Source organism: Citrobacter sp. JGM124, assembly GCF_018257795.1.
GTDB lineage: Bacteria > Pseudomonadota > Gammaproteobacteria > Enterobacterales > Enterobacteriaceae > JGM124.
The window spans coordinates 1-230,686 of record NZ_JAERJD010000003.1 but is presented as its reverse complement, the minus strand read 5'-3'; the positions used below and the strand labels follow the sequence as shown (position 1 = coordinate 230,686).

192 protein-coding genes, 2 tRNA genes, 6 pseudogenes and 1 riboswitch (1 of these 201 cut by a window edge) are annotated in these 230,686 nt (G+C 47.7%); of the genes and pseudogenes, 88 read left to right on the top strand and 112 right to left on the bottom strand.

Annotated features, from left to right (window positions below; genetic code table 11):
* A protein-coding gene (locus JK154_RS05775) for a LysR family transcriptional regulator (protein WP_211991558.1) crosses the window boundary here: on the bottom strand, positions 1–381 show its 5' portion. It extends 510 nt beyond the left edge of the window; 381 of the gene's 891 nt are visible here — the first part of the coding sequence; its start codon is at positions 379–381; its stop codon lies beyond the left edge, outside the window.
* Between the two features lie 101 nt (positions 382–482).
* Between JK154_RS05775 and JK154_RS05770 the strand changes: the two genes are divergently transcribed.
* Both JK154_RS05770 and JK154_RS05765 read left to right on the top strand, forming a co-directional pair.
* Positions 483–1,373, top strand: a complete 891-nt coding sequence (locus JK154_RS05770) for a hypothetical protein (protein ID WP_211991557.1) — start codon at positions 483–485, stop codon at positions 1,371–1,373.
* A gap of 765 nt (positions 1,374–2,138) precedes the next feature.
* Positions 2,139–2,519, top strand: coding sequence for a hypothetical protein (locus JK154_RS05765; protein WP_211991556.1), 381 nt, complete (start codon positions 2,139–2,141; stop codon positions 2,517–2,519).
* A 446-nt stretch (positions 2,520–2,965) separates the two neighbouring features.
* On the opposite strand, the gene JK154_RS05760 is transcribed toward JK154_RS05765, so the two are convergent.
* Together JK154_RS05760 and JK154_RS05755 are read right to left on the bottom strand one after the other, a co-directional pair.
* Complete coding sequence (locus JK154_RS05760; protein ID WP_211991555.1) at positions 2,966–4,579, bottom strand: restriction endonuclease; 1,614 nt, start codon at positions 4,577–4,579, stop codon at positions 2,966–2,968.
* A 619-nt stretch (positions 4,580–5,198) separates the two neighbouring features.
* Positions 5,199–5,286 (bottom strand) — tRNA-Ser (locus JK154_RS05755).
* 383 nt (positions 5,287–5,669) lie between these two features.
* Here JK154_RS05755 and yccA point away from each other — a divergent pair.
* Together yccA and tusE are read left to right on the top strand one after the other, a co-directional pair.
* Complete coding sequence (gene yccA, locus JK154_RS05750; protein WP_211991554.1) at positions 5,670–6,329, top strand: FtsH protease modulator YccA; 660 nt, start codon at positions 5,670–5,672, stop codon at positions 6,327–6,329.
* Between the two features lie 122 nt (positions 6,330–6,451).
* Complete coding sequence (gene tusE / locus JK154_RS05745) at positions 6,452–6,781, top strand: sulfurtransferase TusE (RefSeq protein WP_211991687.1); 330 nt, start codon at positions 6,452–6,454, stop codon at positions 6,779–6,781.
* Here the strand turns inward: tusE and yccX are convergent.
* Positions 6,778–7,083 carry an acylphosphatase gene (gene yccX / locus JK154_RS05740; protein ID WP_211991553.1) on the bottom strand — a complete coding sequence of 102 codons (306 nt, stop codon included), beginning with the start codon at positions 7,081–7,083 and terminating at the stop codon, positions 6,778–6,780. The genes tusE and yccX overlap by 4 nt on opposite strands.
* A 145-nt stretch (positions 7,084–7,228) precedes the next feature.
* On the opposite strand from yccX, the gene rlmI reads away from it, so the two are divergent.
* On the top strand, positions 7,229–8,440 hold the full coding sequence (rlmI, locus tag JK154_RS05735; protein ID WP_211991552.1) for a 23S rRNA (cytosine(1962)-C(5))-methyltransferase RlmI: 1,212 nt from the start codon (positions 7,229–7,231) through the stop codon (positions 8,438–8,440).
* A gap of 59 nt (positions 8,441–8,499) precedes the next feature.
* Complete coding sequence (hspQ, locus tag JK154_RS05730; protein ID WP_211991551.1) at positions 8,500–8,817, top strand: heat shock protein HspQ; 318 nt, start codon at positions 8,500–8,502, stop codon at positions 8,815–8,817.
* A gap of 71 nt (positions 8,818–8,888) precedes the next feature.
* On the opposite strand, the gene JK154_RS05725 is transcribed toward hspQ, so the two are convergent.
* Positions 8,889–9,302, bottom strand: a complete 414-nt coding sequence (locus JK154_RS05725; RefSeq protein ID WP_211991550.1) for a CoA-binding protein — start codon at positions 9,300–9,302, stop codon at positions 8,889–8,891.
* A gap of 244 nt (positions 9,303–9,546) precedes the next feature.
* Between JK154_RS05725 and mgsA the strand changes: the two genes are divergently transcribed.
* The gene (mgsA, locus tag JK154_RS05720) at positions 9,547–10,002 is read left to right on the top strand and encodes a methylglyoxal synthase (RefSeq protein ID WP_211991549.1); all 456 of its coding nucleotides are present in this window, start codon (positions 9,547–9,549) and stop codon (positions 10,000–10,002) included.
* A gap of 3 nt (positions 10,003–10,005) precedes the next feature.
* Here mgsA and helD read toward each other — a convergent pair whose 3' ends face one another.
* Positions 10,006–12,057: a DNA helicase IV gene (gene helD, locus JK154_RS05715; protein WP_211991548.1), complete on the bottom strand. Its 2,052-nt coding sequence runs from the start codon at positions 12,055–12,057 to the stop codon at positions 10,006–10,008.
* 140 nt (positions 12,058–12,197) lie between these two features.
* Here helD and JK154_RS05710 point away from each other — a divergent pair, with 140 nt between their 5' ends.
* Both JK154_RS05710 and yccS read left to right on the top strand, forming a co-directional pair.
* On the top strand, positions 12,198–12,644 hold the full coding sequence (locus tag JK154_RS05710; RefSeq protein WP_211991547.1) for a YccF domain-containing protein: 447 nt from the start codon (positions 12,198–12,200) through the stop codon (positions 12,642–12,644).
* A 15-nt stretch (positions 12,645–12,659) separates the two neighbouring features.
* On the top strand, positions 12,660–14,795 hold the full coding sequence (gene yccS / locus JK154_RS05705) for a YccS family putative transporter (RefSeq protein WP_211991686.1): 2,136 nt from the start codon (positions 12,660–12,662) through the stop codon (positions 14,793–14,795).
* Here yccS and JK154_RS05700 read toward each other — a convergent pair.
* Positions 14,792–15,406, bottom strand: coding sequence for a TfoX/Sxy family DNA transformation protein (locus tag JK154_RS05700; RefSeq protein WP_211991546.1), 615 nt, complete (start codon positions 15,404–15,406; stop codon positions 14,792–14,794). The genes yccS and JK154_RS05700 overlap by 4 nt on opposite strands.
* Before the next feature lie 311 nt (positions 15,407–15,717).
* On the opposite strand from JK154_RS05700, the pseudogene sulA reads away from it, so the two are divergent.
* Positions 15,718–16,149 (top strand): annotated as a pseudogene (sulA, locus tag JK154_RS05695) (SOS-induced cell division inhibitor SulA); the annotation flags it as partial.
* 362 nt (positions 16,150–16,511) lie between these two features.
* Positions 16,512–17,588 carry a porin OmpA gene (gene ompA, locus JK154_RS05690; protein ID WP_211991544.1) on the top strand — a complete coding sequence of 359 codons (1,077 nt, stop codon included), beginning with the start codon at positions 16,512–16,514 and terminating at the stop codon, positions 17,586–17,588.
* A gap of 86 nt (positions 17,589–17,674) precedes the next feature.
* On the opposite strand, the gene matP is transcribed toward ompA, so the two are convergent.
* On the bottom strand, positions 17,675–18,124 hold the full coding sequence (matP, locus tag JK154_RS05685) for a macrodomain Ter protein MatP (RefSeq protein WP_211991543.1): 450 nt from the start codon (positions 18,122–18,124) through the stop codon (positions 17,675–17,677).
* Between the two features lie 178 nt (positions 18,125–18,302).
* Between matP and JK154_RS05680 the strand changes: the two genes are divergently transcribed.
* Positions 18,303–20,051, top strand: coding sequence for a Lon protease family protein (locus tag JK154_RS05680; protein WP_211991542.1), 1,749 nt, complete (start codon positions 18,303–18,305; stop codon positions 20,049–20,051).
* A gap of 68 nt (positions 20,052–20,119) precedes the next feature.
* A complete protein-coding gene (fabA, locus tag JK154_RS05675; RefSeq protein ID WP_211991541.1) occupies positions 20,120–20,638 on the top strand; it encodes a bifunctional 3-hydroxydecanoyl-ACP dehydratase/trans-2-decenoyl-ACP isomerase in 519 nt (172 codons plus the stop codon).
* A 170-nt stretch (positions 20,639–20,808) separates the two neighbouring features.
* On the opposite strand, the gene rmf is transcribed toward fabA, so the two are convergent.
* The 6 genes from rmf to rlmKL form a co-directional block, all read right to left on the bottom strand.
* The gene (gene rmf / locus JK154_RS05670; protein WP_211991540.1) at positions 20,809–20,976 is read right to left on the bottom strand and encodes a ribosome modulation factor; all 168 of its coding nucleotides are present in this window, start codon (positions 20,974–20,976) and stop codon (positions 20,809–20,811) included.
* Between the two features lie 258 nt (positions 20,977–21,234).
* A complete protein-coding gene (pqiC, locus tag JK154_RS05665; RefSeq protein ID WP_211991539.1) occupies positions 21,235–21,804 on the bottom strand; it encodes a membrane integrity-associated transporter subunit PqiC in 570 nt (189 codons plus the stop codon).
* On the bottom strand, positions 21,804–23,441 hold the full coding sequence (gene pqiB, locus JK154_RS05660; protein ID WP_211991538.1) for an intermembrane transport protein PqiB: 1,638 nt from the start codon (positions 23,439–23,441) through the stop codon (positions 21,804–21,806). Before pqiB ends, pqiC begins: the two co-directional genes overlap by 1 nt.
* Complete coding sequence (gene pqiA / locus JK154_RS05655) at positions 23,431–24,699, bottom strand: membrane integrity-associated transporter subunit PqiA (RefSeq protein WP_211991537.1); 1,269 nt, start codon at positions 24,697–24,699, stop codon at positions 23,431–23,433. The genes pqiB and pqiA overlap by 11 nt, the downstream gene beginning before the upstream one ends.
* Before the next feature lie 16 nt (positions 24,700–24,715).
* Positions 24,716–26,623, bottom strand: a complete 1,908-nt coding sequence (locus JK154_RS05650; RefSeq protein ID WP_211991536.1) for an ABC transporter ATP-binding protein — start codon at positions 26,621–26,623, stop codon at positions 24,716–24,718.
* Position 26,624: 1 nt separating this feature from the next.
* On the bottom strand, positions 26,625–28,751 hold the full coding sequence (gene rlmKL, locus JK154_RS05645; RefSeq protein ID WP_211991535.1) for a bifunctional 23S rRNA (guanine(2069)-N(7))-methyltransferase RlmK/23S rRNA (guanine(2445)-N(2))-methyltransferase RlmL: 2,127 nt from the start codon (positions 28,749–28,751) through the stop codon (positions 26,625–26,627).
* A gap of 207 nt (positions 28,752–28,958) precedes the next feature.
* Between rlmKL and JK154_RS05640 the strand changes: the two genes are divergently transcribed.
* Complete coding sequence (locus JK154_RS05640; RefSeq protein WP_211991534.1) at positions 28,959–30,071, top strand: YcbX family protein; 1,113 nt, start codon at positions 28,959–28,961, stop codon at positions 30,069–30,071.
* Here JK154_RS05640 and JK154_RS05635 read toward each other — a convergent pair.
* Positions 30,068–30,610 carry a cell division protein ZapC gene (locus JK154_RS05635; protein ID WP_211991533.1) on the bottom strand — a complete coding sequence of 181 codons (543 nt, stop codon included), beginning with the start codon at positions 30,608–30,610 and terminating at the stop codon, positions 30,068–30,070. The two genes, JK154_RS05640 and JK154_RS05635, sit on opposite strands and share 4 nt — an antisense overlap.
* Before the next feature lie 154 nt (positions 30,611–30,764).
* Complete coding sequence (gene pyrD / locus JK154_RS05630) at positions 30,765–31,775, bottom strand: quinone-dependent dihydroorotate dehydrogenase (RefSeq protein ID WP_211991532.1); 1,011 nt, start codon at positions 31,773–31,775, stop codon at positions 30,765–30,767.
* Between the two features lie 390 nt (positions 31,776–32,165).
* Here pyrD and ssuE point away from each other — a divergent pair, with 390 nt between their 5' ends.
* The gene (ssuE, locus tag JK154_RS05625; RefSeq protein ID WP_211991531.1) at positions 32,166–32,747 is read left to right on the top strand and encodes an NADPH-dependent FMN reductase; all 582 of its coding nucleotides are present in this window, start codon (positions 32,166–32,168) and stop codon (positions 32,745–32,747) included.
* A 48-nt stretch (positions 32,748–32,795) separates the two neighbouring features.
* Here the strand turns inward: ssuE and pepN are convergent, their stop codons facing one another.
* Positions 32,796–35,408, bottom strand: coding sequence for an aminopeptidase N (gene pepN, locus JK154_RS05620; RefSeq protein ID WP_211991530.1), 2,613 nt, complete (start codon positions 35,406–35,408; stop codon positions 32,796–32,798).
* A 367-nt stretch (positions 35,409–35,775) separates the two neighbouring features.
* On the opposite strand from pepN, the gene pncB reads away from it, so the two are divergent.
* From pncB to JK154_RS05600, 4 genes are all read left to right on the top strand, one after another.
* Positions 35,776–36,978, top strand: a complete 1,203-nt coding sequence (gene pncB / locus JK154_RS05615; RefSeq protein ID WP_211991529.1) for a nicotinate phosphoribosyltransferase — start codon at positions 35,776–35,778, stop codon at positions 36,976–36,978.
* 158 nt (positions 36,979–37,136) lie between these two features.
* Positions 37,137–38,537: an asparagine--tRNA ligase gene (asnS, locus tag JK154_RS05610; RefSeq protein WP_211991528.1), complete on the top strand. Its 1,401-nt coding sequence runs from the start codon at positions 37,137–37,139 to the stop codon at positions 38,535–38,537.
* 692 nt (positions 38,538–39,229) lie between these two features.
* Complete coding sequence (locus tag JK154_RS05605; protein WP_283093658.1) at positions 39,230–40,387, top strand: porin; 1,158 nt, start codon at positions 39,230–39,232, stop codon at positions 40,385–40,387.
* A 183-nt stretch (positions 40,388–40,570) separates the two neighbouring features.
* Positions 40,571–41,761, top strand: coding sequence for an amino acid aminotransferase (locus JK154_RS05600; protein ID WP_211991527.1), 1,191 nt, complete (start codon positions 40,571–40,573; stop codon positions 41,759–41,761).
* A 120-nt stretch (positions 41,762–41,881) separates the two neighbouring features.
* Here JK154_RS05600 and JK154_RS05595 read toward each other — a convergent pair whose 3' ends face one another.
* The 7 genes and pseudogenes from JK154_RS05595 to cmoM all read right to left on the bottom strand — a co-directional run bounded on the left by JK154_RS05595 (position 41,882) and on the right by cmoM (position 52,400).
* Entirely contained in the window at positions 41,882–42,529 is a 648-nt protein-coding gene (locus JK154_RS05595; RefSeq protein ID WP_211991526.1) for an MBL fold metallo-hydrolase, read from the bottom strand.
* Between the two features lie 38 nt (positions 42,530–42,567).
* On the bottom strand, positions 42,568–43,116 hold the full coding sequence (locus tag JK154_RS05590) for a YcbK family protein (protein ID WP_211991525.1): 549 nt from the start codon (positions 43,114–43,116) through the stop codon (positions 42,568–42,570).
* 130 nt (positions 43,117–43,246) lie between these two features.
* Positions 43,247–44,773: pseudogene (ldtD, locus tag JK154_RS05585) on the bottom strand (L,D-transpeptidase); the annotation flags it as partial.
* Positions 44,774–45,146: 373 nt separating this feature from the next.
* The gene (mukB, locus tag JK154_RS05580; protein WP_211991523.1) at positions 45,147–49,604 is read right to left on the bottom strand and encodes a chromosome partition protein MukB; all 4,458 of its coding nucleotides are present in this window, start codon (positions 49,602–49,604) and stop codon (positions 45,147–45,149) included.
* Positions 49,601–50,317, bottom strand: a complete 717-nt coding sequence (mukE, locus tag JK154_RS05575) for a chromosome partition protein MukE (protein WP_211991522.1) — start codon at positions 50,315–50,317, stop codon at positions 49,601–49,603. The genes mukB and mukE overlap by 4 nt, the downstream gene beginning before the upstream one ends.
* Entirely contained in the window at positions 50,298–51,620 is a 1,323-nt protein-coding gene (mukF, locus tag JK154_RS05570; protein WP_211991521.1) for a chromosome partition protein MukF, read from the bottom strand. Before mukF ends, mukE begins: the two co-directional genes overlap by 20 nt.
* Positions 51,621–51,623: 3 nt before the next feature.
* Positions 51,624–52,400: a tRNA uridine 5-oxyacetic acid(34) methyltransferase CmoM gene (gene cmoM, locus JK154_RS05565; RefSeq protein WP_211991520.1), complete on the bottom strand. Its 777-nt coding sequence runs from the start codon at positions 52,398–52,400 to the stop codon at positions 51,624–51,626.
* Between the two features lie 134 nt (positions 52,401–52,534).
* On the opposite strand from cmoM, the gene elyC reads away from it, so the two are divergent.
* The 3 genes from elyC to iolG all read left to right on the top strand — a co-directional run bounded on the left by elyC (position 52,535) and on the right by iolG (position 55,567).
* A complete protein-coding gene (gene elyC / locus JK154_RS05560; RefSeq protein ID WP_211991519.1) occupies positions 52,535–53,311 on the top strand; it encodes an envelope biogenesis factor ElyC in 777 nt (258 codons plus the stop codon).
* 156 nt (positions 53,312–53,467) lie between these two features.
* Positions 53,468–54,304, top strand: a complete 837-nt coding sequence (locus JK154_RS05555; protein ID WP_211991518.1) for a MurR/RpiR family transcriptional regulator — start codon at positions 53,468–53,470, stop codon at positions 54,302–54,304.
* Positions 54,305–54,574: 270 nt separating this feature from the next.
* Positions 54,575–55,567, top strand: a complete 993-nt coding sequence (iolG, locus tag JK154_RS05550) for an inositol 2-dehydrogenase (protein ID WP_211991517.1) — start codon at positions 54,575–54,577, stop codon at positions 55,565–55,567.
* A gap of 56 nt (positions 55,568–55,623) precedes the next feature.
* On the opposite strand, the gene JK154_RS05545 is transcribed toward iolG, so the two are convergent.
* From JK154_RS05545 to JK154_RS05525, 5 genes are all read right to left on the bottom strand, one after another.
* On the bottom strand, positions 55,624–56,418 hold the full coding sequence (locus JK154_RS05545; protein WP_211991516.1) for a TIM barrel protein: 795 nt from the start codon (positions 56,416–56,418) through the stop codon (positions 55,624–55,626).
* Positions 56,419–56,472: 54 nt separating this feature from the next.
* Positions 56,473–57,369 (bottom strand): myo-inosose-2 dehydratase, encoded by an 897-nt coding sequence (gene iolE, locus JK154_RS05540; protein ID WP_211991515.1) that lies wholly within the window; start codon positions 57,367–57,369, stop codon positions 56,473–56,475.
* A gap of 10 nt (positions 57,370–57,379) precedes the next feature.
* Positions 57,380–57,868, bottom strand: a complete 489-nt coding sequence (locus JK154_RS05535; RefSeq protein ID WP_211991514.1) for a heme-degrading domain-containing protein — start codon at positions 57,866–57,868, stop codon at positions 57,380–57,382.
* A gap of 420 nt (positions 57,869–58,288) precedes the next feature.
* Complete coding sequence (iolB, locus tag JK154_RS05530; protein ID WP_211991513.1) at positions 58,289–59,110, bottom strand: 5-deoxy-glucuronate isomerase; 822 nt, start codon at positions 59,108–59,110, stop codon at positions 58,289–58,291.
* 18 nt (positions 59,111–59,128) lie between these two features.
* On the bottom strand, positions 59,129–60,634 hold the full coding sequence (locus JK154_RS05525; protein ID WP_211991512.1) for a CoA-acylating methylmalonate-semialdehyde dehydrogenase: 1,506 nt from the start codon (positions 60,632–60,634) through the stop codon (positions 59,129–59,131).
* Between the two features lie 425 nt (positions 60,635–61,059).
* Between JK154_RS05525 and JK154_RS05520 the strand changes: the two genes are divergently transcribed.
* The 3 genes from JK154_RS05520 to JK154_RS05510 all read left to right on the top strand — a co-directional run bounded on the left by JK154_RS05520 (position 61,060) and on the right by JK154_RS05510 (position 64,641).
* Positions 61,060–62,493 (top strand): sugar porter family MFS transporter, encoded by a 1,434-nt coding sequence (locus tag JK154_RS05520; protein ID WP_211991511.1) that lies wholly within the window; start codon positions 61,060–61,062, stop codon positions 62,491–62,493.
* A gap of 53 nt (positions 62,494–62,546) precedes the next feature.
* Positions 62,547–63,503, top strand: a complete 957-nt coding sequence (locus tag JK154_RS05515; protein WP_211991510.1) for an aldo/keto reductase — start codon at positions 62,547–62,549, stop codon at positions 63,501–63,503.
* Between the two features lie 127 nt (positions 63,504–63,630).
* On the top strand, positions 63,631–64,641 hold the full coding sequence (locus JK154_RS05510) for an oxidoreductase (protein WP_211991509.1): 1,011 nt from the start codon (positions 63,631–63,633) through the stop codon (positions 64,639–64,641).
* An 81-nt stretch (positions 64,642–64,722) separates the two neighbouring features.
* On the opposite strand, the gene JK154_RS05505 is transcribed toward JK154_RS05510, so the two are convergent.
* Both JK154_RS05505 and iolC read right to left on the bottom strand, forming a co-directional pair.
* Positions 64,723–65,904 carry an arabinose transporter gene (locus JK154_RS05505; RefSeq protein WP_211991508.1) on the bottom strand — a complete coding sequence of 394 codons (1,182 nt, stop codon included), beginning with the start codon at positions 65,902–65,904 and terminating at the stop codon, positions 64,723–64,725.
* A gap of 87 nt (positions 65,905–65,991) precedes the next feature.
* Positions 65,992–67,917, bottom strand: a complete 1,926-nt coding sequence (iolC, locus tag JK154_RS05500) for a 5-dehydro-2-deoxygluconokinase (RefSeq protein ID WP_211991684.1) — start codon at positions 67,915–67,917, stop codon at positions 65,992–65,994.
* Between the two features lie 391 nt (positions 67,918–68,308).
* Between iolC and iolD the strand changes: the two genes are divergently transcribed.
* Together iolD and JK154_RS05490 are read left to right on the top strand one after the other, a co-directional pair.
* The gene (iolD, locus tag JK154_RS05495; protein WP_211991507.1) at positions 68,309–70,249 is read left to right on the top strand and encodes a 3D-(3,5/4)-trihydroxycyclohexane-1,2-dione acylhydrolase (decyclizing); all 1,941 of its coding nucleotides are present in this window, start codon (positions 68,309–68,311) and stop codon (positions 70,247–70,249) included.
* A gap of 115 nt (positions 70,250–70,364) precedes the next feature.
* Entirely contained in the window at positions 70,365–70,862 is a 498-nt protein-coding gene (locus tag JK154_RS05490) for a PTS glucose transporter subunit IIA (protein WP_211991506.1), read from the top strand.
* 122 nt (positions 70,863–70,984) lie between these two features.
* Here the strand turns inward: JK154_RS05490 and JK154_RS05485 are convergent, their stop codons facing one another.
* The 7 genes from JK154_RS05485 to JK154_RS05455 all read right to left on the bottom strand — a co-directional run bounded on the left by JK154_RS05485 (position 70,985) and on the right by JK154_RS05455 (position 77,559).
* Complete coding sequence (locus JK154_RS05485) at positions 70,985–72,061, bottom strand: fimbrial protein (protein ID WP_211991505.1); 1,077 nt, start codon at positions 72,059–72,061, stop codon at positions 70,985–70,987.
* A gap of 16 nt (positions 72,062–72,077) precedes the next feature.
* Positions 72,078–72,704 (bottom strand): fimbria/pilus periplasmic chaperone, encoded by a 627-nt coding sequence (locus JK154_RS05480; RefSeq protein WP_283093662.1) that lies wholly within the window; start codon positions 72,702–72,704, stop codon positions 72,078–72,080.
* 4 nt (positions 72,705–72,708) lie between these two features.
* Positions 72,709–73,230: a fimbrial protein gene (locus tag JK154_RS05475; RefSeq protein WP_211991503.1), complete on the bottom strand. Its 522-nt coding sequence runs from the start codon at positions 73,228–73,230 to the stop codon at positions 72,709–72,711.
* The gene (locus JK154_RS05470) at positions 73,223–73,750 is read right to left on the bottom strand and encodes a fimbrial protein (protein WP_211991502.1); all 528 of its coding nucleotides are present in this window, start codon (positions 73,748–73,750) and stop codon (positions 73,223–73,225) included. Before JK154_RS05470 ends, JK154_RS05475 begins: the two co-directional genes overlap by 8 nt.
* Positions 73,751–73,763: 13 nt before the next feature.
* On the bottom strand, positions 73,764–76,244 hold the full coding sequence (locus JK154_RS05465) for a fimbria/pilus outer membrane usher protein (RefSeq protein WP_211991501.1): 2,481 nt from the start codon (positions 76,242–76,244) through the stop codon (positions 73,764–73,766).
* Between the two features lie 16 nt (positions 76,245–76,260).
* Positions 76,261–76,947: a molecular chaperone gene (locus JK154_RS05460; RefSeq protein WP_211991500.1), complete on the bottom strand. Its 687-nt coding sequence runs from the start codon at positions 76,945–76,947 to the stop codon at positions 76,261–76,263.
* A gap of 63 nt (positions 76,948–77,010) precedes the next feature.
* Entirely contained in the window at positions 77,011–77,559 is a 549-nt protein-coding gene (locus JK154_RS05455; protein WP_211991499.1) for a fimbrial protein, read from the bottom strand.
* Between the two features lie 1,477 nt (positions 77,560–79,036).
* Here JK154_RS05455 and JK154_RS05450 point away from each other — a divergent pair.
* Positions 79,037–79,792 carry a glycosyltransferase family 25 protein gene (locus JK154_RS05450; protein ID WP_211991498.1) on the top strand — a complete coding sequence of 252 codons (756 nt, stop codon included), beginning with the start codon at positions 79,037–79,039 and terminating at the stop codon, positions 79,790–79,792.
* A 198-nt stretch (positions 79,793–79,990) separates the two neighbouring features.
* On the opposite strand, the gene kdsB is transcribed toward JK154_RS05450, so the two are convergent.
* The 11 genes from kdsB to serC all read right to left on the bottom strand — a co-directional run bounded on the left by kdsB (position 79,991) and on the right by serC (position 93,069).
* Positions 79,991–80,743 carry a 3-deoxy-manno-octulosonate cytidylyltransferase gene (gene kdsB / locus JK154_RS05445; RefSeq protein ID WP_211991497.1) on the bottom strand — a complete coding sequence of 251 codons (753 nt, stop codon included), beginning with the start codon at positions 80,741–80,743 and terminating at the stop codon, positions 79,991–79,993.
* On the bottom strand, positions 80,740–80,922 hold the full coding sequence (locus tag JK154_RS05440) for a Trm112 family protein (RefSeq protein ID WP_211991496.1): 183 nt from the start codon (positions 80,920–80,922) through the stop codon (positions 80,740–80,742). Before JK154_RS05440 ends, kdsB begins: the two co-directional genes overlap by 4 nt.
* 105 nt (positions 80,923–81,027) lie before the next feature.
* Complete coding sequence (locus tag JK154_RS05435; protein WP_211991495.1) at positions 81,028–82,275, bottom strand: winged helix-turn-helix domain-containing protein; 1,248 nt, start codon at positions 82,273–82,275, stop codon at positions 81,028–81,030.
* Positions 82,276–82,291: 16 nt separating this feature from the next.
* Positions 82,292–83,281, bottom strand: a complete 990-nt coding sequence (gene lpxK / locus JK154_RS05430; protein ID WP_211991494.1) for a tetraacyldisaccharide 4'-kinase — start codon at positions 83,279–83,281, stop codon at positions 82,292–82,294.
* Entirely contained in the window at positions 83,278–85,026 is a 1,749-nt protein-coding gene (gene msbA, locus JK154_RS05425; RefSeq protein WP_211991493.1) for a lipid A ABC transporter ATP-binding protein/permease MsbA, read from the bottom strand. The genes lpxK and msbA overlap by 4 nt, the downstream gene beginning before the upstream one ends.
* Before the next feature lie 37 nt (positions 85,027–85,063).
* On the bottom strand, positions 85,064–87,328 hold the full coding sequence (locus JK154_RS05420) for a DNA internalization-related competence protein ComEC/Rec2 (RefSeq protein WP_211991492.1): 2,265 nt from the start codon (positions 87,326–87,328) through the stop codon (positions 85,064–85,066).
* Between the two features lie 212 nt (positions 87,329–87,540).
* Positions 87,541–87,828, bottom strand: coding sequence for an integration host factor subunit beta (ihfB, locus tag JK154_RS05415; RefSeq protein WP_211991491.1), 288 nt, complete (start codon positions 87,826–87,828; stop codon positions 87,541–87,543).
* 98 nt (positions 87,829–87,926) lie between these two features.
* A complete protein-coding gene (gene rpsA / locus JK154_RS05410) occupies positions 87,927–89,600 on the bottom strand; it encodes a 30S ribosomal protein S1 (protein ID WP_211991490.1) in 1,674 nt (557 codons plus the stop codon).
* A gap of 117 nt (positions 89,601–89,717) precedes the next feature.
* Entirely contained in the window at positions 89,718–90,401 is a 684-nt protein-coding gene (cmk, locus tag JK154_RS05405) for a (d)CMP kinase (protein WP_211991683.1), read from the bottom strand.
* Positions 90,402–90,630: 229 nt separating this feature from the next.
* Positions 90,631–91,914, bottom strand: a complete 1,284-nt coding sequence (aroA, locus tag JK154_RS05400) for a 3-phosphoshikimate 1-carboxyvinyltransferase (protein ID WP_211991682.1) — start codon at positions 91,912–91,914, stop codon at positions 90,631–90,633.
* Between the two features lie 69 nt (positions 91,915–91,983).
* Positions 91,984–93,069, bottom strand: coding sequence for a 3-phosphoserine/phosphohydroxythreonine transaminase (serC, locus tag JK154_RS05395; RefSeq protein WP_211991489.1), 1,086 nt, complete (start codon positions 93,067–93,069; stop codon positions 91,984–91,986).
* A 331-nt stretch (positions 93,070–93,400) separates the two neighbouring features.
* Here serC and ycaO point away from each other — a divergent pair, with 331 nt between their 5' ends.
* From ycaO to pflA, 4 genes are all read left to right on the top strand, one after another.
* Complete coding sequence (gene ycaO / locus JK154_RS05390; protein ID WP_211991488.1) at positions 93,401–95,164, top strand: 30S ribosomal protein S12 methylthiotransferase accessory factor YcaO; 1,764 nt, start codon at positions 93,401–93,403, stop codon at positions 95,162–95,164.
* A gap of 388 nt (positions 95,165–95,552) precedes the next feature.
* A complete protein-coding gene (focA, locus tag JK154_RS05385) occupies positions 95,553–96,410 on the top strand; it encodes a formate transporter FocA (RefSeq protein ID WP_211991487.1) in 858 nt (285 codons plus the stop codon).
* A 53-nt stretch (positions 96,411–96,463) separates the two neighbouring features.
* Positions 96,464–98,746 carry a formate C-acetyltransferase gene (pflB, locus tag JK154_RS05380; protein ID WP_211991486.1) on the top strand — a complete coding sequence of 761 codons (2,283 nt, stop codon included), beginning with the start codon at positions 96,464–96,466 and terminating at the stop codon, positions 98,744–98,746.
* 218 nt (positions 98,747–98,964) lie between these two features.
* On the top strand, positions 98,965–99,705 hold the full coding sequence (gene pflA, locus JK154_RS05375; protein WP_211991485.1) for a pyruvate formate lyase 1-activating protein: 741 nt from the start codon (positions 98,965–98,967) through the stop codon (positions 99,703–99,705).
* 63 nt (positions 99,706–99,768) lie between these two features.
* On the opposite strand, the gene JK154_RS05370 is transcribed toward pflA, so the two are convergent.
* The 6 genes from JK154_RS05370 to lrp all read right to left on the bottom strand — a co-directional run bounded on the left by JK154_RS05370 (position 99,769) and on the right by lrp (position 109,167).
* Positions 99,769–100,923 carry an MFS transporter gene (locus JK154_RS05370; protein WP_211991484.1) on the bottom strand — a complete coding sequence of 385 codons (1,155 nt, stop codon included), beginning with the start codon at positions 100,921–100,923 and terminating at the stop codon, positions 99,769–99,771.
* Between the two features lie 311 nt (positions 100,924–101,234).
* Positions 101,235–102,527, bottom strand: coding sequence for a serine--tRNA ligase (gene serS, locus JK154_RS05365; RefSeq protein ID WP_211991483.1), 1,293 nt, complete (start codon positions 102,525–102,527; stop codon positions 101,235–101,237).
* A 92-nt stretch (positions 102,528–102,619) separates the two neighbouring features.
* On the bottom strand, positions 102,620–103,963 hold the full coding sequence (locus JK154_RS05360) for a replication-associated recombination protein A (RefSeq protein ID WP_211991482.1): 1,344 nt from the start codon (positions 103,961–103,963) through the stop codon (positions 102,620–102,622).
* Between the two features lie 8 nt (positions 103,964–103,971).
* Positions 103,972–104,583: an outer membrane lipoprotein chaperone LolA gene (gene lolA / locus JK154_RS05355; protein ID WP_211991481.1), complete on the bottom strand. Its 612-nt coding sequence runs from the start codon at positions 104,581–104,583 to the stop codon at positions 103,972–103,974.
* 157 nt (positions 104,584–104,740) lie between these two features.
* Entirely contained in the window at positions 104,741–108,550 is a 3,810-nt protein-coding gene (locus JK154_RS05350; protein ID WP_211991480.1) for a DNA translocase FtsK 4TM domain-containing protein, read from the bottom strand.
* A gap of 122 nt (positions 108,551–108,672) precedes the next feature.
* Positions 108,673–109,167: a leucine-responsive transcriptional regulator Lrp gene (lrp, locus tag JK154_RS05345; protein WP_000228469.1), complete on the bottom strand. Its 495-nt coding sequence runs from the start codon at positions 109,165–109,167 to the stop codon at positions 108,673–108,675.
* Positions 109,168–109,661: 494 nt separating this feature from the next.
* Here lrp and trxB point away from each other — a divergent pair, with 494 nt between their 5' ends.
* From trxB to infA, 5 genes are all read left to right on the top strand, one after another.
* Positions 109,662–110,630 carry a thioredoxin-disulfide reductase gene (trxB, locus tag JK154_RS05340; protein WP_211991479.1) on the top strand — a complete coding sequence of 323 codons (969 nt, stop codon included), beginning with the start codon at positions 109,662–109,664 and terminating at the stop codon, positions 110,628–110,630.
* A gap of 116 nt (positions 110,631–110,746) precedes the next feature.
* Positions 110,747–112,513, top strand: coding sequence for a cysteine/glutathione ABC transporter permease/ATP-binding protein CydD (gene cydD, locus JK154_RS05335; protein ID WP_211991478.1), 1,767 nt, complete (start codon positions 110,747–110,749; stop codon positions 112,511–112,513).
* On the top strand, positions 112,513–114,231 hold the full coding sequence (cydC, locus tag JK154_RS05330) for a cysteine/glutathione ABC transporter ATP-binding protein/permease CydC (RefSeq protein ID WP_211991477.1): 1,719 nt from the start codon (positions 112,513–112,515) through the stop codon (positions 114,229–114,231). Before cydD ends, cydC begins: the two co-directional genes overlap by 1 nt.
* Before the next feature lie 51 nt (positions 114,232–114,282).
* On the top strand, positions 114,283–114,975 hold the full coding sequence (gene aat / locus JK154_RS05325; protein WP_211991476.1) for a leucyl/phenylalanyl-tRNA--protein transferase: 693 nt from the start codon (positions 114,283–114,285) through the stop codon (positions 114,973–114,975).
* A 282-nt stretch (positions 114,976–115,257) separates the two neighbouring features.
* Positions 115,258–115,476: a translation initiation factor IF-1 gene (infA, locus tag JK154_RS05320; RefSeq protein WP_002211347.1), complete on the top strand. Its 219-nt coding sequence runs from the start codon at positions 115,258–115,260 to the stop codon at positions 115,474–115,476.
* Positions 115,477–115,636: 160 nt separating this feature from the next.
* On the opposite strand, the gene JK154_RS05315 is transcribed toward infA, so the two are convergent.
* The 9 genes from JK154_RS05315 to araC all read right to left on the bottom strand — a co-directional run bounded on the left by JK154_RS05315 (position 115,637) and on the right by araC (position 125,793).
* Positions 115,637–115,795, bottom strand: coding sequence for a hypothetical protein (locus JK154_RS05315; protein WP_211991475.1), 159 nt, complete (start codon positions 115,793–115,795; stop codon positions 115,637–115,639).
* Positions 115,795–116,811, bottom strand: coding sequence for a galactofuranose ABC transporter, permease protein YjfF (gene yjfF / locus JK154_RS05310; protein WP_211991474.1), 1,017 nt, complete (start codon positions 116,809–116,811; stop codon positions 115,795–115,797). The genes JK154_RS05315 and yjfF overlap by 1 nt, the downstream gene beginning before the upstream one ends.
* Positions 116,798–117,817: a galactofuranose ABC transporter, ATP-binding protein YtfT gene (ytfT, locus tag JK154_RS05305; protein WP_211991473.1), complete on the bottom strand. Its 1,020-nt coding sequence runs from the start codon at positions 117,815–117,817 to the stop codon at positions 116,798–116,800. The genes yjfF and ytfT overlap by 14 nt, the downstream gene beginning before the upstream one ends.
* Positions 117,818–117,827: 10 nt before the next feature.
* Positions 117,828–119,330: a sugar ABC transporter ATP-binding protein gene (locus JK154_RS05300; protein ID WP_211991472.1), complete on the bottom strand. Its 1,503-nt coding sequence runs from the start codon at positions 119,328–119,330 to the stop codon at positions 117,828–117,830.
* 49 nt (positions 119,331–119,379) lie between these two features.
* Entirely contained in the window at positions 119,380–120,336 is a 957-nt protein-coding gene (gene ytfQ / locus JK154_RS05295; protein ID WP_211991471.1) for a galactofuranose ABC transporter, galactofuranose-binding protein YtfQ, read from the bottom strand.
* 511 nt (positions 120,337–120,847) lie between these two features.
* Positions 120,848–121,828 (bottom strand): L-arabinose ABC transporter permease AraH, encoded by a 981-nt coding sequence (gene araH, locus JK154_RS05290; RefSeq protein WP_211991470.1) that lies wholly within the window; start codon positions 121,826–121,828, stop codon positions 120,848–120,850.
* 14 nt (positions 121,829–121,842) lie between these two features.
* Entirely contained in the window at positions 121,843–123,366 is a 1,524-nt protein-coding gene (araG, locus tag JK154_RS05285) for an L-arabinose ABC transporter ATP-binding protein AraG (protein WP_211991469.1), read from the bottom strand.
* Positions 123,367–123,433: 67 nt separating this feature from the next.
* Positions 123,434–124,423, bottom strand: a complete 990-nt coding sequence (locus tag JK154_RS05280; RefSeq protein ID WP_211991468.1) for an arabinose ABC transporter substrate-binding protein — start codon at positions 124,421–124,423, stop codon at positions 123,434–123,436.
* Between the two features lie 509 nt (positions 124,424–124,932).
* The gene (gene araC / locus JK154_RS05275) at positions 124,933–125,793 is read right to left on the bottom strand and encodes an arabinose operon transcriptional regulator AraC (RefSeq protein ID WP_211991467.1); all 861 of its coding nucleotides are present in this window, start codon (positions 125,791–125,793) and stop codon (positions 124,933–124,935) included.
* A 336-nt stretch (positions 125,794–126,129) separates the two neighbouring features.
* Between araC and JK154_RS05270 the strand changes: the two genes are divergently transcribed.
* The 3 genes from JK154_RS05270 (at position 126,130) to araD (ending at position 130,215) form a co-directional block, all read left to right on the top strand.
* On the top strand, positions 126,130–127,839 hold the full coding sequence (locus JK154_RS05270) for a ribulokinase (RefSeq protein WP_211991466.1): 1,710 nt from the start codon (positions 126,130–126,132) through the stop codon (positions 127,837–127,839).
* Between the two features lie 10 nt (positions 127,840–127,849).
* Entirely contained in the window at positions 127,850–129,352 is a 1,503-nt protein-coding gene (gene araA, locus JK154_RS05265) for an L-arabinose isomerase (RefSeq protein WP_211991465.1), read from the top strand.
* Positions 129,353–129,519: 167 nt separating this feature from the next.
* Positions 129,520–130,215: an L-ribulose-5-phosphate 4-epimerase gene (gene araD, locus JK154_RS05260; protein ID WP_211991464.1), complete on the top strand. Its 696-nt coding sequence runs from the start codon at positions 129,520–129,522 to the stop codon at positions 130,213–130,215.
* 110 nt (positions 130,216–130,325) lie between these two features.
* Here the strand turns inward: araD and clpA are convergent, their stop codons facing one another.
* Together clpA and clpS are read right to left on the bottom strand one after the other, a co-directional pair.
* Positions 130,326–132,599, bottom strand: coding sequence for an ATP-dependent Clp protease ATP-binding subunit ClpA (gene clpA, locus JK154_RS05255; RefSeq protein WP_211991463.1), 2,274 nt, complete (start codon positions 132,597–132,599; stop codon positions 130,326–130,328).
* Between the two features lie 26 nt (positions 132,600–132,625).
* Positions 132,626–132,946, bottom strand: a complete 321-nt coding sequence (gene clpS / locus JK154_RS05250) for an ATP-dependent Clp protease adapter ClpS (RefSeq protein WP_211991462.1) — start codon at positions 132,944–132,946, stop codon at positions 132,626–132,628.
* A gap of 308 nt (positions 132,947–133,254) precedes the next feature.
* Between clpS and cspD the strand changes: the two genes are divergently transcribed.
* Complete coding sequence (cspD, locus tag JK154_RS05245) at positions 133,255–133,476, top strand: cold shock-like protein CspD (protein WP_211991461.1); 222 nt, start codon at positions 133,255–133,257, stop codon at positions 133,474–133,476.
* Between the two features lie 78 nt (positions 133,477–133,554).
* Here the strand turns inward: cspD and macB are convergent, their stop codons facing one another.
* Both macB and macA read right to left on the bottom strand, forming a co-directional pair.
* Positions 133,555–135,501: a macrolide ABC transporter ATP-binding protein/permease MacB gene (gene macB, locus JK154_RS05240; protein WP_211991460.1), complete on the bottom strand. Its 1,947-nt coding sequence runs from the start codon at positions 135,499–135,501 to the stop codon at positions 133,555–133,557.
* Positions 135,498–136,613, bottom strand: coding sequence for a macrolide transporter subunit MacA (macA, locus tag JK154_RS05235; protein ID WP_211991459.1), 1,116 nt, complete (start codon positions 136,611–136,613; stop codon positions 135,498–135,500). Before macA ends, macB begins: the two co-directional genes overlap by 4 nt.
* A 154-nt stretch (positions 136,614–136,767) precedes the next feature.
* Between macA and JK154_RS05230 the strand changes: the two genes are divergently transcribed.
* Entirely contained in the window at positions 136,768–137,727 is a 960-nt protein-coding gene (locus JK154_RS05230; protein ID WP_211991458.1) for a VirK/YbjX family protein, read from the top strand.
* Here JK154_RS05230 and JK154_RS05225 read toward each other — a convergent pair.
* Entirely contained in the window at positions 137,724–139,379 is a 1,656-nt protein-coding gene (locus tag JK154_RS05225) for an ATP-dependent endonuclease (RefSeq protein WP_211991457.1), read from the bottom strand. The genes JK154_RS05230 and JK154_RS05225 overlap by 4 nt on opposite strands.
* Before the next feature lie 351 nt (positions 139,380–139,730).
* On the opposite strand from JK154_RS05225, the gene poxB reads away from it, so the two are divergent.
* The 4 genes and pseudogenes from poxB (at position 139,731) to JK154_RS05205 (ending at position 145,017) form a co-directional block, all read left to right on the top strand.
* A complete protein-coding gene (poxB, locus tag JK154_RS05220; protein WP_211991456.1) occupies positions 139,731–141,452 on the top strand; it encodes a ubiquinone-dependent pyruvate dehydrogenase in 1,722 nt (573 codons plus the stop codon).
* A gap of 64 nt (positions 141,453–141,516) precedes the next feature.
* On the top strand, positions 141,517–142,527 hold the full coding sequence (gene ltaE / locus JK154_RS05215; RefSeq protein ID WP_211991455.1) for a low-specificity L-threonine aldolase: 1,011 nt from the start codon (positions 141,517–141,519) through the stop codon (positions 142,525–142,527).
* 6 nt (positions 142,528–142,533) lie between these two features.
* Positions 142,534–143,918 (top strand): annotated as a pseudogene (locus tag JK154_RS05210) (DUF2867 domain-containing protein).
* Between the two features lie 88 nt (positions 143,919–144,006).
* On the top strand, positions 144,007–145,017 hold the full coding sequence (locus tag JK154_RS05205; protein ID WP_211991454.1) for an NAD(P)-dependent oxidoreductase: 1,011 nt from the start codon (positions 144,007–144,009) through the stop codon (positions 145,015–145,017).
* 3 nt (positions 145,018–145,020) lie between these two features.
* Here the strand turns inward: JK154_RS05205 and JK154_RS05200 are convergent, their stop codons facing one another.
* Positions 145,021–145,851: an N-acetylmuramoyl-L-alanine amidase gene (locus JK154_RS05200; protein WP_211991453.1), complete on the bottom strand. Its 831-nt coding sequence runs from the start codon at positions 145,849–145,851 to the stop codon at positions 145,021–145,023.
* Between the two features lie 388 nt (positions 145,852–146,239).
* Here JK154_RS05200 and artP point away from each other — a divergent pair, with 388 nt between their 5' ends.
* The 5 genes from artP to artJ (JK154_RS05175) all read left to right on the top strand — a co-directional run bounded on the left by artP (position 146,240) and on the right by artJ (JK154_RS05175) (position 150,009).
* On the top strand, positions 146,240–146,968 hold the full coding sequence (artP, locus tag JK154_RS05195; RefSeq protein WP_211991452.1) for an arginine ABC transporter ATP-binding protein ArtP: 729 nt from the start codon (positions 146,240–146,242) through the stop codon (positions 146,966–146,968).
* Between the two features lie 20 nt (positions 146,969–146,988).
* The gene (gene artJ / locus JK154_RS05190; RefSeq protein ID WP_211991451.1) at positions 146,989–147,720 is read left to right on the top strand and encodes an arginine ABC transporter substrate-binding protein; all 732 of its coding nucleotides are present in this window, start codon (positions 146,989–146,991) and stop codon (positions 147,718–147,720) included.
* An 8-nt stretch (positions 147,721–147,728) separates the two neighbouring features.
* Complete coding sequence (gene artQ, locus JK154_RS05185) at positions 147,729–148,445, top strand: arginine ABC transporter permease ArtQ (RefSeq protein WP_211991450.1); 717 nt, start codon at positions 147,729–147,731, stop codon at positions 148,443–148,445.
* Positions 148,445–149,113 (top strand): arginine ABC transporter permease ArtM, encoded by a 669-nt coding sequence (gene artM / locus JK154_RS05180; protein WP_211991449.1) that lies wholly within the window; start codon positions 148,445–148,447, stop codon positions 149,111–149,113. Before artQ ends, artM begins: the two co-directional genes overlap by 1 nt.
* A 164-nt stretch (positions 149,114–149,277) precedes the next feature.
* Positions 149,278–150,009, top strand: coding sequence for an ABC transporter substrate-binding protein ArtJ (gene artJ, locus JK154_RS05175; RefSeq protein ID WP_211991448.1), 732 nt, complete (start codon positions 149,278–149,280; stop codon positions 150,007–150,009).
* 53 nt (positions 150,010–150,062) lie between these two features.
* Here artJ (JK154_RS05175) and rlmC read toward each other — a convergent pair whose 3' ends face one another.
* From rlmC to nfsA, 5 genes are all read right to left on the bottom strand, one after another.
* Positions 150,063–151,202 carry a 23S rRNA (uracil(747)-C(5))-methyltransferase RlmC gene (gene rlmC, locus JK154_RS05170; RefSeq protein ID WP_211991447.1) on the bottom strand — a complete coding sequence of 380 codons (1,140 nt, stop codon included), beginning with the start codon at positions 151,200–151,202 and terminating at the stop codon, positions 150,063–150,065.
* Between the two features lie 48 nt (positions 151,203–151,250).
* Complete coding sequence (locus JK154_RS05165) at positions 151,251–151,718, bottom strand: YbjO family protein (protein WP_211991681.1); 468 nt, start codon at positions 151,716–151,718, stop codon at positions 151,251–151,253.
* A gap of 233 nt (positions 151,719–151,951) precedes the next feature.
* Positions 151,952–152,425 (bottom strand): YbjN domain-containing protein, encoded by a 474-nt coding sequence (locus JK154_RS05160; protein WP_211991446.1) that lies wholly within the window; start codon positions 152,423–152,425, stop codon positions 151,952–151,954.
* 91 nt (positions 152,426–152,516) lie between these two features.
* Positions 152,517–153,419, bottom strand: coding sequence for a 30S ribosomal protein S6--L-glutamate ligase (gene rimK, locus JK154_RS05155; protein WP_211991445.1), 903 nt, complete (start codon positions 153,417–153,419; stop codon positions 152,517–152,519).
* 175 nt (positions 153,420–153,594) lie between these two features.
* Positions 153,595–154,317 (bottom strand): oxygen-insensitive NADPH nitroreductase, encoded by a 723-nt coding sequence (gene nfsA, locus JK154_RS05150; RefSeq protein ID WP_211991444.1) that lies wholly within the window; start codon positions 154,315–154,317, stop codon positions 153,595–153,597.
* Positions 154,318–154,585: 268 nt separating this feature from the next.
* Here nfsA and JK154_RS05145 point away from each other — a divergent pair, with 268 nt between their 5' ends.
* The 3 genes from JK154_RS05145 to JK154_RS05135 all read left to right on the top strand — a co-directional run bounded on the left by JK154_RS05145 (position 154,586) and on the right by JK154_RS05135 (position 157,277).
* On the top strand, positions 154,586–154,858 hold the full coding sequence (locus JK154_RS05145; protein ID WP_211991443.1) for a GrxA family glutaredoxin: 273 nt from the start codon (positions 154,586–154,588) through the stop codon (positions 154,856–154,858).
* A gap of 273 nt (positions 154,859–155,131) precedes the next feature.
* Complete coding sequence (locus JK154_RS05140) at positions 155,132–156,811, top strand: aspartate:alanine antiporter (protein WP_211991442.1); 1,680 nt, start codon at positions 155,132–155,134, stop codon at positions 156,809–156,811.
* Positions 156,812–157,112: 301 nt separating this feature from the next.
* Positions 157,113–157,277: a hypothetical protein gene (locus JK154_RS05135; RefSeq protein WP_211991441.1), complete on the top strand. Its 165-nt coding sequence runs from the start codon at positions 157,113–157,115 to the stop codon at positions 157,275–157,277.
* 315 nt (positions 157,278–157,592) lie between these two features.
* On the opposite strand, the gene JK154_RS05125 is transcribed toward JK154_RS05135, so the two are convergent.
* Complete coding sequence (locus JK154_RS05125) at positions 157,593–157,898, bottom strand: hypothetical protein (RefSeq protein WP_211991440.1); 306 nt, start codon at positions 157,896–157,898, stop codon at positions 157,593–157,595.
* A gap of 51 nt (positions 157,899–157,949) precedes the next feature.
* Positions 157,950–158,102 (bottom strand): hypothetical protein, encoded by a 153-nt coding sequence (locus tag JK154_RS05120; protein ID WP_211991439.1) that lies wholly within the window; start codon positions 158,100–158,102, stop codon positions 157,950–157,952.
* A gap of 131 nt (positions 158,103–158,233) precedes the next feature.
* Here JK154_RS05120 and JK154_RS05115 point away from each other — a divergent pair, with 131 nt between their 5' ends.
* From JK154_RS05115 to JK154_RS05090, 5 genes are all read left to right on the top strand, one after another.
* Complete coding sequence (locus tag JK154_RS05115; RefSeq protein WP_211991438.1) at positions 158,234–158,626, top strand: lysozyme inhibitor LprI family protein; 393 nt, start codon at positions 158,234–158,236, stop codon at positions 158,624–158,626.
* A gap of 1,066 nt (positions 158,627–159,692) precedes the next feature.
* Positions 159,693–160,040, top strand: a complete 348-nt coding sequence (locus JK154_RS05110; protein WP_211991437.1) for a hypothetical protein — start codon at positions 159,693–159,695, stop codon at positions 160,038–160,040.
* Between the two features lie 14 nt (positions 160,041–160,054).
* The gene (locus JK154_RS05105; protein WP_283093657.1) at positions 160,055–160,378 is read left to right on the top strand and encodes a hypothetical protein; all 324 of its coding nucleotides are present in this window, start codon (positions 160,055–160,057) and stop codon (positions 160,376–160,378) included.
* Between the two features lie 505 nt (positions 160,379–160,883).
* Positions 160,884–163,208 (top strand): hypothetical protein, encoded by a 2,325-nt coding sequence (locus JK154_RS05100; RefSeq protein ID WP_249215786.1) that lies wholly within the window; start codon positions 160,884–160,886, stop codon positions 163,206–163,208.
* Positions 163,198–163,554 (top strand): hypothetical protein, encoded by a 357-nt coding sequence (locus JK154_RS05090; protein ID WP_211991436.1) that lies wholly within the window; start codon positions 163,198–163,200, stop codon positions 163,552–163,554. Before JK154_RS05100 ends, JK154_RS05090 begins: the two co-directional genes overlap by 11 nt.
* Positions 163,555–163,784: 230 nt before the next feature.
* Here JK154_RS05090 and JK154_RS05085 read toward each other — a convergent pair.
* The 4 genes and pseudogenes from JK154_RS05085 to JK154_RS05070 all read right to left on the bottom strand — a co-directional run.
* Positions 163,785–164,020, bottom strand: a pseudogene (locus tag JK154_RS05085) (replication initiation protein); the annotation flags it as partial.
* Positions 164,002–164,715: pseudogene (locus tag JK154_RS05080) on the bottom strand (transposase); the annotation flags it as partial. The pseudogenes JK154_RS05085 and JK154_RS05080, both read right to left, overlap by 19 nt.
* 161 nt (positions 164,716–164,876) lie before the next feature.
* Positions 164,877–166,607 carry a penicillin-binding transpeptidase domain-containing protein gene (locus JK154_RS05075; RefSeq protein ID WP_211991435.1) on the bottom strand — a complete coding sequence of 577 codons (1,731 nt, stop codon included), beginning with the start codon at positions 166,605–166,607 and terminating at the stop codon, positions 164,877–164,879.
* A gap of 579 nt (positions 166,608–167,186) precedes the next feature.
* Positions 167,187–167,747: a TetR family transcriptional regulator gene (locus JK154_RS05070; RefSeq protein WP_211991434.1), complete on the bottom strand. Its 561-nt coding sequence runs from the start codon at positions 167,745–167,747 to the stop codon at positions 167,187–167,189.
* 107 nt (positions 167,748–167,854) lie between these two features.
* Here JK154_RS05070 and JK154_RS05065 point away from each other — a divergent pair, with 107 nt between their 5' ends.
* From JK154_RS05065 to JK154_RS05055, 3 genes are read left to right on the top strand one after another with little or no spacing between them, the layout of a single operon-like run.
* Complete coding sequence (locus tag JK154_RS05065; protein ID WP_211991433.1) at positions 167,855–169,066, top strand: MFS transporter; 1,212 nt, start codon at positions 167,855–167,857, stop codon at positions 169,064–169,066.
* The gene (locus tag JK154_RS05060; RefSeq protein ID WP_211991432.1) at positions 169,063–169,890 is read left to right on the top strand and encodes a Cof-type HAD-IIB family hydrolase; all 828 of its coding nucleotides are present in this window, start codon (positions 169,063–169,065) and stop codon (positions 169,888–169,890) included. The genes JK154_RS05065 and JK154_RS05060 overlap by 4 nt, the downstream gene beginning before the upstream one ends.
* Before the next feature lie 8 nt (positions 169,891–169,898).
* Positions 169,899–170,354 carry an acetyltransferase gene (locus tag JK154_RS05055; RefSeq protein ID WP_211991431.1) on the top strand — a complete coding sequence of 152 codons (456 nt, stop codon included), beginning with the start codon at positions 169,899–169,901 and terminating at the stop codon, positions 170,352–170,354.
* A gap of 72 nt (positions 170,355–170,426) precedes the next feature.
* Here the strand turns inward: JK154_RS05055 and mntR are convergent, their stop codons facing one another.
* Complete coding sequence (gene mntR / locus JK154_RS05050) at positions 170,427–170,894, bottom strand: manganese-binding transcriptional regulator MntR (protein ID WP_211991430.1); 468 nt, start codon at positions 170,892–170,894, stop codon at positions 170,427–170,429.
* 201 nt (positions 170,895–171,095) lie between these two features.
* On the opposite strand from mntR, the gene mntS reads away from it, so the two are divergent.
* On the top strand, positions 171,096–171,227 hold the full coding sequence (gene mntS, locus JK154_RS05045) for a manganase accumulation protein MntS (RefSeq protein ID WP_211991429.1): 132 nt from the start codon (positions 171,096–171,098) through the stop codon (positions 171,225–171,227).
* Between the two features lie 292 nt (positions 171,228–171,519).
* Here mntS and ompX read toward each other — a convergent pair whose 3' ends face one another.
* Positions 171,520–172,029, bottom strand: a complete 510-nt coding sequence (gene ompX / locus JK154_RS05040; RefSeq protein ID WP_211991428.1) for an outer membrane protein OmpX — start codon at positions 172,027–172,029, stop codon at positions 171,520–171,522.
* Positions 172,030–172,390: 361 nt separating this feature from the next.
* Here ompX and rhtA point away from each other — a divergent pair, with 361 nt between their 5' ends.
* From rhtA to glnQ, 4 genes are all read left to right on the top strand, one after another.
* The gene (gene rhtA, locus JK154_RS05035; protein WP_211991427.1) at positions 172,391–173,278 is read left to right on the top strand and encodes a threonine/homoserine exporter RhtA; all 888 of its coding nucleotides are present in this window, start codon (positions 172,391–172,393) and stop codon (positions 173,276–173,278) included.
* 766 nt (positions 173,279–174,044) lie between these two features.
* Positions 174,045–174,791 (top strand): glutamine ABC transporter substrate-binding protein GlnH, encoded by a 747-nt coding sequence (glnH, locus tag JK154_RS05030; protein ID WP_211991426.1) that lies wholly within the window; start codon positions 174,045–174,047, stop codon positions 174,789–174,791.
* Between the two features lie 79 nt (positions 174,792–174,870).
* On the top strand, positions 174,871–175,530 hold the full coding sequence (gene glnP / locus JK154_RS05025) for a glutamine ABC transporter permease GlnP (protein WP_211991425.1): 660 nt from the start codon (positions 174,871–174,873) through the stop codon (positions 175,528–175,530).
* Entirely contained in the window at positions 175,527–176,249 is a 723-nt protein-coding gene (gene glnQ / locus JK154_RS05020; protein WP_211991424.1) for a glutamine ABC transporter ATP-binding protein GlnQ, read from the top strand. Before glnP ends, glnQ begins: the two co-directional genes overlap by 4 nt.
* Before the next feature lie 112 nt (positions 176,250–176,361).
* On the opposite strand, the gene rlmF is transcribed toward glnQ, so the two are convergent.
* Positions 176,362–177,321, bottom strand: a complete 960-nt coding sequence (gene rlmF, locus JK154_RS05015; RefSeq protein WP_211991423.1) for a 23S rRNA (adenine(1618)-N(6))-methyltransferase RlmF — start codon at positions 177,319–177,321, stop codon at positions 176,362–176,364.
* A gap of 308 nt (positions 177,322–177,629) precedes the next feature.
* Positions 177,630–177,800 (bottom strand): annotated as a pseudogene (locus JK154_RS05010) (winged helix-turn-helix transcriptional regulator); the annotation flags it as partial.
* 1,221 nt (positions 177,801–179,021) lie between these two features.
* On the opposite strand from JK154_RS05010, the gene JK154_RS05005 reads away from it, so the two are divergent.
* The gene (locus tag JK154_RS05005; RefSeq protein ID WP_211991422.1) at positions 179,022–179,285 is read left to right on the top strand and encodes a YdgH/BhsA/McbA-like domain containing protein; all 264 of its coding nucleotides are present in this window, start codon (positions 179,022–179,024) and stop codon (positions 179,283–179,285) included.
* A 132-nt stretch (positions 179,286–179,417) separates the two neighbouring features.
* Here the strand turns inward: JK154_RS05005 and ybiB are convergent, their stop codons facing one another.
* Together ybiB and dinG are read right to left on the bottom strand one after the other, a co-directional pair.
* Complete coding sequence (gene ybiB / locus JK154_RS05000; RefSeq protein WP_211991421.1) at positions 179,418–180,386, bottom strand: DNA-binding protein YbiB; 969 nt, start codon at positions 180,384–180,386, stop codon at positions 179,418–179,420.
* Between the two features lie 13 nt (positions 180,387–180,399).
* Entirely contained in the window at positions 180,400–182,568 is a 2,169-nt protein-coding gene (dinG, locus tag JK154_RS04995) for an ATP-dependent DNA helicase DinG (RefSeq protein ID WP_211991420.1), read from the bottom strand.
* Between the two features lie 183 nt (positions 182,569–182,751).
* On the opposite strand from dinG, the gene JK154_RS04990 reads away from it, so the two are divergent.
* Both JK154_RS04990 and JK154_RS17710 read left to right on the top strand, forming a co-directional pair.
* The gene (locus JK154_RS04990) at positions 182,752–183,873 is read left to right on the top strand and encodes a cupin domain-containing protein (RefSeq protein WP_211991419.1); all 1,122 of its coding nucleotides are present in this window, start codon (positions 182,752–182,754) and stop codon (positions 183,871–183,873) included.
* A 199-nt stretch (positions 183,874–184,072) separates the two neighbouring features.
* Entirely contained in the window at positions 184,073–184,180 is a 108-nt protein-coding gene (locus JK154_RS17710) for a hypothetical protein (protein ID WP_249215784.1), read from the top strand.
* 227 nt (positions 184,181–184,407) lie between these two features.
* Here JK154_RS17710 and bglX read toward each other — a convergent pair whose 3' ends face one another.
* Positions 184,408–186,705 carry a beta-glucosidase BglX gene (gene bglX, locus JK154_RS04985; RefSeq protein ID WP_211991418.1) on the bottom strand — a complete coding sequence of 766 codons (2,298 nt, stop codon included), beginning with the start codon at positions 186,703–186,705 and terminating at the stop codon, positions 184,408–184,410.
* A 178-nt stretch (positions 186,706–186,883) separates the two neighbouring features.
* Between bglX and dld the strand changes: the two genes are divergently transcribed.
* Positions 186,884–188,647, top strand: a complete 1,764-nt coding sequence (dld, locus tag JK154_RS04980; protein WP_211991417.1) for a D-lactate dehydrogenase — start codon at positions 186,884–186,886, stop codon at positions 188,645–188,647.
* Between the two features lie 181 nt (positions 188,648–188,828).
* Here dld and pbpG read toward each other — a convergent pair whose 3' ends face one another.
* The gene (gene pbpG, locus JK154_RS04975; RefSeq protein ID WP_211991416.1) at positions 188,829–189,746 is read right to left on the bottom strand and encodes a D-alanyl-D-alanine endopeptidase; all 918 of its coding nucleotides are present in this window, start codon (positions 189,744–189,746) and stop codon (positions 188,829–188,831) included.
* Between the two features lie 301 nt (positions 189,747–190,047).
* Between pbpG and JK154_RS04970 the strand changes: the two genes are divergently transcribed.
* Both JK154_RS04970 and JK154_RS04965 read left to right on the top strand, forming a co-directional pair.
* Positions 190,048–190,614, top strand: coding sequence for a DedA family protein (locus JK154_RS04970; protein ID WP_211991415.1), 567 nt, complete (start codon positions 190,048–190,050; stop codon positions 190,612–190,614).
* A gap of 108 nt (positions 190,615–190,722) precedes the next feature.
* A complete protein-coding gene (locus tag JK154_RS04965) occupies positions 190,723–191,670 on the top strand; it encodes a LysR family transcriptional regulator (RefSeq protein ID WP_211991414.1) in 948 nt (315 codons plus the stop codon).
* Here JK154_RS04965 and dusC read toward each other — a convergent pair.
* Positions 191,654–192,586 (bottom strand): tRNA dihydrouridine(16) synthase DusC, encoded by a 933-nt coding sequence (gene dusC / locus JK154_RS04960; RefSeq protein WP_211991413.1) that lies wholly within the window; start codon positions 192,584–192,586, stop codon positions 191,654–191,656. The two genes, JK154_RS04965 and dusC, sit on opposite strands and share 17 nt — an antisense overlap.
* A gap of 169 nt (positions 192,587–192,755) precedes the next feature.
* The gene (gene rhlE, locus JK154_RS04955; RefSeq protein WP_211991412.1) at positions 192,756–194,120 is read right to left on the bottom strand and encodes an ATP-dependent RNA helicase RhlE; all 1,365 of its coding nucleotides are present in this window, start codon (positions 194,118–194,120) and stop codon (positions 192,756–192,758) included.
* Positions 194,121–194,552: 432 nt separating this feature from the next.
* Between rhlE and hlyD the strand changes: the two genes are divergently transcribed.
* The 4 genes from hlyD to JK154_RS04935 are packed head-to-tail and all read left to right on the top strand — an operon-like array spanning position 194,553 to position 199,536.
* Entirely contained in the window at positions 194,553–195,560 is a 1,008-nt protein-coding gene (hlyD, locus tag JK154_RS04950) for a secretion protein HlyD (RefSeq protein WP_211991411.1), read from the top strand.
* A complete protein-coding gene (locus JK154_RS04945; protein WP_211991410.1) occupies positions 195,547–197,295 on the top strand; it encodes an ATP-binding cassette domain-containing protein in 1,749 nt (582 codons plus the stop codon). The genes hlyD and JK154_RS04945 overlap by 14 nt, the downstream gene beginning before the upstream one ends.
* Entirely contained in the window at positions 197,282–198,421 is a 1,140-nt protein-coding gene (locus tag JK154_RS04940; RefSeq protein ID WP_211991409.1) for an ABC transporter permease, read from the top strand. The genes JK154_RS04945 and JK154_RS04940 overlap by 14 nt, the downstream gene beginning before the upstream one ends.
* Positions 198,422–198,429: 8 nt before the next feature.
* On the top strand, positions 198,430–199,536 hold the full coding sequence (locus tag JK154_RS04935; protein WP_211991408.1) for an ABC transporter permease: 1,107 nt from the start codon (positions 198,430–198,432) through the stop codon (positions 199,534–199,536).
* Here JK154_RS04935 and JK154_RS04930 read toward each other — a convergent pair.
* From JK154_RS04930 to moaA, 7 genes are all read right to left on the bottom strand, one after another.
* The gene (locus JK154_RS04930; RefSeq protein WP_211991407.1) at positions 199,498–199,905 is read right to left on the bottom strand and encodes a YbhQ family protein; all 408 of its coding nucleotides are present in this window, start codon (positions 199,903–199,905) and stop codon (positions 199,498–199,500) included. The genes JK154_RS04935 and JK154_RS04930 overlap by 39 nt on opposite strands.
* 327 nt (positions 199,906–200,232) lie before the next feature.
* Positions 200,233–200,943 (bottom strand): Bax inhibitor-1/YccA family protein, encoded by a 711-nt coding sequence (locus JK154_RS04925; protein WP_211991406.1) that lies wholly within the window; start codon positions 200,941–200,943, stop codon positions 200,233–200,235.
* A gap of 164 nt (positions 200,944–201,107) precedes the next feature.
* Complete coding sequence (gene moaE, locus JK154_RS04920) at positions 201,108–201,560, bottom strand: molybdopterin synthase catalytic subunit MoaE (protein ID WP_211991405.1); 453 nt, start codon at positions 201,558–201,560, stop codon at positions 201,108–201,110.
* Positions 201,561–201,806, bottom strand: a complete 246-nt coding sequence (moaD, locus tag JK154_RS04915) for a molybdopterin synthase sulfur carrier subunit (RefSeq protein WP_211991404.1) — start codon at positions 201,804–201,806, stop codon at positions 201,561–201,563.
* Positions 201,799–202,284, bottom strand: coding sequence for a cyclic pyranopterin monophosphate synthase MoaC (gene moaC, locus JK154_RS04910; protein ID WP_211991403.1), 486 nt, complete (start codon positions 202,282–202,284; stop codon positions 201,799–201,801). The genes moaD and moaC overlap by 8 nt, the downstream gene beginning before the upstream one ends.
* 3 nt (positions 202,285–202,287) lie before the next feature.
* Complete coding sequence (moaB, locus tag JK154_RS04905; protein ID WP_211991402.1) at positions 202,288–202,800, bottom strand: molybdenum cofactor biosynthesis protein B; 513 nt, start codon at positions 202,798–202,800, stop codon at positions 202,288–202,290.
* 24 nt (positions 202,801–202,824) lie between these two features.
* Positions 202,825–203,811, bottom strand: coding sequence for a GTP 3',8-cyclase MoaA (gene moaA / locus JK154_RS04900; RefSeq protein ID WP_211991401.1), 987 nt, complete (start codon positions 203,809–203,811; stop codon positions 202,825–202,827).
* A riboswitch (molybdenum cofactor riboswitch) is annotated at positions 203,802–203,938 on the bottom strand. Its footprint overlaps the gene before it by 10 nt.
* Before the next feature lie 202 nt (positions 203,939–204,140).
* Here moaA and yvcK point away from each other — a divergent pair.
* Positions 204,141–205,046, top strand: a complete 906-nt coding sequence (yvcK, locus tag JK154_RS04895; protein WP_211991400.1) for a uridine diphosphate-N-acetylglucosamine-binding protein YvcK — start codon at positions 204,141–204,143, stop codon at positions 205,044–205,046.
* Between the two features lie 3 nt (positions 205,047–205,049).
* Here the strand turns inward: yvcK and uvrB are convergent, their stop codons facing one another.
* Positions 205,050–207,065, bottom strand: coding sequence for an excinuclease ABC subunit UvrB (uvrB, locus tag JK154_RS04890; RefSeq protein WP_211991399.1), 2,016 nt, complete (start codon positions 207,063–207,065; stop codon positions 205,050–205,052).
* Positions 207,066–208,043: 978 nt separating this feature from the next.
* Here uvrB and JK154_RS04885 point away from each other — a divergent pair.
* Both JK154_RS04885 and JK154_RS04880 read left to right on the top strand, forming a co-directional pair.
* A complete protein-coding gene (locus JK154_RS04885; RefSeq protein WP_211991398.1) occupies positions 208,044–208,598 on the top strand; it encodes a hypothetical protein in 555 nt (184 codons plus the stop codon).
* Positions 208,599–208,637: 39 nt separating this feature from the next.
* Positions 208,638–208,988 (top strand): hypothetical protein, encoded by a 351-nt coding sequence (locus JK154_RS04880; protein ID WP_211991397.1) that lies wholly within the window; start codon positions 208,638–208,640, stop codon positions 208,986–208,988.
* A 51-nt stretch (positions 208,989–209,039) separates the two neighbouring features.
* Here the strand turns inward: JK154_RS04880 and bioD are convergent, their stop codons facing one another.
* From bioD to bioB, 4 genes are read right to left on the bottom strand one after another with little or no spacing between them, the layout of a single operon-like run.
* Entirely contained in the window at positions 209,040–209,723 is a 684-nt protein-coding gene (bioD, locus tag JK154_RS04875; RefSeq protein ID WP_211991396.1) for a dethiobiotin synthase, read from the bottom strand.
* Positions 209,716–210,474: a malonyl-ACP O-methyltransferase BioC gene (bioC, locus tag JK154_RS04870; RefSeq protein WP_211991395.1), complete on the bottom strand. Its 759-nt coding sequence runs from the start codon at positions 210,472–210,474 to the stop codon at positions 209,716–209,718. The genes bioD and bioC overlap by 8 nt, the downstream gene beginning before the upstream one ends.
* Entirely contained in the window at positions 210,458–211,609 is a 1,152-nt protein-coding gene (gene bioF, locus JK154_RS04865) for an 8-amino-7-oxononanoate synthase (RefSeq protein WP_211991394.1), read from the bottom strand. Before bioF ends, bioC begins: the two co-directional genes overlap by 17 nt.
* Positions 211,609–212,646 (bottom strand): biotin synthase BioB, encoded by a 1,038-nt coding sequence (gene bioB, locus JK154_RS04860; protein ID WP_211991393.1) that lies wholly within the window; start codon positions 212,644–212,646, stop codon positions 211,609–211,611. Before bioB ends, bioF begins: the two co-directional genes overlap by 1 nt.
* A gap of 86 nt (positions 212,647–212,732) precedes the next feature.
* Here bioB and bioA point away from each other — a divergent pair, with 86 nt between their 5' ends.
* On the top strand, positions 212,733–214,022 hold the full coding sequence (bioA, locus tag JK154_RS04855; RefSeq protein WP_211991392.1) for an adenosylmethionine--8-amino-7-oxononanoate transaminase: 1,290 nt from the start codon (positions 212,733–212,735) through the stop codon (positions 214,020–214,022).
* A 407-nt stretch (positions 214,023–214,429) separates the two neighbouring features.
* Positions 214,430–215,704, top strand: a complete 1,275-nt coding sequence (locus JK154_RS04850; protein ID WP_211991391.1) for a putative acyl-CoA thioester hydrolase — start codon at positions 214,430–214,432, stop codon at positions 215,702–215,704.
* Between the two features lie 59 nt (positions 215,705–215,763).
* On the opposite strand, the gene pgl is transcribed toward JK154_RS04850, so the two are convergent.
* A complete protein-coding gene (pgl, locus tag JK154_RS04845; RefSeq protein WP_211991390.1) occupies positions 215,764–216,762 on the bottom strand; it encodes a 6-phosphogluconolactonase in 999 nt (332 codons plus the stop codon).
* Between the two features lie 135 nt (positions 216,763–216,897).
* Here pgl and JK154_RS04840 point away from each other — a divergent pair, with 135 nt between their 5' ends.
* Positions 216,898–217,728, top strand: a complete 831-nt coding sequence (locus JK154_RS04840; RefSeq protein WP_211991389.1) for a pyridoxal phosphatase — start codon at positions 216,898–216,900, stop codon at positions 217,726–217,728.
* Here the strand turns inward: JK154_RS04840 and modC are convergent, their stop codons facing one another.
* The 4 genes from modC to JK154_RS04820 all read right to left on the bottom strand — a co-directional run bounded on the left by modC (position 217,729) and on the right by JK154_RS04820 (position 220,672).
* A complete protein-coding gene (gene modC, locus JK154_RS04835; RefSeq protein WP_211991388.1) occupies positions 217,729–218,787 on the bottom strand; it encodes a molybdenum ABC transporter ATP-binding protein ModC in 1,059 nt (352 codons plus the stop codon). It lies immediately after the preceding gene.
* A 3-nt stretch (positions 218,788–218,790) separates the two neighbouring features.
* Positions 218,791–219,480: a molybdate ABC transporter permease subunit gene (modB, locus tag JK154_RS04830; RefSeq protein ID WP_211991387.1), complete on the bottom strand. Its 690-nt coding sequence runs from the start codon at positions 219,478–219,480 to the stop codon at positions 218,791–218,793.
* Positions 219,480–220,253 (bottom strand): molybdate ABC transporter substrate-binding protein, encoded by a 774-nt coding sequence (gene modA / locus JK154_RS04825; protein ID WP_211991386.1) that lies wholly within the window; start codon positions 220,251–220,253, stop codon positions 219,480–219,482. The genes modB and modA overlap by 1 nt, the downstream gene beginning before the upstream one ends.
* 284 nt (positions 220,254–220,537) lie before the next feature.
* The gene (locus JK154_RS04820; RefSeq protein WP_211991385.1) at positions 220,538–220,672 is read right to left on the bottom strand and encodes an AcrZ family multidrug efflux pump-associated protein; all 135 of its coding nucleotides are present in this window, start codon (positions 220,670–220,672) and stop codon (positions 220,538–220,540) included.
* Positions 220,673–220,797: 125 nt separating this feature from the next.
* Here JK154_RS04820 and modE point away from each other — a divergent pair, with 125 nt between their 5' ends.
* The 5 genes from modE to nudI all read left to right on the top strand — a co-directional run bounded on the left by modE (position 220,798) and on the right by nudI (position 227,007).
* Entirely contained in the window at positions 220,798–221,589 is a 792-nt protein-coding gene (modE, locus tag JK154_RS04815) for a molybdenum-dependent transcriptional regulator (RefSeq protein ID WP_211991384.1), read from the top strand.
* Between the two features lie 76 nt (positions 221,590–221,665).
* Positions 221,666–223,138, top strand: coding sequence for a molybdate ABC transporter ATP-binding protein ModF (modF, locus tag JK154_RS04810; protein ID WP_211991383.1), 1,473 nt, complete (start codon positions 221,666–221,668; stop codon positions 223,136–223,138).
* A gap of 282 nt (positions 223,139–223,420) precedes the next feature.
* Positions 223,421–224,437 carry a UDP-glucose 4-epimerase GalE gene (gene galE / locus JK154_RS04805; RefSeq protein WP_211991382.1) on the top strand — a complete coding sequence of 339 codons (1,017 nt, stop codon included), beginning with the start codon at positions 223,421–223,423 and terminating at the stop codon, positions 224,435–224,437.
* 634 nt (positions 224,438–225,071) lie between these two features.
* The gene (gene gpmA, locus JK154_RS04800) at positions 225,072–225,824 is read left to right on the top strand and encodes a 2,3-diphosphoglycerate-dependent phosphoglycerate mutase (RefSeq protein ID WP_211991381.1); all 753 of its coding nucleotides are present in this window, start codon (positions 225,072–225,074) and stop codon (positions 225,822–225,824) included.
* 757 nt (positions 225,825–226,581) lie between these two features.
* Positions 226,582–227,007: a nucleoside triphosphatase NudI gene (gene nudI / locus JK154_RS04795; protein WP_211991380.1), complete on the top strand. Its 426-nt coding sequence runs from the start codon at positions 226,582–226,584 to the stop codon at positions 227,005–227,007.
* A gap of 51 nt (positions 227,008–227,058) precedes the next feature.
* On the opposite strand, the gene aroG is transcribed toward nudI, so the two are convergent.
* From aroG to JK154_RS04775, 4 genes are all read right to left on the bottom strand, one after another.
* Positions 227,059–228,111 carry a 3-deoxy-7-phosphoheptulonate synthase AroG gene (aroG, locus tag JK154_RS04790; RefSeq protein WP_211991379.1) on the bottom strand — a complete coding sequence of 351 codons (1,053 nt, stop codon included), beginning with the start codon at positions 228,109–228,111 and terminating at the stop codon, positions 227,059–227,061.
* Positions 228,112–228,357: 246 nt separating this feature from the next.
* Positions 228,358–229,074: a nicotinamide riboside transporter PnuC gene (pnuC, locus tag JK154_RS04785; protein WP_211991378.1), complete on the bottom strand. Its 717-nt coding sequence runs from the start codon at positions 229,072–229,074 to the stop codon at positions 228,358–228,360.
* A gap of 22 nt (positions 229,075–229,096) precedes the next feature.
* Positions 229,097–230,158 carry a quinolinate synthase NadA gene (gene nadA / locus JK154_RS04780; RefSeq protein ID WP_211991377.1) on the bottom strand — a complete coding sequence of 354 codons (1,062 nt, stop codon included), beginning with the start codon at positions 230,156–230,158 and terminating at the stop codon, positions 229,097–229,099.
* A gap of 451 nt (positions 230,159–230,609) precedes the next feature.
* A tRNA-Lys gene (locus JK154_RS04775) sits at positions 230,610–230,685 on the bottom strand.
* Position 230,686 lies beyond the last annotated feature (1 nt).

Genomic DNA, 230,686 nt, shown 5'->3' with positions numbered 1-230,686 from the left:
ATCAAAATCGAATGTGATCCCCGGGTATTGTTGAGCAAATTCGGCAATAACCGGAGCCAGGTAAGTGATAGCAAAGTCTACTGGCAATGATACACGTAACACGCCACTGGGCTGGGCCAGCATATGACCTAACTGTTCATGCGCCAGTCGTGCTTCGTCAACAATACGTTTACACCGCTCAAAATAGACCTGCCCGGCCTCGGTGAGTTCGATCTTACGGGTTGTGCGATGAAGTAACCTCAGTCCAATCGACTTTTCCAGTTCACTTATCCGTCGTGACAGTGTTGAATTCGGAATGCCAAGCACATCCGAGGCACGTCGAAATCCCCTGGCTTTAACAACCTCAACGAATAAGGCCATGTCTCTGAGATAGTCTTCCACTATGAGTGCTCCATTTTTGGATCAATGTTATCCAAAATACCATCTTTATCCTGATGTGGAAGCGAACGATGATAGTCGCATGATAATTTGGGGAATGTGACATGGAACGAGACAAAAGTATGACGCTGCAGTACCACCACGATGCAGGCATAAAGGTAAAAGGTTTGCAGATTGCCATTATTGGTGGCACGGGAGGCATCGGGCGCGCACTGAGTCAGCATCTCGCTTCATTGGGTGCTTCTGTGACTGTTGTTGGTCAGACATTTCGTGATGCGGGGGCGTCAGGCATTAACTTCATCCCGGCGGATCTCAGCCTGATGCATGAAGCACAGCGTGTTGCCACTGTGCTACCTGCTGAACATCTGGACATGGTTATTTTTACCACAGGTATATTTGCAGCACCACAACGACAGGAGACAGCTGAAGGTATCGAACGCGATCTGGCGGTCAGTTTTCTGAATCGATTAGTCATATTAAATGCCATAACATCCCGCCTCGGCATTCAGCGTCCAGTCGGACGAGGAAAACCTCGTGTGTTCCTTATGGGCTATCCCGGCACAGGTCAAACAGGCAATGCGGACGACTTGAACGCGGAAACGTCATACAACGCATTACCGGTTCACATGAATACGGTGGCAGGTAACGAAATACTGGTTATTCATGCTGCCAGCCAGTATCCCCGAGTGGCTTTTTTCGGTTTAAATCCGGGTCTTATAAAGACGAATATCCGCGATAATTTTTTTGGCAAGGACACAGTGAAAGCCCGAGTAATGGAAACACTCATTGGCTGGTTTACACCAACCGCTGACAGTTATGCCAGGCGTATCACACCACTTTTAATATCGGACGACATAGAGCAATACAGTGGTGGTCTTTTCAATCGCAAAGGGCAAGCCATTCTGCCATCCCCGGGATTAACCAAGCCTTACATGAGCAAATTTTTGTCAGCGTCGGAAGCATTGATCTCCCGGACTGGCATGATGACAAGATGACGTTAGTTTGCGCCCCCTCCCCAGATAACGCATGAGGAGGATGCTAACAAGGCAACTATTTATGATCGCCAGTTACCTCCTGCATGCAGCCTGATAATGGTGCCAATGATCCACCACCAGGAACGTATTGCTGGCACGCCAGGCTCCCCAACCGGCATGATCGTTCACGTGAATCGGTTCTCCCGGATGTCGGAGCGGCTTTGTCAGCATACTGAAAACAAAATACTCCGATAAATGCCCCAGCAGAATGGGGCTATTAACAGTACGCGATGGGTACAAATGCCTGGACACATAGATATATTGCCCCGGGACAATATTGCTCATCTCGTTTCTGGGGGAATGGCAAGTTTTTGTGGTATGTGATCACCCAGAGGCGAAGCAAATTTATATCGAGGAAAAAACAAAAAACCCCAAACAGCATTGCTATTTGGGGTTTTTATTTGGCGGAAGCGAAGTCCGCCACCCTCAAGTCCATGGCAATCTAATACAACCCATAACCATATTGATTTGTAGACATTTTTTTGAATTAGGTTTAATTCATTCCGACCCAAACCTGTAGTATCTCAGTATAAATGGCACAACGCTTTTGTTGTGCCAACAGATAATGAAATGAGGCTCCACATGGCAATCCTGACCGACACCAAAGCACAGCATATCAAACCCGGCGACAAAGCCCTGCCTCACGGTGGTGTGGATTGGGCTTACACTTAATCCAACAAGGGCAACCAAAGGCCGGGTTATTGGGTCTTTCGTTACGTTAGCCCTGTGACGCTAAAGCGACGCCAGCACAGCATCAGGATCTATCCAGAAATCAGCATCGCAGAGGTAGAAAAAATAGTCTCAGCAATACGTGAGCAGTTGGCAAAGAACATCGCCCCTCTTGAAGAGAAGAGTATCCAACAACAGCATGAGAAACGGAAAGCATCCATCCCGACATTTCAGTCAGCCGCAGGAACACTTCACCCTACTCTGCTTCCGGGATGGAAAAACGTTAAGCATGGAAAACAGTGGATAACCACATTACAAACTCACGCTTTTCCCATTCTGGGAGTCAAAACATTAGATACCATCAAGACTGCTGATATTGCTGAAACTCTCTCTCCTATTTGGCTCTATCATCCGGCAACGGCGAAAAGAGTAATATAGTGGCTAGCTTGATCCGAGTAATACAGTAAATTAGCTGGCTTCCCAAGCCATCGACAGGGCTTTACATGTCAGAGCTGATCGAGAATAAACTGGGCAGCTTCGAGGCGAAACGCCGGGCTAAAATTACGTCTGTTACGCCGGTCATAATATCACCTGTTTTTGATTGTGAGTCGATGATGTCACCTCTATTCAGATGGCAAAATTCAGTGTCCACAGCAAAACACAATCGAGTTTCAGTGCATTTCTGGACATAAAAGTATCGGCATATTGATACGGTATAGCCACTTTGAAGCAAATTTTACAGTAGGCTTCATGGGGTAAAAAACACCACGCAGGGTGATATTTTTTGCTGTAAATCAATCGCTTGAATTATTTTACTAAAAATATCGTGCTGAATTTCTATCCTGAATATTCGCTACAAACGTTAACCGAATCTGGATCATTAATTAAAAATTGGTGTTGATACGTGCAGATACTCCAGCATGCTCTTTTAAGAGGTAAAGAAGCCCGCCTCCATCAATGAGTTCGATTGGTTTGTCTTCGCAGAAACGATATGCGTCTTTACCGTATTGACTTGTACACACCAGAATTCCTTTGTTAGCACCTTCATTCATCATTGTTCCATAAAGATCTCTAACAAAACTGACACCGACAGTGTCTTTATATCTTTTAGCCTGAATAACCACTTTGCCACCGAGGATCGGGCGAGTGTCGAATGCCACCGCATCAACGCCGCCGTCTTTTGTACCTCTGGTGAGTTTGGTGTCCAGCCCCATCTGAGTGAAAAGATTTGATACTAACACCTCAAATTCTGATGGTGAAAGTTCCATAAGGTTTGGGCGTGTTTCAAGAGCAGATAAAGCATCACCTTGTTCAATGAAGCGTTTATCAACCATGTTAAATTCTATAATCGGTTTTACTGCCTGGAGCTCATCTGGTCGCCCTGAAACTTGTGCACCTAAACTTCTAAGGCATGCTCTCTTTTCGACCCTTTCCAGGTTTATTTGCATGAAATCGTCCTTGTGAGCACGGACAGATACTAATGTGACGTTGATATCATGCCCGCTTGTAGGATCGATAGTTTCGATTACACCGTTAAACAGAACTGACGTTAAAGCAGATGCCTTGTCAGCCTCGAAAAGCTCATGCATTGTACGGAGCGTGATCGCGGCGATTATGTTCTGATAGAGTTCTTTGATATCGCCAATTTTTCGAGCCTTGGTATCAATGGCATCTCTTGTCTTGACATATTTGTATTCCAACTCGCGTGGTACTACTGCCATTTCAGGTAAGTTGTATTCAACCACCAATTCTTTACTGTCAGGTAAATAGGCCAACCTAAATGTTTGGGGAAAACCGTTTTCAGGATATTCAGACCGTGTCAACACCATTTCGCAATAAGCCAACACACTGTCAGGCTCACAGTTGAGATAGTCTTGCTCAAACTGGTCAATTTCGGCATGCTGACTTTTTATTTCTTCAAGATAAGCAGTTCTTCGGGCCTGATAATCAGCAACTAGAGCATCAAGCTCAACTTTCTGACTTGAAAGTTTAACTGAATGCTCTTCTTTACTTTTACTGAAAGATTCTTCTGCACTCTGCAATTCTCGATAATATTTGTTTTTTACCCACGGGAAAATAGTCGTCCATGCGGCCGGAACATTCACGACTTTCATCTCTGGCTCAGGGTCTGGTAAGAGATGTTTCGGTGTTTTGAAATCTTCGAATTTTGGAAGTTTTTTCAATGCCGAAAAATCAATCGAATCGTCAAATTCGAGGGTATGCTCCAGAAGTGTAGAAAGCGCTGTGATATTCTCGTTAAGTTCAGCGTTTAGATCGAAAACTTCATCTTGGCGCTCTTCCAAATACATGATTTTTGTTAATTTATCAGCCTCTTTTTGCTCGCGAAGTCTCTGAGCATTATCACGTTTTATTTCGCGTTCTATACGGCGAACTTCGGCAAAATGGTGACGTTCTGATCTCTTACGCTCACGCTCTGCTGCTGCAATGGCTCTGCCTGTAGCACGTATAAAACCTTCAAATCCTGATCTCCGTCCCATTCCAGTCCCCACAGCCTCCAACCGAAAATTCAGTCTGTAACAAGTGAAGTTGCCTTAAGCAACCATCCATTTAATCAAGCTGCACTTAATTTACTCTATTACCATAAAACCAACCTATAACATTTGAGAAAAGCAATCCGTTCATATATCAAATATGCAGGTTTGTTGCATCCTGACAGGTCTAATAATGAGATAGGTTAAAGATTAACCTCATGATGATAAGTCGAAGTGCGCAAGCAACAGCATAGAATATATAGCGCTTATGGCCTGTCCAACTTTGCATTAAATATAATGTCTGTTACGAAAAAGGAGCATACCCAGGCCATAAAGAGAACCTATACCTACCGTTCTTTAAGATAGAATGGCCTGTTTTTACGGGACGCTTACCCCTAAAAATACTGAGGTCCGCATGATCCCGCATAATAACTTCAGTTGATCGAAAGGATGGACATACATAATCATCGCCAGAGACTATTCGAAGATGCATCAACATGGGCTAGCTTGCATCGTTCATCAGATGCAAGCTAGCCTGGAACACTCCAGACTAAAGATAAATGGCACGACAGGAACTGTATAAAACAAAAAACCCCAAACAGCATTGCTATTTGGGGTTTTTATTTGGCGGAAGCGCAGAGATTCGAACTCTGGGATGGTTTCCCATCGCCGGTTTTCAAGACCGGTGCCTTCAACCGCTCGGCCACACTTCCAACGAGGCGCACTATAAACATAGCCATTCGTCATGTAAAGCACCAATTGGTTCAATCGTCTTAAATTTAGCCGCTTTTGTCTTATTTGGTTGAAAGTGCAACAAGATGGTGAGATTACCAGCATGTTGCGCTTCACTGTCAGGGGTATTTCCCCTGCCGAGGCTCGATTTTATGTATTACGCACAACCACCGAACAACCCGGCACCTTTTGTCAGACTCATATGGTGTAATAAAAAGATATTTTTCAAAAAAATACCTCACATTACCGTCGGCAGCATGCCTGCCAAGATAAGAGGTAAAGATGGGTAAAAAAACTTTTTTACAAAATAGCAGGGCATTATGCTCGTTGATTATAAAAAACCTGCAAAAGAGAGAGTTTAACAATGGATCGCATTATTACCTCCTCCCGTGACCGCGCGTCATTGTTGAGTACCCATAAAGTCCTCCGTAATACTTATTTTCTACTGAGTTTAACCCTCGCATTTTCTGCGCTGGTGGCTACCGCCAGTACCGTATTACAGCTGCCCTCACCGGGTCTGATTCTGACCCTGGTAGGAATGTATGGCCTGATGTTTTTGACCTACCGTCTGGCAGATAAACCATCAGGGCTGATAGCCACCTTCGCTTTTACCGGTTTTCTCGGCTATATCCTCGGCCCCATTCTGAATAGCTATCTGTCTGCCGGTATGGGAGATGTGATTGGTATGGCTCTGGGCGGTACAGCTCTGGTCTTCATCTGCTGTTCAGCCTATGTGCTGACCACCCGTAAGGATATGTCTTTCCTTGGCGGTATGCTCATGGCGGGTATCGTTGTCGTCCTGGTCGGCATGGTGGCCAATATCTTCCTGCAGCTGCCGGCATTACACTTAGCCATCAGCGCGGTATTTATCCTGATCTCTTCGGGGGCTATCTTGTTTGAAACCAGCAATATTATTCGTGGTGGTGAAACAAACTATGTACGAGCCACCGTCAGCCTGTATGTCTCTATTTACAATATCTTCATCAGCCTGTTAAGCATCCTTGGGTTTGCCAGCAAAGACTGATCCCCGGCAATACAAACGACTGCATCCCAAAAGTGGCCTCCGGCAACTGAGTAAGGTGCAGTTTTTTATGGCCCATGAAATTTGTTATACTGCCGGGGTTATTACCCAAATGCCGAGTCATCATGCTGATTTTTAACGGGCAAGAAATTGCCACGGATAGTGCAGGCTATCTGAAAGAGAGCCAACAGTGGAGCGAAGCTTTAGCAGAGGCCATCGCCGCCGGGGAAGCGATATCCCTGACACCGGAACACTGGGAAGTGGTGCATTTTGTTCGCAATTTTTACCTGGAATTTAATACCTCCCCGGCGATTCGTATGCTGGTCAAAGCCATGGCGAATACGCTGGGTGAAGAGAAAGGCAATAGCCGTTACCTCTATCGCCTGTTCCCTAAAGGTCCAGCCAAACAAGCCACTAAAATCGCGGGCTTACCAAAGCCAGTAAAATGTATCTAATAATGGACTGAAAATTGCGTCCAGGTTTGCTCGGGCTGACAGGCTGTGGAAAACACATTGTCAACCCGGGCACTGCCAGGGCCCCCGGCATTGATCCAGAGCAGTAATTTTTCAAGCTGTTCAGGAGTACCACAGGCTAAAATTTCTACGCTGCCATCATCAAGATTCCGCACATAACCGGTCAAGCCTAAGCGTTTCGCCTCACCCCAGGTGCTGTAACGAAACCCCACAGACTGAACTTTGCCATATATCCGATGCTTCACACATTGTTGCTGATATTCTGTCACTAACCTGCCCCCCATTTACCAGCCAGTGGTTGATATTACCCGGCGCGGATTGATACGTGCTTTGACTAATCTGTGCTAACCTACGCGCCATTTTATTTTAATAACATCAGGCTGATTTGTTATCCAGCCCGCATCCTTGTTTTGTCAGAGGTTTCTCCACATGTCTGAATCTACCCTTAACCATTATCCCCGTTTGGTGCTAGCCAAAGGGCGCGAAAAATCACTCTTGCGTCACCACCCTTGGGTCTTCTCGGGGGCAGTGGCTCGCGTTGAAGGTGAAGTCAATGCCGGCGAAACCCTGGATGTTGTCGATGCCAACGGAAAGTGGCTGGCTCGGGCTGCTTATTCCCCCTCATCACAGATTCGGGCCCGTGTCTGGACCTTTGACCGCCATGAAACCATTAATACTGATTTCTTTGTCCGCCGTTTAGAACAAGCTCAAAAATGGCGGGACTGGCTCGCCGTTCGTGACGGTTTAAACAGTTACCGTTTAATTGCCGGCGAGTCAGATGGCCTGCCGGGTATCACCATTGATCGCTTCTCTCATTTTTTGGTATTACAACTGCTCTCTGCTGGTGCAGATTATCAGCGCCCTGCTTTAGTTGCAGCCCTACAAAAACTCTACCCAGACTGTTCCATTTACGAACGTTCTGACGTGGCGGTGCGCAAAAAAGAGGGTCTGGCTCTGACCCAGGGTTCGATCAGCGGTGATATCCCCCCAGCCCTGTTACCGATAGAAGAGCATGGAATGAAACTGCTGGTAGATATCCAGCAAGGCCATAAAACAGGTTATTACCTTGATCAACGTGACAGCCGTTTTGCTACTCGGAGCTATGTTGCCAACAAACGAGTCCTGAACTGCTTCTCTTATACGGGTGGTTTCGCCATCTCAGCGTTGATGGGGAATTGCCGCCAGGTCGTTAGTGTTGATACTTCACAAGAAGCTCTGGATATTGCAAAGAAAAATGTTGAACTGAACCAGTTAGACCTCAGTAAAGCTGAGTTTTTACGCGATGATGTTTTTAAATTACTACGCAAGTATCGTGATAATGGTGAAATGTTTGATGTCATCATCATGGATCCCCCGAAGTTTGTTGAAAATAAAAACCAGTTGTCTGGTGCCTGTCGTGGGTATAAAGATATTAATATGCTGGCATGCCAGCTTCTTAACCCAGGGGGCATTCTCATGACTTTCTCTTGCTCGGGGCTGATGACGACGGAATTATTCCAAAAGATAATCGCAGATGCCGCCCTTGATGCGGGGCGTGAATTACAGTTTGTCGAGCAGTTTCGTCAAGCTGCCGATCACCCGGTTATCGCAAGCTACCCGGAAGGCTTATATCTGAAAGGCTTTGCTTGCCGGGTTATCTGACTTGAAAAATGGAAAGGATGCCATACATCTTTGACAATATGATGTTCATGGAGGTGAAAATGATTGTCAGCAAATTTGGTATTGGCCAGCAAGTTCGACATGTTTTACTGGGCTATTTGGGCGTAGTGGTTGATATTGACCCTGAATATGGACTAAGTGAAACCCATGAAGACTATCTGGCAATGAATCGCTCTATGCGCAGTGCCCCCTGGTATCATGTCGTGATGGAAAATGATGATGGCAAAGCAGTACATACTTATCTGGCGGAAGCACAGTTGAGTGGTGAAAGCGAACAGGAACACCCGGAGCAATCCTCCCTGGATGATCTGGCTGCATCAATCCGTAAACGGCTGCAAATCCCTTGCCTGCGTAACTAACTGTTATAAAAATCAGCTCAGGTCAGCGGGCCTGAGCTTTTTGGCCGGAACCATTCCATGGGTGAGGCAAGCTATTTCCCCAAACCCAGGCGTGGTATCTCTATGGCCGGGCACTTATCCATCACCACATTGAGCCCTGCCTCTTTCGCAACACGCGCTGCCTGCTCATTAATGACGCCTATTTGTAACCACAGTGTTTTAGCCCCAACAGTAATCGCCTCATGCGCAACGCCAAGTGCCGCCTCAGCATTACGGAATACATCAACCATATCGATGCGTTGTGGAATATCGGCAAGCGTGGCATATACCCGCTGACCTAATAATTCTTGCCCGGCAAGCTTGGGGGAAACCGGGATCACTTCATATCCTTGTTGCAACAGATAAGCCATCACCCGATACGAGGGGCGGTCAGATTTTTCGCTGGCACCAACCAGGGCAATGGTATGGGTAGTACGCAGAATTTCTTCAATATTCACGATGGTCATCCTGTTTTATTGAAAGGGTTATTGGTGTCATTGGGCTACCTGTAATACCTGATATTGTACCGCTGACACAGGTATTTTTGTTTCCAGTCTGTGAAACAAGTGTGGCACCTTTTCAGTACTGGAACAGGGATGAAATAAAAACAACACTATCATAGACATCAAGCCGCTTTTTTAATCTCTTTCTCTTGCAGCATCCTGCTCTTCTAGTAAGCTGGTGGCGTTCAATTTCATCCAGGAAAATACTATGCATCAGACCATTCGTACCCTGCCAGAAAAAAAACATATCGCCCTGGTCGCCCATGATCATTGTAAAAGTGCATTACTCGCGTGGGTTGAGCAACATAAATCTACCCTTGAAAATCATACCCTGTATGCCACAGGCACAACGGGGAATATGATTCAGCGCGCATCAGGGCTTGAGGTCAACGCCATGATGAGCGGCCCAATGGGAGGGGATCAGCAGGTAGGTGCCCTGATAGCCGAAGGGAAAATTGATGTTCTGATCTTTTTTTGGGACCCACTGAATGCGGTGCCCCATGATCCTGACGTTAAGGCATTATTGCGTCTGGCCACGGTGTGGAATATCCCGGTGGCGACCAACCTCTCAACGGCAGACTTCATCATTCACTCACCCGGGTTTAATGCTCAGGTCGAAATCCAAATCCCTGACTATCAGCGTTACCTGACTGACAGGCTATAAACATCAGGGGCGATTAAGTATCGGTACTCCGAGCTGTTTTAATGCCTCAACAAATGTGGATGGCTGTTGTTTGCTGAACAGCAGCCAAACACGATGGCGTGCCCGGGTTAAGGCAACGTAGAGTAAACGTCGTTCCTCCGCATCCTCGAACGCTTCTTGCTGCGGCAATAAAACCTGTTCAAAGACAGACTCTCTGGCCTGGGCCGGAAAACCTTCTGGCCCTGACTGTAAACCAAGCACAATCACAAAATCCGCTTCCTGCCCTTTGCTGGCATGAATGGTCATAAAATCAATGTTCAGTTTTGGCCAGCGCGTACCTGCATTACTGAGACAAACAGGACGTAAATAATGATAACGTGCCAAAATAAGTATCCGTTGCTCAGGCAGTGCGTAACCACTCAGTTTATCCAGTAGTCCTTCCAGTTTGTCATCAACCAGTAGGCATACGGATTGCTTATCGCCCTTAACGTGGCTATGCAGTCCCTTTCTCTGTTGCAACGGGTTCTGTTGGACCCATTGGTTTGCTATCTCGCCAATACGGCTATTAAAACGGTAGGTAGTATCCAGCATACAGATTTCACCGGAGCTAAAATGCTCACTAAATTCGCTGGTCAGCGTCGTTTGTGCCCCGGTAAATCGGTAGATAGCCTGCCAGTCATCCCCGACAGCATAGAGTGACGTGTGGCTATTTTGCTTACGTAAAGCTGCCAGCAATGCCGCTCGTTGTGGCGAGATATCCTGGAACTCATCCACCAGAATATGTCGCCATGGGCTCACAAACCGTCCCTTATCCAGAATATTAATGGCCTGATGAATTAACCCGGAGAAATCAATTTCACCGGCGCTGCGCAGGGTACTTTTCCAGCATTTAAGCAAGGGAGCCATTAGCTTAATACCGCGAGTAAAGCGGGGTTTAAGTTCGTCAGGTGCGGTGGCTATCATCTCTGCTTGTGCCCCGCCCTGCATGCGTATCAGCATCAGCCAGTGGTCCAGCCGCCCGCCCAGGCGGGCGATTAACTTTTCATCTTCCCAGAATGTCGTCTCCGGAATGCTCCACCCCAGTTCTTCTTCCAGCCACTGACGCCACCCCTTTGCCATGGCTTTTTTCTCACGACACTGCTGTTGCCAGCAAGCTATCAATAATTGCTGGCGCCCCCGGGTATCACTCTCCAGCCCACTCACTTTGGGTACTTTTTTACTCCCCTGAGTAATAATAAACAGTGCCAGGGCGTGGAAGGTTTTGACATCCAGTTGAGTATCCAGCCGCTCGACTAACCGTTGCTCCATCTCCCTGGCTGCCTGGCGACCAAAAGCCAGTAACAATATTTGATCTTCGGCAACAGCGGAATACTTTAATAACCAGCCAGCCCTTGCGACCAGTACTGAGGTTTTACCGCTACCGGCACCAGCCAGAACCAGCAACGTCTCTTCATTGTTAACCACAGCCCGGGCTTGGGCATTATTCAGTGGGCTACTCTCAATATGCTGAAAAAAATCGCCATGCTGTTCGAGCATCTGGCGAGTATAACGATCATTACATTGCTGCCGAAAAAGGCTGCCTTGTTCCAGGACTTGCTGGCAGTCATGCCAGGCTTCACGGCACACAGCAAACGTGTCCAGACGTACTGTAGGCAGGGGTAAAGCACTGCAAGCTTCTCTAACCCCCTGCTGTAACGCCATCAGTTCCCGACACTTAAGCCAGTGCCCTTGCTGAGTAGCCCCCTGGATCTGACTTTGTTGTTCAGCAAGGACTTGGGCTGCAACATGGCTCATTTCTTCGCTCCATCCTTGCCATGCTCGGGACAAATAAGCAAAAAATCGCTTTGTCTCTTGCCACTCAGTCCCATGCAGCCGGACGACTTTGTGGTCCGGAAGAACGAACTCCAGCTCCCCCCACACTAAACCTCGTTTACAGTTTATTTCAATTAACTGATTGAAAGGAATAAGATATTCATGATTATCTCCTTTAACCTCAACCCCTGCAGGTAACAATTTCACCCGATTGTAAGGATGCTGTGCTAAATGTTTTCCAAGGGAAGTCGCTCTAAGTTCCATGATCTTGCCTTATCCTGAACAATGGGGGGACTATCGCAGTTTAACTGCCGATGAGATAACGCTCCAGGGTAAAAACGCGCTACTATTCTACTATTATTGTAGTTTTTTATTCTGTGTCGTTATAACAACAGAGAGTGATTATGCGTACTGTTCTTAATGTATTAAATTTTGTATTGGGTGGTTTTGCAACAACGCTTGCCTGGTTATTCGCAACCCTGGTCAGTATGGTACTGATTATTACCCTGCCACTCACAAGATCCTGCTGGGAAATTACCAAGCTTTCATTTATACCATACGGTAATGAAGCGATTCATGTTGATGAGCTCTACCCTCAGGATCAAAGTGCACTCGCCAATACCGGGGGGACACTGCTCAATATTCTGTGGTTCGTCTTGTTCGGCTGGTGGCTTTGCATCATGCACATTTGTATCGGCATAACCCAGTGTATTTCTATTATTGGTATCCCCGTTGGACTGGCAAATTTTAAAATTGCGGCCATTGCTCTGTGGCCGGTAGGTCGCCGCGTTGTTCCCGTCGAAGTGGCTCAGGCAGCACGCATGGCTAACGCACAGCGTCGATTTCGATAAGGTATATTTGTGTTAATTACCCCACCGTTATTACGGCGTTATACCTGGAACAGCGCCTGGCTTTATAACATAAGAATATTTATCGCCCTGACGGGGACTGTAGTACTCCCTTGGTGGCTGGATGATGTTCGCCTCACCATCCCCTTGACCCTGGGCGTAGTGGCAGCAGCATTGACAGACCTGGATGATCGCCTGACCGGCCGTTTGCGTAATTTAGTGATTACGCTGGTCTGCTTTTTCATTGCTTCGGCATCGGTTGAATTGCTTTTCCCTTACCCCTGGCTCTTTGCCTTGGGATTACTGCTCTCTACCTGCGGGTTTATCTTGCTGGGTAGCTTAGGCCAGCGCTACGCGACAATCGCCTTTGGTGCCCTGCTGATTGCCATCTATACCATGCTGGGTATTTCACTTTACACACACTGGTACCAGCAGCCTGTTTTACTCCTGGCAGGTGCGGTGTGGTATAACCTGCTGACCCTTGCGGGGCATTTGATTTTCCCCATTCGACCTCTGCAGGACAATTTGGCACGCTGTTATAACGATCTGGCTAACTATCTCGATCTCAAGGCTGCACTCTTTGACCCGGATATAGAACAAGAAAGCCAAACCCCGGTGATGGAGTTAGAGCTTGCCAGTAGCCAGTTGATGAACGCCCTGGAGTTCACCAAAGTTTCAATTCAAACACGTTTGCGTGGTGACAGGGGCCTCAAAGGCACACGTCGCGCACTGCATTACTATTTGGTTGCCCAGGATATTCATGAGCGTGCCAGCTCTTCCCATGTTCAGTATCAAAAGTTACGGGACAAATTCCGCTACAGCGATATCATGTTTCGTTTTCAGCGCTTGCTGACCATGCAATCCCAGGCTTGCCAGCAACTGTCACGCGCCATTCTGCTGCGTATACCCTATCAGCATGACGTCCGTTTCGAGCGCGTCTTCAATCATCTTGATGCAGCAATGGACAAGATCAGCCATACACCAGGCGCCGCCCCGGAATTAAAAGCCTTAGGTTTTTTACTGACGAATCTACGGGCGATTAATGCCCAGCTGGCAACCATTGAGTCTGAACAGTCCTTAGAAAAAACAAGTAATGAAAGGGAGACGAGCCTTGCTGACGATAAACCCACCGGGTTTGGTGATACCTGGAAAAGATTGTCTCTCAATTTAACCCCTGAATCAGCCCTGTTCCGTCATGCGGTACGTATGTCAGTAGTGCTCTGTATCGGCTATGCGTTCATCCAAATCACAGGCTTACAGCATGGCTACTGGATCCTGCTCACGAGCCTGTTTGTTTGCCAGCCAAACTACAACGCAACTCGCCATCGCCTGGCATTACGTATTATTGGCACCTTGGTTGGGGTTGCTGTGGGATTGCCGGTACTCTACTTCGTCCCGTCACTGGAAGGGCAACTGGGGCTACTTGTCATTACCGGGGTTTTATTCTTCGCCTTCCGTAACGTGCAATATGCCCATGCAACAATGTTCATTACGTTGCTGGTATTGCTCTGCTTTAATTTATTAGGTGAGGGATTTGAAGTCGCTCTGCCAAGGATATTTGATACCATACTGGGTTGTGCTGTCGCCTGGGCCGCGGTCAGTTTCATTTGGCCTGACTGGCGTTTTCGCCGCTTGCCCTTGGTACTGGAGCGAACGTTTAACGCTGATTGTCGCTATCTGGATGCCATTCTTGAACAATATCATCAAGGGCGTGATAACCGTCTTGAATACCGGATCGCCAGGCAGGATGCTTACAATAAAGGTGCGGAGCTGGCATCCGTGGTGTCAAACATGTCAAGCGAACCCCATATGAGCCCTGAACTTCGCGAAGGTGCCTTTCGCCTGTTATGCCTGAACCACTCACTCAATAGCTATATATCCGCACTGGGGGCTCATCGTGAACAGCTCAGTAATGAGGCTATTTTGCGTTTGCTGGATGATGCAGTCTGTTACGTTGATGATGCACTGCACCATCCACCAGTGAGTGATGGCCGCCTGCAGGCGACACTCAAGGATATTACCCACAGAGTGGCACACCTTGAGGCGCGCCCAGAGACTAAAGAGCCACTTGTGCTGCAGCAAATAGGGTTGTTAGTCTCCCTATTACCAGAAATATCCAGTCTACGGCAGCAAGTGTCTCTGTTGTCAGATTAACGGGAGTGGCGTTGCTCATAGCAACGCCACCACTCCATTAATTCCTGGCGAACTTCAGACGGTAAAACCGCCTCATGCACCCCACGGATAGCCCCGGCAAGCGCCAAAAGCACTTTCACACCGACCACCTTCTTAAGGTTCTTCAATTTGAGCCAGGAACGCTTCGCACCAAAGGACTTGAGTGTCTCTGAGTCAGTGATGCCAGCCTCACGCAGCATCATCTCGATATTAAGAGTAATATTAGGCAAATCTTTCAATCGATTAAGAGACTTACGCCGCGCTTTCTCCCGCTGTGCACTCCTCAAAGCACTTGATGACAACTGAATTAACTGGCCCGTATTTTGCCAAAGTTCATTATCGACTCGGTAGTAGTTGAGCTGGACAGGCAGTCCTCGTTTAAAATACTGTAATGTTGGTGCCGCTTTTTTTGTAAAATAATCAGTACATTGCTCACACGCACGCAAGTAAAGCTCGCCATCGGAAACCATCGCAAATATGACGCCATCAACAAAAAGGCTATAGCCACCAAACAGGGGGCGATAGCCAATATCTCCCAGTGTTGAAAGGTATTCCTGAGACTCACGAATTCGAGTATACGTCTGCTCTTTCATTAATTTCCCTTATATATCAATGAGTAAAACATCCTGATTCTACCTTTCACACTAATATCAAAAAATAACCCATCTTCCTAACAAAAAATAAATAACGTTGTGAATCCCAGCAATGACATTCTCATGCTGAATGAATTTACATAAAAGAATTGAGAGACAACCCGAAATTTTGGTTGATCTTTATCCGCACCAGCATTACTGTATATGCATACAGTAATGGCGCAGCGTGAGACCCGACTATGCATTCACATGACTTTCCGGCTTTTTTTGCCCCTTCTGCGACAGCAGTCCCTTTTGCTGAAAAGCAGCCGGCCTTCAACAATATGCCTGGCCTAATCAGTGAAATCGTCTATCGTGAAGACGAACTCTGGGTAGCACATTGCATTTTGTTACCGCTATTGCAGCAGCTAGGGCATCAATCACGCTGGCAGCTTTGGCTGACTCCTCAGCAAAAACTGAGTCGCCAATGGTTGCAGTCTGCTGGCTTACCACTAAATAAAGTCATGCAAAGCCGTCAGTCAACAGCGCACTGTACTATCAGTGCGATGGAAAAAGCATTGCTGACAGGAAACTATAGTGTGGTTATTAGCTGGCTGGATGAGGATCTTACTGAGGAACAACATCGTCGCCTGACCCGGGCAGCAGAGTCAGGTAACGCACTGGGATTCATCATGAGGCCACAACATATCTCTGCCACAAGACCACAAAGTGGATTAAAAATTCATTCTAGTTTGTATCATTAAGTAAATTTAGGAGAAGTCCTGGAACTTTTTTTTATTTTAGGTTTTATGAAGCATAATATTTTACAAGCAACTGAAAAATAAAAAAATAAAACTAACAACCTTGTTAAGAGGTCGCACAATAAATCACCAAACCTATAAAAAAATGTGTGAATTTACGCTTTTTTTTTATCATGCACCCAGAGTTCATGCTTGTAAGTTTTCTACTACGTTGTAGACTTTACCTCGCCAGGGAGCTCTTTCATAATGCCGATACATCGGCTGACGTTACAATTTGAGCTTATCCCAGGTCGAAAGATTTTAACCGCAAGTTTTAAGGCAACTTAAGGCTTGCGGCCATTTTGGATGATAATGAGGCGCATGAAATGAAAAAGACAGCTATCGCAATTGCTGTGGCACTGGCTGGCTTCGCTACCGTAGCGCAGGCCGCTCCAAAGGACAACACCTGGTATGCAGGTGGTAAACTGGGCTGGTCACAATACCACTCTACCGCTACTGCATTTGGCGGCGAAGGTAGCCTGGACAACGACGGTTCCACCAGAAAAGACGCCCTGGGCGTTGGTGCATACGGTGGTTATCAGGTTAACCCATATGTTGGTTTTGAAATGGGTTACGACTGGTTAGGCCGTATGGCTTATAAAGGTAGCGAAAACAATGGCGCATTCAAAGCTCAAGGCGTTCAGCTGACCGCTAAACTGAGCTATCCTGTACTGAACGACCTGGACGTTTATACCCGTCTGGGCGGTATGGTATGGCGTGCAGACTCTACCTTCAGCAACGGTGACGAGCGTATTAAAAACAACGACACTGGTGTTTCTCCAGTATTTGCTGGTGGTGTTGAGTGGGCTGTTACCCCTGATATCGCAACACGTCTGGAATACCAGTGGGTCAACCACATTGGTGACAAAGACACTGTAAACGCTCGCCCGGATAACGGCATGCTGAGTGTTGGTGTTTCTTACCGCTTTGGTCAGCAGGAAGATGCTCCAGTTATCGCTCCAGCACCGGCTCCAGCTCCAGCTCCAGAAGTACAGACCAAACACTTCACTCTGAAGTCTGACGTTCTGTTTACTTTCAACAAAGCTACCCTGAAACCAGAAGGTCAGCAGGCTCTGGATCAGCTGTACAGCCAGCTGAGCAGCCTGGATCCAACTGACGGTTCTGTTGTTGTTCTTGGCTTCACTGACCGGATCGGTTCAGAGCAGTACAACCTGAAACTGTCTGAGCAACGTGCACAAAGCGTTGTTGACTTCCTGATTGCTAAAGGTATCCCAGCTAACAAGATCTCTGCTCGTGGTATGGGTAAAGCAGATCCAGTAACGGGTAATACCTGTGCAAACGTAGCACCAAAAGCTAAACTCATTGAGTGCCTGGCACCAGATCGTCGCGTAGAGATCCAGGTTAAAGGTATCAAAGACGTTGTTGTTCAGCCTGCTGAATAAACCTGCTTCTTTTGAAAAAACCCGCTAATGCGGGTTTTTTTTATGGGTATCACCCTGAAATAAAATAGCGCCCTGTTGGCGCTATTTTATTTATTGAGCATGGCCTGAAGATCGTGTTTCAACGTTGAGATTTTGGTTTCCACCTTTTCTTTATGCTCCGCATCTTCAATGAGCTGTACAATGGTCTCCGACAATGTCTTATTACGTCGTTGAGCCAATCCCGCCAGTCGCTGCCAGACCAGATACTCCAGATCAATGGATTTTTTGCGCGTATGCTGATGCTCTGCGTTAAAATGCCGTTTACGCCGGGCACGGATAGTCTGCTTCATACGATTTTCCAGTGCCGGATTCATATGGAGTTCAATCCAGTCCTGCACGAAAACCGGGATATTTTCCAGAGCCAGTAGTTTTTCTACAGCTTCATGTGCTGCGCTGGTTTCAAGATGTCGTGTGATTAACTCACCCTCACGATGCTTCTTCACCAAATACTTCCACTTCCAGCCGCTCTCGAGATTTTCCAACTGTTGATATTTCATTGTTGTCTCAGTGTGACCGTTTCACTGTCCACCAGAATAGCAGTTTTTTTTACATTCCCTGAACTGAAAATCAACGATGTGATAAGGAAGGCGGATGTTGCTGCTTTATCCGTGTGCTATTTTGGGGATTCTTGTATAATCACGCCTTTGAAATCTTATTGATGAATATATAGCGACTTTGACGACTCACCGACTCGACTGGCATGCTCTTGTTCTTGATACCAATAGTTATCAGGAAGTTTTTGCACAGCCTTATGACAACGACTTTGCACCATTCTCGAGTGTTCAAGCCAGGTTAAGCTATGGCATTGAACAGTTTCATCTTTCTGACTCTTCAGCCATTATGCTGATTAAAGCCGCCGAAGAAGCTGAGTATCTCAGCCTCATCGCTGCAGCCATCGAGGAGACACGCACCCAAGAAGATGCCCTGGCCGGTGGTCATTATAGTATAGAGGGAAATCAGGTCACGTTACGCGAAGCCACAAGCCCGGAAGATAACTTTGCGTCACAAGGTGGGGTGATCAGTGCCAACTGGATAGAGAGCGAACAGCTTTTTGGTTGTGTGCGCCAGTTTGCGGGAGAGATTAGCCTTGAACCCGGGCTGATACATCAGGCTAACGGAGGGGTATTAATACTGTCATTACGCAGTATTCTTGCGCAACCACTGCTTTGGTTACGTCTTAAACAAATGGTGGTTCAAGGCCGTTTCGACTGGATGTCCCCCGATGAAACACGTCCTTTACCTATTAAGATTCCCTCTCTGCCACTGAATATCAAACTGGTTCTGGTGGGCGAACGTATTTCACTGGCTGATTTCCAGGAAATGGAACCCGAGCTGGCCGACATGGCAATCTACAGTGAATATGAAGACAATCTGCAGATCTCCGACCATGAAGATGTCACACTGTGGTGCCAATGGGTGGCCGGTATTGCACATGACCGATCCCTGCCCTTCCCTTCCCGGGATGGCTGGATACCTTTGCTACGTGAAGCCACTCGTTTTACTGGCGATCAGGAAATTCTCCCGCTCTGTCCTTCCTGGCTCACTCGTCAATTGCGTGAAGTTGCCCCCTTCTGCGAGCAGCCACAATTCACAGCAGCCGAGCTGGAACAAATGCTTGAGCAGCGAGCCTGGCGTGAAGGGTTCCTGGCTGAACGTATGCAGGATGAAATCCTGCAGGAGCAAATACGCATTGAAACCGAAGGTGAAATGGTTGGGCAAATCAATGCGCTGTCTGTCGTTGAGTTTCCTGGCCATCCCCGTGCATTTGGTGAGCCTTCCCGTATTAGCTGCGTGGTACATGTAGGCGACGGTGAGTTTACCGATGTAGAACGGAAGGCCGAACTGGGAGGCAATATCCATGCCAAAGGCATGATGATTATGCAAGCCTTCTTGATGTCGGAATTACAACTGGAACAACAGATCCCCTTTTCAGCATCAATCACCTTTGAGCAGTCTTACGGTGAAGTGGATGGGGATAGCGCTTCCATGGCTGAACTTTGCGCTTTAATTAGTGCACTGTCTAATGTGCCGATTTATCAGCATATTGCGATCACAGGATCAGTTGATCAATTTGGTCGTGTTCAGCCTGTGGGGGGACTGAATGAAAAAATTGAAGGCTTTTTCCATATTTGTCAGCAACGCAATTTTACCGGGTTACAGGGAGTCATTATCCCAGCGGCTAATGTGCGTCATCTGAGTCTTCACAAAGAAGTACTTGAGGCCGTTGAGCAAGAGAAATTCTCGATTTGGGCCATTGATGATGTTGCTGATGCATTACCTCTATTGACGACGCTTCCCTGGGATGGTGAAGGCCGAAATACGCTAATGCATGCGGTACAAGAGCGAATTGCTCAAATAATCACTCCAGATGTTCAGCCTCGTCCATGGGCATTACGTTGGTTAAACTGGTTTAACCACAACTGATCGGACTTGTTGAGCGTACACGTGTTAGCTAATCTGCGTACTTCATTAAAATAAGGCATATTTTACACATGGTAGATAAACGCGAATCTTATACAAAAGAAGACCTTCTGGCCTCCGGGCGCGGTGAATTATTCGGTGCTGAAGGCCCACAACTGCCTGCACCAAGCATGTTAATGATGGACCGCGTGGTGAAAATGACCGAAGGCGGTGGTAACTTTGATAAAGGTTACGTTGAAGCTGAACTGGATATCAATCCTGACTTGTGGTTCTTCGGTTGCCACTTTATTGGCGATCCAGTAATGCCTGGTTGTCTGGGGCTCGACGCCATGTGGCAGCTGGTTGGTTTCTATCTCGGCTGGCTGGGCGGCGAAGGCAAAGGTCGTGCATTAGGGGTGGGTGAAGTTAAATTCACCGGCCAGGTACTGCCCACTGCGAAAAAAGTGACTTATCGTATTCACTTTAAACGCGTTGTTAATCGTCGTCTGATCATGGGACTGGCTGATGGTGAAGTTCTGGTTGATGGCCGCGTTATTTATACCGCTAACGACCTGAAAGTGGGTCTCTTTAAAGATACCTCAGCATTCTAAATCACGGATTCCATCCACAGGGTATTTACTGAATACCCTCGACTATTTCAAGAAGGCATTCACTGAATGCCTTCTTTTTATATTGTAGCCGACGCTTATCCCTGAGTATCATGGCCAGGCTCATACCTTGCAGACACAATGCCAGGGCTACGGCCGCCAGTAAAGCATGATTAAGCTGTGGCAGCCCTGATTTCCATGGCCTCCCGCCAGCCTCCTAACCAATAAGAACGCTGATTGAGAGTTTGATAGGGACATATCTCTTTAGAACGTCCGGTGATACCGGCCTGATAACCACGTTGATGAGCCCGCTCCAGACGATCTCTTTTTTGTCTCTTCATGCTTCGTTTCCCTCATTACATTGATATTTATTGGTGGAAAAGAAAACAACAATTGCTCGATTAGCAATCAGTTTTAATGAATAGCGTGAAATTACCACCCAGTCAATGGATAAAATTCATACAAATGTAATATTCATCCTATTCTGAAATGGTCTGCCATAACCTGTTTTACTAATGCCCGGGAATCAAAGAGACAAAAAAAGTGGCACAAGATCTGTGCCACTGGAAGGGATACCATTTTATGCTGTCAGCAGGAAGCTACTGGCGGCGTAGCAATTCTGCCGCGATACTCTGCGCTTCTTGCTGCCAGGCTTCGGCCAAAGTTTTCACCATTGCATCATAACCATCAGCTTGCTGATTAAGTTCAATACGGAAAGGACGAGTGATGATTTCCCCCTTTTGCCTCAGTAACCATTCACCACTCACTATCACCTTGCCATCATAACGCCCATGGAATCCGGTGATATTCATGCTTAAAGCACTTTGCTCTTGCCCCAAAGGCTGAGAAGCCACAATCCAGCCTGGCAGAGCACGGGCCAGATTCGTTGTCAGCGTATTGCGTAATTGCTGATCCAACGGACTCGCCCAGAGATTATTACTGGCAATCACGTACTGAACATCCGATGTCTGATAAACCATACCGTTAGCACTAAGAAAATCCGCTAACGTTATCTGATCAATCCACAACAAATGATGGTCGCCCTGGCTCACAGCCTGGCTTGCAGGCTGCACTGTGGCAGGTAACTGGTAATAAGCCTTGCCATCATTGTTACTGCTGCCACAGGCAGTCAGCACCAGTGTGGCAATGATAATTAGCCATTTTTTCATTATTTGGCCCTTTTCGGCTGTGGATCGGGTTTATCTTTGGCCTCAAACACGAGTGCATTACTCTTGTTATTCAGCGTCCGTAATACGGGTTGCAGCTCACGTAACACCTGATCAAGACGCTGCATATCCGTCACCATCTTGTTATAGGCAGCGGAACCCGGCTGGAAGCCCTGCATACTGCGATTCAACTCTTTCAGTGTTTTCTGCATATCAGCCGGTAGCTGTTGCATAGACTGGCTGGAGGTCAGTGTATTAAGGTTCTCCAGTGTCTGCTGCAAACGCTTCATGGTCTGCTGGCTTTCACTGAGTGTCTTAGTTGCCTGCTGAATCATTGGGGTCAGAGGCAGGTTATTCACTTTATCCAGAGTATCCAGCAATTTCTGCTGAATTTGCGCCAGTCCCACACTGATAGTTGGGATCACAGCATAGTTACTGATCATGGCCGGTTCTTTTTCCAGTTTCTGATTAGGATAAAACTCTAAATCGATAAACAGAGCCCCTGTGAGTAAGTTACCGGTCTTCATCGAGCCACGTAGCCCATTCTTGATAAGACCTTCGATATTATTGGGAATGTTTGTATCCGGCCCGATAATGTTCTTCAGTCGCTCAGGTTCAATACGAATCAGTACTGGAGTACGGAAGTTATCGTCCAGTTGCTGATGCATCTGGTCGGTAAAGAAAGGAACTTGTGCAACCGTACCCAAGCGAATACCACGGAACTCAACCGGTGCGCCAGGCGATAATCCGCGAATGGAGTCTTTAAACAGCATCAGGAACTCAATGCTCTCTTTATATAAAGAATCCTGAATACTCTTTTCATCATCAAATAGTTGATAATCAGCACCCGGTAAGGCTGGCTCCCCTCTATCCAGACCTTCAGGTACATCAAAGCTGACCCCACCAGTAAAGAGTGTCGCCAGAGAGCCCATCTGTATACTCAATCCCTGGGAAGAGAAATCAACGGCAATCCCGCTATCTTTCCAGAAACGAACATTACTGGTGATCAGCCGATCATTTGGTGCCCCAATGAATAACTGATAAGTGATCATGCGCTTATTCGTATCAAAGTGGCTCGTTTCCACCGTGCCCACTCGATAGCCACGGAACAGCACCGGATCCCCGGCACTGAGTTGCCCTGCTTTGTTACTGTCCAGAGTGATACGGATCCCCTTCGCATCAGGGGGGGCTAAAGGCGGGGCATCCAGCAATTCATACTGTTCTTGATGCGTGCCCTGGGAACCCGGCTGCAGCTCAATATATGCCCCTGACAGCAATGTCCCCAGCCCGGATACACCATCACGTCCAATTTGCGGTTTGACCACCCAAAAAACTGAATCCTGCCGTAACAGCTTATCCATACCCGCATTCAGGCGAGCAGTAATTTTAACATGATGCAAATCATCACTGAGCACCGCTGACTCGACCATTCCCACGTCAACACTGCGGCTTTTTATTGTCGTCTTTCCTCCCTGAATGCCTTCTGCATTGGTGGTGATAAGAACGACTTGTGGCCCTTGGTGGCTAAAATGATAAAACAGGATCCAGGCCCCTATCAGGGCGGTGACAATGGGAAAAATCCAAACGGGTGACCAGCTTTTGATCTTCTGGATCTTTGCCTCACCTTTTTTATTCTCCATTTGTGGAGGACTCCTCTTTCATATCGTCGTCTCTGCTATCCCAGGACAAGCGTGGATCAAAATTAGCGGCTGACAGCATGGTTAAAATGACCACCAGAGCAAACATCAACGCCCCAATATCAGGGTGAATATTCATAATTCCCCCCATTCTTACAAGTGCAGACAAGACGGAAATGACAAAAACATCGATCATCGACCAGCGACCAACAAACTCAACCACTTCATAAATCGCGTGCATACGTTTTCGGTCTTTCTTTTGTGGCTGTTTTGCATCCCAGCATAGCCAACCGATGGCTATCATCTTCAAAGTAGGAACCATGATACTGGCAATAAAAATCACCATTGCGACAGGATAAGATCCCTCATTCCAGAGCAAAATAACCCCCGCAAGGATCGTTGAGGCAAATTTGCTCCCCAGAAAATCCGTCACCATGATAGGTAATATATTGGCGGGAAAATAAAGAATAATGGAGGTCACTAAGAGTGCCAGTGTCCATTGTAAACTATTTTTACGGCGCGCATGCCCGCGCCCCTGGCAACGAGGACACTCCCACATATCTGCAGGCAGAATCGCGGAGCAACAGTGGCAAGAACGCAAGCCCTGTTTTAACCCACTCTTACCGACAACAAGTGGCTGGCTCAGTACTGGTAGCGGTTGAATATCGTCCCACAGCCAACGTCGGTCTACATACTGAAACGTTAACAGCTGCAGCACGCAAAACAGACACCAGGGAATAAAGCTACTACCAATCCCAATACTCCCGTAGGCCATCAGCTTAACGAAACTCACTAACACGCCAGCAAGAAAAATTTCTGCCATCCCCCAGCTTTTCAGCTGGAACAGAACCCGAGCCATGGACTTTTTAAGCACTAAAGGCAGCCTGACACGGTTTACCAGCAGTAAAATAATGACCAACATGAGTATCGGCACTATCTGGACGAAAATCAGGAAAAAGGACCCCAGGCTTGAGTAGTCTTCGTCAAAAAGTACATTCGGTATTTGCAGTAACGTAATCTGGCTTTTAATCCCTGCCACGCTCATATGAACGAAGGGAAACAAGTTAGCCAGTAGCAACATAAATAGTGCGCTCAACGCATAAATCGTGGGACGTTTGCGTGGGGCGGACCACTGGCTAACCAGTATCGTATCACAACGTGGACAGCTGGCTTTTTGTCCATCATCCAATGCAGGCAGGGCCACCAGCAGATCACATTGGGGGCAGAGAATATGCGAGTGCTGATGGTGTCCTGTGCACATTGTTGTTCTCCTGGTCTTATTCGCCGTCTCTGAGTGACTCGAGGTATTCCCAACGCTCGAAAGCCTGTTCTAAGGCTTCTTCTGCCACCTTGAGGTCAGCAAGAACTTTCTGGGTGACATCATGAGGCTGATTAAAGAAATCCACATCACTCACTTTTGTCTGCAGTTCTTCCAGTTCAGCCTCGAGCTGTTCAAGTTTTTTCGGTAACTGTTCCAATTCACGCTGCAAATTATAGCTTAGCTTGCCCGACGCCCGCTTAACAGTTTCTGGCTTACTTTCGACATTTCCCTGGGTTTTAGTGGGGGCAGTAGTGCGCAAAGGCTGTACAGAACCCTGCTGACCTTTTGCATCAAAATAGCCCCCTACATAGCGACCAATCTTACCCTCACCTTCAAAAATCCAGCATTCTGTTACTGTGTTATCCACAAATTGACGATCATGGCTTACCAACATAACGGTTCCCTGATAGCCTTCAATCAGCTCTTCCAGCAGCTCCAACGTTTCTACATCAAGATCATTGGTTGGTTCATCAAGTATCAGTAAATTACTTGGTTTCAGGAATAACCGCGCCAGTAACAGGCGATTACGTTCACCACCAGAGAGTGCTCGTACCGGTGTCATTGCCCGTTTCGGGTGAAACAAAAAGTCCTGAAGATAGCCCAGTACATGACGCGGCCGGCCATTGACCATCACCTCTTGCTTGCCTTCTGCCAGGTTATCCATCACCGTGCGATCTGGATCCAGCTCTGCCCTGTGCTGATCAAAATAAGCCACTTCAAGCTTGGTACCACAATGAATACGCCCGCTGTCAGCCTCAAGCTGGCCGAGCATTAACTTCAGCAGGGTCGTTTTACCACAGCCATTTGGCCCTACCAGAGCGATTTTATCACCGCGCAATACCTGGGCACTGAAATCGGTCACCAGCTTCTTACCTGCAACCTGGTAATTTACATGCTCCATTTCAAAGACAATTTTACCGGAACGGCTTGCCTCTTCGACCTGCATCTTGGCACTGCCCATAACTTCACGGCGCTCGCTGCGTTCATTACGCATCGCCTTCAGAGCACGAACCCGGCCTTCATTACGCGTACGACGCGCTTTAATTCCCTGACGGATCCACACTTCTTCCTGGGCAAGCTTGCGATCAAACTCTGCATTTTGTAACTCTTCAACACGTAATGCTTCTTCTTTAGCCAGCAAATAGGTGTCGTAATTTCCAGGATAAGAAACCAGTTTCCCGCGATCGAGGTCAACAATACGGGTGGCCATATTACGAATGAAGGAACGGTCATGGGAGATGAAAATAATACTCCCCTGGAACGTTTTCAAAAAACCTTCCAGCCAGTCAATGGTTTCAATATCTAAGTGGTTAGTCGGTTCATCCAGTAACAGGACGCGGGGCGAACTCACCAGAGCACGACCCAGTGCCGCTTTACGTAACCAGCCCCCTGACAAAGAGGAAAGTTCGGTGTCTGCACTCAGGCCAAGCTGTTCGATAACTTCATTAATCCGGCTGTCCAGCTGCCACAGCCCCTGATGGTCAAGGATTTCCTGAATACGCGCCATTTCATTGAGATTCTTCTCACTCGGATCACCCATCACTTTATGGGAGATATCATGATAAGCCTTCAAGTATTCAGCTTGCTCTTCTACACCTTCAGCCACAAAGTCATAGACTGTGCCAGCCACATTACGTGGCGGATCTTGTTGTAAACGAGCAACGATCAGATCTTGTTCGTAAATCATACGCCCATCATCAAGGGGGAGTTCACGATTCAGGATCTTCATCAACGTTGACTTACCAGCACCGTTACGGCCCACCAGGCAGACACGTTCATTTTCTTCGATATGTAATTCGGTATTATCCAATAATGGTGCATCGCTGAAAGACAACCAGGCACCGTGCATACTGATTAAAGACATACTATGACTTCCGGGATTCGTGAGTGATTAACCAGCAATTATGGATCTGGCGATTACGTGCAAAGTCCTGCGACTGAGTTTTTTGGGTAATTTCCTGGGCTGCAAGCCCCAGTTCAGCAAGACCCGTGAGATTCATTTTAAAACCGCGTTTGTTATTAGAAAACATAATGGTGCCCCCTGGACGCAGCAACCGCTTAAGATTGCTCATTAAATCCAGATGGTCACGCTGAACGTCAAAGCTCTCTTCCATACGCTTTGAGTTCGAAAACGTGGGAGGATCGATGAAAATAAGATCAAACTGTTCAGTGCTTTCTTGTAGCCAGCCTAAACAATCAGCCTGGATCAGGCGATGAGCGCGCCCGGTTAAACCATTAAGGCGCAGATTACGTTCAGCCCACTCAAGATAAGTACGTGACATATCCACCGTGGTGGTGGTCCGCGCCCCTCCCAGACCAGCATGTACAGTGGCACTCCCCGTATAGGCAAACAGATTGAGAAAATCTTTTCCCTGACTCATTTGCCCCAGCATACGGCGAGCAATTCGGTGATCGAGAAACAGGCCAGTATCCAGATAGTCGGTCAGATTAACCCATAAGCGTGCGTCATATTCGCTGACTTCCATGAAGTCGCCTTTCTCACCCATCTTCTGATACTGATTTTTACCCTTTTGACGCTCACGGGTCTTCAGCACCAGTTTATTGCCCTGCAAGTCGAGCACGCTTTGCGTGGCGGCAATAACATCAAACAGGCGCTGACGCGCTTTTTGCGGTTCAACACTTTTAGGTGGAGCATATTCTTGCACCACAACCCAGTCACCATAACGATCCACCGCCACATTGTATTCTGGCAGGTCAGCATCATAGAGGCGATAACATGTGATCCCTTCCTGACGTGCCCATTTATCCAGTTTTTTGGCATTTTTACGTAGGCGGTTAGCGTAATCCTCGGCGACCTGGCTGGTGGTTACCCTGTGGCCTTCTGCATGAACAGCAAGGTTGTAGTTTTTTTGCACGCAGTCCAGAGGACCATTCTTCGCTTTAAATTGGCGTTCTGCACGCAATTGCAGGCAACTTAATAGCTCTGGAGACGCGCTGAACAAGGACAGATGCCAGCCACCAAACTGTTCTTTAAAGCGACGCCCTAATAAGTTATGCAAAGCAATCAATGCGGGTTCACTTTCCAGACGCTCACCGTAGGGAGGGTTACTGATCAGCGTCCCTGTCGGCCCTTCAGGCAACGGATTGGTCAGTCTGGTGACATCCTTTACCTCAAATTGGATCAAGTCTGCCAGACCAGCACGACGGGCATTCGCACGGGCACGCTCAATCACCCGGCTATCGTTATCAGAGCCATAGAAACGAGCGCCGTACTGCCGCGCACCTTCACGGGCTCGGCGCTGGGCGTCTGTCACCACTGCTTTCCACACTTCGGGATCATGCCCGGCCCAGCTCAGGAATCCCCAGCGCTGACGATGCAGACCAGGCGCACGATCAGTGGCTATCATCGCCCCTTCAATAAGCAATGTGCCAGAACCGCACATAGGATCGAGTAACGGCGTCCCAGGCTGCCAGCCTGAGCGCATGACAATCGCCGCTGCAAGGGTCTCTTTAATAGGAGCTGCACCGGTTTCATCCCGGTAACCGCGCTGATGCAAACCTTCGCCACTTAAGTCCAGAGCAATACTGGCGGTCTCTTTGTTCAGCCAGACATTAATGCGCAGATCCGGCTGTTCGCGATCAACATCAGGACGAGGTAAGTTTTTACGGGTAAAGGAGTCGACAATCGCATCCTTAACCTTGAGTGCACCATACTGACTGTTACGGATCGTGTCGTTAAGGCCACTAAAATGTACCGCAAAGGTAGCATTTGGCCCAAACAAGGCAGGCCAGTCAATAGCCTGAACCCCAAGATAGAGATCAAGGTCGCTATAGACCTTACATTCCGTCAGTGGTAGCAGAATGCGTGATGCGAGCCGGCTCCACATCAGGCTTTGGTATAGAAGAGGTGAATCCCCTTGGTAATGTACGCCGCCCTGCACAATTTTGCAGTTCAGCGCGCCTAAGCTTTCAAGTTCAGTTTTTAATAGCTCTTCGAGACCACGCGCCGTGCTGGCAAACAGAGAATTCATATCGTCACTTATCAATAAAGAAGAAAATTGTGCCGCATTATAGCTAATCCGACACACATGTCATAAAGTTGCCCCGGTTAATTTTTCGATACCCCAAATAATTCGTACAGTTTGTCAGCACAGAGCTGAAGATTATCGAGCAAATAACGCTCCTGTCATTTAAATAACTGGGCGAAAGCAATGCAAAGTGCGGTGGACAGAGGACTCATGATTAATTTATCCCAGCTTCATATTTACCCGGTAAAATCGATGCGTGGCCTTGGGCTTTCTCATACCCAAATATCAGCAAGTGGGGCTGCTTTCGACCGTATTTTTATGATAACAGAACCCGATGGTACTTTTATCACCGCCAGGCAGTATCCGCAAATGGTGCTCTTTACCCCAGCATTATTGCGTGACGGACTTTATCTTACTGCCCCCGATGGTAGTACCGGGACAATCCGTTTCGCCGATTTTATCTTAGCCCCGGCACCGACAGAAGTATGGGGCAATCACTTTACTGCCCTGATAGCACCTGCTGAGATAAATGACTGGCTTAGTGGTTTTTTCTCACGTCCGGTGCAATTGCGCTGGGTTGGTGAAGACTTAACGCGCCGGGTGAAACAACACCAGGACGTCCCCCTCTCCTTTGCCGATGGTTTTCCTTATCTGCTCACCAATGAAGCATCATTACGTGACTTGCAGCAACGCTGCCCGGCCAGTGTCAAAATGCAGCAGTTTCGCCCCAATCTGGTGGTGACAGGAGCCGTGCCCTGGGCCGAAGATGGCTGGCAGGTTATTCGCATCGGGGGGGTGACGTTTGATGTTGCCAAACCTTGTAGCCGGTGTGTTTTTACGACGATTAGCCCAGAACGTGGCCGTCGCCACCCTGGTGGCGAGCCTTTAGCTACATTACAGCGCTTCCGTACTGCGGTAGGCACAAACGACGTTGATTTTGGCCAGAACTTACTCGCTCGACAGAGCGGTATTATCCGCGTCGGAGATGAGGTGGAAATACTGGCCACCAAGCCCCCCCAGCCTTATGGTGGCGGTGTCGTGGTGGAAAGCCTTCCGGAGCAGACCAGCCTTAACCGTCAGGTGACGATTGACTGGGACGGACAACAGATCAATGGAAATAACCAGCAGGTATTGCTTGAACAGCTGGAACACCATGGCATCAAAGTTCCCTATTCATGCCGGGCGGGTATTTGCGGTAGCTGTCGTATTCGCTTGCTGGGTGGAAAAGTACATGCGCTAAAGAAAGGGGCTATCGCCGATGACGGTACCTTTTTATGCTGTAGCTGTGTGCCAGAAGGGGATATCAGTATCGCCCCGCGCTAAACAGCATATTCCAGGCCAAAATTTTGTGCGGCGGGCTGGGGTTTCAGCCTGTCGTTCATGATTTTAATTACATCGCCAAGTTGCATCGTTCGCCCCGCCAGGGTGAGTTCAGTCTGGGCAAGCAGGCACAACGTCGCATTATCACCTGTTTCAATCACCAGTAAATTCACCTGTTGCCAGTTTTCATTTAACCAGGCGTTGGCAATGGCTCCGACTTCCGGCAACCAGGCCTCTGAATGACTCACAAAATGCCAGCTTTTGGGCATCTGTGGTTTCAGAAAGCGAATCGCCACCAGTGCATTGAGCACGAGTTCAGCACGCTGTTCATCACTGAGTGACAGATAACGGCTGGCCTCTTCAAAAGAAAAATACAATGCGGCATCATCAACACAAAACCCTGAATTTTCAAAGGCATCTGGTGTTAACATTTTGCGAGAAAAACGCGAACGGAACAGCATGCCATTAGCCAAATCGAGCATCATTCGATCATGCTCTTCATCAAAATACCATAGCCAATTATCGTCAGGTTTAATTCGCATTGTGTTTTCCTTTCTACTTATTTAGTCCATTCCTGGTGCTGTTTGCATATTCATCCTTAATAAAAAACCAGGGTGTTTAAATAATCAACAGACGATGAATATAAATCAACCAGGACTAAAAATAAAGTCCTGGTATCAAGGAAGATGTAATAATTTAAAGATGCGTGACTATTTCTTTAATCAATGGCGGACCTTTATAAATAAATCCAGAGTATATTTGTACCAAAGAAGCCCCGGCAGCCATTTTTTCCCGTGCTGAAATGACAGAATCAATACCCCCCACACCAATCACAGGTAGCCGGCCTTTTAATTCCTGAGATAAACGACGAATAATTTCAGTGCTCTTGAGCTGTACTGGACGCCCACTGAGTCCCCCTGTTTCATCACAATATTTCATGCCCTGAACCAAACTTCTATCCAGTGTGGTATTGGTGGCAATAACACCATCAATATTATGGCGAACCAAACTATCGGCTACCTGAATCAATTCTTCTTCAGAAAGATCCGGCGCAATTTTTACGGCTACCGGAACATATTTATGATGATATTCCTGGAGCTGCTGCTGTTTCTTTTTAATACTACTGAGCAATGAATCAAGTGCCTCACCATATTGTAGTGAGCGTAACCCTGGGGTATTTGGTGATGATATATTGATGGCAATATATCCCGCATAGGGATAAATTTTATCCATACAGGCCAGGTAGTCATCTTCACCCTGCTCTACCGGCGTATCTTTGTTCTTTCCGATATTAATCCCAATGATGCCATCAAAATGGGACTTCTTGACATTTTCCACGAGATTATCAACGCCATGGTTATTAAACCCCATTCGGTTGATCAAACCTTCAGCCTCAGGTAGCCGGAAAATTCTGGGTTTATCATTTCCTGGCTGTGGCCGCGGTGTTACCGTGCCGATTTCAATAAAACCGAAACCAAGTGCGCCGAGGGCATCAATGCACTCACCATTTTTATCCATCCCTGCAGCCAGACCCAGTGGGTTTTTAAAGGTCAATCCCATGCAGTTCACTGGTTTGGCAGGTACATTTTGACGAATGAGCTTTTCAAGAGGCGTACCACTGATACGACGAAGTTGTTGAAAAGTGAGGTTGTGCGCACGTTCAGCATCGAGCTGAAATAACGCCTGGCGAACGAAGGGGTAAAACATGACTTCTCCTGGATTCCCGGTATGCAGACCGGGGCGGTATTATTCCCTATCTCCTGATGGAATGGAATTGACAAAACGCAAAAAAGCGTGAATCAGTACCATAAACTCAGCTCTTGTCTCAGATAACAGGCTATTCAGCCTCGCATTATCCACCAGGCCCGCTATTGCCCCACAGGAATAAGTCTATTTTCTGATTTTCACTACCAAAAAAGTCATTTAGACAAATGACACCTCTCTGCCAGTATCTATCAGGGCAGGATACGGGAGTGACAGAAAAGGCTATCGGGTAAATCACTCACCGTGACAGGCCTCAGGAATGAGAAAACACCTGTGGCTGTCCCATAAAAAGGGGCGGCTTTTGAGCGGATTACTGGGTTATGAGGAGAAGTTATGCGAGTCATCACACTGGCCGGAAGCCCTGGCTTCCCGTCTCGTTCCAGTGCATTACTGGAATACGCTCGTAAGCAACTGAGCAAGTCAGACATTGAAGTTTATCACTGGCATCTGCAAAATTTTGCCCCAGAAGACCTGTTAAGTGCACGTCTTGATAGTCCCGCTTTGCTCGCCCTGGCAGAACAACTCTCCTGTGCGGCGGGCATTATTATTGCCACCCCCGTCTATAAAACGTCTTTCTCTGGAGGACTGAAAGCGTTGCTGGGGTTACTCCCGGAATATGCCCTGGATGAAAAAGTTGTGCTGCCCCTGGGCAGTGGCAGGGCGATAGCACACCGTTCAGCCCTGGCCTACACCCTGAAGCCTGTATTAAACGCATTGAAAGCAAAAGAGATCTTACAGGGTGTGTTTGCTGATGATAGTCAGGTTACTGAGTATCAGCACAAACCACTTTTTACAGCGGATCTTAAACAACGGCTGGATGGCTCATTAAGCCTGTTTTTACAGGCAATACAGCACCAAAACAAGGGCTCCGTGCCCCTATATTCCTCACCGGTTCCCCACATTACTGTCATATAGTTACCTGGCAAAAATCCCCCCACGTCCTGTCACGTGAGGGGATTTCTTTTAGGCTAAAGCTTTGGCAATTTTTTCGTACAGATCACCAGATAAATTATCCAGCCCTTTAAGTTGCTCCAGGGCGACACGCATCATCTGCTGACGCTCTGCATCGTAACGTTTGAAACGAATTAACGGCTCAATCAGGCGTGAGGCTACCTGAGGGTTACGGCTATTAAGCTCAGTGAGCATCTCCACCATAAACTGATAACCACTGCCATCTTTCGCATGGAAGGCCGCAGGGTTATTCATCGCAAAAGCCCCTATCAGTGCACGGGTGCGGTTAGGATTGCTCAGGCTAAATGAACGGTGGTTTAACAGCTTGCGAATACGGCTCAGTGTATCACTCGCCGGGCTGGTCGCTTGCAGCATGAACCATTTATCCATGACCAGGCCATCCTGGTGCCATTTATCATCATACTGAGCCAGCAAGTCGTCCCGGCAAGGCAGATCAGCTGCCACGGCGGCAGAAAGGGCGGCAATAGAATCGGTCATATTATCCGCTTCCTGATACTGACGACGGACCAGTGTTTCCGCCAGTGCCTTCTCACCAAAAGCCAAATAACGCAGGCAGGTATTACGCAACGCACGACGCCCAATGTCCTCATGACTAACCTGGTAGTGATCCAGTTTATGAGCGTTATAGACCGCCAGTAATTCATCCGCCAGTTCAGTGGCCAGCGTATGGGTTAATGCACCGTGGACTTTCGCGATAGCCTGCGGGTTGATTACCGGGAACAGTTCTGCCATTTCATTTTGTGATGGCATCGTCAGGATTTCACTCGCCAGCGCAGGGGAAATCTGTTCATCCAGCAAAATGGCCCGGAAAGCATCAACCACATGCAACGGGAGTGAAAGAGGTTGCCCTTGTTCACAACGGTTCACGTTAATTTTGATATACAGCGTCAGTAAGCTTTGTGCCGCATCCCAGCGAGAGAAATCATTACGGGCATGGCGCATTAAAAACACCAGCTGTTGATCACTCCATTTATATTCCAGCTTGACCGGCGCTGAAAATTCACGCAGCAATGAAGGCACAGGCTGGAAATAGACATTATCAAAAACAAAAGTCTGTTCTGCCTGGGTGACATTCAGTACTGAAGGCACGGGATGCCCGTCTTTTTGTAGAGGGATAACCTTACCCTCGTTGTCATAAAGTTCTATATCAAACGGAATATGCAGGGGCAGTTTTTCTTGTTGCTCTGCCGTTGGCGGAGTCATTTGACTGATAGTCAGGCTATACTGCTCAGTTTGCGGGTCATAGTCATCACGCACGGTGACAACCGGGGTACCTGCCTGGCTATACCAGCGACGAAACTGTGACAAATCAATGTTAGAGGCATCTTCCATTGCCTGCACAAAATCATCACATGTGGCAGCACTGCCATCATGGCGCTCAAAGTACAGTTGCATCCCCTTCTGGAAGTTCTCTTCTCCCAGCAGCGTATGCAACATACGAATCACTTCCGCCCCTTTTTCATAAACGGTCAGGGTATAAAAGTTATTCATTTCAATAACTTTATCCGGGCGAATGGGGTGTGCCATCGGGCTGGCATCTTCAGCAAACTGCATCGCTCGCATGGTGCGTACATTCTGGATACGATTCACCGCCCGTGAGCCAAGATCAGAACTGAATTCCTGATCGCGAAATACCGTCAACCCCTCTTTCAGACTGAGCTGGAACCAGTCCCTGCACGTTACACGGTTACCCGTCCAGTTATGGAAGTATTCATGACCAATCACACGTTCAATATCAAGATAATCTTTATCCGTGGCAGTTTCAGCACGAGCCAGCACATATTTGGAGTTAAAGACGTTCAGGCCTTTATTCTCCATCGCGCCCATGTTGAAGAAATCCACGGCAACAATCATATAAATATCGAGGTCATATTCCAGCCCAAAGCGGCTTTCGTCCCAGGCCATTGATGCTTTAAGCGAGGTCATTGCCCAGTCGGCGCGATCCAGATTTCCACGATCAACAAACAGCTCCAGAGCCACATCCCGACCTGAACGAGTTTTAAAACTGTCACGCAGAACATCAAAATCCCCCGCGACTAAGGCAAATAAATAGCAAGGCTTAGGGAATGGATCTTGCCACTGCACCCAATGACGTCCCCCTTCCAGTTCACCCTCAGCGATACGGTTACCATTGGAAAGTAAATAAGGATATTTTTGTCTATCGGCAATAATTTTAGTGGTAAAACGCGCCAGTACATCCGGACGGTCCAGATACCAGGTAATATGACGGAAACCTTCCGCTTCACACTGTGTGCACAAGGCTTCGCCGGACTGGTAGAGACCTTCCAGTGCCGTATTTGCTGCAGGACTGATTTCATTAACAATGGTCAGATTAAAAATTTCAGGCAATGATTCAATGAGTAATGCCCCTTGCTCCTGACGATAGTGAGGCCATGCCTGCCCATCAACCGCGATAGAGACTAAAGTTAAGTCTTCCCCATCAAGACGTAGCGGTGTGCTGGCATCACCCTGACGCACGACACGGCTGATCGCTGTTACCTGAGTACGGTTGGCATCAAGGACAAAGGTTAAATCAATATCTGTAATGGTATAATCTGGTGCACGGTAATCGTGACGATATTTGGCTTGAAGTTGTTGTGTCATAAAAAACCTTCTTAGTCAGCCGCTAATTAACGGCACTGTGTTCCTGTTGCAGCAATGTTACCACGCAGAATCTTTATCCAGCCAATGAAGAATACTCGGCTCGTTCATACCCAATAATGCCATTGCTGCCAGCAATAATTTTTTGCTCGCGTCTTTATTATTATGCTGCATAAATACAGTCCATAATGCGGCTATAACAGCTGAAAACAGGGGAGAAATATAGCATGCGGCACGAATTGCCATCGACCCTATATGCCAGCTGTGTTGTTATCATGCTTCTCTATACTAATAATCAAGGTATACTCCTGCCTTATTGTATGCCTGTATTCGATGGAAACGCTCCTGTGAGAGGATGCTGAAACGCGCCATGACTCGACACGCTTCCCAAATTTTACAATCGCTGCTGGATACGGATGCTTATAAACTCCATATGCAGCAAGCTGTTTTCCACCTTTATGACGAGGTTATCGTCACGGCGGAGTTCCGTTGCCGTGGTGATGATCTGTTAGGCCTTTACGCCGATGCAGTTCGTGAACAAATTGAGGCCATGCAACATCTGGTACTCAGTCCTGAAGAGCTGGAATGGTTGCAAAGCTTGCCTTTCTTTAAAGCAGACTACCTTGACTGGTTACGCCAGTTCCGTTTTGACCCTTCACAGGTTCAGGTCACCAATCATCAGGGGCATTTAGATATCAGGCTCACAGGCCCATGGCGTGAGGTTATCCTGTGGGAAGTACCACTCCTGGCTGTAATAAGTGAAGTGGCTCATCGTCATCGCTCACCAGGGGTGAATGTGCAAATGGCACTCGACCATCTGGAAAATAAGCTCAGTGACTTTAACCGGCTAGCTCAGAATGTCGATATGAGTGCGTTTCGTTTGATGGACTTCGGTACTCGCCGTCGCTTCTCACGCGACGTACAACAGGCCATTGTCACTCGGCTGCGGGATGAACCCTGGTTTGTCGGCACCAGTAATTACGCCCTGGCTCGTACGCTTCAGCTGACCCCGATGGGGACTCAGGCACATGAATGGTTCCAGGCCCACCAGCAAATTAGCCCGACGCTTGCTAATAGCCAGCGTGCCGCACTACAAGCCTGGCTGAATGAGTACCCAGACAGATTAGGTATTGCCTTAACCGACTGTATTACGATGGATGCGTTCTTACGGGATTTTGACCATAATTTCGCGACCCGCTACCAGGGGTTACGCCACGATTCAGGCTCTCCTTTTGACTGGGGCGAAAAAGCCATTGCCCATTACCGTTCGCTGGGTATTGACCCTATGAGCAAGGTACTGGTTTTCTCCGACAACCTGGACTTAGCCAAGACCCTTGATCTCTACCGTCACTTTTCGGAACGGGTTCAGCTCAGTTTCGGTATTGGCACCCGCCTGACCTGTGATATTCCGCATGTGAAACCGCTGAATATTGTGATCAAACTGGTTGAGTGTAACGGTAAACCGGTTGCTAAATTATCCGACAGCCCGGGTAAAACCATTTGTCATGATAAAGCGTTTGTGCGTGCTCTGCGCGCAGCCTTTGACCTGCCTAAAGTGAAGAAAGCCAGCTAAATCGACTTGACCCTGGGGACGCACATCCCCATCGTCAGGTAAACTATGATTTCTTCGCATTCAAAAGCGAATTCTTCTTGTCTGTTGACTCGCGGCAAGTAATATAGATAGCCCCTTTAGGGCTAATTTTTTATTGACTATTAAATAGAGAGAAAACTATGAGCGTTGTGCCTGTAGCCGACGTACTCCAGGGCCGTGCCACCGTTGACAGCGAAGTCACCGTGCGCGGATGGGTACGTACTCGGAGAGATTCAAAAGCTGGTATCTCCTTCCTTGCCATTTATGATGGCTCCTGCTTTGATCCTGTACAGGCTGTTATTAATAATTCTCTGCCCAATTATAATGATGAGATCTTGCGCCTGACGACCGGCTGTTCCGTCGTAGTAACGGGCACGGTTGTTGCTTCCCCTGGTCAAGGACAGAGCTTTGAAATACAAGCAACTCAGGTAGAAGTCATCGGCTGGGTTGATGACCCGGACACTTACCCGATGGCCGCTAAACGCCACAGTATTGAGTATTTGCGTGAAGTGGCCCACCTGCGCCCACGAACCAACATGATTGGGGCTGTAGCTCGTGTTCGCCATACGCTGGCCCAGGCCTTGCATCGTTTCTTTCATGAGCAAGGTTATTTCTGGGTATCTACCCCACTGATCACCGCTTCAGATACAGAGGGTGCCGGTGAAATGTTTCGGGTCTCGACTCTTGACCTGGAAAACCTGCCCCGCACCGCAGAAGGGAAAGTCGATTTTGATAAAGACTTTTTCGGAAAAGAGGCCTTCCTGACCGTATCAGGTCAGCTGAATGGCGAAACCTATGCTTGTGCATTGTCCAAGGTGTATACCTTTGGTCCCACTTTCCGTGCCGAAAATTCCAATACCAGCCGTCACCTGGCTGAATTCTGGATGCTGGAGCCAGAGGTGGCCTTTGCCAGTTTAGATGATGCAGCCGCCCTGGCTGAAGCCATGCTGAAGTACGTCTTTAAAGCCGTGCTGGAAGAGCGTATGGATGACATGAAGTTCTTTGCTGAACGCGTGGATAAAGAAGCCATTGAGCGTCTGCAAAACTTTGTTCAGGCAGATTTTGCACAGGTGGATTATACCGATGCTGTTGAGATCCTACTGAACTGCGGCCAGCGCTTTGAAAATCCAGTTTACTGGGGTGTTGACCTCTCCTCAGAGCATGAACGTTACCTGGCAGAACAGCATTTCAAAGCTCCTGTGGTGGTGAAAAACTATCCGAAAGATATTAAAGCATTTTATATGCGTCTTAATGATGACGGGAAGACTGTTGCGGCCATGGATGTACTGGCCCCGGGTATTGGTGAAATCATTGGTGGTTCCCAGCGTGAAGAACGTCTGGATGTATTAGACGCCCGTCTGGCTGAAATGGGACTAAATAAAGAAGATTACTGGTGGTACCGTGATCTGCGCCGCTATGGCACCGTTCCTCATTCCGGTTTTGGTCTGGGCTTCGAGCGCCTGATTGCCTATGTCACTGGCGTGCAAAACGTCCGCGACGTGATCCCTTTCCCGCGAACTCCACGTAACGCAAACTTCTAATTTCCTGCCTCTGGTAGCATATAAAGAGGGAATTGATTTTCCCTCTTTTTCTTCCTGATACAGCCCCTTTCCTGTATGACTCCCTGTTTTTCTGCCCGATGTTCTTTCTGGCATCTTTTGGTAACCACATTACCACCGCGACATCAGCTGTCTTGCGATAAAGGGCATTTTGTTAATGAACATTAATTTAATGTCAGTTTCAACCGTTTTGATATGTGTTCAAGTTACAGGTTGTTTCTTACAAAATTACATAATTGACAAAAATCAGGTGTTTTATGACCTTTTTTTTTACTGAGGAATAACGCACTTTTTGTCACGTTTCCCCACCAGCCATTGTCAATCCTGGTCTCCCTGTAAATAAAGGATGATCAACGCCTAATCCGCGATAATTGCTTTATACAAATTAAACATAAGCAATTCATATATATACAATAAGAAAAAATTGCCTCACCTACTAATCAGTCGAAGTTTGAATTAGTTCACAAAGTTCCATCAAATACACATTAAGTTACACATATTTTCCATTTGTAACTTAGTTTGGACATTTGTAGCACTTTCAGGCTGGCGAAACCCGGTCATGGATGGAAAGATGCCTTCAGACACAGAAAGACACCAAACTCTCATCAACAGTTTTGTAAGAAATTGTTGGCGGCAGTGGCAGGTGTTCATAATACTAATGAGGGTAATAAATAATGATGAAGCGCAATATTCTGGCAGTGATGATCCCTGCTATTCTGGTAGCGGGCTCTGTAAATGCTGCAGAAATCTATAACAAAGATGGCAACAAATTAGACCTGTACGGTAAAGTTGTTGGTGAGCGTGGCATCAATCACCAGAACAAAGACAAAGCAAAAGGCACCAAAAAAGGCAGCACTGACTCTTCTTATGCGCAGATCGGTTTTAAAGGCGAAACTCAGATCAACTCTGACTTAGTCGGTTTCGGTCGTTGGGAATACCGTGCTAAAGCAAGCAAAGCTGAAGGCGACCAGGACAACGTGACTCGTCTGGCATTTGCTGGTATTAAAGTTGCTGAAGCTGGCTCACTGAGCTACGGTCGTAACTACGGCATCATTTATGATGTTGAGTCCCTGACTGATATGTCCCCGTCTTATTCTGGCGAAACTTGGGGTGGCAACCCTGATAACTTTATGACCCACCGTGCGACAGGTGTTCTGACCTACCGCAATACCAACTTCTTTGACCTGGTTGAAGGCCTGAACTTTGGTATCCAGTACCAGGGCAAAAATGACCGTACCGATGCAGCGACTGCAAACGGTGACGGCTTCGGTTACTCCCTGAGCTATGACTTCCTGGAAGGTTTCTCTGTAATTGGTGCGTACAGCAACTCTAAACGTACCGACAAACAACGTAACGATCACAATGACTCTGCGCGCGCAGAAGCATGGGCTATCGGTGCTAAATACGATGCCAACAACATCTACCTGGCCACTGTTTACTCTGAAACACGTAACACCAGTGTACTCAGCAACTCAGGTACAACAAGTGCATCAGGAGAAACCACCGGTGTTGGCTTCTTCAACGCGGCCAAGAAAACTCAGAACTTTGAAGCTATCGCTCAGTACCAGTTCGACTTCGGTCTGCGTCCATCCCTGGCCTATGTCCAGTCTAAAGGTAAGCGTCTGTCCAACGATGAAAATGGCGACGATACCTTCTCTGCAGACCTGGCTAAATATATTCAGATCGGTTCTTACTACTACTTCAACAAAAACTTCAACGTTTATGCTGACTACCGTGTAAACCTGCTGAATACTGACACTGCAGAAAAAACTGGCGGCGGTTGGGTTGGTTCAGACAACCAGGCAACCCTGGGTGTAACTTACCAGTTCTAATCTTCGACACGCTGTTGTCTGAAGTTTAAAAAACAGGGCGCAAGTCCTGTTTTTTTATGCCTGAAAAGTGCAGTAAACCCGGTGTTGTACCCGCCTGACTCTTTTTTTTGCAAACGGTTGGCATTTCGTAAAACAGCGGGTAACCTGATATTAATTTCTCCCTGCCTCTCTATGGAATCCGTTATGTTTGAGAATATTGTTGCTGCGCCCGCCGACCCCATTCTGGGTCTGGCTGATCTGTTTCGTGCCGATGACCGTGCCAATAAAATTAACCTCGGTATTGGTGTCTATAAAGATGAAACCGGCAAGACCCCGGTTCTGACCAGTGTGAAAAAAGCGGAACTCTATTTACTGGAAAACGAAGTCACTAAAACCTACCTCAGTATTGACGGCATTCCCGCTTTCGCCCACTGTACCCAGGAGCTGCTGTTCGGAAAAGGCAGCCCGATTATCGAAACCAAACGTGCCCACACTGCCCAGACACCTGGTGGTACTGGCGCACTACGTGTCGCAGCAGATTTTATCGCGAACAATACTTCAGTCAAACGTGTCTGGGTCAGTAATCCAAGCTGGCCAAACCATAAGAATGTATTCCAGTCTGCGGGGCTGGAAGTGTGCGAATACAACTACTATGACGCTGAAAACCACAGTCTTGATTTTGCCGGGCTGATTGACAGCCTGCAAGCCGCACAGGCAGGTGATGTGGTGCTTTTCCACGGTTGCTGCCATAACCCAACCGGTATCGATCCGACCTTTGAACAGTGGGAAATCCTGTCTGCCATGTCGCTGGAAAAAGGCTGGCTTCCCCTGTTTGACTTCGCCTACCAGGGTTTTGCCCGTGGTCTGGAAGAAGATGCTGAAGGCCTGCGCCTGTTCGCCGCCACGCATAACGAATTGATAATCGCCAGTTCGTACTCCAAAAACTTTGGTTTATACAATGAGCGTGTGGGTGCTTTCACTCTGGTTGCCACTGATGCTGAAACGGTGGATCGTGCCTTTAGCCAAGTGAAGTCGACCATTCGCGCTAACTACTCTAATCCACCTGCCCACGGTGCAGCCGTGGTGGCGACTATCCTGAGCAATGAAGCATTACGCACGCTGTGGGAACAGGAACTCACCGAGATGCGTCAGCGTATCCATCGCATGCGCCAACTGTTCGTCAATACGCTGCAGGAAAAAGGCGCAACCCGTGACTTCAGTTTTATTATCAATCAGAACGGCATGTTCTCTTTTAGTGGTTTAACGAAAGAACAGGTACTCCGCCTGCGGGAAGAGTTCGCGATTTATGCCGTTGCCTCAGGTCGTATCAATGTGGCCGGACTGACGCCTGATAATATGTCACCTCTGTGTGAAGCTATTGTGGCAGTGCTGTAATGTAGCCCGTGTCATTCTGCTTTCGCTGGTAAAAAAAACCGCGGGTCACTTGTTAAGTTGACCCGCGGTTTTTTATTGAAAGAAAAAATATAAAAGCGCCATCATGGCATTGTTATAACGCTACCAGACGGGTAGTTCGTCTTGTAAAAAAGGGTTATGTCGTCGTTCGTCACCTAACGTAGACAACGGCCCATGACCCGGTATAAAGGTGATATCGTCCCCTAACGGTAGCAGTTTGCGTTTGATTGAATCAATCAAGGCTGCATGGTCTCCCCGCGGGAAATCACTGCGGCCAACGCCGCCTTTGAAGATAACGTCCCCTGAAATCAGTAAACGGGATAGCGGATCAAAAAAGACCACATGCCCGGGGGTGTGGCCAGGGCAGTGCAACACGTTAAGCGTTGTTTCGCCCACGGTCACCTGATCCCCCTCTTCCAGCCATTGATCCGGCGTCAGGGGGAGACACTCCTCAAGACCAAACATTTGGCTCTGCTGGGGGAGTCCCTGCAGCCAGAACTCATCTTCTTTTTGTGGGCCAATAATGGGCACACTTAGCCAGTCTGAAAGCTCTGCCGCTGCCCCGACATGATCAAGGTGCCCGTGTGTCAGTAAGATTTTTTTGACCTGCACACCCGTCTGCTCAATATTCTGTTTAATACGCGGAGCATCGCCCCCCGGGTCCACCAGCGCGGCCTCCATAGTCACCGGGCACCAGATTAAAGAGCAGTTTTGAGCAAAGGCGGTGACAGGAATAATATGGTATTTCATGCGACTCCATTACCGGTGAAACATACCGGCCTACTGTTTTACCAAGTCCTGACTGGCCCGGTATCAATATGCACAAAGTTACTACGAGGGTAATACCCTACACCACCGGCACGCATTGACAATGCCGCCTTGCGGACGTTATTAAGTGCGACACCATCAATATGGAAATCCATCGCCTGGCCCTTGGTATGGTAACTCTTTTTTGCCACTCCACGATGGTGGGCGCGCATTCCATTATTGGTATCAACAGAGCGGTATCCAGAAATGAGCTGCACCGGTTTACTGGTATCAAGCAGTACCTGCAAGCGATACAGCTGGTCAAACAGAGCCGGATCGATGGCGGTGACTTTATTCGCCCGGTAATCACGGAAAAAATGGTTCAGCCGGGTCAGCTCATCTTTGATATAACCTTTACCATCAAAGAATTCAGTTTTTAGTGACTCACCCGTATTGAGATTACTCAGTGTCAGAATACGCGGACGTGGGGTAGAAAGCGTAGCAAATGCGGGAAATGGTAACAGTGATGCACCGAGAGCCGCGCCTCCTAAAGCCAGCAGCCTGCGGCGATAAGCGTTAAATCTATCCATTATTCCGGGCCTAAAAATAGAGTGATTGTTTATTTAATGTGCGCTTTTGCGCTAACTTGCCAAACCTTAACCCGCCATGGTTCAAGCGTCAAGGCAGTCAGGTCTGGCATTTCTGTTTTAGCCACATCCTTTACAAAAGCAGTAAACGGGCTTTACTCACATTTTGCGCTCCGGCGCGGGCTGCACTGTCATAATTGTAAATGTCAGTACGAAATGCGATATGCCCATCTCCTTCGCTAAATGCCGTCAGGTAATACAGCATCACAGGTACATTCTGACGTATAGAAATGTATCTGGTATCCCCCTGCGCAACGGCACTTGAAATACGTGAGGTATTCCAGCCCACATCCTGCAAAAGCATATCCGCCAGCTCAGAAGCTTTATTGACACGGACACAACCAGAACTTAATGCCCGGGACTCCCGGCGGAATAAGTTATGATTCGGCGTGTCATGCAGATAGATAGACTCGGAGTTAGGCATGTTAAATTTGTAACGTCCCAGTGCGTTGTTCTGCCCTGGCTTTTGCTGAAAACGAAAGGGCAAATTTTTCTCGGTGATCATCGACCAGTCAACCATCCAGGGGTCCACACTTTCTGCGTCATTACTCCAGCCCCGAAAAATGCGGTATCCAAGACGATCCAAATACCCCGGGTCCTGGCGTACTTTGGGCAAAATATCTTTACGTGCCAGTGACTGGGGGACATTCCACGGGGGATTCACCACCACATTATTCAGCGCACTGCTCATCAGGGGGGTCTTTCTGTCGGGACGCCCGACAATCACCCTTGACTGTAACGCTTCATGGCCATTGAGATAATAGACCAGCGAATAGTCAGGGATATTGACCATGATCCCGGTATCAACCTTTTCCGGCAGTAATCGCAGGCGCTGCATATTTAATGCCACAATTCCTGCCCGTTGCTGAGGTGTCGCATTGAGCCAGTAACGTGTTTGAGCCCCAATAACACCATCAGGCTCCAGCCCTTGCTGGCGTTGAAACTGCTTAACACTTTCCACAAGGTCTAAACCATAGACTTGTGTCTCAGGCACGGTATCGCTACTGGCTGGCATATTGAGGCTGCGGCTCAGGATCTGACGCAAGGCCGGGACATCACGGCTATTTTCACCAGGACGGAGCGTGACATTATCCTGTAGTTGTGGCCAGGCTGCCGTCGGTTGCATCAAAGCATGAAGGGACTGGCGCAATGAATTATATTGGGAACCGTTTGGCTCTAACGAAGCGATAAAAGCCAGGGCATCTCCCTGGTTAATAGCCGCCTGCCACTGGTTGACTATATTTTGTGGGGGGACTTTCGGCTGATAAACATGGCCCCCATACAACCAGCGAGCGCCTTCAGCAGGAATGCTGGAAATATAATCCAGATACCCAAGCATCGCATCCGACAACATAATATCCCGTCCTAAGCCCTGAACGGTAGGTTGTGTGAGTTGTTCTACCCAGTGTGCAAATTGTGGCTGGATACCCGCAATCGCGACCTCAGCGAGTTGCCGGGAAAAGGCATGTACAGCACTGTTTTCCTGCCACATGGGCTGCATATCTCGTTTGGCATAAAGCTCAGATAAGCTATTGAGATACACTGGCGTATAATCAACAGGCAAGCTCGCCAGGATTTTCGCCCGGCTCTGTTCAACGGACAGCGGTGCTACGTGCTCAACCTCGGTCACCGCAGGGTGATTATTTTCTGCCGTAGTCAGATCATCAGCATGGGCCCGGGTAACGAACCCAAGTCCGACGATAAAACTACAGCCAATCACTATCAATTGCAGACTCTTCATTTTTGCCAACAACATCCAGTACCCCTTTGATGATATTTGCCCGACATTTTGCGCAATATATATCTTCAGTATATAAACAGTTAACGCCGTTTGCCCGTTTAAAACACATCCTGACGAGAACATATTCTTATCATGCTGTCACTTGGTGGCCTGCGAATGTGCTAAACCGTCATTTTTTTTTGAAAAAAAAACGGGTTTCCCCGTTTTTTAGTTTACCTGTCAGTGTTGATGATCAGGAGGCATCCTGTGACTCAGATTCAGGCAATGCCTCAGCTGCCACTGGGGGGGCAAACCCCCGCAGACCAACCACATGGACATGTTCCGTATTCTGGAACACTTTACGCACCAGCTTATAGGTGGTGCCTTTTTCCGGGCTAATATTTTCCGGTGCCGCAATGATTAACTGCATTTGTAGCCGTTCACACAACTCAAACAAGGTTGCAATGGACTTCGCATCCAGACGGGCCGCTTCATCAAGGAATAACAGTCGGCAAGGGGAGATATCTTTCCCACGTAAGCGGCTGGATTCCTCTTCCCAGCTTTGTACCACCATCACCAGGATGGACATCCCCGTACCAATCGCTTCCCCGGTAGACAGTGCACCACTCTCTGCACGTAACCAGCCATCAGACCCACGGTTAACCTCAACTTCCATTTCCAGATAGTTGCGGTAATCCAGTAACTCTTCACCAATGGTTTGTGGTGTACGCTGCCCCATATCAACCTGTGGATTAAGACGTTGATAGAGTTTCGCCAAGGCTTCAGAGAAAGTCAGACGGTTACTGTTAAACAGATCCTGATGTTGCTCATGCTGTTCAGATAACACCGTCAGCAGTGTGGAGTGAGCTTCACGTACATTCACATTCAAACGTACACTGTTCACCTGACCAAAGGAGACACTTTGCAGCCCCTGGTTAAGCATACGTATCCTGTTCTGCTCCCGCTGTATAGTTTTGCGAATAATATTGGCCACACTGCGAGAACTGATAGCCAGTTTCTGTTCACGGGAAGTCAGCTCCTCGGTCAGACGGCTGAGTTCAATCTCCATCTGCTCAATCGCTTCAACCGGGTCATCAGTGCGAATAATATCCTGACGAATACGTTCACGCAGATGCTGGTAGACGGCGACAAAGAACTGAATTTTCCTTTCAGGTCGTTTAGGATCTTCTGACAGGCGTAACACGTCACGCAGATGTTCATTATCGGCAACAGCCAGGCGCAGTGCTCCCAGCGCTTTATCCGACATTGATCGCAATTCATCCGCAGACTGGTAAGCCAGCTCACGGCGATGTAAGCGACGCTCGACGCCATTATCTTTCACCATCCGCATGACCGCACACCAGCCTGCTTTCGCAGTGACGACCTGTTCACGGATTTCCAGATAACTGCGTTCCAGCTGCTTCAGCCGGCGCGTGAGGTTACTCATCTCCGCTTCACAAAGCGCGGTCTGTTTTTCCAGTTGATTGCGGCGTGAGCGGTTACTGTTCAGACTGGCATGCAACTCATCACGGCGGATGCGTGCCCGCTCTTCAGCCCCGTTATCGGCACGAACACCAATATCCTGTAGCTCTTTATAGAGCTCTTTCAGTAACTCATTTTTGGTGTCAAAAGCACTTTTCAGCGACGCCAGTAACTGATGATACTGCCCCAGTTGCTGAGAATGCTGACGCAGGGTATCCCGGGCACGGGCACGGTCGCTTTCCGCCTGAGTCAGACGCTGACGCAATTTCTCATTCAGGTCACTGTTTCCATCCAGCATGGCAGCCGAATCGCTATAACTAAAGTGAGCACGGCGTTGTACGACTTCGGTTAATGAGAAGGCTCGCTGACGGGCATCCCGCTGCATCTGCTGGGCATGGGCATAATCGTCTTTCAGCTGTTCAAACTGCTCCGGATCACTTTGCAACACACTGGCAATAGCTTCCAGTTTCGTCAAAGAATGACCCTGTTGCTGAATAAAGCGTGCGGCCTCTTGGGCCTCTTCAAAATGCGCCTGGATCTCTTCACAGCGATCAATCAGTGTTTCATCACTTAATACGCCAAGGCGTGGTAACAGGCGGTTGAGCTGGCTGACCCCTTCTTTGGCCTGTTCATACTGCTGACGTTGGTGCTGTGTGGCATTATCATGCTGGCTGATAGCCCGCTCAAGCTCCCCACGACGGCTGTTAAGCTGGCGCAGTTCCACTTCAGGATCATCATCAAAAGCAACACCCAAATGCTGGCCAATGAAACGACTGAATGCCTGGTGGAGGCGCTGGTTTTTCTGCACATCGAAGGAAAGTGTCGCAAAACGTTCTGCTAATGATTCCCGTTCAGCATGCAACGCTTCAATGCGGTTTTCCCGGGCTGCACGGCCAAAGAGTGGCAGCTCCGGTAAACGCGAATAACGCCACTGCCTGTCAGCGGTCTTAACCAGTACCGCGCCACTCAGTTCCTCGACGCTGAAGACACTGTCATCAAAGGCTGACGGGTCCCCTTCAATCAAATAGAGGTCTTCCGGGCACTCTTCCAGGCTCTCAAGATGCTCCCGTACCAGTTTGAGATCGGGTACGACAATAGCGTGCCGGGACGGGCCATAAAGAGCAGAGAAATAAGGCGCATCATCAAGACTGATATCATCATAGATTTCTGACAACAGTACACCACCGAAACGTTCAGCCAGGGCGTTAAGGCGTGGATCACCTGCCCCTCCAGGCTGACTTAACAGTGTTATCTCTTCATCAACCAGACGCTTTTTATTCCCCACCTCGTCACGTTCTACCGTGGACTCACGCTCAAGTTCCAGCAACTGCTGCATATACTCAGTCACTTGCTGGCTGGTTTCAAACTGCTCATGACTTTGTTCACAAAGCTGATTCAGGCTGGTTTGAGCAGCAATCCAAACCGGTGCACGTAAACTTAAGGTTTTAACGCGTCCCTGGAGCTGTTCCAGTTCCTGGCGTAATGCCGCGCGCTGCTCACTGGCCTCAGAAACTTGCTGTTGAAGGGTGGCAATGCTCGCCTCCAGCTCATCATGCAATGCTTCAAGGTCTTGAGGGTCAATAATTTTGCCCTGGCGCTTACAAAATTCCGTCAGTAAACGTTCAGCTTCTTGCTGATCACGACGGCGCTGCTCGAGCTCATTAAGGCGCATACGTAAGGGCTGCACCTGGTCCGACAAATGGCGCTGGTTATGACTGTCACGGATCAATTCACGTGCCGTGTCCCAGGCATCGGCACGGTTTACCGGCCCATTAATTGCGGTCAGCAATTGATAAGCTTGTTCAAACTGACTATGTGCCGCCTCAGCAACACGAATTTTCTGTTCCAGTGACAGCAAGGTATCAGTGGCTTCACTCTCTTTCGCCTGGAAAGTTTCCAGCCACTCTTCAGCACTGTCGAGGGTCAAATCTGGCAGATGGCATGAAGCACGCGCGCGTTCCAGTGCTTCGAGAGCTTGCTGATACTGAATCGCCCGCGTCTGCTGCACATCCAGAGCTTGCTGATAATCTGCGAGCTGGCTTTTCAGCTCATCCACTTCCTGGTCGGTTGCTTCTGCCCGAGCTTCATTTTCTTCTTGTTGCTCAATCGCTTCGGCAACAATTTCACTTTGCTCTTCAAGACGGTGCTGCAGCTCTTCGAGATCCGTTTCATAGCGCTCGATTTTCTCTTGCTGACGAATAGCCGTTTGCACCAAATTCAGGTTATCGCTGGCAGCCTGGTATGCTGCTTCCAGGTCCTCTTCCGCACCACTGTGCTCGGCCAGTTCCCGGGCCATATCCACATGCTTATATTGCTCAGTGGCCAGTTGCTGGCGGCTGGTAAAGAGTTCCCGACGCCACTCCAGGGCTTTGTCCAGATGTACCCGGCGTTCATTCGCATGACGCATGTAGTCTGCCGCCACATAATGAGTGGCTTCTGTTATCAAATGCTTAAACAGGTCACGGTCAGACTGGGTGACACGAATCGCCTCCAGTGTTAAACGGTTTTCCCGTAATGCAGCCTCCATATCCTGGAAGGCTTTACGCACCCCACCATTTTCTGGCAACAGATAATCACGCAGGGAACGGGTAATCGCACTGGATATACCACCGTACAGTGACGCTTCAATCAGGCGATAATATTTACTGCGATCAGACGCGGTGCGCAGACGACGGGCAACAATCCCCAGATCAAACATCAGGGCATGATATTCAGTGATGGAGCTAAACTGCTTAAACTGAACGCCTTCAATCGCCTCAACGTTATCTTTTAATTCATTCAGGCTCAGTACCCTTGCCTGACGCTCATTCAAGGTTTCGGTAAGCAGTTGGGTCGGCTGGTATGAGGTTGGCAGTCCCTGAATCGCAAAGGGTTTGATATCCACTTTACGGTCACGGCCTGCGACTTGTTGCAGTCTAACCCCGACCATTACTCGCTGGTGACGAGAGTTCATCACATCCAGCACTGCATAACAGACCCCGGCTTTCAGCTTGCCGTGCAAGCCCTTATCCCTTGAGCCTGAAGTGGCACCAGCCTCGGTGGTATTACGGAAATGCAGCAGGGTCAAATCAGGAATAAGCGCGGTGACAAAAGCCGCCATGGTGGTTGACTTACCGGCCCCATTTCCCCCCGATAACGTGGTAACCAGTTCATCGAGATCAAAAGTTCGGGCAAAAAAGCCATTCCAGTTAACCAGTGTGAGTGAGCGAAACTTGCCGCGTTCAATCATTCCTGTTCATCCTCCGCGTTACTTAAATCGGCTGCCGCCTCTTCTGTTTCGTCGTCCAGTTGCAGGCGACTTTCTATCGCCATGGCTTCCCCATCCCTAATCATACGCAATTGTGCTTCCCGGGCATCGTCACCACTGCGTACATCAGCCCCAAAACGAAATACCGATTCAGTGATACGAAATTTACTGCTGTCATGTCCCATAAACCAGACCATGCCCAGACGACGCAGACGAGCCAGTGAAGCCCTTACTTTTTCCTGAAGTTTTTGACGATCCAGGTCAGAGCCGGTAGAGCGATTATTCACAAGCTTAAGTAGCTTACTTTCATCCGCCAGCGTTAGCAGTTCGTCATAGAGTTCTTGCTGAGTAAAAATGCCCTCATTAGCCAGTCGTTCTGGACTGAGATAGAGATAGCAGAGAATTTTACCCACCATCATGTCAAGTTCTGACAGAGTAGAACGAGGGATCAGCGTGGTTGATCGTGGACGCAAATAGAAGAACCCTTCAGGGGCACGGAGCAGCTCCACATTATAACGCGCATAGAAACTCTCCAGATATATCTGGAAGTCCATTAAAAAGGCATGATTATCCAGCTCATCCTGGCTGATATGGCGTCCGGCACGCAACTGGCTATCGAGTGCAGGAAAGAGAGGATTCGCCAGCGCCTGTGCCAGTTTAGCTGGCATCACGTGTTCAATATTTGTTGATGACATGCGCTTGTACCTTGGCTCCATAATCATTAATTGTTTGCCAGTAAGCTGGCAAGCCGGTGAAGTCAGCTTCTGCAACCCCTAAACGTACCGCCTGGTCAACCACAATACGGGCGACATCAAAATGACGAGCGCGTGGATATTGCACCAGGAACTCTTTCATTACCAAGCCTAAATCCAGTGGAATCTGCTGGGTTTTGTAAGTCTGGAGTGCAGCTTCAATCAGCGCCGCTAACTGTTCACGTATTTCATTAAACTCTTCAAACTCCAGGTTATCTGGAAGCTCTCCCATCACTTCGTCATTGCGTAGCGTCATTTCCTCATCACGCATATCCAATAAACGATCTGCACTGGCGTAAGTCAGTGTCCAGGGGGCATCGAGATAAGTTTGCACTGACTTTCGCAGTCGCTGGGCAAAAACACGATTTTTATCCATATCAATGGCAGTACGTATAAATTTATGCACATGGCGGTCATAGCCGATCCATAAATCGATAGACTGCTGGCCCCAGCGAGTAATGCGATCCAGCTTCGCCTGGAGATCAAACACCAGGCGGTCAATAAACTGTAAATCCTCATGACCTACCGTCGAATCTTGAATGCGCAGCAAGCTGGTTTGCATTTTATCTCCGGCGGCTTCCAGGGTGTCCTGTAACTCCCGCAGGGTGCCAGAAGTTTCTGACAGCAACAGTTCACAACTGGAAATAGCAGCCCGCCAGTCTTTATTCAACAGCTGGGCGATTTCATCTTTAACTTGCTGCTGCTGCTCATCCATAATGCGTTGTGTTAAATCGATACTGTCGAATATTTCCGCTACGGAGTATTTCAGGGGGGCATAAACTTGGCGATGCCAGTGAATTTCGTCGCCCTGCTCTTCTGCCGCATCAGCGGCAAGCTTTAATTCGCTGGCCACAATTGAAAGCTGCATCGACAAACGCAGGGTGGAAAACTCACGCTGGCGAATATAATAATCAGAGATCCCCATACCCAATGGCGTCAGGCGATAAATCGCATTACCTTCTGAGACCTCACTGACAAAACGGTTAATCAGGCGCTGGCGCACCAAGTCATTGATGGCATTATTAGCTCGTGCGGTAATAGTCTCACTGGTTTGTTCAAAACCTTCACTGACAAAACGAAACGCATCAACCAGTTCACCTTCACTTAGCTCGCCATCCAGACGCTCACCATTCAGGGTGGCAATCGCCAGTAAGAAAGTAAGACGTTCAGTGGGCAGCGAGATGGAGAAATCATTTTTCCTGGCCCAAGTCACGAGTTCCGGTACGGTCTGGGAAAAACCATTCATAATTTATCCTTGGCTCTGCGGCTTAACCGCGGTGACATGAATATAACGGCCAAGGCTAATATAAGGCTCTTGCCGGCAATAACGCGTCTCAAGCGTTAGCAAATCGTCAAATTTTTCTTTTTGATGGTGTTTATTACGCAAGTAATCATGAAACACCCGTACTCCGGTTTTACCGGTGATCTCCCAGCCAATTTGCTCCAGCCAGTGATAAACCTGTTCTGGCTGCAGCGGATTGTTGGGTGAAAGCGTGCGCTTTTTCTTCTTTGGCATTCCCTGCTCAACATATTCAAGATTGCCAACCACCATATTATGCATCAACAGGCCATTGGCATTGTAAAACATTAGCGATAAGGTACCGCCAGGACGCAGACAGTGCCAGAGTGACTCCAGCACTCCGCGCGGGTCAGCGACCCATTCCAGTACCGCGTGGAATAATAGCAGATCTACCGGATGCGCCAAATGCTGAACCATTTCCTGGGCAGGGGCATGAATAAAGTGCATCTTGTCACTCAGTCCTTGTTCTGCGGCCAGGGCTTTTGCCCGATTTAACATCTCGCCAGAGAGATCACATAACGTCACCTGATGACCACGCTCGGCAAAGCGAAGTGCCGTTTGACCTTCTCCGCCCCCCGCATCCAGTACGCGCAAACAGGCTGGCTGACTGGCAAGATACAAATCTAAATCCTGCCAAAGGATAGCCTGTCGTAACTGGCCTTTTGTCGTGCCATAGATGTTGCGCGAAAATTTTTCGGCGATATCGTCAAAATTACGATCGGCCATTCAATGAAACTCCGTGGCGAAAAGAGGCGTCAGACAAAACACTTATTTTGGCACAGCCCGGCAGATAATGAACCCATTTGGTGTAATATCGCCAGCGATTACCTGTCACATGGTTAAAAAAGGAGCCAGAGTTCATGTTTTTTACACTCAAGAAAGTCGTTGGTGGCCTACTGTTACCCCTCCCTCTTCTGTTATTACTGATGGGGCTCGCTATCACACTACTCTGGTTCACTCGCTGGCAGAAAACAGCTAAAAGCCTGTTGACGGCAAGCTGGCTGATATTATTACTTTTAAGCCTGCAGCCAGTGGCAGATGGTTTGCTAAAACCCATAGAAGAAACCTATCCAACCCGGCAGCAAAATGACGGGGTTGATTATATAGTGGTGCTGGGTGGGGGGTATACCTGGAACCCGGAATGGGCACCAAGTTCAAATCTGTTCGCCAATAATTTACCTCGTGTGACGGAAGCCGTCCGGCTCTGGCAAACTCGCCCTACGGCAAAACTCGTCTTCACCGGAGCTGCAGCCATAGGAAACCCTGTCACCACGGCAGATGCGGGTGCCAGGGTAGCAGAAAGTCTGGGGGTTCCTAAAGACAATATTATTACTCTGGACAAGGCCCGGGATACAGAAGATGAAGCCAAGGCTGTTGCTGAATTGATCGGGAAACAGCCTTTTATTCTGTTAACCTCTGCCTCACACTTGCCGCGCGCCATGGTCTTTTTCAATCGAGCAGGTATGCACCCACTCCCTGCCCCGGCGAATCAGCTCGCGATTGATTCACCGCTGAATCCATGGGAAAAGGCATTTCCGTCGCCGACTTGGTTAATGCACAGCGACCGGGCTGTTTATGAAACATTGGGTAGCCTGTGGCAAAAAGTGAATACGCCAAAAGAGACCACGAAGAACTAGCCCATAGCCATCCTGGACGGGTGGTGAGCATGCCACCCCCCAGCAATTCACCAGTAATATATTGGAAATTAGATCCCCATCATACCAGGATAATGGAATTTTTTTTTTATTTTGATAATCTAAAGCGAGATAAATTTCAATCATCAGGATTTCTTTATGGCTTCACATCCCACTCAATTATCTATTCTGCAAGACGAAATTCGTAAACGTTATGATGAACTGAGTAAACGTCTGAAGCAGGTTGCCAGATACATTCTGGATAATAGCAACAGCATTGCTTTTGACACCGTGGCTTCCATTGCCGAACGGGCAGATGTCCCCCCTTCTACTCTTATTCGTTTTGCCAGCGCTTTTGGTTTCAGTGGGTTTAATGAAATGAAACAAATCTTCCGCCAGCATTTGATGGAAGAAACCGTAAGCTACACCGAACGAGCCAGGTTATTTCGCCAGAACGCAAATAGTGATCCCACGGCTGCGCCTGAAAAGCCCCAGGAAGTACTGAACATGTTTACGATGGTTAACGTCCAGGCACTTCAACAACTTCCAGGACTGGTAAAACCTGAACAGCTTGATGAAGCTATTCGCTTACTGGCCAATGCCGAGAATATTTACGTCATTGGTTTGCGCCGCTCTTTTAGTGTTGCCAGCTATCTTACCTATGCTCTGCGCCACCTTGAACGCCGCGCATTCCTGATTGATGGATTGGGGGGAATGTTTTCAGAACAACTCAGTATGGTGAGTCCCAAGGATGTGGTGATTGCTATCAGTTATTCGCCTTATGCATCGGAAGCCGTTGAGCTGGTGGAGCTTGGAGCCAGGAAAGGAGCCAAACAAATCGCTATTACCGATAGTCAGGTCAGCCCGCTGTCTGCATTCAGTGATGTCTGTTTTGTGATGCATGAAGCTCAGATTGATGGTTTTCGATCTCAGGTTGTCTCCATGTGCCTCGTGCAGGCTTTGGCGGTTTCCCTGGCGCTGAATAACGCTAAATAATATCGGCACAGCCCCTCTTCATCAGTACCTGTTTCTATTTGCCGGGAACCACCGCGCCCACATCCCTCTCCCTGGAAATTTGCCAACGCAATGACCAGGGCGTCCCCGGTAAACCGGCCATGTCAGGGTGCACGCGCATCTGCCTTTTTCCTTCTTTGTATTCCACGCCTGAACGCGAGATAAAACGCCGAAAAAAGATTTGTATTTTTCGTTTTTAATGTATATTGAAATTAATATTCCATTTATTAAATATCCTTACCAGGAGTCTGTATGTTAAATATCGCTTTACTCGGCGCAGGACGAATCGGACAGATCCATGCTGCAAATATTGCTGCTCATCCGGGCTCACACCTGTATGCCGTTGTTGACCCGTGGAATAATGCAGTACAGGCGTTAGCAACGCAGTACGATGCGCAAGTGATGACCTTAGAGCACGTACTTAATGATCCCAATATCGATGCGGTAGTCATCGCCTCTGCAACGGATCAACATGCTGATCAGATAGAGCTCGCTGCCCGTCATGGTAAAGCCATTTTTTGTGAAAAACCGATACATCTCAATCTGAAACGTGTGGCGGCTTGCCTGGAAACTGTCGAAGCACACAAAACACCACTTTTTATCGCCTTTAACCGCCGTTTTGACCCGGATTTTCACCAGCTAAAAGCACAGTATCAGGCAGGCCAGATCGGCAAAGCTGAGTCGCTGCTCATCGTTTCCCGGGATCCAGCCGCCCCGCCTGCCGATTACATCAAGGTTTCAGGTGGGCTTTTTCGCGATATGACGATCCATGACTTCGATATGGTCAGATTTATTATGGATGAAGAGCCAAACTCTGTGTATGCCTATGCCAGTAACATTGTTGATCCCGCTATCGGTCGCGCTGGGGATGTGGATACAGCGACCATAGTATTGGGCTTTACGTCCGGGACACAGGCCACCATCATTAATAGCCGACGCTCAGGCTACGGCTATGATCAACGTATTGAACTTCATGGTGAGAAAGGGTTACTGAGAACGAATAACGTGCTGCAAAACCGCGTGGTTTGTTTAACAAAACCTGGAACCATTCAGGCAAACCCACAAGACTTTTTCCTGGAACGTTATGCTGATTCTTACAAAGCAGAGTGGCATCATTTTGTCACTGCACTGCAACAAAATACGCCATTAAATTGTACAGGTATCGATGGTTTACGGGCACTCTGGATTGCGGATAAAGCGTATGAGTCACTGGCAACGGGTTGTGCTGTCTCATTAGTCATGTAGTTGTCTTGGGTTGTTCGCTGTCAGTAGTCATCTTTACTGACAGCGATACTGAATGATTACAATGAGAAAGCCTGTCTGAAACGTGACATTGCTTCTTCAGAATCACCAGAGGCCCAGGCTTCCATTCCTACAACACCACGGTATCCCGTCGCTTGCAGGGCTCGGGCAACCGCAGGGTAGAAAATTTCCCCCGTGCCAGGTTCCTTACGTCCAGGAACATCAGCAACCTGAATTTCACCGATCCACGGTGCGGCCCGCTGTACCAGTTCGATCAGATTTCCCTCACCTATTTGGGCATGGTACAGATCAAGGTTCATCTTTAACCAAGGACTATTCACTGCCGCAACCAGAGTGAGGGTGTCCTCAGCCCGGGCAAAAGGACACCCGGGATGATCAACGGCGGTGTTCAAATTCTCTAATACAAATATCTGCTGGTGCTTTTCACCTAACTCGGCAATACGGCACAAGGTTTGATACGCTTTGATCCACATTGCCCCCGTCACGTTTTCAACAGGTGCCACAGGAATCCCCCCTTCCCCCAATCCCGTACCATGAAGGTTAAGGCTAGGGCAACGCAGTTTCTTCGCGACAGGAATACTTTGCTCGGCTGTAGATAACAGACGTTCAATCTGTGGATCATCAAGTAAATTGCCTTCAATATACCCAGTCATGGACGTAAATGTTGCCCCTGTGGCAACCAGGCTATCAATATCTTTTTGTGTCCAGTCCCAGATTTCAACGGCAAAACCTGCTGCATGAATACGTTCTACTCGCTCAATAAAAGGTAATTCCTGGAAAACCATTTCAGCACAAATAGCCAGCTGGAAGGGAGAGACTTGTCGTTCAGACATAATAATTCCTTTACATTTTTACGTGATAAAATCACAGTGATGCGAGGTTCTGGCTTATATTCCCGCGGTTTCGCGTAAATATTTCCTGGCTTTCAGTGCATACTCCAAAGGATTCGCTTTTGCCGGATCTTGTTCGGCTTCGACCACCATCCAGCCTTGGTATGCCATCTTATCGAGGTAATCGAAGATCGGTTTAAACTCGATAACACCGTCACCCGGCACGGTGAACATTCCCCTTCTTACACCATCAAGAAACGAGAGTTTCTCTGTATCCACACAGGCTAATACTGTGTCACGGCAATCTTTGAGGTGAACGTGAAAGATTCGGGGCAGGTACTTTTCCAAAATAGCCAGAATGGCCGCCTGATTGCGTTCTGAGCAATAAATATGGCCGGTATCAAATAGCAGACCGACTTCCGGGTGAACAGACTCCATGAAACGATCTATCTCCGATGGCGTCTGAATTGCCGTTCCCATATGGTGATGCAGGCAAACTCGCATGCCTTTTTTACCGGCGCGTTCGGCGAGTAAGTTATACCCTTCAACGGTTCGCTGCCATTGAGTATCGTTGAAGTGCACTTTGTCCGTAGAAATGGGGTTTGGCAGGCCTTGAATGCTACCGCTTTGCTCAGAACAGCCAATAACTTTCGCCCCCATCTCATGAAGAAAATCGAGTGCAATATCAAATTCCTGCAGAGTCTTTTCTTTCTGTCCATCAGCAAAGTAGGTGCTGAACCAGGCATTACAAATCTGCAGTCCACGCATTGCCAGTGCGGGTTTTAACCGGGCAGGATCACGTGGATACTGGCTACCCACCTCACTACCCTGAAACCCTGCTAATGCCATTTCACTAATACACTGCTGGAAAGTATTCTCTTTGCCAAGCTCAGGCATGTCGTCATTTGTCCAGCCAATAGGGGCGATAGCCAGTTTTACTTTGTCTGCATTCATGAGAGATTCCTTAAGGAGCAAGATGAGTATCAAGAGTGGACGTCAGGCTCTCGCGAATAGCCCAAAGGGCAAGCGCATGATCATCCGCCGACGGTAAACCACTGACAGTCACGGCACCAATCAGCGCGCCTCCGGTCAGGAAAAGAGGAAAACTCCCCCCATGGTCACAGTATTCTGGCTGTTCAATCCATGGCATTTTATCCATGCGTAAGCCTTCAGCTTCGTATTTAAACCCCATATACAGGGAAGAATGGGCCATGCGCAGGACTGTATTACGTTTACGCTTCATCCAGGCAAGATTATCGGGGGCGGAGTCTGGTAGTGCGGCAAAAAATACCGGCTGACCGAAAGCGTAAACTTCTACCGCGACGGGGAGCTGCTGCGAAACAGCACGCTGATACAAGGTTTGCCCGATTTGTAATGCTCTGGCAAAAGAAAAATGGGTAAAGTGGCTCTCTGCTTCTTGTTGTAGTAAGAGATCCAGCGAAGGTAGGGTCATATGTCATCTCCAATGTGTTTATCGTGATATGACAAAATTATCATTTAAAAAAAATTTTTCAATTGCATTTAAATTGAAATTTAATAACCAATCTCTTTATATCTATATGTTTAATATGAAAATTATATCGAAATGAATTGCATCTTTTCTTTTTACATCGCGGATTTGTGAGTCCTGTCACTTAAAATAACCGTGGATAATCGTTGTTAATTCCATTTATTTCGTTCACTTCACATCAGTGAAATTTTCTTTATTACTGATAAAAAAAAGTGATATTTTCATTTCATTTAAAGGGCAAAAAAAATTTTTCTTCGCCGCCAGAAGCTGTAGCCAACAGAATGAATCAATTAAAATAAGTTAAAAAAAAAGCAGCCCGAGGGCTGCTAACGATACGAAAAAATTAACTGCGTAGTAGACAGCTTATTCCTGTTGGCGAGGGTATTGATCGCTATTAATCCATGCGTGATCTTTCTCCCAGGTGAACAGCCACTTTCGCTCAGGACCCGCCATAACATTTAAATAGTAATTATCATAACCGGCAATGGTGGCAACAGGGTGATAGCCCCGCGGAACTTTAACCACATTCCTGTCATACACCGCCATACATTCATCCAGGCTCCTGTCATCGGTATAAACACGCTGGAGCGCAAATCCCTGAGGAGGATCGAAACGATGGTAGTATGTCTCCTCCAGATAAGTTTCCACGCCTTTCACTGGTGTGTCGTGTTTATGACTTGGGTAAGAGCTGGTGCTACCTTCAGCGGTATAAACTTCCACAACTAACAAACTGTCAGCGGGCTGATCATCGGGTAAAATATTATGAACTAATCGCTGATTACGCCCCTTTCCTCGAAACTCTATCCCAACATCTGATGGCGAAATAACCCTGACAGGCAACGAACCAAAACCTGGTGCACTACAAACAGCAAGCTCAAGTGCACTTTCAGCTATCACCTCTGCTGAGGTGTGATGAGGTAAGTAAACAGACCAAGGGGCTATACGCTCAAATGGGCTCATTCGCTGACCAAGGTGTTCAAAATTCTCATCCGGGGTTTTAACATTTGCCAGTCCAGAAACCAGTACCAGGCAACGTTCTTTGCCGTCAGATGGAAGAGAGATACGTTCTCCCTTCTCCAGTCGATAGACATCAAATCCTACATATTCCCATTGCGCATTTTCCGCAGTGATATGCTGGATCTTTCCATGACCAAGTTTCGCAGGACGACTGAGTAAATTAGTCATAACATCTCTCCTGTCAAGTTAACCCAGGGTTGGCATACTGAATTCTGAAACGGTTTGCTGCCCTGCTGGCCAGCGCGTGGTGACAGTTTTCATGCGAGTATAGAAACGAACACCATCCGGACCATGAACATTAAGTGCACCAAAGATAGAGCGTTTCCAGCCGCCAAATGAGTGGAATGCTACAGGTACGGGCACCGGGATATTGACGCCTACCATGCCAGCTTCCACACGCTGAACAAATTCTCGCGCATAATGTCCATTGGTGGTGAAAATAGCACTCCCGTTACCAAATTCATGCCCATTGACCGTTGCCAGAGCGCTTTCAAAATCAGTCGATCTCACAATGCCTAATACCGGGCCGAAAATTTCTTCACGGTAAATAACCATGTCAGTCGTGACATGATCAAACAATGTGCCTCCCACATAGAATCCTTCAGGATGCCCGGCGACTGAATAGTTCCGACCATCAATCAGTAAAGTGGCCCCCTCTTCTTCACCACGATCTATGTAGCCACATACTTTTTGTTGATGTGCCCGGGAAATAACCGGTCCCATTTCATTCTCTTCTTTGCCTTTAACAGACCCTGGACCAATACGTAATGCTTTAACGAGTGGTGTCAGTCTGGCAATCAGTTTATCCGCTGTATCATCACCCACAGCAACAACGATAGGCAATGCCATGCAACGCTCACCGGCGGAACCATAAGCGCCCCCCATGATTGCATTAACCGTAGCATCCAGATCCGCATCAGGCATAACAATGGCATGGTTCTTTGCCGCGCCAAAAGCCTGCACACGTTTACCATGAGCGCTTGCGGTCGCATAAATATGTTCTGCGACAGCCGAAGACCCGACAAAACTGACTGCCTGAATACGCGGGTCCGTTGTCAGCAAACTTGCAGCCTCATTTCCGCAATGAACAACATTGAACACACCGTCTGGCAAACCAGCCTCTTTGAGTAATTCAGCCAGGCGCAGCGCGGCAGAAGGCACCGGAGCTGGCGGTTTTAAAACAAAAGTATTCCCGCAAGCTAAAGCAACAGGGAACATCCACATAGGAACCATTGCCGGAAAATTAAACGGTGTAATACCGGCGACCACCCCTAACGGTTGCATTACAGAGAAGCAGTCAACCCCTGTTCCTACATTAGCGGAATATTCTCCTTTAATAAGGTGCGGGATTCCACAAGCAAACTCCACCACTTCCAGCCCACGTGTCAGTTCGCCCTGGGCATCGGAAAAAACTTTACCGTGCTCACTCACAATCAGTTCTGCCAGCTCATCCCGGTGCTTTTCAAGCAATGCTTTAAAAGCAAACAAAATTCTGGAACGACGAAGTGGCGGGGTTTGAGACCAGGCTGGAAATGCAGAGTGTGCGGCCGCGATGGCCTGCAGCATCTCTTCCTGAGTACTCTGTGTTACCTGACGGATGACATGTCCGGTCGCCGGGTTTGTAACAGGTAAGGTGTTTTTGCTGCTGCTATAGCAGCGTTGACCGTTGATAAAATTTGCAACAATTTCCATTTTCCCAACCTTAGCATAAACGTATTCGCCTGGCGGTATGCCTCTGACGTCTGATTAGTTCCGATGACTGAATCCTACTCTTTTTGAACTAAACATTTCAAATAATATTTATTGGAAATATTCTTTTTGTGACGAAAGGCATGAAAATTGAGTCTGAACACGTCCTCTCATTTATCAATCATTACCATCATCAAAATACAAATCATTGTTTTAAAACACATTAAATGAACTAAGAATTAAATCAATGAAAATGAAATGGGGAAACAGAAAACGGAATATTCATTTTTTATGATCACCATTGCATTTTTAAAAAACAAATATGGTATAAAAAATTCATTACGAATATTTTTGAATAAATTGATTTGTTCGGAGCAACCCGCTCTGACGTAATGCTTAACTACACTGTGTAAACAGAGGGAAAAATCATGTCTTATGAACAAAAGTTTAATGCGTGGTATGTCTACATGCTTTGTTGTTCGGCTGCACTGGGCGGTATTATGTTTGGGTATTCAACAGGCGTCATTGCTGGAGCAGTAGGCTCCATACAAAGTGCCTTTGGTCTCACCCCCTCTGAAGTGGGCTGGGCAGCCTCCAGTATCATTGTTGGGGCAGTTATTGGGGCTTTAACAGCGGGGGCAATTGGCGATAAGCTGGGGCGTAAACGTGCGTTACTGGTATCAGCCATTATTTTCATTGTCACCTCATGGCTTTCAGCAACCACGCCTTCCTTTACCGTGTTTAACCTGGCTCGTATTGCTTGTGGTTTTGCTGTGGGCCTGGCGGGTACCGTTGCCCCTATGTATATGTCAGAGATCTCACCGGCTAAAATTCGCGGTAAAGCATCTGGCATTTATAATCTTTCCACGGTAACCGGGCAGTTGATTGTTTTTATCGTTAACTTCTTCGTTGCTAAGGGGATGACCGAAGCATGGATGAATGATGAGGGCTGGCGAATGATGATCGGCCTGCAAATCGTTCCATCCATTATTATGCTGCTCTTGACGTTATTCCTGCCAGAGTCACCCTACTGGTGTATTAAAAACCAGCGCTCTACAGATGCCGTTAAAGTCCTAAAACGTATTTATCCGGAATTCAACGAAGCGGAAGCAAGTATCCTGTTTAACCGTCCAGTTCCCAGGACTGATGAAAGCAGTGCGCTTAAATCATCCCCGGTAAAATCTTCCCCTGTCATGAAATACATTCTCGTGGTCGGCATATTGATAGCAGTGTTGCAGCAATTCACTGGTATTAACGTCATGAACTACTATGCGCCACTGGTTTTACAGAACGAATCAACAACGCAAGATACTATTCTATTCCAGACCATCTTTATTGCTCTGTTTAATGGTATTGGCGGTTTGATAGGTATGAATCTCTTTGACCGTTATGGTCGCCTGCCGGTCATGAAGATAGGCACCATAGGTTCCATTCTTGGTTTACTGATTGCGTCATGGGGCATGTATACCCATGATTCCGGATATATCACTATCTTTGGCATACTCTTTTTCATGCTGCTCTTCGCTATGGGATGGGGCGCTGGTGCCTGGGTCCTGATTTCTGAAATATTCCCAGAGAAGATCCGCGGTATAGGTATGAGCCTGGCAGTCAGCCTTATGTGGGTTGCCAACTTCCTTATTACCTTATTATTTCCTATCGTCAATGATAACACCTGGCTACAGGCAAACTTTAACGGTGCGTTTTCAATGTGGATCTTTGTTGTCTTCAACATAATTTGCTACATATTCTTATCAAAATATGTACCTGAAACGAAAGGGGTCGCCTTGGCTGATATTGAACGAGTTGCTGCTGAAAAAATGCATAAAAAAAGTGGTGATCTCGTAAATTACGCTGAAAAATAACAGTTATGGCACCTGCCGGAGATATTGCTTCATCAACAAATAAAGAGGTTATTATGTTATTACGTCGTTTAGGACAAACAGGGCTATCTATCCCTCCTTTAGTATTTGGCGGTAATATTTTCGGCTGGACAGTCGATGAACAACAGAGCAGGAATTTATTAGATGCCCTGCTTGAAAGAGGCTTCAATACGATTGATACCGCTGATGTCTACTCATCCTGGGTTGATGGCAATATTGGTGGGGAGTCTGAAACCATCCTGGGGCGCTGGTTTGCGGCACATCCAGGGATTCGCGATAAAGTCGTGTTGTTTACTAAAGTCGGTTCTGACATGGGTAGCCCTGAGAAAAAGGGGCTATCTGAACGCTGGATTATTAAAGCAGTAGAAGATTCCTTACGTCGGTTACAAACCGATTATATTGATCTCTACTTCTCACACTGGCCAGATGACACAGTCCCTTATGAAGAGACCCTGGGTGCTTATCAGAAGCTACTGTCTGCCGGGAAGATTCGCGCCATCGGTGCCTCTAATCTGAATGAAACTCAGCTAGCTCAATCCCTGGAAAGCGCGAAGGCTGCCAATCTACCCCACTATCAGGTTCTACAGCCCGAATATAATTTGTACGATCGCCAGGGTTTTCCCGCCCCGCTACGCGAGCTATGTTTGCAACAAGATATTGGTGTTGTGACCTATTTTAGCCTGGCATCAGGGTTCTTGAGTGGAAAATACCGTAGCGAAAATGATTTATCGAAAAGTGCTCGTGGTGCAGGTTTGAAGCATTATTTAACCCCCAGAGGACAAAAAATTCTCACCGCACTGGATAGCGTCGCCGCAGCACACCAGGCACAACCCGCTGAAATTGCGCTGGCATGGCTTCAATGCCAGCCTGATGTCACCGCGCCCATTGCCAGCGGAACCACATTGCAGCATATCGAAAGCTTCGTGCGCGCCAGTGCACTCACTCTCAGTGCCGATGATCTCACCATGTTAAACACAGCAAGTCAGCCCTAATTCATAACCTTTATGATTCCATCCACCCGTTCTGGTGGATGGAATAATCCCTGACATACCGTCCCTCTGTTTACAGGGCTGGGGGACATTTACGTCAAAAATACCCATTGATATTTTGGAGATAATCATGACCCAGAAAATAGTAAATGTAGGTTTAATTGGCTTTGGTTTTTCCGGTAAATATATTCACTCGCAGCTGATCATGGCCAATAACACGCTAAATTTAAAAGTGGTTTGTGATCAACAAGCATCCGTTGAAGGGGATCATCCGTTCATACTGACCCGCGATCCTGACGCGATTTTTAACGACCCAGAGATTGAACTGGTTGTCATTTCGACCCCCAATCTTACCCACTTCCCCTTAGCTCAAGCTGCATTGCTGGCAAATAAGCATGTTGTTGTGGATAAACCTTTCACGGTCACCCTTCATGAAGCAGAAACCTTAGCCGCCCTCGCCCGACAACAGGGTAAAATTATTTGCGCTTTTCAGAACCGTCGTTGGGATAGTGATTTTCTCACTGTCCGTAAATTACTGGAAGAAAAGACTCTGGGCCAAGTCACCTATTTTGAGTCTAATTATACGTTTTATCAGCCCACTGTTCGTGATGGCTGGAGAGAGAAAAATCAAGCAGGTGCTGGTGTCTGGTTCGATTTAGGTGCCCATTTGATTGATCAGATGCTGCAACTCTTTGGCGAACCACAAAAAGGCTGCGTCAATTTTGCAATGCAGCGCGAAAATGCACACAGCCCGGATTTCTTTCATGCCATCTTTATCTACCCGACTCTCCGTGTAGTACTACAAGGAAATTTACTTAGCGCAGCTTCCCCTGCCCGTTTCCATATTAATGGCACAACAGGAAGCTTTGTAAAATATGGGCAAGATCCCCAAGAGGATGCATTAATTGCTCACCAGGACCCTAATGGTGAAAACTGGGGTAAAGATAACAATGAAGGAATTATTACATCCGTCAGTAACGATCAACCAGAAATGCACGCTTACCCTAGTGAGCGGGGTAACTATCCTGAGTTTTATCGTCAGCTTGCCAATGCCATACGTGGCCAAGGTGAAGCCCCAGTGAAAATTGCAGAAGTACTCAGTAGCATGCGTATTATCGAGCAGACACCTCGCCTGGACTAATATTTTTCCTTCAATGAAGCAGCTTCGCACAGGCAGGGGCTGCCTTCATTCCAGTCTCCATCAGCCCCCTTCCCTGTCTGCTTATGTTCGCTGATGGCTTGAAGATGGATTGATCAACAGCGTGAGCAACAAAATACCTAATAATGCCGTACCAGAAGCGAAAAGGAACAGACTACGATACCCCCCATAAATAGCCAGTAATCCTGCAAGGGGGCCTGCCAGGCCGTAAGCCAAATCTTGAAACGCTGAATACCCACCTAAAGCGGTGCCTCGCACATTTTCGGGAACAAGACGGACGAGATAGACACCCAATGCGGGAAAGATCAATGAACAACCACAACCGGTTAGTGCCGCCCCCAAAAGCGCAAACATGGGATGGGGAGAAATAGCTATCAGTAATAGCCCAACCGCTTCAATAAACAATGAAACACGTGCCACACGCAGGCAATCACTGCGATCAGGTAAATGTCCAAACAGTAAACGAACCAGGATAAAAGCACAGCCAAAAGCCGTAAGTGAGAACCCCGCCAACGACCACTCCTGTTCCCGGAAGAACAACAGAGTAAACGTGCTGAGTACAGCAAAACCAATACCTTGTAGTAATAGCCCAACACCGGGACGCCAGATAAAAGCGATAATACCTGACAGCGGTAAACGTTGCCCCAGTGCTCGAGGGATTGCTGGCAGTCCCGCATCAAGCAGCCAGGCAAGTAATGGAAGTAGCAGAGTTAATCCCCCCGCAGCCCCTATTCCTGCCGTTTCATAAACCAAGAGACCCAGAGGCGCTCCTGCGGCTAATGCGCCATAGGTCGCCATTCCGTTCCAGGAAATCACTGTCCCCACTCGATTAGCGCCAGCCAGATAAGTCGCCCAGGTCAGATTACCCGTCAATAGAAAACTTTCGCCTATCCCGAGTATCACTCGACTGCTGAGTATCAGCATAAAAAGGCTATGGGTATCCAGGGTCATTTTGTCATAACAAATCAGTAGCCCAATACCCGAGGCACTGCATAAAGCGAATCCAATGAATGTTGCGCCGCGAGCCCCCTTTTTATCAGCCCAGCGACCCGCATAAGGACGGCTAATGAGAGTCGTTAGAAACTGCAATCCGACGGCCAGCCCAACGTACATATCATTGAGTTGCAATTGTTGATGCACAAAAACAGGAATGACACCCAGAGAAAAACCAATGGTTAAATAAGCACAGAACATCGCACCACTCATCCGTAGTATGATTCTGTTCTGCTTATGCAGTATGCTCATTTTATGATCCCAGGACGAGATGACCAGTGAAAAGAAAAAACCGTGTGAGAGGCTCCCACACGGTCAGTAACAGTTAACAATTAAATCCTAAATATTGAGCGCAGGCCGATACTGGCGCCAGTATGAAATCAATGTCAGATAACGTTGTTTTACTGCATCAATTAGCTCTTGATCATTAATTGCCCCCATCAGCCACTGACGGGATGGCTCGCCAAAAATGGTTCTTCCCACGGCAAACCCCTTAACCCAGGGCATATCTGCAGCATCAGAAAATCCTTTTTTAAGGACCTCTTCCGGGGCATCAAGACCTAAAATAAGCACGCCCCGGCATAGCGGATCATACTGTTCAATTTTTTCGCTGACAGTTTTCCAGCCCGCAGGGCTCATCGCAGGCAGCTTCCACCAATCTGGCTGAACACCTAATTGATAGAAACGATCCATGATTTGTGCATAGTAACGCTCATCTTGATCCGGGTTATCTGCTGGTAGTATCACTTCCAGTAAAAGCTCGTGCCCAGACTTACAGCATGAACGATAAACCTCGCTGATAAGTTTTTCCTGCTGAATTCGGAGCGTTTCAGGATCTGCAGGGTGATAAAAAACCAGGCACTTCACAACATGCTCTAATGGCCAGTCAATAAGTTGTGAACCAATGTTCCCATGTTCCAGCTCCAGTGGACGGGAACCAGGTTGCTCTATAGGACGCCCAATCCACCATCCTTGCCCAGTGATGGTATTGAGGGCTGCCTGGCCATAAGTGGTATCAGCCAAAATACCACTTTTGCCTTTCAGGCCAGCTTCTGTGGCCGCGGCCTGAGCACCTTCCAGTAATAGTGTTTTCAGGACAGGAATACGGGACTCTTCAGCGCCAACAGAATGAGCTATATCAGCCAGCTGCTTACGATGATCAAAGGCAAAAACGCACAATTCAGGCCATTGTTGCTGGCGTGTTGTCACGCGGTGTAAGTGGTTCAGGCGAGCATCCTGATCCGGCCGTGGAACGTCTTGTTCACGCAGGAGATAATCGTCCAGCTCCTGTTTAGTCGGCATCGCTGGAGCACAACCGTGACGGGAAACGACTAGCGCCCCGCAAGCATTAGCATAGCGACAAGCCTGATCCCAGCCTTCATCATTCAGATAGCCTCGTAGCAGGCCTGACATAAAGGCATCACCGGCCCCGAGAACGTTGAGAACATCGACGCGAACCCCAGAATGAAGTTTAACCTCACTCCAGCTATCAGGGATTTCCCCGGTAAAGACAGAACATCCAAGCGCACCGCGTTTACATACGAGTGTCGCAGGGGTCAGTTCCCGTACACGACGTAACGCTTGTAATGTATCAGTACTGCCTCCTGAGATGTGGAACTCCTCTTCGGTGCCGACAATCAAGTCAAAATGGTGTAAGACTTGTTGCATCTGTGTGGTGACAGTTTCAGAAGTGATAAAACGCGTTTCGCCATCACCTTTTGAGGTCAGCCCCCACAGTACTGGTCGATAATCAATATCCAGTGCCCGGCGTAAGCCATGTTTTTTGGCATAGTTGAGTGCTGTCAATACCGCTTCGCGCGTATCAGGGTGTGAAAGATGAGTCCCTGTAATAGCAAGAGCACGAGCAGAAGCGATGTACTCCTCATTAATATCATCAGGGACTAATGCCATATCAGCACAATTATCACGGTAGAAAATCAGTGGAAAAGTTTCACTATCTTTAATACCCAGTAGAACCAAGGCCGTTAAACGCTCTTTATCGGTAATCAGGTATTGTGTATCAGAGCCAACACGCTGCAGTGTTTCCCGCAGAAAGCGCCCCATATGTTCATCCCCGACCCTTGCCAGCATTCCAGATCGTAGTCCCTGGATAGCTGTTCCATAGGCCACGTTACCGGAAGATCCCCCCAAATACTTGGCAAATGTTCCCATATCCTCAAGCCGAGCGCCAATTTGCTGGCCATAGAGATCCACAGCAATACGGCCAAGACAAATCACGTCCAACTTTCGTTGCGAGTTTTTCATCATCAGTGTCCTCATCAAAAAACAGTCTTGTTATTCGTTATGTTAGGGTTTAATAATTTCATTTTCAACGAAAATAGAATAAATCTTAGTATTTGAATGTGACTTGAATCATAGTATTGAAAGAGTACAACCTGATGAAAGCTCATAGTAAATCAACTTAACAATCTGTTTTATATTGATAATATTTATATTTTTTGATTCAAAAAAAAAGTGAAATTTATTTTCTTATTATGAAACTAATTATTCATTTTTTTGATCTCCTTCCCAATAGTGAAATTATTTTTTGATTTTAGTGTGATGTGAAATATTGTTCCCTTATAGTCGTTCACATCGCATCAACCCCTGAGACTGGGAACAGTAGACAGGCAATAACTATTCATAGGTGAATGAAATGAACAACATTCGATTGACAACCGCGCAGGCGCTTGTTCGTTTTTTAGATAACCAATACATCGAAGTAGATGGCAAAGAGATCAAATTCGTAAAAGGTATTTTTGCGATTTTTGGTCACGGTAATGTACTGGGTCTGGGCCAGGCGTTAGAAGAAGATAGTGGTACCATGAGCGTGCATCAGGGGCGTAATGAGCAGGGAATGGCACATATAGCAACAGGCTTTGCCAGACAGTGTTTGCGTCAGCAAATTTTTGCTTGTACTTCTTCAGTTGGTCCAGGTGCCGCTAATATGATCACTGCGGCAGCAACAGCAACAGCAAACCGTATCCCTTTACTTCTCCTTCCTGGAGATGTGTATGCTTCTCGTCAACCCGATCCCGTGTTACAGCAAATAGAACAAGAAACAGATCTCAGTATCAGTACCAATGACGCATTCCGGGCCGTCAGCAAGTATTGGGATAGAGTGAGTCGGCCTGAGCAGCTGATGAGTGCGTGTATCAATGCCATGCGAGTACTTACAGACCCGGCACTTACTGGGGCAGTAACCCTTTGTTTGCCACAAGATGTGCAGGCAGAAGCCTGGGACTATCCCCTTTATTTCTTTGAGAAGCGAGTCCATCGTTTTGAACGTTATTCAGCCACAGACGCCATGATCAGTGACGCACTAGTCCGTATACAACGGGCCAGACGTCCTCTGTTAATTTGTGGTGGAGGGGTAAAATATTCCCAGGCGGGGGATGTTTTACAAGCGTTTGCCCATCGCTATGGTATCCCTGTTGCTGAAACCCAGGCCGGGAAAGGGACAATCAGTTCAGCATCAGCGATTAACGTTGGCGGAGTCGGTGAAACCGGCAGTTTAGCGGCAAATATGCTGGCACAACAGGCAGACCTTATCATCGGTATCGGTACTCGCTATACCGATTTTACGACATCATCTAAGGGACTGTTCAAAAATGAAGATGTTGGTTTCTTGAATATTAATATCAGTCGTTTTGATGCGGGCAAGCTCGACGGGCTCATGGTCATCGCTGATGCCCGCCAGGCACTGATACAGCTGGATAATGCTCTAGCAGAAACACAATATCACGCTGAATGGGGGGATGATATTGCCGAAGCCCGCCACCAATACCATACAGAAGTAAAGAGAGTCTACAGCATCGAATATCAAGATGAAAACTTCACACCAGAAGTGGAAGACGGCCTCGACAGAGAAAAGGTTTACAAGGAATTCAATGAATTAACAGGATCCCTGCTTACACAAAGTAAAGTCCTTGGTGTACTCAATGAGACACTACCGGAGGATGCAATCATCGTTGCGGCAGCCGGTAGTCTGCCTGGGGATTTGCAGCGTGTCTGGCAGACCCGTGGGACCAATGACTATCATGTTGAATATGGTTACTCCTGTATGGGCTATGAAGTGAATGCAGCATTAGGAGCCAAAATTGCTGAACCTTCCCGGGAAGTTTATGCCTTCTTAGGCGATGGCTCATTCATGATGCTGCATTCTGAACTCGTCACATCACTGCAAATGAATAAAAAAATCAATGTGATACTTATTGATAATATGACTAATGGCTGTATCAATAACCTGCAAATGGGCCACGGAATGGGCAGCTTCTTCACAGAGTTTCGTTATCACGCAAACGAAAATGCCGTTCAGGAAGGGGGACTTATTCCCGTCAACTTCGCGAAAATTGCTGAAGGTTATGGCTGTAAAAGCTATCAAGTCACCTGTTATGAAGAACTTATAGCAGCTCTGGCTGATGCCAGAAAACAAACAATATCCACTCTGATCGATATTAAAGTGCTACCAAAAACGATGGTACATGGCTATTTCAACTGGTGGCGAGTGGGTATCGCAGAAGTTGCCAGGAGTAACATCATTGAAGCCAATGCCCGACAAATGGCTGAAAAAGTAAAATCAGCACGGCAGTATTAAACCTAAATCAGACAGGCTGCCCCATGGCGGCCTGCAACCTTCTGTTTCTTTTAAGTGTGAAGAACTCCGGGCGTATCGCCGAGAAATTTTTTAAATAAAATGAAAGGAATACATTATGAAGCGATTAAAGACACAAACTGCTGATTTTCACCTGGCTACGCTATATGCCCCAGTGACTGGTGAGACATTAGCATTAGAGCAGGTTCGTGATGTTATTTTTTCCGAGAAACTGGTTGGCGTTGGCATAGCCATCATTCCTGACGTTCAGGATATTATTAACATTCTGGCGCCCGCCGATGGGATAATCTCTTCTATTCTGCCGGGAAACCACGCATTTTTTATGCAGACTGATGATGGTATCGAAGTCCTGGTCCACGTTGGTTTAAATAGCGTGTCTCTGCAAGGCAAGGGGTTCTCTCGAATGGTGAATGAAAACCAGTCTGTTAAAAAAGGGCAAATTATTCTCCAGGTTCAAAGTCATGTTCTCGCAGAAAATAATATATCACTCGTTACCCCTGTGATTATCACCTCCCCAGAACTGTATGAAGTGAAAGTAAATACAGGCGGGGTTCAGGCTGGAATAACAGCGCTCATTCACGCCCACCGAATTTGATCGATAGCCGAGTATCCTCGCTCTGCGTTCGCTCAGAAAATGGATATTCGGTTATCTCGGTCATTTGCTATTTTTCATTTGTACATTCAGTGATACCAAAATAAATCTGCCTGCATACCATCTCATTGATATGAATACGTCAGCCCAATGACAGCCTTGGCAGTGCCGGGTTTGATTGCTTCATCGGTTTTACGAACATAACTAAAACCAAATGTCGTGCTGATTGGGTTATTTCGTGAGGAATAAGCAGAACCCGAGTTCTGAATGAAATACTTCTGCTGCCCTGGAACACCTGTCGCTGACCCATCAGGACCAAATACAAGGCGTTTCCCTTGTGGCCCTGTTAAAGCGAATCCAACCCCGGTAGCTGTCGAATCGGCAGTTAGCGTCGCGGTATCCGATGTGTTTGTGGGATCGGATAAATCAACAAACGAGATGAAGACGTTAATATTGGGATCACATTGCAAAGAAAATACAGATTGCTTAGTTCCAATAAGAGTGGATGAATCTGCATTTTCAATTTTGCTCTGTGCTATTTTATCCATATCAATAACTACAGCATTACTTGCCGGCGTACAACCAGTTACTGCCCCATTAATAATAATAGGATTAAAGATAAAATTATAAACTTCCTGAGTTGTATCGTTGCCATCCTTACACAAGTAGCGGTACATGAGTTGCTGCGGAATAATTGTCGTTCCTGTGAATCTATTTTCATCTTTATACAGATAGAGTCCTGACATTACCCTGTGCCCATTTGTAATACGCCTTGCATTTTCAGTGTAGCCACTCCAGACCGTTTTACTATCGGTATATAAAGGCAAAAAATACTTCGGTGGCCCATCATCAATGTTACCCCCCATGGGTGTTAAAGCAAAACCAGTAACACCAGACTCGAATAACGGAATGGGAACATGTGCGGAAGTCGCCTGGTAGGTACGCCCACTCCAGGTGGCAACTGGCTCATAGACAACTTTCTGAAGGTTATAATTCAGATCACTACTACTGCATATTTTATTGGTTGAGGAACCAGTATTCATAATGACCGACCCAAACGTTAACCTGTCTGCTGGCCCCGAAATTTCAAGAGTAACATCGTGGTTATTAACATAATAAGAAAACTCTGGGTAAGCATATACCTGATGGGCATGGAATAACATTATCACCATGGCTACTAATTTCTTTTTGATACCTTTCATATTAAACAATTCCAAATCAAGCCGTTAATTTAATTGAATCAATAACATCATTATATTCATCATAAAAACTCACCCATGCATCACATTTAGTATTTATATTCTCAATCATCACTTGTTTTTTTTCATGAGGTGATAAATTTATTATTTTGGCACGTGTGTCATATCTATCTCTGGATACTGATACTGTAAAAGAAAAATTAGAGTCGTTATCAATGATGCATCTATCATTCTGATTCCTTAGCTTTATTTTTTTAAAGGAACTGCTTTGCAACTCAGCATGGCGGTAAATTATCTTAAAATGATGCCTTACTGCTAAGGATACTGTATTATATTCATTATTGACGGATGATCTTGGAATGCTTGTTAACGTCAAGTTGAATGTTTTATCGCTATGGTATTCTTTTTTTTCTTTAAGAATTACAGTAATAATACTGCTATTATTTTTAGGAAGTAAGAAAAGAGGTGGAGATATAATGAAATCCTCATCATCCAACACACTTTTAACCAAGTAGTCACTTTCATTATCATTAGTGACTTTTATATTAAGATGTTTCATATCACTATTCATGATAAACCGAGTACCGATAACAGTGATACCACATATACCGTGGATGGAATATAAAAAAACATATAGCAGTAACATTATTCTAGTCATATGCGATTTCAAAGTCAGCAATCGCTGTGACTTTCCCGGCAGCAGCAGTTTGATTTACCCTGACATAATAAATGAAAAAATTAAATATATTAGTTGTCAGAACCGGATTAATAAGCAGAGTTTCCTCATTATTAGTGATATCAACATTTACATTATTTGTATTATATAAGCCTAATGCGACCCCCTGTGCGGCAGCATCAGTCCCATTAACATTTTTGAGTAAATTACTCATTGATGAGTCACTTTCTCCTGAGAATTTTAAATGTGCTGATGATAGATTAACAGGACAATCTATCAAATTAATTGAAAAAGATGTCTTACCAAAAGGAACACCTATATCACTTTGCCTCAAATCCCCACCCTGCAATTCAATCTTTTGGTTCAATGAATCATTCGAAATAGTACAAGTTCGTTCAAGTACGCTGGCATTTATATTAATAGTAACTCTTTCACTAAAACTTAATTCAGAAAAAAACAGTAGTATTATAAAGAAAATTGGTTCCATCTTACTCATAATAAATATCCAGATAAACAACGGCAGATGCATCACCGGAACTGACATTATTACTTACTGCTTTGTATCTAAAGTAAAAATCAAGACTATAGGTTGCACCGGTAATAATTTCATTTAATGCTTTTTTCGTATTTAGGGCTACTTTTTTCTTATCCCTGTCTAATATCTCAATAGCCAACCCAGTGGCCAATGGAGTATTTTCACTCACTGACTTCCCTGTTATTTTTAATAGTGTGGAATCAGCAGCATCTGCGTCGCCAGAAAACTCATATGCCACATTGTTAACTTTTCCCGTACAGTTTTCCAGGAATATAGAAACAGGCTGTTCTGCACTTGTAGCTCCAGCCTGACTAAAATCACCTGGATTAAGATCAGGAAAATTGATATTTTTAATTAAATCCTGACTAGAGATATTACAGCTTTGAGTCAGAATACCCCCGTTCAAATTAACAGTAACATCCGCAGCCGAGACTGAAAAACATAACAAGTAAAACAAAAGAAACGTAACATAGTTATTCATATAGTATCCTTTGTTATTTACAATCTAAATTAGCATTGTTAATACTTTTCATATTGTTTTTATCATCATAATTAACAGAAAAGCGACAAATCGTATCTTTATTAATTCTTACTGTATAAGATGATCCTGAAAGCACACCGGTTAAGTATACCGTACTGTCATCATTAATAATGGATGTAGTATCCTCTGTATTATTAGTAACCACCGCACCAAATTTTACAGGCTTATTTTTATACTTAAGCGCCACTAAAAAATTATACCCTTTCCGCACATCAAATATAACTTTACTTATCGCTCCACGCGTTGGTGAAACTTTAAAAACTTTTCCATCAATATCATATCCTGCACCGAATGTTTCAGGTGATAGAGAAACATCATTATAATGGTAAGCCGTGGCATAAGGAATCAGAGCATAACCACTATTGTTAATTTCTATATTCTCTCCCGCTCTGTCAATTTTTGCTCCTGGCGCACCTTTAGCTTCGACTAATATAGCTGTATCATTGGCTTGCCTGGAAAATAAAATGCCCCCTTGATGCACCAGTACAGAGCCTGTCAGCCCATAATCAAGTTCAGTAGAGTTATTTGAAAATGCGGTTCCCGCACTCACTGTAGCTGCATTCGCTTTATAGTTAAGATTCAAGTTAGATCTGTTTTGATTATTATTGCTGACAGTTTGATAAATGTTATAGCCCAGTTTGTTATCCAATGCATTACCGTACATGCTGGTTGTATTATTATATGTTGAATTATTATAACTAGTGCTATTTGTCAGATACATTCTGTTTTTATCCATACCATTAGAGAGTGGCATAGATATAGAAAAATAAAACATATCATCCGTCATTTGTCGGTATTTATTTTTATTATAGCTAACCGACAGCATGACATTATTCAACTGAGTAAATGTTTTATTCCAGCCTAGCTGAATATTTTGGGATTTTGAATCACTTCCCCAATATGTGTTCACATTACCCCATAAATATAGCTGCCCATAATTTGACATATTTTGTGATATATTAACTTGATAACTGTTTTTTCTATGCTCATTTCTTAATATAGTGCTGACATCATTACTGTCATTCTTTGAATTATTTCTATAACTTGCTTCGGAAAACGTATAATAATTTGATGTAGAATAGCGATAGCCTGTTAATTGAATATTAGTTCCAGTATTACTGAAAGATTTTGCAAATAAAATACGATAAGAATTACCAACATAACTCTTATTATCTATCTTGGCCTTGGACTCTATCATGTCAAATGATAAAGCACCAACATTGCCAATGTCTTTGCCCAACCCCATGCCCAGAGCTAAATAATCATTCGCAAGCTGATACCCTGAATACAATGTTGTATCATAGGGTAATCCATAACCAAGTGAACCTTGTGCAAAATGACTTTTATCTGCTCCAGATATATCTAACTGCCCCAAAGAAACAGAATAATTATAACTCCCCTGGCGTAATAAATTTGGTAATGAAGAATATGGAACTGTATATTTTGTCACCACACCTTCGTCTGATGTTAATTCAACTTCATAGTCACCACTGGTTCCTACTGAGTTCAAGTTGTCAATGCTATAAGGGCCTGGATTAATATATTCTTGGTATAAAATATTACCGTTCTGCCTGATCGTTATTCTTGATCTGGAGTCTACAATGCCTTTTATTGTTGGACTGTAACCTTTTTCACTTTCTGGCAACATCTCATTCGATGTAGCAAGTGAAATACCAATATAGGGGTTAGAGTCAAACAATATTGAGCCTAAAACATTCTGGCCAACCGTGAGTGTTGATTTTATGGTATTAATATCTCTGGTCACAAAAATACTGTTAGAGTTAAACTCTTGGGTTGATACATTACCCATATTACTCTGGTTATAATAAGAGCTTGAATTAAAACGCCATGGGCCAATATTCAACCTGTTATTTAAACTGATGAAAGTAGATGTATAATGGTCCATATCTTTATTTTTTGAATAAGAACCATTGATATTATAGTTAGTCATCAGTGCTGTTATACCGTCATCCCAGTCAGACTCATTGGCAAGAGTTGAACGCACTGATTTGAGGTAAATTTGTGGTATTAATAAAGTAAGCGCCAGCTTAGATAAATCAATACTATAGCTGAAGTCATTAATTGCATCATTGATATCAATACATTGATCATGTTGTGATAGTGCATCCAGTTTATTTAATGCTTCCTTATTGAAAGGAATCTGATCAATGATCTCTTTTGTAAAACAAGCGGTGATTTTCTTCTCTTTGTTTTCTTTAAATCTGACATTAATGTTTTTAATGAAAGCATCACCAACATTCAGACTTAAAAAATAAACCCCAGGAGTGACATTATTTCCTGCAGAAAGATAGGATAAGTCACCTATAGAATCAACATCAGCCCCTAAGAATAGGGGGTTAAAATAATCTTTTGCGTAAGAGTGAGTCACATGCAAACATAAGATTAATAGAAAATGATTCTTCCTGATTAACATTTATTAACTTCCGGTATTAATTAAAGTTACACTTTTTATCTTTTGCCTGAACACCATAATCATTAATGAAATTAAAAATTAAATTTCTACTTTTGTCATCTGTGTTCAATAACACACTGCTTCCAGGTGCAATAGTTTCTGCTTTTGATATTTCCTTACCCTTCACTCTTAAGGATGACATATTCATGTAAAATGGTGTTGGATTATAAACTTTCAACTTACTACTTTCATAACTACACGTTAAATTTTTATAGGAGTCAAAAGAGTCCTCGTTAAGATTAACAGGCCTTGTAAATAATTTTATTCTTGTTGTTGTAGAGATCAAAAGTGCATTATCCATTTTTTGTTCTTCTTCTGTCAAAGATGGAATAACTTTAGTATTAAGGAAATATATTTTCTCTCTATTTTTTGGTAATTTATTTTTATCGCCAGTATAAACTATGTTAAGTAAACTATCCGAATCAGCATTAATAATAAAGAGTGGTGGCGTAACAATAAAATCTGTTACTTTATTATTATTTTCATCAGTAACCCATGACTGAACAAGATAATTACTAGTTTTGTCGCTATTATATATTTTTAATGTAACCTGATTTTTATCAATTGGATAAATCAAGCGTGTTGCACCTACCGATACCCCTCCTGCATATGCAGCATGGCTACATAAAGAAACAAAGATAATTAAAGCTATTTTTTTTAACATAGGACCTCAATAGAAGTAATTGGCCATCTACTACCAATTACTTCCAGGATTAGAATGAAATAATTAATTATATGTCAGGGTGAAGTTTGCAGCGGACTGAACTTTACCAGCAGTCACTGCAGCACCCGTTGATTTATAATCCACAGACAGAGGAATAGTTGTTGTATCAACCAAGTTAACACTGGAGCTTAATGTACCAATATTTAACTCACTGCCATCTGGGTTGAACAGTTGTAAGCCAACATTTGACGCAGAACCCGCACCTGCGGTATTCGCAAGAACACCAGGTTTACCCGTAACAGTTTGTCCGCTGAATGTGATTTGCACAGTCTTAATGGCATCTGTTGAACAATCCAGCAGGCTAATCGTGAATGGCTTCTTGGCATTGGCCAATTGGTCTGCCGCTTTAAAAATTGATGCTTTAACAGTGTCAAGAGTAACAATTTTGTCAGTGTCAGAACCGGATACAGCACAAGCTCCTGATGAAACTTCACCATTAAATGTGACCTTACCACCATTGACCGTTGTTGATGTGGTTTCAGCCATTGCTGCGCCACTGAAGATAGCTGCAACGATAACAGACAGCAGTGTAATTTTTTTATTAATATTCATTTTTATGTCCTTTTTATTAATGATAGAAAATAACGACGGTAGTTCCAGCACATGTGATAATTAAAGAGAAAACATCAAAAAATTACCACATGTCATGATGAAACTAACGATCAAATATTCATGGTGAAGCTCACCTCGCTCTATAATAAAATAATCACGAGCCGGAAAATTACCCACAAGAGACAACCTTCACTAAAATATGAATCATTCAGAATAGATACATAAATCAATAAATCGCACATTAATAACTTTTAAAAACCCGAAAAAATTCTGATAATGGTGTTGAGAAAAATCAATCCCAAGCAGGCGCTGTCATTCAGAATAACTGAATAGACTATTTAAATTAATGATCCCAACATCAAGGTTTCCCTGTTCTTTATTCACTTAAATCATGATTGGTTTAGATTATGTATCCTGTTAACTTTTTTTCTATTATTAGTGTTCATTTATCTAATACATCTTATTGCTGTTGATTATTACCGATTATGTTCCCTTCCCTACACTTCACTTTATCCGACACGCCTTCACTTCAGTGGTCACTACTTTATCCCCATAAAAAAATTATGGTTAATTGTATTGAAATGTACTAAAAATAAAGTTTTTAACTCTAAAATACAAATAACTACAAGCAAACAGCAGAATAAAAAACCTTAGTTTTCGATATTTGCATTTTTTCAAACTGTATCGTTTAAGGAAATTACCAGAAAGAGCAGGCTCCGGTCGTTGATGGATGTATCAGTATCATCCACCGAGTTCGGGATAACTCCTGATCTTTCCAGCTTTTCGGCTACCGGTGGTTACTTTTAGATGACAGAATCAGCCCCTGCACCTGAAACGAGATAATCATGATCCGCCTTTTAATAAAGTAAGCGTAAAAGTAACGGCAGTGGCAGCATCAGGATACTCATCTGGGAGGCGCAGAGTGGCAGAGTTGGTCATCTGGAGACATGTGTGGTATGTATTGCTGCTTATAACAATCTATTCAAACCTTCTTACTGGGATAATATGATGTTTGGCTATCGAAAAGACTCAGGGGCCGAATGGCTGATTTGGGCAGGCTCAGTGAAACTCCATGTTTGAAAACGCTGGATGCATCCTTCCAGGATGATATTTTCTTGTAGAAAATGATCTTGCGATTCCTCTTATGCCAGAAATGCTGTATTCATTAGTTAAAATCGCACACCTATAAACCACTTAATAAGTATGTGTATTGACGAATTCATCTTTGTCGTTAATTGATTTGATTTACATACGCATTGACAAAACTGAAATTCGTAATATTTTATTCTATTGGTGAGCGGCATTAAGTACAAAAATTTGATTAGACACAATGATAGAAAACGACTTGCTATAAATTCAGCAAGACGTGTATTAAAAATCTTGTTACCATAAAAAACCAGTTATTGAGAATCAATTTGTCAGTGACGCGTATTAAAACTTTATATGTTACCGGTTGTCATTAGGGTGAAACATTTTAATGAAAGTTTTTATTATCAATCTACCCGAGTCGATTGAGAGAAAGGAACACATGCTTGCACAGTGTAAAGCATTATCTCTGGACGCGGAGGTTTTTAATGCTATTGCAGGTCGAAAGTTAACGCCTGAAGAAGTTTCTATGCATACCCGGGATTTATCTGAAATAACGACACCCGGTGAGCTTGGTTGTGCATTAAGTCATATTTCTATTTATAGAAAAATAGTTGAGAATAACATACCTCATGCTCTTATTGTTGAGGATGATATTACTATGAATGAAAGTCTGCCGCTTATATTGCATAAGATCACTGAGTTAATCGGTAAAAAAGAAATTATTCTATTAAATCAAGCCAAGCAATACCTCAGTAAAGTTGTACGTACTCTACCCGGTCACCGTGTTCACCCCGCCGCTGAAGCTGACCTGACATGTAGCTATATTATTACCCGGGATGCCGCTGCCAGCATGTTGAAGCTACTTTATCCTGTATGGTTATTGGCAGATCGCTGGCAGTTAATACGTGATTTTAATGTGGCTGATATTAACTGTTTAGTACCCCCTGCTTGTACACTTAGCGAACATGCACAAACAACCACTATCGCAGGTCGATATAGTTCTGAGGCGGAGATCCAACAGTCTGAATTGATGTGGCAAAAAATAAAAAAGGCACGGCCACTGAGTGTAAAAATTCGCAGCGTACTATGGCGTTTGTACTCTAGAAAATATTACAAAGTGATAAAACATGGTGTTCAGTCATGACTAAAACCGCCCGGGGATACTTTAAATAGCTGACATTGTATTATTGTCGCGCACTTTTTGGTTCCCATAATAATATTTTTACCCGTGTGTGGAGCAAGATAATCGCATCTGTGGATGCGATTATCTCGTGATCATTCGGACGTGGGCGCATTCACCCTCCGGGGAATTATCTGCGTGTCTACCGTCCTGTCGTCCGAACTATTGCTGACGCATTCCCAAACGTACTCGTTCTAAATCTTCCGGCGTGTCAACACCAACGCCCGGAATAGCTTTGGCAACAGCAACATGAATTTTTTCACCGTGCCAAAGCACGCGCAGCTGTTCCAGCATCTCTATCTGTTCTAATGGGCTAACGGACCAATCAACATAACGGCGAATAAAACCCGCACGATAACCGTAGATCCCTATGTGACGTAAAAAATGTGCACCAATTTCCTCATGGCTATGAGTGAAACGTTCACGATCCCATGGAATAGTTGCCCGAGAGAAGTAAAGTGCATAGCCCTTCGCATCCATCACCACTTTAACCGCATTAGGATTGAAAGCTTCTTCTGCAGAAGTAACGGGGACCGCCAGGGTCGCCATACCCGCTTCGCTGGCAGCAACGTTGTCAGCAACCTGTCGGATAATAACCGGCGGGATCATCGGCTCATCCCCCTGAACGTTGACAATGATGGTCTCATCGCTAAAGCCGCACTTTTCGATAACTTCTGCCAGACGTTCTGTGCCGGACTGATGATCCGGGCTCGTCAGGCAGACTTCTCCTCCTGCCGCTTCAACAGCACGCGCAACATCAACATGATCAGTAGCGACAATAATTCTGTCTGCGCCTGACTCTCGTGCACGTTCCAGTACATGAACAATCATCGGTTTGCCGTTGATATCTTTCAAAGGCTTGCCCGGTAAACGTGTAGATGCAAAACGCGCTGGGATAATGGCAACAAAACTCATGGATGAATCTCGTCAGAAGTGAGCGTCCGGGCTTCGTTCTCAAGCAATACAGGAATACCGTCACGAACAGGAAAAGCAAGCCCATCAGGCTTACAAATGAGTTCTTGTTTGTCATGACTAAAATAAAGTTTCCCGTTGCACACAGGACAGGCAATAATTTCAAGTAAACGACTTTCCATAATGACTCCAGAGGGTATTTTCACAACACCCATAGATATAATAAGTTACAGTCTAATGACTTCAATTCGCCTTCCGGCATCCTGTATGGGTAGCAGCAGATCAGGTTAAGTATGACGGGTATCAAGATGCAGAGCAATTGCCCAGCCAGCCCCCCAGACCCTGCGAAAACTTTCCGGTACACTGCTTAAACGGATTTGTGAAGCAGACTGCCATTGTGCAAACTCTGTCAACGCCAGTTTTAATCCGTTCAGTAACCCATTCGTCAGCTTTAAACCGACTTCAGGATAAAGATTAATAACCTCCAATACACCCTGTTTGCGATGCATCCTGGCATCAACCCTGCCAACCAGTTGCCCTTTATGCAGCAGGGGTAAAACAAAATAACCATATCGACGCTTTTCCGCCGGCGTATAACACTCCAGTCGGTATGAGAAGTTAAACAGCTGTTCAGCTCTGCGTCTGTCCCAGACTACAGGATCAAACGGCGATAGCAGGGTACTGTGTGTTGCTCTCAGTTGATCCAGCAATGCTTTTTCCAGCATAGTGTAGCTACTATGATGAACCAGCATCGTTCCCAGAGACTCGACATCTACCTGACGCAATTTTCCCGCATCTATCTGCGTTGTTAGCCAGGCGTTTAAATGAATATTTTTTAATCGATAATAGTCTGCCAGCCACTCAGCACGAAAAATACCCAGGCTACGGGCACTGTTATCCAGCATGTGTTGTTCTGCCTGCTCCTGGCTAAGGCCGTGCCGGGCATCATCCCATTCTGGTATCACCCGCTGAGTAATATCATACACTCGCTGGAAATTACGCCGCTCTACCACCATGATTTTACCCGCCGTAAACAGGCCTTCGAGGTGTTTTTTTTCAGGCTTCCATGCCCACCAGCCATTGCCACCGTGACGTCGGGATCCAAGTTCAGCTGACCGTACTGGGCCATGTTGCTCAATATGCTTCAGTAGCAGGTCTATTTCTGTAGCATGTTGCCTCATCCACTCTGGCTGGTATTTCCAGCCCATATTTTCAGGGTTCAGCATGCGATGACGTATCAGTTTAAAATCTTGTCTTGGTAAAAAACAGGCTTCATGGGCCCAGTACTCAATCAGTTCCCCCCGGGCCAATGCCTGATCGAGATATTTCTGTTGGTAACAACCCAGGCGACTGAAAAGCACCAAATAAGGGCTACGAGCAACAATATTAATCGTGTCAATTTGCAATACCGACATGCGCGAGATGGCATCGAGAATAGCCCCAGGCCCTTTTCCTGTACTGGGCCTGTGCAACAGGCCTTGGGCAGCTAAATGCAGATTACGCCCAGCCTGAAGCGAAAGAACAGGAATCGTCATACAGGATCGCTTATGCTCACCGCTCTTCGGCCAGCTTAACCAGATGATTAATCAATGCGAGCCCCTCGGCAGAACTGAGGTGGGCATCAACGGGTAAATACCACCAGTCTGATGTGGGTTGTGCATAGAGACGATATTTTACCGCATCTTTTTCCGTCATGAGTAAAGTCTGGCCCGGCTGCACCAGGGCGGTTATTTCTGCCTCGCTGAGCGCCTGGTGATCGGCCAGAGGAATACTGCCAGCCAGAGTGACACCCGCCTCAGCAAGGGTATTGAAAAAGCGTGGAGGGTGGCCGATACCAGCCATAGCAACAACGCGGGAAAATTGCTTCAGAGGCTTACGTCTGCCGCTGTACAGATGAATAGCCTCGCCTGGGGACAACTGCATTGCAATCTCCCCTTCCTCAGCCACTCCCCCATTCACGATGATGGCATCCACACTTTTGAGTCGCGATGCCCGTTCACGCATGGGGCCTGCGGGTAACCACCAGCCATTACCGAAACGTCGGATACCGTCAATCACCACAATTTCTTTATCCCGGGCAAGGGCATAATGCTGTAGTCCGTCATCAGTAATGATGATTTGGGGAGGTTCTGAGGCCAACAGAGCTTTAACCGCATCACTACGCCTGGGGGCCACCGCAACCCGGGCACTGGTTCGCTGGTAAATCAGTACGGGTTCATCCCCTGCCTCGGCAGGTGACGTGTCCGTTGTCAGCACGACAGGATAAGAATCAGCCTTTCCACCATAGCCACGAGAAACAACCCCGACCTTAATCCCTCTTTGTTGTAATTGTTCCACCAGCCAGATAACGACTGGCGTCTTACCATTACCTCCAGCGGTAAGATTACCCACTACGACCACGGGAATCGGTGCGCGCCAGGCTTTGCGCAGGCCAAGACGGTAAGACAGGCGGATAGCAGTAGTGATCAGGCCATATAGCCAGGAAAAAGGAAGCAGCAGCAAATACAGCAGCGACTTCCCTGACCAGATACGCTCAATCATTCGCCAAACTGCATTTTATGAAGCTGGGCGTAGATTCCCGGCTGACTCAGCAAGACTTCATGTGAACCCCGTTCAACGATACAGCCATCTTCCACTACCACAATCTCATCTGCTTTTTCAATTGTGGACAGGCGGTGAGCAATCACTAGTGAGGTACGATCTTTCTGCAACTCGTCCAAAGCTGCCTGAATAGCACGCTCAGACTCGGTATCCAGTGCTGAAGTCGCTTCGTCCAGAACCAGGATCGGGCTGTCGCGTAATAGCGCGCGCGCAATAGCAATACGCTGCCGTTGTCCACCAGACAGCATGACACCATTCTCGCCTACCATGGTATCAAGACCTTTTTCCATCTTATTGATGAAATCCATGGCATGGGCCATGCGTGCGGCTCTTTCAATATCTTCCCGGGTGTACTGTTCAGTACGCGCATAGGCAATATTGTTAGCGATAGTATCATTGAACAGATAAACATGCTGAGACACCAGAGCAACCTGGTTACGCAATGAATTCAGGGTATATTCCCGAATATCATGCCCATCAATCAGGATTTCCCCTTCCTGAGCATCATAGAAGCGGGTTATCAGGCTAGCGATAGTGGATTTACCCGAGCCCGAGCGTCCCACCAGTGCCACCGTTTTGCCAGCTGGAATAGTCAGGTTGACATCACGCAATGCGGGCACGTCTCTGCCTGCATAGGTAAAGGTAACATGACGAAATTCAACATCTCCTGTTGAGCGTTCGATTACACGTGTCCCATTGTCCTGTTCCTTCTCTGAATCGAGTATAGAGAATAAGGTTTGGCAGGCAGCCATCCCACGCTGGAACTGCGCATTCACGTTCGTCAGCGATTTCAATGGGCGCATTAAGGCAATCATTGAAGAAAAGACCACCGTGATGGTCCCGGCTGTCAACGTATCCATCACACTAGGAAAGCTCGCAGCATACAGAACAAATGCCAGCGCCAGGGAGGCGATAAACTGAATCACTGGATCTGAAATAGAAGACGCAGAAACCAGTTTCATGCCTTGCTGGCGCATACGGTTACTGACGGTATTGAAACGTTCAGTTTCCACTTCCTGACCACCAAAAATCAGCACCTCTTTATGCCCTTTAAGCATCTGTTCGGCACTGGTGGTGACATGCCCCATGGTGTTCTGCATATTTTTGCTGATATTACGAAAGCGTTTTGAAACATACCCAATCGCTAAAGAGACAATGGGAGCCAGCACAATTAAGATTAGTGACAACTGCCAGCTGTACCAGAACATCAAAATAAACAACCCAATAATTGATGCACCTTCACGTACGACCGTCACTAATGCGCCGGAAGAAGATGAGGCTACCTGCTCAGAGTCATAGGTAATACGGGACAACAACGTGCCCGTTGATTGCTGGTCAAAGAAAGAGACCGGCATGCCCATCATGTGGCTGAACAGGCGACGACGCATATGCATCACCACTTTACCAGACACCCAAGAAATGCAGTATGACGAAACATAACTCGTAATACCGCGCAGAACCATTAACCCAATCACCACTAACGGCATCCACTTCAGAACGGATGACTCCGTTTTACCAAAGCCGTCATCCAGCAGGGGTTTTAGCAGTGAAAGCATGAAAGTATCACTAGCCGCGTTAAGCACTAACGCCACAGCTGCCACAATCAGACCCGTTTTGAATGGAATAATCATCGGCCAAAGCCGACGGAAGGTCTGCCACGTGGAAAGATCTTTATCGTTAAGCATTAAATCGAACCAGCCTTATATGAAATAGCCGTACATTCTACTCATTATCAGTGATGACGCCAAACCACTGATGATACCAACGGGGAACTATTTGCTCCCTGAAGCCATTAATTTCCCATTTTTTATGGTCGATTGCGAGTGTAAGCTGACCTGAGTGGGGTGTATCGTACCATTGATAACCTCTTTCTTTATAACGAGTCACCACCGCAGAAGAGGGTAAATGCCATTGATTATAGCGTGAGGTTGAGGCAAATGCCGCCCGCCCGGCAACCGCTTTTAGAAATGTTTCTGTCGATGATGTTCGGCTACCGTGGTGAGGCACCTGGATATAGTCCGCCTGCAGGGACATATTCTCCTTTCTCAATAGCGCAAACTCTGCACTTGCCTCCAAGTCCCCTGTTAAAAGTAAACGGTGGTAACCATCGGAAACCCGGATAACACAAGAGTTATTATTTCCCCGGAGTCGTTCTTCCGGTGGTGGCCAAAGAACATCAAATTCCAGCCCTTGCCATTCCCACCGGGTACCGCGATAGCAAGGTAAATGGTTATCCCAACCCAGAGAACTACGCACACTGACGCCAGGCAACCAGCGTTGCAAGCTTTTCAGCCCACCTACATGGTCAAGGTGTTCATGGCTCAATACAATGGCATCAAGTGTCAGGTTATGCCATTTTAACCACGGGATAATGGTTTGCTGGCCCGCATCACCGCCAGCCCATATGCCCCCGGTATCGTAAAGCAGAACCCGGTGGTCACGAATAATAGCGACGGCTAACCCATGACCAATGTCCAGCATCGTCATCTGCCATACTTGGGGTGGGGTGACGCCACGCTGGTGACTGAGAGCAACCCCAGTAACGGCCACCAGTAAGGCTGCTTTATAATGCTGCCATGCTCCTGTACGCCACCATATAACACCCGTCCACCCGATAATGCTCGCCCACATCCCCCTTTTCTCTACGTTCAGCCAGCCTTCGGGTAAACATGCCAGTAGGTAGAACAGGAAGATTAATACGCGATCAACCACCCACCAGAGCCATGCCCCTGACTGACCGATATCATTTATCAATAGCGCGACAAGTAGCAGCGGTACAACAATAAAAGAGATAAGAGGAATAGCAAAAAAGTTCGCGACCAGAGCACTGAGACTGATGCCGTGGAAAATATTAATTTGCAGGGGTAACAGTAACAACATGATACCGAGTTGCAGGTGGAGTAACTGAACTGGATAACGTAAGAACCATGGGTACCTTCTGAACTGACTGTTCAACGGCATCCATTGATACCAAAACAGCAGTGAGGCCACAGCCAGAGCAGAAAGACAGAAACTGTCGGAAAGTAATACTAATGGATTATGTAATAAGATACCTGCAATGCAGAGTAGCCAGACATCCCATGAAACCCATTTCCGCCCACTGAGGCGTAGTACAGACCAAATAGTTAATGCAAACATGGCCCGTAACGCGGGGGGATTGCAGCCTGATAACCAGGTATAACCCAAGGCCAGTACCAGGGAACATAACAGCGGAAATCGATAGCCGATACGATGTGACGGTATCATCAACTGACAGGCTCTGCCAGCCAACCAGCCAAGCCCCGCCGCCAGGGAGATATGCATCCCTGATATCGCCATTAAATGGGCTGTACCCGTCTGATTAAGGAGCTGTTTCTGCTCTGCAGACAGCCCAAGACGTTCACCAAAGGCCAGAGCGATAATAATACCCTGCATCGGTAAGTCAGCGGTTCGGTTCAGCACCGCCGACATCCAGCTGGATTGTAAACTACAGCCATCAGAGAGTACCCGGGCACTCAACACGTGCCCGCTAAACAGTAAATTCTGCGCCAGGTAAAAACGCTGACTATCGAATCCCCCCTCATTTAGCTGTCCGTGTAATGGCCGTAATTTAATTTTTAGTCTCAAACGTTGTCCGGCACATACTGGGGATGGCAACTTGGTGCTGTGAATTCTTACACCTGGCTGAGGAAATAACAGCCTGCCAGAAAGGCGCACTATTTTCACCTCATGATATTGCTCCCCGTCACTGCGCACGACGATGACATCCGCACTGACTGGCGTTTGAGGAATATGTTGAAAAAAGCTCAGGATTTGAGTCGCAAACAGGCATCCCCAGCAAAAGGAGAGTAGTAATAGCCCCCCTTTTTGATAGCCTTGCCATTGGCGCGAGAGCAGCACCAGGGCCAGGAGAAGCAACCCTACTAGCCAGGGCAGTGACGGGATGCCCGGCAACCAAAGCAGTGGCAGAAGTCCGGCGATAAATATCAGGCAGGCTGAGCGAAGCATGGATGCACTCTTATTGCTTTTACTGCCTGAAGCGTGCGCTGTTCGCAAACCGATGTCTGGTGAAAAAACAGTATTCTACGACAGGCTACCGGGGAAATTTATCGATTATGCAGCCCAGTCATCCTTTGTGAGCGCTCTCTCTCAGTTCATAGATGACGGGCAAAAAAAAACGACACCCTGAGGTATCGTTTTTCGTCATTAATGCCGAAACATTAATTACCATAGATATTGGCACGGTCACGTAGCTCTTTACCAGGCTTAAAGTGGGGAACGTATTTACCTTCCAGAGAAACTTTATCACCTGTTTTTGGGTTACGACCGGTGCGAGGTGCACGATAGTGTAAGGAAAAACTGCCGAAACCTCGGATTTCAATACGTTCGCCTTGGGCGAGCGTAGAGGCCATATGTTCCAGCATCTCTTTAACTGCATCTTCCACGGATTTCGCTGGAATATGCGAGTGCTGGCTTGCAAGTCTTTCAATTAATTCTGACTTGGTCATGATTCCTCCAGTTTTTATTAAAATAAACTTACAGCTATCAACCGAACCAGGGCGACCGAAGTCGCCCTGTTATCTACCTTACATAAGTATAGGGTAGATTATTCGCCTTTAGCTGCTTTAAATGCTTCAGCCATAGCGTTAGAGAAATTGCCTTCTTCTGGTTTGTTGTTAACAGAAGCAATTGCATCTTTCTCGTCAGCTTCGTCTTTAGCACGTACAGACAGGCTAACAATGCGGTTTTTGCGATCAACACCGGTGAATTTAGCTTCTACATCGTCGCCAACATTCAGAACCAGAGTTGCATCTTCAACGCGGTCACGTGACGCTTCGGAAGCACGCAGGTAGCCTTCAACGCCATCAGCCAGTTCGACTGTAGCACCTTTAGCATCAACTGCGGTCACTTTACCGTTAACGATAGTGCCTTTTTTGTTCAGTGCAACATAGTTGTTGAACGGATCTTCAGCCAGTTGCTTAACGCCCAGGGAGATACGCTCACGTTCTGCGTCAACTTGCAGAACAACAGCGGCGATTTCATCACCTTTTTTGTATTCACGTACTGCTTCTTCGCCTGCAACGTTCCAGGAGATGTCAGACAGGTGAACCAGGCCGTCGATACCACCGTCCAGGCCGATGAAGATACCAAAGTCAGTGATAGACTTGATTTTACCTTCAACACGATCGCCTTTGTTGTGGGTCTCTGCAAACTGCTGCCATGGGTTAGATTTACACTGCTTCAGACCCAGGGAGATACGACGACGTTCTTCGTCGATATCCAGAACCATAACTTCTACAACATCACCCACGTTAACCACTTTAGATGGGTGGATGTTTTTGTTGGTCCAGTCCATTTCAGACACGTGTACCAGGCCTTCTACGCCTTCTTCGATTTCTACGAAGCAGCCGTAATCAGTCAGGTTAGTCACGCGACCAGTCAGGCGAGTACCTTCTGGGTAACGTTTAGCGATAGCAACCCATGGATCTTCGCCCAGCTGTTTCAGGCCGAGGGAAACACGAGTACGCTCACGGTCAAATTTCAGAACTTTAACAGTGATTTCATCGCCAACATTTACGATTTCGCTTGGATGCTTAACGCGTTTCCATGCCATATCGGTGATGTGCAGCAGGCCATCAACGCCACCCAGGTCAACGAATGCACCGTAGTCAGTGAGGTTCTTAACGATACCTTTAACTTCCATGCCTTCTTGCAGGTTTTCCAGCAGCTGATCACGTTCTGCGCTGTTTTCAGACTCGATAACTGCACGACGGGAAACAACAACGTTGTTACGCTTCTGGTCAAGCTTGATGACTTTAAATTCAAGCTCTTTACCTTCCAGGTGCAGAGTGTCACGGACTGGACGAACGTCTACCAGTGAACCTGGCAGGAACGCACGAATGCCGTTCAGCTCAACAGTGAAGCCGCCCTTGACTTTGCCGTTGATAACACCGGTAACAGTTTCAGCATCTTCGTAAGCTTTTTCCAGCGTGATCCAAGCTTCATGACGTTTAGCTTTCTCGCGGGACAGCAGGGTTTCACCGAAGCCGTCTTCTACTGCATCCAGAGCAACGTCAACTTCGTCACCGACCTGAATTTCCAGTTCGCCTTGGGCGTTTTTGAACTGCTCAGCCGGAATGGCGGACTCAGATTTCAGACCGGCATCAACCAGTACGATATCTTTATCGATAGCAACAACAACACCACGAACAATGGAACCCGGGCGGGTTTCGATTTCTTTCAGGGACTCTTCAAAGAGTTGAGCAAAAGATTCAGTCATATTGATAATCTTCAGGATTCTTCAATTTAACGTCCATCTAGCATCATGCCGGATGGGGTTGTTTCACATGCCTGCTCACAATCCATTGCAGCAGGTATTCGGAACTTGATCGTTATTTCAAACGAGCGCCAATTTATTTTTGGCGTATTGTAGTGATTTTTCAATCACTTGCTCGATACTCATACTGGTTGAATCCAGTACTAAAGCATCTGCAGCTGCCACTAATGGTGCGACAGGGCGGTTACGATCTCTGTCGTCCCGATCCTTTATCTCGACCAAAAGGCGCTCAAAGTTAACACTAATACCTTGCTCCTGCAACTGTCGCATGCGTCTGTCAGCACGTTCTTCTGCAGAAGCATCAAGAAAAATCTTTACCTGAGCGTCCGGGAACACGACAGTTCCCATATCACGCCCATCAGCAATTAAACCCGGTAACTCGCGGAACGCCCGCTGACGACGGAGCAATGCTTCCCGTACGCGAGGGAATGCGGCAATCCTGGAGGCGACTTCAGCCACTTCCTGAGTCCGAATTTCAGCACTTACATCCTCCCCCTCAAGAATCGTTGCGACCCGCATTTCTGTTGAAACAAATCGAACATCCAGATGCGCCGCGATCGGCACCAACGTCTCTTCAGATGTGATATCCACATGATGATGTAACGCCGCTAACGCCAGTACACGATAAATCGCGCCTGAGTCGAGCAAATGCCATTGCAACGCTTTAGCTAAAGCTTTACAAAGGGTGCCCTTGCCCGCACCACTTGGGCCATCAACCGTTATTACTGGGACAGTCGCTGTCATCATTTTCCCCTTTCGCCAGACTCACGGAATATCAATTCCGGGCATTATAGCCTCCCAATGCCCGGAATCGTTATTTTTCATCAGAAATATCCTGCCTCAGCGAGCCAAATGCCGAAGAATCACCCAATATTTCTTTTCTGTGCATTGAATCAACAGGCAAAAGAAAAGGAAACACGCTGTTTCCTTTTTCGTACTGATGAGCAGGTCAGAGACAGCGCAGAGAATTCACTCAAGAAAGCGTGCTGATGCCCGCCAGTTGTTCAAAATAATCCGGGAAGGTCTTGGCGGTACATTTTGGGTCAAGAATAGTGACAGGCGTATCAGAAAGCGCCACCAGTGAAAAACACATGGCCATACGATGGTCATTATAAGTACCAATTTCAGCAAATTTAAGACGAGCTGGTGGCGTAACCCTGATGTAGTCTTCTCCTTCTTCTACCTCAGCGCCTACTTTACGCAGTTCTGTTGCCATGGCACTCAGGCGGTCTGTTTCTTTAACACGCCAGTTATAGATATTACGTAAGGTTGTAGTGCCCCTGGCAAACAGTGCAGTGGTCGCAATGGTCATGGCGGCATCAGGAATATGATTCATATCCATATCAATGGCGTTTAACTCACCACGCTCACAAGCAATAAAGTCATCGCCCCAGGTGATTTTCGCCCCCATTTTTTCCAGTACATCGGCAAAACGGATATCGCCCTGGACGCTGTGACGACCGATGCCGGTTACCGTCACTTTGCCACCTTTAATTGCAGCTGCGGCAAGGAAATAGGAAGCAGAAGAGGCATCCCCCTCCACCAGATAATGTCCTGGTGACTGGTACTGTTGCCCTCCTTTTACCAGGAAGCTCTGGTAATTACGGTTTTCAATCGTTACACCAAAGGTTGCCATCAAATTCAGTGTGATATCGATATAAGGTCTGGAGACTAAATCACCTTTAATCGTAATTTCAGTCTCTTCTTTAGCCAGAGGGGCGGCCATGAGCAGCGCCGTAAGGAACTGGCTAGAAACACTGCCATCAACCGTCACTTTACCGCCGACATACCCACCATGCAGGTGAATCGGTGGGTAATCCACTTGTTCCAGATAATCGACTTGTGCCCCACCCTGACGCAAGGCATCAACCAGATGTCCAATAGGACGCTCTTTCATCCGGGGTTCACCGGTCAGTACGATATCATTGTTGCCCAGGCACAATGCTGCGGCCAATGGACGCATAGCGGTACCGGCATTACCTAAAAAGAGTTCATGTGGCCCTGCAACCTGCAGGGGTCCACCGACACCAGTGACTTCACAACGTCGACGATCGGCGGAGAGCGTATAAGTCACTCCCAGGGTACTTAACGCATTGAGCATGTGTCGAACATCATCACTGTCCAGCAAATTGGTCAGCACCGTGGTGCCACTTGCCAACGCTGCCAGCAATAATGCGCGATTAGAAACGCTCTTTGAACCAGGAAGATTAATGGTTCCGTCAACCAGACTGATGGGTTGTAATGTCAGGGATTCCAGCATGGAAAAAATACTCTCAATACAGACAAAATAAAAACCCCACAGGTCCGACTATGGGGTCAGGTATGATTAACCTCTGCGACGCTCGAAGTCTATCATAAAGTCGGTCAATGCTTTGACACCTTCCAGAGGCATAGCATTATAAATAGAGGCTCGCATTCCCCCGACGACGCGGTGGCCTTTCAGGGCATGTAATCCTGCATCAAAAGACTCCTCGAGGAACTGTTTGTCCAGCGTATTATCAGCAAGCTGGAACGGGATATTCATGCGTGAACGGTTGCTGGTAGCCACATCGTTACGATAGAAATCACTGTTATCAATCACGCTATACAACAAGTCAGCTTTAGTCTGATTAATTTGATCCATGGCTGCCACTCCGCCCTGGGCTTTCAGCCACTTAAATACCAGGCCCGCCAGGTACCAGGCAAACGTTGGCGGCGTGTTGAACATGGAATCATTCTGATCCAGTACGGAATAGTCAAGAATGGATGGGCATGCCTGATGTGCTTTACCCAACAGATCTTCACGCACAATCACCAGGGTCAAACCTGCCGGACCGATATTTTTCTGCGCCCCGGCATAAATCACACCGAAACGACTAATATCCAGTGGGCGGGATAAAATAGTGGACGAAAAGTCCGCGGCCACAATGGTGTCACCAAAATCAGGTGTCTCATCGATAGCAATCCCATCAATGGTTTCATTGGGGCAGTAGTGCAGATACGCGCTGTTTTCAGAAACTTGCCATTCACGCATTGGCTTGATTGCTCGCTTCCCTTCTACTGTAATTTTTACGTCATGGGAAACAGGCTGGCAGTACTTCTTCGCTTCTTTGATGGCACTGGCTGCCCAGTAGCCGCCATCAAAATAGTCAGCAGTGGTTTTATCCCCCAGCAGATTCAGTGGCACACCTGCAAATTGCCCACGCCCCCCCCCATGGCAGAATAACACTTTATAGTTGGAGGGGATTTGCAACAGAGTTCGCAGATCTTTTTCCGACTCCTGCGCAACCTGAATAAACTCTTTACTGCGATGACTTATCTCCATCACCGAGGTGCCCAAACCCTGCCAGTCACATAAATCTTGCTGTGCACGACGCAGAACTTCAGCCGGTAACATCGCCGGTCCAGAACTAAAATTGTATATCTGTGTCATTTCCCCTCACCACGCCTCAACCAATAAGTTTGATAACCTTATCGGTTTTATCACTCACCGATAGCATGATGCAACGGTTAATCCGCACCAAGGAGAGAACAGGCATGAAACCCAACCATACAATATGCCATCAGTGGGGAAAAGTGCCGAGTTTATATCGGCAAAACAGTAAGTAAGCCAGGGCTAACCCTATAAGCCACCAGGATAAAACCCCATTGTTGTCATGTTAAAATTGTGCTTCTGGCTGGGTTTATCCTCGTCAGGGGAAGATAGCGTCCTGTCGGCAAAACACGTATTATCGGACTCTTTCGTACCTCCAATAGTGAAAGCCATGACCCAAACCTTTATTCCCGGCAAAGATGCCGCACTGGAAGACTCGATTGCTCGCTTCCAAAAACAACTCACTGACCTCGGTTTTAACATCGAAGAGGCCTCATGGCTGAATCCTGTTCCTAATGTCTGGTCAGTCCATATTCGCGACAAAGATTGTCCTTTGTGTTTTACCAACGGTAAAGGTGCCACCAAAAAAGCCGCGCTGGCTTCAGCATTGGGTGAGTACTTTGAACGTCTCTCTACTAACTATTTCTTTGCCGATTTCTGGTTAGGTGATGCCATCGCTAATGGCGAGTTTGTGCATTATCCCAATGAAAAATGGTTCCCTATTCCAGAAGATGATCAATTACCTGCGGGTATTCTTGATGAAACCCTGCGCGCATTTTACGATCCTGAGCAGGAATTAACCGCCGGTATGCTGGTTGACTTGCAATCTGGCAACGAAGATCGCGGAATCTGCGCTCTTCCCTTTACTCGTCAGTCAGACCAGAATACCGTTTACATCCCGATGAATATTGTCGGCAACCTCTATGTTTCTAACGGCATGTCTGCGGGAAATACTGCCAACGAGGCCCGTGTTCAGGCGCTGTCTGAAGTCTTTGAACGTCATATTAAGAACCGTATCATTGCCGAAAGTATCAGCCTGCCAGAAATCCCGGCTGACGTACTGGCTCGCTACCCAGGCGTACTGGACGCGATCAGTACCCTGGAAGCTGAAGGCTTCCCTATCTTCAGCTACGATGCCTCACTGGGTGGGAAATACCCGGTTATCTGTGTGGTGCTGTTCAACCCAGCTAACGGGACTTGTTTTGCCTCATTTGGCGCTCATCCAGATTTTGGTGTTGCCCTTGAACGTACCGTTACTGAACTGTTGCAAGGCCGTGGCCTTAAAGACCTGGATGTGTTTACTGCCCCCACCTTTGATGATGAAGAAGTGGCTGAACATACCAACCTTGAAACACACTTCATTGACTCAAGCGGTTTGATCTCCTGGGATATGTTTAAACAGGATGCGGATTATCCCTTCGTGGACTGGAGTTTCTCCGGAACCACTGAACAAGAATTTGCCACACTGATGGCCATTTTCAGTAAAGAAGGCAAAGCGGTTTATATCGCGGATTATCAGCACCTTGATGTCTATGCCTGTCGTATCATTGTCCCGGGCATGTCAGATATCTACCCTGCTGAAGATTTGTTACTGGCCAATAATAATATGGGCAGTCATTTGCGCGATACCTTACTGTCCCTGCCCGGCAGTGAAGCGGAGCCCCAGGAGTATCTCGATCTGATTACACTACTGGATGAAGAAGGTCACGATGACTTCACCCGGGTACGTGAACTCCTCGGTTTAGCAACCGGTAAGGATAACGGCTGGTACACCCTGCGTATTGGCGAGTTAAAAGCCATGCTGGCACTGGCAGGTGGTGATTTAGAACAGGCGCTCATTTGGACGGAGTGGACCATTGAATTCAATGCTTCCATTTTCACACCAGAACGCGCCAACTACTATCGTTGCCTGCAAACGTTGCTCCTGCTAGCCCTGGAAGAAGAACGTGAACCACTGCAGTATCATCACGCCTTTTCCCGGATGTACGGTGCCGGAGCTCTTGAAGCGGCCAGCGCAGCAATCAGCGGCGAAGAACCATTTTACGGCTTACAACCAGTGGATAGTACACTGCTGGCGTTCCCTGCTCATCAGGCATTGTTAAACGCTTATGAGAAATTACAACGCGCTAAAGCGCGTTACTGGAAAAAAAATTGAACTGATATTTAAGGCGTATTATTAACGCCACAATATCATTATTATTTAAAGGGGCATTCAATAATGCCCCTTTATTATTTCCGGCACTGTGTTTTATTTGGTACTTTTCATTGATTTTCTGTGAAATATTATTTTTTTAGGCTATACATAAACGTAACATTAAATAGCCTTTCTGGCAGGGAAGAAGAGTAGCCAGCAACATCCATCAATTTATTTTGTAAAATTTAAAAACTTTTTTGCTATAATTTTCAGTTAGTTAAATGAAAATTAAGTAAAACCTCGCGAGTAAAGTGGCTATTAGCTGGGGGCGACATGATCTACGTCAATTTTTGCTGCATAGCGCTTTGTTAACATTACATGGCCGAATAAAAATTAAGAGAGAGTTAGTGTGAAAGCTGACAACCCTTTTGACCTGATACTTCCTCCCGAGGTGGCGAAAGTCGCCGAAAATACGGGAGTATATAAAGCCACAAAACATCCATTAACGACGTTTTATCTCGCCATTACTGCCGGTGTTTTTATTTCTATCGCCTTTGTTTTTTATGTCACAGCCACAACGGGCGGATCTGCGTTACCTTTTGGGATCGCAAAACTGGTTGGGGGGATGTGCTTTTCTCTCGGACTGATTCTCTGTGTTGTCTGTGGTGCTGACCTTTTCACCTCTACCGTACTTATCGTGGTTGCCAAAGCCAGTGGACGCATCTCCTGGATGCAACTCCTGAAGAACTGGCTCAACGTATATATCGGTAACCTGGTCGGTGCGTTAATGTTTGTGGTGCTGATATTTTTCGCCGGGATGTATATGACGGCGGACGGTCAATGGGGTTTAAATTTATTAAATACCGCTGACCACAAAATGCACCATACTTTCATCGAGTCAGTCTGCCTCGGTATTCTGGCTAACCTGATGGTCTGTCTTGCGGTATGGATGAGTTATTCCGGTCGCAGTTTAATGGATAAGATGTTTGCCATGATCCTCCCCGTCACCATGTTCGTGGCGAGCGGTTTTGAGCACAGTATTGCAAACATGTTCCTGATTCCAATGGCCATTGTTGTACGCGATTTTGCCAGTCCGGAATTCTGGACTGCGGTGGGGTCTTCTGCTGAAAGTTTTCCCCATCTGAATGTAATGAGCTTTATCACTGATAATCTGATCCCTGTCACCATCGGCAACATCATCGGCGGTGGTTTATTGGTCGGGTTAACGTACTGGGTAATATATCTGCGTGACGGTGCTAAACATTAATTTTTGCACCACAGGCAGGATGAAGAACTCCACACTTAGAAGGTAGGTGCTACATGTCCGAGCTTAATGAAAAATTAGCCACTGCATGGGAAGGCTTTGCAAAAGGCGACTGGCAGAATGAAGTTAACGTCCGTGACTTCATCCAGAAAAACTACACACCGTATGACGGTGATGAGTCTTTCCTTGCAGGTGCTACAGACGCGACAACCGAGCTGTGGGACTCTGTAATGGAAGGGGTGAAGCTGGAAAACCGCACTCATGCCCCTGTTGATTTTGATACCGACCTCGCTTCCACCATCACCGCCCATGATGCGGGTTACATCAATAAAGACCTTGAAGCCATCGTCGGTCTGCAAACAGATGCCCCACTGAAACGTGCCATCATTCCATTTGGTGGTATCAAAATGGTTGAAGGTTCTTGCAAAGTTTATGGTCGTGAACTCGACCCTATGCTGAAGAAAATCTTCACTGAATATCGTAAAACACATAACCAGGGTGTCTTTGACGTCTATACTCCGGACATCCTGCGTTGCCGTAAATCTGGGGTAATCACTGGCTTGCCAGATGCTTACGGTCGTGGTCGTATCATCGGTGACTACCGTCGTGTTGCCCTGTACGGCATCGACTTCCTGATGAAAGACAAATTTGCTCAGTTCACTTCATTGCAGAGCAAACTGGAAAACGGCGAAGAGCTGGAAGATACCATCCGTTTGCGTGAAGAAATTTCTGAACAGCATCGCGCACTGGGCCAAATTAAAGAGATGGCGGCTAAATATGGCTATGATATCTCCGGCCCGGCAACAACAGCGAAAGAAGCCGTTCAGTGGACTTATTTCGGCTATCTGGCAGCAGTAAAATCTCAGAATGGTGCTGCGATGTCCTTCGGACGCGTATCAACCTTCCTCGATGCTTACATTGAGCGTGATCTGAAAGCAGGCAAAATCACTGAGCTTGAAGCTCAGGAAATGATTGACCACCTGGTCATGAAACTGCGTATGGTACGTTTCCTGCGTACTCCAGAATATGATGAACTGTTCTCTGGTGACCCAATTTGGGCGACTGAGTCTATTGGTGGTATGGGGGTTGACGGTCGTACCCTGGTCACTAAAAACAGCTTCCGCTTCCTGAATACCCTGTACACCATGGGGCCATCTCCGGAGCCAAACCTGACTATTCTGTGGTCTGAACATCTGCCACTGGGCTTCAAAAAATACGCCGCTAAAGTTTCTATCGACACCTCTTCTCTGCAGTATGAGAATGATGACTTGATGCGTCCTGACTTCCACAACGATGACTACGCTATCGCTTGTTGCGTCAGCCCGATGATTGTTGGTAAACAAATGCAGTTCTTTGGTGCCCGTGCTAACCTTGCGAAAACCATGCTGTATGCTATCAACGGTGGTATCGACGAAAAACTGAAAATGCAGGTTGGTCCAAAAGAAGCGCCTATCATGGATAGCGTTCTGGACTATGACACTGTACTGGCGCGTCTTGACCACTTTATGGACTGGCTGGCAAAACAGTATGTCACTGCACTGAATATCATCCACTATATGCATGATAAATACAGTTACGAAGCATCACTGATGGCTCTTCATGATCGTGACGTGATTCGTACTATGGCTTGTGGTATCGCGGGTCTGTCAGTGGCTGCTGACTCCCTGTCTGCGATTAAATATGCAACAGTAAAACCAATTCGTGATGAAGATGGCCTGGCTGTTGATTTTGAAATCGAAGGTGAGTATCCACAGTTTGGTAATAACGACCCACGTGTTGATGACATCGCGGTTGACCTGGTTGAACGTTTCATGAAAAAAATTCAGAAACTGACAACTTATCGTAACTCGATTCCAACCCAGTCTGTACTGACTATTACCTCTAACGTGGTTTACGGTAAGAAAACCGGTAATACCCCGGATGGTCGTCGTGCAGGAACTCCGTTTGGTCCTGGTGCCAACCCAATGCATGGCCGTGACCAGAAAGGTGCTGTTGCCTCTCTGACCTCAGTGGCTAAACTACCATTTGCCTACGCTAAAGATGGTATCTCTTATACCTTCTCTATCGTGCCAAACGCACTGGGTAAAGACGACGACGTTCGTAAGACTAACCTGGCAGGCCTGATGGATGGTTACTTCCACCATGAAGCCTCTATTGAAGGTGGTCAGCACCTGAACGTGAACGTGATGAACCGTGAAATGCTGCTCGATGCGATGGATCACCCAGAGAAATATCCACAGCTGACCATTCGTGTATCAGGTTATGCTGTACGCTTCAATTCTCTGACCAAAGAACAACAGCAAGACGTTATCACCCGTACTTTTACTAAGAGCATCTAACTTCCTTGCTTGAGTAAAAAGACCTACAATGAGGGTTCTGTAGCACTGGAACCCTCAGTAACTGAAGAGGGAAAAACCATGTTTTTCCCTCTTTGTATTTGCGTCACTCAACAGGCCAACTTAACTAGCCTGCTTTGTTGATTATCTGTCTGACAGGTCATCAGCAAAATAGACTTATAACAGACTCAATAATGGGTCATAGCTGGAGATACGCCGCAATGTCAGTGACTGGACGAATCCACTCTTTTGAATCCTGTGGCACCGTAGACGGCCCGGGCATCCGCTTTATTACCTTCTTCCAGGGCTGCCTGATGCGCTGCCTTTACTGCCACAACCGTGATACCTGGGATACACATACTGGTAAAGAAATCACGGTAGAAGAGCTTATGAAAGACGTAGTCAGCTATCGCCATTTTATGAATGCCTCCGGTGGGGGAGTCACGGCGTCAGGCGGTGAAGCCATTCTCCAGGCTGAATTTGTTCGTGACTGGTTCCGCGCCTGCCATAAAGAAGGGATCCATACTTGCCTGGATACGAATGGTTTTGTCCGTCGCTACGATCCGGTCATTGATGAATTACTGGATGTCACCGACTTGGTCATGCTTGACCTGAAACAGATCAATGATGAAATTCACCAAAACCTGGTCGGTGTTTCTAACCAGCGTACACTGGATTTTGCTCGTTACCTGGCCAAAAAAAATATCAAGGTCTGGATCCGTTATGTTGTGGTACCGGGCTGGTCTGATGATGATGACTCCGCCCATCGTCTGGGCGAATTTACCCGGGATATGGGTAATGTCGAAAAAATTGAATTACTGCCCTACCATGAACTGGGCAAACATAAGTGGCTTGCCATGGGTGAAGAGTACAAACTGGATGGGGTACACCCACCGAAGAAAGAGACAATGGAGCGCGTCAAAGGGATTCTGGAGCAGTACGGTCATAAAGTGATGTACTGACCCCGTTATCTTGCCCAAAGTGGTGAGAACAACAAAAGGCGCCTTCATGGCGCCTTTTATTTTTCAGGCATGGGCCACCGGGGTTGAATGCTGCCCGGTTTCCCGTAATAGCAACATTAAATACACCAGGGACACCGCAGCAATAACAATAAACAGTAAACTGTCGGAATAACTTTCCATCAATGCCGCGGTGAGCAACGGCCCCAGTAAACTGCCAATGGTATAACTCAATAATAGGGCCTGGTTCATGGCAACCACTTGATGATGTGTCACCTTCTCACAAGCCCAGGCCATAGCCACTGGGTAAAGCGTAAACCCAGCAGCGCCCAGGATACACAGTGCGGGAGCCATAGCGGCGTGACTGAACATGCCGATACTTCCCACAATAATGGCAAACACTTGCCCCCGCAGAATAAACAGGCGCCCATATTTGTCCGCCAGGCGGCCAATCGGCCATTGCCCAACAACACCGGCGCTTATCATCACCGCCATCCAGAAACCGATCTCAGAATCACGTAACCCCTGGTGGTTAAGGTACAGGGGCATTAAGGCATACAGCGAGCCAAGAACGATGCCTGAGATAATACAGCCATGCACGCCAAGACGCGCATCCCGCAACCGCAGCATCATGGAGACAGAAGCATTGTCCTGTTGAGCATGGGTTTGATTGTTGTTAACAATTTTAGTAAACAACAAGGGAAGAATGGCGGCCAGTACGATCCCCGTAGCCCAGGGAAGGACGCTCACTAGCGCAGTGGGGAGCTGACTGACGGCAAACTGCCCCAGTACGGTACCAATATAGGTCACCATCATATAGGCAGCCAGTAAACGACCTCGATTATGGTTGGTTCCACTACACATCAGCGCACTTTCAACCACGACCCAAATCATGGCACACCCCACACCACCAATAAACCGGCACAGTGTCCAGCTCCAGGCATCCACCACCAATCCCAGGCTACCACAGCCAAGGGCAAAAAGTATCGTTGCCAGATAATAGCTGCGGTTAAAACCAAAGCGCTTAATGATGCCGCCGGTCACCATGGCACCGACCAGGTTACCCGTAAAATAGGAAGAACTCACAATCCCAACCTGCCAAGTAGGGAGGTTTTCATGCGCTAACCACAGCGGTACCAGTGTATTAAGAACTGCAGTAACCAGGGTCAATAGCAGAAGCCCACAAAGCAAAAGCAATATGGGCCGGGTATAGGTAGCCATGGGGAAAAAACCATCAGGAAGTAAGCAATTGAGCGCATCATGCCACCGAAAAAATGATTGTCAATCCAGTGAAAACAGGGGCCAGGCGCGATTTACGGGTAACGATTTAAAAAATTAATCTTAGGCTTGATATACATCAAAGGAGAAAAAGCTATCTCTCTGTTTTTAATATGATCGAGTAAAAATAAATCGTCATTGAATGATGAAATATTTCATGGATCTTTATGCAATGTTTTCTTGTCACTGGTAATAGATTAAAAAAAAGGAGGAAACAGAATTTCCCCCTTGCAAGATGCCAATCTTATGAAAGATTAACCGATGTAATCCAGCCCTTTCATATACGGGCGCAGAACCTCTGGGATTTCAATACGGCCATCAGCTTGCTGATAGTTTTCCAGTACCGCTACCAGGGTACGACCCACTGCCAGCCCGGAACCGTTCAGGGTGTGTACCAAACGGGTTTTCTTGTCGGTCTTACTGCGGCAACGTGCCTGCATACGGCGCGCCTGGAAATCCCACATGTTGGAACAAGAGGAAATTTCCCGGTAGGTATTTTGCGCCGGTAACCAGACTTCCAGGTCGTAAGTTTTACGGGAGCCAAAACCGATATCACCGCTACACAGCAGAACTTTACGGTATGGCAGACCCAGCAGTTGCAATACTTTCTCTGCGTGCCCGGTTAACTCTTCCAGAGCATCCATAGAGTCTTCAGGACGCACTATCTGCACCATTTCAACTTTATCAAACTGGTGCATACGAATCAGGCCCCGGGTGTCACGACCGTATGAACCCGCTTCTGAGCGGAAACATGGGGTATGAGCCGTCATCTTCAGTGGCAGAGATTCTTCTTCCAGGATCTCATCACGAACCAGGTTGGTCAATGGAACTTCAGCTGTAGGGATCAGAGCGTAATTGCTGGTATCAGCTTCTTCATCCAGTGGACGGGTATGGAACAGGTCACCACCAAATTTAGGCAATTGCCCGGTACCATACAAGGTATCCTGGTTAACCAGGTACGGGACGTAGTACTCACTGTACCCATGCTGTTCAGTATGCAGATCAAGCATAAACTGACTCAGAGCACGGTGCAGACGCGCCATTTGCCCTTTCATTACCACAAACCGTGCCCCGGTCAGTTTGACTGCGGAAGCAAAATCCAGTCCATCAGATAATTCACCCAGGCTCACATGATCGCGAATATCAAAATCAAACGTCCGGGGTTCACCCCAGCGGCTGACTTCAAGGTTTTCGCTATCATCTTTCCCTGATGGGACACAGTCATCCGGAATGTTTGGCAGGGTTAGTGCAATATCACGGATTTCCGCCAGCAGAGCATCGAGGTCAGCTTTCGCCGCATCTAACTCTTCGCCCAACTGGTTAACCTGGACACGCAGTGGCTCAATGTCTTCACCACGTGCTTTCGCCTGACCAATGGATTTCGACTGCGAGTTACGTTCAGCCTGCAGGTTTTCGGTTTTCACCTGCAATACTTTGCGACGCTCTTCGAGCGCGCGTAACTTTTCTACATCCAGCTTAAAGCCCCGGCGTGCCAGTTTTTCAGCGACTGCGTCTGGCTCTGTACGCAGCAGATTGGGATCGAGCATGCTTATCCTGTGCTTATCGAATTGAATTAGGGGAATGCGGCCACAGCCTGCGACCGCTTGATAATCTTGGTAACCTTACCGCAACGCCTGCATTAGCGATAGCGTTTTGTGGGGCTTTTCTGATCCAGCTCAGTTAACCAGGTTAGCTTTTCGCCAATCTTACCTTCAAGACCCCGATTACTTGGCTGATAATAGCGCGTTTGTGCCATCTCTTCAGGGAAATACTCTTCACCTGCCGCATAGGCATTAGTCTCATCATGGGCATAACGATAGCCCTGCCCATAGCCCATCTCTTTCATCAGCCTGGTGGGGGCATTACGTAAATGAACCGGCACGTCATAATCCGGGCGTTCACGGGCATCAGCCATTGCCGCTTTAAATGCCTTATAGACCGCATTACTTTTTGGCGCACACGCCAGGTAGACAATCGCCTGGGCAATCGCTCTTTCCCCTTCTGCCGGCCCAACTCGGGTAAAACAGTCCCAGGCGGCAATCGCCACTTGCATCCCCCGAGGATCAGCATTACCTACATCTTCTGATGCAATAGCCAACAAACGGCGAGCGACATAAAGCGGGTCACCACCAGCGCTAATAATGCGTGCATACCAGTAAAGCGCGGCATCCGGGGCTGACCCGCGTACCGACTTATGAAGTGCGGAGATCAAGTCGTAAAAACGATCCCCTTTATTATCAAAACGAGCGCTACGTTCCCCAGCCACTTCAGTGAGTAAACTGGCTGGCAACCTGCGTACCCCTTTAGCGTCAATTTCCGCCATATCCGCCATCATTTCCAGGGTGTTCAGAGCACGCCTGGCATCCCCGTTAACTAACTGGGCTATGGCCAGGCGAGTATCATCGGGCAGGATAATTTTCTGATCCCCATAACCACGCTGTTTGTCGCTCATCGCCTGGTCAAGCACCTGCTCTATCTCTTTTTCGTTCAGTGACTTTAATAGATAGACCCGGGCCCGTGACAGTAAAGCAGAGTTGAGTTCAAAGGAGGGGTTTTCAGTTGTGGCACCAATAAAAGTCACAGTGCCATCTTCAATATGTGGCAAAAAGGCGTCTTGCTGACTTTTATTGAAACGATGAACTTCATCAACAAATAAAATCGTGCGTCGACCTGCTTGACGATTAAGTCGGGCACGCTCTATGGCTTCACGGATTTCTTTGACCCCGGAGGTCACTGCCGAGAGACGTTCAACATCTGCATTAGCATAGTGAGCGATCACTTCCGCCAGGGTGGTTTTACCGGTACCAGGGGGCCCCCAGAGAATCATCGAGTGCAGTTGACCGGCTTCAATAGCCCGGGGCAGCGGTTTACCCGCCCCCAAGAGGTGTTGCTGACCAATATACTGAGCGAGATTTTCTGGCCGCATACGGGCAGCCAATGGCTGGAAGCTATTGTCAGAAAAATCGAGCGACAGGTTACTCACGCTATCCCCTACTTACGCTGATCGTCTATCGTCACCCCAGCTGGCGGAGTGAAGGTGAATTTGCTGGCATCAACAGATGTTACCGGCTGGGCTTTTAAGCTATAACTACTACGCTGATCATCCTGCTCCACCGCACTGAAGCTATGGATGGTGCCGTCACGACCAACATTGATAGTGAACTGCTTCAGGTTTCCGGCACCATCTTTCGGCGTCAGAACGAAATCGTCCCCATTTTGTTTGATATTATACTGACCCCAGTCTGATGCCTGGTTTCGCGCAATCAGCATAAAGGGCGTATTGCTGGTGACATCTTTCAGCCAGTTGGCGCTCACCTGCTCCACAAAGGGATTATAGAACCACAGTGTTTTACCATCAGAGACGAGGATGCTTTCGTCCGGCTGCATCATATGCCAGTTAAACAGGTTAGGACGTTTTACCCATAAATCACCCTGGCCTTCCTGTACCGTAGCACCACTACCATCAGTGACTTTTTGGGTAAAATCGGCATGGAAGGTGCTGACTTTATCCAGGCGCCCCTGTAAGTCCCCGGCGGCATCGGCCAGGGCTGCACTGCTGCCCATAAAACCCAACAGTACACAGGCAATGACTACTTTTTTCATGATATATCCTCTGGATCTTGTGGCCATCCGGTGATGGTTTCTCTGTTGATGACTGTAGAGGGTTTCTTCACTGTGGCAACAGAAGAAGAAACCGAATCTTCAGTATTTACGCTTCTTTGCATCATCACGTGGTCGTCACCCCTGAGGGGGGACTCAGCTATTCATAGGGTGGTGGTGCCAGCACTTCACGGTTTCCATTATGTCCTTGTGGGCTGACAATCCCCTGCGCTTCCATTTGCTCGACAATACGCGCGGCCCGATTATAACCAATCCGGAACTGGCGCTGCACACCTGAAATAGAGGCTTTACGCTTTTCAACAACAAAGGCAACTGCTTGATCGAACAGAGGATCTAACTCTTCATCCCCGTCCAGCCCACCACCACCTTCTGCCCCATCTGATGAGGTAATTCCAGTGATGTATTGCGGACGTCCCCGGGCTTTCCAGTCCTGAACCACGGCATGGACTTCCTGGTCCCGGACAAAAGCACCATGAACACGAACCGGAGTGGTTGAGTTAGGGGCTGAGTAAAGCATGTCCCCCATCCCTAACAGGGATTCAGCCCCCCCCTGATCGAGGATAGTACGGGAGTCTATTTTGCTGGAAACAGTAAAAGCGATACGGGTCGGAATATTGGCTTTAATCAGGCCGGTAATCACATCAACCGAAGGACGCTGAGTGGCCAGTACCAAGTGAATACCTGCAGCACGGGCTTTTTGTGCCAGTCGTGCAATCAGTTCTTCCACTTTTTTACCCACTGTCATCATCAGATCCGCAAACTCATCCACCAGAACCACAATATAGGGAAGTTTCTCCAGCATCGGATGACTCACTTCCATACTGTCGCCCGGTTTCCAGAATGGATCAGGGATCGGACGTCCCATTTTTTCGGCTTCCAGTACCCTATCGTTATAGCCCGCCAGGTTCCTGACCCCGAGGGCAGACATGAGTTTATAACGCCGCTCCATCTCATTAACACTCCAGCGCAGCGCATTGGCGGCATCTTTCATGTCGGTGACCACTTCAGTCAGCAGGTGGGGAATCCCTTCATAGACAGAGAGTTCAAGCATTTTCGGGTCGATCATAATAAAGCGCACCTCTTCTGGGGTCGCTTTATAGAGCATACTGAGGATCATTGCGTTAACCCCCACCGACTTACCGGAACCGGTCGTCCCCGCCACCAGCAAGTGAGGCATCTTGGCCAGATCAGCGACGACAGGTTCCCCGCCAATATCTTTACCTAGCACGACGGTTAATGGAGAGCTGCTGTCACGAAAAGCAGGGCAGTCCAGCACTTCACGCAAGTAGACGGTTTGCCGTTTCTTATTGGGTAATTCCAGACCAACGTAAGGCTTGCCAGGAATCACTTCAACCACACGTACCGCAACGGTTGAGAGTGACCGCGCCAGATCACGGGAAAGATTTGAAATACGGGCAGCTTTAACCCCGGGGGCTAAATCCAGTTCAAAACGGGTGATCACCGGCCCTGGTGAGTAGTCAACCACGGTGGCTTTAATACGATAGTCCGCCAGTCGGGCCTCAACCAAGTGTGCCAGCTGCCGCATCGCAAATTCATCAACCGGTTCGATGGTCGCGGGAGGCGATGCCAGCAAGTCTAATGACGGTAGTGGCGTGGTCGGTTTTTGTAATGGCCGGCTGTCACCATTCCGCATCAGGAAGGGGTGAATTAAACTCTCTTCCGCTACGGGTCTTGTGGGCACCGCTGCCTCTTCTGGCAGAGATACCGTTAAGGGAGGCGCTGGCCTGTGAGATGACGACTGAGCAGGGACTACGTGATCAGGGGCGCCAGGGGGTGCAGCAGCCCCCGTTACGGATTCCGCTATGGGGGTAAATAACGGTTCCATAGGGCCATCGCTCACCAGTTCCTTCATCGGTGAATGGAATTCAAAATCATCCAGTGAAAATGGTGCCGTACTGGCGGAGTCAGCCTGGTGCGTCTGATGATAACGTTGCTGCTGTTGGGCCGCGAACTGGCGAGATAACTCCGCCTCAGCAGCAGCATCTTCAGCCGTCATATCCTCTTCAGCTTCAGCAGAATATTCACCATAACGCGCTTGTTGCTGGGCAGCAAACTGGCGTGATAATTCCGCTTCAGCAGCAACATCCTCATCCAGCTCAGGCCTGTCACTATAGCCTTGCTGTTGCTGGGCAGCAAACGTGTGTCCCAGCCCATGTTGATGTAACTCGTTCCCTTCATCCACGGGATTCTGTTGCTGAGTAAGATGCTCAACACGAGCCCGGGCTTCAGCCATACGCTGTGATGGCAACTTAATACCGTAAGAGGCCAGCTCACGACGGGTCGGTACCCGCACACGATTCGGGCGGGGCAGCTGTGGGCCTATGCCCTCTTTAACCTGAGGGCGTGGCGTATCACTGGCAATACTGAATACCGGGCTCACTGTGCTGCTGGCTGCCGCCACGGGGTTGGCGACTGACGCGGCAGAAGTCACAGACACTGCCGCATTAGACAGGGTACTCCCTGCCGTTGAGGAAACCGCACCCGTGGCAGCCACACGTCCAGTGCTTTCCGCGCGTTCAGATGCTGGCGATGAATATTGATAAGGCTGAGGCTCTTCTGTTGGCTGGTACCAGGCAGCCAGTTGCTCGCGCTCACGGGCTCGTTGTTGTTCCACCTCTTCAAAATGATAAAGCGGAGGGCGAACGTACTTAGCCTCTTCTGAGGGTTCTGGCGGGCTCATGGCAGGCTCTTCCCTGACATCTGTTACAGAATAATCTGGCTCAGGTGAAACGGCCACCGGTGAGTCATACACCGGTACTGACGACACAGCCGCCGGGGGCCTGTGGTCGACAGGGACGGGCTCTGACACAGTCCGCTGAGGAGAGGACACTGCTGCAGGACGAGGTTCCGGTTCAGGTGTATTAAACGTTGCCGCCAGGGGGGCTACAGGTGCAAAGTGCCCCCCTTCTGAAAGTTCAGGCTCATGAACAGGTGAGGCTGCGACAGTATCAGGCGCTGACTGACCATTAAAAAGAGGATCATTTTCATCGTGCACTGACTGGCCACTAAACAGCGGATCATCAGGCAGCGCTTCATCAGTGACTGAATGACCGGAAAACAGGACATCATCCGCATCGCCATGCGCGACTGGCGCCCTGACCTCTTCGTCATCTTCATCATCCATTCGCTTGCCAGAAAACAGGGCTTTATCAACGTTAGTCCCTTGCTGGGGTGAAAATTTTTGCGAAAGTTTCTGTCTGCGCGATAACGCCCCTCGCAGCATGCGTGTGCCACGAGCAGGTTTTTTAGCAGGTTCCGGGTCGGTTTCAGGCTCGTCGAGATAGTCGTCGTCCTGCCAGGTGTTATCCCTGCGTGTATGGTGGCTGGCAAAAGTGAGAATGCTGAGAGTAAAGCTACCTATTTTTTCAGCAATGCTGACCCAGGACCAGCCGGTAAAAAGTGTCAGACCTGCCGCCCAGACACAGAGTAAAATAAGGGTGCCACCACTGCTGTTCAGCTGGGGCTGCAGGGCCGTGCTCAGTAGGCTGCCGATGACCCCGCCAGAAGCAAAGTACCAGATATCATCCGCATTGATAGCTGCCAGCCCACAAGAGGTGAGAATCATGGCCAGCACGCCAATCAGACGAAGTGAAACAGCAAAATAGTCGATGAAATACTCTGCGTCACGCTGTTTCCAGGTGAACCAGCATCCCCCGATAAGAATCACCGGGATAGCATAGGCGATAACACCAAAGATGAAGAACAGCGTATCCGCTAGCCAAGCCCCGGGAATGCCCCCCAGATTGTGAATGGGTTCATGCCACGCAGTTTGCGACCAGCTAGGGTCTGAAGGATTAAAACTCAGTAGTGACACCATCAAATAGATGGCAAACAAGGCCACGAGCACCAGCAACGCTTCAAGTAACCGGCGTCCGCTGCTCAGCTTCTTCAATGTAACTTCTTTATCTTCGGTATATTCCTGGCTCAAGAAAGGCTCTCCAGGGTCTAAAACTCAATGGGAACAACAGAACCGGGCGTTACCGGAACTGTTGCTGTATGTATTCCCAGGAGTGTAACCAAAATATGCTAACTTTGCACCTGGCCCGTGTGTTACCGGGTTTTAATGACCAGGCGGTTACTCTGTTTGACTTCTTCCATAACCACGTAAGTACGGGTGTCATTGACCCCCGGTAAACGTAGCAGGGTTTCACCCAACAGCTTACGGTACGCAGACATATCAGGCACTCGGGTTTTCAGAAGATAGTCGAAATCCCCGGAAACTAAATGACATTCTTGAATCTCTTCAAGTTTCTGTACTGCCGCATTGAATTGTTCAAACACATCTGGTGCGCCACGGTTCAGTGTAATTTCAACGAATACCAGAAGTGATGCGTCCAGATAGTGAGGGTTCAGCAACGCTGTATAGCCCTGAATAAAACCCTGACGCTCAAGACGACGCACGCGCTCAAGGCACGGCGTAGGTGAAAGACCCACTCGTTTTGAAAGTTCAACGTTAGAAATACGTCCGTCTTTTTGCAATTCATTAAGAATATTGCGATCAATACGGTCGAGATCTTTGCCAGGGCGCTTTTTGCTGTCTACCATTATTATTGTCTCTCTCTAATTCCTTCCTTCACCTGCCATAACCCTGATGAGGCTGCTACTCAGGGTGTACGTAAGAAGACCGATGCCTGATGGCTGTATTGCTATCACGCATGGCGCCTGTCCACGCCATGCGTAAATATCAATGACTCGGATAAAAATGCACAGGATGAATGAAAAGCGGGAAGTGCTTCTCACACCTTAACTATTTTCTTCATCGAATGTTTTCGCAAATGCTCAGGGGATTGTCAAAGCAAAACATCTATTTTTAGTGAAACGTACCAAGTAATCTATTTTGCTAATGATTTTTTTGTTTTTCTTGCCGTAATCACGCTGCTGATACAATGATTTTTTATGCAATAATGTCGAAGTATTCATATTTCTTATAGCCAACAGCAATGACATTAATTGCTGCCAACCTGGTTCAGTGCTTTTTTTACCGTCACGAATTCCCTACAATCAACGATAAATATCGGCAAACGTTCAATGAGGTTGTCATGGGCACCGCTAAACACAGTAAACTTCTTATTCTTGGATCCGGCCCCGCGGGCTATACCGCCGCGGTATATGCTGCACGGGCTAATTTAAATCCGGTATTGATTACCGGCCTGGAAAAAGGCGGTCAGTTAACTACCACCACTGAGGTTGAGAACTGGCCTGGTGATCCTGATGATCTGACCGGTCCAGGGTTGATGGAGCGTATGCACGCACATGCAACGAAATTTGATACCGAAATTATTTTCGATTCTATCTCCAGGGTTGATTTACAAAACCGCCCATTCCGTTTGACAGGTGATAACGGTGAATACACCTGTGATGCTTTGATTATCGCGACGGGCGCTTCAGCACGCTATCTTGGGTTACCTTCCGAAGACGCCTTTAAAGGTCGTGGTGTTTCTGCCTGCGCAACCTGCGATGGGTTCTTCTACCGTAATCAGAAGGTGGCCGTGATCGGTGGTGGGAATACTGCAGTAGAGGAAGCCTTGTATTTATCTAATATCGCTTCCGAAGTGCATTTGATCCATCGTCGTGACAGCTTCCGTGCAGAAAAAATCCTAATCAACCGTCTGATGGATAAAGTAGAGAATGGCAATATCATCCTGCATACCCACCGGGTACTGGATGAAGTGCTGGGTGACCCGATGGGGGTCAATTCTCTGCGACTGCGTAGTGTTGAAGAAGGGGGCGCAGAAGAAATCCTTGACGTGGCAGGCCTGTTCGTTGCCATTGGCCATAGTCCGAATACGGCTATTTTCAACGGTCAGCTGGAACTAGAAAATGGCTACATCAAAGTGCAATCAGGCACTCAGGGCAATGCAACACAAACCAGTATCCCTGGGGTGTTTGCCGCCGGTGATGTGATGGATCATATTTATCGTCAGGCCATTACTTCCGCCGGCACCGGCTGTATGGCCGCCCTGGATGCGGAACGTTATCTCGACGCCTTAGCCATACAAAGTAAATAATTTTAATAATTTACAATAAAGGCGGCCTTCTGGGTCGCCTTTATTCATCCTGCCATGTAAGATTATGCGCTAAAATTGTCCGGGAATTCCTCCTTTTAACTGCAATCTGGCACGCGATGAATAAAACCCGTCAACAAGAAATTAGCCGCTGGCTAAAACAACAAAGTATTATCTCCCGCCGTTGGCTCGCTCTGTCACGTCTGCTTGGCTTGATAAGTGGCCTGCTGATTATTGCTCAGGCATGGGTCATCGCCCACCTGTTGCAATATATGATTATGGAAAACATTCCCCGTGAAGCATTGCTGCTGCCTTTTGTTTTGCTTGTTAGCATCTTTGTGCTGCGCGCCTGGGTGGTGTTTATCCGTGAAAAAGTCGGGTACTACGCGGGGTTATCTATCCGCCGCACGATTCGTAAAAAAGTCCTCGATCGCCTTCATCAGGCGGGTCCTGCATGGATAAAAGGTAAGCCAGTTGGCAGCTGGGCAACACTGATCCTTGAGCAGATTGAGGATATGCATGATTACTATGCCCGCTACTTGCCTCAGATGGCATTAGCCACCATGATCCCGTTATTAGTGGTTATCACTATCTTCCCTATTAACTGGGTTGCTGCCTTAATCTTATTAGGCACTGCGCCGTTGATTCCACTCTTCATGGCGATGGTCGGTATGGGGGCTGCTGATGCAAACCGCCGAAACTTCCAGGCTCTCGCGCGTCTGAGTGGCCACTTCCTCGATCGTTTACGTGGCATGGAAACGTTGCGTTTGTTTGACCGGGGCGTAGCAGAAACCGACAGCATTCGTGAAGCCAGCCGTGATTTTCGCCTGCGGACAATGGAAGTGCTGCGTATGGCTTTTCTTTCCTCGGCAGTACTGGAATTTTTTGCATCGCTCTCTATCGCCCTGGTGGCGGTGTACTTTGGTTTTTCTTACCTGGGTGAGCTGAACTTTGGCCACTATGGCACAGGGGTGACGCTATTTGCTGGTTTTCTGGCATTGATACTGGCACCGGAGTTTTTCCAGCCACTTCGGGATATGGGCACGTTCTATCATGCTAAAGCCCAGGCCGTGGGTGCAGCAGACTCACTGATGACGTTTATGGATGCACCTCTTCAGCACCCTGAACAGGGTCAGCAAAACTTATCCCAGACTACCGCTATCAGTATTGAAGCGGAAGATCTTGAAATTCTCTCACCAGAGGGACACCTGCTCGCCGGACCACTGACCTTCTCCGTGGCAGCAGGAAAACGTGTGGTACTGGTTGGACAAAGCGGGGCAGGAAAAAGCTCTCTGCTTAATCTGCTGTCAGGGTTTTTACCTTATCGGGGAAAATTACTGATTAACGGTATTGAGCTGGCACAGATCGCCCCGGACAGCTGGCGCAAACAGCTGAGTTGGGTAGGTCAAAACCCACAACTCCCGGCAGCAACACTGCGTGAAAACGTATTACTGGGTGATCCAGACGCGGACAATGACAGACTACAAGTGGCCCTTGAACGCGCCTCCGTCACGGAATTTTTACCCCTACTGCCCAATGGCATTGATACGGTTCTTGGCGATGATGCCGCCCGTTTGTCCGTCGGTCAGGCACAACGCGTCGCCGTCGCCAGGGCATTAATTAATTCTTGTGGTCTGCTGCTGCTTGATGAACCAGCAGCCAGCCTTGATGCCCACAGTGAACAGCGGGTAATGGCCGCCCTGAGCGATGCGTCATATCAGCAAACCACAATCATGGTGACGCATCAGTTAGATTATATCAGTGACTGGGATGAAATTTGGCTGATGCGCGACGGGCAACTTATTCAGCAAGGGAATTATCGGCAGTTAGCCGCCGAAGATGGTCCCTTTTCCGCCCTACTGGCACATCGCTTGGAGGAGATCTGATGCGCGCCCTGTTGCCTTACCTTGCTTTGTATCGCCGCCATAAATGGCTACTGTCAATGGGGGTGTTCTTAGCCATCGTCACACTGCTGGCCAGTATTGGTTTATTAACGCTGTCAGGCTGGTTTTTATCCGCTTCTGCCGTCATTGGAGTTTCCGGCATCTATTTTAACTATATGCTCCCGGCTGCCGGTGTTCGGGCTGGGGCTATTATTCGCACTTTGGGGCGTTACTGTGAACGTCTGGTTAGCCATGATGCCACCTTCAGGGTGCTGGAACACTTACGTGTCACCACCTTCAGTAAGTTGATCCCCCTTTCCCCTGCTGGACTGGCGCGTTTTCGTCAGGGAGAACTGCTCAACCGCATGGTGGCGGATGTTGATACTCTTGATCATCTCTATCTACGTGTGATCTCACCCGTCGTGGGTGCTTTTGTCGTGATAGTGGTTGTTACCCTGGGTCTGAGCCTTCTGGATCTCCATCTTGCGCTAACATTAGGCGGGATTTTATTGGCCACCCTGATTTTACTTCCTCCCTTATTTTACCGGGCAGGTCGGCCCAGTGGTGAACGACTTTCCTCCGAACGTGGACAGTATCGCCAGTTGCTCACCGCCTGGCTTCAGGGACATGCGGAACTGACTATTTTCGGTGCGACTGGCAGAGCACGAGCTGAACTGGAAGTCGCGGAACAGCGCTGGCAAGAAGCCCAATATCATCAGGCTTCTCTCAGCGCACTCTCTCAGGCCTTAATGTTGTTTATTAGTGGACTAACGGTGACCACCGTGCTCTGGATGGCATCAGCAGGCGTCGGTGCTAATACGACACCAGGCGCACTGATTGCGCTGTTTGTCTTCTGTTCACTGGCCGCTTTTGAAGCCCTTGCCCCAGTCACCGGAGCCTTTCAGCACCTTGGCCAGGTGATTGCATCAGCCCTGCGTGTTAGCCAAATTACCGGCCAGAAGCCTGAGGTGGTATTCCCGGATGGGGACATCATTGAACAGCCTCAAGCCGGGCTGGAGATCCGCCAGCTTACTTTTACTTATCCAGGCCAGTCCCAGGCGGTCCTGCACGATATTAATTTGTCTATTTCCCCAGGGCAGCATGTTGCCATCCTGGGCAGTACAGGTTGTGGGAAATCCACACTGTTGCAGTTACTCACTCGCGCATGGGATATGCAGCAAGGTGAAATTGATCTCAATACCCTGCCCATCAGTACCTTTGATGAGAGTACTTTGCGTGCTGCCACCAGCATGGTTCCTCAGCGAGTTCATCTGTTCAGTGCCACCTTGCGTGACAACTTGATACTGGCAGCACCGGACGCTCACGATGACACCCTCAGGGCGATCCTGGAACGTGTTGGTCTGGAGAAGCTCCTGCTGGGCGAAGGCCTGGATGGATGGCTGGGTGAAGGAGGACGTCAATTATCCGGGGGCGAACTACGCCGACTGGCGATTGCCCGGGCACTTTTGCATCATGCTCCCCTGATGCTGCTTGACGAGCCGACAGAAGGCCTGGATGCGGAAACCGAGCATCATATGCTGGAATTACTTGCTGAGGTGACTAAAGATAAAACGGTTCTGATGGTTACTCACCGTTTACGCGGGTTACAACGTTTTGACAGCATAGTGGTGATGGACAATGGCCGTATTGTTGAGCAGGGACATCATGATGAATTAATGGCCCTGGGTGGCCGTTATTATCAGTTTCATCAGCGTGTCTGACACCCTTGGGTAGTGGCTTAATCTCATTCCAGTTCACGGAGTTATAACGTTATGCAGCTGACGCAGCTTTATCCTGATTCAACTGCCTTCCCTTCTCCAGAAAAAGCCTTGCGCGACCCCAACGGGCTATTGGCTCTTGGGGGCGATCTCAGCCCGGCACGTTTAGTAATGGCATATCAGCGTGGTATTTTTCCCTGGTATTCCCCGGGTGACCCCATTTTATGGTGGTCACCCGACCCCAGAGCGATACTGGACCCACAACAGTTCCACCTGAGCAGAAGCATGAAGCGTTTTCATAAAAATACGCCCTACCATGTGACGATGAATCACGCATTTGAACAGGTGATTGCTGGTTGTAGCCATGACCGTGATGATGGCACCTGGATAACCGCGGATATCATTGCCGCTTATGTCCGTTTGCACCATCTGGGGCATGCTCATTCCATTGAAGTCTGGCAAGACAGTGAATTAGTGGGGGGATTGTATGGTGTCGCACAAGGGGCTCTGTTTTGTGCTGAGTCCATGTTTAGCCGCCAGACAAACGCATCAAAAACGGCTTTACTTGTTTTTTGTGAGCACTTTATTCATTATGGCGGCAAGTTAATTGACTGCCAGGTGTTAAACCCTCATACCGCGTCATTAGGTGCCAGAGAAATTTCACGTCGCCACTACCTGAGCCAGCTGGATTTATTGCGGTCAGAGCCCATTAATTCCCAATGCTGGCATAAACAAAATCTGACGTGATAATGTTTCGGCACATTTTATTTGAGGGTGTTATAATCAGCGACGCCAAGTGAATTTTGCCTGGTGTCCCCGCTGCCTTTAGGATGAGTAATTAAAGGGAATACCCTCGATATTTATTACCTCAACATTCTGATAAGCCACTTGATGTGGCACTCATTGGTTTGCGGGTGGCAGGCAAAATATACTTTGCTGGTGAATTCACCAACAATTCTTTACATGATAAGAGAACTTCGGCATTATCTTGCCGGTTCAAACTATGGTAGCGATACCTCAGAGGATTAGATGGCCAAAGAAGACAATATTGAAATGCAGGGTACCGTTCTTGATACGTTACCTAACACCATGTTCCGCGTAGAGCTGGAAAACGGGCACGTGGTCACCGCTCACATCTCCGGCAAAATGCGTAAGAACTACATTCGTATTCTAACAGGCGATAAAGTTACCGTTGAGCTGACCCCCTACGACTTGAGCAAAGGCCGCATTGTCTTCCGTAGCCGTTGATCGTATTTCCTGTCGCTACGCTTAACGTGCTGCGATAAGAGCCCAGATTCGAAATAATTCGATTGCGTATATGCCCAGAGTAATTTGAGTTAAGGGAAGACGGCAATGGAGTGTATCCCTGGAGCTTACTTGCGTAAGTGGCCAGGGACTACCAGAGCAATCAGTCAACCTGCGGTTCAAGCATAAGGGTATAGACAGATGATATGGCCTGGCGAATATCACTCAAGTAGTCAGAGTATGGCGGGTATATTAATACTGCCAGTGAGGCTCCCAGGAGTGCCGCAATAGATAATATTGCGGCACTTTTTTTAGTACGCACTATTTACTGTTTTTACCTGCCGGAACAGGCATCGGAGTGACGCGAGTGACTACCGCATTCTGCCTGTTTTCCCAAAGCAGAGTTAACCCTCTTTGTAATGCGATAAAAATAAATAATAAAATACCAATTGCGATTTTGGTCCACCAGGAACTGAGTGTCCCGTCAAAATTAATGTAGGTCTGAATCAGCCCTTGAATTGCCACACCAAATAACGTTCCCAGTACCGTGCCGACACCCCCACTCAGCAACGTGCCACCAATAACAACAGAAGCTATGGCATCCAGCTCAACACCAATGCCCGATAAGGCGTAACCCGCCTGGGTATAAATAGAGAACACAATTCCGGCCAGTGTTGCCAACCCCGTTGACAGCATATATATCCGAATCGTTACACTGCGTGTTGATATCCCCATCAAATTAGCCGACGTCGCACTGCCGCCCAGGGCATAAACCTGATTGCCAAAACGGGTACGATGGGCCAGGAAGATACCTATAACAACGATCCCCAGCATCAATAACCCCAGAATACTCAAACGACCACCACCTGGAATTTTCCATGCCAGTGTCGAAAGTGTGTCATAGATCGGGTTATCAATAGGTATCGACTCTTCAGACATTAAGTAGCTGATCCCCCGGAGGAAAAACATGCCTGCCAGAGTCACAATAAATGCCGGAATTTTAAGCGCATCGATCAATAACCCCATAAATGCGCCAAACATACAGCCCATAACCAAAACAACCGGGAAAGCAATTAATGGAGACATGCCCCATAAGACAATGGCTTTTGCCAGAAATACGCCAGTAAATGCAATCACTGACCCGACAGACAGGTCAATACCCCCTGAAATAATCACAAAGGTCATGCCAACAGCAATAATGCCCAGAAAGGCATTATCTGTAAGAATGTTGCAAATAACGCGTGTCGATGCAAAAGCAGGAAACTGTATCAAGCAATAGATGTAGCCCAGAATAAAAACGCTAATGGTAATAATCAGCGGTAGATTACGTTTTATCATGACTGCACATCCTTTTAATGAAGGAGATAAATCGTGGAGACTGAGCGATAAGCACACACAGCACGACGACAGCCTTAACAACCTGATTCAATTCTGGCTGAAACCCTGACAGCAGGATCCCCGTGTTCATCCCCTGAATAATAAGCGCCCCCACCACTGAAAGTGCTAAGTTAAACCGCCCGCCCATTAATGATGCCCCGCCAATAACGACAGCCAGGATGGCATCCAGTTCTAGCCACAGCCCCGCATTGTTTGCATCTGCCCCACGAATATCAGCCATCACAATAACCCCGGCAATCCCTGCACAGACTCCACTCAATACGTAAGTAAGGCACACCACTGATTGTGTACTTACCCCGGCATTCTTTGCCGCCCGAATATTAATGCCGGTCGCCTCAATGAACATGCCTAATGCGGTTTTACGAATGAACAGCCAGAATATAATCAGGGTAACCAGTGTGATAATTATCGGTGTAGGAAAAAATAAAAATTGTCCACTGCCTATCCAGGCCAGGGAGGGAGAGGTAAAAGTGACAATTTGCCCGGAGGTGATCAACTGTGCAATACCGCGCCCCGCCACCATAAGAATCAAGGTGGCGACAAAGGGCTGAATTTTAAGCACAGAAACCAGTATGCCGTTCCATAACCCGGCCAGGGCACCGACCCCTAAAGCCGCCAATAAAACCACGGGCAAGCTGTATCCCGCTACCGTCATTGATGCCGCTGTCGCACCCGAAATGGCCATAATGGCCCCCACGGAAAGATCGATCCCCCCGGTGGCAATAACGAGCGTCATGCCTATCGCCAGTAGCGCAACCGGGGCGGCGCGGTTCAGAATATCAATCGGGCTGCCGAAGAGCCGACCATCTTGTAAAGTAATATGAAAAAAATGGGTTGAAACCAGACTGTCAGCGATGAGTACCAGCAACAATGCAATGATCTGCGGTGTTCCCTTGGGTAAAGTGAATATCCGGTTATGCAACGCAGAGTGGAAGAAAGTCTTCACATTATTCTCCTCATGCGGCTATGGCATTCATAATGGCGGTAACAGAAAGCGATGCTAAGGGGATCTCGGCAATCTGTTTAAGATCACGCATGACGATAACCCGATCCGCATATCCGACGAGCTCTTCAAGCTCGGATGAAATAACCAACAAGGCCAGCCCGTCAGCACAGAGTGACTCGATCAAACGAATAATTTCAGCATGGGCACCCACATCAATACCTCTGGTGGGTTCATCAAGGATCAAAAACTGTGGCTTGGTCAGTAGCCATCGAGAGAGCAGAACCTTTTGCTGGTTTCCCCCGGATAAAAGTTCTATGGGTTGTTCTGGGGTGGGCGTCCGGATACCTAGCTGTCGAATAAAGCGCTCCGCAATGGCCTGTTGTTCTTTGCGCGCAATAGGTTTTAACCAGCCTCGTTGTGCCTGCAATGCCAGGATAATATTTTCTCTGACAGATGCGGCCCCGATAATACCATCGGTTTTACGGTCTTCAGGGCAAAAACCAATACCCACGTGGGATGCACTGGCAGGGGACCCTATACTAACGAGTTTACCCTTTATCCTGGCGCTACCACTGTCAGCAGGCTTAATACCAAAAATCACCTCTGCAGTTTCTGTGCGCCCTGAGCCTAATAGCCCCGCCAGCCCAACTATTTCCCCGGGTTTAACTTGCAGATCAAATGGATAAACAGTGCCCCTCTTGCCAAAATCTTTAAATTCCGCGACAGGTTTATCGCTCAATAAGGTTCGCCCTGCCCGCTGTAATGCTTTTGTATCAAGCTCACGTCCAAGCATCATTTTGACCAGTTCTATCTGAGGTAAATGTGCCGTTTCATGGCATCCGACAAACATCCCGTTACGCAGTACCGTTATACGGTCACTGACTTCATAAACTTGATCCAGAAAGTGCGTCACAAAAATCAGGCTCACGCCCTGATCCCTCAGTTGACGCATCAGAGTGAATAACATCTCCACTTCTTTGCTGTCCAGGCTGGCGGTAGGTTCGTCAAGAATGAGGACTTTAGCAGAAAGATCAATCGCACGGCAGATAGCAACAATCTGTTGCATCGCAACCGAAAAACGGTTCAGGGGCTCACGAACATCCAGTGAAAAACCGTAATCCTCCATTAATTTCGTTGCCTGTGCTTCCATCTGTTTTCGACAAATGAAACCAAAACGTCGAGGTTCACGCCCAATAAAAAGGTTGTCCGCAATGGACATATTCGGCAACAGATTCACTTCCTGATAAACCGTTCCGATGCCGAGTTTTTGGGCATGGGCCGTGTCACGTGGCGCAATGGTGTGCCCGTCAAGCCAGATTGTCCCGTGACTGGCATGGTACACACCCGTCAGCGTTTTAATCAGTGTTGATTTTCCAGCACCATTTTCCCCGAGCAAGGCCATAATTTCGCCCTTTCGCAGGCTGAAATTGACATTACTCAGCGCATTGACACCGGGAAATAGTTTACTGAGCCCCTCAGTGCGCAGAATCTCGCCATGCTTATCCACCGTCATGTTATTTCCTCTCTACAGAAAGCCCCCTCCTCAGGAGAGGGCTACGTATTTAATACCCCATATTCTTCTTTTTCTTTAATTCTTCTGTAGCGGTATCAGGTAAATGGAGATTTGATTCTGTAATGATGAGTTTTTCAGGTGTGACGTTTTTATCTTTAAATTCCACAAGGGCATCAAAAGCAGGACCAGCCATATTAGGTGTTAATTCAACACTGACATTTGCTTCTTTGTCTAACATTGCTTTATAAATATCAGGAACACCGTCAATTGAACCGGTAAGAATATCTACTCCAGGTTTTAAACCTGCTTCCTTGATAGCCTGAATAGCCCCTATAGCCATATCGTCATTATGTGCGTAGACCATGCAGATATTCTTGCCATTATTTTCAGCTTTAATAAAGCTTTCCATGACCTCTTTCCCTTTACTGCGAGTAAAGTCACCGGACTGAGAGCGAATGATTTTAATATTAGGTGCGTTGGCAATAGCATTCGCGAAGCCTTTTTTACGATCAATCGCGACACTTGCCCCTACAGTTCCTTGTAGTTCAACCACATTACAGGGCTTACCATCCATTGTTTTTATCAGCCATTCACCGATCAGCTTGCCTTCCAGCTCATTATCAGCCCGGACGGTGGTCATATAAAGCGACGGATCTTTCACATCAATTGAACGATCGAGCAGAAATACAGGAATTTCAGCATCTTTTGCCTCTTTTAACACCGGATCCCAGCCCGTTGCCACAATAGGTGCAATGAAAATGGCATCAACGCCCTGGGCGATAAAAGAGCGTACCGCTTTGATCTGATTCTCTTGTTTCTGTTGCGCATCTGCAATTTTTAACGTAATTCCCCGTTTCTGAGCCTCGCTTTTCGCAACACTGGTCTCGGCGGCTCGCCATCCGGATTCAGATCCTACTTGAGAGAACCCTACAGTAAATGGCGCGGCGATAACCATAGATGACATTGCTCCGGATACTGCAGTAACTAACATCAGGCGTTTCCACATAATAAATCCTCATTAAAGATGATTAATATTGGCTCATGCGTATTTGACGAATAAAATGTAAACAATAAAACAAACTAACTGATTGCGTTGTGTCACAAATCAGAAAAGTTAATAACAATTAAATAAGAAACTATTAACTTGTCGGCTAACAAAATCAAAAAATGACTATTTATATGGATTATCATGTCATCATGTATCATTGTTCATATACACTGATATTTCATTCAAACCCTTTCTGCTAATTAAAAACATTATCAAAGGTATATTATGGCTGTCAGTTACTGATCAAATGATAATTAAACATCAAACGCATGAATATTTAATAACATTATTCTTCGCCAGAGAAATTCATTCATCATATGATAAAGGCCTCTATTTTTACCCTATCCTCCCAGCTAATCACGTCATACGCCGTAAGAAAAAACCGGGGCGGGTACAGAGTGCATGAACCTATTGGGTGAAGCCTGAGCAATAATGACCTGGAACTAAAGTCACTTTGCTGAAATACGCGCTAAATGGCCTGTTTTGCTTTCTGCTTGTACCTGTCAAAAATAACCGCAGCAAGGAGGATCAAGCCACGTACAACATACTGGGAAAAAGGTGAAATATTGAGCAAGTTCATTGCATTTTCAACCGTGCCAAGAATAAGTACCCCGGCAACAACATAGGATATTTTGCCAATCCCACCTTTTAGTGACACGCCCCCCAGCACACAGGCAGAAATCACAATCAGCTCATAACCAATAGAGGTCATTGGCTGCCCACTGGTCATGCGCGAGGCAAGAATGATCCCTGCAGCTGCCGCAACCAGCCCGGACAGAACAAAAATGATAATTTTGGTGCGTACCACCGGGACACCCGCCAGTCTGGCGGCTTCTTCATTACCACCAATGGCTAAGGTATTACGACCAAAGGTCGTTTTATTCAGCAAGAAACCGAAGACTATCAGGCAGGCAACCGTCAACCAAATGGGAGCAGGTAGCCCTAGCCAGTTAGCATAGCCCAGGGCAAAAAAACGTTCGTCTTCAATCCCTACAGCTTTGCCATCAGAGATGATATAAGCCAATCCACGCACGATTTGCATCGTCGCCAGTGTGGTAATTAACGCATTAATTTTTAAACGTGCAATCACAAAACCATTCACAAGCCCACTCAACATGCCCAGCAATAGTCCTGCGGATATACCAATCCACAAGCTTTCTGTCATATTGATAACCACCGCAGTGGTCACACCTGCACAAGCGATAACGGAGGCAACAGAGAGGTCAAAATCTCCTGATGCCAGGCAAAATAACATGCCACATGCCACCATTCCCGACATAGAAACAGCCAGACCGAGCCCTTTGATATTCACAAAGGAGGCAAAATTAGGCACAAAAATTGCGCAAACAATAAACAATACGGCAAAGACGACCAGCATACCGTAGTTATCCCAGATACGGCTGAAGCTGAAGACGGATTTACGGCTAACCGAGGTCGATAATGTAGACATTTTCTGCTCCTTAATCATACTACTGGCTCACTTTTTTTCGGCATCGCAAGGCTCAGAGCCTGCTGCTCGGTACCCTGGGAATGTAACAATTCACCGGCTATTTCCCCTTCACGCATGACAATAATACGGTCTGCAAGGCCGAGGACTTCAGGCAGATCGCTTGAGGCAAATAACACCGCAATACCCTGCTTCGCCAGTTCGTAAATAACGTTATAAATCTCGTGTTTAGCCCCAACATCAATCCCCCGGGTAGGCTCATCCAGTAAAATGACTTTCATCTCCTCCGACAACCAGCGGCCTAAAATCGCTTTTTGCTGATTTCCCCCGGATAAATTCATGATCAACTGTTCCGCTGAGGGAGTTTTAATATTCAGTGCCCGTATATGTTTATCTGCATTATCCGTTTCCCATTGGTTATTAATGCAGAACCCCGCGAGGATAGACTTTCTCCTGGCGCTGATATTGATATTGTCGCGTACTGAATGGACGGGAATAATGCCGTCCGCTTTGCGATCTTCCGGGCATAGCATCATTCCTGCATGGATGGAATCTGCCGGTTTGGTAATATTGACGATGCGGCCATCAATATAAACTTTCCCTCCTGTAATACGTGTGCCGCCAAATAGCCCTTTCATTAATTCGCTTCTTCCGGCGCCCACTAAACCAAACAAGCCGACTATTTCACCACTTCTGACACTGAGTGAGATGGGAGTACGTACCCCTGGCGCTTTTACATTTTCGAGTCTCAGACGTTCAGCACCCTGTTCCCGTGGTTGCCAGCCATAGATATCCCCTATATCACGCCCCACCATTGCCTGTACCAGCCGGTCATGATCGACCTGTTCCATATTGTCGAATGTTTTTACATAGCGCCCGTCTTTGAACACCGTAATAGCATCACTGAGGGCAAAAATTTCCTCCATACGGTGTGAGACATAAATAATGACGCGCCCTTCGCTACGCAGCTCACGAATCACACGGAAAAGATTGTCAATTTCCCGCCGCGACAGTGAACTGGTGGGCTCATCGAATGCGATGACCTTCGCATTACGCGCCAGAGCTTTCGCAATTTCCACCATCTGCCACTGGCCAATGGACAGGTACTTGAGGGGCGTTTCTGGATCAATGTCTAGCCCTAAATGTTCAAGCTGTAAACGAGCCTCATCATTCAGCACAGAGTGATTAACTACCCCGCCCTTGTGCGGAATCTGCCCAAGGTAGATATTTTCAGCCACCGTCATTTCAGGGATCAAATGCAATTCCTGATAAATAATCGCCACACCAGCGTTAAGTGCTGCGGGCGTATCAGCAAATGTTACCTCTTCCCCACGCAGAATGAGGGAGCCCTGTGTGGGCGAGTAGTTGCCACTAAGAATTTTTAGCAGGGTAGATTTCCCAGCACCGTTTTCACCCATCAGGGCATGGATTTGCCCGGCATAGCAGTCAAAACTAATATCCTGCAATGCTTTTACGCCCGGGAAAGTTTTGCCAATACCGCGAAATGAAAGATACGGTGTGTGGGGGGATTGCTGTTGCATAATGCCTCCAAATTTAAGCCATCGGCGGGGATTCACCCCCCCGCCGGCCCAACCGTTAATCTGAACCCTACTTACCACCCAGCCCTTTCTTCGCCAGCTCTTCTTTAAAGTTGTCCCGGGTTATCAATACCACGTCTGTCACTTCGGTGAATTTCGGCGGTTCGACTCCTTTTGTTACCCAGTCATAGAGCATTTCACTGCTTTTATAACCATGTACATCCGGGCTTGGCAGCAGAGAACCGTAGAAACCGGTAGCCTGACCTTTAGAAAGCTCACTTACCGCATCCACACCATTAATGCCAATCCCGACAACATCAGGTGCCTTAAATCCCTGGCCTTCTGTCGCGCGAACACCGCCCAGCACCGTGTTATCATTCATGCCCACAATCAGCCAGTGTTTCACCTCAGGGTGCTGCACCAGCATCGAGTTGGCGGCATCGAACGCTCCGGGGATATCATTTGATTTGGTAGGGACTTTATAGATCTGTTTTTCCGGGAATCCTGCAGTTTTCAATGCATCCATCGCACCTGATGTACGACGCCTGGCAGTATCCAGCTCATCTGCGGTGATCGCCATGACGGCGGTGTCTTTCACATCCCAGCCACGTTTTTGCATCTCTTTATACAATTCCAGCCCCTGACGCTCACCTATTTTCGTGGCTGCCATCATCACTAATGGCACCGTGTCCATCGGTTTGCCTTTGGCTGTAACAAATTGATCGTCTACGGCGATGACTTTCATGCCATAACTATTGGCTTTAGCAAAAATGGCGGAACCGAGTTTGGGGTCAGGTGTACAAATTACAAAACCTTTTGCACCACTTGCTGCCAGGCTATCGATCGCATTGAGTGTTTTTTCTCCATCAGGCACCGCTATTTTAATCACTTCAAATCCAAGATCTTTCCCTGCTTTATCGGCAAATTTCCATTCAGTCTGGAACCAAGGTTCCTCCGGTTGTTTGACCAAAAAACCGAGCTTCATCGTTTCTGCAATAGCGGATTGTGACATAACAGCGGTCAGGCCAATAACCGCCAGCGCTTTAGTAAATTTGTGCATGGCATGCTCCAGCTTATTTTTAGATGTCTTAAAGTAAGTTCGATTCAAAACAATACGTTAGCACTTATGACAATAAGTACATGTGCTGGAGATAGTTTTAACGGAAAATTATTCGTCCATATTTGAGCAAAGTCACATGGATGAAATACAGTAATTCAGTGCATGAATTCAGCGATTATTGCCATAAAAAAAATATTAATAATTGATAAATAAGTTACGTCCTGATTGAATAGTCCATATGACCAGCAGTTTCAACACGTCGCGGGCTATAAATTCAACTCAGAAAATAAAAATATCAAAAAAAGATGAGTTATATCCTGAAAAAAATAACATGATCTCTGATTGATAACCCCTTTATTCCTTATTTTATATATGGGTATAAACGTGGGGCTATTTTTTAACATTGAAATTTGATGCAATAATTTTTGCAACCCACAGGCCTGTTCAGAGAGAATGCCTGGTGAGTAAGGGCTGCCAGTGTCACTGTAGCCCGAACACAGCTCGCATCACTACGCACCACAGGAAGATTCATTCCCCGCACGGAATTCACTGGGACTGGCCCCAGTAGACTTTTTAAACACCCGGGAAAAATAGAGCTGATCTTCAAAACCCACATTCCTTCCAACACTGGCAATGGGCATACGTGTAGTGCTAAGTAGCAATTTTGCCTGACTGATACGCTGATCTTCACGCCAGCTAAGAATACTGACCCCCAGCTGCTGGCGAAAAAGATGAGAAAGACGCGATGCAGAAAGGCAGACATGCTGGGCCACACGGCCGATGTCAAAATCACTGTCTGCCAGGTGCTCACTAATATAATGGCAGGCATCCCGCACACGGCTATCCATCGGAGGATGCAGGGTGGCATTTAACATCTCCATACGACGTAACAATAACTGTTCAAGCAGGTTAATCGCCAGTAACTCGGCATAGCGTCCTTTCGCCTGGCCTGCATCAATAATCTGCTGAAAAAAATGGAAAAAATCATCTATTCGCTGTTCTTCAGGGCGATAAAATCCTGTCTGGGCAAAGATAAGATCCCAGTTTAACCACTCCTGCCAATAGGCCCGGGGACGAAAATAGACCCATTGGTGATACCACTCTTTACTTTGTGGCACTCGCCCATAGTGATGAATCTCTCCAGGCGGGAACAACAAGATATCTCCTGGCTTACAGATAAAACTCTGATCCTGGTTATTAATAATACCTTCCCCACGAATGGTGAGATTAAGAATATATCCTTTCATTCCGAGGGGACGATCAATAAAAAAATCCAGTGGTCCGTCCGCTTCTATTGGTGTTAATCCGGCAACGAGATGGGCATTAAATGAGTAGCCCGGTAATAAAGGGTCGTTCTGTATCTCAGCCATATTAGGGTTCGCTCTTGAAGAGAAATAGAAACAATTTGTCCATATCCACTTTGTGCACTGCTGCGGGATACAATAAAAAATCAGAAACACCTTTATTTCACCATAATACCGTGATTCATCTATTACGGTGCTTCATCACGAATATAACGACACTGTGAAAGGATAATTAGTTTTACTATATTATCGGCGAATAAATCCATATCGAATATTTGCACAACATCACAGTTTCTTTATTAACAGCAATTTCATCCATAAGTTCAGCGGATCACGCCTGACTCTTTTTAGCTACAAAACTTACTGTCATGACATGTCTGTTTACTGTGCTGGAGTATAAACATGTCAATTGCGCTGGGTCTCGATTTTGGCAGTGATTCTGTAAGGGCATTAGCCGTTGATTGCCAAAATGGTACTGAACTGGCTGCCAGTGTGGAGTGGTATCCCCGCTGGAAAGAAGGACGCTACTGTGATGCTGTTAATAACCAATTTCGCCATCATCCCCTGGACTATATTGAGTCCATGGAACGCGCTCTGGTTTCAGTACTGTTATCCCTTTCTAACGAACAGCGAGCCACCATTTGCGGCATTGGTGTGGACAGTACAGGGTCAACACCCGCGCCGGTAGATAAAAACGGTAATGTGCTGGCCCTTAATCCAGAATTCATTGATAACCCGAATGCGATGTTTGTCTTATGGAAAGACCATACTTCGGTCGAGGAAGCAGAGGAGATAACCCGCCTGTGCCACCAGCCAGATAAGACGGATTACTCTCGTTATATTGGGGGGATCTATTCCAGTGAGTGGTTCTGGGCAAAAATTTTACATATTACTCGCACAGATGCCCGTGTTGCAGAAGCCACCGCGTCATGGATTGAACTCTGTGACTGGATCCCCGCCCTGCTTTCCGGCACAACCCGGCCCCAAGATATTCGCCGTGGGCGCTGTAGTGCCGGGCATAAAAGCTTATGGCATGAAAGCTGGGGTGGATTACCCCCAGCCTCTTTCTTTGATGATCTTGACCCCTTAATTAACCAACATCTCAGCTACCCACTCTTCACTGACACCTGGACTGCGGATATTCCTGTGGGTCACCTGAGTTCAGAATGGGCAACACGTTTAGGGCTGCCTGAGAATGTGATTATTTCTGGTGGTGCCTTTGATTGCCATATGGGTGCCGTAGGGGCCGGTGCACAGCCAAATACTCTGGTGAAGGTTATCGGCACATCAACCTGTGACATTCTGATTGCGGATCCGCTCACCGTCGGTGATCGGGCAATCAAAGGGATTTGTGGACAAGTGGATGGCAGTGTTATCCCCGAGTTCATCGGACTGGAGGCGGGTCAGTCAGCCTTTGGTGATATTTATGCCTGGTTTAGCCATATACTTTGCTGGCCACTGGATCAACTACGACTTCAGCATCCAGAACTCACTGAACAGATCAACCTCAGTAAAAAAAACTTACTGCCTGCCTTGACTGAAGCCTGGGCAAAAAATCCTTCGCTGGATAATTTACCTGTAGTGCTCGACTGGTTTAACGGGCGCCGCACCCCCAATGCTAATCAGCGTCTGAAAGGCGTGATTACCGATTTAACCCTCGCAACCGATGCGCCAGCACTCTTCGGGGGACTCATTGCCGCGACAGCCTTTGGGGCGAGAGCCATTATGGAGTGTTTCACTGAGCAGGATATCCCCGTCACCAATGTCATCACGCTTGGGGGTATTGCACGAAAATCCCCCACCATTATGCAAATCTGCTGTGACGTTCTGAATCGCCCGGTACAGATAGCCGCCTCTGATCAGTGTTGTGCCCTGGGTGCGGCGATATTTGCGGCGGTTGCTGCTGGCAAGTATGCCGATATTTCCGCGGCGCAGAAAGTAATGGCCTGCCAAATCGAGCAAACCCTGCAGCCGGATCCCCTGCGCGCCCAACATTTTGAATGGCTCTATCGCCGTTACCAGCAATGGGCCGTCAGTGCCGAGCAACACTATCTCCCTTCACTTCCTGCATTTTCTGCCAACGCAGACGATCAGGCCGTGTCTGCCCTTTAAGGATAAAACCATGAATATTTTTAATCAGTATGAAGTGTGGTTCGTGATTGGTAGCCAGCATCTGTATGGCCCGGAAACACTGCATCAGGTTAATGTGCATGCCCAGCAAGTGGTAAACGCTCTGAATACCGAAGCGAATTTACCCTGCAAGTTGGTATTGAAGCCACTGGGTACACGTCCTGATGAAATCACCGCCATCTGCCGGGATGCCAGCCACGATGAAAAATGTGCTGGGTTTATTGTCTGGTTGCATACCTTTTCTCCCGCGAAAATGTGGATCAATGGTCTGACGATCCTGACAAAGCCGTTATTACAGTTTCATACCCAGTTCAATGCCCAAATTCCCTGGAACAGCATTGATATGGATTTTATGAACCTGAATCAGACCGCCCATGGCGGGCGAGAGTTTGGCTTTATTGGTGCCAGAATGCGCCAGCAACACAGCGTGGTAACCGGTCACTGGCAGGATCACCATGCTCACCAACGTATAGGGGCATGGATGCGTCAGGCTATTTCCGTGCAGGACACACGTCACCTGAAAGTGGCGCGGTTCGGGGATAACATGCGAGAAGTCGCCGTCACCGACGGGGACAAAGTGGCCGCCCAGATTAAATTCGGTTTTTCTGTTAATACTTGGGCCGTGGGCGACTTGGTTCAGGTGGTGAACGCTGTCAGCGAGGGGGAAATTAATGCACTGGTTGATGAATATGAATCCTGTTATCGCCTGACTCCCGCCGCCCGGATTAACGGGGATAAACGCCAGAATGTGCTGGATGCTGCCCGCATAGAATTGGGGATGGAGCGTTTCCTGCGGGAGGGAGGCTTCCATGCGTTTACCACGACCTTTGAAGATCTGCATGGATTAAAACAACTCCCCGGCCTCGCAGTACAACGTCTTATGCAAAAAGGATATGGATTTGCCGGGGAAGGTGACTGGAAAACAGCAGCATTGCTGCGCATCATGAAAGTGATGTCAACCGGCCTGCCTGGTGGCACCTCTTTTATGGAGGACTATACCTATAACTTTGAGACCGGCAACGATATTGTGCTGGGCTCCCATATGCTGGAAGTCTGCCCCTCTATTGCCACCGATGAGAAACCACTACTGGATGTACAGTTCCTGGGGATCGGCGGTAAAGCCGATCCTGCCCGCCTGATTTTTGCAACTAAAACAGGGCCCGCAGTGAACGCCAGTCTTATTGATCTGGGGGATCGCTTCCGTCTGCTGGTGAACTGTATCGATGCGGTAGAAATGCCGCACGCGCTACCGAGACTGCCTGTGGCAAATGCCCTGTGGAAAGCACAGCCTGACCTACCCACAGCTTCTGAAGCCTGGATCCTGGCCGGTGGAGCACACCACACGGTTTTCAGCCAGTCACTGAACCTCGATGACATGCGGCTCTTTGCTGAGTTACACGATATTGAGATTGCCGTCATTGACAATGAGACACACCTGCCTCAGTTCAAAGATGCCCTGCGCTGGAATGAAATCTATTACGGCTTTAAGCGTTAGCCAAATATCCTCTGTTAAACAGGGGATACAGTGCGATGGCAACCTGAGATCAGCACGGAATAACGAGAGTTACCACAAAGAGAGGAAGACTCCCGTTATTTCTCTCTTTGTTCATACACTGAAGCTCCTCCCTGAGAGAGGCTTCGTTTTACCTTGCGGAGAAAATCATGCTTGAACACCTAAAACAGCAGGTTCTTGAAGCCAACCAGGCGCTGCCTGGACACCATCTTGTCACTCTGACATGGGGGAATGTGAGTGCTGTTGACCGCGAGCATGGGGTGCTTATCATCAAACCCTCTGGGGTCGACTATAAGACGATGAAGGCTGAAGATCTGGTAGTGGTCTGCCTTGAAACAGGAAAGGTCGTCGAGGGTACCAATAAACCCTCCTCAGACACACCCACCCATCGCTTGTTGTACCTTCGTTTTCCACATATCGGGGGGATCGTTCATACCCATTCTCGCCATGCCACTATTTGGGCCCAGGCCGGGCAATCCATACCTGCGACCGGGACAACCCAGGCGGACTATTTTTATGGGGCGATCCCTTGTACCCGTAAAATGACAGACGATGAAATTAACGGGGAATATGAGTGGCAAACCGGCGAACTTATTGCCAGCCTGTTTCAGGATAATGGACTGGATGCGATGCAAATACCCGGTGTTTTAGTCCATTCACATGGGCCTTTCGCCTGGGGAGTCAGTGCCGAAGATGCCGTGCATAATGCCATTGTCATGGAGGAAGTTGCGTACATGGGGATCTTCTGCCGCCAGCTAAACCCTGAGCTTCCTTCAATGCAGCAGACACTACTCGATAAACACTACCTCCGTAAACACGGGGCAAAAGCCTATTACGGGCAATAGTATCCTGGACGGGATAACATCCCCCCCTTAAAACCAATAAAAAAGCCGCAACGGAGGAATATCCGCTGCGGCTTATCAGTACAGGTATTCGCCTGCACCATTATTGCCTATTAATGGGCAATTTCAGGCTTGTGCTTCTGAGCACTCACAAAATGATAGGTTAATTGCTGCTGTTTCTTATCCAGTTTCACCGTCACCTGCCCGCCTTCAACCAGACTGCCAAATAGCAGCTCATTAGCCAGGGGTTTTTTCAGGTAGTCCTGAACCACACGTGTCATAGGTCGAGCACCCATGGCACGGTCATACCCCTTTTCTGCCAGCCAGTTACGCGCTTCCTGACTCACTTCCAGGGAGACGCCTTTCTGATCCAGCTGAACCTGAAGCTCAACAATAAACTTATCAACAACCTGTTGAATCACTTCACTGGAAAGGTGATTAAACCAAATGATGTTGTCCAGTCGGTTACGAAACTCTGGTGTGAAGACCTTTTTGATCTCTTCCATGGCATCAGTACTGTTGTCCTGATGAATAAGACCAATTGATTTACGCTCTGTTTCTCGTACCCCGGCATTGGTGGTCATCACCAGGATCACATTACGGAAATCAGCCTTACGACCATTGTTGTCCGTCAGGGTCCCATTATCCATAACCTGCAATAGCAGGTTAAAGACATCCGGGTGGGCTTTTTCTATTTCATCAAGTAAAAGCACTGAATGGGGATGTTTGATCACCGCATCAGTTAACAACCCGCCCTGGTCAAAACCGACATAGCCAGGAGGCGCACCAAGCAAACGGCTTACAGTATGACGTTCCATATACTCTGACATATCAAAACGCAGTAACTCGATACCCAGAGATTTGGCAAGCTGTACCGTAACCTCTGTCTTACCTACCCCGGTAGGCCCTGCAAACAGGAATGACCCCACTGGTTTATTCTCATGCCCCAGTCCTGCACGGCTCATCTTAATCGCTTCAGTCAAAGCCTCTATCGCTTTGTCTTGACCGAATACCAGCATTTTAAGACGATCACCTAATACTTTCAGCGTATCGCGATCACTGGCAGAAACACTCTTCTCAGGAATACGGGCAATCCGGGCCACCACGGTTTCAATGTCTGAGACATTTACGGTTTTCTTGCGCTTACTCACTGGCACCAGACGGCTACGGGCCCCGGCTTCATCAATAACATCTATTGCCTTGTCAGGCAGATGACGGTCATTGATATATTTAACGGCCAGCTCCACCGCCGCACGAATGGCTTTCGCACTGTAACGCACATCATGGTGAGCCTCATATTTTGGCTTCAGACCATTGATAATTTGAACCGTTTCTTCAACCGTAGGCTCTGTCACATCTATCTTCTGAAAACGACGGGCCAGTGCCCTGTCTTTTTCAAAGATATTGCTGAATTCCTGATAGGTTGTAGAGCCAATGACACGGATTTTACCACTGGAAAGCAGGGGTTTTATCAGGTTAGCGGCATCAACCTGGCCACCGGAAGCGGCGCCGGCCCCGATGATCGTGTGAATTTCATCAATGAACAGAATACTGTTTTTATCCTGTTCCAGCTGTTTAAGCAGCGCTTTAAAACGCTTCTCAAAGTCACCACGATATTTCGTGCCCGCTAACAGAGAACCGATATCCAGTGAATAGAGTGTGCAGTCCGCAATGATGTCAGGCACACTTCCCTGAACAATTCTCCATGCCAGGCCTTCAGCAATCGCTGTTTTACCAACACCAGATTCCCCCACCAGTAGTGGGTTGTTTTTGCGGCGGCGGCACAACACTTGAATCGTGCGTTCAAGTTCTTTATCGCGCCCAATCAGCGGATCGATCCCCCCGACACGAGCCAGTTGGTTGAGGTTGGTGGTGAAATTCTCGATACGTTCTTCGCCACCAGCAGGCTCCTCACTGACGGGATTTTCATGCCCGGAAGCCTGATCCGATTCATTTTTACGGGTGCCGTGTGAAAGAAAATTCACCACATCAAGACGGCTGACTTCATACTTACGCAATAAGTAGGCCGCTTGTGATTCCTGTTCACTAAAAATAGCGACCAGGACGTTGGCTCCTGACACTTCATTGTGTCCGGAAGACTGAACATGGAATACTGCGCGTTGCAAAACGCGCTGGAAACTAAGCGTGGGCTGTGTTTCACGATCATCCTGGCTTTCAGGTAACACAGGCGTCGTTTGTTCGATAAACGTCTCCAGCTCTTGTCGCAAGGCGAGAAGATCTACCGAACAGGCTTCAAGGGCTTCACGTGCCGATGGGTTACTCAGCAATGCCAGTAACAGGTGCTCGACAGTCATAAACTCATGCCGACGCTCACGCGCTCTGGCGAAAGCCATATTTAAACTGAGTTCCAGTTCCTGGTTGAGCATAGACACCTCCCCAAATATTGCCTGTTTCAGGCCTTTTCAAGCGTACATAACAAAGGGAACTCATTGTCCTTCGCATACTGATTCACCAATGCGACTTTGGTTTCTGCTACTTCTGCGGTAAAAATGCCGCAGACAGCTCTCCCTTGATAGTGAACCGTGAGCATCAATTGCGTCGCACGCTCTACATCATAAGAAAAGAACTTTTGCAACACGTCAACCACAAAATCCATTGGCGTGTAATCATCGTTCAATAAAATGACTTTATACATAGACGGCGGCCGCAATTCTTCACCTAATTTATCTTTTGCTACCAAGTCTACTTTTAACCAGTCTTTCGTCTTACCCATTCCAGATCTTCATCATTTGTTGAAGCCCGATAGCAATACCAGGCAAAGTTTAATATGGAGTTTACTACGCTTTAAACAAGACATCGCCGGGTAAATATTTTGTTTTCCCTCTCCCATCCCCCTCCTTTGTCTCATTTAACCAATAGCGTTAACTGATTCAAACTTTGGGACATTTAACCGATAACGACACTTGACGCAGTATACTATTTGTTCACATAGTAGCACATTGAGTAAGTCATTTTTTGAACAACTTATTCGTGAGTTAATTCATTCCTCTCTCTATTACGTCTTATGAAGGATGCAGAAGTATGGGAACGGGTACCGTTAAATGGTTCAATAATTCTAAAGGGTTTGGGTTTATCAGCCCGGAAGATGGCGGTGAGGATATCTTCGCTCACTATTCTACCATTCAGATGAATGGATACAGAACGCTAAAAGCAGGACAGGCTGTTAAATTTGACGTCCACCAGGGGCCGAAAGGAAATCATGCAAGCCTGGTCATCCCTATAACGACAGAAGCTATTGCCTGACACTTTTCTTCGCCCCGCTGCCGGGTACGACAGGACGGCACAGAGGAAGACATGCCCCCTGTGTCATCCATTAGTCAGTTACTCCCTTGCCAGGGCATCAATGGGATTCAGGCGGGCAGCATTACGCGCAGGAAGCCAGCCAAACAAGACACCGATGGCCGTTGAGCAACCAAATGCCGTCAGTAACGCCAGCAATGAAAAACCAATCTGCCAGCCTGGTAAAAAATATTGTAACGTTACGGCGACCAGCAAAGAGAACACAATGCCCAGTGTCCCCCCGACTAAACAAACCAGCACAGCCTCAATTAAAAACTGCTGCAGTACATCACTGGCCCGGGCTCCCACTGCCATGCGGATACCGATCTCTTTGGTTCGTTCAGTGACCGAAACGAGCATAATGTTCATCACACCAATGCCCCCAACCAACAGGGAAATAACCGCCACCAGCGTTAAGAACATTTGTAATGTGCGTGTGGTCTTCTCTGCCGTTTTCAACAAGCCATCCATGTTGTACGTGAAGAAATCTTGCTGCCCGTGGCGTAAATTAAGAAGTCGGCTAAGTTGCTGCTCCGCTTCATGGCTGTCATACCCATCTTTCACCCGTACGGTGATGGAGTTAAGCCAGTTCTGCCCCATTACCCGATTTGCCATCGTGTCATAAGGCAGCCAGACGCGTAAAACTTTGCTGCTGCCAAACATGGACTGCTTCTCACTGGCAACACCAATCACGGTGGCGGGAACGTTGCCAACCAGAATAACTTCACCGACCACTTGCGTTTTATTTGGAAATAACTGGCGCTTACTGTTCTCATCCAGCACCACGACCTGAGCCCGTTCAGTATTTTGATCGTGGCTGAACCCCGAGCCCTGGTTAATTATCATGCCATAAACATTAAAGTAGTCACCACTCACCCCGCTGACACTGGCAGCCACATCAACATTGCCATAGCGTAATCGGAGATTACTGGAAATTGATGCAGTTGCAGAGCTCACCCAGGGCTGTTTAATAATCGCCGCCAAATCCCCCTCTTTTAGTGCCTGTCGATATTTGGGATCATCGTCCCCAAAATCTTTACCGGGATAGACGTCTATCGTATTGGTACCTATCGCCCGAATGTCAGCCAGTACTAACTCTTTTGCCGCGTCACCGATCACAACGATTGATACAACAGAAGCGATACCAATAATGATACCCAGCATGGTGAGCAGGGTACGCATTTTATTTGCGGCTAACGCCAGCCAGGCCATACTTAATGCTTCCAGAAAACGACTGACGACTTGCTGAAATGATGAGTTTTCCGCCAGCACAGGTTTTGCACTAAAAGAGGTCTCCGGCGATATCTGGGGGGGCGGATTACGAAGAATTTCCCCGTCGCGTATTTCAATAACGCGCTGGGCCTGGGCAGCAACGGCAGGATCATGGGTAACAATGATAACCGTATGCCCCTGCTGGCATAGCTGCTTAAGCGTCGCCATCACTTCTTCGCCTGAATGGCTGTCCAGAGCGCCGGTTGGTTCATCAGCCAGAATAACCTGGCCGCCATTCATCAGCGCCCGGGCAATGCTGACGCGCTGCTGCTGGCCCCCTGACAGCTGTGAAGGACGATACTCGACTCTTTCCCCTAACCCCAGCCGAGTGAGTAACTCTTTCGCCCGCTGTTTGCGCTGACTCCGTGTTGTCCCAATATAAACCGCCGGCACTTCGACATTTTGCGAAGCATTAAGGTGTGACAACAAATGGTAACGCTGAAAGATAAAACCAAAATGTTCCCGTCGCAGGGTCGCCAGCTCATCCTCGTCTAAGGTTGCCGTATCAATCCCGGCAACCTTGTAGCTACCACTGCTGGGCTTATCAAGACAGCCAAGAATATTCATTAAAGTCGACTTGCCCGAACCCGAAGCCCCGACAATGGCCACCATTTCACCCGCTTCGATATTAAGAGTGATGCCTTTTAATACCTCAATTTGCCCTTCACCAGAAGGATAACTACGACGGATGTCCTTCAGCTCGAGTAAGGCACTCATTGCTCGCCCCCATCACTGAGTCGGCCTGTCACGACTTCTTCCCCCTCTTCAAGGCCCTTAATAATCTGCACCTGGGTATCGTTACGGGTGCCTATAGTGACCTCCCGGACTTTCGTTTCACCATTACGTAATACAGTCACGTTATAACGATTTTCGCCGACAGGCTCCCCTAATGCAGCGACGGGAATAGTAATAATATCTTTGATTTCAGCGAGCTGAATATGCACCTGGGCGGTCATATCGAGACGTAATAAACCATTCGGGTTCGGCACTTCAAAACGCGCATTGTAGAAAATGGCTTCATTCACTTTCTCTGGGGTGGGTAAAATATCCTTAATCACCCCCTCATAGCGTGTTGTCTGGTCTCCCAGCACGGTAAACCACGCTTTCAAGCCCGGTTTGATGCGTATTACATCGGCTTCAGAGACCTGTGCTTTCACCAGCATCGTACCTAAGTCAGCAAGGGTGAGAATATTCGGGGCTTGCTGGGCCGCTATCACTGTTTGCCCCTGCAAGGTCGTTATCTGGGTCACTTCCCCGCCCATTGGCGCAACAATGCGCGTAAATTCGAGGTTGGTTTGTGCGCTACTCAATGTCGCCTGATTACGCTTAATCTGGGCATCAATGGTCGCAATCTGGGCTTGTTTAACCGCCAAATCTGTTGTTGCAATATCCAAATCCTGGCGAGAAATGAGCTGAGTTTTAGCCAGTGCCTGCTGACGCATAAGTGTCTGTTTCGCCAGCTGGCTTTCTGCCACGGCTTGCTGACGTTGAGCCCGTAATTCCATTAAGGTGGCATCCACCTCTTTAATTTGGTTTTCAGCCTGTTCGGGGTCAATAACGCCCAAAAGCTGATCTTTTTTTACTTTGTCACCAATACTGACCGACAGTGTTTGTAACTGCCCACTCGCCTGAGCCCCCACATCAACTTTCCGTAATGCGTCCAGCTTGCCTGTGGCCAGAACGTTCTGCTGCAACACGCCTTTATGCACGATCAGCGTTTGATACTGAGGAGTAGGTTTATTCAGTACTGACCAGAGCCAGAAGATCCCTATGCCAACTAACAAAAGTAACAGCCAGTAGATTTTTTTAAAATTTTTCTTATTTTTCATAATGTTCCTTTTAACACCTTGGGCATTAAACGTGCTAATTAAAAGACAAACAAAAAACAATCCTCTGCCAGAGGTTCCCCCTGACGATTGAACCCCAGTTTAAAAACCCTGTGATTTAATGCCGCCTACTTCGCTGCTCCTTGGGTATTCTATTATGTCAGATATCGATGTTTCATCCGCCGCCAGGCCTAAAAATAGTTGGGCACTTTTTACTTCATTAGCCCAAGGAAAATGGCGACCTGGCCATTCATGGGAAAACCCTGCTTATCGTTGCAAATTTATCTTACGTTCGTTAGCGATGCCATTCAGTACTGCAAAATTAATGAAAAACCTCGTCCGTCAGCCGCACCTGTTATCCATGCTCAGGGCACAACCCGGTTTACCTTGCCGCCTGCACCGCCCCTACCTTGCACTTAATATTGCACGATCAAAAACTCTGGAAACAATCGCTTATCACTACAAAAACATCTCAGAGATTCTGCCGGCAGCAATGCTGCAGGACTATTTTACCGAACAGGGCTATTGCCTGGCGGAACTCAAAGGGAAAAATGATGCCTGCTTTTTTATCTCATGTTCCGCCTTTGACTCACAGGGTAAGGAGGGTGAAGTGATCTTAAAATGTCTCGATGAACAACAAGTTATTCTGGCGAAACTTATTTTTACGCTTTGCCCAGAAAACGGGAAAAAAACTTTCTTGATTGGTGGGTTACAAGGCGCACAGCACGGGATACCCCATGAACGCATTCAGAAGGCCACCAAAGCCTGTCACGGTTTATTCCCTAAACGCTTAGTGTTAGAAGCTCTCTGTTTACTGGCTAAACAATGGGGCGTCGAGCAGATCCTTGCGGTGGGCAATGGTACTCATATTTTTCGTTCCTGGCGTTACGAAAAGAAGAAAAAACAGCGGATGTACGCAGACTACGATAATTTCTGGCTATCGATGAACGCAGCCCAACGCGAGGACGGGCTGTTTATGTTGCAGGCTGATATAACACGCAAGTCACTGGAGGAAATCGCCAGTAAAAAGCGGGCTGAGTACCGTCGACGCTATGTGCTTCTGAATGCGCTCGCCCATAGCATCCACATGCATTTTACTGCCTCACACTGCCCTTAGTCAGCCCGTCCTCTGGCAAGCCACAGTACGCGTGAAAACATTTTTTTCAATAATGACGGGATGGCATTTTCACCACGTCGTCCCGCTTCCAGAGCGACTTCAATGGCAAGATCGGGCTTTGAGGTACGGCGAATCGCTTTAACAATTATCCGGCGCATATTCATAGGGACATTGGCAGGCAACTGAGCGACCCGGTGAAAAACATCAGCAAATCCCTGGCGATACATAAAATGCTCCATATCCAGTGCCGGTAAAGCCGTCAAATGGTCACGCAGATGCTGACTATCATCACCTAAGACCGCTTTTACGGTGGCGGCATACTTCTTGCCAGCTTCATCCCCGTCAACCAGTACATGCCATTCAATACCCATACGGCGGGCAAATTTAATCAGGGGTTTTAAACCTGACTGGGCAAATTCAATCACTTTTACGCCTTCCGTCTCAAAGTGATGGCCACATTGCCGTGCCAGCTCATTCATAACCCACACTTCGGTCTCCCCCTCCACCAACAGCCAGCAACGGGCGAACAGTGAAGAAGCACGGTTAAAACGAATATGAAAAGCAATACGCCGACTATCTTCGGCGTTCATTCCTTCCGCTCCCAGACGCCAGGCCGAAACTTTTGATGACTCTCTGACCAGGCGGCAGACTTGCTCCACAGGGGTCAGGGACAATAATTCCCCTGAATTGGTGGTGGTGATTTTTTGCAGGGGCAGAACATTCAATAAATTCCAGGCAACGGACAGCATAATCGGATGCAGACGAGTCTCAGGATCTTCAATCAGTAACAACGGTTGCGCATCTTTTCCCAATACCACGCTTCCCTTCGCCTGGAGTAACGTGGCAAACATTCCCAACAGGATCATTTTATAAGCGCGCGAATTCGGCTTATCTATCATTCGGTTAATCGCATCCAGATAACGCCAGCCACTTTTCTCGTCATAGGCATGGTGACGTAGCAAACGCTGCCGGGCAGGCGCATTCTGCTCAGAGAAATAGTGTTCCAGCAGCTGAACCATAGCAGAAAGCCCTTTACGCACCTGTAAATCACTGAGATTTTGAGGGTTTGAGACCAGCTCCCGAGTTAAAAAATCCAGCTGGCGTGCCGTAATTTCCGTGTCTGGCATCGGTGGTACGGAGCTACTTTTCAGACGCCGTAAATAGCGGGCATCCCGTAACCGCAATACAGGCGTCAGGCTGATTAATTCTTTGGCGAGTGCATCGATGTCATCCAGTTTTAAAGGGTGCCCATGTTCATCAAGGAAAGATCGTAGGGTAAGGACTGTACCCTCTGCCCCTAACTCACCCTCAAGGCGGTAGAAAATACGCTGATATCTATCGTTATCAGCCACCCATACAGGGGCCAGGCCACGACATCGACGATGACGGCTGTTCCCTTCCTGTTGTTCACGAAAGGTTAAAATAATATGCAGGTGGTTTTCTCGCCCCTGTTGCTCACCAGGGGGGAAGTAGAAATCACTTGGAGTGAACTCATATAACGTATTATCGGCCGCAAGCAGCAATGTGAGTGCATCCAGTAAACTCGACTTACCCCAGGCATTCTCGCCGATCAGGACATTATTTTGCTCAAGCATTAATGACAATCGGTTAATACCGCGAAAACCGACAATTTCTACCCGTTCAAGAAACATATCTACTCCCGCTTAAAAAACTGTCTTCAGTATAACGGTAAGCCAGCACGCCTAGTGACTTTTACTGTTAATCCCATCGATAAACTTTTCGATAACCCGCGACTCCATAACATTTCATTTCATAAACAGGGTTGGATAGCCTGGTGATTAGCGCCAGGATAAGGTTCCTGCTGGTGTTAGTCATTCGGCACTTTCTGGTCGCTTACCTGTCGAATATACCAGTAATCAATCCTGTCACTTTGCGCTGTCACGGAAGATGTCATCCAGAGCCAAGTGAAAGTGCATCACTGGAATACTTTTCAGAAACTGGACTAAACTTCTTAAGATTTAAACCCATGGAGAAGGAACACTATGAAACAGAATGTCGCAACCTACCTGGCAAAAACATTGGAAAGTGCGGGTGTTAAACGCATTTGGGGGGTCACCGGAGACTCACTTAATGGCATCAGTGATAGCCTGAATCGCATGGGTACCATTGAATGGATGCCCACCCGGCACGAAGAAGTCGCTGCCTTTTCTGCGGGGGCTGAAGCCTGGCTCACGGGTGAATTAGCCGTCTGTGCCGGTTCATGTGGCCCAGGTAACCTTCATCTTATTAACGGGCTCTATGACTGCCATCGTAACCGGGTGCCAGTACTCGCCATTGCCGCACATATTCCATCCAGCGAAATTGGCAGTGGTTATTTTCAGGAAACACATCCCCAGGAGCTATTCCGGGAATGTAGCCACTATTGCGAACTCGTTTCTAATGCGGATCAAATCCCTCAAGTTTTAGCCATAGCGATGCGTAAAGCGGTACTTAACCGTGGCGTATCCGTGGTAGTACTGCCGGGGGATATCGCTCTGCAGCCAGCCCCAGATAACGCCAGTACCACTTGGTACCCTGCACCACAACCGATAGTGACCCCTCCAGCGGAAGAATTACAGAAATTGGCTGAACTGTTAAGCACTCAAGCCGATATCGCACTGATGTGTGGCAGCGGTTGTGCCGGGGCCCATGCTGAGTTAATCCAGTTAGCGGAAAAACTAAAAGCACCGATAGTGCACGCCCTGCGGGGTAAAGAGCATGTGGAGTATGATAACCCCTATGACGTGGGGATGACGGGGCTAATTGGTTTTAGCTCTGGCTATCACACCATGCTGAATGCCGATATTCTGGTGCTAATCGGCACGCAATTTCCCTACCGGGCTTTCTACCCAACCAAAGCTAAAATCATCCAGATCGATATTAACCCGGGCAGCATCGGGGCCCACAGCAAGGTCGACATGGCGATTATTGGTGATGTTAAAGCCACCCTCAAGGGCTTATTACCCCTGCTGGAAGAAAAAGGTGATCAACACTTTCTGGACAAAGCACGGGAGCATTACCAAAAAACCCGGGAAGAGCTGGACGACCTGGCCCAGCCCACTGCCGGTAAAGCGATTCACCCCCAATATCTGGCCCAACAAATCAGTCAGTATGCTGCCGAAGATACCGTCTTTACCTGTGATGTCGGCACCCCAACCGTGTGGGCTGCTCGTTACCTGAAAATGAACGGTAAGCGTCGGCTACTGGGCTCCTTTAATCACGGTTCGATGGCGAATGCGATGCCACAAGCCTTGGGAGCTCAAGCCGCATACCCTGGCCGTCAAGTGGTGGCCATGTGTGGTGACGGGGGCTTTAGTATGCTGATGGGCGACTTTATCTCTCTTGCACAGCTGAAATTACCGATAAAAATCGTGGTTTTTAACAATAGCGTGCTGGGATTTGTCGCGATGGAAATGAAAGCTGGGGGCTACCTGACGAATGGCACAGATTTACACCCCACTAACTTCGCCGCTATTGCTGAAGCCTGTGGCATTAAGAGTTTCCGGGTAGAAGAACCGGAAAATCTCAACAGTGCCCTGGAGCAAGCTTTCGCCACCGAAGGCCCGGTCTTAGTGGATGTCGTAGTAGCGAAAGAAGAACTGGCAATGCCCCCTGAAATTAAGTTTGAACAAGCCAAAGGATTTAGCTTGTACATGATGCGTGCCATCATTAATGGGCGAGGTGACGAGATTATTGACTTAGCAAAAACCAATTGGTTCCGCTAATACAACCCGTTACTCTGAACACCTGAACCTGTTTCAGGTGTTCATCCCTATTAAAGGACTCCCCATGATAGATCTACGCAGTGATACCGTGACCCGCCCAAGTCGTGCCATGCTGGAACGTATGATGACAGCCCCCACCGGGGACGATGTTTATGGCGATGACCCGACGGTTAATCAGTTGCAGGAGGTTGTTGCTAAACTGAGCGGTAAAGAAGCGGCACTTTTCTTACCTACCGGAACCCAGGCCAATCTTGTGGCCTTACTGACGCATTGTGAACGTGGAGAAGAATATATTGTGGGTCAGGTCGCCCATAATTATCTCTATGAGGCGGGCGGAGCTGCAGTGTTAGGCAGTATCCAGCCACAACCGATTGATGCCAGCCCGGATGGTACGCTTCCACTGGACAAGGTTGCGGCAAAAATCAAACCCGACGATATTCATTTCGCCCGGACAAGATTACTCAGTCTGGAAAACACCCATAATGGCAAGGTGCTGCCACGGGAGTATTTTCAGCAAGCTTTTGAGTTTACGCGTGAGCATAAACTCGCCCTGCATATTGACGGGGCCAGGTTGTACAATGCCGTCGTGGCTTATGGCTGCTCGCTGGAAGAAATCACCCGTTATTGCGACTCCTTCACACTCTGTCTCTCTAAAGGCCTGGGGACCCCAGCGGGTTCCTTGCTGGTGGGCAGTCATGACTACATTCAGCGGGCTAATCGCTGGCGTAAAATGGTCGGCGGCGGTATGCGTCAGTCGGGTATTCTGGCCGCCGCGGGTCTGTATGCGCTGGAAAATAATATCAACCGCTTACAAACTGACCATGACAATGCACTCTGGCTGGCGAGTGAGCTGAAAGAAACAGGCGTCCAGGTCATTCGCCAGGATACCAATATGGTATTTGTTCGTATGCCCGCCGGGGATGTAAAAGCCTTTACCCAGTTTATGAGTGAGCGCAACATCATTATCAGTGCCAATGCCAATATGAGGCTGGTGACACATCTTGATGTCAGCCGAGAACAGCTGGCAGAGGTTGTGGCCCACTGGCGTGACTTTCTGCGGCAGTCATCCAGGTAACTGATGATGTCAACATCGAAACGGATTTTGGTATTGGGTGCCAGTGGTTATATTGGCCGATACCTTATTGCCCGGCTGTCAGGTGCCGGGCATCAAGTAATAGCAGCCGCCCGTCATATTGATGCTATCAAAAAACAATCCACGGCTGGCGTTGAATACCAGAGAGTCGATCTGCATGATCCTGTGTTTCCCCTGAACTTACTGAAGCAGGTGGAAATACTTTACTACCTGGTGCACAGCATGGGAGACGGGGACGATTTTCTCTTACGTGAACAGCAGGCGGCTACCCGGCTCAGGGAAGCACTCAGACAATACCCAGTAAAACAAATTATTTTCCTCAGTTCGCTACAGGGCAAAACGTCTGATCACTCGGCTCATTTACGGGCACGACAACTGACGGGAGATATTTTACGCGACACCGGCATTCCTGTGACGGAACTCCGAGCCGGGATTGTTATTGGTTCTGGTTCCGCCGCATTTGAAGTCATGCGGGATATGGTCTACAACCTGCCGGTATTAACCCCCCCTCGCTGGGTTCGTTCACGTACCATGCCGATCGCACTGGATAACTTACTTTATTATCTGCTGCATTTGCTGGATAACCTTGGCCCCACACATCGTATTTTGGAAGCCGCCGGGCCAGAAATACTCAGCTACCAACAACAGTTTGAGCGTTTTATGGTGATAAGTGGTCGCCACCGCCCCTTGATCCCACTGCCCTTCCCGGTCCGCTGGATTTCAGTAAAATTTCTTAGCCTGATAACTTCCGTACCCCCGACCCTTGCCAGGGCGCTGATTCAAGGGCTGAAACATGACTTACTGGCGGATGATCAGCAACTGCGTCAGTTGATCCCACAATCCCTGATTCCTTTCGATGAGGCGGTTCGCTGTGCGCTGAATGACCAGTATAAACTCTCTGATGCGCTAAACTGGGGGAATGATCCCCAGGCGATTAATCGCTGGCAGCCTGATTATGGTTTCTTTCCCAAGCAGGCCGGTTGCACGCTGACCACCAGTGCCAGCCTTGAGTCTTTATGGCAGGTGATTAATCAGCTGGGCGGTGATCACGGCTATTTTTTTGGTAATACATTATGGAAGATTCGTGCGCTAATGGACAGAGTACTGGGTCATAAACTGCCTACCGGGCGCCCGGACAGGAGCTCACCCTGCTCTTTGGCATGAAAGCCCCCGGGTTGGGGCGACTCACCTTCCGCCTTACCAACCTGGGAAAGCAGCGCCAGCTGGATGTACGTGCATGGTGGCATCCTGCAGGCATGCCAGGACTGCTCTATTGGTTAGTGATGAGCCCGGCACATCTGTTTATCTTTAGAGGAATGGCACATAAAATTATCTCTTTGGCGGAAAATAATTCTGCTGCGAAGATAAAATAGCCACGAATCTTTCAGGATTTTGATTGCGTACTGGGTTATTTCACGGAAAAATAACCCTCGTTAATTTTCCCCATCTAAGTTGAGCAACATGAAGGTACTGGTCACGGGCGCCACCAGCGGTTTAGGTCGTAATGCGGTGGATTATTTATGCGCAAAGGGTATTAGTGTACGGGCAACCGGGCAAAATAAAGCAATGGGCCCCCTGTTACAAAAAATGGGCGCAGAATTCATTCACGCTGACCTGACGACACTCATTTCATCACAAGCCAAAGCTCTGCTTGCTAATGTTGATACACTTTGGCACTGCTCAAGTTTCACGTCCCCCTGGGGAACCCAGGAAGCCTTTGATTTGGCGAATGTCCGGTCAACCCGACGCCTGGGAGAATGGGCCGTGGCCTGGGGCGTACAAAATTTTGTGCATATCTCCTCCCCCTCACTCTATTTTGACTATCATCACCATCGCAATATCCAGGAAGATTACCGGCCTTTACGTTTTGCCAACGCTTTTGCCCGGAGCAAAGCCAACAGTGAGGCTGTCATTCAAGTCCTGGCCCAGTCTAACCCCGGTACGCGTTTTACCATTTTACGGCCACAAAGCCTGTTTGGCGCACACGATAACGTTTTTTTCCCACGGCTGGTCAACATGATGCGTCACTACGGTAGTGTGCTTTTGCCACGTGGAGGAGAGGCGTTTGTGGATATGACCTATGTAGAAAATGCCGTTCATGCCATGTGGCAGGCCACAAAAATGAAGCAGTTGCCGTCTGGCAGGGCTTACAATATTACCAATAACGAATCTCGTTCCCTGCGCAGTATCGTGCAAAAACTGATCGACGAGCTGGCTATTCCTTGCCGCATTCGTTCCGTGCCCTATCCAATGCTGGATATTGTTGCCCGTAGTATGGAGCGCTTTAATAACAATTCGGCCAAAGAACCGGTTCTGACCCATTATGGCGTCTCTAAACTGCACTTTGACTTTACTCTGGATATCACACGGGCAGAAAAAGAACTCGACTATCAGCCTGTGGTCTCTCTGGACGAAGGGATCCGGCGCACGGCATTATGGCTCAAGGATCACGGCACCCTGCACCGTCGTTAGTGATTAGCCCTTACCGTACTTCTCTAGTAGTGCTCGCACCACTGCCTCAGATTCAGCATCTGCCTGACCACTGTAGTTCTGCGGGCGGAAATGCATCTGAAACGCGGCAATAACCTGCCGCAGCTGTACTGGCGTCATTCCTGGTTCAACCTGATAGCCATAAGCTGTCAGCAAATCAAGAAGAGACGCTTGCTCTACTGGCTCATAAGGTGATCGCCCATTCAGGTAAAAAGCCACACGCTGTGGATCAGGCCAGGCACCAATACCTCGTTCCGCCAGCTGCCGCCAGGGAAATAACGGCCCAGGATCAACTTTACGCTGGGGCGCGATATCACTGTGCGCCACCACGTTTTGTGGCGGGATTTGATAACGTTCGATAATCTCTGGCAGCAATGTTTCCAGAACAGCTATTTGGGAAGGTTCAAAAGGGTGAAACCGCTTCGTTCCCGCTTCCTGGGTAAAACCCAAATTTTCCAATTCAATACCGACTGAAATATCATTAATGCGCTGCTGACCACGCCAGAAACTCACCCCAGCATGCCAGGCAAGCTGCTGTTCAGGAACCAGTTGCCAAATAATGGGTTTACCCGCCAGCCGAGGGGGCTTTGCAGGGATCAGGTAATGGGCACTGACATCTTGTCCCGTCAGGGTTTTTAATGACCTCTGGAAGTCATCCGCAGTATAGTGAATCACGAGCATTTTAATTCGGGGGAAAGCCGCTTGTGCCCCCTGACGCTGGTCAACTTGGTAAGCGCCTTTATCGATAATGCCAGGTCGCCCGACACACCCCACCAGTACAAACACAGCACACCATAATATCTTCCGTGAGAACATACCTGCCTCTTTCTTATCCAAATACCATGATCATAAAACGCCCCTTGCCCCTTTCGATTATGGCTAAGTAACCGGTGATGGATGCAATCAGCATATAGCGGGAACGATTCTGTGTTGTGACATGGGCGCAGGGCGTGAATAGCCTCAGCAACCAGACACCTGCCCTGACTGTAAATTATTGGCCCACTATCGTAACGTTCACCTGAAAAAGGGACCGATTATGATTAACAATTTTACCCGGATTCCCCAACATCAGCCGTTATTTTGTGCTAATTTTAAGAAAGAAAATCGGTTTATTTTAAGATTTAACGCGCAAAGATTGCATAACTATTCTGTTAAAGGTACCCTTTTCTACTTCAATGAGCTATTCAACCGCAAACCGCAATCCATGAGTATTCAACTAAACGGCATTAACTGCTTCTATGGTGCCCATCAGGCGCTATTTGATATAACACTGAACTGCCCGCAGGGTGAAACACTGGTGTTGCTGGGCCCAAGTGGCGCGGGTAAAAGTTCCCTGTTGCGCGTCCTTAATTTACTGGAGATGCCACGCTCTGGTACCTTGAGTATTGCGGGTAACACCTTTGATTTCTCCAAAACACCTGGCGATAAAGCGATTCGCGAGTTGCGTCAAAATGTAGGGATGGTTTTCCAGCAATATAATCTCTGGCCACATCTGAGTGTACTGGATAACCTGACTGAAGCCCCTTGCCGGGTGTTGGGCCTAAGCAAAGAAAAGGCTCGTGAACGCGCGAATAAATTACTGGATCGCCTGCGTCTGACGCCTTATATCGATCGTTATCCACTACATCTGTCGGGTGGGCAACAGCAACGCGTCGCGATTGCACGTGCGTTGATGATGGAACCCCAAGTGCTGTTATTTGATGAACCGACGGCGGCACTGGATCCTGAAATTACGGCACAAATAGTCAGTATCATTAACGAATTGGCAGAAACCAAAATTACTCAGGTCATTGTCACGCACGAAGTGGAAGTTGCACGCAAAACAGCCAGTCGTGTTATCTATATGGAAAATGGCCATATTGTTGAACAAGGTGATGCGAGCTGCTTTAGTCACCCGCAAACCGATGCTTTTAAATCTTATCTCTCTCACTGATGTTGGACGGGAAAACGACAATGAAAAAAGTTCTGTTGGCCACACTGTTAGCTGCCGTGACGTTCTCAGCAACTGCTGCGGAAACTCTGCGTTTTGCAACTGAAGCCTCATACCCTCCGTTTGAGTCTATTGATGCCAATAACCAAATCGTGGGTTTTGATGTTGATTTAGCGAATGCACTGTGTAAAGAGATTGATGCCACCTGTACTTTCAGCAACCAGGCATTTGATAGCCTGATCCCTGGTTTGAAATTCCGTCGTTTCGATGTGGTTATGGCGGGTATGGATATCACTCCTGAGCGTCAAAAACAGGTGCTGTTCACCAACCCTTACTACGACAATTCAGCCCTGTTCGTTGGCCAGAAAGGCAAAAATGCGGATATCGCCTCATTAAAAGGCAAAAAAGTGGGTGTTCAGAATGGAACAACCCATCAGAAATTTATTACCGATAAGCATCCGGAAATTAAAACCAGCCCTTACGACAGCTACCAGAATGCCAAACTTGATCTGCAAAGTGGCCGCATCGATGCCGTATTTGGTGACACGGCGGTAGTCACTGAATGGTTGAAAGACGGTTCAAATCTGGCCCCCGTAGGCGATAAAGTTACCGACAAAGATTACTTCGGTACTGGACTGGGCATTGCGGTACGTCAGGGCAACACGGAGCTGCAAACTAAACTGAATGCGGCACTGGCAAAACTGAAACAGGATGGCACCTACCAGGCTATCTATGACAAATGGTTCCAGAAGTAATCTATTCGATGAATGAATTTTTTCCATTAGCAAGTGCCGCCGGTATGACCGTCGGCCTTGCCGTTTGCGCGTTAATAGTGGGCCTGGCACTGGCAATGTTTTTTGCTGTGTGGGAATTAACAAAATGTCGCCCGCTTGCCTGGACGGCCACGGCGCTGGTGACTGTCCTGCGCGGCCTGCCTGAGATTCTGGTGGTCTTGTTTATTTATTTCGGCTCTTCGCAAATATTACTGATTCTTTCTGACGGATTCACCGTCAATCTGGGGTTCGTTACTTTCCCCATTCAGATACCTATCAGCAATTTTGATGTCAGCCCATTCCTGTGTGGGGTTATCGCACTCTCTTTACTCTATGCAGCGTATGCTTCACAAACTCTGCGTGGTGCACTGAAAGCGGTTCCAACAGGACAGTGGGAATCAGGCCAGGCTTTGGGTCTGTCTAAATCAGCTATTTTCTTTCGCCTGGTCATGCCACAAATGTGGCGTCATGCACTACCCGGGCTGGGTAATCAGTGGCTGGTATTACTGAAGGATACTGCTCTGGTTTCGCTGATAAGCGTTAATGACCTGATGCTACAAACCAAAAGCATTGCTACCCGTACCCAGGAGCCTTTTACCTGGTATGTGATTGCAGCGGCGATTTATCTGGTGATTACCTTGCTGAGTCAGTACATTTTAAAGCGCATTGATTTACGTGCGACTCGTTTTGAACGGAGGCCCAGCTGATGCTCGAGTTTTTACCTGAGCTGATGAAAGGCCTGCATACCAGCCTGACACTTACCGCAGCGTCGATTGTTCTGGCATTGCTGTTGTCGCTGGTATTCACGGTGATTCTGACCTTAAAAACCCCCGTTCTGAGTTTGCTGGTGCGTGGCTATATCACGCTCTTTACCGGGACTCCGTTATTGGTACAGATCTTCCTGATCTACTACGGTCCAGGCCAGTTTCCGTCACTTCAGCACTATCCGTTAATCTGGAGCTGGCTCTCTGAGCCATGGTTATGTGCCTTAATAGCCTTGTCATTAAACAGTGCCGCTTATACTACTTTATTATTCCACGGGGCGATTCGTGCCATACCAGAAGGTCAGTGGCAATCCTGTAGCGCACTGGGAATGAGCAAGAAAAGTACCTTAGCGATTTTGTTACCTTACGCTTTTAAACGTGCGCTATCGTCCTACTCTAACGAAGTCGTGCTGGTATTCAAGAGCACTTCACTGGCTTATACCATTACCCTGATGGAAGTAATGGGTTATGCCCAGCAACTGTATGGACGAACCTATGATGTTTCCGTATTTGGCGCCGCAGGAATTGTCTATTTAGTGGTTAACGGGTTACTGACCCTGATGATGCGCTTAATTGAACGCCGAGCGCTGGCATTTGAACGCCGTAACTGATTAAGAGACATACCCACGCAAAAGAACGAGGATAAACGCCTCGTTTTTTTTTACCTTAAAATAAATAATAATACATATTTATTGCATATAAATTCATTTGCTGGCATGGTTACATAACGCCTGAAACGGTGATTAAATCATCATACCTATAGACTGGAGCCCCCATGAAGAAGTTACTGTTAGCCGCCTTATTAGCCACAGCCGCCTTCAATGCTAGCGCAGCTGACAAAATCAACTTTGCTTCCTCCGCAACCTATCCCCCTTTTGAATCTCTGGATGCCAGTAACCAAATCGTCGGTTTTGATATCGATTTGGCAAAGGCGCTATGCAAACAAATGCAGGCTGAATGTACTTTTACCAATAACCCATTCGACAGTCTGATCCCTGCCCTGAAGTTCCGTAAATATGATGCAGTTATTTCGGGGATGGACATCACCCCAGAGCGTGCCAGGCAAGTCTCTTTCACTGCCCCTTATTATGAAAATTCAGCAGTCGTGATCGCCAAAAAAGGGGCATATGACTCTTTTGCCGCCTTGAAGGGTAAACGTATTGGTCTGGAAAATGGTACAACACATCAGAAATTTATTCATGACAAACACCCTGAAGTGAATACTGTGGCCTATGACAGCTACCAGAATGCTTTTATTGACTTAAAAAATGGCCGTATCGATGGGGTATTTGGTGATACTGCAGTCGTGAATGAATGGCTAAAAACCAACCCTCAGCTGGGTACTGTCGGTGAACATGTCACTGATCCAGAATACTTTGGCACCGGTCTGGGCATTGCCGTTCGCCCAGATAATCCAGCGTTATTAGAAAAACTGAATAACGCCCTGGCGGCCATTAAAGCTGATGGCACCTATCAAAAAATTAATGATAAATGGTTCCCGCAATAATCCCCCGGGTAAAATAAGAGAGTGCATTCCCCTGAAGAGGGGGATGCACTGTGTTACCCCTTGTCATGACGAATCAATAGCACCAGCACTTCGTAGTGGGCGGTGTGCGGGAACATATCAAATAATTGGATCCGCTGGATATGATAATCAGGCAACATTCTGAGATCCCGGGCCATCGTTTCAGCATTGCAGCTGGAATAGACAATAAAGGGTGGACGCATTTCACTCAAATAGTCACACAAAGCGGGGCCAATACCACGACGAGGCGGATTCACCAGTACCAGATCCGGCATATTCTGCTGCTGTCCGGTAGCAAAAGCCGTGGAATCCAGCGCCTGAAATTGAATATTTTTCAGCCCCAATAAGGCCGCTGAACGCTGGGCACAGGCAATAGCTTGCGGGGCAATTTCAATACCTGTGAGTTTCATTTCAGGGGCGGCACAATGCAGGCCAAAGCCTCCCACCCCGCAAAACAGATCCCACATATGTTTTACAGATAGCTCCCGAACCCAGTCTCTGGCCGTCGCATATAATGCTGAAGCTACGTGCGGATTCGTCTGGAAAAAACTTTGTGGGCGAATAAATAACGGCACACTATTGAAATTTTCTGCAAGGGCCTGTTCTGCTGTCAGCGGAATTTCCAGTTCCCCTTCCATAATAGCCATATGCACGGGCTGAATATTGACGGAAACCGTTTTGAGCTGGGGTAGCCGGGCCTGCAATTCAGGTAGTGAGCGCTGTAAAGCCTCAACCTTTGCTTCGGAACGCAAGACAAAGCGCAGCATGATCCCGCCATCCAACTGGCTCTCTGTTATCAGTATATATTTCAACTCACCCCTTTTTCGCGCAACGTTATAAGGTGTCAGCCCCACACGTGCAATGAAAGGTTTAAGCTCACTGAATACGGAAGCAAAGGAAGGTGGATACAGGGGGCATTCGGTCAAATCTTCAGGTGTGCCATTACGATGCAACATACCAAGCAGTGGCCGTTCAACACTGCCACTGACGACCATTTTAGCTTTGTTACGAAACGCACGTTCTGGACCACTGACCGGGGGATAGTTGTGCGTTATCGCCATCCCATGGAGTAGCTGATGAAGATTATCCATCTTCGCGGCGAGTTGATCGGCAATGGGTTGTTTCAGCCATTGACAGGAGTGACAGCGATCCGCGTCATAAAGCGCGCAATCCATAATAAAACCCTGACAAAAAACGAGGGCGTGGATTGTAACACTCTGTGCTTATTGCCGCCTGAAAAAAAGCCGGGCTCGCGAGGGAACAAAGAGGAGGAACAACACCAGTAAATCAGGTGTCTTCTGAATAACCAATGAACGAAGAATTTCTTGCTGTGTTTCACCTGCAATACTGAAGAGTTCCGGGTAACCAAACCCCAGTGACGCGCCCCACAGATAACCTACCGCAATAACTTGTGTGCCAAGAAAAACCCAGCGACCCCAGTTATATCCCTTGATGATGGAGACAGCACAATAAAATTCGACGACCAGCATAACAAGGCTGCTAAAGAATATCAGTCGCAACGCCCATGTCTGCATACTCAGGTACAGGAATTCGGTCAGTCCAGAAACCCCGAGCATATTACACAGCAACACCAAATCCAGGCAGCGAGTCGTGATGATCCCGATGGCGGCTATCAGAACAAATGTTGGAATATTAAGCCTGGCATGCAGGCAATTCTTCTTTTTTATCATGTCCACAGACTTCAGCTCCTTGCATTGAAGGTCGGCAATAGATAAAGACAACACAGCAGATACCGTGTTCTAAATTTTAAATGGCATGAGTACAATTTTGTACACCACCCAATAGATCTCCATCACATTTATATGGAATGAGCGTTTAGTGATATTTATTAACCATCCATAGCTAAATATCATGTATCACTGACCGCCGACAAGTCTACGACCTTAACGGTTTATCTCAGAAACTAGTGCAGGAAATGTATTTTTTCTTCGGCTTCACCCTCTTCTTCCGTCGTAAATAACAGCTGATTGGCATTAGCTTCCAAAATAACCATGGATATTTGCTCCTCGCTCTGCTTCAAGAACGCCGCAAACTGGTGCGGTGTAATACCCACCGAGGCGTTTAATGACTGACAGACGACAAGCTTGGGTAGGTTATCATCCTGGATATCCAGAAACGCTTTTACCGTCAGAGAGCTGGCATTAATCGCGGAAATATCTGCCGCCAGTGGTAACAACGCAGTGGGCTTAACCTCAGCCAGAGCTGAAAATAAAATAACATCGTCCAGCAGATCGATTTTTGCATCATAGACACCATCAAAGTTCTGCATATGGGGCAAGTGCAGTGCCTGGCAGGTGTCACACTCAAAGAAACTCACGCCGTTATCATCCAGCCAGCGACGTAATATATCCAGAGTGGGAATAACAAGTGAATCCATAACAGCAAAAACCTCATGACCTGTATAATATTTTACGCATCATGGTACGCAAAAATCGGCATTCTTACCACGAATAAGCAGTAATTGGTTCTTATCCACCCGTTTTGAGGCGATAATCAGGTTGTGCTTGCTGCTCGACCCACTCGATCATCAGCTTCGCAATATCAATCCCGCTGGCCTTTTCTATCCCTTCGAGGCCGGGAGAAGCATTGACCTCCATTACCAGCGGGCCACGGTCAGCCCGTAAAATATCCACCCCGGCAACGTCCAGCCCCAGAGTACTGGTCGCTCGCAGGGCAATCTCCCTTTCTTTTTCGGTAATGGCGATTGAACGTGCTGTACCACCCCGGTGCAGATTCGAGCGAAAATCACCGGCCTTTGCCTGGCGTTCAATCGATGCAACCACCCTGTTGCCCACTACCAGGCAACGAATATCCCTGCCTTTCGCTTCTTTAATATACTCTTGCACCAGAATATGGGCATTGAGTCCGCGAAACGCGTCAATCACACTTTCCGCTGCCTGACGTGTTTCTGCCAGAACAACCCCAATCCCCTGGGTGCCTTCCACCAGCTTCACTACCAACGGAGCCCCACCCACACGGTTAATTAAATCATTAGTGTCATCAGGGGAATGTGCAAAACCGGTAACAGGAAGATCAATCCCCTGCCTTGCCAGGAGTTGCAACGAGCGTAGTTTATCCCGCGCTCTGGTGATGGCGACAGATTCATTTAACGGGTAGCTTCCTAACATTTCAAACTGCCGCAGGACCGCTGTGCCATAAAATGTCACCGCTGACCCTATTCTGGGGATCACCGCATGGTAATGGGGTAACTGCTGGCCTTTGTAGTGCACAGAGGGGGCGGTGGGATCGATATTCATATAACAAGACAAAGGATCGATTACATCCACCAAGTGACCCCGTTGCATTGCCGCTTCACGTAATCGCTTACACGAATAGAGTGCTCTATCCCGGGATAAAATAGCGATCTTCAATCTGTACCTCTGCGCAACAAAACTGATCCGATATTGTTCGTATCATAGCACTCCCATTTACATTCAACGACCGGCTAACAAACCAGATGTGGTCAGACACATCAATTAATTGTCGAGGGGAAAGCGCATTCAGGGGATAATGCTGTGGGGACCGAAACAGCCTCCTGATGGGAGGCTAACGCGTGGCCCATCCTTGACGATGAAGGTAGTCAAGAATAAAAGGACGGCTCTCTTTTGCCAGTGTCCGCTTAATGTGCTCGCTCCAGTTATCGGTTCGGGCATGGGTGGTACGCTGATGATAATATTCGGCCAGTGTGGCGTCATACTTTTCCAGTTGCTGTCTATTTAATGGCTGATACTGGTTTTCATGCACTAGCATTTCTGCCGGCATGCGCGGTTTCTGGCCTGGCTCTTCTGCTGGCCATCCCAGACATAAACCAAACAGGGGCAGTACATATTTGGGGACCTTAAGTAATTCCCCTACCGATTCAATATGATTACGGATGCCGCCAATATAAACCGCCCCCAGACCTAATGACTCGGCGGCAACAACTGCATTCTGTGCCAGAATTGCCGTGTCGACGACACCAATCAACAGCTGTTCAGCCAGCTCCAGTTCAGCCTCGGGGCAAATTTCAAAATTACGCTGAAAATCGGCACAAAATACCCAGAACTCTGCCGCTTCAGCGACATGTTGCTGCCCGCCCGTCAGGGGGACCAGGCTTGCTCGCAGCGCAGGATCAGTGACCCTGATAATCGAGCTACATTGAAGAAAGCTGGAACTGGACGCCGACTGCGCACTGGCGATAATCGCCGCACGCTGGGGTTCCGTGATGGCCTCGTCGCGAAAGCGGCGAATAGAACGATGTGAGCAGAGTAACTCAATAGTGGGTGTCATTAAATTTTCCCGGGTTATTAGTCAAGTCATACTGAACAGCAATAGCGTCAGTCCGTCTGCCCCCCCTGATTCAGGGCTCAACCGCCAGCAGGCGAGTCTGTGATATAACGAATCAGAGGCGATTACCCTCTTTCGCCCGGCAACTGTAGTGCCAGGATAGACTACGGGTATCAAACTAACAGGTAAAGCCTTCTTGGCAAACCCCGTCTTAGGCGGCATCATAGGGGTCATCTGCCGGTTTGTATCGGCGAAAAATAGAGGAAATATCATGTTTGCTGTAATTTTTGGACGTCCTGGCTGCCCGTATTGTGTCCGTGCTAAAGAGCTTGCTGAAAAGTTGACGGCTGAGCGCGATGATTTTAGCTTCCGCTATGTTGATATTCATGCTGAAGGCATCACCAAAGCAGATCTTGAAAAGACTGTAGGCAAACCGGTTGAAACCGTGCCACAAATCTTCCTTGATGAAAAACATATCGGCGGCTGCACCGACTTTGAAGCCTATGCGAAAGAGCACCTTAACCTGTTCAAAAGCGCTGAATAATGTTATCCCGGGTGAATCGGTAAGCCTGATTCACCCTTCTTTATTGCCCGCCCACACAATCACCCTGCTGCAACCTGCCTGATCGCAAAAAATTTCATTTGCTGTGCATTATTCTCATTGGTTACTGGGATATATTAAACTAGACTGTCTGACAGGGTTACCTGCTATGTACACCGTTATGATATCCGCCGATAATCAGTCGTCGCTCCATTGTATCGATAAGATACACAAACCATTCTTTTCAATCAGATTGTGCAATCATAAGTAAAAATCGTGAATATAAATGTGGCTGAACTATTGAGTAACAATTACATTTTGTTACTGTTTGTCGTGCTGGCTTTAGGCCTTTGCCTGGGCAAGCTTCGTCTGGGGCCAATACAACTAGGCAGCTCTATTGGCGTCCTGGTCGTCTCTTTACTCCTCGGGCATCAGCACTTTACGATAAACACGGACGTACTCAATCTCGGCTTTATGCTGTTTATTTTTTGCGTCGGCATTGAAGCGGGTCCTAACTTCTTTTCCATCTTTTTCCGTGATGGTAAAAACTATCTTATCCTCGCCCTGGTCATGGTTGCCAGTGCGCTATTTATTGCGCTTGGTCTCGGGCATCTATTCGGCTGGGATATCGGCCTGACCGCTGGCATGCTGGCGGGTTCAATGACGTCAACCCCAGTACTGGTCGGTGCAGGTGACATTCTGCGTAACTCCAGTATGCCCAGCAGCCAGCTTGCCTCACAGCTGGATAACTTAAGCCTCGGTTATGCTTTGACCTACTTAATCGGTCTGGTCAGTTTGATTCTTGGGGCCCGCTACCTGCCCAAATTACAACATCAGGATCTGCAAACCAGTGCCCAGCAAATCGCCCGTGAACGGGGTCTGGATGCCGACTCAAGCCGTAAGGTGTATCTCCCGATCATTCGTGCTTATCGCGTAGGCCCGGAACTGGTGGCATGGATAGACGGCAAAAATTTGCGTGAGCTGGGGATTCATCGCCAGACGGGCTGTTATATTGAGCGGATTCGTCGTAATGGTATTCTCGCTAATCCGGACGGGGACGCGGTCTTACATATTGGCGATGAAATATCACTGGTTGGCTACCCCGACGCCCACTCACGCCTTGATCCCAGCTTCCGTAACGGTAAAGAAGTCTTTGACCGGGACTTACTCGACATGCGGATTGTGACGGAAGAAATCGTGGTAAAGAACCATCATGCGGTGGGGCGCCGCCTGGGCCAGATTAAGCTAACAGATCAGGGCTGCTTCCTTAATCGTGTGATCCGCAGCCAGATAGAGATGCCCATTGACGACAACATCGTGCTGAATAAAGGTGACGTGCTGCAAGTCAGTGGCGATGCCCGACGGGTAAAACGGGTAGCAGAGCGGATCGGGTTTATCTCAGTTCATAGTCAAATAACTGATTTACTGGCATTTTGTGCATTTTTCATTATCGGACTGATGGTCGGTATGATTACCTTCCAGTTCAGTACCTTTAATTTTGGGATCGGTAATGCCGCAGGCTTGCTCTTTTCTGGCATTATGCTGGGTTTTTTACGTGCCAACCACCCGACCTTCGGCTATATCCCCCAAGGGGCACTGAATATGGTCAAAGAGTTTGGTTTAATGGTATTTATGGCAGGCATTGGCTTAAGCGCAGGTAGCGGTATCAGTAATGGATTAGGGGCCATAGGGGGACAAATTCTGATTGCTGGTTTGATTGTCAGCCTGTTACCGGTGGTTATCTGCTTCCTGTTCGGTGCCTATGTATTACGCATGAACCGTGCCATGCTATTCGGTGCCATGATGGGGGCCCGTACCTGCGCCCCTGCCATGGAGATTATCAGCGATACCGCCCGCAGTAACATTCCTGCTCTCGGCTACGCTGGCACCTATGCTATCGCGAACGTGCTACTCACCCTGGCAGGGACCCTGATCGTTATTATCTGGCCTGGTTAGCCTTAAGTTGCCAGGTAAATAAACAAATACTTTTTTTTATTTTCCTGCGAACTTTTTACCCGGTTATCAGTCTTAATTAGTGCCACTGCTTTTCTTTGATGTCCCCAATTTGTGGAGCCCGTCAACCCCGCCCATTCGGTTCAAGGTTGATGGGTTTTTTATTGCCTGTTATTCTGCCCATTCATAATCAATCACTTAGAAACCACCCTATTTCTTCATGGCGACAAAATGGCGACAGCGAAATTTTGACGGCGTACTAAGGGGATACTATTTGATACTCTGAGGCAGGCACATGGAGGAAATGCACTTTGTTTATATCAATGCTAATGCTCGAATTGCTGCTCACTCTCTAATCAATATCAGTCGCAGCGAACATCATATTCAGGGGATTTGTACTCAAAGCCACTCAGTTAAAACTTACCTAATGGGGAGTGGACAATTGCACCTTGACAGTGAGGATGAGTAGTTAAAATTTCGGGGTATGTATCCACAACTATCTGTGCATATTTTGACTTCATCTTCATAACCAAAGACACTGCATCTTCCTTGCTAATGGTGATGTCGCTTAGCGAAGGAATAATAGCCTGAGCATCATTCCCTGTTAGCCCAATAGCTTTTTCAAGCCTAACTATCTGTGAATTAGTAAAATAACCATAAAGCATGGATTTCATTTTAGATATAGTTTGTTGCCTTAAATCATAACCATACCCAATAGTGACACCACTCGCGCTACTACCTTTCGGTACATAAGGGGATTTTTGATAACCTTCGGCTTTTAGAATTAAATTCGCTGATTTTTTGATATTCTATAAATACCTAAGCTCGTATCAAAATCGATCGTATCACAATATCTTTCAGCTACGGCATCAAGAAACACCAGCGGATGCAGGTGCCACGGATTTTCCACCATCCCCGCCACACGGTACATCCAGCGGATGTCCGTCAGGAACTTCATGCTGTAGGCATACCATTCCGGTGCATCTCTTTTCAGCTGTGGCGTAAAGAACGCTTTCCACACTGGAGTTTCCGACGAGTAGTACCAGGCGCTGGGGTGCTTCACGCACAATCTGTACAGGCGATCGTGCATTGACGGGTTCTGCACCGCACGCCGGTACTGTTCCGGGTTATACCGGGGAGATCACATACCATTACGGCCAATCAGCCAGTGTCCTGTAGCCTCGCCTTCCAGATGCGCCAGCATCTCTTCCAGGCTACGGAACTCCCCGCCCCGCTTATTCGGCACCGGCCAGCGAATGGCCGGGAGCTGCGGGCCGTTTTCCGGCTTCGGCATAATAAATCCTTTTAATTTCTCTGGTTAAATACCGCCCCATCATACACAGAGAGAAACTTAACCGAAATTCCACTTTGGATTAAGATGTTACCGAATAAATAAAACGACCTACTGACAGAAGGAACTACCCCATGAATCGGATAATCATCATACCTGCTTTCCTGCTGGCACTCTCATCACATACCAGTGCTGCTGAAAGTTACTCCGCAGATTACAAAATCTGCATAGATAAAAGTGAAGGTGTGACATCCAATATGCTCAACTGCAATCAGGATGAGCTAAAGATGCAGGATGCCCGGTTGAATAAAAACTATAAGCGGGCAATGTCCGTGCTCACCGCCAAGCAAAAGATAAATCTGCGGGATACACAGCGTCTGTGGCTCAAATACAAAGAGGCTAATTGCGGTATGCAGGCCACATTGACAGGGGGAACGATCGATATGTTGTTCAGCTCTGGATGCGAGCTGGATATGACTCGGGAACGAGCGGATACACTGGAGTGGCTAAGCAATGTTGGGAATTAACTGTCTTGATTTAACATAACGGCACTATTACACGCCCCCTCTCAGAGCGTTTCTGCGTCCTGATGGTCGTTTCCAGTACCTTTTCCCGGCTGTAACCGCGAAAAATGCGCCTGATAAGTTTTAATCATCTGCATGGCTATGCACGGAATTGCATGAGGGGCGGTAACAGCGTAAAGACGCAGTGAACGCCCAAGAAGGGACATTCTAATCACGCAAAACTGCTTTGCCAGATAACGATCACTGCTGCGGCGATGCTAAACAGCGAGCCGATGATATCCGGTACCACGTTAACGTGGCTTAAAAATTTAAAGTCCATGTAAACCTCCACTAAAAAAGGACGATGCGTGATGACCAGTTGACTATCACGACAATATTTAGTGGGAAAAAATTAAGCCTCTTACATGAATCCGGGAGCTAAAAGCACAGCTCCTGAAACAATGAACGGACGCGAAATTTTTTCGCGTTCGTGAGGCTTTGGCGGGGTGTCGGGACGCAGCCCTGACCAGGGTATTTGTGATACCGTCGCATGCGCGGTATTACAAATGCACATCCTGTCCTGAAAAAGATAGCTCCCACACTGCCGTTCGGGCATTTTTTGGGGTCAGTATTCGCCATCGGCGACCGCGAAGCGGCTCAATCTTGACGCTCAAAATTGCCTACAAAACTTGTTCGAGATGGTTGTTATCACTCACACCTGTTAAGCCATTTTTGACTTTGTCCTGGCTTTTGACTCGTAGAGTCTTTGGGATATCAGGGCCCCCAGAGCACACCGATGCAAAAAAACTTTTTAGTTTTGTCTTCAATCGGTCTCGTGCCTTAGTTTTCCTGCTGATGTTTACACCAAACAAGCCCATTTACACAAGGAAATCAGGTGGTATAAGGCATATACGGTAAATATTACAGCGTATACAGACCATGGCTGAAAAGACTTTGATCCTGAGCTTTCGGATCACTCCAGAGTTAAAAAAGAAATTGGCAACCCGAGCATCACTTGAGCAAAAAACACTGACTGAAAGCCGAAAGACAGGCGCAACACTGCCGTGATGAACGTGACAGCGTCATTAATGTGACCTCCTCGCTACGGGAAGCCCTCCGTGAACGGAATAATCTGACGCTAAAGCAGGAGCCCGCTCCTGACCAGAAAGCCGTCCATGACAGCACCTTCGATTTTGAAAAAGAGCCTGAAAAATTCAATGGGCTGATTCACGATGCCCTGAAAGAGATACAGAACGACATTGACCTCCAGTTCCTGATTAATGATTCAATGACAGAATTTAAGGGCATTCATCAGGAGATGATGGAGCAACAGGCGCGAATTGCTCCTGCTGAGCAGCAGCGAAAATATGAACAAGCTCTTCTGCAACGCACCGACGGGCTGAAAATACAGAAACCACACCGTGGGTGGTCACGGTAAGCAGAGCCTATTCTATGAGCGATGAAATTAAACAGATTACCGCCCTTGTCGGGCATCAGCAGGTGCAGGAAAAGCGAGGCTGGACAGTGCATCAGGCACTGGTCAGCGTTGCACTGCGTCAGGTTGAAAGTGACCTGAAACAGGCCGGCCGGGGCAGATCAGCAGAAACCCGCTGTCAATGCCCTGAATCAGATAGTCAGCACCGCTCAGGAGTCGGTATATACCCTACGCCGAGAAATGTCGCGCTATATATGGAAATCCGCCAATTATCTCGTGTTGACTATCATCTTCGTTATGGCCTCCTGTGTGGTTTATTGACGATGGCTACGAACAGATAGCGCTGATGCAGATGAAAAAAGCCGAATGGGAACAAAAAGCCCCGCTCGCCAATATCACTACCTGTGATGGAGAGCCTTGTGTCCAGGTAAGAGGCGACAAATACACGAATAAAAATGGCGACGTTTTTTATCAGATTAAACCGGTTAAATAATAATCCAGATAGTTTTTACAGGGAAAGATATTCCTCGCAGAAAGAAAGGTTGTTCTTGAGATCCTTTCTTTCTGCGCGTCTGTTCATAATACGTGTGAAATGTTGGCGTAGTCCGTTCTTAGTGGAAATGGTTCAACAATACGACCGATATCGACACGGGATTAACCTTTATGCCGTCGTGGTTCTCAACCAAAAATACGGAAAAATACAAAACGGATATTGTCGTCCTTCTTCAGGAAAGGAAGGCGGCATGGCAACGCGTCATATATCGCAATACAGTTTCCTTAATTTCTGCTTCCCTTTTTTGAACTCCCTGCGATGATCATAGCGTTAGCGATTTAACTTAAGGAAAGATGATGAACATACGTTATCCGGTACGGAAAGCCGACGGACGGGACTATAAGAACTATGACGAGCTGCTGACCGACATCCGCAAAAACGCCCACGGTTGGTGGTTACTTGGCGTGAATCGTTACTGGCACGGGGGGATCCACATCGGGACGTCATCATCTCCGGCCTCGGTACTGAATCAGGACACGCCGGAAAAATCCGTGCCGCTCCAGTTCATGATGGACGGCGAGGTGGTTGCATGGCGGGTTAACCGCGATTACGCGGCTATCGAGTGTTATCAGGAACGTCCTTTGCGCCAGTCCGGCACCTTTGTTCTGGTCAAATCGCTGTACAAGCCCGACGAACAGGATGAATCATCGTGGCTGACGCTGTACCAGCTTTACATGCACATCGCGCCATTGTCAGAATTCCCGAAACGCCCGCTTTACCGGGTCACGCAGAAAGGCCACGGCGTGCGAATGCGTAAACACTCCCGCCACGATGACAGCCGTGAAATCGCGCCAGACGTACTGGCAAACAAACACGGCCACACCAGAACGCTCGTTCAGGGCGACACGCTTGCCGTACTGCAACAGCAATCGTTTCTACTGGGAAAACAATCGGAGTCGTTCGCCCTGGTGCAACGTCTTCGGGACGGTAAACCCGCAGGTGATCTGTTCTGGGTCTCGGTGCGTCCGGAATATCTGGAGCCCGATGGCATGTGTTACGTGTGCCTGCCAGAGTGGATGCACAATGCACTGAATCACGGCGTGTTTGATGATGTGGTGGTGCCATCTGTGCCGCTGAAAGTGACGGTGAAGGCAGGGGATGCGGTCGGGTTCCTCGGTGCTCAGGATCTGGCCGACGAAGATAACTATCCGCAGATAATCACCACGGACTATAAAGCCCATATCGAGCTGCTGAGTCTCGACGCGCATGTGCCGGATGTTGTAGCCAATGTGAAGGGCATCAAAACGGGCAAACAGTTTATTAAGCTGAAGCTGAAACGGCCACTCTACCTGCGAAATGGGGAGGGGGAGGAAAGTGCCTTTGAGCAGATAAGCGCCATTACCCGTGTCGATGCCGGAAAAATTATTCCACGTGACGTCACATACCCATTTACGGATAAAACCGGGGTCACATACTTTCAGATCCGCCCGCATACGTGGATGCACCAGGACGACGTGGAGCAGCTCAGTCAGCATGATTTAGCGGAGCTAAACTTTCACTGTATTGAGGCTGAACACACCACCGATTTTACCCGTACGCTGGATGAATGCTGGCTGATTGACGCCCTGAGAAGCATCAGCTCGCACTTTGATGGTGAAAAAGGACCACAAAGCTCACAGGCCAAAATATTTTATGACAGCCTGATCCGCAATGCTGAAAAACGAATATCGCCGAGTCCGTATCCCGATAAATCTCAGGATGAATTACTGTTTGGCGCGTTGCATACGAACCAGATGAACATTCCGGAATATGCGCGGCGGCTGATAGTGAAACATGACAGCGACTGGCACAGTATCCGCGATGATACACGCTGGTCATCGGTATTTAAGGGCAGGCAAGAAAGTCCTGTTGTGCAGTTGGCCAACAGGGGATTTTTGGATGCCACGCGCTGGATGGATAAGGTTCCGCCGTTCGCCAGTCAGCGGTCAGTATGGCATTTTCATCCGCTTGAGTTTTTATATGTAATGTCCGGTGATGATGATATGGATATAAAATGGTTAACTGTACCTAAAGGTCAGCTAACATTTGATGCTGAGGGTAATGATAATAACGACAGTCCTTATTTTAGTCGTCATATTCATTGGCCAGGAGGTGTTTCGGGAATAACAATTGGTCGAGGATATGATCTAGGGCAGCAAAATGACCCATCATCAGATTTTGACTCTATTGAATTAAGTCAACCGTTAAATAGTTGGCTTCTAGAATCAAAGGGATTGTCTGGTTTGGATGCTGAAAACCGTTATAAATCAGCAGATAACAGCATTAGTGGTTATGAGATAACAAGGAAACAGCAACACGATCTTTTTGTTATTACTTACAATAGGTTAGAGGATGATGTAAAAAGAATATGTCAGAGGCCTGATACAATTAGGGTGTATCATCCGAATCTAAATACCACACCAGTACAAGCATGGAATGATATTCCAGAAAAAATAAAAGAGGTGCTTGTAGATCTTAGATACCGTGGGGATTACACGCCCCATGCTCGTTCTTTAATTCAGCGGTACGCATATTCTGGTGATTTATCTTCACTCGGTCAGGTATTGTCAAATAGAACTCAATGGTCAAACGTTCCACAAGATAGATTTTTAAGGAGAGTTAGATCTTATGAAAGTTAAATATATTTTGTTCGCTTTTTTTGCTTCATATTCTGCTGCAAGTGTTGCCACATTTTCTGAGGAGGAAAATAGCCAGCTTGCGAGCATTAATCAAAAAAAAATAGGGGAAGTAAAAGCAGCATTAGATAATTTGAACAAATCTGTTGATGCACAAATCAATAACAATCCAGAGTATAACTTACTGATTACTGAGCTAAAAAAATCATGGGGGGAAATGATTGATAAAAAATGCCAATTGGAAACGATTGATTCGAAAGGAACTGATGCTGAAACAGCTGAAGTGAGCGATTGCCTTGTAAGAAGCTACCAGGAAGAAATGAAGTATTTCGATGCGATGCTTCCGTAACATAATCTCCAGACACGCATTTTTTCTGGGATTCTGTGCCGGAACCGTCGAAATTTCCGGCGCAGCTAATTAGTCTATTTTTTAAGCATATTTGGCAGGCGATGACGTGTACGTTTAGGGGGCTGAAGTCCAATAGAACGAAAACTTACGTTAGCGAAGTAACTGTATGATATATCAAAATATTATAGACAGTAAAAAATGAGCCTAAAACGGTGTATGTTAAATAGGGGTCAGTTTGGATATCCATCCAAGGCCATTTTGATTTGTTTGTCTTCCTTAAACCGAAAACGTAATGCGATCACTTTGCGTCCTTTTTTCACTGTCTCAACGGCCGCTTTTTTCGTTAAGTTCGGCGATGGCGGGCTTGATTAGGTCTCGATTAAGTATCTTGAAGTCGGCATATTTATCATCGAGATCTAATGGAGCGGAAATCATCAAGCACGATGATTCTATCGCCAGTGCTTCGCGATTAAAGTCATCCACAACATTGAAGGGTCGAAATCGTCGTCCACAAGTCAGGGCATCATGCATAAAATCAATCGACCGGCTCTGGTTAAGCGCCTCTGGTGTCGCCAGCGGTGCCGGATTACGCACCGGCAAACGTTGTTTTCCTTTACGGCGAAAATTCAGTTTTAGCAGGCAGTAAATACGGTGAACACGCTTATGGTTCCTGATGTGACCCTGCCTGCGAATCACCTGAAAAGCTTTTTAAAACCATATCGCGGATAGCGTTCAGCCGCTTCCGTCAGTGCCTGAATCACCGGCTCGTCACGCCGGGTATCGGACTGATAGAAAAAAACTGTCCTGCTCAGTGATAACGTCCTGCATGCCTGACGTACGATCATCGCAAACTGCGAGACCAGATAGCTGGCGAGCTCACGCTTTATCACTGTTTTTAAAGCTTTTTTCAATGACATCTTTCAATGCCCTGCATTCCAGACTCAGGTCAGCAAACCTCTGTTTGAAACGCCTGTTTTCATCTTCCAGATCTTTGATTTTCTTAATGTCAGACGCTTCCATCCCACCATATTTTGCCTTCCAGTTATAATAACTGGCTTCTGAAATAGTGGCCTCACGGCAAACATCTTTGACTGTTCGGCCAGCTTTGACTGATTTCAGAACGGCGATAATCTGGTGTTCGGTGAATCGTATTTTACGCATGGCGATCTCCTTCTGGGGACATATTCAGTCTGTCGGAAGATCTCTAAAAGTGAATGGTTCTTTTTGCAGGGATACTTACACGCCCTCTCTGACCAGCTAAATAGGCCCATGCCAGTGTTCAGCCACTCTTATTATTGGCAACAAGCCTGATAAAGAGACCGTCAATTAACAGCCTGGACATGACTATCGCCAGGCAAGGCATCCGCCGCAATATTCATATGCTCAAGCACCGGACCAATAATTTTGCCGAAAACAGGTGCAGCAACCGAACCACCAAAATGCGTACCCGCTTTGGGATTATTGATAACCACGACAAGGGCAACAACCGGATGTTCCAGCGGGGCAACCCCCGCGGTATAGTTGACATAACCCGCATCATATTTACCACTATCACCTAGTTTTTCGGCTGTCCCTGTTTTTATTGCCAGACGGTAACCCGGAACCGCTGCTTTAACACCACTCCCCCCGGGCAGCATATCGCTTTCCATCATATGCAGGACCGTATTAACAATATCCGGGTCGGCAACAGGATCACCATCAACAGGAGGTGTAACCTTGGTAATAGAGAGTGGGCGATAAACACCATATGCCCCGAGAGTCGCATAAACACGGGCGATTTGCAGTGGTGTTGCCCGTAGACCATAGCCGAATGAGAACGTAGCACGTTCTATATCAATCCATTTCTGCCGGTGTAACGGAAAATAGCCGGTACTTTCTCCAGGTAAATCTAATTTAGTGGGTTTACCCAACCCGAAGCGCTGATAGATATTAACCAGTGCGTCAGACGGCATAGCCAGTGCAATATGAGACACACCAATGTCGCTGGATTTCTGCAGGATCCCCGTGGGAGTCAGGCGCGGCCAGTGGCCGACATCGCGAATAAGATGTCCATTAACTTTAAATGGCGTAGTATCAAGCAACGTGTGGGCAGTAATAATATGACGTTGCAACCCCTCAATAATAACCAATGGCTTGACCGTTGAACCGGGCTCAAAACTGTCATTAATGGCCACATTGCGCATTTCTGCAGCCTGTACTGCCTGCATATTATTCGGATTGAATGATGGATAAGAAGCCATCGCAAGGATTTCGCCGGTATCTATTTTTACCAGCACTGCGGTACCTGAGTCGGCATTATTTGCCAGAACGCCATCCCGTAGCTCACTAAAAGCGGTGTATTGATCGTATTTATCAATACTGAGCTGAATAGTAGGTGCCGGTTGCGGCGCTTCCTCATTCAGGACACTGACAATGTCACCATGAGCATCCTGACGATACGTTTTTTTGCCAAGATGCCCCAGAAGCAGGTGATTAAAACTGTGTTCAATACCGCTCAAACCGCTATTGTCGATACCCACGAGGCCGATCAGTGGTGCCGCAGCCTCTCCCATGGGATAGAACCGACTGTAATCACTGGTTTCACTAATACCAGCCACATGCAAGGCGCTAATATCATGCGCTATACCTTGTTCAACCTTCCGCTCAAGAAACAGAAAGTGACGCCGGTCATTATGATAGATTTTTAACTTCAGTTGCTCTGGAGTAGTATTCAGAGCGCCTGCCAGATAGCGCCATTTGGCATTATCGAAATCAGTCTGATGGCTGACAATATCTTGTGGATTGGCCACAATATCCCGGGAGGGGACGCTCATTGCCAGAACCTCACCATTACGATCTGTCAGTGTGCTGCGTGCCGTTGGCAATACAATGGTTTTGAGTGAGCGTAAATTGGCTTCATGAACCAGCATTTGTTGATTAAAAAACTGTAAATCGGCAACCCGCCCTAAAAGCAGAACCACACAAGCCAGTATGCAAAATAGCAGAATATTATAGCGGGACAGGAAAAAACTTTTTTTGTCGGACTGCTTTTTATTTTTGATGTTATTTTTCATGTGTTCAGGTTTGAGTGTTCTTCAATAGCACAACAAGGTCGGCGTTAGCGGCAATACATTCACATAACGCCCCAGTCACCAGTACCGCAAACTCAGTACATCGATTCCTCTCTGGCTTTGCCGAAAGTCAATGGATGTATGTAAACGTAATAATAAATAATACGTTGTGCTGTTCCGTGCTGAAAATTAACATATTTTTAAAGCGAGGAGCGTGTGGAATTCTTGTCGTTAGTAACAAATCATTTTTGCTCAACCACTGAGTAGAAAAATGTCTCAATAACCAGGCAGATGATACGACGGATACACGTCAATGTTAGCGTCAACCGGGGCGGGTTACTCATAAGCATATGAGCACTTTTTGAACCGCTCACAGAAAGGGCTATTTTTTAAACCGGTGTTTACTGCCCTGAGTCTTGAGAGGCACGCGTTGAACATGTGTTATTGAAATAAGCTTTAAACCCAGTAATAAAAATTACTGGGTGGAAGTACCAAATCGGCATTAGCTTTGACTGAGGATGCTACGCCCCCCTCTAAAGATAAAAATACCGAACGTCGATGACTGAAAAAATCACTCACGGCTTATGATCCGCAGTTCACGTTCACCAACCGTTTGATAATAACCAAGACCTGATCCCGGCTTAATGGCTGTGTATCAGTCACACAATGCAAGGTCATCCCTTCGATAAATGCATCCAGTCCCCTGGCCGTCAATGGATCAAAAAACAAGCTGAGTGACTGCTGACTACGTGCCATCCAGTCCTGCATGATCTTTTTTAACTCAGGGCGGCAACTAGCACAGGCATAGAGCTGGAACATTACCTGCATATTATAAGGGGAAGCAAGTACCCCCCCACTGATCATATCCGCAATAGCCTCGCAGGCTTTGTCGTGATTATCCGCTTGTAACAGGCTTAAATGGAATTGTTCGGATATTTGATAAGTAAACTGTTCAAAAGCCTCACGAATTAAAGCATCTATACCGGTAAAATAATAGGTCATTGACCCTAAAGAGACATCTGCCGCCCGGGCTATTTTTCGGTGGGTAATATTGCTGATACCGTGCTCAACCAGCATATCCAGTGTGGCCTGTAAGATGCGGGCCCGGCGTTCTGAAGCCACGGAAAGAGATTGAGTACGCATAAAAAGACCTTGGTATGAAAGTGAGTGCAGTCTAGCTCGTTACGTGTACAAATGTACACATTCTTGCTAATCTGCATACCTACTTCCCTTTCTACTGGTCATCGTTCATGTCAGCATCGCAGAGAAAATCCTTACAACTGCGCACTTGGGCTCTATTTACCTTTTTCTTCCTGCCAGGCCTGGTTATCGCATCATGGGTGACTCGAACCCCCGCCATTCGCGACACGCTGAGTGTTTCAACATCTGGCATGGGTATCGTGTTATTTGGTCTGTCGATTGGCTCCATGAGCGGTATCTTGTGTTCTGGCTGGCTAGTGAAAAAGTTTGGTACCCGCACCATTATTCGTAGTGGCATGATAATGATGGTGGCAGGCATGCTGGTGATGAGTCTGGCTTTATTCTTCGCCAGCCCACTGCTGTTTGCCTTTGGTCTGGCGATATTAGGGTCTGGACTGGGCTCTTCTGAAGTCGCCATGAACGTGGAAGGGGCCATCATTGAAAGCCTGATGAAAAAAACAGTGCTACCAATGATGCATGGTTTTTTTAGTCTGGGGACGCTGGTTGGTGCCGGCATCGGCCTGAGTCTTACAGCCTTGAATATTATCTCCTGGGCCCATTTATTGGTGATTGGTCTGCTGGTGATCGTGCCAATTGCCATTGCTCTGACGGCGGTCCCCCACGGAACAGGAAAAGATGAACCGTCTGACGATCATGTAAAAGACATCATTCCCCACCGACCATTTTATAAAGACAGCCAGCTGTTATTAATCGGTTTTATTGTACTGGCCATGGCTTTTGCCGAAGGGTCCGCTAATGACTGGCTACCATTACTGATGGTGGATGGTCATGGTTTCAGCCCGACATCAGGGTCACTTATCTATCTTGGTTTTACGCTGGGAATGACCATCGGACGTTTCACTGGGGGATGGTTTATTGACCGTTATAGCCGTGTTGCCGTGGTACGGGCGTGTACCATTATGGGCATACTGGGTATTGGCATGGTGGTCTTTATCGATAACGATATTCTGGCTGGCGTTTCTGTTTTGCTATGGGGTCTGGGAACCTCTCTTGGCTTCCCATTAACGATTTCTGCCGCTGGCGATACCGGGCCTGATGCGGCGACCCGTGTCAGTGTCGTGGCAACCTCGGGATATATCGCCTTCCTGGTTGGCCCGCCACTGCTCGGCTTCCTGGGTGAGCATTATGGACTTCGCTACGCAATGTTAGTCGTTCTGAGCCTGATGATCATCGCCTCTCTGGTTGCTAAAGCCGTGGCAAAACCACCTGTCACTGACACCGCTGAAGAGAAAATGTCATGAGCATAAAACTGATTGCCGTCGATATGGACGGCACTTTCCTCGATGATAACAAAAACTATAATCGTGCCCGTTTTGCCGAGCAATACCAGCAAATGAAGACACAAGGTATTCGTTTTGTGGTTGCCAGCGGTAATCAGTATTTCCAGTTAATATCATTCTTTCCTGAGATTGCCTCTGAGCTGTCCTTCGTGGCGGATAACGGCGCCTGGGTCGTCAGTGAAGGGGAAAGCCTGTTTAATGCCCGGCTAAAGCCTGAAGATTTTCTGACCGTAACGGAGCATCTGCTGGATCAACCCCATTTACAGGTTATTGCCTGCGGTAAAAAGAGTGCTTACATTCTGAATAGTTGTGATGATGACTTTAAACAGACAGCAGCTCGTTTCTATCATCGTCTGGCTCACAGAGAGAGTTTCACCGGCATCGATGATTGCATGTTTAAATTCGCCCTTAGCTTGCCAGACAGCCTACTGGATGACGCGATGGACTCTCTGACCCATGAGCTCAAACGGATTATGGTTCCGGTTACCAGTGGTCATGGTTCTATTGACCTTATCATTCCTGGCGCACATAAAGCCCATGGCCTGAGTATTTTGCAACAAAAGTGGGGAATTAACGACAGCGAGGTAGTCAGCTTTGGGGATGGTGGCAACGATATTGAGATGCTACGTCAGGCTGGGTTCAGCTTTGCCATGGGTAATGCACCCGAAAAAATCAAACAAGTAGCACGCTTCCAGACTGACCACTGTAATCAGCAAGGTGTGCTCAACGTGATTGATAAAATTTTACAAAAAGAATTCCCTTTTAACTTAGATAATCATCATTGAGATAAAGTATGGTTAAGATCACGCCAGCGACAGTCAATAACTTTCCAGACTTGATAACAATTTGGGAAGCCTCTGTGCGAGCCACGCATGACTTTCTGAGCGAGCAGGATATAGCCACCCTGCGGGAGCAAATTTACAATGTCTATTTTCCTCAGCTGCCACTCTGGATAGCCACCCATCACAGTGGAAAGATACTGGGATTCATCGGCTGTCATGAGGCTCGGGTAGAAATGTTATTTGTCTCGCCAGAAAATCGTGCCACCGGGGTGGGTAAAGCATTACTTAATTATGCAATTACTGAGCTGGCGATCAGCGAGGTAGATGTTAATGAGCAAAACCCACAGGGTATTGGTTTTTATCAACACTTGGGATTTGTGACCGTAGGCCGTTCAGAACATGATGGGGAAGGTAATCCCTTCCCATTGCTGCATTTAAAACTGAAGCGTGCTGGTGACGCGATATAAGTTCCGTATAGTGGCTATCAGAATGCGAGGCCTCGCCAATCTGATAGCCAATTGCTTACAGGGATAAATCGATCAGCCGATCCCCCGCTCTTCACTGAATTTACGAAACAGCACCAGCGTTTCTTCACTCACATGGTGTTCCACGCCTTCAGCATCAATACGGGCTGTTTCAGGACTGACCCCCAAAGCGATGAAGAAGTTTTCCACAATACGGTGTCGCTCCCGGCTCTGTTCAGCCAGTTTTTCACCTTCAGGAGTCAAAAATACCCCACGCCATGGGATCTGTTCAATGAGTCCTGCGGATGCCAGCCGCTTTAACATTTTAGCCACTGTCGGTTGGGATACACCAAGACGTGCCGCCATGTCCACCTGTCGAACTTCACCCACTTCGTTGATCAGATCTGAAATCAATTCAACGTAATCATCTATCAACTCACGACGATGAGCCTCACGCACCTGCCGGAAGCCCTCAACGTGCTCCTCAATATTGGGTAATGGCATCACTTTATCGTTATTTTTCTGCCCTGCCCTACGGCTCATAATGCTTCCTCTTCCAGTCACTTCGTGTCGTCGTATGACAACATAAGCCACCATTGTAAACCAGCATCGCATATCTACAAAAAAAACCAGAAATAGCCATAGCTATAAAGTATAGCTCGTGCTATACCTGTATATAACACAGTCATCCAGTTGCGATGATTAGGATAAGAAAGTCAGCCCACAATCACTCCGGGGGCACTTATGAACACAGTAAAGAGGCATTTAAGCATGTTTATCAACTCACCTTTCCAAAACAGACTGATGTTATTGACCGCAATCTGTAATTATCTGTCTCAGAAAACCCCTCGCCAGCAGGATGAGGAACAAGCATAACACCGGGCTGAATTAGCCCGGTGGGCTCCTGTCATGAGCCTGACGTTTTCTGCCTGACCATCACCCCTGCCTGTAATTAATAGCCTGATCCTGCCATAAGCCAAATTCAGTTATTCTTGTCGTACCAATACCAGCATACCCTTTACACTTTGAGTAAAAAGAATGGTTGTTAGAAGACCTGAGCAAATGCCTGACATAAAAAAACACCCTGTAAACAAAGCGTTTACAGGGTGTGAAAATTATTTTGTTATCCGCATCTCTGCGGCGTCTTCATGCCATCGTTAAAGATGAATTAGAAGCTATAGCCAGCACCGACAACCCAAGTACCAACGTCAGTATGATGTACACGGCTCTGCTCATAGGAGAAGTCCAGTGCAACGTGTTCCATTGGGTTGAACTGCAAACCAGCACCGTAAGAGAAGCCGTAACCAGTGTCAGAGTGGTGTTCAACGACATCTTTCACAGTCTGGAATTTGCCGTAACCCAGGCCGATAACACCATAAGCACTTACCCAGTCATTAATACGGTAAGCAGGGCCACCGGTGAAACCGTAGTACTGGCCTTTGCTGTAAACATCATTGCTGGTGTCGTGTTTTTCAATATAGGTAAAAGAACCGATATAACCCAGTGGGCTTTCGTTCTCATAGCGATATTTCAGGTTGAAGCCTTTAGCTTTGTTTTGTTCCCCTTTCATGTCGCCTTGAGCATAACCACCGGTAACGGTGCTAGTGACAGCGGAAGCAGTACCTACGGAAAGAGTTAAAACACAAGCCAGAGCTGAAAGACATGCAATTTTTTTCATAATGACCTCAAAAAATCCAAATTAGTCCATACAAAACTTAGTACTAAATATAGCAAATTTTTTTGAGAAACTCTTCGTAATTTGTGTTGTCTAACGCCTCCCATCATGTAACATAACATTTCAACTAACAATTATGTCACTAAATTTCCGGGATTTTTTTCCTTTTTGGTTCATTATTTAATAATAACTGGCATCTATCATTCAGACGAATCTGAAATCATTCAGTATAAAATACGAACAAAACGAACCGCTCCAGTGACACGAAAAAATATCATGAATTAATCCCATCAATTCCGGTTTTAATCATTTAAAATGGCTAAAGTTTTTATTATTTCCTGACAATAGATTTAACAGGATCACCATGATCTTCACGACAAACAGAATGCCCCGCTGGTTACCAATAGTCTTACTCTTTATCTCAATGATTTCAATTCAGGGAGGAGCAGCCCTGGCAAAAACCCTCTTTCCACTCGTGGGCCCCCAGGGAGTCACTGCAATACGCCTTGGGCTGGGTACACTTATCCTGGTGATCATTTTCAAACCCTGGCGTTTGCGTTTTCAGCCACAACAACGTGTACCACTCCTGTTTTACGGCCTGGCACTGGGATCGATGAATTACCTTTTCTATTTATCACTAAAAACGATCCCACTGGGTGTGGCTGTCGCCCTGGAATTTACCGGCCCGCTAGCCGTTGCCCTGTTTGCATCCCGCCGTGCGGTGGATTTTATCTGGGTCATTTTAGCCGTAGTCGGGTTGTGGTTTCTCTTACCCCTGGGGAACAATATCACCCATGTGGATCTCAGTGGCGCGGCTTATGCATTAGGGGCTGGGGCATGCTGGGCTATTTATATTATCGCCGGACAAAAAGCCGGGGCTGAACACGGCCCCGCCACCGTGGCGGCAGGCTCCCTGATTGCTGCCATCATATTTGTTCCATTGGGAGCATTTGAGGCCGATAGTTCAATATTCACCTGGGCTATTTTCCCCCTGGGTCTGACCATTGCCATTCTGTCGACTGCACTTCCATACTCCCTGGAAATGGTGGCACTGACCCGCCTTCCTACACGCACCTTCGGAACACTCATGAGTGTGGAGCCTGCCCTAGCGGCCATATCCGGCATTCTCTTCTTAGGTGAGCATCTTACTTTTATTCAATGGATCGCTCTCTTTTTTATCATTGTCGCTTCCGCAGGTTCAACGCTAACAATGCAGCGTGAATCCCGCATTACCGAAGTGAATGTCAATTGAGAATTACAGATAATCAGCCTGGGGTGATAGCAGGCTGATGGTTCGGTTCAGACAATCAATAATGAAAGGCAATGAATTAACAGGCTGCTTTATTATCCGATCACATACATGCCATGAGTAAACTGAGCTGGTATTTATTACCATTAATTAACGCACAGACATAAAATAGCCGGGTTGCAAAACCCAGCCACACAGGCAATACACTCAGGCTGGCTGTGTGCCGTGGCAGTGAATGAGGAAACCGATGTCGTGCAGTGTGCTATCATGGACCGTGACGGTTCCATTTCAGGGCATTAACCCATTTTTATCATGGTGGAATATGCTGCTGAATATTGTCTGTCAGGACAATATGAGCATGATACTCTGGATATTATCCAATATATAAAATCAAAATTGAACAAATATCAGCCACCCGTTCATGATGTCACCCATTTTGATGAAATAAAAAGCGCACCAAAACAGTGCGTTCGCGGTGGGTTTAATTTAGCTTTTGTTAAACATTTGTAGCAATGACTTCATAAAAACGTCAAATATAAATTGTTTTCCCCCCTCATTTCGGGGTAAAACTAGTTTTAACCCTGTTATTCAGTTTATTGCACCAATATGTGGCACCATTTCAGTGCATCATCATGAGCTTGCAACCTGTATAGTACAATGTTACAAATTCGCATCCTTGCAAAACAGCAAGTTGTAAATCTGGCACGATTATTTCATGGTGTGCAGGCTTACGTAAGGGGATAGCCCCGTGATTAACAAAGGAAATGCTATGAAGTCGATTTTGAAAGTGTCTTTGGCTGCACTCACACTTGCCTTTGCTGTCTCTTCCCATGCTGCGGACAAGAAATTGATCGTCGCGACAGACACCGCCTTTGTTCCTTTTGAGTTTAAACAAGGCGATAAATATGTCGGTTTTGATATCGATTTATGGGACGCTATCGCGAAAGAATTAAAAGTAGAATACAGCCTGAAACCTATGGATTTCAGTGGTATTATCCCCGCGCTTCAAACCAAAAACGTTGACGTGGCCCTGGCGGGTATCACCATCACTCCAGAGCGCGAAAAAGCGATAGATTTTTCTGACGGTTACTACAGAAGCGGTCTGCTGGTAATGGTTAAAGAGAACAACAATGATGTTAAAAGCGCAGCGGATCTGAACGGTAAAGTTGTCGCCGTCAAAAGCGGTACAGGTTCGGTAGATTACGCAAAAGCGAACATCAAAACTAAAGACCTGCGTCAGTTCCCGAACATTGATAATGCTTATATGGAACTCGCAACCGGTCGTGCTGATGCGGTTCTGCATGACACACCAAATATTCTCTATTTCATCCAGACTGCTGGAAACGGCAAGTTTAAAGCCGTTGGCAATTCTCTGGAGGCACAGCAGTACGGTATTGCGATGCCAAAAGGAAGTGATGAATTACGTCTGAAAATTAACGAAGCACTTAAAACCATTAAAGCTAACGGAACCTATAACGAAATCTATAAAAAATGGTTTGGTACTGAACCAAAATAATAATAATTTATTAAGTAGCACCTGAGGGGCGTTTTTCGCCCCTTATCATTTGAACTACGGTAGAAAACAGGAATACATCATGCAGTTTGATTGGAGTGCCATCTGGCCGGCAATTCCCATTTTACTAGAAGGTGCCAAAATGACCCTTTGGATCTCCATCCTTGGGTTATGTGGCGGTTTAGTAATAGGTTTGGTGGCAGGCTTTGCTCGTATCTATGGTGGCTGGATAACCAACCATATCGCCCTCGTATTTATTGAAGTAATCCGTGGCACACCCATTGTTGTGCAAGTTATGTTTATCTATTTTGCCTTACCAATGGCTTTTGCAGATCTACGTATAGATCCAATAAGTGCTGCTGTGGTAACCATCATGATAAACTCTGGTGCCTATATTGCGGAAATAACCCGCGGTGCAGTGCTCTCAATTCATAAAGGTTTCCAGGAAGCAGGCCTTGCATTAGGCTTATCAAAGCGTGAAACGATTCGCCATGTCATTATGCCACTGGCCCTGCGGCGTATGCTTCCACCATTAGGAAACCAGTGGATTATCAGTATCAAAGATACCTCACTGTTTATTGTTATCGGTGTGGCAGAACTGACTCGTCAAGGACAGGAGATTATTGCTGGTAACTTCCGCGCCCTGGAGATTTGGAGTGCCGTTGCGGTCTTCTATCTGATTATTACTTTGGTACTGAGCTTCGTGCTGCGTCGCCTTGAAGGAAGGATGAAGATCCTGTGATTGAATTTAAAAATGTCTCTAAGCACTTTGGTCAAACGCAAGTGCTACATAATATTGACCTGAACATTAATCAAGGTGAAGTGGTGGTTATTATCGGCCCCAGCGGTTCCGGTAAGTCTACTTTGCTGCGCTGTATCAACAAACTGGAAGAGATAACCAGCGGCGATTTAATCGTTGACGGCTTGAAGGTTAACGATCCCAAGGTAGATGACAGGCTGATCCGTCAGGAAGCGGGGATGGTATTCCAACAGTTTTACCTGTTCCCACACCTGACAGCACTGGAAAACGTTGCTTTCGGCCCGCTTCGTGTCCGTGGTATGAGTAAAGCTGAGGCCGATAAACTGGCAAAAGAGCTACTGGCTAAAGTGGGTCTTGCTGAAAGGGCTAATCACTACCCTTCTGAACTCTCCGGGGGGCAACAACAGCGTGTCGCGATTGCCCGTGCGCTGGCAGTGAAACCTAAGCTGATGCTGTTTGACGAACCCACCTCTGCCCTTGACCCGGAACTGCGTCATGAAGTGTTAAAAGTCATGCAGGATTTGGCGGAAGAAGGCATGACGATGGTTATCGTTACGCATGAAGTTGGATTTGCGGCTAAAGTAGCTTCGCGTTTGATCTTTATTGATAAGGGTCGTATTGCTGAAGATGGTGACCCGCAACAGCTTATTGATAATCCTCCGAGCCATCGCTTACGTGAGTTTTTACAACACGTGTTGTAGACCCGCCCATTTACAGCAAGTCTGCTGACTTGTTTTGGGCAAGATGGGTAAAACGACAATAGTCTGCTCACCCATCAATGTCTTGCTGACTAGTCCTGATTTAAGTTAGTACTTATTCAGGGCTAGTCGCTGATACGATTCGACGCTTCGCCCAGCGAACACGTTGCGCATCATCCATAAAACTCCAGGCAATAAAGCGACTCTGTTTTTGCCCTTGGGCCATCTCTTTTTTGACAACCTTGACGACCCCCGCTTCCTGCATCGCACGGTACAGCACAGGGAGATGTTCCCCTTTAGAGACCAGTGAAGTAAACCAACGAACCTGGAGACCGAAGGAACGACTCTCATTAATCATCTGACTAATAAAGGCGACTTCCCCCCCTTCACACCATAGCTCTTGTTGCCGACCACCAAAATTCAGGCTGCCCTGCACATCCTGTCCAAGATGACGCCGTTTGCGTTCACTTCCTTCCCTGGCACTTTGTTCAGAATCATGGAAAGGGGGATTGCACAATGTCGCATCATAGAGATCATTTTTATGAATAATACCCGCAAATATTTGCTGACTGTTCTTCTGACGTCGCAGACGGATCATGCGTTGCAATTCAGGATTCGCTTCCAGAATACGGGATGCATTTCGTAATGCGTCAGCATCAGTTTCTGAACCGGTAAAACGCCAGCCATACTCATGCTGTCCAATCAACGGATAGATACAGTTAGCCCCTGTACCAATATCCAGTATCGATGCCTGGGAAGGAATAACCCCCGCACTGTCTTCCCCGAGTAAATCAGCCAGGTGATGCAGATAATCAGCACGCCCGGGAACGGGGGGACACAAGAACCCTTCTGGAATATCCCAGGCACTGACTTGGTAAAAATGAGCCAGCAATGCCTGATTAAGTGCTTTAACCGCAAGTGGGTTAGCGAAATCAAGCGTAATTTGCCCGTGAGGCCCTGGACGTAAAAAGTCCGTCAGTGCGGGATTAGCCTGCTTCAGTTCGGCAAAGTCATAGCGGTTACGATGGCGGTTGCGGGGATGCAGGCCGGGTTTAGTCGCAGCGGGGGTTTTCATTAAAAGCTTCTCCTGGTTGGGTCGCGTAAGATACCCCGCTCTTGAGTTCGGGTAAATACATCGCCGATGATTAAGCCATAATTAAGGCTATTCTTCCCATATACTGATGCCTTTTCCCATACCGGACATCTGCTATTCTGACTGCCCTGACATGTGCTCTCGTTATCCCGGCATTCCCCAAAGCAGAGTCTTAAACGCCGCCGGGATTATGATGTCATTTAACTGCCCTGAATCAGACAAACAGAGAGTGAATGAGAATACACATAGCCCGCAGGCTCCTTTCCGATAGTCTCGCCAGTCAGTGTATGATGATCTGACAGGATATAGCCCCGGCCTTTTATATAGCCTTTGCTTATCAAATTCATAATATGCCCCGCCACTGCTGATCGGCTGATCCCCAGAACCTCAGCAATTTCCTGCTGCTGAATTAATACATTGTTTCTAAGAAGCTGCAGTATCTGCTTTTCTCTGTTAGTCATATAAATTACATCCTTGTATTTAATGCTGTTCTGTTAATTAAATACTGTAATTCTTTACTCCCCGGAATAATGTCATTACAGATAAAAAGGCACACCTTAACAGGTAAGGGCCTGTTATGATTGTAAATAGTCATAAAATTCATTTGTAGTAAAAAGTATGATTAACACCCTGCCGCACTAGAACTCTAATTTTATTTAACCATAAAAACATGCCAACAAAAAACAGGATGACTTAATGATATAAAAAACAATCTAATACAGTACCAATTGTCACTCATAATGACCTGTCTATTTAAGCCAGGTTCTACAGGTGTTGTAAATTATGCTGAGTACACACCGAATAAATAATACCTCTTATATTCTACTTTATGATAATTTACAACCCCGACACAGTCTTCATTAAATAAACATGCTGTAGAGACTAATAATTCTATTAATAAAAAACACATGCTGTCTGTCACTTAACGATTTTGCCCTGTTTTACCCTGCCTTAAGCCCACCAGCACACTCTCCGCAACCTATAAAAAAAACACATCGCCAACCACAAAGAATAATACATACAATAGCTTAAATAATCACCTCATGCGTTAAAGCAAATTTAACTATAGTCTTTGGATATATTTTATATTCATTGACCAAACTCCCGAGCACTAATATCAGGACGGATAGTAGTGCATGATTTAAATTAAATGCGTAACAATAAAAATGCATATAATACTCTTATCCCAATATACTGATTTACTCATAGTACCCCGCCTGGTGGACTCACGCACAAAGCAAAACCGACAAGCGTTGTAAGCAATGGCGGTGATTATACAGTCAGTTATCAAAAAAAATTCCCATTAAGGTTACCTTACCCTACGTGCTTTAATTATTGTCTTCCCCTACAGTATTAGCCACGTTACCGCAGCCCTTTGCTGCCCACTTTATTTGTCACGCGAGTTTTTCATTTCAGGTATTTTCATATAGCTATGGTATGTTTTTCATCACACTCCATGTGCCCTTATCATATAACTTTTTAGTGTTACTATTTCTATGTCAGTTAAATAAATAAAAACTCACAAATCTGTTCAAATAAAAAGATTACCTGACATTCAAAAAAACTGAATCATGACATCAAATATATTAGATTTCGGGCGCACTTATTTAATGACATGATAACCACACAGACGAAATACAGCGTCACCTAATTTCAATATATGATTACAGAAGGAATTGATAATGAAAACTATGAAATATACCGTCGCAGCCTTGGTGCTTTCCGTTGCTTCATTTGGTGCCATGGCTGCTGCACAGCCGGTGACTTCAGCCCAGGCTCACAATCTGCATGCTATTGGTAGCGTTGCCGCCACTGACGCCTCAACCCTTGATTCACTGGAAGCCAAACTGGCCGCAAAAGCAGATGCCGCAGGCGCCAAAGCATATATGATAACCTCCGCAGATACAGACGGAAAAATGAGCGGCAGCGCGGTTATTTATCAGTAATGATGTTCCACCCTTAAGGCCGTCGACTGATGCTCTTTAAGGTTTGCCCTACCCCGATATACCCTTGTTAACCACTGTTATTTTTATTGCCCATATTCATGATGACTATGGGCTTTTTTTTATCTGCACTCTTTAAAACGTTTCCGCTACCCGGGCCAGCCCCTGTTCCAGGGTTTCCACCTCACCCGTCGCCACCAGACAACAAGCTAATTGTTGTTTTAATGAATCCGGTATAACTTCCACCCCTGCAACACATCGTTCAATCCAACGAGCAGTGATATGGGGATCTTTGCTTTCAGGCAGGCTAATATCCTGGGGATTAAAATTCGTTAATTTTTCACTTAAAACAGCGATACCCTGCCCGTCAACCAAATTGATTTGTGGGCAGCGTAATGGATTGGCATAAACCTCCCCTTCGGTGCCTTGCATCAGTAAAGCCCGCCCTCCTGTATGCATGAAAAAGGCACCGACTTTTGACAAGTATTCCGGGTGCGAAACACTGCTGAGTTGTAATGCCGCATCACCAATAAATGGAGTCGCTAATTTTACCAGTGTGTGGGCACTATTGCGGACCCCCATTTTCCAGCGTAACGCCAACTGGTGCTCCATGGGGGGGCAGAATACACTGACAGGAATATAGACAGGATGTTTGGCTTCAAGCCCGGCCTGGGCCTGTCCCCCATGCTCGACAGGATGAATACCTAACAGCCTAAAAATAGTTTCCGTCAAAACACGGGTTTCATCTGTACTGATCCCATGGACCACAACTGGGTACCCTAGCTGACTCAGTAACATCGCCAGTAGTGGGGTTAGATTGGCTTGCTTACGGGCGCCATTGTAGGAAGGGATAACAATCGGCATTGGTCTGTCAATCGGGGGAGTCAGACTGATAACCTGCTGCTGCATCGCCGCATAAAAACCTCGCAGTTCTTCTTCACCTTCCCCCTTGATGCGCAACGCAATCAAAATAGCACCTAATTCAAGATCAGGAACCTCCCCACCTAGCATCTGGCTGTAGAGCTGTTGTGCAGTAGCAAAGTCGAGATCCCTGGCATGATTCTTTCCACGGCCTACTTCTTTGATTATTTTACGGTAGTCCATGCAGACTCTCCTTTTATTTTTTCTTTGCATCTTTTTTATGTCGCTCACGATGCTTTGATGACGGGGTTATCGCTATCTGTTTAACGCCGGGTACTGCCGGGCGCATAATCGGAAACACTGGCAGTGCCGCCAACAGCCTCTCACCATAACGTTTACTAAGTAAACGATTATCGTAAATAACAACCTCACCATAACAGGTGTGACTACGAATTAAACGCCCCACCTGCTGAATCAAGTTAAAAGAAGCACTGGGTAAGCTCTGCACTTCAAAAGGATAACGATTAAGGCTTTTTAACCATTCACCTTCGGTGAGGACCACAGGGCTGTCTACTGGCGGGAAAGCTATTTTGTGAATATGTACCTGGGTTAACAAATCACCTTTTAAGTCAAGACCTTCGGCAAATGATTGTAGCCCAATCAGCACACTGACTTCCCCTTGAGCAACACGCTTACGATGCAGCTCCACCAGCCGGTAACGAGGCTGATCACCCTGAACCAATAACATCAAGCGGAGATCCGTCACATGAGTGAGAAATTGTTGCATGGCGCGCGCGCTGGCAAACAATACCAGCATTGCCTTGTGTTCACCTTTAGTCAGTTCCGCACGAAAGAAAGCGGCCATTTCTGCAATATGTTCAGCTTCATGGGCCATCACGGGTTCAAAACGCATGGCCGGGATCACTATTTTTCCCTGTTCAACATGGTTAAAAGGGGAATCAAGGGCAATAAAACGGTCCCCTGCTTTTTCAGCCAGCCCACTCATTTCTTGCAGACGATCGAAACGGTTGAGGGATCGTAACGTTGCCGAGGTGATAATCACATGTGGCACTTTGCGCCAAAGTAATTTTTCTAACTGGCTGCTGACACGAATACCCACGCAGTGAAACAGCAAATGATACTGGCTATCCCACTGCTCCCGCGTTAACCATTTCGTTACCGGCGCACCAGAAGCCTGTGTCATTGCCGCCAGTTTCCAGAGTTTACTTTGTGCTTCAAAGTATCCCAATGCCCGGTTCATCTGTAACAACGCACGATAGAGGCGCGCGATATCATGATGCGCCGTTCTTTCACTTAAATCATTAAGCAGAGCCTCAGATAAGCTACGTAAGCCTTCCATCAATTTAGCCAGCCGTAAACAGATATCCATTAACGCTTCTGGCAATTGCCCCATTTCAAAGCGATATTCACCTGCTTGTCCGTCAGGCAACCACAGCGCGATGTGAGAATTAAACTCTTTTAGCAGCGCGTTAACCTCTTCGCAGTGCAGTACCAGACGGTCACTTCTCGCCAATGGAGGGGGGCTTTTCGGACGAAATTGTGCCATGCAGGTTTCAACCAGTTTACTGAACAGATCAAGCTGCAGATGGCTATAACCTGCGGTGATCTCGGCACTCATTTCCAGAGCGTCTCGCGCCACGTCAGCAAGGTGATGCCCTTCATCCAGTACCAGTAGCATATTTTTTGCTTCAGGCAGGACCGCGTCACTTTCCAGGGCCGCCATGACTAAAGCATGGTTAGCAACGATGACTTCTGCATCATCTATTTCCCGGCGGGCCAAAAAAAATGGGCAGGATTTAAACCAGAGACAGTTGCGCCCTAAACAGCTGGCTTTATCCGTGCTGAGTTTACGCCACAGTTCGTCACTGATCACACCATCCGTATGATCACGCAAACCGTCCCATTTCCCCTTATCAAGGCTCTTCTGAAGTTTTATACAACGCTGTTGCTCTTCCTGACTACTCGGTGCAAGTTCGTCATCAAGAAAAGCGAGTAAATCACCCGAAGCCTGATTATCTGCCGCCAGTGCGGAGAGATTCCTTGGGCAGACATAACGCCCGCGTCCGAAAGCGGCGGTAAATTTTAACCCTGGGATGATCTTGCTCAGTAATGGTAAGTCTTTGCTAAAAATCTGATCCTGCAGCGCCACATTGGCGGTACTGATCACCAGCTTTTTTTGCTCTGAACGCGCCACGGCAATGCCAGGGATCAGGTAAGAGAATGTTTTCCCAACCCCCGTTGGTGCCTCAATCGCTAAGTGTCGGCCTTCATCACCCGCCAGCGTCTTAGCCACTTCCGCTATCATTTGGCGCTGGGGGGCTCGAGGAATAAAATCCGCGATTTGCTGTTGTAATGCCTTATACCAGGCACCAATTTGCGCTTTTTGCGCAGATGATAAAGCCATGAACACCACGTTTACTGTATAAACAACCACTATTGTTTCATTTTTCTGCCTGAGGCTGTAGCTTTTTTTCTTTGTCTCGATACTCAGCCTGTGGCGGCATGATGATTCCTGCCTTGACCCACGACAAAGCAAGGGACCGGTTCCCCCGTATAATGGTTCTCTTTTACACACAGGTCACCCACCGTGGATTATCAACTTAACATCGACTGGCCCGCGTTTATGGCTACTTACTGGCAGAAAAAGCCGGTTATTCTCAAAAATGCACTACCCAATTTTGTTGATCCTATCAGCCCCGATGAACTCGCAGGGCTGGCAATGGAAAACGAAATAGACAGCCGTCTGGTGAGTTTTAAAGAAGGAAAATGGCATGCCAGCCATGGACCTTTCACGGAGTTTGATAACCTTGGGGATAGCCATTGGTCACTACTGGTTCAGGCAGTTAACCACTGGCATCTGCCCGCCGCGGAGCTGCTCTCCCCTTTTCGAGTCCTACCAGACTGGCGTCTTGATGACTTGATGATCTCGTTTTCTGTCCCTGGTGGCGGTGTAGGCCCCCATATTGATAATTATGATGTTTTTATCATTCAAGGGATGGGGAGCCGACGCTGGCGAGTCGGGGACAAATTACCTTTAAAACAATTTTGTCCTCACCCGGCGTTACTGCATGTTGAGCCCTTCACGCCAATTATTGATGATGATTTACAGCCAGGAGATATTCTTTATATTCCACCGGGATTCCCCCACGATGGTTACAGCCATCAGGCATCACTTAACTACTCAGTGGGCTTTCGTAGCCCAAACAGTCGGGATTTGGTCAGTAGTTTTGCCGACTATGTACTGGAGAATGACTTGGGAGGTAATCACTATGCAGACCCTGAACTGGCCAGGCGTGAACACCCAGGAAAAATTGAAGCCAGTGAAATAAACCAGATACGTAAACTGATGCATGACTTGATAGAACAACCCGAAGCTTTTAATCAGTGGTTTGGTAGTTTTATCACCACCCCTCGCCATGAGCTGGATATCGCCGCCGCGGATCCTGCTTACGACACTAGCGAAATTGCTGCAGCCTTGCAGGAAGGTGAGACCCTGGTTCGTCTGGGTGGATTGCGGGTTCTGGAGGTGGGTGAACACTGTTTTGTTAACAGTGAACCCCTTGAAATCAGCGATAAAAAAGCAGCCACGGCCTTGTGCCATTTTACCCGTCTCGGGGCCGCTGAACTGGGGGATGCCGTCACCGACCCTCAATTTATTCATGAGCTGACGACCCTGGTGAACCAGGGGTACTGGTATTTTGATAATTAGTCAGTTCCTGTAACCGACAACAATCCGGCGAATTTACTACCCTGGCACGAAGCATGGCGTTGAACACAGCAGGCGATATCATTCGGCATGCTTTGCTAAGGTAATAATGCCCGGACAATGGCCAGTTTCAAACATTTAAAGATTCATTAATGTTGCCGTTTACCTTTATAATCGCCTCCATCACAAGATGGAGCATAAAATGAAATTGTCAAAAATCGCCCTGGTTGGTGGAATGATTGCGATGGCTGTCGGCGGGATCGGTGGTGTCATGCTGGCCGGTTACATCGTTATTGTGCATGCCATATAAGTTTATGACGTGGGCCTCTTCCAGGCTCTGATGCCAACGCCTGCCTCATTCTATCGCCCCCTGTTCGGGCAAAAGACGTGGTGAGTCGTTTTTTATTTTCAGCATAAAAAAACGAGGTGAAAACTGTGTTGCACCTCGTTTATCCGTTAGTCATATTTGCTCCGTGCCCCGTCATCGTTCATGGCGCAGGCGTCCCTGTGGCGTGAACGATTTAAGGTGTACGGATCTTACTGCAAGGTAAACGTTCCCTGCTTCAGATCTTGCGAGTCGAGCCCCATAAAGACATTAAATTTCCCCGGTTCTGCCGCAAACTGCATTTTGGCATTCCAGAACTTCAGCGCATTAATATCGATAGGAAAGCTTACTGTTTGGCTCTCACCCGGTTTCAGGTTTACTTTTTTAAACTCTTTCAGCTCTTTGACCGGGCGACTCATTGATGCCGTCACATCCTGCAAATACATCTGCACCACGGTTTCCCCTTCTCGTTTCCCAGTGTTCGTCACCGTAACCGATGCTGTAACACTGCCGTCCGCAGTCATCGTCGGTGAAGACATACTCACCTCTGAGAGGCTAAAGGTGGTGTAACTCAGACCGTAACCGAAAGGATACAATGGGCCGGTAATATCATCAAAATAGCGTGAAGTATACTTATTCGGTTTTGCTGGATCGAAAGGCCGTCCAGTATTCAGATGGTTATAATAAGTCGGGATCTGCCCAACCGAACGCGGGAAGGACATGGGCAGTTTTCCCGATGGGTTATAATCGCCAAAGAGAACATCCGCAATGGCATTCCCTCCTTCTGTTCCGCTATACCACGTTTCCAGTATGGCATCAGCCTGTTTGTCTTCTTCAACCAACGCCAGTGGACGACCATTCATCAATACCAACACCAGTGGCTTGCCTGTTTCTTTGAGTGCGGCAATCAAATCTCGCTGGCTTTCAGGGAGGGTCAAATCAGTACGACTGGATGCTTCATGGGCCATGCCTTGTGCTTCACCCACCACGGCCACAACGACATCCGCTTTCTTCGCTGTCTCAACCGCTTCGGCAATCATCTGTTGCTCTGAACGAGGATCAACCGTCACTGCAGGTTCATACTGATTAAGAAACTCAACAATGGCTTTGTCGTTGGTGGTATTTACCCCTTTGGCATACAGCACCTTGCCCTGAGATCCTACGACATTTTCAATCCCTTGCAACGCGGTTACCGACTGAGCAACCACCCCCGCTGCGGACCAGCTCCCCATCACATCACGCTTGCTGTCAGCCAATGGCCCAATAACTGCCACAGTCTTATTTTTAGCCAGGGGCAATGTCTGTTGCTGGTTTTTCAACAATACCATTGTTTCCCTTGCCACTTTTCGCGCATCCTGACGATGCAGGCGGCTTTCCGCATTGGTATCTTCCGGGTCTGATCCTACGGGGCCAAGGTGGCTGTAAGGGTCGTTAAATAACCCCATGTCGTATTTTACATTCAGTACATGCCGTGTTGCATCATCGAGATCGGCCATAGAAACATCGCCGCTCTTCACTAATTCGGGGAGATACTTGCTGTAGTACTCGTCACTCATGCTCATGTTGACGCCAGATTTCAGCGCCAGACGTACCGCATCTTTAGGAGAACTGGCAACACCATGCTTAATCAGCTCTTTGATAGCACCATGGTCAGAAATAGTGATCCCAGTAAAGTGCCAGTCATCCCGCAGAATATCTTTCAATAGCCAGCTATCCGCTGAGGCAGGCGTGCCATTTAGCGAACTGAGGGCAACCATCACGCCACCACTCCCGGCGTCAAGAGCCGCTTTGAAAGGGGGGAGATAGTCATTGAACAAACTCTGCAGACTCATATCAACGCTGTTGTACTCTTTTCCGCCTTCAACGGCACCGTATGCAGCAAAGTGCTTAACGCTGGTCATTACGGAATGACGGTCAGCCGGGCTCTTGCCCTGCATCGATTCAACCATGGCACGGCCCATTACCGAAGTGAGATAGGTATCCTCACCAAACCCTTCGGAAACACGACCCCAACGCGGATCCCGTGAAACATCAACCATTGGAGCCCAGGTCATATTCAGACCATCATCTGCCGCCTCGTAGGCGGATATACGACCAACGGTTTTAACAGCATCGCGGTTAAACGATGCCGCCAGCCCAAGACTGATCGGGAATACGGTACGCTGCCCATGGAGAACATCATAAGCAAAGAATAGAGGGATCTTCAGGCGACTGAGTGCCATGACCTGATCCTGCATGACACGAATATCCTGACGTGTGACGGTATTGAAAATCGCCCCCACCTGACCAACTTTAATCATGTCTCTGATCGCCTCTTTCGGCGTATCAGGCCCTACGCTAATTAAGCGAAGCTGACCAATTTTTTCATCCAGGGTCATTTGTTTGAGTAGCGCGGACACAAAGGTATCACGTGCTTCTGGAGTCATTGGATGCTGGGAAAACATCTCACTGGCTAAGGCTGGCTGAATAGCCAGACTCACTGCAAAACCTACGGAACAGAGCCATTTCATCGGGTTTATTCCCTTCTATTCATCGGACGCTAAGTGCTGTAGTGTGCCACATCACCCACTGGGTAAGAAGAGCAAAGCAGTGACGCCCCCATGGTTTTTCGAATGATTTGGCGTTACATGCGGTTTTTTCAGAGCTATGCTTACTTATCATATCTATGCCACCACAAGGAGTGGATACATGTCTGTTCTAAGCACAACTGATAATAAGACATTGATCAACGATCTTACCGCTCAGGTAGGTTCACAACATGTATTAACGAACCCGGCCAAAACGGCACGCTATCGTAAAGGCTTCCGATCTGGTCAAGGGGATGCGCTGGCGGTAGTATTCCCCGGCTCATTACTGGAGTTATGGCGTGTACTTAGCCTGTGCGTGGCGGCGGATAAAATCATTCTAATGCAGGCCTCCAACACCGGGCTGACTGAAGGCTCGACCCCCAGTGGCAATGATTATGACCGTGAAATCGTAATTATCAGTACCCGCCGGCTGGATAAGCTCCACCTGCTTGATAAAGGTGAGCAAGTTTTGGCCTTTCCTGGTAGCACGCTTTATCAGCTAGAAAAAGCCTTAAAACCACTGAACCGTGAGCCTCACTCAGTAATAGGCTCCTCCTGTATTGGGGCATCGGTCATTGGCGGGGTATGTAACAACTCCGGTGGTTCACTCGTGCAACGCGGCCCGGCATATACCGAAATGGCCCTTTATGCACGTATTGATGAGCAAGGTAAATTGACCCTGGTTAATCATCTGGGGATCGACTTAGGCGAGACCCCTGAACAAATACTGGGGCGTCTCGACAATGATCAGATCAATGCTGAAAGTGTGCACCACGATGGCCGCCATGCTTCAGACAGTGATTACGCGACACGAGTACGCGATGTGGAAGCCGATACCCCGTCACGCTTTAATGCAGACCCAGGACGGTTATTTGAAGCCTCTGGTTGTGCGGGCAGACTGGCTGTCTTTGCAGTACGCCTTGACACCTTCCCGAGTGAGAAACAGAACGAAGTTTTCTATATTGGCACCAATAATCCCGACGTACTGACTGAAATTCGCCGCCATATTCTGGCAAATTTCAAACACCTGCCCGTGGCTGGTGAATATATGCACCGGGATATGTACGACATTGCTGCTGTGTATGGCAAAGATACCTTTATGATGATTGATAAACTCGGCACGGACAAAATGCCCCTGTTTTTTAATCTTAAAGGCCGTATGGATGCCTTGCTGGAAAAAGTCCCCTTTGTTAAGCCCTATTTTGTCGACCGTGTGATGCAGCGCCTCAGCACGCTATTCCCGGCCCACTTACCCGCGCGGATGAAACAATATCGGGATAAATATGAGCATCACCTGATGCTGAAAATGTCCGGTGATGGTATTGCTGAAGCCCGCGACTGGCTGAATGATTATTTCCAGCAGATCCCACAAACAGAAGGTGGATATTTCTGCTGCACACCACAAGAAGGTGCCAAAGCGTTCCTGCACCGTTTTGCTGCCGCCGGGGCAGCCATTCGTTACCATGCGGTACATGCAGATGAAGTGGAAGACATTCTCCCCCTTGATATTGCTCTGCGCCGAAATGACACGCAATGGCTTGAACAGTTACCCCCGGAAATCAGCGATAAAATCAGTTATCGACTCTATTATGGGCACTTTATGTGCCATGTTTTCCATCAGGATTATATCGTTAAGAAAGGGGTGGATGCTCATGCACTTAAGGCACAGATGCTGGCATTATTAAACGAGCGTGGTGCCCAGTACCCGGCAGAACATAACGTTGGTCATTTATACCAGGCACCGGAATCTTTAGTGCAGTTTTACAAAAATAATGACCCTACCAATAGTATGAACCCTGGGATAGGTAAGACCACAAAATATAAAGGCTGGGCAGAGTGCGGCTGCTCCCATGAGCATGGCACGGTAGATAAACCCGCTCAGTAATTAACGTCGCCGGAATAATGACTGGGGTGCAGTTCATGCCAGGCTCTGCTTTGTGAGGGCTACATCCAGGTCATTTGCTGATGGCGGGTATAAAGCGGAAATAAAAAAGGCGGGATCATGACCAGCTCCCCGCCTCTCTCTGCAAGGCTACCCCGGTTCAGGAGCCTTTTAATAATACGGCTTAATAACTGGCAGTTTGTAGACTCCTGGCACGCTTATAATTCAGCGCTTCCTGAGGAACCGCTGTCACTTTTCCGGTTTCAAGCCAATTACGCAGCCGGCTTGCATCAGCAAAATGGGTTTGTTTACCAAAAGCATCCAGTACCACCAGAGCCACCGGACGATGATTAATCACGGTACGCATCACCAGACAGTGCCCCGCATTATTGGTAAATCCGGTTTTTGTCAGCTGGATATCCCAGTTATTACGGAACATCAAATGGTTCGTGTTACGGAATGGCAGAGTATAAGAGGGGTTACTGAACGTGGCCGTTTCTTCACGGGTAGTGCTCAGTGCGCCAAGTAACGGATAGGCTTTTGATGCCACCAGTAATTTGGTCAAATCTCGTGCCGTTGAAACGTTCTGTATCGACAAGCCAGTGGGTTCAACAAAGTGGGTTTTGGTCATTCCCAAACTTTTGGCTTTAGCATTCATTGCACGGATAAACGCATCATAGCCACCAGGGTAGTGGTGAGCCAGGCTGGCCGCCGCGCGGTTTTCTGAAGACATCAGCGTCAACAGCATCATGTCTCTGCGGCTAATTTCACTGTTTAAACGTACCCGGGAATATACGCCTTTCATTTCTGGCGTCTGGCTGATATCAACTTTCAGTTTCTCGTTCATCGGCAGCCCGGCATCCAGTACCACCATCACCGTCATCAGTTTAGTGATAGAAGCAATAGAGCGAACATTGTCCGGATGGCTGGAGTATAAAACTTTATTAGTTTGTAGATCGATAATCATGGCGCTACCAGAAGCAATTTCCTGCTCAAGGCTGGCTTTCTGGACAGTGGCTTTAGCCGCCTCAACCTGTGGCGTGAATGGCACAGATATCATCAGGGCAAGGCTAAATAACGATAAACGAAGTTTTGTGGGCATAATGACACTTATGTGAAAATGTTAGCAAAGTAACTCCCCGCTCAACCATCACCGAAAGGATATGTTGTACGGTGCGGGAAGATAATACTCTGACACTCGTCGGGGTCGCCAGTTAAGAATCGGTCTGATGCCAAAAACCCGATGTTTTTTTTGTATATCTTTGTATATCACGACATTCAGCCCGTTCGCCCTGTCATTTGGCCTGAACCCGATACGGAAGAGAGTGGGTCTGAAACGGACAGTAAGCTACAATGAGTAGCCTGTTAATCCCCTTTTTTGTTTATCGAGGAAACCCATTTCAATGGATATTAATGGACTTGTTGCACAGTATGGTTACCTCGCCGTTATTATCGGCAGCATTGCGGAAGGTGAAACCGTTACCCTATTAGGGGGAGTTGCTGCACATCAGGGGCTGTTAAAACTTCCGTTGGTTATCGCTGCTGCGGCTTTTGGCGGTATGGTCGGGGATCAGGTACTCTTCTTTATTGGTCACTACTTTGGTCAACCCATTTTGGGCCGCTTTACTCGCTATCAGAACAAAATAGAGCAAGCCCAGTCCTTGATTCGACGTCATCCTTATCTGTTTGTGATTGGTTGCCGTTTTATGTACGGTTTTCGTATCATCGGCCCGGTTATTATTGGTGCCAGCCGGCTTTCACCAGGCATATTTATTGGGCTAAATATTCTGAGCTCCCTGCTCTGGGCATCATTATTTGTCACATTGGGCTATGTCGGCGGGGAGCTTATCACCCCCTGGCTTGCTTATTTAGAACATCACCTGAGGTACGGTGTTTGGGTCATTATTGTGCTGGTCCTGGTCATCGGTGGCAAGTTATGGTTAAGATCACGGGGCAAATCCCAGAAATAGCGTCTGGCATGCGTTCAGTACCGTCCTTTCGACTGAAATCGGGTTATTATATGCATCGCCAGGCAACATGAATAACCCCAGGATCGGATGTACGAATAAGAGACATTAATGACCATTAAAGAACATGATTTTCGCAAAATCGATTTAAATTTGCTGATTGCTTTTACGGTACTGTTTCGTGAGCAGAGTGTTTCGCTGGCAGCGGACAAGCTCCACCTTGGGCAACCGGCAGTCAGCGGCGCACTCGCGCGTTTGCGAGAAATGTTTGATGATCCCTTATTCATCCGTAGTGGTCACCGTATGCAACCCACTGCGCGTGCCTGTGAGCTGCACCGCGAATTAATGCCGCTGCTGGAGCAGCTACAAAGCACACTCTTCCAGCCGACTGAATTTAGCCCGAGTGCCGCGAGTACCAGTGTGACTCTGGGAATGAGTGACTGGCTGGAGATGTGCCTGATGCCAACCCTGCTGCCAGCACTGAAGCAACTCGCCCCTGGGCTGCATGTTCATGTAGTGACCAGTACCCCAGTCACCGATATGCAACAACTGGAAGGGGGAGAGCTGGATATGGCCATTAGTGTGGCCCGGCATAGCGCTCGCTGGCTGGAACGAAAGCATCTTACCGAAATGCCACATCAGGTGATTTGGCACCCCCAACAGATCAGTCTCGAAGCCCCATTGACTATGGATGATTATATCGCCGCGTCACATATCCAGCTAAGTAATCGGGAAGCCACCAGCAGTCTGTTAGACCGGGCTTTAGCGAAGCAGGGGAAAAGCCGCCACATTGATTATACCACTGCTCACTTCGCTGCCCTGCCCGGTTTGCTACAACAGATGCCACTCATGGCAACGGTGCCCGCAGGTTTGGCCCGTCAGTGGCAACGCGGTTTTGCTTTTTGTCGTAGCCCATTACCCCTGGGATTAGCCCCACTCGAGGTATCGCTACTCTGGCATCAACGCCATAATAGTGATACCACGCTCATGTGGCTGGCTGACACAATAGAACAGCAGCTTATAAAACAAATTGAAGATGGGGTTACAGTGCCCCAATAACGTGGGCTATCTCTTCCGCACGCTTGAGCGTACGAATTTCCGTAAAGAGATCTGTTGCTTCGGTATATTCTTTACGGAGATAACCCAGCCACTGCTTAATACGTGCAACATGGTACATTCCCGTATCCCCCTGTTTTTCCAGCTGGCTATATTTTTGTAGCAGTGTGACCACCTCGGGCCAGGGCATACGTGGTTCATTATATTTAATGACACGACTTAAATTGGGTACATTAAGCGCACCACGACCAATCATCACCGAGTCACACCCCGTTGTTGCCAGGCAATCCTGGGCACTTTGCCAGTCCCAGATCTCCCCGTTAGCCACAACAGGTATAGTTAAACGCTGACGAATTTTACCTATCGCTTCCCAATTAATGCGTTCGGCTTTGTAGCCATCTTCCTTAGTACGTCCGTGAACAACAAGTTCAGTCGCACCGGCCTGCTGCACCGCATCGGCAATTTCAAACTGCCGTTCGCCACTGTCCCAGCCCAGACGAATTTTTACTGTGACAGGTAAATCAGCCGGAACGGCGGCGCGCATCGCTTTAGCCCCCTGATAAATCAGTTCAGGATCTTTGAGTAAGGTTGCCCCACCCCCACTACCATTAACCAGTTTTGACGGGCAGCCGCAATTCAGATCGACTCCCCATGACCCCAGTTCCACCGCCCGGGCGGCATTTTCTGCCAGCCATTGTGGATACTGGCCAAGCAGTTGCACGCGCACCAGGGTTCCTGACGAGGTTCTGCTCGCCTGATTGAGCTCGGGACACAATTTAACAAAAGATTTGACTGGCAACAGTTGGTCTACCACCCGCAGAAATTCGGTGATGCAAAGGTCATAATCATTGACCTCAGTCAGCAACTCCCGCACCAGTGAGTCAAGAACACCCTCCATGGGGGCCAACAGTACGCGCATGAAATTAATTACCCGACAAAAAACAGGAGCCTGACAGGCTCCTGGGGATGATGACAAACTTCAGTCATCACTGATTAAACAGAGATTACCCAATAAAAAACCGGGCTAATCAATTTTGGCTGTTCATCACAAAGGAGCCATACTGGCTCCTTAGATCAATGAGAGCCTATCAGGCTGAAGCAGGTTTACGCGGTGCTCGGCGGCGCGAGCCGTTGCCAGCAGGCTTTGCTCCGTCACTGGAGCCGCTACGACGTGGAGCATGCTGACGCTCGCCGCTGGCATTACCGTTACCACCAGCCCGAGGACGACCACCTTGAGGGGCACCACGACCGCCCTGGCCGCGCCCACCGCCCCGCTGCTGACGACCATTCACAATAGGTTCAGCCGGAATTGACGGGTCCACATCGAAACCAGGTAAAGCCATGCGCGGGATCTCTCGTTTCAGTAAACGTTCAATGTCGCGCAGCAACTTATGCTCATCAACACAGACCAGGGAAAGGGCTTCCCCTGTGGCTGCCGCACGCCCGGTACGACCGATGCGGTGTACATAGTCTTCCGGCACATTGGGTAATTCATAGTTAACCACATGGGGTAACTCTTCAATGTCCAGGCCACGGGCAGCAATATCGGTTGCTACCAGTACGCGAATACCGCCGCTTTTAAAATCAGCCAGAGCACGGGTACGGGCCCCTTGACTCTTATTACCGTGAATCGCTGCTGCCGTAATGCCATCTTGCTGTAACTGTTCAACCAGATGGTTAGCGCCGTGCTTCGTTCGGGTAAATACCAGCACCTGTTGCCAGTTACCGGCACCAATCATCTGTGACAGCAGTTCCCGTTTGCGTTTTTTATCAACAAAATGAACATGCTGGGTAATTTGCTCAGAAGCCGTATTGCGACGGGCGACTTCCACCTCTTCTGGGTTATGCAGTAACTTTTCAGCCAGGGACTTAATATCATCAGAGAACGTGGCTGAAAAAAGCAAATTCTGACGACGCGCAGGCAATTTTGCCAGTACACGACGAATATCATGAATAAAGCCCATATCCAGCATACGGTCTGCTTCATCCAGCACCAAAACTTCTACGCTGTCGAGTTTCACCGCATTCTGGTGTTCCAGGTCAAGCAAACGACCCGGGGTCGCGACCAGGACATCGACACCGCCGCGCAGTTTCATCATCTGTGGGTTGATACTCACCCCACCAAAAACAACCAGTGAGCGAATATTTAAATATTTGCTGTATTCACGCACATTTTCACCAACCTGAGCAGCGAGCTCACGGGTGGGAGTGAGGATCAGGGCTCGTACCGGGCGGCGTCCCTTCTGTTGCGGCGCACTGTTCAACAAACGCTGCAACAAAGGAAGGGTAAAGCCTGCCGTTTTACCGGTACCCGTCTGGGCACTGGCCATCAGATCACGGCCTGATAGTACTACCGGAATTGCCTGACGTTGAATTGGCGTAGGCTCACGATAGCCCTGCTCTTCAATCGCACGCAAAATATCGGCATTCAGGCCGAGAGAATCAAAAGACATAGGAACTCCAGAACCGCCCTGACCGCCTTCACGGTGTAGTTTCCAGGGGGAACATCAAGCGCCAGCGTTGAGCTGGCCAGAGAAAGGGGCACAAACCACGGTGCCGACTGGAGGCACTATAGCATTTTTTGTTTTCTTCCGCATAAATTATGCTGTCTTAATGGCGATCAAAAGAAGCATCATTCGTGTTGGACAGATAAGATAAGTTTGCTTAGGCTTATTGAATCAATTTCTTGATTTTTAAGTAATCGGCATGAAAGAACCGCTTTCATCTACCCGAGCTTCCGACACCGACAATCTGTGCCTGGCATGACGGAAATGACGAGGGGTATAAATCGGGCCTGTGCCACATGTTATTAATAAATAACGTACCGTCAGAACAAGCTGAAAAAATAATGTTCAGGTTATCTGCCTGCCAAAGGAAAGCACGAGATGAACAATAAGAAAGCGATTGGGGCCATCATTGTAGTTGGGGTCATACTGGCCGCCGCTTTTGGTGGCTGGAAAGCCTACCAAAATCAGCAAAGCAGCCATCTCTCGCTCTATGGCAATGTGGATATTCGCAGTGTGAATATGAGCTTTCGTGTTGCGGGACGGCTAGCGGCACTGGACGTGGATGAAGGGGACACAATAAAGTCCGGGGAACCGCTGGGTCTTATTGATAATGCCCCATATCAAATTGCGGTACGTCAGGCCCAGGCTAATGCCGATGCTGCACAGGCTCAATATGATTTAATGATAGCGGGCTACCGTAACGAAGAAATTGCCCAGGCTGCCGCCCAGGTAGATAGCGCCCAGTCCGCTTATGATTACGCCCAGAGCTTCTATCAAAGACAGCAAGGGATGTGGGCCACACGCGCAGTATCTGCCAATGATTTACAAAATGCCCGTGTTGCCAGTGAACAGGCCCACGCCGCACTGACCGCAGCAAAAGATAAATTACGTCAGTACCGCAGTGGTAACCGTCCCCAGGAAGTCGCCCAAGCGCAAGCGGTGCTCCAGCAGGCTAATGCAGCCCTGGCTGAGGCCCAGCTGAACCTAAAGGACACCACACTACTGGCTCCGTCTGATGGCACCATTCTGGTGCGTAGTGTCGAGCCTGGCACCATGCTCAATGCAGGTAGCACCGTTCTTACTTTGTCACTCACCCACCCGGTGTGGGTACGGGCTTATGTGAGTGAACCGAATCTGGGGCAAGCACAGCCAGGGCGAGAAGTGCTTATTTATACCGACAGCCGCCCTGACAAACCTTATCACGGCAAAGTAGGCTTTGTTTCTCCGACCGCGGAATTCACACCCAAAACGGTTGAAACACCGGACCTACGCACAGACTTAGTCTACCGCTTACGCATCATCGTCACCGATGCGGATGACATGCTGCGCCAGGGTATGCCAGTAACCATTATTCTGGATGACGGAACCCCTCATGGTCAGCAGTGATCAATTGATTCGCCTGATGGGAGTCGTCAAACACTTTCCCGGGCTGGAAAACCCTGCTGTTGCCAGCCTTGATACGGAGATTCGTGCCGGGGGGGTTACAGGTCTGGTCGGCCCTGATGGTGCAGGAAAGACCACTCTGATGCGTATGCTGGCTGGTCTGCTGATACCTTCTGAAGGGCAACTGTCCGTGGCTGGTTTTGATCCTCTGACAGAGGATCGTGCTCTGCACGCCATCCTCGGTTATATGCCACAAAAATTCGGGCTCTATGAAGATTTAACCGTGATGGAAAATCTGACCCTCTACGCAGAGTTACGCGATGTGGAGGGACAAGTCCGGGAGCAAACCTTCAAACGACTGTTGAAATTCACCTCACTGGAACCCTTTACTGACAGGCTGGCCGGGAAGCTATCAGGGGGAATGAAACAAAAGCTGGGACTGGCCTGCACACTGGTCGGGCAACCGAAAGTATTATTGCTGGATGAACCGGGTGTTGGGGTTGACCCCATATCCCGGCGTGAATTATGGCAGATGGTACATGAACTCGCGGATGAAGGGATGCTAATCCTGTGGAGCACCTCTTACCTGGATGAGGCGGAACAGTGCCGGGAAATACTGTTAATGAACGGGGGAAAGTTACTCTATCAGGGCGATCCCAAAACACTGACTCAGCAGGTCGCCGGACGTTCCCTGTTGGTCAGCCACCCAGGAGAAAGCAACCGTCAGCTAATGCAGCGTTTGCTGAAACTTGACGTTGTGAGTGATGCCGTTATTCAAGGCCATGCAATACGCCTTATGCTGGCCAAAAATAGTACCGTTGATAGCCTCTCCCGGGCCATCAACCTCCCGGGGTTGAAGATTAGCGAAACCACGCCCCGCTTCGAGGATGCTTTTATCGACCTGCTTGGGGGAATGGCCATCGTCGAGTCTGCACTCGGTAACATGCTACATACCCTGCCCCATAATCCTGATGAAACCGTGATTGAGGCCAGAACACTGACCAAAAAATTTGGTCATTTTGCCGCCACGGACCATGTGACATTTGCCGTTAAACGGGGCGAGATTTTCGGCTTGCTGGGCCCAAATGGTGCGGGTAAATCCACCACATTTAAAATGATGTGTGGATTAATGGTACCCAGTTCGGGGGATGCATTAGTGCTGGGTATGGATCTGAAAAAAAGTTCCGGCCAGGCACGTCAGCACCTGGGCTATATGGCACAAAAATTCTCCCTCTACAGTAACCTGACGGTCATGCAGAACCTGCGTTTTTTCTCCGGTATTTATGGGTTAAGCGGTAAAAAGCAGGGGGAGAAAATTAACGACATGTGTGAAGCCTTCGCCCTGCAGCCAGTCATGAACAGTGTCACAGACTCACTGCCCCTGGGGTTTAAACAACGTCTGGCTCTGGCCTGCTCAATGATGCATGAACCAGATATTCTGTTTCTTGATGAGCCGACGTCAGGCGTTGACCCCATCACCCGCCGTGAATTCTGGCTGCATATTAATAGTATGGTGAGCAAAGGGGTTACCGTGATGGTGACCACCCACTTTATGGATGAAGCGGAATATTGCGACCGTATTGGGCTGGTTTACCACGGCAAACTTATCGCTACGGGGACTCCCGACGACTTAAAACAGCAAGTGGTGGATAGCCAGACTCCCGACCCGACAATGGAACAAGCCTTTATTGGCCTGATTAGCCGATGGGATAAGGAGCATAGCCATGAGCCATCATAACCCGTTACTGTCATGGCGACGCCTGCGAGCTCTCTGTGTGAAAGAGACGCGGCAAATCATTCGCGACCCCAGCAGCTGGCTTATCGCCGTCGTGATCCCGCTTTTACTGCTGTTTATTTTTGGCTATGGGATAAACCTTGACTCCAGTCGCCTGCATGTTGGTGTACTGGTGGAGCAGCAGAATAGTGATGCGATTGATTTTACGCATACCATCAGTGCCTCCCCCTTTATGCAGCCCACCATCAGCGATAATCGCCAGCAACTGATCCAGTTGTTACAGGCGGGTGAAGTGCGCGGCATTGTGGTTATCCCCCCGGACTTTAACCAGAAGATGGCCCGTCCCGGCGATACAGCACCGATCCAGATAATTACCGATGGTAGTGAGCCCAATACAGCAAACTTTATTCAAGGTTACATGGAAGGAATTTGGCAGATTTGGCAACAGCAGCATGCCGAGGATCGCGGGGAAACATTTGAGCCATTAATTGAAGTACAAACCCGCTATTGGTTTAATCCCGCCGCTATCAGCCAGCATTTTATCATCCCTGGTGCTATAACCATTATTATGACGGTTATCGGGGCCATTTTAACCTCGCTAGTCATCGCCCGTGAATGGGAACGCGGAACCATGGAAGCCCTGTTATCGACCCAGATAACCCGCACCGAACTGCTACTGTGTAAGTTATTACCCTACTATGTCCTGGGCATGCTGGCGATGGCCCTGTGCATGGTCGTCACAATATTCATTCTCCACGTTCCCTGGCGCGGTTCCCTACTGTTACTGGTGTTAATAAGCAGCCTGTTTTTACTCAGTACACTCGGCATGGGATTGCTGATCTCAACCCTGACACGTAACCAGTTCAACGCTGCCCAAGTTGCACTGAATGCGGCCTTTTTGCCGGCGATAATGCTGTCGGGTTTTATTTTTCAGATAGACAGTATGCCAGCCATTATTCGGGTGGTGACTTATGTTATTCCTGCCCGTTATTTTGTCAGCACCTTGCAGAGCCTGTTTCTGGCAGGGAATATCCCGTCAATCATGATCATTAACACCCTGTTTCTGATGGCGGCGGCGGTCATATTTATCGGTCTGACAGCGCTAACCACCCGACGTCGACTCGAGTAGGAGAAGAGATGTTTTATCGCTTATGGACATTAATCCGTAAAGAGCTGCAATCGCTCTTACGTGAGCCACAAACGCGCGCGTTGTTGATCCTGCCTGTGTTGATTCAGGTCATACTCTTCCCTTTTGCGGCGACTCTTGAAGTGACACATGCCACCATTGCTATCTTCGATGAAGATAACGGCAGTCACTCGGTAGAGCTCACACAGCGTATTGCCAAAGCCAGCTCTTTTAGCAACGTTCTGCTGCTCAAGAGTTCCGAAGAAATCACACCGATCATTGATAACCAGCAGGCACTTTTAGTCATCCGTTTCCCGGAGCATTTCTCTGCAAACCTGTCACAGCACCGTCCGACAGGCATCAATATCATGCTGGATGGGCGGAACTCGAATAGTGCACAAATTGCGGCGAATGATATCCAGCAAATTGTAAAAAATTATCAGCAGCAATTATTAAGCGGGCAAACGAAAATCAACAACAGCGAGCTGATTATTCGTAACTGGTATAATCCGAATCTGGACTATAAATGGTTTGTGGTTCCCTCATTGATAGCCCTGATAACCACCATCGGCATCCTGATTGTGACCTCCCTTTCCGTAGCCCGGGAGCGTGAACAAGGAACCCTGGATCAACTGATTGTTTCCCCCCTGGCGACGTGGCAGATATTCATTGGTAAAGCAGTACCAGCCCAAGTTGTGGCACTGGCACAGGCCACCGTCGTCCTGGCGGTGGGAATTTGGTGCTACCAGATCCCCTTTGCAGGGTCATTATTGCTGTTCTACTTCACGATGGTTATCTACGGATTTTCTCTGGTCGGGTTCGGGCTGCTTATCTCCACCCTCTGCTCCACGCAGCAACAGGCGTTTATCGGAGTGTTTGTCTTTATGATGCCGGCCATCCTGCTTTCCGGATATATTTCGCCGGTCGAAAATATGCCCGTTTGGCTGCAGAACATAACCTGGGTGAACCCCATTCGGCACTTTACCAATATCACGAAGCAGATTTATTTAAAAGATGCGGATTTTACGATTATCTGGCAGAGTTTGTGGCCGCTTTTGGTGATAGCGGCCACGACGGGATCAGCGGCGTACTGGCTGTTTCGACGAAAAATCACCTGATTTATCTTTGGCTATCAGGGAGTAGATAGCCGGCCCGGCTATCGCAACCAGCCCGGCAATAGTCAGCACTAAAGGGCTTTGTACCACACGGGACAGTAACCACAAGGCTATCATTGCCGAACCAAAATACCAGGTTGTCGTTAACTCTTCGAGAAAATCACCAATGTCCCGGAGTCTGCCACTACGAAAACGCTGAAAGGTGAACATCAATACCACAGTGAGGATGTAAAGAAGACACAGTCCAACCCCAACCGGGACCAGAGAGGCCGTTTTCCAGCCAACCAGCAACGCACCGATAACCGCAAGGTGCAGCATAATCTGCCAGCAACTCAGACCGGTCGTCACTCTTATACGTTGTTGCCACTTCATATTCTTTCTCCTGGGCTCTTTCGTCCTTTATTCAGAGTACGCAAGTGTACGAAAAAATCATCCTTATGCGTCTCTTTTGTGACAAAAATTACATTTTATTTACTAAAAAAGCGAAAACTTTGGTCTACTCCACAACAAGACAGATAACGTTCCCTGCTTATTTCATCACGATAAAAACAAATAATTACCGGTTACGGTGATTCTTGATTAAAGCAGTCAGGGGGGGCTAAACGTGTCCGGCAGGCATAAACAGGGGGTATGATTCTGCACGCTTCCCCCCCGGCCAGCTTAAAAGATGACAGGCAGGAGGGGTAACCATATTAACGATTAACGACGGTTGCCGAAAATACGCAGCAACATCAGGAACAGGTTGATAAAATCAAGATACAGGGTCAGGGCTCCGACGATGGAGTACTTACGCATCATCTGGGTATCACGGGTATCAATTTGCTCCCCAATGTTTTTCAGTTTCTGCGTGTCATAGGCCGTCAGCCCCACAAACACAATCACACCGATATAGGTAATCGCCCACATCAAGGCATCGCTTTTCAGCCAGAAATTAACCAGTGATGCAAGAACAATACCGATCAATGCCATGAATAACATGTTACCAAAACCGCTGAGATCGCGCTTAGTCGTATAGCCATAAACACTCATTGCGCCAAACATCCCTGCCGACACCACAAAGGTACTGGCGATAGAAGACGCAGTATAGGCAAGGAAAATACTGGATAGCGTCAGACCGGTCAGCGCTGAGTACAGCATAAACAGCGAGGTCGCGAGTCCGGGGCTCAGTTTATGGATCATGCCAGAAATCACAAACACCAACGCCAGCTGGGCAATGATCAAGCCAAAGAAAGTGATATTACTCGAAAAGACAAGTTCCATCACTGCCGGGGTATTCGCGGCATACCAGGCAATAAACGCAGTGAGCAACAGGCCACAGGTCATCCAGCCATAAACTTGTGCCATAAACGCCTGAAGGCCGGTATTAGCCCCCTGAACAATTGAATCATTAGAACGTGGAAATCTGTCCATGATACCTCCTCTGAATAATAAGGTCTGAGTCCTGGCATAAGCCCGGATCACGGGGATAATTTGGTCACAACATAAAAAACTGGGGTTTCGTTTTCCCAGTCCATGTAACCTGCAAAGAGAATGATAATGGTCGTAAGATTAACACATATTAGCCGTAATAGTGCTTACCAACGTTGGGCAGCATGATCATCACTCTCTTTTGCGTCAATCCAGCGCCCCCCTTCTTCAGTGGCTTCTCGCTTCCAGAAAGGTGCACGGGTCTTAAGATAATCCATAATAAACTGCGCCGCCTCAAAAGCGGCATTACGGTGTGCCGCACTGACCCCAACAAAAACAATGTGCTCCCCTGCACGCAACTCCCCGACTCGATGAATCACCGTCACCCGTTGCAATGGCCAGCGGCCACGTGCTTCGCTGATAATGTCAGCCAGGGTTTTTTCCGTCATTCCTGGATAGTGCTCCAGGGTCAAGCCACTGACTTTATCCCCCAGATTATGATTTCGGACTTTACCGGTAAAGGTGACGACAGCCCCGTCATCATCGCATTCTGCCAGCCACTGATATTCATCCCCGACCTGGAAATTATCCGGGCCCACGATAATTCGCGTATTATTCATTTATCCTCCAGTAACCGGGGGGAAAAATGCAACCTCATCACCCTGCTTTAATGGCGTATCAAAACTGACTAAGGTTTGGTTGACCGCAGCAAGGAGTTTGCCTGACTCAAGCGCCAGTGCCCAGCGGCTCCCCTTTTCAGCAAGAGCAGCCCGCAGTTGCTCCACATCCCTATAGATGGGTTCAGCCTCTAGCCGATCACAACCGACTAATTCACGTACCTGAGCAAAAAAGAGAACGTTAATCATAGGACGCCACCTTAAAATCACCGGATTTACCGCCGCTTTTTTCCAGCAGGCGTAATGGGCCAATGACCATATCTTTTTGGACGGCTTTACACATATCATAAATAGTTAACGCGGCAACCGAAGCAGCGGTTAATGCTTCCATCTCAACGCCGGTTTTACCACTAAGACGACAGACTGATTCAATACGTACTCGGGACTGTGCAGTCTGGGCTTCCAGTTTGACTTCAAGATGGCTTAAAAGTAGCGGGTGGCAAAGCGGGATCAATTCCCAGGTTCTTTTCGCTGCCTGGATACCGGCGATACGGGCAGTGGCAAAGACGTCCCCTTTATGGTGCTGACCAGTAACAATCATCTCCAGCGTCTGGCTGTTCATGGTGACAAAAGCCTCTGCTCGGGCTTCACGGACGGTTTCTGCTTTGGCGGAAACATCGACCATGTGAGCCTCACCGGCAGCATTAATATGAGTCAGTTTTGACATAGCTTAGTTCTTTATATGGGGATGGAAGTTGCAAGGACGCTGACGGGCATCAAGTTGCTGCATGATGATATTTTCCCAGGCAGTACGGCAGGCATTGGTTGAACCTGGCATGGCAAAAATCAGGGTACGATTCGCCATACCCGCGATAGCACGGGACTGTAACGTCGAAGTGCCAATGTCTTCGTAAGAAAGCATACGAAACAACTCACCAAAACCGGCGATTTCACGGTCAAAAAGGGGTTGTAACGCTTCTGGTACTTGATCATTTTCAGTAAAACCAGTGCCACCGTTAATGAGCACCACCTGAATACGACCATCCGCAATCCATTGTGATACACAGGCACGAATGGCATAACGATTCTCTTTTGTTATCACCTTTTCAAGCACTTCATGCCCGGCATCTGTCGCCGCATCGCGCAGATAATGCCCGGAGGTATCATCCTCTTCAGTGCGACGATGTGACACCGTCAAAATGGCAATACGGGCAGGAACAAATTCAGCACTGACCTGACTCATTAAGATTCTCCTTGTCGTTCACACTTAACCGCCAATGAAAGATAAATTCTGAGTAATACCCGTGTTCCCATCAAGCAGGAAGTGGGTCTGTTTTTTATGATTCAGCGCATGACTGATACGTGCCTCCAGCGCTTCCTGCTGGTCGTCCTGTACGAGTAAATCGCGTAAGGCAACCCCTTGTTCCCCAAACAGACACAGGTGCAGATTCCCGACCGACGATACCCGTAGCCGATTACAGCTACTGCAGAAATCTTTTTCATAGGGCATGATAAGCCCTATTTCCCCTTGATAATCTGGGTGACAGAAGACCTGTGCCGGGCCATCGCTACGCTTGCGTAATTGGTGAACCCAGCCACGTGATAATAGAATATCACGCACCACTTTTCCGGAAACATGATGCTTTTGAAAGAGGGAACGCCCTTCCCCGGTCTCCATCAGTTCAATAAAACGTAACTGAATGGGCCGGTCTTTAATCCAGTGCAGAAAGGTGTCTAACTGATGATGGTTCACATCACGCATCAGGACGGTATTGACTTTGACCCGCTCAAAACCGGCTGCCAATGTGGCATCAATACCCGCCATCACTTGGTGAAATTTATCTTGCCCGGTAATGGCATGAAACTGGCGGGCATCCAGACTATCAATACTGACATTTATCCCGGTCAACCCCGCCTCACGCCAGGTTTTGACATCCCGCGCCAGGCGATAACCATTTGTGGTCACCGCCAATTGACGGATTTCAGGGTTTTCACGAATGGCAGCAATGATGTCGCTAAAGTCACGGCGTAAAGAAGGCTCTCCCCCAGTCAGGCGTACCTTTTCGGTTCCCATACTGGCAAACGCACGCGTCACCCGGCGAATTTCATCAAGACTGAGGAAACTTTTGTTCGCCACACCATGGGGTTTGTAACCGTCAGGCAGGCAATAACTGCAACGAAAGTTGCAGACATCAGTAATAGACAGCCGCAAGTAATAAAACTTGCGAGCAAAAGCATCGGTAAGTTGAGTCACTGAGTACACCTTTCCAAAATACGGGAGATGCAGTCATTTCTTCCTGCACCCTGGTGGCGAGTAAGGCCACGGCCAGTGCACCTTATCTTCAGACTTAGGTGCCAAGGCTTGAGTGTGTCTTTAAGATAGTACCCCGACAGAATGTCTTGCGCTATCTTATATTTCGCTATATAAATCTTTATATAACGTTGAATTTGCTCAATTTAACCATAAGGTAAACCAAAAACTATCAGCCCGGATTGATATACGTCATTAAGCATAGTAGAGAGATCGTCTTTTTCACGCTTTTACGCTACCTTAAGCGCGTTATGCCTTAATAAGGATGGATTATGCGTAATCGTACACTGGCAGATCTCGACCGGATCGTTGCCCTGGGTGGGGGACATGGATTAGGTCGTGTCATGTCCTCCCTGTCATTTCTCGGTTCACGACTCACCGGCATTGTCACAACCACGGATAATGGTGGCTCAACAGGTCGAATTCGTCGATCAGAGGGGGGGATTGCCTGGGGAGATATGCGCAACTGTCTGAATCAGCTAATTACTGAACCCAGTGTTGCTTCGACCATGTTTGAGTACCGTTTTAGCGGTAATGGTGAACTGGCCGGGCATAACCTGGGTAATCTGATGCTCAAAGCCCTTGATCATATGAGCGTACGCCCTCTCGAAGCGATTAACCTCATTCGTAATTTGCTCAAGGTCGATGCTCAGTTGATCCCCATGTCTGAGCATCCTGTCGACTTGATGGCAACAGACAGTCAGGGTCATGATATCTACGGGGAAGTGAATATTGATAATTTGTCTGAACCCCCAGCAGCGTTAATGCTTTACCCCAAAGCCCCCGCGACACGGGAAGCGTTGGAAGCCATTAGTGAAGCAGACCTGATACTCATTGGTCCGGGCAGTTTTTACACCAGTTTACTGCCCATTTTACTGCTCGAAGAGATGGATCAGGCCTTGCGGCGTACCACAGCCCGAGTGGTTTATATTGATAATCTGGGCAAAGAACTCAGCCCAGCAGCAGCACTCTCACTGGGTGAAAAACTGGCTATTATGGAACAGCATATTGGTAAGCGTGTAATTGATGCGGTTCTGGTCAGCCCACAAATCGACGCCAGCCCGTTGCAGGGCAGACTCGTGATTCAGCAACCACTGGAGGACAGGGATGTTAAATATCGCCATGACCGCCAGTTACTGCGTGATGCTCTGGAGCAAACGTTACAACAGCTGGGCTAACCATTACGAGGTGCTGATAAACAGCGCCCGAAGTTGCTGTAATTTATCACGCACCTGGGCTGCCTCTTCAAATTCCAGATTTTGTGCATGTTTCAGCATCTGTGCCTCCAGTTGCTGAATTTTTTGCTGTAGCGCTTTTGGCGTCAGTACGACTTCATCATCTTCAATGACACTACGTGCTTTGGTTTTCGCTCTCCCTTTCGTTTTAGCCATCCCCTCGCCAAGCTGGAGCACATCAACCACTTTTTTATTCAGTCCCTGGGGGGTAATACCATGTTCCTCATTGTAGCGTTGCTGTTTCTCACGACGACGCTCGGTTTCACCTATCGCTTTTGCCATTGACGGGGTGATTTTATCCCCATAGAGAATCGCTTTGCCGTTGATATTACGCGCAGCGCGGCCAATGGTCTGAATTAATGAGCGTTCGGAACGCAGAAATCCTTCTTTGTCCGCATCAAGAATTGCGACAAGCGACACTTCAGGCATATCCAGCCCTTCACGTAATAAGTTAATCCCTACCAACACGTCAAACTCACCCAGGCGCAAATCCCTAATGATTTCCATACGTTCGACGGTATCAATATCTGAATGCAGATAACGAACTCGTTCCCCATGCTCCTCCAGGTATTCAGTTAAGTCCTCCGCCATGCGCTTGGTCAAAGTGGTTACCAGAACACGCTCATCAACGTTAACCCGCTGGCGAATTTCTGAGAGTAAATCATCAACCTGAGTCGCAACGGGGCGCACTTCAATAATAGGATCTAACAATCCAGTAGGCCGTACCACCTGGTCGATAATCTCACTACCTGATTTTTCCAGTTCATAGTGCCCCGGTGTGGCTGAAACATAGATTGTTTGCGGGGCAAGGGCTTCAAACTCTTCAAATTTTAAGGGGCGATTATCCAGTGCTGAAGGCAAGCGAAAGCCATATTCCACCAGCGTTTCTTTGCGTGCGCGGTCTCCCCGGTACATGCCGCCAATCTGCGGGATTGTCACATGGGACTCATCGACGATTAACAGGCCATCCGCAGGGAGGTAGTCAAACAGCGTGGGGGGTGGCTCGCCAGGACCACGGCCAGAAAGGTAGCGCGAATAGTTTTCAATCCCTGAGCAGTATCCTAACTCGTTCATCATCTCTAAATCGAACTGAGTACGCTGGGTGATACGTTGCTCTTCCAGCAGTTTGTTCTGTTCCAGTAAAAACTGCTTACGTTCTGCCAGCTCAACTTTGATCTCTTCCATCGCCTGAACAATGCGCTCCCGTGGGGTCACATAGTGTGATTTAGGATAGATAGTAAAACGCTGAATGGTCGACTCAATGTGTCCTGTAAGAGGATCAAATAATGAGAGTCTCTCAACTTCCTCATCGAACAGTTCTACCCGGAGAGCCAAATTGTCTGATTCTGCCGGGAAGATATCAATCACCTCCCCGCGCACTCGGAAAGTGCCCCGCTGAAATGCCTGATCATTACGGGTATACTGCAGCTCCGTGAGCCGACGTAAAATAGCACGTTGATCAATAATCATGCCTTTGGTTAAGTGCAGCATCATCTTCAAATACAAATCCGGATCACCCAGACCATAGATGGCGGACACTGACGCCACCACCACCACATCTTTTCGTTCGAGTAATGCTTTGGTTGCAGAAAGACGCATCTGCTCAATATGTTCGTTTACCGAAGCATCTTTCTCGATAAAGGTATCTGAACTGGGAACATAAGCCTCAGGTTGATAGTAGTCATAGTAAGAGACAAAAAACTCCACGGCATTTTCAGGGAAAAACTCTTTCATTTCCCCATACAACTGTGCGGCCAGGGTCTTATTCGGTGCCAGTATCATGGTAGGACGCTGTAAATCAGCAATCACATTTGCCACGGTAAAAGTCTTACCTGATCCGGTAACACCCAATAGCGTCTGATGGGCCAGACCATCTTCCAGCCCTTCTTTTAGGCGTCGAATCGCGTCAGGCTGATCCCCCGAGGGGGTAAATGCGGAATGAAGTTTGAACGCTTTACTCATGAAGAGGCTACCTGCTGAAGAAATGCACGGACTGATAAGTCATTCTAACGGTCAGAGGGATTTTTTCCAGAAAAACTGTATATAACACCAGCCCTCTTTTATCAGACCACGACAAAGATTGATTCTGGTCTCATTTTAGCTGTTTTAAGAGAGTGGGAGCATAAAATTCTGGCGTTGACAGGTTATCCCCAATTTTTTTTGTCTTTTAACATTTGTCAATAGACGTGACTTAACGACTGGTGGTTTGGTGACAGTTTTATTACAGTTATTGATTTTATTTAACGCATTGAATTATATGAATAATAGAATAAAGATGGCTTTCGCAGCAATTTAGAGGAAACCCGCACCAGCACTCGCTTCCATCTAGTTTTCTAACTCTAATGCACAAGGTTATCCACAGGAATAGTGGATAACTGTGGCAAGCCCTTATCCCCCGCAGGCTGTGAATCTTTCCAATTTTTTTATCCAGAGGCAAAAAAAATTTTTCAGTAATTATTTTCACTTTTACAGATTCGTTTAACGCTAGTTTGAGCCGCATTCACCATGGTTTTTCCGACATGGATTCTCGCCACAGTGAAGCCACTGGCCGGTGATTCTCACCTCACAGGATAACCCCCGTCGTTCTCCACAGGATAAATGAGGGATTCTGACACAAAAGACTCTCAACCGGCTAACCACAGAAATTATTGATTAAAGTAATCATACCCACCTGAAAAAGAGAGTGAAGGCTATGGATAAAATAATCATCTTCTTTATAATTACATGATTTCGGAAAAGATAAAAATATTTCCCTGAAGGCCACACATGTTCTCAAAATGGTGTCATCGTTAATGGACACCTTCAGATCCCTCTCCCAGAAACGCTTAAAATAAATACAATTTTAAAAACATTTTTTGATATAAAAAAAAACCTATATAAAACATTATTTCAATTGATAACCCAGAGGACCAATCATTATAAAAGCATAGAGAGTTTATTATGATAGATAGCACAAAAAACAACCATTCATTTATTTCAGAGAAAACATTTCATACTCAAACTCAGGTATCCAACAACAACAGCACCCCTTCAATTAAAATAGAAAGCATAGCAAACCAACAGACTGAATTAACCAGACTCCCGGTTGAAGTAAAACAGAAAATTGCATTTAAACTCGATCTTGAGAGTTATGATAATTTACGCTTAACGTCTAAAAAAATGAGTGAAGACTTACCCGCAACAAACGAAATACTCACCCGTTTACAAAGTACCCGCCCTGGTGAGCTAAAAGAAGTATATAAAAAACTGACAAATGAGAAAATATGTATAGATATATTGTCAGAAAAAGGAAGCCAGGAAACATATCAAACATTTAACAACATAAAAGCCGTTCAGCACATGTATTTTAATGATGTGACTTTTTTAGGCACTAATTACTTTTTAGATAAAAACCTTACATCACACTGCCCAGAAAAGCATAATTCTGAAAATGGAAAAACAGGCTTAAGCGATGATGAAATATACTGCAATATATTCATCAAACTGGATAATTAAATAAAGAAACACACCGATAAAAAAATGATAATCTATCCTATGGTACAGGATAATAAATCTCGTTATGTTAGTGGTCCCAAAAGGGCAAGCCTATTCATTTTTAAAAATAGCATCACCCCAAAAATACTTGACATAATATTTAAATCATTCGACTCACTCTTAAATGAAAGAAATGAAAAAGATCGGTTTTTGATGGCTATTTGTGCAAGCAGGCTAAAAGAATACTGGCAGGATAACCTGCCAGGAACGATAAATAAAAACGACCTTGATAATTGCGTATTAAAATACCCATCACTATTTTATTTAGGCAAGGTCATTAGTGAGCAGTTATCAAGAAGAAACCCATACTCTGATATATTATCAAATGACTACTTTAGTGATGATAATTAAAGGATAGTACGGTTTTACATAGCCGCAGATGACACGCTGCAATAGATATTTTCACTGAACTAATGGTGCCAAATTAAGATAATCCCCTAAGGGGATGGCAGTACTCATATGCTCAAACCAAGGAATTTCTCCCAAAAGTGGGGCTGGTAAGCGTTGCTTTAGTGTTTCAATGTACTGGGTATGCCATTTCCCTTGGGGCTGAATATCATTGGCAATCCAGCCCATCAGTGGCAAACCTGCCGCCAGAATAGCCTGGGCGGTAAGCAAGGCGTGGTTGATACACCCCAGTTTGATACCAACCACCAGAATCACGGGCAATTGCTCTGCCACCACCCAATCCGCAAAGGTGGTGGTTTCAGATAATGGGGTAAACCAGCCTCCCGCCCCTTCGACTTGAACCCAGTCGGCCTGAGTACTGAGCCGTTCCAGCCCCTCTGACATTACCGAAAAATGAATGGGGCGCTGTTCATAAGCACTGATGATATGAGGTGAGGTCGGTTCAATAAAAGCCAGCGGGTTAATCATTTCATAGGGAATATTCAGCGTACTCGCCTTCTGTAAAGCCAGGGCATCGTCATTCCGAATACCACTCGCCGTCATTTCACTCCCCGATGCGACAGGTTTATATCCTGTCGTCCTGTACCCCGCCGCGGCCGCCGCGTGCAATAAAGCACAACTGGCAACTGTTTTTCCCACTTCGGTATCGGTTCCGGTAATAAACCATTTTTTAATCACGTTCAATCACTCCAGAAATGATATTCCAGCTCAACGGATAACCTGCTGGCTGCTTAGGCCATGTAGTGGCAAGATGTTGTAACTGGCGTCGGGTTGTTAATTGCTGCTGGCGCCCATGATGTAAATGGGTCGCTCCGACCCCTTTTAGTGAGCGCATAGCACTCATGACATCGGGAAACCATTGTTGTATCCGGTGACATTGCACAACGCTGCGCCAGGGGCGACAAACCTGCTCGATATCCGTGAGTGTCAAAAATCTGTTCACCGGCTGCCGGCCATCCACATCTCGCCAGGCCTCTTGTAGCTCATGCAATGAGCCTGATGCCAGGGTGGTAAAAGCAATGCATCCCCCGGGTTTGGTAATACGATAGAGTTCCCCCAGTGCCAGACGGATATCAGCACACCACTGTAATGCCAGGTTACTCCAGGCGAGATCTACTGTTTTATCCCCCAAAGGAATGGCTTCAATATCTGCCTGAATAAATCGCTCCGCTGACTGCTTTTGCTGGCAGGTTGCCAGCATTGAAGGGGACAAATCGAGTGCAATAACATGGCTGCCACGCTGTCGCCAGATCCGGCTATACCAGCCAGTACCACAGCCACCATCCAGTACCCACCCAGCCGGACGCATTTCAACCTGTTCTAACAGCAAGTCTCCAGTTAAACGCTGCAAATCAGCAAACTGCTCATAATGATGTGCCGCGCGGCTAAAAGCCGCCGCAATGGCAGCTTTATCAACTTGCTGCGTCATAAAGCGTCTCCAGAAGGCGGTCTATGTCCTCTTCGTTATGGCTGGCACTCAGTGTGATTCGCAGACGCGCACTGCCCAATGGGACGGTAGGGGGACGAATAGCAGTAAGCCAAAATCCTTGTTCACGTAACCGGTTTGCCAGCATCGTAGTCATTTGGTTTTCCCCCATGATTAGCGGCTGTATAGCGCTATTGCTGGGAAGACGCTGAAACGGCAATGCCTCGGCCCCCTGGCAGAAACGCTGGATATTACTCTGTAATCGGGCGCGTAAATCATCTGCGTGACGAATAACCTGAAGTGCGGCCCGAAGTGTGTAAGCCTGAGCGATGGGCATCATGGTGCTATAGATTAAATGACGGGCGTATTGCACCAGATAATCCGCGGTGTTCTGATTGCATAATACTGCCGCCCCGCTCACTCCCCATGCTTTGCCGAACGTGACTACCAGAATATCCGGAGTGACCTGTTGCGCCTGACAGCTACCGCGCCCTTCATCCCCAACCACCCCGGTGCCGTGAGCATCATCAACCATAAACCAGGCCCCTGCTTGCCGGGCCTGATGTGCCAGCGTGGCTAGCGGCGCGCTATCCCCATCCATGCTGAATACCCCCTCAGTCATCAGCAAGGTTTCCCCCATTTCACGAGGGGTTAACAGGCGGTTGAGCGCCTCTGTATCATTATGATGGAAACGCTTAAGAGAGGCGGGTGAATGCATGGCGGCCTCCAGCATAGAGGCATGACACAGTTTATCTGCAACCAGTAAGTCCTGTTTTTGGCCCAGCGCACTGATCACCGCCTGATTTGCGCTGTAACCCGAGATAAACAGCAATGCGCGATCAAAGCCGAGCCAGTCTGCCAGCTCTTGCTCAAATAGCTGATGTTGCTGACTATAGCCAGTGATATGTCCCGAGCTGCAGCTTCCCACGCCCCACTGTTCAGCCCCCTGCTGCCAGGCCGCGATCAAGGCTGGGTGCTGGCTTAAACCGAGATAGTCATTGCTGGAGAAATTAAGATACTGTCGGCCATCAAAAGTGATTTTTCGTCCTTGATGCTGCTGGTGTGCCTGACGTTGACGAAATAACCCTTTTTCTTGTTGCACCCCAAGGGCCTGATCCATACGTTGCTGCCAGCTCATTATACCGCCGCATTGTAGTAGTGTTCAGTATCCGCATTAGCCAGCTGCCGCGAGATCTGTTGCTGTTGCTCATTATCCCCCAGTTCAGTCGCCCTGTGCTGAGGGTTTATCCCAAGCTTACGGAACAGACGCAAGTCGCTATCTTCCTCCGGGTTTGTGGTCGTCAGTAACTTACAACCATAAAAGATCGAATTCGCCCCGGCCATAAAACACATAGCCTGGGTCTGTTCGCTCATCTGTTCACGTCCGGCAGAGAGTCGGACATAAGATGCGGGCATCATGATGCGGGCTATTGCAATCGTGCGAATGAAATCAAAAGGATCCACGTCATCATTGTCAGCCAGTGGTGTGCCTTTAACTTTGACTAACATATTAATCGGCACACTTTCTGGTGGAGTCGGCATATTGGCCAGTTGCAGTAAAAGACCGGCACGATCGGTGACAGACTCCCCTAAACCGAGGATGCCACCAGAACAGACTTTGATCCCGGCATTACGGACTTTATCCAGGGTATCAAGACGTTCTTGATAGGTACGTGTCGTAATAATATTGCCGTAAAATTCTGGCGAAGTGTCCAGATTATGGTTGTAGTAATCCAGCCCAGCCGCCGCCAGACGCTCTGCCTGATCGTGGTCAAGAGTGCCGAGTGTCATACAGGTTTCCAGCCCCATGGCGCGTACTCCCTGTACCATCTGCTCCAGATAAGGCATATCACGCTCATGCGGGTTTTTCCAGGCTGCGCCCATACAGAAACGTGTTGCCCCCGCGCTACGGGCTTTACGGGCCGAATCCAGTACCTGATCCACTTCCATCAGACGTTCTGCTTCCAGCCCTGTTTTATAGCGAGCACTCTGCGGGCAGTATTTACAATCCTCCGGGCAAGCACCCGTTTTTATCGATAACAAGGTACTGACCTGAACCTGGCGGGGATCAAAGTGCTGGCGATGCACTTGCTGGGCTTCAAACATCAGATCCAAAAAAGGTTTTTCAAATAAAGCGGTGACTTGCGACATTGTCCAGCGGGTGGTATTAGCCATGAGGCTTCTCCAGGGATGTTAAAAATCATCAATTGTGGTTATACTTGTAAACCTAAATGTTTTTTGTTTGGTTTACAAGTTACCCTATGACACCTGCTGATTTATCATTCGATCAACGCCATATTTGGCACCCCTATACCTCCATGACTCAGCCATTACCGGTTTATCCGGTGATATCGGCTCATGAGTGCACCCTGAAACTGAATGATGGCACACCATTGGTTGATGGTATGTCCTCCTGGTGGGCGGCCATCCACGGCTATAACCATCCTCGACTGAACCAGGCAATGAAGCAGCAAATAGACAGTATGTCGCATGTGATGTTTGGTGGAATAACCCATCCTCCGGCGGTTGACTTGTGTCGTAAGCTGGTGGCTATCACCCCCGAAGAACTGGAGTGTGTCTTTTTAGCCGACTCAGGTTCGGTGGCGGTTGAAGTTGCCATGAAAATGGCACTGCAGTACTGGCAAGCACGGGGGGAAAAACGTCACCGTTTTCTGACGCTGGGTGGCGGTTATCACGGTGATACTACCGGGGCAATGTCCGTCTGTTGTCCTAAAAATTCAATGCACAGCCTGTGGCAAGGATACTTAGCCGAACAGATATTTGCCCCTGCTCCAACGTGTCGTTTCGATGATGAATGGAATGAGCATGATATCGTCCCCTTCGCCCGTTTAATGGCAGGAAACCGTCAGGATATTGCGGCGGTAATTCTGGAACCTATTGTGCAAGGCGCTGGCGGAATGCGTTTCTACCACCCTCAATGGTTACGCCAAATTCGTCGAATGTGTGACCGGGAAGGGATCTTGCTGATCGCCGATGAAATTGCTACCGGTTTTGGCCGTACAGGTAAACTATTCGCCTGTGAACACGCTGGTATCACTCCGGATATCCTGTGCCTGGGTAAAGCACTGACCGGCGGTACCATGACACTTTCAGCCACCCTCACCACCCGCCACGTTGCGGAGACGATCAGTGACGGTGAGGCCGGTTGTTTTATGCACGGCCCGACCTTTATGGGGAATCCACTGGCCTGTGCCGTCGCCAGTGAAAGCCTGTCACTACTGGAAAATAACGACTGGCAACAACAAGTGGCACGTATTGAACAGCAACTACAGGCAGGGCTAACCCCCCTGGCAAAAGAACCATTAGTGGCTGATGTTCGTGTGCTAGGCGCGATTGGCGTGGTGGAAACCCACTACCCCGTAAAGATGGCGGAACTACAGCGTTTCTTTGTCGAACAGGGAGTATGGATCAGACCTTTCGGGCGACTGATCTACCTGATGCCCCCCTATATTATTAGTACTCAAGAACTGGATAAGCTCATTGCCGCAATCACGGCGGCGGTAACTCACCCTGAGTTTTTCAGCCAATAATTCACTATTTTTTTAATTAATTCCTCACATAAATCCGCCAGCAGGGGCAGAAACTCGAGAGGTATCTGTTCCTGTGCAGCCTGACTATCTGCAGTGACTGACAAACCACCTCCTGCAATGAGTCCCCTTTATCAAGGTAAAACTCATCCATAACCAGATAAGTATTATGCTTACCTGGCTAAAGGCGCTTTCATCCTGAGCAGTATCAAGGTATTTTATGCGCGCACAAGATTGTGACTCAGGCTGGCACACATGCCACACATCAAAAAGATGTCTTCACCGTGAGTCGCTGGCATTGATTGCCCAAAACGCATCATCGACTGCAACCCTTTTATTGCGCTACGCCTGCTGGTTACCTGACAGCGGGCCTTAAGAACCGCCTTTTTTGCGTATAGCAAGGAGCAACCTTGAACAGATTTTCTTTTTCTCGTCATGCCGCGGTATTCGCTTTTACAGCCGTACTGACAGCCTGTAGTTCTACCCTGCCCGAAGATAAGCCGTCAACGCAGGTCGCGCCAGGAACACAGTCACGCCCTATTCTTACCTCGGGAGAAGCACAGAATTTTGTGGCAGAACGTTATTTTGCCTCAATGAATCCCAATGAAGCCCCGTGGACTCCTGTAGCAATTCGTCTTCCTCAGCAGCCCGATTTTATTGTCGGCCCTGCCGACAATACGGAGGTCACGCACCACTCCATTCAGGCGGCTGTAGATGCGGCGGTCAGTAAGCACAGCAGCCAGCGTCAATATATCGCTATTCTGCCAGGGGAATATGAGGGTACCCTCTACATTCCAGCAGCATCCAGTAGCATTACACTTTATGGCACCACCTCTAACCCTGCGGATGTCAAAATTGGCTTGTCACTGGATTCAGAGATGGACCCCGTAACCTGGCGCAAAACAGTTAATCCATCCGGTAAATATATGCCAGGTAAACCCGCCTGGTATATGTTTGATAACTGTCAAAATCATAAAGGCGCAACCGTTGGTATCATGTGCTCTGCCGCTGTCTGGTCACAGAATAGTGGTTTACAGCTCCAGAACCTGACGGTACAAAACACCCTCGGTGACAGTGTTGATGCAGGGAATCACCAGGCCGTTGCACTGCGCAGTGATGGGGATAAAGTTCAGTTGAACAATATTCATATTCTCGGTCGTCAGAATACATTTTTTGTCACCAACAGCGATGTTCAAAACCGTCTGCTGAACGATAAGCAGCCCCGTACCCTGGTGACCAATAGTTACATCGAAGGTGATGTTGACGTCGTCGCGGGTCGCGGTTCTGTCGTATTTGAGAATACCGACTTCCGTCTGGTGAGTAGCCGAACACAGGAAGGTGCCGTCTTTGCTCCAGCCACCCTGCCGAATCTCTACTTTGGTTTCCTGGCGATTAATAGCCACTTCAGTGGGAATGGTAATGCGCTGCTGGGACGTTCATGGGATATCGAAACTGCCGGACAAAGAGCAAATGGCCAGGTGGTGATCCGTGACAGCGTGATTTCTGAAGGCTTTAACCAGGCTCACCCTTGGGGTGATGCCCTCGGTTCCCAGCGCCCCTATAGCGGTAATATTGGTGCTAAAGATGATCAAGGGCAGTTCCAGCGTGACCTGAATGCCTCTGATGCGAATCGTCTGTGGGAATATAATAATCGGGGCACGGGTAGCACGGTTATTAACGAGTAATCGCCGAAAATGTTTTGTATCTTAAACCTCGCCTGATAAGCGAGGTTTTTTTGTCCCTCTTAGTGAGCGTAAATCGCCACCCACATCGGTCCCTGCCCTACAGCATAGCGCCCTTTTTCTTCCAGTAACCCTTGTTCAGCATCAATGCTATAAACCGCCGCATGGTGGGATTTCTGGCCAACTGCAATCAGATATTTACCACTGTCATCAATATTGAAGCCACGTGGCTGCGCTTCCGTTGGCTGGTAGCCGACTACCGACAACACACTGCCATCTTCTGATACATCAAAAATGGTAATAATGCTGGCCGTGCGGTCACAAGCATAAAGATGGCGACCATCAGGAGTGATATGAATATCGGCAGCCCAGCGCACGTCACTGAAATCAGATGGCATCATTTCTGCTGTTTGTACGCACTCAATAGCCCCGTTCGGATCACGCAATTCCCAGACATTGACGGAACTGTTCAACTCATTGACGCTATAAGCATATTGCTGGTTAGGATGGAAAACCATGTGACGCGGACCAGCGCCTTCCACCGTGGTAACAGCGGGTGGATCCTGGCTCACCAAATGCCCGTCATCGGACAGGGTATACAGACAAATTCTGTCTTGTTTTAGTGCTGCAATCCAAAGCGTACGATTATCCGGGGAAATATTTGCTGAGTGGCAACCTTCCAGCCCATCAACAACATCAACTGTGGCGCCTGGCAGGCCGTCATTTTCCAGGCTAATCACACCCACGTTTCCTGCGTTATACGAGGCGCTGAACAAAAAACGTCCACTACGGTCAGTAGAAATATGCGTCGGGCTACCAGGCAAAGGTGCCTCGCCAGCTTCGCTGAGTCTACCGTCATCCGGCTCGATACGGTAAGCTATTACTCGAAATTCCGGGCGTACACCAACATACAGGAAGCGTTTATCAGGGCTGACGACCATAGGCTGAACCTGACCCGCCACATCCACAACTTGTAAAAGGGTTAGCGTGCCATTAGCGTGAAGAGTCCAGACATGAATCTGCTGGCTCTCCGGGCTTGCGGTATAGACTGTCTGTTTCATCGTTTATTCTTCTCCATACGTCGTAAGTCATAGTCACAAGATTAGCGTGTTTTTAGAGACTGGGAGTCATTTTGCACCCTATTAGGGGTGGTGTAACATCGGTATCCTCTTTTTTAATCATAACAGGAACTTTTAATGCGTTATCACGTAATCGCTCTTGATCTCGACGGCACTCTGTTGACACCACAGAAAACTATCTTACCTGAGTCACTGGCAGCCCTGCGTGAGGCACGCGCCGCCGGGGTTAAGGTACTGATTGTCACGGGTCGCCACCATGTAGCTATCCACCCTTTTTATCAGGCTCTGGCGCTGGATACACCGGCAATTTGCTGTAATGGTACCTATCTCTATGACTACCACGCCAAACAAGTACTCGCCGCTGACCCGGTTCATCCCGACCAGGCCAACCACTTAATCTCGCTCATTGAAACCCATCAAATTGAGGGATTAATGTATGTTGATGATGCGATGCTTTATCCCACGCATTCGCAAAAAATTCAGGCTCATGTTGACCGTATCCAAACCTGGGCCCAGTCCTTACCTGCCGCACACCGCCCGGTATTTAAAGAAGTCTCTTCACTACGCCAGTCTGCCACTGAGGTCGACGCCATCTGGAAATTTGCACTGATAGACTCTGATTTGCCAAAACTGCGTCAGTTTACCGATGCCGTAGAGTCTGAGCTGGGACTCACCTGTGAGTGGTCATGGCATGACCAGGTGGATGTCACCCAGAAGGGTAACAGTAAGGGCGCACGTCTTGCACAGTGGGTGACACAGCAAGGACTGTCAATGGATCAGGTTATTGCCTTTGGTGATAATGACAATGATCTGAGCATGCTAGAAACAGCAGGTTTAGGCGTAGCAATGGGCAATGCAGCAGAAACCATCAAAGCACGTGCCAGACTGACTATCGGTAACAATGAACAGCCAAGTATTGCTGACACAATTTATCGCTACGTTCTGTAGTCAGGTCAATATAGCCACGCTCTTAATTTGAGCATAGAGCCAGAGCCCGGGTTTTATTGCCAGTTCATCCCGGGCCCATGGGCTGATTCTGGCCCACAGGATTCGAGTCCCTACTTCTAACTGGACTTCCACCTGCCCACTCTCTTCCAGACATTCGACCACACGGGCTCGCAATACATTACGAATGCTACTTTTCACCGGGGGTTCCAGCGCCAATGAGATGTCTGAAGCCTGGATACGAATACGCAAAGCTGTACGGGGCGGTTTATCCAGTTTGTTGACCCACAGATGCTGACCATCAAGCGCCAGAGCCGTCATGGCATAATGAGGATGGTGCTCCACTACCGTGACATTAAGCACGCTGCTTTGTTGATCTTTTGGCAGCCAAGGGTGCATCACACTGCTACCCCATACGGTTTCCAAATCTCCAAAGGCTTTAACATTGCCACCATCAAGCACAAGGACTTTATCGGCCAGATGGAGGATCTCATCCAGTGAGTGGGTCACATAAAGCATCGGGATATTGATCTCCCGGGCCAGCCGCTGCAAATAAGGGATCAGTTCCCGCTTACGCGGTATATCCAGCGATGCCAGGGGTTCATCCAGCAGCATTAACTCCGGTGCAGTTAATAATGAGCGGCCGATAGCAACACGCTGTTTCTCTCCCCCGGATAAACTTGACGGGAAACGATCCAGCAGTTCGCCAATCCCGAGTAATTCAACCAGCTTATCAAACTGGCCAGCCATACTTTTGGCCATGCCATACTTTAAATTACCCCGAACCCGGTAATGCGGGAACAGGCGCGCATCCTGAAAGACATAGCCAATACGGCGCTTTTCAGGGGCAAGATACAATGACTGTTCCGCATCCATCAGCACCCTGTCATTCAGCACAATACGCCCAGTCTGAGGACGTGTCAGCCCACTAATGGCGTTGATCAGTGAGGTTTTCCCTGCACCTGAAACACCAAATATGGCAGTGATTCCCCTTTCTGGTAACGTTTCCGCGAGGTGTAATCGATGTGTGCCCAGGGTCTGGGTAAAATTCAGTTGTAACATTAATTAACCCCCTAAACGCTTACGGCTAATGCGAGCCAGCCATTCCGCCACCAGCAGTGAGATCATTGCCAGTGCAATGGCTATCACACATAAACGCCAGGCGGCATTTTCCCCGCCAGGGGTCTGAATCAGGGTATACATTGCTGAAGGCAGCGTTCGTGTTTCACCGGGGATATTAGAAACGAAAGTGATAGTGGCACCAAACTCTCCCAAAGAGCGGGCGAAAGCCAGTACTGTGCCAGCAATAATTCCCGGCAGTGTCAGAGGGAGCGTAATGGTAAAGAAAACACGCCAGCGTCGCGCTCCCAGCGTCCGGGCAGCTTGTTCGAGGCGTAAATCAACCCCTTCCAGCGCCAGCCGAATAGCACGCACCATCAGTGGAAATGACATCACGCCAGCAGCCAGTACAGCACCTTTCCAGTTAAAAGCAAAAGTAATACCAAACCAGTCGTGGAACCAGGAACCTATCACCCCACGGCGACCAAAACCCACTAATAACAGATAACCCACTACCACTGGGGGAAGCACCAGGGGAAGATGAATAAGGCTATCCAGGAGTGCTTTACCCGGGAACTGGCAACGCACCAGTACCCAGGCGACGAAGATCCCTAAAGGGAGGCTAAACAGCACCGCAACGGATGACACTTTAAGGCTGAGCAGTACCGCTTGCCACTCGGGATCAGTCAGTATCATTATTTGGTCGTAAATCCATATTGTTGGAAAATTTTAGCGGCTTCAGGCCCCTGCAGATACTGATAAAATGCCTGAACCACAGGCGTATCATGGCCTTTAATTATCCCAATCGGGTATTCAACTTTTTGATGGGTGTCCGCCGGGAAAACACTGACCACTTTAACCCCTTTGCTGGCTACAGCATCGGACCCATAGACAATACCTAATGGCGCCTCATCCCGCTCAACTAATGCCAGGGCGCTGCGCACATCTTCCGCTGGAGCCAGTTTGCCGGACAGACTCTCCCATGAGCCCAGTTTTTGCAATGCTTCTTTGGCATAGATACCTGCGGGAACATGGTCCGGATCACCAACGGCCAAACGTCCCCCATCAAGCAGTTTCAACCAGTCAGTTTTAGCACTGATAGTCACATCACCCTGTTTGCTCTCTTTCGGCGCAACCAGCACTAACGTATTCTCAAGCAGATTAGCACGTGTATTTGGCTGAATACTGTCTTTAGATACCGCGTAATCCATCCATTTTTGGTCTGCAGAGATAAACAAATCTGCCGGGGCTCCCGCCTCGATTTGCCGTGCAAGAGTAGAAGAAGAGGCAAAAGAAGAGACGACGTCAACCTTATGTGTATGCTGATATTGTGTGGCAATATCCTGTAAGGCATTCGTTAAAGAGGCAGCAGCAAATACGGTCACCTTATTACCGTCAGCAAATGCCTGACCAACCAATGCCACAGAAAGTGCACCACCGAGAACCAGACGAGCCCAACCCTTGTTCATACTTTATCTCCGTTTATTTCGTTATGTATTTTAAAATATAACGATTAATAGCATAAACCTACAAATATTATCGACCAGACGCGTTCACACTTTAGGTCGTCTGGCGGTAAACAATGAATAATAATTGTCTGTCACAGGAGGGTTACCGTCAGAAAAGCGCAACCGAGGGAAGAGGCGAAGGCTCAAAAATGGAGATTATTCAGATCAGTATGAAAAACATATTCCCCTGACCAAAAAGAAAACGCCCGGCAAAGCCGGGCGCTGATAAATCGGTGGGGCCGTTGTTATAGGTCCCGATGCCCTATTTTTGAGAAAGCGTTAAAGATTTCTCCTAAACCGTAAATAAGGCCAAGGATCACTGCCATAACTACCGGCACCAGTACTGCGGCTAAACCTAAACTCTTCAGTATTTCTATCATGTTGCCTCCAGCAAAAGTGCACCCGCGTATTCTAGCCTGGGTAAGCAGTAATGTACGATCCTTTTGTGCCATTTGTACATGGAGTGATTATAGTAGCCATCTGCTTTCCTGAAATGGAGATATTTATGCACGCTGAAATTCTGTTGACTCTGAAATTAGAACAACGGCTCTTCGCCGATCCCAGACGAATCAGCTTACTTAAACAAATCAAGCAAACAGGTTCCATCAGCCAGGGGGCAAAACTTGCCGGTATCAGTTATAAAAGTGCCTGGGATGCAATTAATGAGATGAATCAGCTTGCTGAACATACCCTGGTTGAACGTGCAACAGGTGGTAAAGGCGGTGGGGGCGCACTGGTGACACGTTATGGTGACCGTCTGATTCAACTTTATGATTTATTGGGACAAATACAGCAAAAAGCCTTTGATGTATTACAAGATGATGCTCTGCCATTAGATAGCCTGCTGGCCTCTATTGCTCGTTTCTCATTACAAACCAGTGCCCGGAATCAACTGTTTGGCACCGTGGTTAAGCGTCATCATGAGCAGGTACAGCAACAGATAGAAATATTGCTCACTGATGGTAAAACCCGCCTCAAGGCCGCGATTACCCAACAAAGTGCTGATCGACTGACCCTGCATGAAGGGAAAGAGGTGCTGGTACTAATCAAGGCTCCCTGGATTGCACTCACCACACAGCCTGAAACCGTGCCAGCCTCAGATAACCAGCTAGCCGGGGTCATCAGTACTATTGAGCAAGGTCAGGAACAGAGTGAAATCCTGATTCAATTAGCAGATGGGCAGATATTGTGTGCCACTGTACCAAACAGCCATGTCCAGCAACAATCGCTGAAACAGGGCGCAGAAGTCACAGCATTTTTTAATGCTGATCGGGTGATTATCGCCACACTATGCTAAAAAACTGCAAACGATTGACATTGGGGCTGGTAACTCGTATTCCTGTCATTAATCGCTGCAATAAATGGAATAAAACATGTCTTCGTTGCATATTTCGCAAGGTACGTTTCACCTTAGTGATACAAAAACGTTTACGCTTAATGATCTGACCATTCGTGACGGAGAAAGCTGGGCCTTTGTCGGTGCTAACGGCAGTGGTAAGTCAGCCCTTGCTCGCGCGCTGGCTGGTACCCTGTTGCTACAAAAAGGCCAGCGGAATTGTGACTTTTCCCGCATCGCCCAACTCTCTTTTGAACAATTACAAAAACTGGTTCGTGACGAGTGGCAACGTAATAATACCGACCTGCTCGGGGCCGATGAAGATGATACCGGGCGTACTACAGCAGAAATTATCCAGGATGAGGTCAAAGATAGCACCCGCTGTCATGAACTGACGACATTGTTTGGTATCAGCCACCTATTGCCCCGCCGTTTTAAATACCTTTCCACTGGGGAAACTCGCAAGGCTTTACTGTGCCAGGCACTCATGTCAGAGCCTGACCTGCTGATTCTCGACGAGCCTTTTGACGGTCTGGATGTGCAATCCCGTCAGCAATTGTCCCAGTTACTGGCGGAGCTAAATGCGCAGGGATACACCCTGGTACTGGTACTCAATCGTTTTGATGAAATTCCCGACTTTATCCAGTATGCGGGGGTTCTGGCCGAGTGTACCCTGATCGAGACAGGTGAAAAACAGAGCCTGCTAGAACAGGCCCTTATTGCCCAACTGGCTCACAGTGAAACATTACAAGGCCTCACCCTGCCAAAGGCAGACAATACCGATCCACAATATGGATTAGCGGAAGACCAGCCACGTATTGTCCTGAAGGATGGCGTGGTTGAGTATAATGAGCGCCCTATCCTTCACCGTCTGTCATGGACAGTGAATCCAGGGGAACACTGGCAAATTGTCGGCCCGAATGGCGCGGGTAAGTCCACCCTGCTCAGTTTGATTACCGGCGACCACCCTCAGGGATACAGCAATGATCTGACCTTGTTCGGGCGCAAGCGTGGTAGCGGCGAAACTATCTGGGATATAAAAAAGCATATTGGTTATGTCAGCAGTAGCCTGCATTTAGACTATCGCGTAAGTACAACGGTGCGTAATGTCATTTTGTCTGGCTACTTTGACTCTATCGGCATCTATCAGGCGGTTTCTGACAGTCAGCAAAAGCTGACCCGTGAATGGCTGAATATTTTAGGTATTGATGAAAAAACTGCCGATGCCCCGTTTCATAGCCTTTCCTGGGGGCAACAACGACTGGCACTGATAGCCAGAGCTTTAGTCAAACACCCCACATTGCTAATTCTCGATGAGCCGTTACAGGGCCTTGATCCACTGAACCGTCAACTGATCCGCCGCTTTATTGATATTTTAATAACGGAAGGCCGTACTCAGTTATTGTTTGTTTCACACCATGCGGAGGATGCCCCCGACTGCATCACCCACCGTCTGACCTTTGTGGCTGACGAAGACAAATATCGTTATCAACTAGAGACCCTCGCCTAAGAAAACAAGCACCACGGGCTGCTGGGTACTGTCATCTGGCTACAGAAGGTCTCTACAGCCCATAATGCGCCGTCTCTCATTCAGGGCACATTTTGCCCTGAATGTCGCAGTGCACAGAGGCATTCCTCTCCGCCCTTCGATAAACTATCCTTAAGGGTATTACCTCAGGCACCGGTACAGGAAGCCTGTTTGTAACCGCTAACATCTCTTGTAAATGGTTACGCTTCCCTGTTTTTTCCCGTGTTATATTGTAGTTAAGCCATTCTATATGGAGAGATTAAAATGCAGGTTTTAGTTACTGGTGGCATCGGTTACATAGGGAGTCACACCTGTGTACAACTACTGCAAAGCGGACATGACGTCATTATTCTCGACAATTTATGCAACAGTAAGCGCAGTGTTATCACAACCATTGAAACGCTGGGAGGGAGGCAGCCTGCCTTTATCCATGGTGATATTCGCGACGGTGCTCTACTGGCTGAAATTTTTCATGAACATCGCATTGATGCGGTGATCCACTTTGCTGGTCTGAAAGCTGTGGGTGAGTCTGTCATAAAACCACTGGATTATTATGATAATAATGTGACAGGAACCCTCTCCCTGCTTTCAGCGATGCGTGCGGCGAATGTGACGAATTTTATCTTTAGCTCTTCTGCCACCGTTTACGGTAATCAGACTGTTATCCCTTATGTGGAAAGCCTTCCTACCGGGATCCCAGCCAGCCCCTATGGCTATAGCAAATTAATGGTGGAACAAATTCTTACCGATTTACAGCGCGCCCAGCCAGAATGGAGCGTTGCCCTGTTACGCTATTTTAACCCTGTCGGTGCACACCCATCCGGTGATATGGGGGAAGACCCTCAGGGGATCCCGAATAATCTGATGCCTTATATTGCCCAAGTAGCGGTGGGGCGGCGTGAATCGCTGGCTATTTTTGGCAATGATTACCCCACTCCAGACGGCACCGGAGTCAGGGACTATATCCATGTCATGGATCTTGCAGATGGGCACATTGCAGCCATGCAAACACTGTGCGACAAACCGGGTGTGCATGTCTATAACTTAGGTGCGGGTGTCGGCCACAGCGTGCTGGATGTGGTTAACGCTTTTAGTCAGGCCTGCGGTAAACCTGTTAATTATCACTTTGCACCGCGTCGTGAAGGGGATTTACCCGCTTACTGGGCTGATGCCAGTAAAGCAGATAAAGAACTGAACTGGCGTGTTAGCCGTACGTTACAACAGATGGCTGACGACACCTGGCGCTGGCAATCGCGTCACCCAGAGGGCTATCCAGGTTAAAAGCATTGTATGACACAGCATAACCCCACGGGCCTTCCTGACTGGCAGGAGGGTATTTACAGAACCGTGGGTTTTGGTGATCACTACGGCATCAGGCATCTCTCGTGGGGGATATTGTCTTTCAGCGGCGATTCCGCCCGATAGTGAACAAGCGATATACCAACACCGGGGCTCGATATCACGGCGATTATCTGGCCACCAGTGAACCGGGCAACCCACAGCCCCACTCCCCGAAATGATGCCGGGGCGTAACCATCAAATGGATGGTATTGGAGTCTTCTTGAGTCCCCATTCAGGTCACTTTAGCGTTTTCCGTGGAATGAATAAGCATAATTTTCCACCAATGTGCTGATTTTAGCGCCACAGTGAGCTAAAAATAGTATTACTCTCAAGAACTGTCTTACGCTCAGGCTGCTTTTTAGCTATGTTATAGGGTAAATATCACTGAATAGTTCGTTCGCGTTGCTTCAGGCACCAGACTCCGATAACTATGTGCATATAAATACTCGACTCAGAGACAATGGCATGCCAGACAACGCGATGTATGACAGAAATCGTTTTGCTAATAGCGCCACAAGCATTAGCAAACCATGAGGATTGTTATTTTTCATTTCAAGCTCAATAGGAGTAGATTATGGCTGTAACTAAGCTGGTTCTGGTTCGTCACGGTGAAAGTCAGTGGAATAAAGAAAACCGCTTCACCGGTTGGTATGACGTTGATCTGTCTGAAAAAGGAAGAACCGAAGCTAAAGCTGCTGGTCAGTTACTGAAAGACGAAGGCTTCGCTTTCGATTTTGCTTACACCTCCGTGCTGAAACGTGCCATCCACACGTTATGGAACATCCTTGATGAGCTGGATCAAGCCTGGTTGCCGGTTGAAAAATCCTGGAAACTGAACGAACGCCATTACGGTGCTTTACAAGGCCTGAATAAAGCTGAAACCGCTCAAAAATATGGTGACGAGCAAGTTAAACAATGGCGCCGTGGTTTTGCCATTACCCCTCCAGAATTGAGCAAAGATGACGAACGTTACCCTGGGCATGATCCTCGTTACGCTTCACTGAGCGAAGCTGAACTGCCAACGACTGAAAGCCTGGCACTGACCATCGAACGTGTCACCCCATTCTGGAATGATGTCATTCTGCCTCGTATGAAGTCAGGTGAACGCATCATCGTAGCCGCTCACGGTAACTCACTGCGCGCCCTGGTTAAATACCTGGACGATCTGAGCGAAGATGAAATCCTCGAGCTGAATATCCCAACTGGTGTTCCTTTGGTTTATGAGTTTGATGAAAACTTCAAACCAATCAAACGTTACTATTTGGGCAATGCTGACGAAATCGCAGCAAAAGCAGCGGCAGTGGCTAATCAGGGTAAAGCGAAGTAATTTCGATACCTGCTTTTCTGGCCAGTCATGGACTGGTCAGAACAACGAGCAACTGAATTTTAACTGCCCTGTTATGTAAACACCTGGTGTCCTGCACCGGGTGTTTTTTTATGGGGCAACTGGACGCAGGGGCTGATTCTAGCCATGCTCTGATACGACTCCGGGTCTTCCCATAAGAAAAAGGAGAGTTAAATTGTATCATCCCCCCTTTAGCCCATTTTCCGTATCAAAGCACAGCATACAGCCCCTCATCTGATCGGCTGATAATCGCCTCAGTGAGTACCATATTTACTGCAGATAATCGTTCAATTAATGCTCCCCGGCTCAAACCGGCATAATCAGCCCAGAACTTCTGCCCAACAAACCAAATGGGGTCCACGCAAACCCGGTATCAGAAAAGTCAGCAGGATAACCACCATCATCTTGATACAGCTATTTCAGTACCCGTTCATTCCCCCCACCAGTAAGCGACCCAATTAGCAGGGATTATCATGGTGCCAGTGACATACCCCGGTACTGGGTATTTATACGCGCGACATTCAGAAAGCGCATAACTCACGATTCGGTTGCTTGCAGGCCAGGACAATCGCTGTCAGCAAGAGATGATTGTGGGGCCATATTCTCAAACATGATGCTCTCCCACTGTTTCACAAAATGGTTTATGTTATTGTGAAATTTATCAATTTCGGCCATGTTTACTGTCATCAGACACAAGACATCCTGGCATTCCAGATATCTTCATTAATAAGGATACCCCATGCGCCACAGAACCATTGTCTGCCCCGTGATCCAAAATAATGGTGCCTATTTACTCTGTAAAATGGCTGATGATAGAGGTGTTTTTCCCGGACAATGGGCACTACCAGGCGGGGGGATGGAAGAGGGAGAAACGATGGAACAAGCTCTCAGGCGCGAAATTACAGAAGAGCTAGGAAATCAGCTGGAAATAACGACGATAACCCCCTGGCGTTTTCGGGATGATAAACGTGTCAAAACCTATGCCGATAAGCCTTCTGAAGAAATTTACATGATTTATCTAATCTTTGACTGTCAGAGTGCCAACCGTAAAATCACATTCAATGAAGAGTTTCAGGATATTGCCTGGGTATTGCCAGAGGAGTTAAAAACCCTCGACTTAAATACCGCAACGCGGGTGACTTTTGCTGAGAAGGGCCTGATATAGCGCAGTCTCTTCTCCCTGTCGATGGATACAGGGAGAAAAGACACTAACAGGCTAACTGCGACGGGCTTTCACTGCTGCCGCCAGTTGACGCAGTGCAATTTCAGTATCTTCCCAGCCAATACAGGCATCGGTGATACTCTGGCCGTAAACTAAAGGTTCGCCATTTTCCAGACTCTGATTACCTTCAACTAAATGGCTCTCAATCATTACACCGACAATCGCCTTTTCACCTTTCGCGATTTGCTGGCACACGTCGTCACAAACCGTCATCTGCTTTTTAAACTGTTTACTGCTATTAGCATGGCTAAAATCAATCATCAGCTGAGGTTCAAGGCCCGCTTTGATAAGCCCTTCTTTCACTTCAGCAACATTCCTTGCGCTGTAGTTTGGCTCTTTACCACCGCGTAAAATAATATGGCAATCTTCGTTACCACTGGTGCTAACAATCGCCGAATGGCCCCATTTGGTTACTGACAGAAAACAGTGAGGTGCACCGGCTGCATTAATGGCATCAATAGCCACTTTAATCGTGCCATCAGTACCATTTTTAAAACCTACCGGGCAAGAGAGACCTGAGGCCAGTTCACGGTGTACCTGAGACTCCGTAGTCCGTGCACCGATCGCTCCCCAGCTCATCAGATCGCCAAGGTACTGAGGGGTTATCATATCCAGAAACTCCCCCGCTGCCGGCAGGCCCGTATCGTTAATTTCCAGCAGTAATTTACGCGCAAGACGTAAGCCATCATTAATTTGGTAGCTGCCGTCCATGTGGGGATCATTGATCAATCCCTTCCAGCCAACAGTGGTACGTGGCTTTTCAAAATAGACCCTCATGACAATTTCTAAAGAATCCTGAAGCTCTTCGCGTAGGGCGAGCAAACGCGCACCATATTCTTTAGCTGCTTTTGTGTCATGAATTGAACAAGGACCAACCACCACCAGCAGGCGATTATCACTACCGTTCAGGATATTATGAATCCCGTTACGCGCCTGTGATACGGTAGTAGCCGCTTTCTCTGTTGCCGGAAATTTTTCCAGTAACGCGACTGGGGGCAGCAGTTCATTGATCTCTTTAATGCGTAAATCGTCGTTCTGATAATTCATAATCATTCCGTAGAAGTTCTGGGATAGCTTTTTATTACAGTCCTTCCAATCTAACGCGCAGCACTGAGCGTGTAAAAGGAATTTTACACCACCAGGATTAATATTTTTTATTCATAGATCTTGCTTTGTGAATAAAAAGTAAAAACACTTCCTCATCACACTCGATATATCAATGAGAACGCGGCCAGGCAGGAGAAAAAAGAGATATCATCCCATTGTATAACAAGATGATATCCCTGCTGGCAATTAAGAAAGAAGACGTGAGCCATGCTGGCGAGCACTTTTACGCCACATACGTGTCCCATTCAGTGCAATAAACAGCAGTAACAAATACTCAAGTGACATCGCGTAGACGCCCTGGAGGGCAAAAATAACGATACTTATCACATTGACAATGGTCCACAGGATCCAGTTTTCTACATATTTACGGGTCATCAGAATCATTGCCACGATCGACAGCACCATCATGCAAGAGTCCCAGAATGGAAAGGCGTCAGGTTCCAGCACCGGTTGGGCGACATTCAGCCCCAGGCTCTGCATAGCGGAAACGGCAACATGTGTCAGGAAAGCAAAGACCGGGTCGATATAAACCGTCATCAGCCCAATGGCGATAACTATTGCCACCAGCCATCCAATCGCTTTAGGCAACGTTAACCAGCGAATCTGTAATACCGCCTGATTATCCTTGCCTTGCCGCGACCAGGCATACCAGCCGTAAATATTGGCGCCAAAGAAAAAGAGCTGTAAAAGCAGGCTCGCATAAAGTTGGATCTGGAAAAATATAATCGCGAACAATGCAACGTTAATGATGCCAAAGAGATAATTGCTGATCTTTTCCAGACTTGCCAGCCAAATGCATAACAATCCGGCAACGGTGCCTATTGCTTCGATCCATGATAAATCGTAGCCCCCTGCACCAACAGGAATGTGTACGAGTATGTTCTGTGTACTAAGAAAATCCATGGTGTCCTCAATGCGTACGGGTTTACGCGTTACCTTTAACAGAAAGACGCAGCTCAGCTGCAAAATTGAGCATGCGGTTCAATGGCTTTAAAGCCTCTTCTCGCAACTTTTGATCAACCTGTATTTCATAGCCCATACTTCCCTGCTCCAGGCTATCAGAGATGGCTTTGAGGCCATTCATCGCCATCCAGGGGCAATGAGCACAACTACGACATGTAGCCCCTTCCCCCGCGGTGGGTGCCTCCAGTAATGTTTTTTCAGGACATGCCTGCTGCATACGATAAAAAATGCCACGATCCGTTGCGACAATCAGTTGCTGATGCGGCAGACTTTTAGCGGCCTGAATCAACTGGCTCGTCGACCCCACAACATCAGCCATTTCGACGATCGATTGCGGAGACTCTGGGTGTACCAATACCGCAGCATCAGGATAGAGAGACTTCATGGTCGCCAATGCTTGTGTCTTAAATTCATCATGTACAATACAGGTGCTTTGCCAGCACAAGACATCAGCCCCCGTTTGCTGCTGCACGTAGTGACCAAGGTGCCGATCAGGAGCCCAGATGATTTTTTCCCCCAGGCTGTCCAGATATTCGATTAACTCAACGGCAATGCTTGATGTCACAACCCAATCAGCGCGTGCTTTAACTGCCGCTGAAGTATTAGCATAGACGACTATGGTGCGATCGGGGTGCTGGTCGCAAAAAGCGTTGAACGCCTCAATCGGACACCCCAAATCCAGTGAACACTCGGCTTGCAAGTCAGGCATCAGAATGGTTTTTCCTGGGCTGAGAATTTTCGCTGTTTCCCCCATGAAACGAACCCCGGCAATCAGCAGTGTTGAGGCTTCATGCTCTGCACCAAAGCGAGCCATCTCCAGTGAGTCAGAGATAATCCCCCCCGTTTCTTCTGCCAGCGACTGAATTTCAGGGTCAGTATAATAATGCGCAATGAGCACCGCATTACGTGCCTTCAGCAGGCGTTTTATGTTCTGACGGTAAAATTGTTTTTCATCCTGGCTCAACGCGGCAGGTTTAGGGGGGAAAGGATATATCGCAACATCGGGGTCAAATATGGCTGGCATAGGATCATCTCGTTTTATCAGCTTAACAAATTTGCTTGTTTTTAGCTGAATCATGCAATAAAAAAACAATTTTGTTTTGCATGCTAAACAAAATGATAGATTAAGCAACAACTATTATTATATTTCTATACATGACAGCAGATTATTAATGATGAATACATATTTAAAGTCGTACCTCTCATGCTCCGCCCAAAAAACGGGACAAGATACTCCGCCAGAAGATGACAAGATGGGGGAACAAAGCACGACCGTCACAGACAGCAGAAAGGCGCCTTTCTGCACTGGTGGCTCTGCGGGATGATTTGGACTGTGGTCTGCCCTGCGGGGTGCGGCTAGCTAAAGTAACACTGTTCCGCTGCGCTAAACTCGACCCTGCAGCAGGCTTAAACCCGGCACAAATTTATATTATGCTCAGACGGCAAAAAGGCGCCTTTAGGGCGCCTTTTTACACTGGTGGGTCGTGCAGGATTCGAACCTGCGACCAATTGATTAAAAGTCAACTGCTCTACCAACTGAGCTAACGACCCG

What these genes read in the sequence shown, in the direction of transcription:
- JK154_RS05770 (WP_211991557.1), top strand. Translation starts at nt 483, where the DNA reads ATGGAACGAGACAAAAGTATGACGCTGCAGTACCACCACGATGCAGGC.
- JK154_RS05760 (WP_211991555.1), bottom strand. Translation starts at nt 4,579, where the DNA reads ATGGGACGGAGATCAGGATTTGAAGGTTTTATACGTGCTACAGGCAGA.
- yccA (WP_211991554.1), top strand. Translation starts at nt 5,670, where the DNA reads ATGGATCGCATTATTACCTCCTCCCGTGACCGCGCGTCATTGTTGAGT.
- tusE (WP_211991687.1), top strand. Translation starts at nt 6,452, where the DNA reads ATGCTGATTTTTAACGGGCAAGAAATTGCCACGGATAGTGCAGGCTAT.
- yccX (WP_211991553.1), bottom strand. Translation starts at nt 7,083, where the DNA reads ATGGGGGGCAGGTTAGTGACAGAATATCAGCAACAATGTGTGAAGCAT.
- rlmI (WP_211991552.1), top strand. Translation starts at nt 7,229, where the DNA reads ATGTCTGAATCTACCCTTAACCATTATCCCCGTTTGGTGCTAGCCAAA.
- hspQ (WP_211991551.1), top strand. Translation starts at nt 8,500, where the DNA reads ATGATTGTCAGCAAATTTGGTATTGGCCAGCAAGTTCGACATGTTTTA.
- JK154_RS05725 (WP_211991550.1), bottom strand. Translation starts at nt 9,302, where the DNA reads ATGACCATCGTGAATATTGAAGAAATTCTGCGTACTACCCATACCATT.
- mgsA (WP_211991549.1), top strand. Translation starts at nt 9,547, where the DNA reads ATGCATCAGACCATTCGTACCCTGCCAGAAAAAAAACATATCGCCCTG.
- helD (WP_211991548.1), bottom strand. Translation starts at nt 12,057, where the DNA reads ATGGAACTTAGAGCGACTTCCCTTGGAAAACATTTAGCACAGCATCCT.
- JK154_RS05710 (WP_211991547.1), top strand. Translation starts at nt 12,198, where the DNA reads ATGCGTACTGTTCTTAATGTATTAAATTTTGTATTGGGTGGTTTTGCA.
- JK154_RS05700 (WP_211991546.1), bottom strand. Translation starts at nt 15,406, where the DNA reads ATGAAAGAGCAGACGTATACTCGAATTCGTGAGTCTCAGGAATACCTT.
- ompA (WP_211991544.1), top strand. Translation starts at nt 16,512, where the DNA reads ATGAAAAAGACAGCTATCGCAATTGCTGTGGCACTGGCTGGCTTCGCT.
- matP (WP_211991543.1), bottom strand. Translation starts at nt 18,124, where the DNA reads ATGAAATATCAACAGTTGGAAAATCTCGAGAGCGGCTGGAAGTGGAAG.
- fabA (WP_211991541.1), top strand. Translation starts at nt 20,120, where the DNA reads ATGGTAGATAAACGCGAATCTTATACAAAAGAAGACCTTCTGGCCTCC.
- rmf (WP_211991540.1), bottom strand. Translation starts at nt 20,976, where the DNA reads ATGAAGAGACAAAAAAGAGATCGTCTGGAGCGGGCTCATCAACGTGGT.
- pqiC (WP_211991539.1), bottom strand. Translation starts at nt 21,804, where the DNA reads ATGAAAAAATGGCTAATTATCATTGCCACACTGGTGCTGACTGCCTGT.
- pqiB (WP_211991538.1), bottom strand. Translation starts at nt 23,441, where the DNA reads ATGGAGAATAAAAAAGGTGAGGCAAAGATCCAGAAGATCAAAAGCTGG.
- pqiA (WP_211991537.1), bottom strand. Translation starts at nt 24,699, where the DNA reads ATGTGCACAGGACACCATCAGCACTCGCATATTCTCTGCCCCCAATGT.
- JK154_RS05650 (WP_211991536.1), bottom strand. Translation starts at nt 26,623, where the DNA reads ATGTCTTTAATCAGTATGCACGGTGCCTGGTTGTCTTTCAGCGATGCA.
- rlmKL (WP_211991535.1), bottom strand. Translation starts at nt 28,751, where the DNA reads ATGAATTCTCTGTTTGCCAGCACGGCGCGTGGTCTCGAAGAGCTATTA.
- JK154_RS05640 (WP_211991534.1), top strand. Translation starts at nt 28,959, where the DNA reads ATGATTAATTTATCCCAGCTTCATATTTACCCGGTAAAATCGATGCGT.
- JK154_RS05635 (WP_211991533.1), bottom strand. Translation starts at nt 30,610, where the DNA reads ATGCGAATTAAACCTGACGATAATTGGCTATGGTATTTTGATGAAGAG.
- pyrD (WP_211991532.1), bottom strand. Translation starts at nt 31,775, where the DNA reads ATGTTTTACCCCTTCGTTCGCCAGGCGTTATTTCAGCTCGATGCTGAA.
- ssuE (WP_211991531.1), top strand. Translation starts at nt 32,166, where the DNA reads ATGCGAGTCATCACACTGGCCGGAAGCCCTGGCTTCCCGTCTCGTTCC.
- pepN (WP_211991530.1), bottom strand. Translation starts at nt 35,408, where the DNA reads ATGACACAACAACTTCAAGCCAAATATCGTCACGATTACCGTGCACCA.
- pncB (WP_211991529.1), top strand. Translation starts at nt 35,776, where the DNA reads ATGACTCGACACGCTTCCCAAATTTTACAATCGCTGCTGGATACGGAT.
- asnS (WP_211991528.1), top strand. Translation starts at nt 37,137, where the DNA reads ATGAGCGTTGTGCCTGTAGCCGACGTACTCCAGGGCCGTGCCACCGTT.
- JK154_RS05605 (WP_283093658.1), top strand. Translation starts at nt 39,230, where the DNA reads ATGATGAAGCGCAATATTCTGGCAGTGATGATCCCTGCTATTCTGGTA.
- JK154_RS05600 (WP_211991527.1), top strand. Translation starts at nt 40,571, where the DNA reads ATGTTTGAGAATATTGTTGCTGCGCCCGCCGACCCCATTCTGGGTCTG.
- JK154_RS05595 (WP_211991526.1), bottom strand. Translation starts at nt 42,529, where the DNA reads ATGAAATACCATATTATTCCTGTCACCGCCTTTGCTCAAAACTGCTCT.
- JK154_RS05590 (WP_211991525.1), bottom strand. Translation starts at nt 43,116, where the DNA reads ATGGATAGATTTAACGCTTATCGCCGCAGGCTGCTGGCTTTAGGAGGC.
- mukB (WP_211991523.1), bottom strand. Translation starts at nt 49,604, where the DNA reads ATGATTGAACGCGGCAAGTTTCGCTCACTCACACTGGTTAACTGGAAT.
- mukE (WP_211991522.1), bottom strand. Translation starts at nt 50,317, where the DNA reads ATGTCATCAACAAATATTGAACACGTGATGCCAGCTAAACTGGCACAG.
- mukF (WP_211991521.1), bottom strand. Translation starts at nt 51,620, where the DNA reads ATGAATGGTTTTTCCCAGACCGTACCGGAACTCGTGACTTGGGCCAGG.
- cmoM (WP_211991520.1), bottom strand. Translation starts at nt 52,400, where the DNA reads ATGGCCGATCGTAATTTTGACGATATCGCCGAAAAATTTTCGCGCAAC.
- elyC (WP_211991519.1), top strand. Translation starts at nt 52,535, where the DNA reads ATGTTTTTTACACTCAAGAAAGTCGTTGGTGGCCTACTGTTACCCCTC.
- JK154_RS05555 (WP_211991518.1), top strand. Translation starts at nt 53,468, where the DNA reads ATGGCTTCACATCCCACTCAATTATCTATTCTGCAAGACGAAATTCGT.
- iolG (WP_211991517.1), top strand. Translation starts at nt 54,575, where the DNA reads ATGTTAAATATCGCTTTACTCGGCGCAGGACGAATCGGACAGATCCAT.
- JK154_RS05545 (WP_211991516.1), bottom strand. Translation starts at nt 56,418, where the DNA reads ATGTCTGAACGACAAGTCTCTCCCTTCCAGCTGGCTATTTGTGCTGAA.
- iolE (WP_211991515.1), bottom strand. Translation starts at nt 57,369, where the DNA reads ATGAATGCAGACAAAGTAAAACTGGCTATCGCCCCTATTGGCTGGACA.
- JK154_RS05535 (WP_211991514.1), bottom strand. Translation starts at nt 57,868, where the DNA reads ATGACCCTACCTTCGCTGGATCTCTTACTACAACAAGAAGCAGAGAGC.
- iolB (WP_211991513.1), bottom strand. Translation starts at nt 59,110, where the DNA reads ATGACTAATTTACTCAGTCGTCCTGCGAAACTTGGTCATGGAAAGATC.
- JK154_RS05525 (WP_211991512.1), bottom strand. Translation starts at nt 60,634, where the DNA reads ATGGAAATTGTTGCAAATTTTATCAACGGTCAACGCTGCTATAGCAGC.
- JK154_RS05520 (WP_211991511.1), top strand. Translation starts at nt 61,060, where the DNA reads ATGTCTTATGAACAAAAGTTTAATGCGTGGTATGTCTACATGCTTTGT.
- JK154_RS05515 (WP_211991510.1), top strand. Translation starts at nt 62,547, where the DNA reads ATGTTATTACGTCGTTTAGGACAAACAGGGCTATCTATCCCTCCTTTA.
- JK154_RS05510 (WP_211991509.1), top strand. Translation starts at nt 63,631, where the DNA reads ATGACCCAGAAAATAGTAAATGTAGGTTTAATTGGCTTTGGTTTTTCC.
- JK154_RS05505 (WP_211991508.1), bottom strand. Translation starts at nt 65,904, where the DNA reads ATGAGCATACTGCATAAGCAGAACAGAATCATACTACGGATGAGTGGT.
- iolC (WP_211991684.1), bottom strand. Translation starts at nt 67,917, where the DNA reads ATGAAAAACTCGCAACGAAAGTTGGACGTGATTTGTCTTGGCCGTATT.
- iolD (WP_211991507.1), top strand. Translation starts at nt 68,309, where the DNA reads ATGAACAACATTCGATTGACAACCGCGCAGGCGCTTGTTCGTTTTTTA.
- JK154_RS05490 (WP_211991506.1), top strand. Translation starts at nt 70,365, where the DNA reads ATGAAGCGATTAAAGACACAAACTGCTGATTTTCACCTGGCTACGCTA.
- JK154_RS05485 (WP_211991505.1), bottom strand. Translation starts at nt 72,061, where the DNA reads ATGAAAGGTATCAAAAAGAAATTAGTAGCCATGGTGATAATGTTATTC.
- JK154_RS05480 (WP_283093662.1), bottom strand. Translation starts at nt 72,704, where the DNA reads ATGTTACTGCTATATGTTTTTTTATATTCCATCCACGGTATATGTGGT.
- JK154_RS05475 (WP_211991503.1), bottom strand. Translation starts at nt 73,230, where the DNA reads ATGAGTAAGATGGAACCAATTTTCTTTATAATACTACTGTTTTTTTCT.
- JK154_RS05470 (WP_211991502.1), bottom strand. Translation starts at nt 73,750, where the DNA reads ATGAATAACTATGTTACGTTTCTTTTGTTTTACTTGTTATGTTTTTCA.
- JK154_RS05465 (WP_211991501.1), bottom strand. Translation starts at nt 76,244, where the DNA reads ATGTTAATCAGGAAGAATCATTTTCTATTAATCTTATGTTTGCATGTG.
- JK154_RS05460 (WP_211991500.1), bottom strand. Translation starts at nt 76,947, where the DNA reads ATGTTAAAAAAAATAGCTTTAATTATCTTTGTTTCTTTATGTAGCCAT.
- JK154_RS05455 (WP_211991499.1), bottom strand. Translation starts at nt 77,559, where the DNA reads ATGAATATTAATAAAAAAATTACACTGCTGTCTGTTATCGTTGCAGCT.
- JK154_RS05450 (WP_211991498.1), top strand. Translation starts at nt 79,037, where the DNA reads ATGAAAGTTTTTATTATCAATCTACCCGAGTCGATTGAGAGAAAGGAA.
- kdsB (WP_211991497.1), bottom strand. Translation starts at nt 80,743, where the DNA reads ATGAGTTTTGTTGCCATTATCCCAGCGCGTTTTGCATCTACACGTTTA.
- JK154_RS05440 (WP_211991496.1), bottom strand. Translation starts at nt 80,922, where the DNA reads ATGGAAAGTCGTTTACTTGAAATTATTGCCTGTCCTGTGTGCAACGGG.
- JK154_RS05435 (WP_211991495.1), bottom strand. Translation starts at nt 82,275, where the DNA reads ATGACGATTCCTGTTCTTTCGCTTCAGGCTGGGCGTAATCTGCATTTA.
- lpxK (WP_211991494.1), bottom strand. Translation starts at nt 83,281, where the DNA reads ATGATTGAGCGTATCTGGTCAGGGAAGTCGCTGCTGTATTTGCTGCTG.
- msbA (WP_211991493.1), bottom strand. Translation starts at nt 85,026, where the DNA reads ATGCTTAACGATAAAGATCTTTCCACGTGGCAGACCTTCCGTCGGCTT.
- JK154_RS05420 (WP_211991492.1), bottom strand. Translation starts at nt 87,328, where the DNA reads ATGCTTCGCTCAGCCTGCCTGATATTTATCGCCGGACTTCTGCCACTG.
- ihfB (WP_211991491.1), bottom strand. Translation starts at nt 87,828, where the DNA reads ATGACCAAGTCAGAATTAATTGAAAGACTTGCAAGCCAGCACTCGCAT.
- rpsA (WP_211991490.1), bottom strand. Translation starts at nt 89,600, where the DNA reads ATGACTGAATCTTTTGCTCAACTCTTTGAAGAGTCCCTGAAAGAAATC.
- cmk (WP_211991683.1), bottom strand. Translation starts at nt 90,401, where the DNA reads ATGACAGCGACTGTCCCAGTAATAACGGTTGATGGCCCAAGTGGTGCG.
- serC (WP_211991489.1), bottom strand. Translation starts at nt 93,069, where the DNA reads ATGACACAGATATACAATTTTAGTTCTGGACCGGCGATGTTACCGGCT.
- ycaO (WP_211991488.1), top strand. Translation starts at nt 93,401, where the DNA reads ATGACCCAAACCTTTATTCCCGGCAAAGATGCCGCACTGGAAGACTCG.
- pflB (WP_211991486.1), top strand. Translation starts at nt 96,464, where the DNA reads ATGTCCGAGCTTAATGAAAAATTAGCCACTGCATGGGAAGGCTTTGCA.
- pflA (WP_211991485.1), top strand. Translation starts at nt 98,965, where the DNA reads ATGTCAGTGACTGGACGAATCCACTCTTTTGAATCCTGTGGCACCGTA.
- JK154_RS05370 (WP_211991484.1), bottom strand. Translation starts at nt 100,923, where the DNA reads ATGGCTACCTATACCCGGCCCATATTGCTTTTGCTTTGTGGGCTTCTG.
- serS (WP_211991483.1), bottom strand. Translation starts at nt 102,527, where the DNA reads ATGCTCGATCCCAATCTGCTGCGTACAGAGCCAGACGCAGTCGCTGAA.
- lolA (WP_211991481.1), bottom strand. Translation starts at nt 104,583, where the DNA reads ATGAAAAAAGTAGTCATTGCCTGTGTACTGTTGGGTTTTATGGGCAGC.
- lrp (WP_000228469.1), bottom strand. Translation starts at nt 109,167, where the DNA reads ATGGTAGACAGCAAAAAGCGCCCTGGCAAAGATCTCGACCGTATTGAT.
- trxB (WP_211991479.1), top strand. Translation starts at nt 109,662, where the DNA reads ATGGGCACCGCTAAACACAGTAAACTTCTTATTCTTGGATCCGGCCCC.
- cydD (WP_211991478.1), top strand. Translation starts at nt 110,747, where the DNA reads ATGAATAAAACCCGTCAACAAGAAATTAGCCGCTGGCTAAAACAACAA.
- cydC (WP_211991477.1), top strand. Translation starts at nt 112,513, where the DNA reads ATGCGCGCCCTGTTGCCTTACCTTGCTTTGTATCGCCGCCATAAATGG.
- aat (WP_211991476.1), top strand. Translation starts at nt 114,283, where the DNA reads ATGCAGCTGACGCAGCTTTATCCTGATTCAACTGCCTTCCCTTCTCCA.
- infA (WP_002211347.1), top strand. Translation starts at nt 115,258, where the DNA reads ATGGCCAAAGAAGACAATATTGAAATGCAGGGTACCGTTCTTGATACG.
- yjfF (WP_211991474.1), bottom strand. Translation starts at nt 116,811, where the DNA reads ATGATAAAACGTAATCTACCGCTGATTATTACCATTAGCGTTTTTATT.
- JK154_RS05300 (WP_211991472.1), bottom strand. Translation starts at nt 119,330, where the DNA reads ATGACGGTGGATAAGCATGGCGAGATTCTGCGCACTGAGGGGCTCAGT.
- ytfQ (WP_211991471.1), bottom strand. Translation starts at nt 120,336, where the DNA reads ATGTGGAAACGCCTGATGTTAGTTACTGCAGTATCCGGAGCAATGTCA.
- araH (WP_211991470.1), bottom strand. Translation starts at nt 121,828, where the DNA reads ATGTCTACATTATCGACCTCGGTTAGCCGTAAATCCGTCTTCAGCTTC.
- araG (WP_211991469.1), bottom strand. Translation starts at nt 123,366, where the DNA reads ATGCAACAGCAATCCCCCCACACACCGTATCTTTCATTTCGCGGTATT.
- JK154_RS05280 (WP_211991468.1), bottom strand. Translation starts at nt 124,423, where the DNA reads ATGCACAAATTTACTAAAGCGCTGGCGGTTATTGGCCTGACCGCTGTT.
- araC (WP_211991467.1), bottom strand. Translation starts at nt 125,793, where the DNA reads ATGGCTGAGATACAGAACGACCCTTTATTACCGGGCTACTCATTTAAT.
- JK154_RS05270 (WP_211991466.1), top strand. Translation starts at nt 126,130, where the DNA reads ATGTCAATTGCGCTGGGTCTCGATTTTGGCAGTGATTCTGTAAGGGCA.
- araA (WP_211991465.1), top strand. Translation starts at nt 127,850, where the DNA reads ATGAATATTTTTAATCAGTATGAAGTGTGGTTCGTGATTGGTAGCCAG.
- araD (WP_211991464.1), top strand. Translation starts at nt 129,520, where the DNA reads ATGCTTGAACACCTAAAACAGCAGGTTCTTGAAGCCAACCAGGCGCTG.
- clpA (WP_211991463.1), bottom strand. Translation starts at nt 132,599, where the DNA reads ATGCTCAACCAGGAACTGGAACTCAGTTTAAATATGGCTTTCGCCAGA.
- clpS (WP_211991462.1), bottom strand. Translation starts at nt 132,946, where the DNA reads ATGGGTAAGACGAAAGACTGGTTAAAAGTAGACTTGGTAGCAAAAGAT.
- cspD (WP_211991461.1), top strand. Translation starts at nt 133,255, where the DNA reads ATGGGAACGGGTACCGTTAAATGGTTCAATAATTCTAAAGGGTTTGGG.
- macB (WP_211991460.1), bottom strand. Translation starts at nt 135,501, where the DNA reads ATGAGTGCCTTACTCGAGCTGAAGGACATCCGTCGTAGTTATCCTTCT.
- macA (WP_211991459.1), bottom strand. Translation starts at nt 136,613, where the DNA reads ATGAAAAATAAGAAAAATTTTAAAAAAATCTACTGGCTGTTACTTTTG.
- JK154_RS05230 (WP_211991458.1), top strand. Translation starts at nt 136,768, where the DNA reads ATGTCAGATATCGATGTTTCATCCGCCGCCAGGCCTAAAAATAGTTGG.
- JK154_RS05225 (WP_211991457.1), bottom strand. Translation starts at nt 139,379, where the DNA reads ATGTTTCTTGAACGGGTAGAAATTGTCGGTTTTCGCGGTATTAACCGA.
- poxB (WP_211991456.1), top strand. Translation starts at nt 139,731, where the DNA reads ATGAAACAGAATGTCGCAACCTACCTGGCAAAAACATTGGAAAGTGCG.
- ltaE (WP_211991455.1), top strand. Translation starts at nt 141,517, where the DNA reads ATGATAGATCTACGCAGTGATACCGTGACCCGCCCAAGTCGTGCCATG.
- JK154_RS05205 (WP_211991454.1), top strand. Translation starts at nt 144,007, where the DNA reads ATGAAGGTACTGGTCACGGGCGCCACCAGCGGTTTAGGTCGTAATGCG.
- JK154_RS05200 (WP_211991453.1), bottom strand. Translation starts at nt 145,851, where the DNA reads ATGTTCTCACGGAAGATATTATGGTGTGCTGTGTTTGTACTGGTGGGG.
- artP (WP_211991452.1), top strand. Translation starts at nt 146,240, where the DNA reads ATGAGTATTCAACTAAACGGCATTAACTGCTTCTATGGTGCCCATCAG.
- artJ (WP_211991451.1), top strand. Translation starts at nt 146,989, where the DNA reads ATGAAAAAAGTTCTGTTGGCCACACTGTTAGCTGCCGTGACGTTCTCA.
- artQ (WP_211991450.1), top strand. Translation starts at nt 147,729, where the DNA reads ATGAATGAATTTTTTCCATTAGCAAGTGCCGCCGGTATGACCGTCGGC.
- artM (WP_211991449.1), top strand. Translation starts at nt 148,445, where the DNA reads ATGCTCGAGTTTTTACCTGAGCTGATGAAAGGCCTGCATACCAGCCTG.
- artJ (WP_211991448.1), top strand. Translation starts at nt 149,278, where the DNA reads ATGAAGAAGTTACTGTTAGCCGCCTTATTAGCCACAGCCGCCTTCAAT.
- rlmC (WP_211991447.1), bottom strand. Translation starts at nt 151,202, where the DNA reads ATGGATTGCGCGCTTTATGACGCGGATCGCTGTCACTCCTGTCAATGG.
- JK154_RS05165 (WP_211991681.1), bottom strand. Translation starts at nt 151,718, where the DNA reads ATGATAAAAAAGAAGAATTGCCTGCATGCCAGGCTTAATATTCCAACA.
- JK154_RS05160 (WP_211991446.1), bottom strand. Translation starts at nt 152,425, where the DNA reads ATGGATTCACTTGTTATTCCCACTCTGGATATATTACGTCGCTGGCTG.
- nfsA (WP_211991444.1), bottom strand. Translation starts at nt 154,317, where the DNA reads ATGACACCCACTATTGAGTTACTCTGCTCACATCGTTCTATTCGCCGC.
- JK154_RS05145 (WP_211991443.1), top strand. Translation starts at nt 154,586, where the DNA reads ATGTTTGCTGTAATTTTTGGACGTCCTGGCTGCCCGTATTGTGTCCGT.
- JK154_RS05135 (WP_211991441.1), top strand. Translation starts at nt 157,113, where the DNA reads ATGCACTTTGTTTATATCAATGCTAATGCTCGAATTGCTGCTCACTCT.
- JK154_RS05125 (WP_211991440.1), bottom strand. Translation starts at nt 157,898, where the DNA reads ATGCACGATCGCCTGTACAGATTGTGCGTGAAGCACCCCAGCGCCTGG.
- JK154_RS05120 (WP_211991439.1), bottom strand. Translation starts at nt 158,102, where the DNA reads ATGCCGAAGCCGGAAAACGGCCCGCAGCTCCCGGCCATTCGCTGGCCG.
- JK154_RS05115 (WP_211991438.1), top strand. Translation starts at nt 158,234, where the DNA reads ATGAATCGGATAATCATCATACCTGCTTTCCTGCTGGCACTCTCATCA.
- JK154_RS05105 (WP_283093657.1), top strand. Translation starts at nt 160,055, where the DNA reads ATGAGCGATGAAATTAAACAGATTACCGCCCTTGTCGGGCATCAGCAG.
- JK154_RS05100 (WP_249215786.1), top strand. Translation starts at nt 160,884, where the DNA reads ATGATGAACATACGTTATCCGGTACGGAAAGCCGACGGACGGGACTAT.
- JK154_RS05090 (WP_211991436.1), top strand. Translation starts at nt 163,198, where the DNA reads ATGAAAGTTAAATATATTTTGTTCGCTTTTTTTGCTTCATATTCTGCT.
- JK154_RS05075 (WP_211991435.1), bottom strand. Translation starts at nt 166,607, where the DNA reads ATGAAAAATAACATCAAAAATAAAAAGCAGTCCGACAAAAAAAGTTTT.
- JK154_RS05070 (WP_211991434.1), bottom strand. Translation starts at nt 167,747, where the DNA reads ATGCGTACTCAATCTCTTTCCGTGGCTTCAGAACGCCGGGCCCGCATC.
- JK154_RS05065 (WP_211991433.1), top strand. Translation starts at nt 167,855, where the DNA reads ATGTCAGCATCGCAGAGAAAATCCTTACAACTGCGCACTTGGGCTCTA.
- JK154_RS05060 (WP_211991432.1), top strand. Translation starts at nt 169,063, where the DNA reads ATGAGCATAAAACTGATTGCCGTCGATATGGACGGCACTTTCCTCGAT.
- JK154_RS05055 (WP_211991431.1), top strand. Translation starts at nt 169,899, where the DNA reads ATGGTTAAGATCACGCCAGCGACAGTCAATAACTTTCCAGACTTGATA.
- mntR (WP_211991430.1), bottom strand. Translation starts at nt 170,894, where the DNA reads ATGAGCCGTAGGGCAGGGCAGAAAAATAACGATAAAGTGATGCCATTA.
- mntS (WP_211991429.1), top strand. Translation starts at nt 171,096, where the DNA reads ATGAACACAGTAAAGAGGCATTTAAGCATGTTTATCAACTCACCTTTC.
- ompX (WP_211991428.1), bottom strand. Translation starts at nt 172,029, where the DNA reads ATGAAAAAAATTGCATGTCTTTCAGCTCTGGCTTGTGTTTTAACTCTT.
- rhtA (WP_211991427.1), top strand. Translation starts at nt 172,391, where the DNA reads ATGATCTTCACGACAAACAGAATGCCCCGCTGGTTACCAATAGTCTTA.
- glnH (WP_211991426.1), top strand. Translation starts at nt 174,045, where the DNA reads ATGAAGTCGATTTTGAAAGTGTCTTTGGCTGCACTCACACTTGCCTTT.
- glnP (WP_211991425.1), top strand. Translation starts at nt 174,871, where the DNA reads ATGCAGTTTGATTGGAGTGCCATCTGGCCGGCAATTCCCATTTTACTA.
- rlmF (WP_211991423.1), bottom strand. Translation starts at nt 177,321, where the DNA reads ATGAAAACCCCCGCTGCGACTAAACCCGGCCTGCATCCCCGCAACCGC.
- JK154_RS05005 (WP_211991422.1), top strand. Translation starts at nt 179,022, where the DNA reads ATGAAAACTATGAAATATACCGTCGCAGCCTTGGTGCTTTCCGTTGCT.
- ybiB (WP_211991421.1), bottom strand. Translation starts at nt 180,386, where the DNA reads ATGGACTACCGTAAAATAATCAAAGAAGTAGGCCGTGGAAAGAATCAT.
- dinG (WP_211991420.1), bottom strand. Translation starts at nt 182,568, where the DNA reads ATGGCTTTATCATCTGCGCAAAAAGCGCAAATTGGTGCCTGGTATAAG.
- JK154_RS17710 (WP_249215784.1), top strand. Translation starts at nt 184,073, where the DNA reads ATGAAATTGTCAAAAATCGCCCTGGTTGGTGGAATGATTGCGATGGCT.
- bglX (WP_211991418.1), bottom strand. Translation starts at nt 186,705, where the DNA reads ATGAAATGGCTCTGTTCCGTAGGTTTTGCAGTGAGTCTGGCTATTCAG.
- dld (WP_211991417.1), top strand. Translation starts at nt 186,884, where the DNA reads ATGTCTGTTCTAAGCACAACTGATAATAAGACATTGATCAACGATCTT.
- pbpG (WP_211991416.1), bottom strand. Translation starts at nt 189,746, where the DNA reads ATGCCCACAAAACTTCGTTTATCGTTATTTAGCCTTGCCCTGATGATA.
- JK154_RS04970 (WP_211991415.1), top strand. Translation starts at nt 190,048, where the DNA reads ATGGATATTAATGGACTTGTTGCACAGTATGGTTACCTCGCCGTTATT.
- JK154_RS04965 (WP_211991414.1), top strand. Translation starts at nt 190,723, where the DNA reads ATGACCATTAAAGAACATGATTTTCGCAAAATCGATTTAAATTTGCTG.
- dusC (WP_211991413.1), bottom strand. Translation starts at nt 192,586, where the DNA reads ATGCGCGTACTGTTGGCCCCCATGGAGGGTGTTCTTGACTCACTGGTG.
- rhlE (WP_211991412.1), bottom strand. Translation starts at nt 194,120, where the DNA reads ATGTCTTTTGATTCTCTCGGCCTGAATGCCGATATTTTGCGTGCGATT.
- hlyD (WP_211991411.1), top strand. Translation starts at nt 194,553, where the DNA reads ATGAACAATAAGAAAGCGATTGGGGCCATCATTGTAGTTGGGGTCATA.
- JK154_RS04945 (WP_211991410.1), top strand. Translation starts at nt 195,547, where the DNA reads ATGGTCAGCAGTGATCAATTGATTCGCCTGATGGGAGTCGTCAAACAC.
- JK154_RS04940 (WP_211991409.1), top strand. Translation starts at nt 197,282, where the DNA reads ATGAGCCATCATAACCCGTTACTGTCATGGCGACGCCTGCGAGCTCTC.
- JK154_RS04935 (WP_211991408.1), top strand. Translation starts at nt 198,430, where the DNA reads ATGTTTTATCGCTTATGGACATTAATCCGTAAAGAGCTGCAATCGCTC.
- JK154_RS04930 (WP_211991407.1), bottom strand. Translation starts at nt 199,905, where the DNA reads ATGAAGTGGCAACAACGTATAAGAGTGACGACCGGTCTGAGTTGCTGG.
- JK154_RS04925 (WP_211991406.1), bottom strand. Translation starts at nt 200,943, where the DNA reads ATGGACAGATTTCCACGTTCTAATGATTCAATTGTTCAGGGGGCTAAT.
- moaE (WP_211991405.1), bottom strand. Translation starts at nt 201,560, where the DNA reads ATGAATAATACGCGAATTATCGTGGGCCCGGATAATTTCCAGGTCGGG.
- moaD (WP_211991404.1), bottom strand. Translation starts at nt 201,806, where the DNA reads ATGATTAACGTTCTCTTTTTTGCTCAGGTACGTGAATTAGTCGGTTGT.
- moaC (WP_211991403.1), bottom strand. Translation starts at nt 202,284, where the DNA reads ATGTCAAAACTGACTCATATTAATGCTGCCGGTGAGGCTCACATGGTC.
- moaB (WP_211991402.1), bottom strand. Translation starts at nt 202,800, where the DNA reads ATGAGTCAGGTCAGTGCTGAATTTGTTCCTGCCCGTATTGCCATTTTG.
- yvcK (WP_211991400.1), top strand. Translation starts at nt 204,141, where the DNA reads ATGCGTAATCGTACACTGGCAGATCTCGACCGGATCGTTGCCCTGGGT.
- uvrB (WP_211991399.1), bottom strand. Translation starts at nt 207,065, where the DNA reads ATGAGTAAAGCGTTCAAACTTCATTCCGCATTTACCCCCTCGGGGGAT.
- JK154_RS04885 (WP_211991398.1), top strand. Translation starts at nt 208,044, where the DNA reads ATGATAGATAGCACAAAAAACAACCATTCATTTATTTCAGAGAAAACA.
- JK154_RS04880 (WP_211991397.1), top strand. Translation starts at nt 208,638, where the DNA reads ATGGTACAGGATAATAAATCTCGTTATGTTAGTGGTCCCAAAAGGGCA.
- bioC (WP_211991395.1), bottom strand. Translation starts at nt 210,474, where the DNA reads ATGACGCAGCAAGTTGATAAAGCTGCCATTGCGGCGGCTTTTAGCCGC.
- bioF (WP_211991394.1), bottom strand. Translation starts at nt 211,609, where the DNA reads ATGAGCTGGCAGCAACGTATGGATCAGGCCCTTGGGGTGCAACAAGAA.
- bioB (WP_211991393.1), bottom strand. Translation starts at nt 212,646, where the DNA reads ATGGCTAATACCACCCGCTGGACAATGTCGCAAGTCACCGCTTTATTT.
- bioA (WP_211991392.1), top strand. Translation starts at nt 212,733, where the DNA reads ATGACACCTGCTGATTTATCATTCGATCAACGCCATATTTGGCACCCC.
- pgl (WP_211991390.1), bottom strand. Translation starts at nt 216,762, where the DNA reads ATGAAACAGACAGTCTATACCGCAAGCCCGGAGAGCCAGCAGATTCAT.
- JK154_RS04840 (WP_211991389.1), top strand. Translation starts at nt 216,898, where the DNA reads ATGCGTTATCACGTAATCGCTCTTGATCTCGACGGCACTCTGTTGACA.
- modC (WP_211991388.1), bottom strand. Translation starts at nt 218,787, where the DNA reads ATGTTACAACTGAATTTTACCCAGACCCTGGGCACACATCGATTACAC.
- modB (WP_211991387.1), bottom strand. Translation starts at nt 219,480, where the DNA reads ATGATACTGACTGATCCCGAGTGGCAAGCGGTACTGCTCAGCCTTAAA.
- modA (WP_211991386.1), bottom strand. Translation starts at nt 220,253, where the DNA reads ATGAACAAGGGTTGGGCTCGTCTGGTTCTCGGTGGTGCACTTTCTGTG.
- JK154_RS04820 (WP_211991385.1), bottom strand. Translation starts at nt 220,672, where the DNA reads ATGATAGAAATACTGAAGAGTTTAGGTTTAGCCGCAGTACTGGTGCCG.
- modE (WP_211991384.1), top strand. Translation starts at nt 220,798, where the DNA reads ATGCACGCTGAAATTCTGTTGACTCTGAAATTAGAACAACGGCTCTTC.
- modF (WP_211991383.1), top strand. Translation starts at nt 221,666, where the DNA reads ATGTCTTCGTTGCATATTTCGCAAGGTACGTTTCACCTTAGTGATACA.
- galE (WP_211991382.1), top strand. Translation starts at nt 223,421, where the DNA reads ATGCAGGTTTTAGTTACTGGTGGCATCGGTTACATAGGGAGTCACACC.
- gpmA (WP_211991381.1), top strand. Translation starts at nt 225,072, where the DNA reads ATGGCTGTAACTAAGCTGGTTCTGGTTCGTCACGGTGAAAGTCAGTGG.
- nudI (WP_211991380.1), top strand. Translation starts at nt 226,582, where the DNA reads ATGCGCCACAGAACCATTGTCTGCCCCGTGATCCAAAATAATGGTGCC.
- aroG (WP_211991379.1), bottom strand. Translation starts at nt 228,111, where the DNA reads ATGAATTATCAGAACGACGATTTACGCATTAAAGAGATCAATGAACTG.
- pnuC (WP_211991378.1), bottom strand. Translation starts at nt 229,074, where the DNA reads ATGGATTTTCTTAGTACACAGAACATACTCGTACACATTCCTGTTGGT.
- nadA (WP_211991377.1), bottom strand. Translation starts at nt 230,158, where the DNA reads ATGCCAGCCATATTTGACCCCGATGTTGCGATATATCCTTTCCCCCCT.